The 228,005-nt window shown below is 60.5% G+C and carries 216 protein-coding genes, 3 tRNA genes, 1 other RNA gene and 16 pseudogenes (2 of these 236 running past the window's edge); 118 read left to right on the top strand and 118 right to left on the bottom strand.

The window, feature by feature from the left end; translation table 11 throughout:
• The 17 genes and pseudogenes from nuoG to pyrC form a co-directional block, all read left to right on the top strand.
• Positions 1-1,886, top strand: a pseudogene (gene nuoG, locus BI364_RS19110) (NADH-quinone oxidoreductase subunit NuoG) (it extends 510 nt beyond the left edge of the window).
• Positions 1,883-2,956 carry an NADH-quinone oxidoreductase subunit NuoH gene (gene nuoH, locus BI364_RS05795; RefSeq protein ID WP_070077923.1) on the top strand — a complete coding sequence of 358 codons (1,074 nt, stop codon included), beginning with the start codon at positions 1,883-1,885 and terminating at the stop codon, positions 2,954-2,956. The pseudogene nuoG and the gene nuoH overlap by 4 nt, the downstream one beginning before the upstream one ends.
• Before the next feature lie 2 nt (positions 2,957-2,958).
• Complete coding sequence (gene nuoI / locus BI364_RS05800; RefSeq protein ID WP_070077924.1) at positions 2,959-3,447, top strand: NADH-quinone oxidoreductase subunit NuoI; 489 nt, start codon at positions 2,959-2,961, stop codon at positions 3,445-3,447.
• 16 nt (positions 3,448-3,463) lie between these two features.
• On the top strand, positions 3,464-4,060 hold the full coding sequence (locus tag BI364_RS05805) for an NADH-quinone oxidoreductase subunit J (protein ID WP_070077925.1): 597 nt from the start codon (positions 3,464-3,466) through the stop codon (positions 4,058-4,060).
• A 62-nt stretch (positions 4,061-4,122) separates the two neighbouring features.
• Positions 4,123-4,428: an NADH-quinone oxidoreductase subunit NuoK gene (nuoK, locus tag BI364_RS05810; protein WP_070079933.1), complete on the top strand. Its 306-nt coding sequence runs from the start codon at positions 4,123-4,125 to the stop codon at positions 4,426-4,428.
• Positions 4,429-4,431: 3 nt separating this feature from the next.
• Complete coding sequence (nuoL, locus tag BI364_RS05815) at positions 4,432-6,417, top strand: NADH-quinone oxidoreductase subunit L (RefSeq protein WP_070077926.1); 1,986 nt, start codon at positions 4,432-4,434, stop codon at positions 6,415-6,417.
• Positions 6,418-6,463: 46 nt separating this feature from the next.
• Complete coding sequence (locus BI364_RS05820; protein WP_070077927.1) at positions 6,464-7,978, top strand: NADH-quinone oxidoreductase subunit M; 1,515 nt, start codon at positions 6,464-6,466, stop codon at positions 7,976-7,978.
• Positions 7,979-8,091: 113 nt separating this feature from the next.
• Positions 8,092-9,536: pseudogene (gene nuoN, locus BI364_RS05825) on the top strand (NADH-quinone oxidoreductase subunit NuoN).
• Positions 9,533-9,850: a DUF2818 family protein gene (locus BI364_RS05830; RefSeq protein WP_070077928.1), complete on the top strand. Its 318-nt coding sequence runs from the start codon at positions 9,533-9,535 to the stop codon at positions 9,848-9,850. The pseudogene nuoN and the gene BI364_RS05830 overlap by 4 nt, the downstream one beginning before the upstream one ends.
• A gap of 93 nt (positions 9,851-9,943) precedes the next feature.
• Positions 9,944-10,020 (top strand) — tRNA-Met (locus BI364_RS05835).
• A gap of 93 nt (positions 10,021-10,113) precedes the next feature.
• The gene (rimP, locus tag BI364_RS05840) at positions 10,114-10,620 is read left to right on the top strand and encodes a ribosome maturation factor RimP (protein ID WP_070079934.1); all 507 of its coding nucleotides are present in this window, start codon (positions 10,114-10,116) and stop codon (positions 10,618-10,620) included.
• Positions 10,621-10,665: 45 nt separating this feature from the next.
• The gene (gene nusA / locus BI364_RS05845) at positions 10,666-12,165 is read left to right on the top strand and encodes a transcription termination factor NusA (protein WP_070077929.1); all 1,500 of its coding nucleotides are present in this window, start codon (positions 10,666-10,668) and stop codon (positions 12,163-12,165) included.
• Positions 12,166-12,197: 32 nt separating this feature from the next.
• Complete coding sequence (gene infB, locus BI364_RS05850; RefSeq protein WP_070077930.1) at positions 12,198-14,789, top strand: translation initiation factor IF-2; 2,592 nt, start codon at positions 12,198-12,200, stop codon at positions 14,787-14,789.
• Positions 14,790-14,792: 3 nt separating this feature from the next.
• A complete protein-coding gene (gene rbfA / locus BI364_RS05855) occupies positions 14,793-15,167 on the top strand; it encodes a 30S ribosome-binding factor RbfA (RefSeq protein ID WP_070077931.1) in 375 nt (124 codons plus the stop codon).
• Positions 15,168-15,170: 3 nt separating this feature from the next.
• Positions 15,171-16,109, top strand: a complete 939-nt coding sequence (gene truB / locus BI364_RS05860) for a tRNA pseudouridine(55) synthase TruB (protein ID WP_070077932.1) — start codon at positions 15,171-15,173, stop codon at positions 16,107-16,109.
• Positions 16,110-16,197: 88 nt separating this feature from the next.
• Positions 16,198-16,288, top strand: a tRNA-Ser gene (locus tag BI364_RS05865).
• A gap of 384 nt (positions 16,289-16,672) precedes the next feature.
• Positions 16,673-17,716, top strand: a complete 1,044-nt coding sequence (pyrC, locus tag BI364_RS05870) for a dihydroorotase (RefSeq protein WP_070077933.1) — start codon at positions 16,673-16,675, stop codon at positions 17,714-17,716.
• A 159-nt stretch (positions 17,717-17,875) separates the two neighbouring features.
• Here the strand turns inward: pyrC and atpC are convergent, their stop codons facing one another.
• Together atpC and BI364_RS05880 are read right to left on the bottom strand one after the other, a co-directional pair.
• A complete protein-coding gene (gene atpC / locus BI364_RS05875; RefSeq protein ID WP_070077934.1) occupies positions 17,876-18,310 on the bottom strand; it encodes an ATP synthase F1 subunit epsilon in 435 nt (144 codons plus the stop codon).
• Complete coding sequence (locus BI364_RS05880) at positions 18,307-18,978, bottom strand: cytidylate kinase-like family protein (protein WP_070077935.1); 672 nt, start codon at positions 18,976-18,978, stop codon at positions 18,307-18,309. The genes atpC and BI364_RS05880 overlap by 4 nt, the downstream gene beginning before the upstream one ends.
• A 177-nt stretch (positions 18,979-19,155) precedes the next feature.
• Here BI364_RS05880 and BI364_RS05885 point away from each other — a divergent pair, with 177 nt between their 5' ends.
• Positions 19,156-20,142, top strand: coding sequence for a TIGR00341 family protein (locus tag BI364_RS05885; protein ID WP_070077936.1), 987 nt, complete (start codon positions 19,156-19,158; stop codon positions 20,140-20,142).
• Between the two features lie 87 nt (positions 20,143-20,229).
• Positions 20,230-21,060, top strand: a complete 831-nt coding sequence (locus BI364_RS05890) for a fumarylacetoacetate hydrolase family protein (protein ID WP_070077937.1) — start codon at positions 20,230-20,232, stop codon at positions 21,058-21,060.
• 164 nt (positions 21,061-21,224) lie between these two features.
• On the opposite strand, the pseudogene BI364_RS18975 reads toward BI364_RS05890, so the two are convergent.
• Positions 21,225-21,641, bottom strand: a pseudogene (locus tag BI364_RS18975) (VOC family protein); the annotation flags it as partial.
• Between the two features lie 32 nt (positions 21,642-21,673).
• Between BI364_RS18975 and BI364_RS05900 the strand changes: the two are divergent.
• From BI364_RS05900 to BI364_RS05945, 10 genes and pseudogenes are all read left to right on the top strand, one after another.
• The gene (locus BI364_RS05900; RefSeq protein ID WP_197495902.1) at positions 21,674-22,411 is read left to right on the top strand and encodes an SDR family oxidoreductase; all 738 of its coding nucleotides are present in this window, start codon (positions 21,674-21,676) and stop codon (positions 22,409-22,411) included.
• A gap of 128 nt (positions 22,412-22,539) precedes the next feature.
• On the top strand, positions 22,540-23,094 hold the full coding sequence (locus tag BI364_RS05905) for a cysteine hydrolase family protein (RefSeq protein ID WP_070077939.1): 555 nt from the start codon (positions 22,540-22,542) through the stop codon (positions 23,092-23,094).
• Positions 23,091-23,420, top strand: coding sequence for an antibiotic biosynthesis monooxygenase family protein (locus BI364_RS05910; RefSeq protein WP_070077940.1), 330 nt, complete (start codon positions 23,091-23,093; stop codon positions 23,418-23,420). The genes BI364_RS05905 and BI364_RS05910 overlap by 4 nt, the downstream gene beginning before the upstream one ends.
• Complete coding sequence (gene ybaK / locus BI364_RS05915) at positions 23,417-23,887, top strand: Cys-tRNA(Pro) deacylase (RefSeq protein ID WP_070077941.1); 471 nt, start codon at positions 23,417-23,419, stop codon at positions 23,885-23,887. Before BI364_RS05910 ends, ybaK begins: the two co-directional genes overlap by 4 nt.
• A gap of 9 nt (positions 23,888-23,896) precedes the next feature.
• Positions 23,897-24,337: a pyrimidine dimer DNA glycosylase/endonuclease V gene (locus BI364_RS05920; RefSeq protein WP_070077942.1), complete on the top strand. Its 441-nt coding sequence runs from the start codon at positions 23,897-23,899 to the stop codon at positions 24,335-24,337.
• Positions 24,338-24,498: 161 nt separating this feature from the next.
• Positions 24,499-24,595: signal recognition particle sRNA small type (gene ffs / locus BI364_RS05925), an RNA gene on the top strand.
• 50 nt (positions 24,596-24,645) lie between these two features.
• Positions 24,646-26,346, top strand: coding sequence for a DNA polymerase III subunit gamma/tau (dnaX, locus tag BI364_RS05930; protein WP_070079936.1), 1,701 nt, complete (start codon positions 24,646-24,648; stop codon positions 26,344-26,346).
• 15 nt (positions 26,347-26,361) lie between these two features.
• Positions 26,362-26,685, top strand: a complete 324-nt coding sequence (locus tag BI364_RS05935; RefSeq protein ID WP_070077943.1) for a YbaB/EbfC family nucleoid-associated protein — start codon at positions 26,362-26,364, stop codon at positions 26,683-26,685.
• A 4-nt stretch (positions 26,686-26,689) separates the two neighbouring features.
• On the top strand, positions 26,690-27,286 hold the full coding sequence (gene recR, locus BI364_RS05940; RefSeq protein ID WP_070077944.1) for a recombination mediator RecR: 597 nt from the start codon (positions 26,690-26,692) through the stop codon (positions 27,284-27,286).
• A gap of 47 nt (positions 27,287-27,333) precedes the next feature.
• Positions 27,334-27,677, top strand: a pseudogene (locus BI364_RS05945) (histidine triad nucleotide-binding protein).
• 8 nt (positions 27,678-27,685) lie between these two features.
• Here BI364_RS05945 and BI364_RS05950 read toward each other — a convergent pair.
• The 4 genes from BI364_RS05950 to BI364_RS05965 are packed head-to-tail and all read right to left on the bottom strand — an operon-like array spanning position 27,686 to position 30,540.
• Positions 27,686-27,964: a hypothetical protein gene (locus BI364_RS05950; RefSeq protein ID WP_070077945.1), complete on the bottom strand. Its 279-nt coding sequence runs from the start codon at positions 27,962-27,964 to the stop codon at positions 27,686-27,688.
• A 21-nt stretch (positions 27,965-27,985) separates the two neighbouring features.
• On the bottom strand, positions 27,986-28,897 hold the full coding sequence (gene rsgA, locus BI364_RS05955; RefSeq protein WP_070077946.1) for a ribosome small subunit-dependent GTPase A: 912 nt from the start codon (positions 28,895-28,897) through the stop codon (positions 27,986-27,988).
• Positions 28,894-29,247, bottom strand: a complete 354-nt coding sequence (locus BI364_RS05960) for a 4a-hydroxytetrahydrobiopterin dehydratase (RefSeq protein WP_070077947.1) — start codon at positions 29,245-29,247, stop codon at positions 28,894-28,896. Before BI364_RS05960 ends, rsgA begins: the two co-directional genes overlap by 4 nt.
• A gap of 33 nt (positions 29,248-29,280) precedes the next feature.
• Entirely contained in the window at positions 29,281-30,540 is a 1,260-nt protein-coding gene (locus BI364_RS05965) for a M48 family metallopeptidase (protein WP_070077948.1), read from the bottom strand.
• A 155-nt stretch (positions 30,541-30,695) separates the two neighbouring features.
• Between BI364_RS05965 and BI364_RS05970 the strand changes: the two genes are divergently transcribed.
• From BI364_RS05970 to orn, 4 genes are all read left to right on the top strand, one after another.
• On the top strand, positions 30,696-31,229 hold the full coding sequence (locus BI364_RS05970) for a helix-turn-helix domain-containing protein (RefSeq protein ID WP_070077949.1): 534 nt from the start codon (positions 30,696-30,698) through the stop codon (positions 31,227-31,229).
• Complete coding sequence (locus BI364_RS05975; RefSeq protein WP_070077950.1) at positions 31,226-31,912, top strand: AzlC family ABC transporter permease; 687 nt, start codon at positions 31,226-31,228, stop codon at positions 31,910-31,912. The genes BI364_RS05970 and BI364_RS05975 overlap by 4 nt, the downstream gene beginning before the upstream one ends.
• Positions 31,909-32,250: an AzlD domain-containing protein gene (locus BI364_RS05980; RefSeq protein WP_156782637.1), complete on the top strand. Its 342-nt coding sequence runs from the start codon at positions 31,909-31,911 to the stop codon at positions 32,248-32,250. The genes BI364_RS05975 and BI364_RS05980 overlap by 4 nt, the downstream gene beginning before the upstream one ends.
• Before the next feature lie 72 nt (positions 32,251-32,322).
• Positions 32,323-32,874 (top strand): oligoribonuclease, encoded by a 552-nt coding sequence (gene orn / locus BI364_RS05985; protein WP_070077952.1) that lies wholly within the window; start codon positions 32,323-32,325, stop codon positions 32,872-32,874.
• A 24-nt stretch (positions 32,875-32,898) separates the two neighbouring features.
• Here the strand turns inward: orn and BI364_RS05990 are convergent, their stop codons facing one another.
• A complete protein-coding gene (locus tag BI364_RS05990; RefSeq protein WP_070077953.1) occupies positions 32,899-33,723 on the bottom strand; it encodes a sulfurtransferase in 825 nt (274 codons plus the stop codon).
• Positions 33,720-35,405, bottom strand: coding sequence for an L-aspartate oxidase (nadB, locus tag BI364_RS05995; protein ID WP_070077954.1), 1,686 nt, complete (start codon positions 35,403-35,405; stop codon positions 33,720-33,722). The genes BI364_RS05990 and nadB overlap by 4 nt, the downstream gene beginning before the upstream one ends.
• 107 nt (positions 35,406-35,512) lie before the next feature.
• Here nadB and rpoE point away from each other — a divergent pair, with 107 nt between their 5' ends.
• The 16 genes from rpoE (at position 35,513) to BI364_RS06075 (ending at position 48,410) form a co-directional block, all read left to right on the top strand.
• Positions 35,513-36,091, top strand: coding sequence for an RNA polymerase sigma factor RpoE (rpoE, locus tag BI364_RS06000; RefSeq protein WP_070077955.1), 579 nt, complete (start codon positions 35,513-35,515; stop codon positions 36,089-36,091).
• A 71-nt stretch (positions 36,092-36,162) separates the two neighbouring features.
• A complete protein-coding gene (locus tag BI364_RS06005) occupies positions 36,163-36,729 on the top strand; it encodes a sigma-E factor negative regulatory protein (RefSeq protein WP_070077956.1) in 567 nt (188 codons plus the stop codon).
• Between the two features lie 11 nt (positions 36,730-36,740).
• Complete coding sequence (locus BI364_RS06010) at positions 36,741-37,724, top strand: MucB/RseB C-terminal domain-containing protein (RefSeq protein ID WP_156782638.1); 984 nt, start codon at positions 36,741-36,743, stop codon at positions 37,722-37,724.
• A 153-nt stretch (positions 37,725-37,877) separates the two neighbouring features.
• Positions 37,878-38,117, top strand: coding sequence for a glutaredoxin family protein (locus BI364_RS06015; RefSeq protein WP_070079937.1), 240 nt, complete (start codon positions 37,878-37,880; stop codon positions 38,115-38,117).
• Positions 38,110-39,912 (top strand): translation elongation factor 4, encoded by a 1,803-nt coding sequence (lepA, locus tag BI364_RS06020; RefSeq protein WP_070077958.1) that lies wholly within the window; start codon positions 38,110-38,112, stop codon positions 39,910-39,912. Before BI364_RS06015 ends, lepA begins: the two co-directional genes overlap by 8 nt.
• Positions 39,913-40,022: 110 nt before the next feature.
• Positions 40,023-40,814 carry a signal peptidase I gene (lepB, locus tag BI364_RS06025; RefSeq protein WP_407639349.1) on the top strand — a complete coding sequence of 264 codons (792 nt, stop codon included), beginning with the start codon at positions 40,023-40,025 and terminating at the stop codon, positions 40,812-40,814.
• A 68-nt stretch (positions 40,815-40,882) separates the two neighbouring features.
• Positions 40,883-41,269: a DUF4845 domain-containing protein gene (locus BI364_RS06030; protein WP_083251186.1), complete on the top strand. Its 387-nt coding sequence runs from the start codon at positions 40,883-40,885 to the stop codon at positions 41,267-41,269.
• On the top strand, positions 41,265-41,954 hold the full coding sequence (rnc, locus tag BI364_RS06035; RefSeq protein ID WP_083251528.1) for a ribonuclease III: 690 nt from the start codon (positions 41,265-41,267) through the stop codon (positions 41,952-41,954). The genes BI364_RS06030 and rnc overlap by 5 nt, the downstream gene beginning before the upstream one ends.
• Positions 41,944-42,873 (top strand): GTPase Era, encoded by a 930-nt coding sequence (era, locus tag BI364_RS06040; RefSeq protein WP_070077962.1) that lies wholly within the window; start codon positions 41,944-41,946, stop codon positions 42,871-42,873. Before rnc ends, era begins: the two co-directional genes overlap by 11 nt.
• A complete protein-coding gene (gene recO / locus BI364_RS06045) occupies positions 42,858-43,607 on the top strand; it encodes a DNA repair protein RecO (protein WP_197495904.1) in 750 nt (249 codons plus the stop codon). The genes era and recO overlap by 16 nt, the downstream gene beginning before the upstream one ends.
• A gap of 29 nt (positions 43,608-43,636) precedes the next feature.
• Positions 43,637-44,359 (top strand): pyridoxine 5'-phosphate synthase, encoded by a 723-nt coding sequence (gene pdxJ / locus BI364_RS06050; RefSeq protein WP_070077963.1) that lies wholly within the window; start codon positions 43,637-43,639, stop codon positions 44,357-44,359.
• Positions 44,359-44,742: a holo-ACP synthase gene (gene acpS, locus BI364_RS06055; RefSeq protein ID WP_070077964.1), complete on the top strand. Its 384-nt coding sequence runs from the start codon at positions 44,359-44,361 to the stop codon at positions 44,740-44,742. Before pdxJ ends, acpS begins: the two co-directional genes overlap by 1 nt.
• 26 nt (positions 44,743-44,768) lie before the next feature.
• A complete protein-coding gene (gene cysM / locus BI364_RS06060; RefSeq protein WP_070077965.1) occupies positions 44,769-45,659 on the top strand; it encodes a cysteine synthase CysM in 891 nt (296 codons plus the stop codon).
• A 5-nt stretch (positions 45,660-45,664) separates the two neighbouring features.
• A complete protein-coding gene (locus tag BI364_RS06065; protein ID WP_197496008.1) occupies positions 45,665-46,441 on the top strand; it encodes a 3'-5' exonuclease in 777 nt (258 codons plus the stop codon).
• A complete protein-coding gene (gene rlmD, locus BI364_RS06070) occupies positions 46,438-47,787 on the top strand; it encodes a 23S rRNA (uracil(1939)-C(5))-methyltransferase RlmD (RefSeq protein WP_070077967.1) in 1,350 nt (449 codons plus the stop codon). Before BI364_RS06065 ends, rlmD begins: the two co-directional genes overlap by 4 nt.
• 113 nt (positions 47,788-47,900) lie before the next feature.
• Entirely contained in the window at positions 47,901-48,410 is a 510-nt protein-coding gene (locus tag BI364_RS06075) for a GNAT family N-acetyltransferase (RefSeq protein ID WP_070077968.1), read from the top strand.
• Between the two features lie 455 nt (positions 48,411-48,865).
• Here the strand turns inward: BI364_RS06075 and BI364_RS17275 are convergent, their stop codons facing one another.
• From BI364_RS17275 to mobB, 5 genes are all read right to left on the bottom strand, one after another.
• Entirely contained in the window at positions 48,866-49,207 is a 342-nt protein-coding gene (locus BI364_RS17275; protein WP_197495909.1) for a SixA phosphatase family protein, read from the bottom strand.
• Between the two features lie 31 nt (positions 49,208-49,238).
• Positions 49,239-49,679: a host attachment protein gene (locus BI364_RS06080; RefSeq protein WP_070077969.1), complete on the bottom strand. Its 441-nt coding sequence runs from the start codon at positions 49,677-49,679 to the stop codon at positions 49,239-49,241.
• 145 nt (positions 49,680-49,824) lie between these two features.
• The gene (locus tag BI364_RS06085) at positions 49,825-50,646 is read right to left on the bottom strand and encodes a DUF929 family protein (RefSeq protein ID WP_070077970.1); all 822 of its coding nucleotides are present in this window, start codon (positions 50,644-50,646) and stop codon (positions 49,825-49,827) included.
• 14 nt (positions 50,647-50,660) lie between these two features.
• Positions 50,661-51,905: a molybdopterin molybdotransferase MoeA gene (gene moeA, locus BI364_RS06090; RefSeq protein WP_070079939.1), complete on the bottom strand. Its 1,245-nt coding sequence runs from the start codon at positions 51,903-51,905 to the stop codon at positions 50,661-50,663.
• A gap of 27 nt (positions 51,906-51,932) precedes the next feature.
• The gene (gene mobB / locus BI364_RS06095; RefSeq protein WP_070077971.1) at positions 51,933-52,454 is read right to left on the bottom strand and encodes a molybdopterin-guanine dinucleotide biosynthesis protein B; all 522 of its coding nucleotides are present in this window, start codon (positions 52,452-52,454) and stop codon (positions 51,933-51,935) included.
• Positions 52,455-52,557: 103 nt separating this feature from the next.
• Here mobB and BI364_RS06100 point away from each other — a divergent pair, with 103 nt between their 5' ends.
• From BI364_RS06100 to BI364_RS06115, 4 genes are read left to right on the top strand one after another with little or no spacing between them, the layout of a single operon-like run.
• On the top strand, positions 52,558-53,838 hold the full coding sequence (locus tag BI364_RS06100; RefSeq protein WP_233279586.1) for an NfeD family protein: 1,281 nt from the start codon (positions 52,558-52,560) through the stop codon (positions 53,836-53,838).
• A gap of 8 nt (positions 53,839-53,846) precedes the next feature.
• Entirely contained in the window at positions 53,847-54,638 is a 792-nt protein-coding gene (locus BI364_RS06105) for a slipin family protein (protein WP_197496011.1), read from the top strand.
• Complete coding sequence (xerD, locus tag BI364_RS06110) at positions 54,628-55,551, top strand: site-specific tyrosine recombinase XerD (RefSeq protein WP_070077973.1); 924 nt, start codon at positions 54,628-54,630, stop codon at positions 55,549-55,551. The genes BI364_RS06105 and xerD overlap by 11 nt, the downstream gene beginning before the upstream one ends.
• A 38-nt stretch (positions 55,552-55,589) precedes the next feature.
• Positions 55,590-56,342 carry a DsbC family protein gene (locus BI364_RS06115; protein WP_070077974.1) on the top strand — a complete coding sequence of 251 codons (753 nt, stop codon included), beginning with the start codon at positions 55,590-55,592 and terminating at the stop codon, positions 56,340-56,342.
• Positions 56,343-56,438: 96 nt separating this feature from the next.
• On the opposite strand, the gene BI364_RS06120 is transcribed toward BI364_RS06115, so the two are convergent.
• Positions 56,439-57,359 carry an AraC family transcriptional regulator gene (locus BI364_RS06120; RefSeq protein WP_070077975.1) on the bottom strand — a complete coding sequence of 307 codons (921 nt, stop codon included), beginning with the start codon at positions 57,357-57,359 and terminating at the stop codon, positions 56,439-56,441.
• Between the two features lie 218 nt (positions 57,360-57,577).
• On the opposite strand from BI364_RS06120, the gene BI364_RS06125 reads away from it, so the two are divergent.
• From BI364_RS06125 to BI364_RS06145, 6 genes are all read left to right on the top strand, one after another.
• Positions 57,578-58,642 (top strand): NAD(P)-dependent alcohol dehydrogenase, encoded by a 1,065-nt coding sequence (locus tag BI364_RS06125; RefSeq protein WP_070077976.1) that lies wholly within the window; start codon positions 57,578-57,580, stop codon positions 58,640-58,642.
• Positions 58,643-58,660: 18 nt separating this feature from the next.
• Positions 58,661-58,813, top strand: coding sequence for a hypothetical protein (locus BI364_RS17805; protein ID WP_156782639.1), 153 nt, complete (start codon positions 58,661-58,663; stop codon positions 58,811-58,813).
• A 235-nt stretch (positions 58,814-59,048) separates the two neighbouring features.
• Positions 59,049-60,545, top strand: a complete 1,497-nt coding sequence (locus BI364_RS06130; protein ID WP_070077977.1) for a type I restriction-modification system subunit M — start codon at positions 59,049-59,051, stop codon at positions 60,543-60,545.
• Complete coding sequence (locus BI364_RS06135; protein ID WP_070077978.1) at positions 60,542-61,735, top strand: restriction endonuclease subunit S; 1,194 nt, start codon at positions 60,542-60,544, stop codon at positions 61,733-61,735. The genes BI364_RS06130 and BI364_RS06135 overlap by 4 nt, the downstream gene beginning before the upstream one ends.
• 177 nt (positions 61,736-61,912) lie before the next feature.
• On the top strand, positions 61,913-65,314 hold the full coding sequence (locus tag BI364_RS06140) for a DEAD/DEAH box helicase family protein (protein WP_070077979.1): 3,402 nt from the start codon (positions 61,913-61,915) through the stop codon (positions 65,312-65,314).
• A 246-nt stretch (positions 65,315-65,560) separates the two neighbouring features.
• A complete protein-coding gene (locus BI364_RS06145) occupies positions 65,561-66,421 on the top strand; it encodes a phospholipase D-like domain-containing protein (RefSeq protein WP_070077980.1) in 861 nt (286 codons plus the stop codon).
• Positions 66,422-66,689: 268 nt separating this feature from the next.
• Here BI364_RS06145 and BI364_RS06150 read toward each other — a convergent pair whose 3' ends face one another.
• From BI364_RS06150 to trxA, 3 genes are all read right to left on the bottom strand, one after another.
• Positions 66,690-67,451 carry an AraC family transcriptional regulator gene (locus BI364_RS06150; protein ID WP_083251191.1) on the bottom strand — a complete coding sequence of 254 codons (762 nt, stop codon included), beginning with the start codon at positions 67,449-67,451 and terminating at the stop codon, positions 66,690-66,692.
• Between the two features lie 4 nt (positions 67,452-67,455).
• A complete protein-coding gene (locus BI364_RS06155; RefSeq protein WP_070077981.1) occupies positions 67,456-68,724 on the bottom strand; it encodes an MFS transporter in 1,269 nt (422 codons plus the stop codon).
• A gap of 179 nt (positions 68,725-68,903) precedes the next feature.
• Positions 68,904-69,764, bottom strand: coding sequence for a thioredoxin (gene trxA, locus BI364_RS06160; RefSeq protein WP_070079942.1), 861 nt, complete (start codon positions 69,762-69,764; stop codon positions 68,904-68,906).
• A 255-nt stretch (positions 69,765-70,019) separates the two neighbouring features.
• On the opposite strand from trxA, the gene BI364_RS06165 reads away from it, so the two are divergent.
• The 5 genes from BI364_RS06165 to htpX all read left to right on the top strand — a co-directional run bounded on the left by BI364_RS06165 (position 70,020) and on the right by htpX (position 76,959).
• Entirely contained in the window at positions 70,020-70,796 is a 777-nt protein-coding gene (locus tag BI364_RS06165) for a ferritin-like domain-containing protein (RefSeq protein WP_070079943.1), read from the top strand.
• 28 nt (positions 70,797-70,824) lie between these two features.
• Entirely contained in the window at positions 70,825-72,708 is a 1,884-nt protein-coding gene (parE, locus tag BI364_RS06170; RefSeq protein WP_070077982.1) for a DNA topoisomerase IV subunit B, read from the top strand.
• A gap of 57 nt (positions 72,709-72,765) precedes the next feature.
• The gene (locus BI364_RS06175; RefSeq protein WP_070077983.1) at positions 72,766-73,698 is read left to right on the top strand and encodes an HAD family hydrolase; all 933 of its coding nucleotides are present in this window, start codon (positions 72,766-72,768) and stop codon (positions 73,696-73,698) included.
• Positions 73,699-73,709: 11 nt separating this feature from the next.
• Positions 73,710-75,959 (top strand): DNA topoisomerase IV subunit A, encoded by a 2,250-nt coding sequence (gene parC, locus BI364_RS06180; RefSeq protein ID WP_070077984.1) that lies wholly within the window; start codon positions 73,710-73,712, stop codon positions 75,957-75,959.
• Between the two features lie 106 nt (positions 75,960-76,065).
• Positions 76,066-76,959 carry a protease HtpX gene (gene htpX, locus BI364_RS06185; RefSeq protein ID WP_070077985.1) on the top strand — a complete coding sequence of 298 codons (894 nt, stop codon included), beginning with the start codon at positions 76,066-76,068 and terminating at the stop codon, positions 76,957-76,959.
• Positions 76,960-77,403: 444 nt separating this feature from the next.
• On the opposite strand, the gene BI364_RS06190 is transcribed toward htpX, so the two are convergent.
• The gene (locus BI364_RS06190) at positions 77,404-79,365 is read right to left on the bottom strand and encodes an acetoacetate--CoA ligase (protein ID WP_070079944.1); all 1,962 of its coding nucleotides are present in this window, start codon (positions 79,363-79,365) and stop codon (positions 77,404-77,406) included.
• A 191-nt stretch (positions 79,366-79,556) separates the two neighbouring features.
• Here BI364_RS06190 and BI364_RS06195 point away from each other — a divergent pair, with 191 nt between their 5' ends.
• Positions 79,557-80,738, top strand: a complete 1,182-nt coding sequence (locus tag BI364_RS06195) for a thiolase family protein (protein ID WP_070077986.1) — start codon at positions 79,557-79,559, stop codon at positions 80,736-80,738.
• Between the two features lie 21 nt (positions 80,739-80,759).
• Here BI364_RS06195 and BI364_RS06200 read toward each other — a convergent pair whose 3' ends face one another.
• The 4 genes from BI364_RS06200 to epmB form a co-directional block, all read right to left on the bottom strand.
• On the bottom strand, positions 80,760-81,542 hold the full coding sequence (locus tag BI364_RS06200) for a 3-hydroxybutyrate dehydrogenase (RefSeq protein WP_070077987.1): 783 nt from the start codon (positions 81,540-81,542) through the stop codon (positions 80,760-80,762).
• Positions 81,543-81,590: 48 nt separating this feature from the next.
• Positions 81,591-83,666, bottom strand: coding sequence for a GGDEF/EAL domain-containing response regulator (locus BI364_RS06205; protein WP_070077988.1), 2,076 nt, complete (start codon positions 83,664-83,666; stop codon positions 81,591-81,593).
• 77 nt (positions 83,667-83,743) lie between these two features.
• A complete protein-coding gene (locus tag BI364_RS06210) occupies positions 83,744-85,558 on the bottom strand; it encodes a hypothetical protein (protein ID WP_156782640.1) in 1,815 nt (604 codons plus the stop codon).
• Between the two features lie 100 nt (positions 85,559-85,658).
• Positions 85,659-86,687, bottom strand: coding sequence for an EF-P beta-lysylation protein EpmB (gene epmB / locus BI364_RS06215; RefSeq protein WP_070077990.1), 1,029 nt, complete (start codon positions 86,685-86,687; stop codon positions 85,659-85,661).
• Positions 86,688-86,745: 58 nt separating this feature from the next.
• Between epmB and efp the strand changes: the two genes are divergently transcribed.
• Positions 86,746-87,315 (top strand): elongation factor P, encoded by a 570-nt coding sequence (gene efp / locus BI364_RS06220; RefSeq protein ID WP_070077991.1) that lies wholly within the window; start codon positions 86,746-86,748, stop codon positions 87,313-87,315.
• Positions 87,316-87,322: 7 nt separating this feature from the next.
• Positions 87,323-88,285, top strand: coding sequence for an EF-P lysine aminoacylase EpmA (epmA, locus tag BI364_RS06225; protein ID WP_083251192.1), 963 nt, complete (start codon positions 87,323-87,325; stop codon positions 88,283-88,285).
• Between the two features lie 4 nt (positions 88,286-88,289).
• Here epmA and asd read toward each other — a convergent pair whose 3' ends face one another.
• Positions 88,290-89,153, bottom strand: a complete 864-nt coding sequence (asd, locus tag BI364_RS06230; protein WP_070077993.1) for an archaetidylserine decarboxylase — start codon at positions 89,151-89,153, stop codon at positions 88,290-88,292.
• A 141-nt stretch (positions 89,154-89,294) separates the two neighbouring features.
• On the opposite strand from asd, the gene prmB reads away from it, so the two are divergent.
• Positions 89,295-90,170 (top strand): 50S ribosomal protein L3 N(5)-glutamine methyltransferase, encoded by an 876-nt coding sequence (prmB, locus tag BI364_RS06235; protein WP_070077994.1) that lies wholly within the window; start codon positions 89,295-89,297, stop codon positions 90,168-90,170.
• A 73-nt stretch (positions 90,171-90,243) separates the two neighbouring features.
• On the opposite strand, the gene BI364_RS06240 is transcribed toward prmB, so the two are convergent.
• The 3 genes from BI364_RS06240 to BI364_RS06250 all read right to left on the bottom strand — a co-directional run bounded on the left by BI364_RS06240 (position 90,244) and on the right by BI364_RS06250 (position 92,174).
• On the bottom strand, positions 90,244-91,173 hold the full coding sequence (locus tag BI364_RS06240) for a peptidylprolyl isomerase (protein WP_070077995.1): 930 nt from the start codon (positions 91,171-91,173) through the stop codon (positions 90,244-90,246).
• A 74-nt stretch (positions 91,174-91,247) separates the two neighbouring features.
• A complete protein-coding gene (locus BI364_RS17810; protein ID WP_070077996.1) occupies positions 91,248-91,547 on the bottom strand; it encodes a YciI family protein in 300 nt (99 codons plus the stop codon).
• Complete coding sequence (locus BI364_RS06250; protein WP_070077997.1) at positions 91,548-92,174, bottom strand: septation protein A; 627 nt, start codon at positions 92,172-92,174, stop codon at positions 91,548-91,550.
• Between the two features lie 109 nt (positions 92,175-92,283).
• Here BI364_RS06250 and BI364_RS06255 point away from each other — a divergent pair, with 109 nt between their 5' ends.
• From BI364_RS06255 to BI364_RS06280, 6 genes are all read left to right on the top strand, one after another.
• Positions 92,284-92,910, top strand: a complete 627-nt coding sequence (locus tag BI364_RS06255) for an L-threonylcarbamoyladenylate synthase (protein WP_070077998.1) — start codon at positions 92,284-92,286, stop codon at positions 92,908-92,910.
• 68 nt (positions 92,911-92,978) lie between these two features.
• Positions 92,979-93,641 carry a site-2 protease family protein gene (locus BI364_RS06260; protein WP_070077999.1) on the top strand — a complete coding sequence of 221 codons (663 nt, stop codon included), beginning with the start codon at positions 92,979-92,981 and terminating at the stop codon, positions 93,639-93,641.
• A gap of 8 nt (positions 93,642-93,649) precedes the next feature.
• Positions 93,650-94,867, top strand: a complete 1,218-nt coding sequence (locus BI364_RS06265) for a tryptophan--tRNA ligase (RefSeq protein WP_083251193.1) — start codon at positions 93,650-93,652, stop codon at positions 94,865-94,867.
• 46 nt (positions 94,868-94,913) lie between these two features.
• The gene (locus BI364_RS06270) at positions 94,914-95,738 is read left to right on the top strand and encodes a segregation and condensation protein A (protein ID WP_233279588.1); all 825 of its coding nucleotides are present in this window, start codon (positions 94,914-94,916) and stop codon (positions 95,736-95,738) included.
• A gap of 9 nt (positions 95,739-95,747) precedes the next feature.
• Entirely contained in the window at positions 95,748-96,491 is a 744-nt protein-coding gene (gene scpB / locus BI364_RS06275; RefSeq protein ID WP_070078001.1) for an SMC-Scp complex subunit ScpB, read from the top strand.
• Between the two features lie 2 nt (positions 96,492-96,493).
• Positions 96,494-96,910 (top strand): GtrA family protein, encoded by a 417-nt coding sequence (locus tag BI364_RS06280; protein ID WP_070078002.1) that lies wholly within the window; start codon positions 96,494-96,496, stop codon positions 96,908-96,910.
• 12 nt (positions 96,911-96,922) lie between these two features.
• Here BI364_RS06280 and moaB read toward each other — a convergent pair whose 3' ends face one another.
• Positions 96,923-97,444, bottom strand: a complete 522-nt coding sequence (moaB, locus tag BI364_RS06285) for a molybdenum cofactor biosynthesis protein B (protein WP_197495911.1) — start codon at positions 97,442-97,444, stop codon at positions 96,923-96,925.
• A 71-nt stretch (positions 97,445-97,515) separates the two neighbouring features.
• Here moaB and BI364_RS06290 point away from each other — a divergent pair, with 71 nt between their 5' ends.
• From BI364_RS06290 to BI364_RS06305, 4 genes are all read left to right on the top strand, one after another.
• Positions 97,516-98,313, top strand: coding sequence for a pseudouridine synthase (locus BI364_RS06290; protein WP_070078004.1), 798 nt, complete (start codon positions 97,516-97,518; stop codon positions 98,311-98,313).
• 6 nt (positions 98,314-98,319) lie between these two features.
• On the top strand, positions 98,320-98,985 hold the full coding sequence (locus BI364_RS06295; protein ID WP_070078005.1) for an endonuclease III domain-containing protein: 666 nt from the start codon (positions 98,320-98,322) through the stop codon (positions 98,983-98,985).
• 75 nt (positions 98,986-99,060) lie between these two features.
• Complete coding sequence (locus BI364_RS06300; RefSeq protein ID WP_070078006.1) at positions 99,061-100,101, top strand: thioredoxin family protein; 1,041 nt, start codon at positions 99,061-99,063, stop codon at positions 100,099-100,101.
• A 19-nt stretch (positions 100,102-100,120) separates the two neighbouring features.
• A complete protein-coding gene (locus BI364_RS06305) occupies positions 100,121-100,369 on the top strand; it encodes a DUF1059 domain-containing protein (protein ID WP_070078007.1) in 249 nt (82 codons plus the stop codon).
• An 88-nt stretch (positions 100,370-100,457) separates the two neighbouring features.
• On the opposite strand, the gene BI364_RS06310 is transcribed toward BI364_RS06305, so the two are convergent.
• Genes BI364_RS06310 through hpnC form a run of 4 tightly spaced genes read right to left on the bottom strand, consistent with a single transcriptional unit; the run spans position 100,458 to position 104,322 of the window.
• Entirely contained in the window at positions 100,458-101,228 is a 771-nt protein-coding gene (locus BI364_RS06310; RefSeq protein WP_070078008.1) for an SDR family NAD(P)-dependent oxidoreductase, read from the bottom strand.
• Positions 101,228-102,529, bottom strand: coding sequence for a hydroxysqualene dehydroxylase HpnE (hpnE, locus tag BI364_RS06315; protein WP_070079946.1), 1,302 nt, complete (start codon positions 102,527-102,529; stop codon positions 101,228-101,230). Before hpnE ends, BI364_RS06310 begins: the two co-directional genes overlap by 1 nt.
• Positions 102,526-103,389 carry a presqualene diphosphate synthase HpnD gene (hpnD, locus tag BI364_RS06320; RefSeq protein ID WP_070078009.1) on the bottom strand — a complete coding sequence of 288 codons (864 nt, stop codon included), beginning with the start codon at positions 103,387-103,389 and terminating at the stop codon, positions 102,526-102,528. The genes hpnE and hpnD overlap by 4 nt, the downstream gene beginning before the upstream one ends.
• A 51-nt stretch (positions 103,390-103,440) precedes the next feature.
• Positions 103,441-104,322, bottom strand: coding sequence for a squalene synthase HpnC (gene hpnC, locus BI364_RS06325; protein WP_070079947.1), 882 nt, complete (start codon positions 104,320-104,322; stop codon positions 103,441-103,443).
• An 87-nt stretch (positions 104,323-104,409) separates the two neighbouring features.
• On the opposite strand from hpnC, the gene BI364_RS19115 reads away from it, so the two are divergent.
• Entirely contained in the window at positions 104,410-104,868 is a 459-nt protein-coding gene (locus BI364_RS19115; protein WP_197495913.1) for a PilZ domain-containing protein, read from the top strand.
• Here the strand turns inward: BI364_RS19115 and BI364_RS06330 are convergent.
• Complete coding sequence (locus tag BI364_RS06330) at positions 104,824-105,522, bottom strand: HAD family hydrolase (RefSeq protein ID WP_070078010.1); 699 nt, start codon at positions 105,520-105,522, stop codon at positions 104,824-104,826. The two genes, BI364_RS19115 and BI364_RS06330, sit on opposite strands and share 45 nt — an antisense overlap.
• Positions 105,506-106,216 (bottom strand): bifunctional 2-polyprenyl-6-hydroxyphenol methylase/3-demethylubiquinol 3-O-methyltransferase UbiG, encoded by a 711-nt coding sequence (gene ubiG, locus BI364_RS06335; protein WP_070078011.1) that lies wholly within the window; start codon positions 106,214-106,216, stop codon positions 105,506-105,508. The genes BI364_RS06330 and ubiG overlap by 17 nt, the downstream gene beginning before the upstream one ends.
• Positions 106,217-106,356: 140 nt before the next feature.
• Here ubiG and BI364_RS06340 point away from each other — a divergent pair, with 140 nt between their 5' ends.
• A complete protein-coding gene (locus BI364_RS06340) occupies positions 106,357-107,331 on the top strand; it encodes a quinone oxidoreductase family protein (RefSeq protein ID WP_070078012.1) in 975 nt (324 codons plus the stop codon).
• A gap of 49 nt (positions 107,332-107,380) precedes the next feature.
• On the opposite strand, the gene BI364_RS06345 is transcribed toward BI364_RS06340, so the two are convergent.
• Positions 107,381-108,715, bottom strand: a complete 1,335-nt coding sequence (locus BI364_RS06345; protein WP_070078013.1) for a TRZ/ATZ family hydrolase — start codon at positions 108,713-108,715, stop codon at positions 107,381-107,383.
• Positions 108,716-108,783: 68 nt separating this feature from the next.
• Here BI364_RS06345 and mtnA point away from each other — a divergent pair, with 68 nt between their 5' ends.
• The 13 genes and pseudogenes from mtnA to galU all read left to right on the top strand — a co-directional run bounded on the left by mtnA (position 108,784) and on the right by galU (position 123,285).
• Positions 108,784-109,818 carry an S-methyl-5-thioribose-1-phosphate isomerase gene (gene mtnA, locus BI364_RS06350; protein WP_070078014.1) on the top strand — a complete coding sequence of 345 codons (1,035 nt, stop codon included), beginning with the start codon at positions 108,784-108,786 and terminating at the stop codon, positions 109,816-109,818.
• A 75-nt stretch (positions 109,819-109,893) separates the two neighbouring features.
• Positions 109,894-112,506 carry a DNA gyrase subunit A gene (gene gyrA, locus BI364_RS06355; RefSeq protein WP_070078015.1) on the top strand — a complete coding sequence of 871 codons (2,613 nt, stop codon included), beginning with the start codon at positions 109,894-109,896 and terminating at the stop codon, positions 112,504-112,506.
• Between the two features lie 24 nt (positions 112,507-112,530).
• Positions 112,531-113,610, top strand: a complete 1,080-nt coding sequence (serC, locus tag BI364_RS06360) for a 3-phosphoserine/phosphohydroxythreonine transaminase (RefSeq protein ID WP_070078016.1) — start codon at positions 112,531-112,533, stop codon at positions 113,608-113,610.
• Between the two features lie 64 nt (positions 113,611-113,674).
• Positions 113,675-114,763 carry a prephenate dehydratase gene (gene pheA, locus BI364_RS06365; protein ID WP_070078017.1) on the top strand — a complete coding sequence of 363 codons (1,089 nt, stop codon included), beginning with the start codon at positions 113,675-113,677 and terminating at the stop codon, positions 114,761-114,763.
• A gap of 58 nt (positions 114,764-114,821) precedes the next feature.
• Positions 114,822-115,679, top strand: a complete 858-nt coding sequence (locus BI364_RS06370; RefSeq protein ID WP_070079948.1) for a prephenate dehydrogenase — start codon at positions 114,822-114,824, stop codon at positions 115,677-115,679.
• Between the two features lie 92 nt (positions 115,680-115,771).
• Positions 115,772-117,056 (top strand): annotated as a pseudogene (gene aroA, locus BI364_RS06375) (3-phosphoshikimate 1-carboxyvinyltransferase).
• On the top strand, positions 117,053-117,730 hold the full coding sequence (gene cmk, locus BI364_RS06380) for a (d)CMP kinase (protein ID WP_070078018.1): 678 nt from the start codon (positions 117,053-117,055) through the stop codon (positions 117,728-117,730). The pseudogene aroA and the gene cmk overlap by 4 nt, the downstream one beginning before the upstream one ends.
• Before the next feature lie 121 nt (positions 117,731-117,851).
• Entirely contained in the window at positions 117,852-119,531 is a 1,680-nt protein-coding gene (gene rpsA / locus BI364_RS06385) for a 30S ribosomal protein S1 (protein WP_070078019.1), read from the top strand.
• 95 nt (positions 119,532-119,626) lie between these two features.
• On the top strand, positions 119,627-119,914 hold the full coding sequence (locus BI364_RS06390; protein ID WP_070078020.1) for an integration host factor subunit beta: 288 nt from the start codon (positions 119,627-119,629) through the stop codon (positions 119,912-119,914).
• 70 nt (positions 119,915-119,984) lie between these two features.
• Positions 119,985-120,278 (top strand): LapA family protein, encoded by a 294-nt coding sequence (locus BI364_RS06395; protein WP_070078021.1) that lies wholly within the window; start codon positions 119,985-119,987, stop codon positions 120,276-120,278.
• On the top strand, positions 120,275-121,471 hold the full coding sequence (lapB, locus tag BI364_RS06400; protein WP_233279589.1) for a lipopolysaccharide assembly protein LapB: 1,197 nt from the start codon (positions 120,275-120,277) through the stop codon (positions 121,469-121,471). The genes BI364_RS06395 and lapB overlap by 4 nt, the downstream gene beginning before the upstream one ends.
• The gene (gene pyrF, locus BI364_RS06405; protein ID WP_070078022.1) at positions 121,464-122,183 is read left to right on the top strand and encodes an orotidine-5'-phosphate decarboxylase; all 720 of its coding nucleotides are present in this window, start codon (positions 121,464-121,466) and stop codon (positions 122,181-122,183) included. Before lapB ends, pyrF begins: the two co-directional genes overlap by 8 nt.
• A gap of 196 nt (positions 122,184-122,379) precedes the next feature.
• The gene (galU, locus tag BI364_RS06410; RefSeq protein WP_070078023.1) at positions 122,380-123,285 is read left to right on the top strand and encodes a UTP--glucose-1-phosphate uridylyltransferase GalU; all 906 of its coding nucleotides are present in this window, start codon (positions 122,380-122,382) and stop codon (positions 123,283-123,285) included.
• Here the strand turns inward: galU and BI364_RS06415 are convergent.
• From BI364_RS06415 to BI364_RS06435, 5 genes and pseudogenes are all read right to left on the bottom strand, one after another.
• Positions 123,252-125,181 (bottom strand): annotated as a pseudogene (locus BI364_RS06415) (ATP-binding cassette domain-containing protein). The gene galU and the pseudogene BI364_RS06415 sit on opposite strands and share 34 nt — an antisense overlap.
• A 39-nt stretch (positions 125,182-125,220) precedes the next feature.
• Positions 125,221-126,618 carry a MinD/ParA family protein gene (locus BI364_RS06420; RefSeq protein WP_156782641.1) on the bottom strand — a complete coding sequence of 466 codons (1,398 nt, stop codon included), beginning with the start codon at positions 126,616-126,618 and terminating at the stop codon, positions 125,221-125,223.
• A gap of 8 nt (positions 126,619-126,626) precedes the next feature.
• Positions 126,627-128,807, bottom strand: a complete 2,181-nt coding sequence (locus BI364_RS06425; RefSeq protein ID WP_070078025.1) for a GGDEF/EAL domain-containing response regulator — start codon at positions 128,805-128,807, stop codon at positions 126,627-126,629.
• Between the two features lie 111 nt (positions 128,808-128,918).
• A complete protein-coding gene (locus BI364_RS06430) occupies positions 128,919-131,066 on the bottom strand; it encodes an HDOD domain-containing protein (protein WP_070078026.1) in 2,148 nt (715 codons plus the stop codon).
• 121 nt (positions 131,067-131,187) lie between these two features.
• On the bottom strand, positions 131,188-131,907 hold the full coding sequence (locus BI364_RS06435; RefSeq protein WP_070078027.1) for a TIGR04211 family SH3 domain-containing protein: 720 nt from the start codon (positions 131,905-131,907) through the stop codon (positions 131,188-131,190).
• Positions 131,908-132,020: 113 nt separating this feature from the next.
• On the opposite strand from BI364_RS06435, the gene BI364_RS06440 reads away from it, so the two are divergent.
• Positions 132,021-132,097: transfer RNA gene (locus tag BI364_RS06440), tRNA-Arg, on the top strand.
• Between the two features lie 86 nt (positions 132,098-132,183).
• Here the strand turns inward: BI364_RS06440 and BI364_RS06445 are convergent.
• From BI364_RS06445 to BI364_RS06510, 14 genes are all read right to left on the bottom strand, one after another.
• The gene (locus BI364_RS06445; protein WP_070078028.1) at positions 132,184-132,819 is read right to left on the bottom strand and encodes a c-type cytochrome; all 636 of its coding nucleotides are present in this window, start codon (positions 132,817-132,819) and stop codon (positions 132,184-132,186) included.
• A 71-nt stretch (positions 132,820-132,890) separates the two neighbouring features.
• Positions 132,891-133,841, bottom strand: coding sequence for a sulfurtransferase (locus BI364_RS06450; protein ID WP_070078029.1), 951 nt, complete (start codon positions 133,839-133,841; stop codon positions 132,891-132,893).
• Positions 133,842-133,865: 24 nt separating this feature from the next.
• Positions 133,866-134,048, bottom strand: coding sequence for a hypothetical protein (locus tag BI364_RS06455; RefSeq protein ID WP_070078030.1), 183 nt, complete (start codon positions 134,046-134,048; stop codon positions 133,866-133,868).
• Between the two features lie 27 nt (positions 134,049-134,075).
• Positions 134,076-134,348 (bottom strand): hypothetical protein, encoded by a 273-nt coding sequence (locus BI364_RS06460; RefSeq protein ID WP_070078031.1) that lies wholly within the window; start codon positions 134,346-134,348, stop codon positions 134,076-134,078.
• 22 nt (positions 134,349-134,370) lie between these two features.
• Positions 134,371-134,661 (bottom strand): hypothetical protein, encoded by a 291-nt coding sequence (locus BI364_RS06465; RefSeq protein ID WP_070078032.1) that lies wholly within the window; start codon positions 134,659-134,661, stop codon positions 134,371-134,373.
• Positions 134,652-135,623 carry a sulfurtransferase gene (locus tag BI364_RS06470; protein ID WP_070078033.1) on the bottom strand — a complete coding sequence of 324 codons (972 nt, stop codon included), beginning with the start codon at positions 135,621-135,623 and terminating at the stop codon, positions 134,652-134,654. The genes BI364_RS06465 and BI364_RS06470 overlap by 10 nt, the downstream gene beginning before the upstream one ends.
• Positions 135,624-135,627: 4 nt before the next feature.
• Entirely contained in the window at positions 135,628-135,909 is a 282-nt protein-coding gene (locus BI364_RS06475) for a hypothetical protein (protein ID WP_070078034.1), read from the bottom strand.
• Positions 135,910-136,026: 117 nt separating this feature from the next.
• The gene (locus tag BI364_RS06480) at positions 136,027-136,236 is read right to left on the bottom strand and encodes a hypothetical protein (RefSeq protein WP_070078035.1); all 210 of its coding nucleotides are present in this window, start codon (positions 136,234-136,236) and stop codon (positions 136,027-136,029) included.
• Between the two features lies 1 nt (position 136,237).
• Positions 136,238-136,543, bottom strand: coding sequence for a sulfurtransferase TusA family protein (locus BI364_RS06485; RefSeq protein WP_070078036.1), 306 nt, complete (start codon positions 136,541-136,543; stop codon positions 136,238-136,240).
• A gap of 57 nt (positions 136,544-136,600) precedes the next feature.
• Positions 136,601-137,311: a YeeE/YedE thiosulfate transporter family protein gene (locus BI364_RS06490; protein WP_070078037.1), complete on the bottom strand. Its 711-nt coding sequence runs from the start codon at positions 137,309-137,311 to the stop codon at positions 136,601-136,603.
• A gap of 3 nt (positions 137,312-137,314) precedes the next feature.
• Positions 137,315-137,824: a YeeE/YedE thiosulfate transporter family protein gene (locus BI364_RS06495; RefSeq protein ID WP_407639350.1), complete on the bottom strand. Its 510-nt coding sequence runs from the start codon at positions 137,822-137,824 to the stop codon at positions 137,315-137,317.
• Between the two features lie 144 nt (positions 137,825-137,968).
• Positions 137,969-139,309 carry a sigma-54-dependent transcriptional regulator gene (locus BI364_RS06500; protein WP_070078039.1) on the bottom strand — a complete coding sequence of 447 codons (1,341 nt, stop codon included), beginning with the start codon at positions 139,307-139,309 and terminating at the stop codon, positions 137,969-137,971.
• A 4-nt stretch (positions 139,310-139,313) separates the two neighbouring features.
• Positions 139,314-140,744 (bottom strand): sensor histidine kinase, encoded by a 1,431-nt coding sequence (locus tag BI364_RS06505; RefSeq protein ID WP_070078040.1) that lies wholly within the window; start codon positions 140,742-140,744, stop codon positions 139,314-139,316.
• A gap of 3 nt (positions 140,745-140,747) precedes the next feature.
• Positions 140,748-141,608 carry a phosphate/phosphite/phosphonate ABC transporter substrate-binding protein gene (locus BI364_RS06510; protein WP_070078041.1) on the bottom strand — a complete coding sequence of 287 codons (861 nt, stop codon included), beginning with the start codon at positions 141,606-141,608 and terminating at the stop codon, positions 140,748-140,750.
• A 291-nt stretch (positions 141,609-141,899) separates the two neighbouring features.
• On the opposite strand from BI364_RS06510, the gene BI364_RS06515 reads away from it, so the two are divergent.
• Positions 141,900-143,426, top strand: a complete 1,527-nt coding sequence (locus BI364_RS06515; RefSeq protein WP_233279591.1) for a SulP family inorganic anion transporter — start codon at positions 141,900-141,902, stop codon at positions 143,424-143,426.
• Between the two features lie 20 nt (positions 143,427-143,446).
• Here the strand turns inward: BI364_RS06515 and BI364_RS06520 are convergent, their stop codons facing one another.
• Together BI364_RS06520 and BI364_RS06525 are read right to left on the bottom strand one after the other, a co-directional pair.
• Positions 143,447-143,947 carry a C40 family peptidase gene (locus BI364_RS06520; protein WP_070078042.1) on the bottom strand — a complete coding sequence of 167 codons (501 nt, stop codon included), beginning with the start codon at positions 143,945-143,947 and terminating at the stop codon, positions 143,447-143,449.
• Between the two features lie 65 nt (positions 143,948-144,012).
• Complete coding sequence (locus BI364_RS06525; RefSeq protein ID WP_070078043.1) at positions 144,013-145,563, bottom strand: bifunctional aminoglycoside phosphotransferase/ATP-binding protein; 1,551 nt, start codon at positions 145,561-145,563, stop codon at positions 144,013-144,015.
• A 165-nt stretch (positions 145,564-145,728) separates the two neighbouring features.
• Here BI364_RS06525 and mrcB point away from each other — a divergent pair, with 165 nt between their 5' ends.
• Genes mrcB through tsaB form a run of 4 tightly spaced genes read left to right on the top strand, consistent with a single transcriptional unit; the run spans position 145,729 to position 151,103 of the window.
• Entirely contained in the window at positions 145,729-147,975 is a 2,247-nt protein-coding gene (gene mrcB, locus BI364_RS06530; RefSeq protein WP_233279592.1) for a penicillin-binding protein 1B, read from the top strand.
• Positions 147,972-148,460 (top strand): hypothetical protein, encoded by a 489-nt coding sequence (locus BI364_RS06535; protein ID WP_083251201.1) that lies wholly within the window; start codon positions 147,972-147,974, stop codon positions 148,458-148,460. The genes mrcB and BI364_RS06535 overlap by 4 nt, the downstream gene beginning before the upstream one ends.
• Positions 148,438-150,426 (top strand): ATP-dependent DNA helicase, encoded by a 1,989-nt coding sequence (locus BI364_RS06540; protein WP_322111772.1) that lies wholly within the window; start codon positions 148,438-148,440, stop codon positions 150,424-150,426. Before BI364_RS06535 ends, BI364_RS06540 begins: the two co-directional genes overlap by 23 nt.
• Positions 150,423-151,103 (top strand): tRNA (adenosine(37)-N6)-threonylcarbamoyltransferase complex dimerization subunit type 1 TsaB, encoded by a 681-nt coding sequence (tsaB, locus tag BI364_RS06545; RefSeq protein ID WP_070078045.1) that lies wholly within the window; start codon positions 150,423-150,425, stop codon positions 151,101-151,103. Before BI364_RS06540 ends, tsaB begins: the two co-directional genes overlap by 4 nt.
• On the opposite strand, the gene BI364_RS06550 is transcribed toward tsaB, so the two are convergent.
• A complete protein-coding gene (locus BI364_RS06550; protein WP_070078046.1) occupies positions 151,100-151,549 on the bottom strand; it encodes an ACT domain-containing protein in 450 nt (149 codons plus the stop codon). The two genes, tsaB and BI364_RS06550, sit on opposite strands and share 4 nt — an antisense overlap.
• Positions 151,546-152,604: a malate dehydrogenase gene (locus tag BI364_RS06555; protein WP_070078047.1), complete on the bottom strand. Its 1,059-nt coding sequence runs from the start codon at positions 152,602-152,604 to the stop codon at positions 151,546-151,548. The genes BI364_RS06550 and BI364_RS06555 overlap by 4 nt, the downstream gene beginning before the upstream one ends.
• A 251-nt stretch (positions 152,605-152,855) precedes the next feature.
• On the opposite strand from BI364_RS06555, the gene BI364_RS06560 reads away from it, so the two are divergent.
• Positions 152,856-153,365 carry a DsrE family protein gene (locus tag BI364_RS06560; RefSeq protein ID WP_197495915.1) on the top strand — a complete coding sequence of 170 codons (510 nt, stop codon included), beginning with the start codon at positions 152,856-152,858 and terminating at the stop codon, positions 153,363-153,365.
• Positions 153,366-153,666: 301 nt separating this feature from the next.
• Positions 153,667-155,190, top strand: coding sequence for a sensor domain-containing diguanylate cyclase (locus tag BI364_RS06565; protein ID WP_070078049.1), 1,524 nt, complete (start codon positions 153,667-153,669; stop codon positions 155,188-155,190).
• 29 nt (positions 155,191-155,219) lie between these two features.
• Here BI364_RS06565 and BI364_RS06570 read toward each other — a convergent pair whose 3' ends face one another.
• The 7 genes and pseudogenes from BI364_RS06570 to BI364_RS06595 form a co-directional block, all read right to left on the bottom strand.
• Positions 155,220-156,329 carry an ABC transporter permease gene (locus BI364_RS06570; RefSeq protein ID WP_070078050.1) on the bottom strand — a complete coding sequence of 370 codons (1,110 nt, stop codon included), beginning with the start codon at positions 156,327-156,329 and terminating at the stop codon, positions 155,220-155,222.
• 2 nt (positions 156,330-156,331) lie between these two features.
• Positions 156,332-157,471, bottom strand: a complete 1,140-nt coding sequence (locus tag BI364_RS06575) for an ABC transporter permease (protein ID WP_083251203.1) — start codon at positions 157,469-157,471, stop codon at positions 156,332-156,334.
• Positions 157,461-159,191: an ATP-binding cassette domain-containing protein gene (locus BI364_RS06580; protein WP_070078051.1), complete on the bottom strand. Its 1,731-nt coding sequence runs from the start codon at positions 159,189-159,191 to the stop codon at positions 157,461-157,463. Before BI364_RS06580 ends, BI364_RS06575 begins: the two co-directional genes overlap by 11 nt.
• Positions 159,188-160,240: an efflux RND transporter periplasmic adaptor subunit gene (locus tag BI364_RS06585; RefSeq protein WP_156782643.1), complete on the bottom strand. Its 1,053-nt coding sequence runs from the start codon at positions 160,238-160,240 to the stop codon at positions 159,188-159,190. The genes BI364_RS06580 and BI364_RS06585 overlap by 4 nt, the downstream gene beginning before the upstream one ends.
• Positions 160,241-160,323: 83 nt before the next feature.
• Positions 160,324-161,154 carry an FTR1 family iron permease gene (locus BI364_RS06590; protein WP_070078053.1) on the bottom strand — a complete coding sequence of 277 codons (831 nt, stop codon included), beginning with the start codon at positions 161,152-161,154 and terminating at the stop codon, positions 160,324-160,326.
• A gap of 9 nt (positions 161,155-161,163) precedes the next feature.
• A complete protein-coding gene (locus BI364_RS19120) occupies positions 161,164-161,250 on the bottom strand; it encodes a cupredoxin domain-containing protein (protein WP_407639351.1) in 87 nt (28 codons plus the stop codon).
• Positions 161,247-161,486 (bottom strand): annotated as a pseudogene (locus BI364_RS06595) (cupredoxin domain-containing protein); the annotation flags it as partial. The gene BI364_RS19120 and the pseudogene BI364_RS06595, both read right to left, overlap by 4 nt.
• A gap of 213 nt (positions 161,487-161,699) precedes the next feature.
• Between BI364_RS06595 and BI364_RS06600 the strand changes: the two are divergent.
• Positions 161,700-162,308, top strand: a complete 609-nt coding sequence (locus BI364_RS06600) for a methylated-DNA--[protein]-cysteine S-methyltransferase (RefSeq protein WP_070078054.1) — start codon at positions 161,700-161,702, stop codon at positions 162,306-162,308.
• Between the two features lie 177 nt (positions 162,309-162,485).
• On the opposite strand, the gene BI364_RS06605 is transcribed toward BI364_RS06600, so the two are convergent.
• The 25 genes and pseudogenes from BI364_RS06605 to BI364_RS06735 form a co-directional block, all read right to left on the bottom strand.
• Positions 162,486-163,385, bottom strand: a complete 900-nt coding sequence (locus BI364_RS06605; protein WP_070078055.1) for an NAD(P)-dependent oxidoreductase — start codon at positions 163,383-163,385, stop codon at positions 162,486-162,488.
• A gap of 28 nt (positions 163,386-163,413) precedes the next feature.
• Positions 163,414-164,486 (bottom strand): annotated as a pseudogene (locus tag BI364_RS06610) (NADH:flavin oxidoreductase/NADH oxidase).
• A 78-nt stretch (positions 164,487-164,564) separates the two neighbouring features.
• Positions 164,565-164,912, bottom strand: coding sequence for a DsrE family protein (locus BI364_RS06615; RefSeq protein ID WP_070078056.1), 348 nt, complete (start codon positions 164,910-164,912; stop codon positions 164,565-164,567).
• A 3-nt stretch (positions 164,913-164,915) separates the two neighbouring features.
• Positions 164,916-165,644, bottom strand: a complete 729-nt coding sequence (locus tag BI364_RS06620; protein ID WP_070078057.1) for a dienelactone hydrolase family protein — start codon at positions 165,642-165,644, stop codon at positions 164,916-164,918.
• A gap of 17 nt (positions 165,645-165,661) precedes the next feature.
• Positions 165,662-166,693, bottom strand: coding sequence for an alcohol dehydrogenase (locus BI364_RS06625; RefSeq protein WP_070078058.1), 1,032 nt, complete (start codon positions 166,691-166,693; stop codon positions 165,662-165,664).
• A gap of 109 nt (positions 166,694-166,802) precedes the next feature.
• On the bottom strand, positions 166,803-167,429 hold the full coding sequence (locus BI364_RS06630) for a TetR/AcrR family transcriptional regulator (RefSeq protein ID WP_070078059.1): 627 nt from the start codon (positions 167,427-167,429) through the stop codon (positions 166,803-166,805).
• A 9-nt stretch (positions 167,430-167,438) separates the two neighbouring features.
• Positions 167,439-169,961 carry an alpha-glucan family phosphorylase gene (gene glgP, locus BI364_RS06635; RefSeq protein WP_070078060.1) on the bottom strand — a complete coding sequence of 841 codons (2,523 nt, stop codon included), beginning with the start codon at positions 169,959-169,961 and terminating at the stop codon, positions 167,439-167,441.
• Entirely contained in the window at positions 169,958-170,935 is a 978-nt protein-coding gene (gene pfkB / locus BI364_RS06640; RefSeq protein ID WP_070078061.1) for a 1-phosphofructokinase, read from the bottom strand. Before pfkB ends, glgP begins: the two co-directional genes overlap by 4 nt.
• On the bottom strand, positions 170,932-172,050 hold the full coding sequence (locus BI364_RS06645; protein ID WP_070078062.1) for a phosphohexomutase domain-containing protein: 1,119 nt from the start codon (positions 172,048-172,050) through the stop codon (positions 170,932-170,934). Before BI364_RS06645 ends, pfkB begins: the two co-directional genes overlap by 4 nt.
• Positions 172,051-172,426: 376 nt before the next feature.
• Complete coding sequence (gene pyk / locus BI364_RS06650) at positions 172,427-173,878, bottom strand: pyruvate kinase (protein ID WP_070078063.1); 1,452 nt, start codon at positions 173,876-173,878, stop codon at positions 172,427-172,429.
• Positions 173,879-175,249, bottom strand: coding sequence for an NAD(P)/FAD-dependent oxidoreductase (locus BI364_RS06655; RefSeq protein WP_070078064.1), 1,371 nt, complete (start codon positions 175,247-175,249; stop codon positions 173,879-173,881). It abuts the gene before it with no gap.
• Between the two features lie 36 nt (positions 175,250-175,285).
• Entirely contained in the window at positions 175,286-176,551 is a 1,266-nt protein-coding gene (locus BI364_RS06660; protein WP_070078065.1) for an MgtC/SapB family protein, read from the bottom strand.
• Between the two features lie 36 nt (positions 176,552-176,587).
• Positions 176,588-176,968, bottom strand: coding sequence for a YidH family protein (locus tag BI364_RS06665; RefSeq protein WP_070078066.1), 381 nt, complete (start codon positions 176,966-176,968; stop codon positions 176,588-176,590).
• A gap of 12 nt (positions 176,969-176,980) precedes the next feature.
• Complete coding sequence (locus tag BI364_RS06670; RefSeq protein ID WP_070078067.1) at positions 176,981-177,448, bottom strand: universal stress protein; 468 nt, start codon at positions 177,446-177,448, stop codon at positions 176,981-176,983.
• A 462-nt stretch (positions 177,449-177,910) separates the two neighbouring features.
• A complete protein-coding gene (locus BI364_RS18265) occupies positions 177,911-178,219 on the bottom strand; it encodes a DUF2934 domain-containing protein (protein WP_083251206.1) in 309 nt (102 codons plus the stop codon).
• Between the two features lie 315 nt (positions 178,220-178,534).
• The gene (locus tag BI364_RS06690) at positions 178,535-178,966 is read right to left on the bottom strand and encodes an HIT domain-containing protein (RefSeq protein ID WP_070078070.1); all 432 of its coding nucleotides are present in this window, start codon (positions 178,964-178,966) and stop codon (positions 178,535-178,537) included.
• A gap of 44 nt (positions 178,967-179,010) precedes the next feature.
• Positions 179,011-180,972 carry an acetate--CoA ligase gene (acs, locus tag BI364_RS06695; RefSeq protein WP_070078071.1) on the bottom strand — a complete coding sequence of 654 codons (1,962 nt, stop codon included), beginning with the start codon at positions 180,970-180,972 and terminating at the stop codon, positions 179,011-179,013.
• 98 nt (positions 180,973-181,070) lie between these two features.
• A complete protein-coding gene (locus BI364_RS06700) occupies positions 181,071-181,670 on the bottom strand; it encodes a histidine phosphatase family protein (protein WP_070078072.1) in 600 nt (199 codons plus the stop codon).
• The gene (locus BI364_RS18270) at positions 181,663-182,511 is read right to left on the bottom strand and encodes a hypothetical protein (RefSeq protein ID WP_070078073.1); all 849 of its coding nucleotides are present in this window, start codon (positions 182,509-182,511) and stop codon (positions 181,663-181,665) included. Before BI364_RS18270 ends, BI364_RS06700 begins: the two co-directional genes overlap by 8 nt.
• An 11-nt stretch (positions 182,512-182,522) precedes the next feature.
• Positions 182,523-183,824 (bottom strand): UDP-glucose dehydrogenase family protein, encoded by a 1,302-nt coding sequence (locus BI364_RS06710; RefSeq protein WP_070078074.1) that lies wholly within the window; start codon positions 183,822-183,824, stop codon positions 182,523-182,525.
• 27 nt (positions 183,825-183,851) lie between these two features.
• Positions 183,852-185,291: a glycosyltransferase family protein gene (locus BI364_RS06715; protein ID WP_070078075.1), complete on the bottom strand. Its 1,440-nt coding sequence runs from the start codon at positions 185,289-185,291 to the stop codon at positions 183,852-183,854.
• Between the two features lie 189 nt (positions 185,292-185,480).
• Positions 185,481-186,854: a UDP-glucose dehydrogenase family protein gene (locus BI364_RS06720; protein WP_070078076.1), complete on the bottom strand. Its 1,374-nt coding sequence runs from the start codon at positions 186,852-186,854 to the stop codon at positions 185,481-185,483.
• Positions 186,851-188,686 carry an ABC transporter ATP-binding protein gene (locus BI364_RS06725; protein WP_070078077.1) on the bottom strand — a complete coding sequence of 612 codons (1,836 nt, stop codon included), beginning with the start codon at positions 188,684-188,686 and terminating at the stop codon, positions 186,851-186,853. The genes BI364_RS06720 and BI364_RS06725 overlap by 4 nt, the downstream gene beginning before the upstream one ends.
• A 7-nt stretch (positions 188,687-188,693) precedes the next feature.
• Entirely contained in the window at positions 188,694-189,956 is a 1,263-nt protein-coding gene (locus BI364_RS06730; RefSeq protein ID WP_070078078.1) for a glycosyltransferase family 4 protein, read from the bottom strand.
• Positions 189,953-191,203, bottom strand: coding sequence for a glycosyltransferase family 4 protein (locus BI364_RS06735; protein WP_070078079.1), 1,251 nt, complete (start codon positions 191,201-191,203; stop codon positions 189,953-189,955). Before BI364_RS06735 ends, BI364_RS06730 begins: the two co-directional genes overlap by 4 nt.
• 193 nt (positions 191,204-191,396) lie before the next feature.
• On the opposite strand from BI364_RS06735, the gene BI364_RS06740 reads away from it, so the two are divergent.
• From BI364_RS06740 to BI364_RS06750, 3 genes are all read left to right on the top strand, one after another.
• Positions 191,397-191,747: a pentapeptide repeat-containing protein gene (locus BI364_RS06740; protein ID WP_070078080.1), complete on the top strand. Its 351-nt coding sequence runs from the start codon at positions 191,397-191,399 to the stop codon at positions 191,745-191,747.
• Positions 191,748-191,820: 73 nt separating this feature from the next.
• The gene (hisC, locus tag BI364_RS06745; protein WP_070078081.1) at positions 191,821-192,888 is read left to right on the top strand and encodes a histidinol-phosphate transaminase; all 1,068 of its coding nucleotides are present in this window, start codon (positions 191,821-191,823) and stop codon (positions 192,886-192,888) included.
• Positions 192,889-193,202: 314 nt separating this feature from the next.
• Complete coding sequence (locus tag BI364_RS06750) at positions 193,203-193,739, top strand: porin family protein (protein WP_070078082.1); 537 nt, start codon at positions 193,203-193,205, stop codon at positions 193,737-193,739.
• A gap of 32 nt (positions 193,740-193,771) precedes the next feature.
• On the opposite strand, the gene BI364_RS06755 is transcribed toward BI364_RS06750, so the two are convergent.
• The 3 genes from BI364_RS06755 to BI364_RS06765 form a co-directional block, all read right to left on the bottom strand.
• Entirely contained in the window at positions 193,772-194,164 is a 393-nt protein-coding gene (locus BI364_RS06755; protein WP_070078083.1) for a Smr/MutS family protein, read from the bottom strand.
• 72 nt (positions 194,165-194,236) lie between these two features.
• Positions 194,237-194,902, bottom strand: coding sequence for a Bax inhibitor-1 family protein (locus BI364_RS06760; protein ID WP_070078084.1), 666 nt, complete (start codon positions 194,900-194,902; stop codon positions 194,237-194,239).
• A gap of 111 nt (positions 194,903-195,013) precedes the next feature.
• On the bottom strand, positions 195,014-196,348 hold the full coding sequence (locus BI364_RS06765) for an MFS transporter (RefSeq protein ID WP_070078085.1): 1,335 nt from the start codon (positions 196,346-196,348) through the stop codon (positions 195,014-195,016).
• Positions 196,349-196,520: 172 nt separating this feature from the next.
• Between BI364_RS06765 and BI364_RS06770 the strand changes: the two genes are divergently transcribed.
• From BI364_RS06770 to BI364_RS18900, 3 genes are all read left to right on the top strand, one after another.
• Entirely contained in the window at positions 196,521-197,240 is a 720-nt protein-coding gene (locus BI364_RS06770; RefSeq protein ID WP_070078086.1) for an ArsR/SmtB family transcription factor, read from the top strand.
• A gap of 357 nt (positions 197,241-197,597) precedes the next feature.
• Entirely contained in the window at positions 197,598-198,602 is a 1,005-nt protein-coding gene (locus tag BI364_RS06775; RefSeq protein WP_070078087.1) for a site-specific integrase, read from the top strand.
• 295 nt (positions 198,603-198,897) lie between these two features.
• On the top strand, positions 198,898-199,029 hold the full coding sequence (locus BI364_RS18900; RefSeq protein WP_267887971.1) for a hypothetical protein: 132 nt from the start codon (positions 198,898-198,900) through the stop codon (positions 199,027-199,029).
• A gap of 214 nt (positions 199,030-199,243) precedes the next feature.
• Here the strand turns inward: BI364_RS18900 and BI364_RS17820 are convergent.
• From BI364_RS17820 to BI364_RS06800, 3 genes and pseudogenes are all read right to left on the bottom strand, one after another.
• Positions 199,244-200,394: pseudogene (locus BI364_RS17820) on the bottom strand (IS3 family transposase); the annotation flags it as partial.
• 58 nt (positions 200,395-200,452) lie between these two features.
• A pseudogene (locus tag BI364_RS06790) lies at positions 200,453-201,531 on the bottom strand (IS1595 family transposase).
• A 127-nt stretch (positions 201,532-201,658) separates the two neighbouring features.
• Positions 201,659-202,387, bottom strand: coding sequence for a hypothetical protein (locus tag BI364_RS06800; protein ID WP_156782644.1), 729 nt, complete (start codon positions 202,385-202,387; stop codon positions 201,659-201,661).
• Between the two features lie 681 nt (positions 202,388-203,068).
• Here BI364_RS06800 and BI364_RS06805 point away from each other — a divergent pair.
• From BI364_RS06805 to BI364_RS06815, 3 genes are all read left to right on the top strand, one after another.
• Entirely contained in the window at positions 203,069-204,031 is a 963-nt protein-coding gene (locus tag BI364_RS06805; RefSeq protein WP_070078092.1) for an IS5 family transposase, read from the top strand.
• Between the two features lie 204 nt (positions 204,032-204,235).
• Positions 204,236-205,360 carry a helix-turn-helix transcriptional regulator gene (locus BI364_RS06810; protein WP_070078093.1) on the top strand — a complete coding sequence of 375 codons (1,125 nt, stop codon included), beginning with the start codon at positions 204,236-204,238 and terminating at the stop codon, positions 205,358-205,360.
• Between the two features lie 347 nt (positions 205,361-205,707).
• Complete coding sequence (locus BI364_RS06815) at positions 205,708-206,118, top strand: IS3 family transposase (protein ID WP_197495919.1); 411 nt, start codon at positions 205,708-205,710, stop codon at positions 206,116-206,118.
• A 9-nt stretch (positions 206,119-206,127) separates the two neighbouring features.
• Here BI364_RS06815 and istB read toward each other — a convergent pair.
• Both istB and istA read right to left on the bottom strand, forming a co-directional pair.
• Positions 206,128-206,909: pseudogene (istB, locus tag BI364_RS06820) on the bottom strand (IS21-like element helper ATPase IstB).
• A pseudogene (gene istA / locus BI364_RS06825) lies at positions 206,906-207,928 on the bottom strand (IS21 family transposase). Before istA ends, istB begins: the two co-directional pseudogenes overlap by 4 nt.
• Positions 207,929-208,018: 90 nt before the next feature.
• On the opposite strand from istA, the pseudogene BI364_RS17285 reads away from it, so the two are divergent.
• Positions 208,019-208,579 (top strand): annotated as a pseudogene (locus BI364_RS17285) (IS3 family transposase); the annotation flags it as partial.
• Here BI364_RS17285 and BI364_RS18275 read toward each other — a convergent pair.
• The 4 genes and pseudogenes from BI364_RS18275 to BI364_RS06850 form a co-directional block, all read right to left on the bottom strand.
• Positions 208,508-208,798: a hypothetical protein gene (locus BI364_RS18275; RefSeq protein ID WP_197496083.1), complete on the bottom strand. Its 291-nt coding sequence runs from the start codon at positions 208,796-208,798 to the stop codon at positions 208,508-208,510. The pseudogene BI364_RS17285 and the gene BI364_RS18275 sit on opposite strands and share 72 nt — an antisense overlap.
• Positions 208,799-208,895: 97 nt before the next feature.
• Positions 208,896-209,261, bottom strand: coding sequence for a hypothetical protein (locus BI364_RS06835; protein ID WP_070078096.1), 366 nt, complete (start codon positions 209,259-209,261; stop codon positions 208,896-208,898).
• A 304-nt stretch (positions 209,262-209,565) separates the two neighbouring features.
• Positions 209,566-210,600: an IS630 family transposase gene (locus BI364_RS06840; RefSeq protein WP_070078097.1), complete on the bottom strand. Its 1,035-nt coding sequence runs from the start codon at positions 210,598-210,600 to the stop codon at positions 209,566-209,568.
• A 1,033-nt stretch (positions 210,601-211,633) separates the two neighbouring features.
• Positions 211,634-212,068 (bottom strand): annotated as a pseudogene (locus BI364_RS06850) (ISL3 family transposase); the annotation flags it as partial.
• 67 nt (positions 212,069-212,135) lie between these two features.
• Here BI364_RS06850 and BI364_RS06855 point away from each other — a divergent pair.
• A pseudogene (locus BI364_RS06855) lies at positions 212,136-213,174 on the top strand (IS630 family transposase).
• Here BI364_RS06855 and BI364_RS06860 read toward each other — a convergent pair.
• Both BI364_RS06860 and BI364_RS06865 read right to left on the bottom strand, forming a co-directional pair.
• A complete protein-coding gene (locus tag BI364_RS06860; RefSeq protein ID WP_070078100.1) occupies positions 213,131-213,544 on the bottom strand; it encodes a hypothetical protein in 414 nt (137 codons plus the stop codon). The pseudogene BI364_RS06855 and the gene BI364_RS06860 overlap by 44 nt on opposite strands.
• 112 nt (positions 213,545-213,656) lie before the next feature.
• The gene (locus BI364_RS06865) at positions 213,657-215,102 is read right to left on the bottom strand and encodes an RNA-guided endonuclease InsQ/TnpB family protein (protein WP_070078101.1); all 1,446 of its coding nucleotides are present in this window, start codon (positions 215,100-215,102) and stop codon (positions 213,657-213,659) included.
• A gap of 36 nt (positions 215,103-215,138) precedes the next feature.
• Between BI364_RS06865 and tnpA (BI364_RS06870) the strand changes: the two genes are divergently transcribed.
• Positions 215,139-215,594, top strand: a complete 456-nt coding sequence (tnpA, locus tag BI364_RS06870; protein ID WP_070078102.1) for an IS200/IS605 family transposase — start codon at positions 215,139-215,141, stop codon at positions 215,592-215,594.
• Positions 215,595-215,778: 184 nt separating this feature from the next.
• Here tnpA (BI364_RS06870) and BI364_RS06875 read toward each other — a convergent pair whose 3' ends face one another.
• The 5 genes from BI364_RS06875 to BI364_RS06895 form a co-directional block, all read right to left on the bottom strand.
• Positions 215,779-216,099, bottom strand: coding sequence for a helix-turn-helix transcriptional regulator (locus BI364_RS06875; protein ID WP_083251213.1), 321 nt, complete (start codon positions 216,097-216,099; stop codon positions 215,779-215,781).
• A 366-nt stretch (positions 216,100-216,465) separates the two neighbouring features.
• The gene (locus BI364_RS06880; RefSeq protein WP_070078103.1) at positions 216,466-217,290 is read right to left on the bottom strand and encodes a metallophosphoesterase; all 825 of its coding nucleotides are present in this window, start codon (positions 217,288-217,290) and stop codon (positions 216,466-216,468) included.
• Positions 217,291-217,294: 4 nt separating this feature from the next.
• On the bottom strand, positions 217,295-217,507 hold the full coding sequence (locus BI364_RS06885) for a hypothetical protein (protein WP_070078104.1): 213 nt from the start codon (positions 217,505-217,507) through the stop codon (positions 217,295-217,297).
• Complete coding sequence (locus tag BI364_RS06890) at positions 217,500-217,715, bottom strand: hypothetical protein (RefSeq protein ID WP_070078105.1); 216 nt, start codon at positions 217,713-217,715, stop codon at positions 217,500-217,502. The genes BI364_RS06885 and BI364_RS06890 overlap by 8 nt, the downstream gene beginning before the upstream one ends.
• 116 nt (positions 217,716-217,831) lie before the next feature.
• Positions 217,832-219,052 carry an RNA-guided endonuclease InsQ/TnpB family protein gene (locus BI364_RS06895; protein WP_070078106.1) on the bottom strand — a complete coding sequence of 407 codons (1,221 nt, stop codon included), beginning with the start codon at positions 219,050-219,052 and terminating at the stop codon, positions 217,832-217,834.
• Between the two features lie 23 nt (positions 219,053-219,075).
• Between BI364_RS06895 and tnpA (BI364_RS06900) the strand changes: the two genes are divergently transcribed.
• Complete coding sequence (gene tnpA, locus BI364_RS06900) at positions 219,076-219,489, top strand: IS200/IS605 family transposase (RefSeq protein ID WP_083251214.1); 414 nt, start codon at positions 219,076-219,078, stop codon at positions 219,487-219,489.
• A gap of 27 nt (positions 219,490-219,516) precedes the next feature.
• Here tnpA (BI364_RS06900) and BI364_RS06905 read toward each other — a convergent pair whose 3' ends face one another.
• From BI364_RS06905 to BI364_RS18285, 6 genes are all read right to left on the bottom strand, one after another.
• The gene (locus tag BI364_RS06905; RefSeq protein WP_083251215.1) at positions 219,517-219,987 is read right to left on the bottom strand and encodes a disulfide bond formation protein B; all 471 of its coding nucleotides are present in this window, start codon (positions 219,985-219,987) and stop codon (positions 219,517-219,519) included.
• A 4-nt stretch (positions 219,988-219,991) separates the two neighbouring features.
• Positions 219,992-220,348: a hypothetical protein gene (locus BI364_RS06910; RefSeq protein WP_070078108.1), complete on the bottom strand. Its 357-nt coding sequence runs from the start codon at positions 220,346-220,348 to the stop codon at positions 219,992-219,994.
• Between the two features lie 27 nt (positions 220,349-220,375).
• Entirely contained in the window at positions 220,376-221,113 is a 738-nt protein-coding gene (locus BI364_RS17290; RefSeq protein WP_197495921.1) for a lytic transglycosylase domain-containing protein, read from the bottom strand.
• A 37-nt stretch (positions 221,114-221,150) separates the two neighbouring features.
• Complete coding sequence (locus BI364_RS18280; RefSeq protein WP_070078111.1) at positions 221,151-221,768, bottom strand: DUF6475 domain-containing protein; 618 nt, start codon at positions 221,766-221,768, stop codon at positions 221,151-221,153.
• Positions 221,769-221,818: 50 nt separating this feature from the next.
• Positions 221,819-223,384: a hypothetical protein gene (locus tag BI364_RS06930; RefSeq protein WP_070078112.1), complete on the bottom strand. Its 1,566-nt coding sequence runs from the start codon at positions 223,382-223,384 to the stop codon at positions 221,819-221,821.
• A 531-nt stretch (positions 223,385-223,915) separates the two neighbouring features.
• Complete coding sequence (locus BI364_RS18285; RefSeq protein ID WP_197495923.1) at positions 223,916-224,203, bottom strand: hypothetical protein; 288 nt, start codon at positions 224,201-224,203, stop codon at positions 223,916-223,918.
• Between the two features lie 105 nt (positions 224,204-224,308).
• Here BI364_RS18285 and BI364_RS06935 point away from each other — a divergent pair, with 105 nt between their 5' ends.
• Positions 224,309-224,674, top strand: a complete 366-nt coding sequence (locus BI364_RS06935) for a toxin-antitoxin system TumE family protein (RefSeq protein ID WP_070078113.1) — start codon at positions 224,309-224,311, stop codon at positions 224,672-224,674.
• The gene (locus BI364_RS06940; RefSeq protein ID WP_070078114.1) at positions 224,671-225,021 is read left to right on the top strand and encodes an HVO_A0114 family putative DNA-binding protein; all 351 of its coding nucleotides are present in this window, start codon (positions 224,671-224,673) and stop codon (positions 225,019-225,021) included. Before BI364_RS06935 ends, BI364_RS06940 begins: the two co-directional genes overlap by 4 nt.
• Positions 225,022-225,177: 156 nt before the next feature.
• Here the strand turns inward: BI364_RS06940 and BI364_RS18905 are convergent, their stop codons facing one another.
• Entirely contained in the window at positions 225,178-225,864 is a 687-nt protein-coding gene (locus tag BI364_RS18905) for an RNA-guided endonuclease InsQ/TnpB family protein (RefSeq protein ID WP_322111776.1), read from the bottom strand.
• Positions 225,815-226,399 (bottom strand): annotated as a pseudogene (locus BI364_RS18910) (RNA-guided endonuclease InsQ/TnpB family protein); the annotation flags it as partial. The pseudogene BI364_RS18910 and the gene BI364_RS18905, both read right to left, overlap by 50 nt.
• A gap of 23 nt (positions 226,400-226,422) precedes the next feature.
• Between BI364_RS18910 and tnpA (BI364_RS06950) the strand changes: the two are divergent.
• The gene (gene tnpA, locus BI364_RS06950; RefSeq protein WP_083251217.1) at positions 226,423-226,836 is read left to right on the top strand and encodes an IS200/IS605 family transposase; all 414 of its coding nucleotides are present in this window, start codon (positions 226,423-226,425) and stop codon (positions 226,834-226,836) included.
• Between the two features lie 71 nt (positions 226,837-226,907).
• Here tnpA (BI364_RS06950) and BI364_RS06955 read toward each other — a convergent pair whose 3' ends face one another.
• A protein-coding gene (locus tag BI364_RS06955) for a DEAD/DEAH box helicase (protein WP_070078115.1) crosses the window boundary here: on the bottom strand, positions 226,908-228,005 show its 3' portion. It continues 852 nt past the right edge of the window; only the last 1,098 of its 1,950 coding nucleotides appear in the window; its start codon lies off the right edge, out of view; the stop codon is at positions 226,908-226,910.

Below are 228,005 nucleotides of genomic sequence, written 5' to 3' on the forward strand. Positions count from 1 at the left end.
GGGGCAACAGGACGCGGCGAAGACATGCGTATTGGGACTTACGTCGAGCATACCTTGTCGTCGGAATTGTCCGGTAACATCATCGACCTGTGCCCAGTGGGTGCGTTAACGGCGAAGCCCTCGCGCTTCGATGGACGTGCTTGGGAAATGATCCAGCATCCGAGTATTGGCGCGCATGACTGCGTCGGCTCAAATCTTTACATGCATACCTTGCATGGCAAAGTGGTTCGCGTTGTTCCGCGCGATAATGAATCCCTGAATGAAACTTGGTTGTCTGATCGCGACCGCTTTAGTTACCAGGCTCTACAGGCGCCAGATCGCGTGATGGCCCCGCAGATTAAGCGCAATGGTCGTTGGTATGAGGCTGATTGGAATAGTGCCTTGAAGGCCGTTGCTGAAGGCTTGCGAGGGTATCAAGCAGATGCGGTTGGGGGTTTGATATCCCGAATGCAACGGTCGAGGAGGCGTATCTGTTCCAGAAATTGATGCGTGGCCTTGGCTGCGCCAACCTGGATCATCGCCTACGCCAAGTCGATATGCGTGGTGATGCCCACGATCCGCTATTTCCCTGGCTGGGGCAATCGATCGAATCACTCGAACAAGCTGACGCGATCATGCTCGTCGGCAGCAATGTGCGTAAACAGCAGCCGATGATTGCGCATCGGTTACGCAAGGCTGGCATGCACGGCGCGCAGATTATGGACATTAATCCCCGCGCATTCGAGTTCACTTTTCCCTTGGTGGAACGCGCAATCGTGGCCCCGCAGCACATGGTTTCAGTGTTGGTGGAGGTGCTTACTGCCACCTGCGAAGCGCAAGGTGAGAAGCCGCCGACATGGATTGGTAAGTGTGTGCCTAGCGCACAAGCACAAACCATTGCACACCATCTATTGCAAGGACGACGAGCAACGGTATTGTTGGGGCATCTCGCGATTGGACACCCAGATTATGCAGACTTGCGTGCATTGGCTGCCGAAATAGCGTCACGCTGCGATGCCCGGTTGGGCTATCTACCGGATGGTGCTAATGCTGCAGGGGCATGGTTGGCCGGTGTGGTCCCGCATCGCGCGGTGAGTGGACATGTGCTCAACGAGCCGGGCTTAGGTACACAGGCGATGTTTGCGGCACCGCGCGAGGCATATTTCTTGTGCGATGTGGAGCCGGAGCTGGATTGCGAGCAAGGTGCTCGGGCGATGGATGCACTGAAAACAGCTAAATTCGTTGTCGTTCTGTCGCCATTTGCAGGGGAGGGCGCACGAGAGTATGCCGATGTCATTCTGCCGATCGCCGCATTTGCCGAGACTTCGGGTACCTATGTCAATGCGGAGGGGCGCTGGCAGAGTTTCAATGCAATCGTAAGCGCGCCAGGTGAAGTAAGACCGGCATGGCGCGTACTGCGCGTACTCGGCAACCTGTTGGATTTGCCCGGGTTCGAATTCATGTCCTCGGAAGCCGTACGTGAAGAAATGAAGTCCCATTTGGATACAGCACGCCCATTTGATAATTCATGCTCCGCCGCTCAAGCCGATATTACGATCGAAGGTGGGATCGAAGCACCGGCGGCGGGTTTGCTGATGCGGGCCTGTGAGGTTGGGGCATATTCCGCGGATGGGGTGGTGCGAAGAAGCCCGGCGCTGCAAGAAACGCCGGATGCCCAGGCTACACATGCGTTGGCACTGCACCCGGCTGATCGACTGCGTTTGGGGCTTGAAACAGTGAGCCGTGTGCGCGTCGAACAAGAGGGGCGAGTGGGTGAATTTGATGTGGTATCAGACGAAGGTGTCCCCGAAGGTGTGGCGTGGTTGCCGATTGGTACGCCGGAAGCGGCCCGTCTGGGTGCCGCCTTTGGTGTGATTGCATTGTCGCCGGTCGGAGATGCTGCATGATGGAGCCCTTGCTGACACTGTGGTCCGGCGTGCCGGTCGATCTGCAGACCTTCCTCGTCATATTGGCCAAAATTGTGGCCATTCTGATTCCTCTGTTGATAAGCGTTGCGTATTTTACCTTCGCGGAGAGAAAGGTGATTGGTTACATCCAGGTTCGCGTCGGACCGAATCGGGTGGGACCACGCGGTTGGCTACAGCCAATTGCCGATGCGCTCAAGCTGATCATGAAGGAAGTGATTGTCCCTACCCAGGCAAGTCGCTTTTTGTTTTTCGTGGCGCCTTTGCTGGCGATCGCGCCGGCCTTGGCGGCATGGGCCGTGATACCGTTTGGCGATGGGATGTTGTTATCCAATATCAATGCCGGCTTACTCTACATTCTTGCGATTACCTCGATTGGTGTGTACGGCATTGTCTTGGCAGGTTGGGCATCCAATTCCAAATACGCATTGCTGGGCGCGATGCGTTCCGCAGCGCAGATCGTCGCTTATGAAATAGCGATGGGTTTTGCCTTGGTTGGCGTATTGATGGCCAGTGGTAGCTTGAATCTCGGCGATATCGTGACTGCGCAATCCGGCGGTGTGACGCACTGGTATTGGCTGCCATTACTGCCAATGTTGATGGTCTACCTCATCTCGGGCGTGGCTGAAACCAACCGAGCCCCTTTCGATGTGGCGGAAGGGGAGTCTGAGATCGTGGCCGGTTTCCACGTCGAATATTCTGGCATGGCATTCGCGGTGTTCTTTCTCGCTGAATACGCGAACATGATTCTGATTTCGGCACTGACCGCTTTGTTGTTTTTCGGTGGCTGGCTCTCACCTTTTGGAGCATGGGGTGCGAGCGTGCCCTATATCGGCGGTTTGCTCGGTGAAGGTGTGCACTGGTTCTTGATCAAGACGGCTGTCTTTATGTTCATGTTTTTATGGTTCCGCGCGACCTTCCCGCGTTATCGATACGATCAGATCATGCGCCTGGGGTGGAAGGTGTTAATCCCGGTGACATTGGTGTGGATTGTGGTCGAAGGTGTTGCTGTTGCATTTCATCTTTCGCCGTGGTTCTCAAGGGGAGCCTGACGATGCGTATCCTTAAGTCATTTTTTAAAAGTTATTTGCTGATCGAGTTGTTACGCGGCCTGCAACTTACCGGTCGCTACATGTTCCAGCGCAAGATTACAATCCAATATCCAGAGGAAAAAACACCGCAGTCGTACCGTTTCCGCGGGCTGCACGCGTTGAGACGTTATGCCAATGGCGAGGAGCGTTGCATCGCTTGTAAGCTATGTGAAGCGGTATGCCCAGCACTCGCGATTACGATCGAATCTGAAGAACGTGCAGATGGAACGCGCCGGACGACTCGATACGATATCGATCTCTTTAAGTGTATCTATTGCGGCTTTTGCGAAGAATCGTGTCCAGTTGACTCTATTGTCGAGACACGTGTTTTCGAATACCACTTTGAAAGTCGTGGCGAGCACATCATGACCAAGGATAAATTGCTGGCCATGGGTGATAAATACGAAACAGAGATCGCCGCAGACCGCGCGGCCGATGCGCCGTATCGATAAAGGACGACGCCTACCTATGAGCTTCCTGCAATTTGTGTTCTATTTTTTTTCGGCGCTGACCATCCTGTCCGCATTAGGGATGATTGTGGCGCGGAATCCAGTGCATGCAGTTTTGTTCCTGGTATTCGCATTTTTTAATAGCGCTGCATTGTGGATCACCTTGCAAGCTGAATTTCTGGGGATAGTGTTGGTATTGGTCTATGTCGGCGCAGTCATGGTGTTGTTCCTGTTTGTTGTGATGATGCTCGATATCAATATCGCCCGGATGCGTGAAGGTTTTACGAAATTTTTGCCACTCGCCGTAGTGGTTGCCCTGGTGATGGTCGTGGAGATGGGGTTGGTGGTTGGTGCCCGTAATTTTCAGATCCATGCCGCGCCGATTACAGGAGTGCCGGTCCCTAACACAGTTGCGTTAGGACGGGTGCTATACACCGAGTATGCCTACCCATTTGAGTTGGCCGCCGTGATCCTGCTAGTCGCAATTGTGGCTGCGATTTCTCTGACATTCCGCCGCCGATCCAATACAAAGTACCAGCGCCCGGAACATCAGGTTCAGATCAGACGGGAAGACAGAGTAAGATTGGTACAAATGCCCTCTGAAAAAAAGCGATGAATACAGGGTTGCTGTTAATGTGCGGCAAATTCTAGCTGTATGGTGCGCTTTCTGGAGTAATGATGCTTTCACTTTCGAACTATCTGGTTGTTGGAGCGATCCTGTTTTCGCTGGCGGTGGCCGGGATATTCATTAATCGTAAAAATGTGATCGTGCTGTTGATGTGTGTCGAGCTGATGCTGCTCGCGGTTAACATGAACTTCATCGCGTTTTCACATTTTCAACAAAATTTGGCCGGTCAGGTTTTTGTGTTTTTTGTACTGACAGTGGCCGCGGCCGAGGCTGCTATCGGCCTCGCAATTTTGGTGGTGTTGTTTCGCAATCGTCGCACGATCAACGTCAGCGACCTGGATGACATGAAGGGGTAGTTAATGGAAGCCGTCTATCTTGCCATCCCGCTGGCCCCGCTAATCGGCGCATTGATTGCCGGTTTATTCGGGCGATCAATAGGACGCGCCGGTGCTCATTGGGTAACCACTGGCAGTGTGGCAATCTCCTTTGTGTTGTCCGCGTGGGTATTCAAACGCATTGTGTTCGACGGTGCCGCACCGTTTGATGGCGACATCTACACCTGGATGTCAGCCGGAGGCTACAGCTTTGCCATCGGATTTCTGATCGACCGCTTAAGTGTGTTGATGATGATGGTGGTGACGTTTGTCTCATTAATGGTGCATATCTATACCATCGGTTATATGGCCCATGATGAAACGCTCTGGCCAAGGGATAGCAGTCCGCGAGAAACTACCTATCAACGCTTTTTTAGCTATATCGCGCTGTTTACCTTCTCGATGTTGATGCTGGTAATGGCGAATAATTTTCTTCAGCTTTTTTTTGGCTGGGAAGCAGTTGGCTTGGTGTCATACTTGCTGATTGGGTTTTATACCTTCCGCGAATCAGCCATATACGCCAACCTAAAAGCCTTTTTGGTAAACCGAGTCGGTGACTTTGGTTTTGTGCTCGGTATTGCCGCAGTGTATATGTATACCGGCAGCCTTGATTACCACACCGTGTTTGATCAGGCGCCGCGCCTGGCACATGCAACCATCAGTATTCTGCCTAATGATCCCTGGTCGGTGCCCACGGTCATCGCCATCCTGCTATTCATTGGTGCGATGGGCAAGTCTGCGCAAGTGCCTTTGCACGTGTGGCTGCCCGATTCGATGGAAGGCCCTACGCCGATTTCTGCACTGATTCACGCCGCAACCATGGTGACGGCGGGTATCTATATGGTCAGCCGGATGTCACCGATCTACGAACTTAGCCCTACTGCGCTGAGCGTGGTGCTGGTGATCGGCGCGATTACTGCATTTTTTATGGGGCTAGTTGGTATCGTGCAGCATGATATCAAGCGTGTAATTGCCTATTCGACGCTATCACAGCTCGGTTATATGACAGCTGCGCTGGGTGCATCTGCCTACGCTGCAGGCATGTTTCATCTGCTCACGCACGCCTTTTTCAAGGCGCTACTGTTCCTTGCTGCAGGTTCGGTGATCATGGCCATGCACCACGAGCAGGACATACGTAAAATGGGTGGTTTACGTCGATATTTGCCGATCACCTATTGGACGTCCTTGGTTGGTTCTCTCGCGCTGATAGGCTTTCCTGGATTTTCTGGCTTTTTCTCCAAGGACTCAATTATTGAGGCGGTACACGATGCCCATATTCCAGGAGCAGGTTTAGCCTATTGGATGCTGTTATTGGGAGTGCTCGTGACGGCAATCTACACTTTTCGGCTATTTTTTCTGGTTTTTCATGGTAAAGAACGCATGGATGCGCATACACGTGAACACCTGCATGAATCGCCTAAGGTCGTCACTGTACCGCTGATTTTGTTGGCTATTCCGGCATTAGGAGCCGGTTATTTCATCCATCCGTTACTGTTTGGGGATTATTTCGGGAATACCATCGAAGTGTTGCCAGCGCATGATGTATTGGCCACGCTTGGTAGCCACTATCACGGCGCGATAAATATGATGTGGCAAGCCCTTTTTTCAGCGCCATTCTGGCTTTCGATAGCGGGTGTAGCCGTGACGGGGTATGTCTATCTGTATCGGCCGAGTCTTGCCGATTTGATCAAGACCCGTCTGCATAGCGTGTGGCGCGTGCTGGATGAGCGCTATGGATTTGATGATTTTAATGATCGCGTATTTGCCGGGGGTGGACGCGCACTGGGGCGTTTGTTCTGGCGTGTCGGCGACGCTTTCATCATCGATGACTTGGTTGTGAACGGCGTCGCGCGAGTGATTGGCTGGACTTCCGCACGGGTGCGTCATTTGCAGACTGGTTACCTCTACCACTACAGCTTCGCCATGATCATCGGGTTGTTGGTGTTGCTCAGCTGGTTTGTATTCCGCTAGTCGCGTAGCTACGCGTCGATAACGAAAAATGGATTAAGGGACTCGCATGCTTACGCATTGGCCATTACTTAGCCTGGTGATCTGGCTGCCCGTCCTCGGCGGCCTCTTGCTCATGGCCACCTCCGGTGGCTCCGCGCAATTGACCCGTAGACTGGCGTTGGTGATTTCAATATTGGTGTTTGTCGTCAGCATTCCATTGCTGACAAATTTCGACACGCATACCGCAGCGATGCAGTTCGTCGAGTTTCATCCTTGGATTCGCGCGCTCAATATCAATTATCACCTTGGTGTCGATGGCTTGTCGGCCCCGCTGATCGTGCTTACCACCTTCATGACGGTCATCGTCATTATCGCCGGCTGGGAAGTGATCAGTAATCACGTTGCGCAATACATGGCTGCTTTCCTGATTCTGGAAGGCTTGATGAATGGGGTATTCGCAGCTCTGGATTCGATCCTGTTTTATATTTTTTTCGAGGGTATGTTGATCCCGATGTTTCTTGTAATCGGTATCTGGGGTGGTCCTCGACGCGTTTATGCAACCATCAAATTTTTTCTGTATACATTTCTCGGCTCCGTGCCGATGCTCATTGCCCTGATTTATCTTTACACCCGTTCAGGCAGCTTCGGTATAGCTGATCTGCAGCAGTTGCATATCGGCTTGCTACCTCAGGTACTGATTTTTCTTGCTTTCATGGGCGCCTTTGCGGTCAAAATCCCCATGTGGCCGGTGCATACTTGGCTGCCTGATGCCCACGTTGAGGCGCCGACCGGCGGTTCGATTATTTTGGCAGCAATTATGCTGAAGGTGGGCGCCTATGGCTTTCTGCGCTTCTCTTTGCCCATCGTTCCGGACGCCAGTCAACTAATGAGCGGTGTTTTGGTGTTCATGTCACTAGTCGCCGTGGTTTATATCGGTTTCGTCGCGCTTGCGCAGCAGGACATGAAGAAATTGATCGCGTATTCCTCGATCGCGCATATGGGCTTCGTCACGCTGGGATTTTTCTCTATCTATGCGATCGTTGCCCACAGCGGGCAGACTGGTGCGGCCTTGCTTGGACTTGAGGGCGGGTTGGTCCAAATGGTGTCGCACGGCTTCATTTCGGGCGCGTTATTCCTGAGTGTCGGGGTGCTTTACGACCGTATGCATAGCCGCGAAATTTCGGCCTATGGTGGGGTGGTCAATACCATGCCTGTATTTGCCGGATTTTTTGTGCTGTTCGCCATGGCGAACACGGGGTTACCTGGCACATCTGGTTTCGTCGGCGAGTTCATGGTCATTCTGGCCAGTTTCCACGCCAATTTTTGGATTGCATTTTTGGCCGCCTTTACGCTGATCATTGGCGCCGCCTATACGTTGTGGCTGGTCAAGCGCGTAATTTTCGGGCCGGTCGCCAATTCTGAAGTCGCCGCGCTGACTGATGTTAATCGGCGCGAGAAGCTGATGTTGACGTTACTCGCTCTGGCGGTGTTGCTGCTGGGTGTTTGGCCTGCGCCGCTGCTGGACATCATGCACGTCTCGATGCAGCACCTGCTGCAGCAGGCGTTGACTTCTAAGCTTTGAGTTGATGATCCCCATGCCCAGCCTGCTGACGAACCACCGCCTGTGCGCAATGTACGCCGATTTCTTTCCGACGATTTCTAGCCGCGAACAACTGAGATGGGGCGCCCCGTAACATGAATCACTTTCCCCTAACCGACATCACCCTGGTGGTGCCCGAGTTGTTCATGCTCGGCATGATTTGCGCCATTCTGGTCATTGATGTGTTTCTACGCGATGAGCAGCGCTGCGTGACCTATTGGCTGACCCAAGCGAGCCTGCTTGGCACATTACTCCTGACGCTCCTGCTAGACGAAGGTGGCCGTCACATAGGGTTGCACGGTACTTTCATCAGCGACCCGCTGTCGGTTTTGCTCAAATCATCGGTTTACGTCCTCACCATCGCGATATTCGCCTACTCGCGGCGTTACATGGAGAGTCGTGATCTGTTTAGAGGGGAGTATTTCGTGTTAGGCCTTGCCGGCGTGCTTGGCATGATGGTGCTGATTTCGGCATACAGCCTGCTGACGGTCTACCTGGGGCTTGAATTGATGTCGCTTTCGCTGTACGCGATGGTGGCCTTGCAGCGTGATTCCGGGCGCGCATCCGAGGCTGCAATGAAGTACTTTGTTCTCGGTGCGTTGGCCTCTGGCATGTTGCTTTATGGCATGTCGATACTCTATGGCTTGACCGGATCTTTGGGCATGCCTGAGATCGCGGCATCCCTGATCCAACAAGGTCATCCCCGATGGCGGTGACCTTTGCGGTGGTTTTTGTGGTGGTCGGTTTGGCCTTTAAATTGGGGGCAGTGCCGTTTCATATGTGGGTGCCAGACGTCTATGAGGGCGCGCCGAGTTCAGTCACCCTATATGTTGGCTCTGTGACCAAAATTGCGGCCTTCGCTATGCTTCTGAGGCTGCTGGCGGAAGCGTTGCCGAGTACTCATGCCAGCTGGGGCGGCATGCTGGAACTCATGGCAGTGTTGTCCTTGGCTGTCGGCAACATCATTGCGATCGCACAGACCAATATCAAACGCATGCTCGCGTATTCAACCATCGCGCACGTGGCCTTCGTGATGTTGGGCGTAATGACCGGTACAGCTACCGGTTATGCGGCGGCCATGTTCTATGTGCTGATCTATGCACTGATGTCAGCGGGTGCCTTCGGTATGATCGTGCTACTCAGTCGCAAAGGTTACGAGGCCGAGAATCTGAGCGACTTTAGTGGCCTCAACGAACGCAGTCCGTGGCTTGCCTTCGTTATGCTGTTGTTCATGTTTTCCATGGCGGGCGTACCGCCCACGGTGGGTTTTTATGCGAAACTTGTCGTGTTGCAATCTGTCATACAGGTTGGTCACCCCTGGTTGGCTTTATACGCCGTGATTATGTCGGTCATCGGTGCCTTCTATTACTTACGGGTTGTGAAATACATCTACTTCGACAAGCCCGTATCTGATGAGCCAGTCTCAACTGGCCCCGTCGCCGGAGCGATTATGAGTGCTAATGGTGTGTCCGTCCTTGTCTTAGGGTTGTTCCCGGGGGTTTTGATGTCGATCTGCGCAGCCGCGGCGGCAAGCCTGTGAGCGTAAGCGACGGCGCCTTTACCTGGACTTATGTCATTGTGTCGCTTATCGCTGCGAATCTACCCTGGCTAAGTGAGCGGCGATTCTTCGCTTTTCCCGCACGTACACCCAAGTCGGCTTCCTTTCGTCTGCTCGAGTGGCTCACCCTTTATTTCGTGACTGGGGCTATCGGTCTTGGGTTGGAGCACCAGATGACTGGTGAGATCTACCATAAGGGCTGGGTTTTTTATACGGTGACGGTTGCATTGTTCATCGTCTTTGCGATGCCTGGTTTCATATATCGGTACGATCTGCGTAAACTTTTGCGCGGTTAAACCGTTTTTCCCGCCGATTTCCCGGCAATAAGCCAATTGCGAATTCAGGCCTTGCTAAATTCGAAGGGTTTGAGTATTATTCGCAGCCTCTGATGCGGGGTGGAGCAGTCTGGCAGCTCGTCGGGCTCATAACCCGAAGGTCGCAGGTTCAAATCCTGCCCCCGCTACCATGGAATAAATTAAAAAGGCCCCGTCAGGGGCCTTTTTATTAGCCGCAGCGAATGCCCGAGACATTGTCATGCGAGCGCAAGGTCGATTTGATCATGAGTGAACCGATGCAGGAAAAGCTCGAAGGCCTACTGTCACCACTGGTGGCAGGGCTTGGTTTCGAGCTTTGGGGACTGGAATACGCCCAGCGTGGCGACCAGGCCTTGTTGCGCGTCTTCATCGATCGCGACGCTGGCGTGACGCTGGACGACTGTGCCCTGATCAGTGAGCAGGTAGGGGCATTGCTCGATGTCGAAGATCCGATCACCTTGGCTTATCGGCTGGAGGTCTCCTCTCCGGGTCTGGATCGTGTACTGTTTCGACCCGAGCAGTATTGCCGTTATCTTGGCGAACGCCTCAAGCTGCGGCTGAGCTGGGCAGTCGATGGTAGACGGAATGTACAAGGTCGTCTCGTCGACTGCGACGAGTTGACGGTCAAGGTCGAAGTGGAGATGGGCGAAGTGGTCGCGATTCCGCTGGAAGCCGTGCACCGAGCGCGTTTGATTTATGAAATGGCGTCGGGTCAGCCGGAGCAGCGGCATGCGGTTGACTCCGGCGAATGATGGAATGGGTGGCTGCCTGATGCAGCCTGTCTGGGAGAGTTGGCGATGAACAAAGAGATCCTTCTGGTGGTCGACGCGGTCTCCAACGAAAAGGCCGTGGATAAGGAGATTATCTTTGAGGCCATCGAGGCCGCACTGGCGTCCGCGACCCGCAAGAAGCAGGGTGGCGAAATAGACGTGCGCGTGAACATCGATCGCCGTACGGGGGATTACCAAGGCTATCGCCGCTGGCTGGTACTCGATGATGAGGATCCCACCTTCGAGTCGTCCGAAAATCAGCGCCTCCTCAGCTACGCGCAGCAAGAGCACCCTGCTATCCAAGTGGGTGAATACGTCGAGGAGCCGATCGAGGCCGCCGATTTTGGTCGTATTGCCGCACAGATCGCGAAGCAGGTCATCGTGCAGAAGGTGCGCGAGGCAGAGCGTAAGCAGGTTGTTGAAGCCTTTGAGAATCGCATTGGCCAGTTGGTGATGGGTGTCGTCAAGCGTAGCGAGCGTCATGGCATCTACCTGGATCTGGGTGGCAATGCCGAGGCCTTTATCGGCCGTGAAGACATGATCCCGCGTGAAACGGTGCGTGCCGGTGAGCGGCTGCGCGGTTACCTCAAGGAAGTGCGTCACGAACCGCGTGGTCCGCAGCTGTTTGTGACCCGCACCGCACCGGCGTTTCTTATCGAACTGTTCAAGCTGGAAGTGCCTGAGGTGGGCCAAGGCGTGATCGAGATCAAGGGTGCTGCCCGCGATCCGGGCCTGCGTGCCAAAATTGCGGTGAAATCCAACGATCAGCGCCTTGACCCGGTGGGTGCTTGCGTGGGCATGCGCGGCTCGCGCGTGCAGTCGGTCTCCAACGAGCTGGCCGGCGAACGTATCGATATCGTGTTGTGGGATGACAATCCGGCGCAGTTCGTCATCAACGCGATGTCGCCGGCCGAGGTATTGTCGATCGTTGTTGACGAGGACAAGCACAGCATGGATTTGGCAGTTGCCGAAGACAAGTTGTCGCAAGCGATCGGGCGCGGTGGCCAAAACGTCAAACTCGCCAGTCAGTTGACTGACTGGGAGCTCAACGTGATGTCTGAGCAACAGGCCGAAGAAAAGAACGAGCATGAGACGCGCGAGCTGGCGCAGACCTTCATAGATCAGTTGGATGTCGATGAGGAAATCGCGGCCATTCTGGTACAAGAAGGCTTTACCACGGTGGATGAGGTGGCCTATGTGCCGCCTGAGGAACTGCTCGAAATCGAGGAGTTCGATGAGGCCGTGGTCGAGGAGTTGCGCGCGCGCGCAAGGGATTCCCTACTGACGCGTGCAATTGCGGCAGAAGGTTCCGCCGGCACGCCATCGGCGGATCTGCTCGGATTGGAAGGAATGGACGATGCGCTGGCAGCCGAATTGGGCAAGCGTGGCATCGTTACCGCTGAGGATTTGGCCGAGCAGGCCGTAGACGATCTGCTGGATATCCAAGGTATGGACGCGGAACGTGCGGCCGCTTTGATCATGACCGCCCGCGCGCCCTGGTTTGAGGCGTCTGGTGCTCAGGATTGAATCGCTACTAGAACGCCATGAGGTGACCGAGCATGAGTACGGTAACAGTTAAACAGCTATCCGAAATCGTCGGCACCCCCGTTGAGCGCCTGCTTGAGCAGCTCAAGGAGGCGGGGATTGCGGTTCACGATCCCGATCAACAGGTGAGCGACTCACAGAAAATGCAGTTGCTAGAGCATCTGCGCCACAGTCATGGCAGCAGCGACGAGAGCGCCGCCAAGCAGCGCATCACGCTCAAACGACGCAGCACCACTGAACTCAAGGTGGGCAGCTCGACCGGCCGCGCGAAGACCATCAGTGTTGAGGTGCGCAAAAAGCGGACCATCGTACGCGATGAAGAGCAGCCTACGCCCGAGCCTGAGGTTGTTGTAGTGCCGCCGGTCGAAACCGTCGAGGTGGTCGCCGAGGCGGCGGCAGAGCCCGTAGCTGACGTGATGACCAATAAATCCGCGATTCTGGCCAAGCAGTTCGAGGCGGATCGCCGCCGGCTGGAGGATGCGCGCAAGCAGGCTGACGAAGGTCGGTTGGCCGAGGATCGCGCGCGTCAGGAGCAGGAAGAACTGAAGCGTGTCGAAGCGGAGCGTCGCGAGGCCGAGGAACGCGCCAAGCGCGAAGCTGAAGAGGCGGAGCTGCGTCGAGAGAAGGAGCAGGTCAAGGTAGACGAGGCCAAGGTCGAGAAGGCCAAACCTAAAGCCAAACCGGCTAAGGCACGCGGCGAGCGCGAAAACCATTCGGCACGCAAGGAATTGCACGTGGCCAGCGATAAACGTGGGCGACGCAAGGGTGGCAAGGCAGCACCCAGAGGGCGCGGTGCGAGCAGCAACGATGCTAATTCCAAGCATGGTTTCGCCAAGCCGACTGCCCCGATCGTGCATGAAGTGGCCGTGCCCGAGGTGATCACGGTGGCTGATCTGGCCCAGCGTATGGCGGTCAAGGCTTCCGAGGTGATCAAGGCGCTGATGGGCATGGGCGTGATGGCTACGATCAACCAGTCGCTCGATCAGGATACCGCGATCCTGGTGGTCGAAGAGCTGGGGCATATTCCGAAGGCGACCGGCGCCAATGACGTCGAGACCCACCTGGAGGCTCAGATCGATGACGATCAGCGTGAGCAAGCTGCGCGTCCACCCGTGGTCACCATCATGGGGCACGTTGATCACGGCAAGACCTCACTGCTCGATTACATTCGTCGCACCAAGGTTGCGGCGGGTGAGGCGGGCGGCATTACACAGCATATCGGTGCCTACCACGTGGAAACGCCGCGCGGCAGTGTGACCTTCCTGGATACGCCAGGACATGCGGCTTTTACCGCCATGCGTGCACGTGGCGCCCAGGCGACCGATGTCGTGGTGCTCGTGGTCGCGGCCGACGATGGCGTGATGCCGCAGACCATCGAGGCGATCCAGCATGCGCGTGCGGCTGGCGTGCCGATCGTCGTCGCCGTGAACAAGATCGACAAGCCGGAGGCCGATCTTGACCGTGTACGCACCGAGCTGTCCGCACACGAAGTGATATCCGAGGCGTGGGGTGGCGATACACAGTTCGTACCTGTTTCTGCCAAGACCGGAGAGGGCGTCGACAATCTGATAGAAGCCATCCAACTACAGGCTGAATTGCTGGAACTCAAGGCGCCTTTCGACGGTCCTGCGTCGGGTGTGGTCATCGAGTCGAGTTTGGATAAGGGCCGTGGCCCGGTCGCGACCGTACTGGTACAAAAGGGCCGTCTGAATCGTGGCGATATTCTGCTCAGTGGCCAGGAGTTCGGACGTGTTCGCGCCATGTTGGACGAGAGCGGGCGAGAGGTCCCCTCGGCAGGGCCTTCCACACCTGTGGTGGTGCTGGGCCTTTCGGGCACGCCGAATGCTGGTGACGATGCCCTCGTGGTTGCCGATGATCGTAAGGCTAGAGAGGTGGCAGAATTCCGTCACGTGAAGGTGCGCGAGGCCAAGCTGGCGAATCAACAGGCCGCCAAACTCGAAAACCTGTTCAACCATATGCAGGAAGGTGGCGTACAAACCGTCAACCTACTGCTCAAGGCTGATGTGCAGGGTAGCGCCGAGGCCCTGCGCGATTCGCTGCAGAAGCTCTCTACCGATGAAGTTAAGGTCAAAATCGTCTCCTCTGGTGTTGGTGGTATTGCCGAATCGGATGTCAATTTGGCGCTGGCCTCACAGGCGATCATTATCGGTTTCAACGTACGCGCCGATGTGGCCGCACGCAGACTGAGCACCGATAAGGGTGTTGATCTGCGCTATTACAGCGTGATCTACGAAGTGATCGACGACGTTCGGCAGGCGTTGTCCGGCCTGTTGTCGCCGGAGATGCGCGAGCAGATCGTCGGACTCGCACAAGTGCGCGACGTATTCCGTTCCTCACGCATGGGGCCAGTCGCAGGCTGTCTGGTTATCGAAGGCATGGTTCGTCGGGGTAACCCGATTCGTGTACTGCGCGACAACGTTGTCGTCTACGAAGGTGAACTGGAATCCCTGCGCCGCTTCAAGGATGACGTCAATGAGGTGCGAGTGGGTACGGAGTGCGGCATCGCGGTGAAGAACTATAACGATGTCCGGCCAGGTGATCAGATCGAAGTATTCGAGAAGATCGAGGTCGAGCGGAGCCTCTAGGCGATGCCACGCGAATTCTCCAGGAGTCTGCGCGTCGGTGAGCAGATACGGCGGGAACTGGCCGTTCTGCTGCGCAGCGAGATCAAAGATCCGGGCATGGGTCTGATCACGGTGGGTGACGTCGAGCTCTCCAATGATCTTTCGCATGCGCGCGTGTATTTCACGGTGATGGGTGACGAATCCGCTGTCGGAACTACCCGCGCCGCGCTCGCGCGTGCATCGGGTTTTCTGAGGCGCGCGCTAGGCAAGCGCATGCGGTTGCGCATCGTGCCCGAACTGCAGTTCGTTTTTGACGACAGTGAGCTGCGCGGTGCGCGGGTGGATGCCCTGATCGAACAAGCCAGGCGCGCAGACCGTGAGCGGGGCTCGGAGGACTGAGCCTTGGTCCAGCGTAACCGTCCCGTCGAGCGCCGCGACGTCAGCGGCGTTTTGCTTTTGGACAAGCCCCAGGGGCTGAGTTCCAATCAAGCCCTGCAGGCCGTCAAGCGGATTTTCCGCGCACGTAAGGCCGGACACACCGGTAGCCTCGACCCTCTGGCCACCGGACTCCTGCCGATCTGCCTGGGAGAGGCCACCAAGGTTTCCTCGTATCTGCTCGAAGCCGACAAGCACTATCGCGCGAGCGCGCAACTTGGCGTGCGCACCGATTCCGCAGACTCCCAAGGGCACATCATTGCCCGGCACGACGTGCCTTTGATCGGTGAGACTGACCTGGAAGCTGCCATGGTCCCGTTGCGTGGTGAAATCGATCAGGTTCCACCCATGTACTCCGCGCTCAAGCACGAGGGCCGGCGGCTCTACGAGCTGGCACGAGCGGGCGTTGAAGTCGAACGTAAGGCAAGGCGCATGCGCGTCGACCGTTTCGAGCTTTTGCTACGCGACGGCGACCGACTCGATTTCGACATCCGCTGCAGTAGCGGCACCTATGTCCGTACATTGATCGACGATTTGGGCGAGGCGCTGGGCTGCGGGGCGCATGTCATTGCGCTGCGTCGCTTGGGTGTTAGCCCCTTCGACGACCCACGGATGTATACCTTGGAGCAACTGCGCGAGCTGGCCGAGGCCGGGTCGGAAGCGCTCGACGCGGCTCTGCTTCCGGTCGATACCGCATTGGCGCGCTGGCCACAGGTGCGCCTGGGCCCTGACGCTGCGTACTATCTGGGCCAGGGTCAGGCCGTCTGGCTCCCGCGCGCACCCGTATCCGGCCTCGTGGGGCTCTACAACGATGTCGACGACGTATTCCTCGGTATTGGTGAGATACTCGATGATGGCCGTGTTTCACCCAAGCGCCTCATGCGCTGGGCACTGACGGGCGGTTGAGCCTCATTACATTTACAGCGCGTGTGTGATCGGGTAGTCTTGCCGACCGGCCCGCACACCACCTGCAGGCTGGCGCAGGAACGGTACAGGAGAGGTGTCCGAGTGGTTGAAGGAGCACGCCTGGAAAGTGTGTATACGGTAATCCCGTATCGAGGGTTCGAATCCCTCCCTCTCCGCCATTTAATTGCAATCCAGGGCTTCATCGTCGAGCCTTAGCCGCCGCTCAGTGTTCTGTGGCGGGGTATGACGAAGCCTCCGGCGCGACGATCAAAACGTCGCAGGCAGCGGCCCAGCTGGAGCAAGGTACAGGGCACGCCGGGTATCTCTCTCTGCCATTGTCTCCCCAACAGCGATCCCACTCACGGTTCTTGGATCGTCGTTTGGCCTCCGTATGATCGGGTGACAAACCCGGCCAGCGCGAGCGGATATGGTTCGGTATTCGTATCGAATACATTTGCGAGGGGGCGATGTTAGGATGTGTGGCTAGCGTGGGCTAAGGTGCTGGGGCTGCGCAAAGTCGGCAGCATTGCGAACGATTGGCAGCCAAAGATAGGCATTACGAAATGCAGACGCTCACGCTTCAAGCCCCCGACGACCTTCATGTGCATTTTCGCGACGGCGCGACTCTCGCGGAGACGGTAAGGGCAACGGCCCGTGTGTTTCGGCGTGCCATCGCGATGCCGAATCTGGTGCCACCGGTCAGAACGGCGGGGGAGGCAATGGCCTACAAACAGCGCATTATTGATGCTCGGCCCGACGGTTGCGTGTTCGAGCCGCTGATGACCCTGTACCTGACGGACGCTATCGACGCCGCCGAGATCGCGCGCGCCGCAGCCGCGGGCATCCGCGCGGTCAAGCTCTATCCGGCCGGCGCGACCACCAATTCCGAGGCTGGGATCGGCAATCTGGACAGCCTGTACCCCATTCTCGACATCTTGCAGGCGCACGGAATCATACTGCTGGTGCACGGCGAGGTGACTGATCGCAGCGTGGACATCTTTGACCGTGAGCGGGAGTTCATCGACCGGCACCTGTGTGCGATTGCCGAGCGGTTCTCGGACCTGAAGATCGTGTTCGAGCATATCAGCACGAAGGAGGCAGCCGAGTTCGTGGCCGAGGCCGGGGCGAACGTCGCGGCTACGATCACGCCACAGCATTTGCTGCTCAATCGCAATGACTTACTGGCCGGCGGTGTGAGGCCGCACAATTACTGCCTGCCCGTACTCAAGCGCAGAAACCATCAGGAGGCTCTCAGGGCGGCCGTGGTGTCCGGATCCAGCAAGTTTTTTTTGGGCACGGATTCAGCCCCGCATGAGGTGGCGACCAAGGAATCGGCCTGTGGCTGCGCCGGTTGCTACAGCGCCCCGACCGCCCTAGAACTCTATGCGCAGGTCTTCGACGAACTTGGCGCGCTCGATCGCCTGGAAGCCTTCGCCAGCCATCACGGCGCCGATTTTTACGGTCTGCCGAGAAATACCGGCACGGTGACCCTGATCAAGGAAGCGTGGTCGATCCCTGAGCGCGTCAATATCCCCGGCGTGGGAACGATCATCCCCCTGATGGCCGGTACGCGGCTCGACTGGAAGATGCAGCAGCCATCCGATTGAGCCGAAACACGCCTCTGAGGTCGTGCCGACAATGAACGGGGCAATGCGCTGGCGTTCACGCGTCGCCGCCGGAATGTTGCCCGGGTCCGTGATACCGATCAGGTCGCTTGCGTTCGCAGAGCGGCCGAGAGCAGATCGTTGAGCATTCCGGGACTTTTTTTACCGCCTGCCCAGGCGCCTCGCGTCGCGCGCGACCTGGAGCAGGGCCAAGGCACGAATCAGTTCCGCGTGAGCCAGTTGCTTGTCGTAGGGCAGTCGAGCCCGTTCGTCCAGGCTGCGTGCGTGTTTGACCGCTTCCTCAGCGGCGCGGGCGTCGATATCCTTTCCGCGTAAGGCGGTGTCGGCGAGTACGGTCACTTGGGTCGGCTGCACTTCCAGGTAGCCACCTTCGAGATAGAGATATTGCCAAGCGCCGTCGGTCAAATAGCGTGCCTCGCCGGGCATCAGTCGGGCGAGCACGGGCGTGTGCCCGGGCAGGACGCACATTTCGCCGCCTTCGGCGGGCAAGACGACGCGCTCGACGGTGCCAAGGAAGAGGCTGTCCTGAGCGGTAACGATGCTGAGCGTGATGTGTTTGCGGGTGTTTTCGTTCATTGCTGGGTGTGGTCGGGGCGATGTGCGTGCAGGCCTGCGACGATGACGTCCACGATGCGTTCGAATGCATCCATGCGGTCGGTGTTGACGATGAGGTCGAAGTCGTCGAATTCGTCTCGTGTGCGCCCGAAATGATGTTTCAGATAGGTTCGCCTGTCGACCTCGATACGACGCCACTGGCGTTCGGCTGCGTGGTGATCCAGATTTTCGCGCTGTGCCAGGCGCGCGATGCAGGTTGCCGGCGAGGCGCGCAGATAGACGCGGTACATGTCGGGGATGCTGGCGATGAGATGTACGCCGCGCCCGAGTATCACGCCGCCGTGTCGGGCGATGGCGAGGACCACTTCGACCAGAGCCTTGGCGTATTCGTCGGTCGAGGGAATGTTGCCGTAGCCGTGAAGTAGCCGCGAGACCAGCCCTGGTGGCGCCGATTCGTCCAGTCGGCGCATTAAGGCCGGATCGCCCTCGATCTGTTCAATAATGCCGTCGATGATGGCGCGGTCATATAAGGGCACGCCGATGCGCGCGGCGAGCAGCGGGGCGATTTCGCCGGCGCCGGCACCGTAATCGCGGCTGATCGCGACGAGCGGACCTTTGTGCGTGCCTTCGGGTGTGCCGCTTTCGTGCAACAGCGTGAGTAGATAGCGTTCCAGGGCGCTGCGTGACATAGGGTCGCTCCACGTGCGGATGGTTTCATGGTCGAGCAGACGAAGGCGCGATGCAATCTTTTGTCCTTTGTCCTTTGTCCTTTGTGCCGGTGGATCATTGCTACGAGTTGGTCGGGTTATGCTCATCCAGCAGCCCGGCTGTGCTGCGATTGGATGAATCAATGGGGAGGTTGGTGCATGAAAATCATCGAGGTCGTCGCGGAGGCGAGCAGCCGCGATACGGTGTCCGCGATCGGAGAGAAGATCGAGGCGCGCGATTTCCGTAGCGGGACGGTTGACGATGACGGCCGGCAATTCATGCGCCTGCTGGTTGCCGATGACAAGGTCCAGCACGCCTTGGATTTGCTGCAAAACGTACTTGGCGTGCAGCAGGGCGCACACATTGTCGTGCTGTCCGTCGAGGTGGCGCTGCCCCGGCAGAACGAGGCGGAAAGCCAGCAGGAGGATGCCGCGATGGCGATTCGCGAATCTCTGTATGCGAGCGTGGAACGGGATACGCGCCTGGGCGCGAACTACGTCGTGCTCGTGTTGCTGTCGACCGTGGTCGCAGGTATCGGGATGATCGAAGACAACGTCAGCGCGATCATCGGCGCGATGGTGATCGCGCCCTTGCTGGGGCCGAATCTAGCCTTTGGTTTGAGCACTGCACTGGGCGATCTTGGCCTGATGCGCAAGGCGGTGGGCAGTCTGTTGGTGGGCGTTACGCTGGCCGTGATGGCATCCGCCATCGTGGGTGCCTTTGTACCGCACGGACTCCTTGGCAGCCATGAGCTACTGGCGCGCACCACTACTGGCTACGATACCGTGGCATTGGCATTGGCTTCCGGTGCCGCCGCGGCCTTGTCGTTGACCACGGGGCTTTCCAGCGTGCTGGTCGGTGTGATGGTCGCAGTGGCTCTGTTGCCGCCTGCTGCCGCTTTGGGCCTCTTCCTCGGCGGAGGTGACCTATCGAGCGCCGGGGGGGCCGGCTTGCTGCTGGCGGTGAATATCGTGTGCGTGAACCTCGCCAGCAAGATTGTATTCCTACTCAAGGGCGTTCGGCCTCGAACCTGGGTGGATAAGGCACGCGCGCGTCGTGCCACCGCGATCTATCTTGCCATGTGGCTGGCGACGCTCGGGGTGCTGTTGCTGGCGATCTACTTGCGACGTGCATTGGGGGGCTGATACCGTCCGGCGGTCGTGCCGCGCGCACTTAAACGACGCTCCCCGCATCGACGGGATCGGGCGTGTTTCGGATGGAGCAAACTTGCAATGAAATATCTGCGTTATGGACCGCCGGGCGAGGAGCGGCCGGGGTTGCTGGATGGGGACGGTTTCATCCGCGACCTGGGGGGCGTGTTTGCGGACCTTGCGGGCGATTGCCTGGACCCGTCGCGTCTGAGCGATTTGACGACAGGTGACATCGCGTTGCTACCACGTGTCGAAGGCGACGTGCGTCTTGGATCGTGCGTGGTCGGGACGCGGCATTTCATCGGCATCGGCCTTAATTACGCTGATCATGCCGCGGAAACTGGTATGCCGATTCCGAGCGAGCCCATCGTGTTCAACAAGGCGCCGAGTTGCATCGGGGGTCCGAATGATCCGATTCCGGTGCCGCCGGGCGCGTTCAAGGTGGACTGGGAGGTGGAGCTGGCGCTGGTGATCGGGCGCCGCGCTTGGCAGGTGAGCGAGGCTCAGGCGCTCGATTATCTGGCTGGCTACTGCATCTGCAACGACGTTTCCGAACGCGCCTGGCAACTGGAGGGCACCGGGCAATGGCTCAAGGGCAAGAGCGCGCCGGGCTTCGGTCCGCTGGGGCCGTGGCTGGTCACGCCGGACGAAATCCCCGATCCGCTGTCCCTGGGTCTGACGCTGGAGGTCAACGGCGAGACCATGCAGTCCGGTAGTACCGCCACCATGATTTTCGGCCCGGCCTACCTGGTGTCCTATCTGTCGCGCTTCATGGCGCTGGAGCCGGGCGACGTGATTACCACTGGCACGCCGCCCGGCGTGGGCATGGCGCGGGGTCGTTTCCTCAAGCCCGGCGACCAGGTGCGTGCTGCGGTCGCGGGATTGGGTGAGCAGGCCAACGCGGTCGTCTGAGCGAGGCTAGCGCGCGAAGAGCTGGTCAAGATCGCGGAAGGCCTTGAATTCGAGGGCGTTGCCGGACGGGTCGCGGAAGAACAGGGTCGCCTGCTCGCCGGGTTCCCCCTGAAGCGGACGGTGGGTTCTATCTCGAAGACGACGCCAGCACGGCGCAGCCGCTCGGCGAGCATCTGCCAGGCTTCCATGTCGAGGACTACGCCAAAGTGGGGTACGGGCACCGACTTGCCGTCCACCGGATTGTACGCGGCGTGTCCCGCATGGTTTGGGTCGTGGTGGATCACGAACTGATGCCCCATGAAGTCGAAGTCGACCCAGTGCGGGGCGCTGCGGCCTTCGGCGAGGCCGAGGACTTCGCCGTAGAAGCGGCGGGCCTCGGTGAGGTCTCGGACGGGCACCGCGAGGTGAAACGGCTGCAGGGGCATGGCGGGGCTCCTATCGTGGCGTGACAATACAAAAAGTATCCCGCGCGCCGACGCGGCAAGGCAAGCGGGCGAGCGATGATTGAACCATGTGACATACCGACCAGTCTGACTCCATGTCGGCGGCCACCGACGGGTCTGCGCCGGTGGCCGCTTCATTTTTGAAAAACCGATCTAAACCCAAGGAGTGAATGATGCAACTTCGCGACATCAAAGGACGGGTGGCAGTGGTCACCGGCGCCTCCAGTGGCATCGGCGAGGCCGCTGCCCGCGCGTTGGCGGCAGAGGGCGTAGAGCTGGTGCTCGCGGCGCGCAGCCGCGACAAGATCGAGGCGCTGGCGGCCGAACTCGGTGGCGATTGCCTCGCGGTGCAGACCGACGTTGGAGATCCGGCACAGGTTGCAGCACTGTTCGCCCGGGTCGAATCGACCTTTGGCGGGGTGGATCTGTTGTTCAACAATGCGGGTGTGGGCTACAACGGGCCCTTCGTGGACAGTGATCCGGTGCAGTGGAAGGCGACCATCGATGCCAATCTCTATGGTGTGCTGTATTGGACACAAGCAGCGATCCCGCTGATGCGCGGGCGTGCGGGTGGCATGATCAGTACGGTTTCCAGCGTGGGGGGGCGTCACGGTATCGAGGGTTGGGCGGTTTACAACGCAACCAAATTTGCCGTGGTTGGATTTCACGACGCTCTGCGCAAGGAGCTGGGTCCAGAGGGTATCCGCGTGTCGCTGATCGAGCCCGGCGCGGTGTATACCCAGTGGGGCTACAACGTCCCGGGAGAGGCGATGCGCGAGCGACGCGACAAGCTGGAGGCGCTGCATTCTGAGGACATCGCCAATGCGCTGGTATTCGCCTTTGCGCAGCCGGCCAACGTGAATTGTCAGGAAATGCTCATCCTGCCGACGCGCCAAACCTATCCATAGATTCCTGGGTGGCAGCCCCCGGTGCGTGATCTCCGAAGCCTGTGTCGGCGAGATATAATGGCCGCTCATGGCCGGCCCCGTCGCCGGTCTGCCCGGGCTTTTGGGCCGTGGACGCAACCGGAGGGGGCATGGAGAATGAAACGGCATTATTGCTGATCGATGTGCAGCAGGGCATGGATACGGACGGGTGGGGGCCTCGTAACCGGCCTTGGGCCGAAAGCGAGATCGCGCGATTGTTGACGGCCTGGCGCGCGTCCGCGGCGCCGATCGTGCACGTCCGTCATTTATCCACGAATCCGGCTTCGCCGCTGTACTCGACAGGGCCGGGTGTCGCCTTCAAACCCGAGGCGTTGCCGGTGGCAGACGAGCCGGTGTTCGACAAGCGCGTCAATAGCGCCTTCATGGGTACGCATCTTGAGGCGTACTTGCGCGAGCGCGGTATCGCGCGACTCGTCGTCGCCGGCCTGACCACCGACCACTGCGTTTCGACCAGCGTGCGCATGGCGGCGAATCTGGGGTTCCGGGTAATGCTGGCGGAGGATGCCTGCGCCACCTTCGGGCGCGTCGGCTACGATGGGCGCTATTACAGCGCCGACGAACTGCATCGTGCCGCGCTGGTTAGCTTGCATGGTGAGTTCGCGCACGTCGTCACGACCACCGAGGCGATTGGAGTGTCCCTGTGATCGCGACCACACCAGAGCCGCCGTATTACGCGGCCATCTTCACGGCGCAGCCGGGTGCGGACGATGCCGGCTATGTAGAGACCGCCGCGCGCATGTTGATACTGGCCGAGTCGCAGCCAGGGTTTCTCGGTGTCGAGTCGGCGCACGAGGCCGGCGGCGGCATCACCGTATCCTACTGGCGCGACCTCGAATCGATCGCCGCCTGGCGGCGCCATGTCGAGCACCAGGCGGCGCAGCGTGAGGGGCGTGCGCGCTGGTACGCACGCTACGCCCTGCGTGTGGCGCGAGTCGAGCGTGCTCATGCCTTCGATGGAGCGGTTGTATGACACCTGCGGTGCAGTTGGCCAAGAAGGCCGGGGTCGCGCACAGCGTGCACGTCTACGAGCATGATCCATCGGTCACCGCCTACGGTGACGAGGCGGTGGACAAGCTGGGGCTGGACCCGGCGCGGGTCTACAAGACCCTGGTGGTGGCCACCGATACCGGCGCGCTGGCGGTGGCCGTATTGCCCGTGCCCGCAAAGTTGTCATTCAAGGCCTTCGCCGCCGCTGTTGGCGCGAAGAAGGTGTCCATGGCCGATCCGGCTGCTGTTACCCGCGCGACCGGCTATGTGCTCGGCGGCGTCAGCCCGCTGGGGCAGAAAAAGCGCCTGCCATTGGTGATCGACGACAGCGCACGCAGTTTGTCGACCCTGTTCGTCAGCGCCGGGCGCCGTGGACTTGAGATCGAACTGGCCCCCGAAGCTCTGGCCGAACTCACGGGCGGCCGCTTCGCCGCCATCGTGGCGGATTAGGCGACACGCGTGCGCCTTTGGTCGCTACACCCGGAGTATCTTGACGCGCGTGGCTTGGTGGCGTTGTGGCGCGAAGGTCTGCTGGCACAGAAGGTGTTGCTCGGGCAGACGCGTGGTTACCGACATCATCCGCAGCTGATTCGCTTCCGCGGGCGGCCCGATCCTGTCGCCGTGGTGGCTGCGTATCTGGCCGTGGTGCAGGCGGAGGCCACGCGGCGCGGCTATTGCTTCGACGCGGATAAGCTGGCCGCCGTGCGTGACGCCACGCCGATGCCGGTGACGCGCGGCCAGCTTGATTACGAATTGGCACATCTGAGCGCCAAATTGGCGGTACGCGATCCGCAGCGTCTTGCGGCGATCGCCAGTCCGTCCATCGTTCGGCCGCACCCTTGTTTTGAGGTGGTGCCCGGTCCGGTGGCTGATTGGGAGATTCTCGCGGTGTCGGGTTAGCGCGCGCGTCGCTTGTTCTGGGCGGATGGCGGTGTACAATAGCGGCGCGCCACCCGACGGGTGGCGTCGTTTTTGTAAGATCGGCCTGTATTGCCCCGGATAGCCGGCGGCAGGCAGGCTGCCGGGTACCCCCTCAGGTACCCGAACGTTCATGGTGGCCCGCATCGGCCCCTCGCAACGATAAGCTGTTAACCCCGCCAGGCCCGGAAGGGAGCAACGGTAGCAGTGATTTCGTGTGCCGGGGTGTGCTGGTGCGGGTTGCCTCCAATCGGTATAGTCCCAAGCTTTGGCAGCCGCCGATCCGAACGATGACCTACCAGGCACTGGCGCGTAAATGGCGCCCACACAACTTCGACGAACTGGTGGGCCAGGCGCACGTGCGCCGGGCCTTGATCAATGCCCTGCGCGACCAGCGTATCCATCCGGCTTATCTGTTTACCGGCACCCGCGGCGTCGGCAAGACCACGTTGGCGCGTATTCTGGCCAAGTGCCTGAACTGCGAGACCGGTGTGACACCGACGCCCTGTGGCGTCTGTTCGGCCTGTCGTGAGATTGACGAGGGGCGCTTCATCGACCTGATCGAGGTCGACGCGGCTTCGCGCACCAAGGTGGAGGACACCCGCGAACTGCTCGAAAACGTGCAGTACGCGCCCACGCGTGGGCGTTACAAGGTCTACCTCATCGACGAAGTGCACATGCTCTCCGGGCATAGCTTCAACGCCCTGCTCAAGACCTTGGAGGAGCCGCCACCGCACGTGCAGTTCCTGCTTGCGACCACCGATCCGCAGAAGTTGCCCGCGACGATTCTCTCGCGCTGTGTCCAGTTCGGCCTCAAACGCATCCCGGAAGGCGCCATTGCCGAACAGCTTGCCAGCGTGCTCGATCGCGAAGGCCTTTCCGGCGAACCGGATGCGCTGCGCGATCTGGCTCACGCGGCCGACGGTAGCCTGCGCGACGCGCTGAGCTTGCTGGATCAGGCCGTGGCCTACGGCGGCGGCACGGTCAACGAGGCCGATGTACGTGACATGCTGGGCACGATTTCCCGTGACGCGGTATTACGCCTGCTGCAGACGCTGGCGGCCGGTGATGCCATGGGGGTGTTGGGTGTAGTGGATGAGTTGGCCGAACAGGCGGCCGATTTCGCTTCTGTTCTGACGGATTTGCTCACGGCTTTGCACCGACTGGCGGTACGCCAGTTCAGTACGCCCGTGCCAGATGGCGCCGATTCGACCGATGGCGTCTGGTCCGATCTGGCGGCCGCACTGAGCCCGGAGGACGTTCAGCTTTACTATCAGATTGCACTGATCGGCCGACGTGACTTGCCACTGGCGGCCGACCCGCGCAGCGGTATCGAGATGGTGTTGCTACGCATGCTGGCGTTTCGGCCTGGGACCGGCGAGATGCAGACCGCGCGCGGTTTGACGCCGCCATCGATACCGACAACGCGTTCCCCACCCGCGCCCGTTGGCGCGGCCGAGCCGCGGGCCGAATATACCTCCACGCCAGCGGGTCGCGAGGAGGCTGCGGCGAGACCCACGCACACACCAGCCTCTGCACCCATTCCAATGGTGTCCTCGTCTGCCGCCGCCACATCGACCGGGAGTGACACCGGCGATTGGGCTGCGCGCGTGGCGGCACTGGGTCTGCGCGGCCTCGCCGGCCAGTTGGCCAGCCATACCAGTCTGATCTCGGCCGACGACGGGCACTACCGCTTGGCCATTGAGCGTGCCTCCGAGCATTTGTGTACCGAGATGGCCCGCCAACGTTTGACCGAGGCGCTGTCCGCCGCCGATGGTTGCCAAGTGCGCATCGATATCCAGGTGGCGGAATCGGTGGGCGATACACCCGCAGTGCAGGCTGAGCGTGTCGCGGCCAGTCGACAGTCAGAGGCGGAGCGTTCGATCGAGACGGACGAATGGATACAGAGCATCCGCGCGCAGTTGGACGCAAAGGTAGTGCCGGGCTCGGTGCGTCCCCACGTGGATGCGCCCAATTTGAATGATCGCTAAGAGGACGATACGAACATGAAGGGACCCATCGCAAGTTTGATGAAACAAGCGCAGCAGATGCAAGCCGACATGCAGAAGGCTCAGGAGGAGCTTGCGAGCATGGAAATCACCGGTGAATCTGGCGGCGGCATGGTCAAGGTGGTGATGACCGGGCGGCACGAGGCGCGTCGCGTGATCATCGATCCGAGTCTGCTGGGCGACGACAAGGAAATGCTGGAAGACTTGATTGCCGCGGCGATCAACGATGCCAGTCACAAGATCGAGGCGGTGAGCCAGGAGCGTTTCTCCGGGATGGCTTCGGGCGTCAATCTGCCACCCGGCTTCAAGTTGCCGTTCTAAGCCGATGGCGCAATCCGCATTGCTCGATGCCCTGGTCGAGGCACTGCGTTGCTTGCCGGGTGTGGGCCCCAAATCTGCCCAACGGATGGCCTATTACCTGCTGGAACGGCACCGCGACGATGCACTGCGACTGAGCGACACGTTGAAGGTGGCGGTCGAGCGTATCGGTCACTGCGAGCGATGCCGTACCCTGAGCGAAACCGGCTTGTGCTCGGTTTGTGACGATACTCGGCGCGACGCGGGTTTGTTGTGCGTGGTGGAGAGCCCTTCACACCTACAGGTCATGGAGCAGGCGACGCACTTCAAGGGGGTTTATCACGTGCTCATGGGGCGCTTGTCGCCGCTCGACGGCATCGGGCCTGAAGAGTTGGGTCTCGACCTGCTGGAGCAACGCCTCGCGCAGGGCGAGGTTCGTGAACTGATCATGGCGATTAGTCCGACGGTCGAAGGTGAAGTTACGGCGCATTATCTTGGCGAAATGGCGCATGCCCACGGCGTGCGCGTTACCCGTCTGGCGCAAGGTGTCCCGATGGGCGGCGAGTTGGAATACCTCGATAGCGGCACCTTGACTCATGCCTTCGAGTCACGTCGTGAATATTGACCCGCGGTCGCTTACCCAACGCAATCCAATATAAAAGAGGCGAGCTCATGAGCGACTGTCTTTTCTGCAGAATCGTGGCCGGCGAGATTCCCGTCGAACCGGTCTACCAGGATGAGGAGGTGTTCGCCTTTCGCGACATCAATCCTCAGGCGCCGCTGCACGTGTTGGTGGTGCCGCGCCGGCACATCGCGACGCTTAACGATCTTGAGGCGGGCGACGAGACGTTGGTCGGGCATCTGCACCGCGTTGCGGCACGAATCGCCGCCGACCACGGCCTGGCGGAGCCCGGTTACCGCACGGTGTTCAACTGTAACGAACAAGCAGGCCAGACGGTCTTCCATCTGCATCTGCATCTTTTGGGGGGCGCGCACTGGGGTGGCCGCCGGGTTAGCTTAGCGCCTAGTCAGGATGCGCGCGTGTTGGCGTGGCGGTGACAGGTGCGTGCGCAACCGGAGCCGGGTCGAACTGTCGATCGTAGCCACGCTGGTCGATGTCGTGCACGCTGAGTAGCAGCGCCATCAGCAGATAGCTTAGCAGCGCCGCAGCGCCATGCCGGCGTAGTACCTGAGCGCCATCCTTCGCCCGGACCAGGGTGGGGCGCCGGTAGCCGATCAAGGTGAGGACGGTGAGGATCAGCGAGACGGCGAGCAGGAGGTAAAGCCAGACGTTGGTCATCATGCTCTATATAGAGTCGTCGCCTCAGGCGGAGTTCCGCATCTCGGTCGATAGAGCAAGGAAGTTACGCAGGCGCGTGGCTGCAATTTCTCCAGCCTCGACGGCTTCCTTCACCGCGCAGCCAGGTTCCGCTCGATGCTGACAGTTGTGGAAGCGGCAGTGGCCGAGGCGCGCGGCAATTTCGGAGAAACCCTCGAGCAAGGCCTCCCGGTCGGGTGCATAGGGGGCGAAGTCGCGCACGCCAGGGGAGTCTATCAGGTCACCGCCGCTCGGCAGGGCATAGAGATGTGCGTGGGTGGTGGTATGCCGGCCTTCGCCCGTCAGTGCGGAGAGCACGCCGACGCGAATTTCCAGCGAGGGGTCCAGGGCGCGCGTGAGCGAAGATTTGCCGACGCCTGATTGTCCGACAAGCAGGCTGGTGCGTCCGGCAAGGCGCGCACGCATGGCCTCGATGCCACTACCGGTAAGCGTACTCGCCGGCAGTACCGGGTAGCCCAGGCCGGCGTACAGCGCCTGCGTCTCGGCGACATGGCTGGCCACGGTGTCCTCCAGTGCGAGGTCGATCTTGTTGATCACGATCGCCGCCTCGGCGCGGAGGTCCGCGGCACCCACCAGATAGCGGTCGATGAGGCCCCAGTCCGGCGATGGCCGGGTGGACACGACGATGATGACCTGATCGATATTGGAGACGCCAGCACGTGGGCGTCCTCGATGGTCAGGGCGGACCAGGCAATTTCGCCGCGGCATCAGATGAGTGAGAACCGCCTTGTCGATACCGTGTTCGAAGGCAACCTCATCGCCGCATACCGGCGCGCGCAGGTGTTCGGGGCCTTGCTTGACCAGATTGCGTGGTGAGATCGCCTTGTGCAGTTCGCCGGTCCCGTCGCGAACAATCAGTGCCGCGCCGAAGCGGGCGACCACGCGGCCGTGTGTCATGCGTTGAGGGCGTCGATGTGAGCGGCACAGATGAAGTCGTTCTGCGATAGCCCGTTGATGGCATGCGTGGAGTAGCGTATGCGGCACCGGCCGTAACCAACCTCAAGGTCTGGGTGATGATCTTCGCGATGGGCGATCCAGGCAAGCGCATTGACGAAGGCCATGGTGTCGTGGAAATTCGCGAAGCGTAGCTCGCGGGTAATGGCGCCGCCGTCCTCGACCAGTCGCCAGTCCGGGTGCAGACCGCTCATCAGTCGTGCGGCCTCGGACGTGTCCAGAGGCGGCACGCCACCTTCGCAGGGTGCGCAATGTCCCTGCCTAAGTGTGTTCCCGACGTCGTCAGTGTTCATGGGGATCTCCTCGCTCTGGATGGGGTGGTCGGCTCAGGTCGTGCCTGCGGTGTCGAGGCGATGAAGATGTTCGACCCGGATCGAAGCGGGTGGATGCGAATCGTAATAGGCCGAATGCAGCGGGTCCGGGGTCAGCGTACTGGCGTTATCTCGATAGAGCTTGACCAGGGCATGTACCAGGGGCGCGGCTCCGCCCGTCTGTAGGTGTGCGAAGGCGTCGGCCTCGAATTCCTGCTTGCGTGATCGCCAGGCGAATAACGGCGTCAGCGGGAAGGTGAAGCTTGGCAGAGCGATCAGGAATAGCAGTAGTGCCATGTGCGTGGATGGGATGGATACGCCGAGGCCAGCGTAAAACCAGTTCTGTCCCATCAGCCAGGCGAGCAGGGCGAGGCCGGCGAGGCTGAGCGCGCTCATCAGCCACATCGCCTTTTGGACGTGGCGATGTCGGTAGTGACCCAGTTCGTGTGCGAGCACGGCTTCGATTTCTTCGGGGCTCAGTTTGTCGATGAGGGTATCGAAGAAGACGATGCGTTTGTTGCGTCCAAGCCCGGTGAAATAGGCGTTGCCGTGGCCGGAGCGCTTCGATCCGTCCATCACGTAAATACCCTTCGAGCGGAACCCGGCGCGTGCTAGCAGGGCTTCGACACGTTCGCGAAGCGCACCATCGGGCAGCGGCTCAAAGCGGTTGAAGAGGGGCGCGATGAATCGTGGGAAGGCCCAGGCCATGAATAGGCTGAAACCGGTCCAGACCACCCAGACGTAGAGCCACCAGGCGGCGCCCATGCGTGCCATCAGCCAGAGGATGAGCACCAGCAGAGGCAAGCCCAGGATCAGCAGGAGCAGACCCTGCTTGAACAGGTCGCCAAGGTAGGTGGCCGGCCGTGTACGGTTGAAGCCGTAACGTGCCTCGACCACGAAGGTCCGCCACAGTGCGAAAGGCTGGTCGAGCAGGCCGCCGATCACGATCACACTGAGTACGGTGGCCGTACCGGCCAGCAATGGCGGCCAGCCGGTGGCTTGCCACAGACGGTCGATGAAATCGAGTCCGCCACCCAAGGTCCAGCCGAGCAGGATCAGTGCCTCGAATCCCATTTCCAGGCGCGAAAAACGCACTCGGCTGATGGTGTAGTCGGCGGCGCGCTGATGGGCGGTGAGCGGGATGCTATCGGCAAAATCAGCCGGTACCTGGGCGCGATGCTGCTGGACATGGCCAATTTGGCGATTGGCTAACCAGAGGCGCAGTCCGAGGCTTAGCGCGACGGCGACAAGGAAGATGAGGGTGAAGAGGTGCATATAGGCTCCAGGCCGTCCTGATTCGTGGATGCCGTTCTAGTGTACGTGCTCGGTCGTGGCTTTTGCAGATCGATACTCGATCTGGTGAGGATCGTTTGATATATTGAACATCGTTCATTAAATTAGGGGAAAAAGGTGCATAGTGGAGTGGGGATATGGATGGGATACGGTGGGCGGTAGCCCTCAATCTGACGCGCCTGCGCGGGTCTCGTGGACTGTCTCTGAGCCGCCTGGCCAAACTGGCCGGCATTTCCAAGGGCACTTTGTCGGCATTAGAGCAGGGCGCCGGTAATCCGACCATCGTCACGCTCTGGGCGCTTGCTGATGCTCTGGGCGCCCCCTTCGGCGCACTGGTCGAGGGCGCCGATACGGCAGTGGCCGACGCCTCACCGGGCGTACACGTGCGCCTGCTGGCGCAGTCGTTCGGGCCACCGCGCATGGAGAGTTATTTGATGACATTGGCAGGGGGGGCGGTGCGCGAGGCCGCCGGCCACGGTGGTCGTGTGGACGAGCGTGCCATCGTGCTGCAGGGGCGAGTCCGTGCCGGGGTGTTGGGCGATACGCATCTGCTCGATGCAGGCGATGAGTGGACCTTCGACGGCGTGCAACCGCATTTGTATGCGGCCCTGGAGGGGCCTGCGACCTTGTTGGTGATGATGCGTTACGCGGCGTTGGGGCCCGGGATATGAGCGCATTTCGACGCGGTTTTACGGCCAGCCTCCCGATTGCGGCAGGCTATCTGCCAGTGGCGGTCGCCTTCGGCGTGGCGGGTCAGGCGGCAGGGTTGCCCTATTGGTCGCTGGCCTTCACGTCCGCAGCGGTTTACGCCGGAGCCAGTCAGTTTGCACTGCTCGCTGCGCTGTCGCTGGGTGCGGCACCGCTTTCGGCGGCATTACTCGCGATGGTCCTTAATCTGCGACACTTCGTCTATGGCCCCGCCCTGAGCCGGCAATTGGCGGGTTTCAGCCGACGAACCCGTGCCGGGCTCGCCTTCGGACTCACGGACGAGACCTTCGCTGCGACGTACGGGCGTCTGCGCGCGACTGAGCCGCCAGCAGTTCGGCGCGACTGGATATTGGGTCTTGAGAGCGGTGCGTATCTGGCCTGGCAGGGCGGTACGACGCTCGGCGCGCTGGGTGGAGCGGGCATGCTTGCCTGGTCGCCGCTATTCAGGCCGGTGCTCGATTTTGCCTTACCTTTGCTGTTCGTGTTGCTGTTGCCGCCGTTACTGGCGACCGTGCGCATGCGTCTGGCCACGGTCGTCGGAGGCGTCGCGGCGCTAGTGTCGCAGCTGCAAGGAGCAACCTCCGTGGGGTTGGTAACCGCTGCCGTGAGTGGCGTGTTGGTGGCCTGGTCTTGGCGGACGATATGAACCTACACGATTGGCTGATCGCAGCTTGCGTGTTGGCATTGGCGACTTACGCGATTCGCCTTGCGGGCACTTGGCTGGCGGGTGCCGCGGCACGCAGCGAGCATCGCCTCGGGCGTCTGTTCGAGCCGGCCGGCCCGGCCCTGATCGCGGCCTTCGTGGTGGTGTCTCTGGTGCCGGTCGGGCATACGCCTGCGCTGGCACCACTGGGTGGCGAGCTGCTGTCGATGGGCCTTGCCCTGTGGGTACAGCGCCTGAGTGGCCAATTATGGAGCGGGATGCTGGTCGGGCTCGTGGCCTACGGCCTGTGGCTTGCCGCGGGCATTGGATCGTTGCACTGACGCCGATGCGAGAAGCGGTGGCGGGGTGATATAGAATGCCGCCTCATACGCATAATCCAAGGAGAACGCCCGATGCCCGCCAGCCCGGACAACCTGATCTGGATCGATCTCGAAATGACGGGGCTGGAGCCCCAGCAGGACGTCATCATCGAGATTGCCACCGTGGTCACGGATCGCCTGCTCAACGTGCTGGCCGAAGGGCCGGTGTTGGCGATCCATCAACCGGCCGAGGTGATGGCGGGAATGGACGACTGGAACCAGCGCCAGCACGGGCAGTCCGGTCTGATCGCGCGCGTAGCCGAGAGCCGCATTGATGCCGACGAGGCACAGGCGCGCACGCTGGCTTTCCTGGGTGAGCACGTCCCGCCAGGCGTGTCGCCGATGTGTGGTAACAGTATCTGCCAGGACCGACGCTTTCTGGCACGCCTGATGCCCGAGTTGGAGCGTTTTTTCCATTACCGCAATCTGGATGTGAGTACGCTCAAGGAACTGGCCAAGCGTTGGTATCCGGCGGTGGCCAAGGGTTTTTCAAAGACCTCGCAACACCTCGCGTTGTCCGATATTCACGATTCCATTGAAGAGTTGCGCTACTACCGGGAACGGTTGTTGCCACCGATCGAGTAAGCCGGGTTGAGACGTGTACCGACCTCAGGTCGGTCCGTGCTCCAGCGGCAGGTGCGAGGCATTGCCCCAGTCCGACCAGGCGCCGGGATAACCTTTGACCTTGGTATAACCGAGATGGCGTAGCAGCGCCCAGGTGTGTGCCGAGCGGTGGTGCGTCTGGCAATAGCAGATGATTTCCTTGTCGGGCGTGACACCGAGGGCTTCCAATTCGCGGCGCAGTTCGTCCTCCTCACGGATACGCAGGTTACGGCTGCGATCCATGGCGCGCGTCCATTCGAAGTGAAGGGCGCCGGGGATGCGGCCGCCGCGCGCCGCGCGCACGTCGTGTCCGTGGTATTCGGGCTGGGTACGCGTATCCAGAATCAATACCTGCTCGTCGCCCAGTCGCGCGGCGATATAGTCGCGATCAGCCACGACACCGCCGTGATAATGGGCCTGATATTGCGTCGGCACAGGTTTGACCGGGGTGGCTTCGAGGGGATGGCCCTCGTTGGCCCAGGCGTGCAGACCGCCGTTGAGCATGCTGTGGCCTTCGAGCCCATAGGCGGCCAGTGTCCACAGGAGACGCGCGGCCTTCCCACCACCTTCGTCGTCGTAGGCAACGATATGCTTGCCATCGGCGAAACCGATGGCGGAGAGCAGGGCGCTCATATGCGCCTCGTCCGGAAGCAGGCCGGAGATGGGTGGGTGTGCTTCCACGATATCGCTGTATTCAAGATGAATTGCCCCCTGAATATGCCCAGCCTGATAAATTTCCACCTTGCACAGATCGATCACGATGAGATCGGGGTCGCCCAGGCCGGATTCCAGTTCGGCAGGTTCGATCACGAGAGGGGCGCTTGCAGTCATGGCGGATCTCCTTGGGTCTTCGCGACCGGCGAGACGACTTGGGGAGGGAATCCCGGGCGTGTCCGGTCGGGCGAGAGTATGGTGTCGCACTGCTCCAGTGTGGGGTCCGATTCGGGAAAATCCAAGGTGAAGTGCAGGCCTCTGCTTTCATGGCGCGAGAGCGCGGAGACGATGATCAGCTTGGCGACCAAGGCCAGATTGCGCAGTTCAACAAGGTTATTGCCGATACGGAAGTGTCGATAGTACTCGTCGATCTCAGCCAGCAGCAGGTCTACACGGCTGAGCGCACGCCGTAGGCGCTTGCTGCTGCGGACGATGCCGACATAATCCCACATGAAGCGACGCAGTTCGGCCCAGTTGTGAGTAACCACGACCTCTTCGTCGGAGTCGCTGACCTGGCTGTCGTCCCAGGGTGGCAGCGGGGATGGCAGCGGGGATGGTGTTGCATGGCGCTGTTGGATATCCGCCGCCGCGGTTTTGGCGAAAACCAGGCATTCGAGTAACGAATTGCTGGCCAGACGATTGGCGCCGTGCAGACCGGTACAGGCGACCTCGCCGAGGGCATAAAGACCCTCGATGTCGGTCCTGCCGTCGAGATCGGTCACAATGCCGCCGCAGGTGTAGTGTGCGGCGGGCACGACGGGGATAGGGCCTTGTGTCATGTCGTAACCCAGAGAGAGGCAACGCGCATGAATATTCGGGAAGTGCTCGCGGATGAAGTCCGCGGGACGATGGCTGATGTCGAGATGCACGTTGTCGATGCCCAGCCGCTTCATTTCATGATCGATGGCGCGGGCGACGATATCGCGGGGTGCGAGGTCGCCGCGTGGGTCGAAATGCTGCATGAAGCGCGTGCCGTCGGGCAGCAATAGACGAGCGCCTTCACCGCGCAGGGCTTCGCTGATCAGGAAGGCCTTCGCGCGAGGCTCGTAGAGCACGGTGGGGTGAAACTGCATGAATTCCATGTTCGCCACGCGACAACCCGCACGCCAGGCCATGGCGATGCCATCGCCAGAGGCGCCGTCTGGATTGGAGGTGTAGAGGTAGACTTTACTGGCACCGCCGGTGGCCAGCACCACTGTGCGTGCGGAGAGTGTCATGACATGATCGGAACTTCGGTCGAGGACATAGGCTCCAAGAACCCTGTCGGACCCGTCCGCGGCGATTTTGCGCGCGGTGATCAGGTCGACCGCGATGTGATTTTCCAGCAGGCTGATGCCGGGATGCGCGCGCGCGCGCTCGATCAGGGTGGTTTCAACGCCCCGGCCAGTGGCGTCGGCCGCATGCACTACCCGGCGATGACTGTGTCCACCCTCACGGGTGAGGTGGTATTCGTCGGTGTGTTCGGGTTCGCTGCGCCGGGTGAAGGGTACGCCCAGTTCGCTCAGCCATGCGATCGCTTCGGGAGCGCCTTCAACCGTCAGGCGGACGGCGTCCGTATGGTTCAACCCGGCGCCCGCGTTGAGCGTGTCGGCAATATGGGAGTCGAAGGAATCTTGGTGGTCGAAGACGGCAGAGATGCCGCCTTGAGCATAGAATGTGCAGCCCTCATGGAGAGGGCCTTTGCTCATGACGGCAACGCGCAGCGTGTCGGCCAAGCGCAGCGCAGTCGCGAGACCTGCGGCGCCGCTGCCGATGACGAGAACGTCGTAATGCAGGTCTGTGCCTTGTGAGTGCGTCATAGAATCAGCTATTTTGTCACACTTTGTGGACCCGATGCGCAGGGCCTTGTTACGGAACAGGAGGGGGACATGGATGAAGCAATGAACCCCCAGGAAGGATTTTCCTGATGGAGCAAGGGGGTACTCCCGATGCGGAATTGGTGCGTCGTGTGCAGAATGGGGATATGCGGGCCTTTGACCTGCTGGTGCATAAATATCAGCACAAGATCCTGAATCTGATCGCGCGTTATGTCCATGAGCCTGCGGCCGCACAGGATGTTGCCCAAGAGGCCTTTATCAAGGCTTATCGTGGATTGGGAAACTTTCGAGGCGAAAGCGCGTTCTATACGTGGTTATATCGGATCGCCATCAATACGGCGAAGAACCATCTGGTGGCGGAATCCAGGCGCTCGCCGGAGTTCGAGATCAATGCAGAGGATGCCGAACGCCTCGATGGTGAATCCGGGTTAAAAGAATATGCAACTCCTGAGGGGGAATTGTTGTCTGAGGAGATACGGCAGCGAGTATTTGACGCGATTGAAGCCCTGCCGGAGGATCTCAAGACCGCCATTACCCTGCGCGAGCTTGAGGGCATGAGCTACGAGGAGATTGCCCAGGTCATGGGTTGTCCGATCGGGACTGTGCGGTCGCGGATATTCCGCGCACGCGAGTCCATCGACCGCAGTCTGCGGCCGCTGTTGGACTGATAGCATGATTCGGGTGAATTTTGAGGTGTGACTTGATAGTCGGCTCTGTTGCCGCCGGCAGGATGAAAAGCATGACGACGATGACGCAAAAAGATGAGAAAATTTCGGCTCTCATGGACGGGGAAAGCAGCCGTTTCGAGACGCGCAGGTCGGTCGATCTGCTGCTGTCGGACGCTGACCTGCGCGAGCGCTGGGGTCGTTATCACCTCATCGGCGATGTGCTGCGCCGCGACGTGAAGCAGGTCGCGCCCGCGGAATTCAGTGCCGGAGTCATGGCGCGAATTGCCGCCGAACAAGGCGAGGAGAGCATTCCTCCGCAGCGTGCTCAATTGCGATGGGCCAAGCCTCTGCTGGGTTTTGCGATGGCTGCCTCGGTGGCGGGTGCCATGGTGGTCGGTCTGCAGTCGATGCTGGGTCCGGGGCAAATTGGTGAAAGCCTTATCCAGCAGGTATTGCCCGGTAACGGGTTGGGTCAGATGGCAGAGGTCGAACAGGTTTCCGATCCCGGCCACCACGTACCGACTCAGCTTGAGAGTTATATGCGCATGAACAGCTACCTGCTGAGCCATGCAGAGCAGACCGGCGGACAAGGCGTGATGCCTTATGTACGCATGGTTAGTTACACCCCCGGCCACTAGGCGAACTCAGCGTGCGTGTTGCTTCAATTGCCGGCTTGCTCGGCGGAGTTCTCCTGTTGCCGGCCGCTCAGGCTTGGGCTACGCCGGATCCGGCGCAGGCCTTGTTCTCGCAGATGCAGCATGCCGCGCGCACGCTCGATTATCGCGGAATTTTTGTGTATCAGGACGGCGCTTCGTTGAGCACGCTCAAGGTTGAGCACGCTTGGCATGGTGGCAAGGAATTCGAGCGCTTGGTATCGCAGGACGGCGCGCGTCGCGAGGTATTGGTGGACGGCGATCTGGTGACTTATGTGCGCCCTTCCACCAAGTCGGTCGTGATCATGCACCGTGACAGCCGCACAGGTTTGCCGGGGCGCTTTGCCTCCGAGGTCCGTGCGACTCCTTATTATCACTTGGTTCTGGGCGAAACCAAACGCATCGCCGGGCAGACTTGCCGCATGCTGGTGCTCAAGCCGATCGATCAATATCGCTATCAGCACCGGATGTGTGTCGCTGTCGACAATCACCTGCCGCTCGAATCCGAGGTAATCGACCATCAGGGGAATCCCGTCGAACGCCTGCTGTTTACCGATATCAAGCTCGCCACGGATTTGAATCCGTCAGCGTTCAAGCCCCCGGTGCTCGGCCCGAAATACACCTTGCGTTGGGTCAAGACCAGCGGTGCCGGATCGCGTGTCGACGACGATTCACATTGGAGCTTCAAGCCTACCGTCTTGCCCCCAGGCTTCGCCCTGCGCGCTGCGCAGACCCGCCGATTCATTGCGGGCGGCGATCCGGTCCGGCATTTCGTATTGAGTGACGGTGTCGCCACGGTTTCCGTGTTTATCGCCACCCATCAACATCCTGTGCAGACGTCTCCGAACATGGAGCGCAGCGGTGCGCTGAACGTTCTGACAACGGACGCGCATGGCGCCTTGATCACAATCATGGGCGAGGTTCCGCGCGTAACGGTGCAACACATCGCGAACGCGCTGACCTATTCGAAGGTGCGCTGATTACCCGATGGCGGCACTCAGTGCCCGGCGCCGATGGCGTTTTCCCGCCCCTATCTGCATAATTCGCTCCACTTCCCGGGGCGCACACGCGCTGTGTGCATCTGGCGTCCCGGGCGCGCGATGCGGTGTTGCCCGCGACGAGGGGGGATGGAAATGACGACGCTCACGCTGTATCACCGCGAAGGCTGCCACTTGTGCGACAACATGGCGGATGCACTCACGCCTTTGGCGGCAGAGCTGCGGTTCACGCTTGCGTATGTCGATATAGACGCGGATCCGGAATTGCGGCAGCGTTTCAACGAAAAAATACCGGTGCTGATGGTCGGGGAAGACGTGGTGTGTTGCCACTTTCTGGACGAGAAGGCACTGAGGCAGGCACTAACGGATGGCTAAGCCACTCAAGAACATACGAAATTTTTCCATCATCGCGCATATCGATCACGGTAAATCCACACTGGCAGACCGGCTCATTCAGCTGTGCGGAGGGCTTAGCGCACGTGAGATGAGTGCTCAGGTGCTCGATTCGATGGACCTCGAGCGCGAGCGCGGCATCACCATCAAGGCGCAGAGCGTATCGCTGGATTACAAGGCGGCCGATGGTGAGATCTACCAGCTCAATATCATCGATACTCCCGGCCATGTCGACTTCTCGTACGAGGTTTCACGCTCGTTGGCGGCCTGCGAAGGCGCATTGCTCGTGGTTGACGCCTCCCAGGGTGTCGAGGCGCAGAGCGTGGCCAATTGCTATACCGCGCTCGACCAAGGCCTGGAAGTTCTGCCAGTGCTTAACAAGATCGATCTGCCAGCAGCAGATCCTGATCGGGTGATCACCGAAATCGAGGAAGTCATCGGCATCGAGGCAAGCGACGCCTTACGCATCAGTGCCAAGACCGGAGAGGGCGTGCCCGCCCTGTTGGAAGAGCTGGTCGCGCGCATTCCGCCGCCACAGGGCGACCGCGATGCTCCGCTGCAGGCCTTGATCATCGATTCCTGGTTCGACAATTACGTCGGCGTGGTGGCACTGGTGCGAGTCATGTCTGGCCGTATGACGCCGCGCCAGCGCGTTGTCGCCATGTCTACCGGGCGCCAACATCAAGTCGACAAGGTTGGGATATTCCGCCCCAAACCGACCGTGACTGAGAGCCTGGAGGCGGGCGAGGTAGGCTATCTCATCGCCAGCATCAAGGAAATCGACGGCGCCAAGGTCGGCGACACCTTAACAGGCGTCGACAATCGGGCGGCGCAACCCTTGCCAGGTTTCAAAGAGGTACAGCCACGCGTGTTCGCCGGCATCTTCCCGGTCGAGGCGGACGATTACGAAAACTTGCGCGAGGCGCTGGACAAGCTGCGGCTGAACGACGCCTCGCTGGCCTACGAACCGGAGACTTCGCAGGCATTAGGCTTCGGATTCCGTTGCGGTTTCCTCGGCATGTTGCACATGGAAATCGTGCAGGAACGCCTGGAGCGCGAGTACGACCTTGATCTCATCACCACGGCGCCCACGGTGGTCTACGAGGTGGAGACGAGCAAAGGTGAAATCCAGCGGATCCATAACCCGAGCGACCTTCCGTCGGTAAGCGAGATCGGCGAGATCCGCGAGCCGATCATCAGCGCGAATATCCTGGTGCCACAGGAATACGTTGGTCCGGTAATGAACCTCTGCGTGGAAAAGCGTGGCGTGCAGACCAAGATGCTCTATCTGGGCAAACAGGTCGCGCTGGCCTACGACATGCCGCTCAACGAGGTGGTATTGGATTTCTTCGACCGACTCAAGTCGGTCAGTCGAGGTTTTGCCTCCTTTGACTATCATTTTCAGCGCTTCCAGATGGCGCCTCTGGTGCGGGTCGATATTCTGATCAACGGCGAACGCGTCGATGCTCTGTCGCTGATCCTACATCGCGATACCGCACAGACTCGTGGGCGCGATCTTACCGAAAAGATGAAGGAACTCATTCCCCGGCAGATGTTCGAAGTGGCGATTCAAGCGGCCATCGGCTCGCACATCATCGCCCGATCGAGTGTCAAGGCGATGCGTAAGAACGTACTCGCGAAGTGCTACGGCGGCGATGTGTCGCGCAAGCGCAAGCTGTTGGAAAAACAGAAGGCAGGCAAAAAACGAATGAAGTCGGTTGGACGCGTGGAAATCCCCCAAGAGGCCTTCCTGGCCGTCTTGCGGGTCGATAAATAACGATTCAAAGCGAACGCGGATGGCGGTTGGCCGTGCGCTTACAGACATAGGGATCACTGATGAATTTTGACCTTGAGTTCGTGCTCGTCGTAGGTGTTTTCCTGACCGGTGTGATCTGGTTGCTGGATGCGCGCTGGTGGGGTCCTAAACGTCGCAAGTTGGCCTATGAGGCCGGTTTGAGCGGGTCGACGGGCGTTGCTGATGAAAAGGCCGACACTTCAATCGCTCCCTGGTACGTGGAGTATGCGCGCTCGTTTTTCCCGGTGTTGCTGGTGGTGCTGTTGCTGCGCTCCTTCGTGGCCGAGCCCTTTCGCATCCCCTCCGGCTCGATGATGCCAACGTTGCTGGTCGGCGATTTTATCCTGGTCAATAAGTTCGACTTCGGCCTGCGTCTGCCGTTGATTCACACCAAAATTTTGCCGATCGGCGAGCCGCAGCGCGGGGATGTTGTGGTGTTTCGCTATCCGCGCGATCCCGCTATTGATTACATCAAGCGGATTATCGGCTTGCCCGGCGACACGATTACTTACGACGGCAACAAGTTGTATATCAACGGTAAATTGGTGGAAACAAAGGCCATTGGTCGTTTCCCTGGTGAAGGTCCGAATCACCTGATGGGAGGGGCGACCGTAGAGCAGGAGGACTTACCTCGGCGCAATGGCACCGTGGTCAAGCACGATATTTTGATCATTCCGGGACGGCCAGTGCCAACGGGTACGGTGGTGGTACCCAAGGGCGAATATTTCGTGATGGGCGATAACCGTGACGACAGCAACGACAGCCGTTACTGGGGCTTCGTCCCGCAAAAGAATCTGGTGGGCCGCGCCTTCCTGATCTGGTTCAATTGGGATTTCCAGGACGGGCAGGCGGACTTCCACCGTATCGGTGATCTGATCCATTAAAAGTATTCCGTGATCGGGCCGATCCAATCAGAAATACACAGGCTTGAACGACGACGGAGGGTGAGAGCATGCGGAGCAGGCGAGGGCAGAAAGGCGTGTCGATTGCATCGATGCTGGTGCTTGCGGCAGTGCTGGGCGTGTTGTTCGTGATCGGTGTGCGTTTGTTCCCGGTCTACATGGATTATTACAGTGTGCGTTCGATCATGGGCGAGGTGGCGCATTCGCCCAATATCGGGAGTAAGACTTATTGGCAGGTCTGGAATGCGATCAATACCCGTCTGGATATCAACAGCATCGATGATATCCACCGTGATAATTTCAAGATGAATACCGTGGGCAACGAAACGACGCTGACCATCAGCTATGAAGTCAGACGCCACCTGCTGGCGAATATCGACGGCCTGATCATTTTCAAGCACTCGGTGCACTACGAGCATACCAGCAGCGGTGATTGAACCCAGACTCCCGGACTGGTTACCCGCCGAATTGCGGGCCTCTCCCTTATGCCTGCAGGCATTGACCCATCGCAGTGTGGGCGGTACCAATTACGAGCGCCTGGAATTCCTCGGTGATGCCCTCCTCGGCCTGATCGTTGCCGAATGGCTATACACGACACTGCCGAAGGCAAGCGAGGGCGAGCTGAGCCGGGTACGTGCCTCGCTGGTCAAGCGCGAGACCTTGGCCGAAATCGCCCGCGAGCGCGCACTTGGCGACCAGCTGTATCTGGGGCAGGGTGAGCTCAAGAGTGGTGGGTTCCGACGCGATTCGATTTTGGCCGATGTGGTAGAGGCCTTGATCGGTGCTCATTATCTGGTCCTTGGCTTTTCGGCGACACAGGACTTCGTGCGCATGCTGTTCGGCGCGCGCTTCGAGCGTCTGCCGAGCGCCGAAAGTCTCAAGGATCCCAAGACCCGCTTGCAGGAACGCCTACAGTCTTCCGGGTTGCCACTGCCGGTATACGTAATCGTCGAGGCGACCGGCGAACCACACCAGCAAACCTTCCGCGTGCGCTGTAGCCTGAGCGGGGATAAGCTCGCTGCAGAGGCCGTTGGCGGAAGCCGTCGCAAGGCGGAACAGGCCAGCGCTGAGGCCATGCTGTCACTATTGAACGAACGAGAAGGAAGCAAACGTGTCCGATGACGCGCACCAGATTCTGCATGCCGGCCATATCGCCATCGTCGGTCGTCCCAATGTCGGCAAGTCGACGCTGCTCAACCGCTTGTTGGGACAGAAACTCTCGATTACCGCCGATAAACCCCAGACCACACGCCATCGCATACTTGGCGTGCTCGACAGGCCAGAGGGCCAGATCGCCTTGCTGGACACCCCCGGCATCCACCGTATGCCGGGCAAGCGCGCGCTTAACCAGTCGCTCAATCGTGCCGCCTTGGGCGCACTGGCGGAGGCGGATCTTGTCTGGTTCGTGGTGATGGCGGACCGCTGGGACGACGAGGATGGTTACATCCTGGAGTCTCTGCGTCGTGAGGGTCGACCGGTGATGCTGGTCATCAACATGATCGATCGTTTGAACGATCGGGCACGCCTGCTGCCATTTCTGGAAAAAATGGGTCGCTTGCACGACTTCGTCGAGATGTTTCCTGTCTCGGCGCTCAAGGGCGATAACGCCGAACGTCTGGCCGAGAGCAGCCTGCGCTATCTGCCGGAGGTGGATGCGAAACCCTTTGCTGAGGATCAACTGACCGACCGCAGCATGCGCTTCGTCAGCGCGGAATTCATTCGCGAGCAGATCATGCGCAGCCTCGGCGAGGAGGTGCCTTACGCCGCCGCCGTGACCATCGACCACTTCGAGGAGCGGCCGACGCTGACGCGGATCGGGGCCACGATCTGGGTCGAGCGCGATGGCCAGAAGGCCATCATGATCGGGCGCGGTGGCGAGCGACTCAAATCGATCGGTAGCCAGGCACGCAAGTCGATCGAGACGCTACTGGATACCAAGGTGTTCCTCGAACTCTGGGTCAAGGTTCGGGCTGGTTGGCAGGACGACCCCCGGTTTCTGCGGCAGCTGGAGATGGACGAGTCGCGGTGGCCGAAAACCTGAGTTGCGAGGCCTATGTACTGCACGCGCGCAGCTATCGCGAAACCAGTTTGCTGGTTGAGGTGATGACGGAGCAGCATGGCCGGGAAGGCTTGATCGCACGCGGCGCGCGCAGTCGCCGCGGCGAGGCCGCAGCGCGCCTGCAACCCTTCCGGCGCCTGCATCTGGGCTGGAGCAGCCGTGGCGATCTGGGTACGCTGACCACCGTCGAGGAGCTTGACAGCCATCGTCTGCCGGCCGCCGCCATCGGCGTCGGCCTCTATCTCAACGAATTGTTGATGCGGCTGCTGCCGCGCCATCAGGAAATTCCCGAGGTTTATCTCGCCTATGCGGCCGCGCTGCGTTCGCTGGCCGCCGCCTTGCCAATTGAGCCGGTGCTGCGTAGCTTCGAGTTACGCCTGCTCGATGGCCTGGGTTATGCCCTCACGCTGGACTGCGAGGCGAACACCGGGAAGGCGGTCGATCCCGAGCGTTATTATCGATTTTTGCCGGATCACGGCCCGCTACCGACCCTGGCGGGCGAGCCAGGCGCGGTGAGCGGCGCTGCGCTGCTGGCGATGGCCTGCGAGGATTGGTCTTCCGAGCAGACACTGGCCGCCGCCAAGCGCGTACTGCGTGCGTCACTGGAGGCGCAGCTTGGCCCGCGCGGGCTGCGTACGCGCGCGCTGCTGGGCGGGTTGGCACGTTACCGTAGAATGTCTGAGAATGGGCAGCCAGCCGATCACTCGGACGACTGACCGGCATCCATTCCCGTACAGGTATTTAAATGAAACTCGGCGTCAATATCGATCACGTAGCCACCCTGCGTCAGGCACGTGGCACCCCCTATCCGGACTTGCCGATGGCCATAGGCGCCGTCGAACGCGGTGGCGCGGATGCCATCACCCTGCACCTGCGCGAAGACCGTCGGCACATCCAGGATGCCGACGTGCTGAATATCCACCGCCACGTAGACACGCGCGTCAATCTGGAAATGGCGGCTACCGACGAAATGGTTGGGATCGCCAGTCAGGTGCGCCCCTCGGACTGCTGTATCGTGCCCGAGCGCCGCGAGGAATTGACCACCGAAGGCGGACTCGACGTGGTGGGTATGCAGACCCGTTTGCGGGATGCCTGCGGCCGACTGGCGACTGCCGGGATTCGAGTGTCCTTGTTTGTCGAGCCCGACATCACCCTGTTGCCGGCGATTCTGGCGACCGGTGCCCCGGTCATCGAGCTACACACCGGCCGCTATGCGAATCTGCCGGCGGGTGCTGAACGTGACGATGAGCTGGCACGTTTGCGGCGGATGAGCACCGAGGCCCACGCGGCCGGCATTCAAGTGAACGCCGGTCATGGATTGGACTACGACAACGTTGACGCCATCGCCGCAATTCCCGAGCTGGTGGAGCTGAATATCGGCCATGCCATCGTCTGCCGTGCATTGTTCGTGGGTTTGGAGCAGGCGACCCACGAAATGAAGGCCCTGATGCTGGCGGCACGTCCGTAGTGTCCATTCGAGGTATTGGTGTGGATCTGGTCAGAGTCGCCCGCCTGGAGCGCTTATTCGAGCGCTACGGCGAGCGCTTGGTCGAGCGTGTGCTGCACCCTGAAGAGCGTACTGGACTCGCGAATACACACGAACCCGGGCGCTACCTCGCGAAGCGTTTCGCCGCCAAGGAGGCCGGCAGCAAGGCACTGGGCACCGGCATTGCGCTCGGCGTGCGCCTGCGCGATCTTCGCGTGTCGCACGATGCGCTGGGCAAGCCTTGTCTGGTGATGTCGGGCGTTGCCGCCACGCGTGCCGCAGCGCTCGGCGTGACGGATTGCCATCTGTCACTGAGCGACGAACATGAACACGTCATCGCCCTGGTCGTTTTGGAGGGCGCTTAAGCGCCCGGATTGGAGAGGAACCGCGCATGGAATATCCCACGATCGAGCAGTTCGTCGGCAATACGCCGCTGGTGCGCCTGCAACGCCTGCCTGGCGAGACCCACAACGTCATCCTGGTCAAACTTGAGGGCAACAATCCCGCCGGCTCGGTCAAGGACCGGCCCGCGCTGAGCATGATCCATCATGCGGAGGCGCGTGGCGAGATCAAACCCGGCGACACCCTGATCGAGGCCACCAGCGGCAATACCGGCATCGCCCTGGCCATGGCGGCAGCGATCCGGGGCTATCGCATGGTGTTGATCATGCCCGACAACATGAGCGTTGAGCGCAGGGCGAGCATGAAGGCCTTCGGCGCCAGGATCATCCTGGTCACGCGCGCGGAGGGCATGGAGGCCGCGCGCGACCTCGCCCAGCGCATGCAGGCCGAAGGCAAGGGGCGAGTGCTGGATCAGTTTTCCAACCCGGACAACCCGCTCGCGCATTACGAAGGCACCGGCCCTGAAATCTGGCGCGACACCGGCGGCGAAATCACACACTTCGTCAGCTCGATGGGCACTACCGGCACGATCATGGGCAATTCGGCCTATCTCAAGACGCAAAATCCGGAGATCGAGATCATCGGTGTGCAGCCGCAGGAGGGTGCGAGCATTCCGGGTATCCGCCGCTGGCCGCAGGCCTACCTGCCTAAAATCTTCGAGCCTGCGCGCGTGGACCGCGTAATCGACATCTCGCAACAGGACGCGGAGACCACCATGCGCCGGCTGGCGTCGGAGGAGGGCATCTTCTGCGGCGTCTCCTCCGGCGGCGCGGTAGCCGCTGCGTTGCAGCTTTCCGCCGAGGTTGAGAATGCCACCATCGTGTCGATCATTTGCGACCGCGGCGATCGTTACATCTCCACCGGGGTATTTCCGTCGTGAACGTGATGGTGTTCGACATCGAAACGGTGCCTGACGTCGAGGGCGGCCGCCGCGTGTATGGCCTCGAAGGATTGTCGGACGCCGACACCGCGCAGGCAATGTACCAGCTGCGTATGGCCAAGACGGGTGGGGATTTTCTCGCTCACCACCTGCACCGCATCGTCGCCATCTCAGTGGTATTCCGTAGCGGCGACCAGCTCAAGGTCTGGTCGTTGGGTGATCTCGATTCAGATGAACGGGATCTGCTGCGCCGCTTCTTCGACGGACTCGAACGTTATACGCCCACGCTGGTGTCCTGGAACGGTGGCGGTTTCGACCTGCCGGTGATCCACTATCGCGCCCTGCGCCATGGCCTTCCCGCGCCGCGCTATTGGGACGTGGGCGACGATCAGCGCGAGTTTCGTTTCAACAATTACCTCAACCGCTTCCATTGGCTGCATACCGACCTGATGGACGTGCTTTCAGGCTATCAGGCGCGAGCCGTTGCACCGCTCGATGAGGTTGCCACGCTGCTCGGTCTACCCGGCAAGATGGGCATGAGCGGTGCCAAGGTCTGGGATGCCTATCAGGCAGGCAATCTTGCCGGTATCCGCGACTACTGCGAAACCGACGTGCTCAACACCTATCTCGTCTATCTGCGATTCGAGTACCTGCGCGGTCATCTTGGCGCCGAGGGTTATGCCGCCGAGCAGACGCGTGTGCGGGAGACCCTGGCCGCGGCCGAGGAACCGCACCTGCGCGAATTCCTCGCCGCCTGGCCGGAGGATGCCGCGTCCGCATGAGCCGCAGGCGTCGAAATCCACGTGCGGAGCGTCGTCCGCTGATCTCACGACCACCCATTGAGCTGGATATCGATGCGCTGGCCCTCGATGGGCGCGGCGTCGGTCATCTCGATGGCAAGGCGGTATTCGTGCATGGCGCCCTGCCGGGCGAGCGCGTGCGTGCCGCCTTGCTCGGTGGTCGTCGTCGTTACGACGAGGCGGAGACCATCGAAATATTACGCGCCTCGCCCCGTCGCGTGACGCCGCACTGCGCACATTACGGGTTGTGCGGCGGTTGCAGCATGCAGCATCTCGACGCGGAGATGCAGGTCGAGGCCAAGCAGCAGGCGCTGTTGGACAGCTTGCGACGTATCGGCGGCGTGGTGCCAGAAAAGGTGTTGGCGCCACTTGCCGGACCGGTCTGGGGCTACCGCCGCAAGGCACGCCTAGGCGTGCGCTACGTTCCTCAAAAGGGGCGAGTGCTCATCGGCTTCCGTGAGCGTCAGGGTCGCGTGCTCGCGGACCTCGCCGGTTGCGAGGTACTGCTGCCGGCGGTCGGTAGGCGCTTTGCGGCGTTGGCTGGGCTGATCGAGCGCCTCAGTGTGCGTGATGCGTTGCCCCAGATCGAGGTCGTCGCTGGCGACGAGGCCATCTGCCTCGTGTTTCGCCACCTAAAACCCTTGTCTGAGTCCGATCGGGAGTGCCTGCGCCATTTCGCACGCGAATCGGGCTTCGGTGTGGCCCTGCAGCCGGGCGGCTCCGATACCATTACGCCGCTGTGGCCCGAGTCGCAGCCGCTGTCCTATGCACAGCCCGATTTCGGCACACACGTTGCTTTTCACCCCGGCGATTTCATTCAAGTGAACGCGGAAATTAACCGCCGTATGGTGCCGCTGGCGCTTGATCTGCTTGAAATCACGCCTGGCGACCGCGTGCTGGAGCTGTTCAGCGGGCTTGGCAATTTCAGCTTGCCGCTCGCGCGGCGCGGCGCGCGCGTGACTGCCGTGGAGGGAGACGAAGCGATGGTCGCGCGTGCCGCGGCCAATGCCGTGGCCAATGGTCTGGGTGATTCGATCATTCATGCCGTGGCCAATCTGATGGCCCCGCCCGAAGGTGCCACGTGGTTACGGGCGGACTATGACAAGCTGCTGCTTGACCCGCCGCGCGCCGGCGCGCGCGAAATACTTCCGTACATCGGTCGCTTACGTCCTCGACGTATCGTCTACGTTTCCTGCGACCCCGCCACGCTTGCGCGTGACGCCGGGGAGCTGGTGCATGGTCAGGGTTACCGGCTGACAGCGGCCGGCGTCATGGATATGTTTCCGCATACGGCACATGTCGAGTCGATGGCCTTGTTCGTGCGCTGAAACGTAGAGGCACAAAGGTTCGTGTCCACTGGAATCGACCGTGACTCGGAGATACCAGTCGATCGCAGCAGGCGCGTCCGTCCCGCGGTTTAAGACAAAGGGTATTTCTCATTATGCACCTCCGGCTCGCAGTGCCCTCCGATGCGCGCGATATTGCGCGGGTACATGTGGAGAGTTGGCGGGTAGCGTATCGAGGTCTGGTGCCACAAACCTACCTGGATAAGCTTTCGGTCGAAAGCCGGGAAGCATTCTGGATGCAAACCATCTCTACCGAGGCTTGTGAGGTCTGGGTGGCTGAGGTGGATTCGGCTCTCGTGGGTTGGATCGCATTGGGGGCATCCAGAGATGATGACGCGACCTTCGACGTGGGTGAATTACAGGCGATTTATCTGCTGCCTGAATATTGGGCGCATGGAATAGGCCGCGCGTTATGGAGGGTCGCGTGTGGCAGGCTCCTCGAACGTGGGTTTTCGTCCGCCGTGGTCTGGGTTTTTGCGGACAATGCGCGCGCGATTCGATTTTATCGAGCTGCCGGCTTCACGCTGAATTCGGAGCTGGAAGATTCTGGCGACTACGATGGGATGGAACTGAAATACGCTCGTTACGAAATAATCCTCGTTTGACACGCTCAGTGTTCGGCACGGCCGTACCGGACGATTCGACTACCCAAGCGGGCTTTTACAACGAAGGGAAACGAACCTTGGCCTGATAGGCGCCTTGGCCAAAGCCCTATAGGCGATTCAGCCGAGTGCGGCGAGCTGGATGACCTGCTCCGGTTCGGCAGACCTTATTTGCGATTGATAGCGGATGGCGCGCTGTGATTCGCGTACTTGAATTGGCGTGGACTCCGGCGTGTTTTGGTATTGGTGAGGATGTTGCGCATTCGATGACGAGGGGGCACTCGTATCGACTCCTGCAGATCAATCCAGATCGGCGACCTTGGGGGTTTCAAGCGCAAGGCGCGTGCCGGCGCCGAACTCGGTTTCCAGCCAATGCTCGACCGGCAGGCTCAGCGTGTAGGCGCCGGCGGTAGGGAGATTTTCCAGGCGATCGTCGGCAAGCCGGTTGGCGAGTTGTGTCAGGCCGGGATTGTGGCCAACGAGGAGTAAGTGACTTGCGTCGTCCGGCTGCTCACGCAGAATCTTGAGCAGGACGCCGGTGCTGGCTTCGTAGACGCGTGGTTCCCAGGCAATACGCTCGGGGGATAGCCTAGGGCGTCGGCCACCGCCTCGGCCGTGGCGCGTGCGCGCACGGCGGGGCTGCTGACAATATGAGTGGGTTGAAGGCCGCGCCGGGCGAGACGATGTCCCATTTCCGGGGCATCCTCTCGCCCGCGACCGTTGAGCGGGCGCTCGAAATCGCTCAGATCGGGCTGTTTCCAGCTCGATTTGGCATGACGCAGGAGGGTCAGCGTCTTCACGGTCGGAATCCGTTCTCGCGGCAGGGTGGAGTTACAGGAAGTCGGGTAGATGCTGACGCAGATGCGTGCAGTCCAGCGCGGTGAGGTCCTTGGCGAGCTCGGTCGTGATCTTGCCGCGTAGCGGTGTACCCATGCACTCGCGCAGGCGGCCGAGGAAGGCCGGGGCCGCGGCGATGTGCAGGCGTTCGCAGGGGTTGCGCTTCATGACTTCGGTAAGCTTTTCGCAAACCATGCGCGCGAAGCGCATGGCTTCTTCTGATTTGAGGTCGACTCGAGGCGCTATGGCATGGCGGCTTTGTCCGCTGATGTCGTGTGCGCGTCCGGCCTTGTCGCTCAAGATATCCCGAGTTTTCAGGCGTGCTTCGCTGTCGATCCAGGCGGCCTGTTCGACCAGCTTGCCGTTGCGGGAAGAGGAGCAGAAGAGACGGGCGCGTCCGGCGTTGGCGACCAGAACCCAGATGGAATTGATCATATGCGTTGACCTCGTTGTTGGTGAAGGTGAACTGCATGGAGGATTGTCCCCCTGATCAATTGAAGTTGATATGCCCCATCGGGGCAAGCCGGCAGCCGACGGGCGGGCGAACCGGTCAGGTGGCCGACTCGCCCGCGTGGTTGACTTAGGAGGTCGGTGGGAGCATTTCAGCGGCGGCCTGGACACCGGGCGACTTGCAAACCTCGGCGGGTTTTTGCGCAGTGGTCTGGCAGATGGCGGCGGTGATGAGATTGGCCTGAGGTATGACCACGCGAGTGAGCATGCCCTTGGGGTCGGCCAGTTTTTCTGCGATCTGGGCCCAGTCGAGTTTGGCGTAGAGATCGGGATTGACCGGCGAACCGAGCAGCAGCCAGCGGCCGCCGATGTAGAGAAAAGGAATGCCGTTAGGATGGGCGGTGTAGGGCGCGGCGTCGAATTCCTGAAACAGCTTGGCGGGCTGTCCCTTCAACGGGTCGAGAGGATGTCCGAGTCGATCGGCCGTCTCGACGGGAATGAAGTCCACGTAGCGGCTGGTGTAGCTCGCCTTGGCGAAGGTGACGGTTGTGGTGTCGGGGTACACATCCTTGGGGCTCGAGCGCATGGTGCGCAGACCCTGGAAGTCACCGAAGCGCATCAGCGCAATGGTCAGCGGCCAGCGCAGCGCGGCGCAGAAGGGGCAGTAGTCCGCACCGACATAGAGCACGGTGCTCTTGCTGGCGGCCTGTCCGGGGTTGGGGCCGTTGATCGATTGGATCGAGGTGTAGTCGGGCGCGCGCTTGGCGGCAAGTCCGTCATGCGAGGCCTGTTCGAGATGTTTGACGATGGCGGGTGCAAGCGGCTGGTCGAGCGCGGCGGAGGCACGCGGCGGTGCCAGGCTGCCGGCGTTGGCCGCGAAGGCTGCGACAAGCGGCAGGCTGGCGAGCATCGCGGCAAGGCGCGACGGTGAGGCAATCCTGAAGTGGCGCATGAATCAATGGCTCCCTATCGGAAAAGTGTGTGAAACGGAATGATGTCAACCATGGCGCCGGCCTCTACCGAACCGGCGTCACGCGGCAGTCTGATCAGACAGTTGGCGCGGCTCATGCCGCTTAGTATATGCGATGCCTGGATGCCGGCGGTTTCGACCTCGAACGTGCCGTCGGCGCTTTGCGTGAGCATGCCTCGCTGGTAGTCGGTGCGCCCGGGAACCTTGCGCAGGGCCGACCGCGCGACCGCGCGCAGCGACATCGGCGGCGTGTAGGCCTCGCCTCGCAGACGGTGCAGGGCGGGGCCAACAAAGAGGGCGAAGGTGACCATCGCTGAAACTGGGTTGCCGGGGAGCCCGAAAAACAAGGCCTTGCCCAAGCGCCCGAAATTGAGCGGTCGGCCGGGCTTCATGGCGATTTTCCAGAAATTGGCCTGTCCGGTTTCGCGCAGGATACGCGTCACATGATCAGCGGCACCCACCGAGGCACCGCCGCTGGTGACGATCAGGTCGGCCTGGTCGGCGGCTTCGGCCATCACGCGCCGGGTAGCGGTCTCGTCGTCTGGAATGCGCCCGAGGTCGGTGGCCTGAACGCCAATTTCGCGTAGCAGTCCGTAGAGGGTTTGCCGATTGCTGTCGTAGATATCGCCTTCGCCTAGTGGTTCGCCGGGTCCACGCAGCTCGTCTCCGGTCGAGAAGTAGGCCACGCGCGGGAGCCGATGCACGTCGACCTCTGCGAATCCCAGCGAGGCGAGCAAGCCCAGCTCCGCGCTGCCGATCCGCTGCCCAGATGTCAGTACGCGCTCACCGCTGGCGAGGTCTTCGCCGGGGTGGCGGATATTGGCGCCGAGCGTCGGGTGAATGCGGACGCGGATGTATGGGCCGTCGATGCTGACGTGTTCCTGCTGCACGACTGTGTCGGCGTCGAGAGGCACGACCCCGCCAGTCATCACGCGCACGCACTCGCCGGCGCCGATGGTGCCGCGATAGGGGTGGCCGGCGAAGGCGTCACCGACGACGTGGAAGCGCTCGGATTCGGCAAGCGTCGCGGCGCGCAGGGCATAGCCGTCCATCGCGGAATTGGGGTGTGGCGGCACATTGAACGGCGCGGTGACCTCGCGGGCGAGCACGCGGCCATGAGCGGTGTGGAGATCGACATGTTCGATGCCGGTGACCGGCTGCGCGCATTCCAGTACCCGCGCCAGCGCCTCCTCGACGGTGAGGGCTTCGGAATCGGTTTCGTCGCAACTGCTCGGGGAAATCATGACATTCTCCTGCTGCACCTTCACTCAGGCCTGAAGGCAGTGGCGCATGACGAATTCGGCGACCGCCGCTGGATCGTCGATGTCCAGACAGGGCAGCGAGGTTTGCAGGGGCGTGTCGGTCACCACGGCGATGATATCGGAATCGTCGGGATGCAGCAGCGGCTTGCCCAGCGCCGCGCGGTGGACTTCGATCTTGGGGAAGTGTTCGTGCTTGAAGCCCTCGACCAGCACCAGATCCGCCCTGGTCGTGTCGAGGCGTTCGAGCAGGTCCGACAGTTGGGGATCGGAGGCGTGCTCCGATTCGACCATCAGTGCCCATCGGCGGCGAGAGGCGATCAACATTTGCCCGGCGCCCGCCTTGCGCAAGGTGTGACTGTCCTTGCCGGGATGGTCGATATCAAAGTCGTGGTGGGCGTGCTTGATCACGGCGACGCGCAGCCCACGCGCGCCGAGCAGCGGCAGGATTCGGGTCAGCAGCGTGGTCTTGCCCGTGCCGCTCCAGGCGGCAAAACCGAGAACCGGAAGGGGGAAGGATGATGAGGACATGCTTGGGCTCGCTCGGATAATGCCTGCGGATGATCGCGTATGCCGCGGTTGAGGGCAACGTCGGTGCTATGCTTAGACTCGTTGTCGATGTGAGAGCACTGCCTTGTTGCGCTTGTCCGCTCTTTTCACACTGATCTGTTGTCTCGCCTTGCCCGTTGCCGCTTCGGCATCCGCGGGTGTGGCGGTCGTGATGACGCTCAACGGCGCGATCGGGCCGGCTTCGGTGCGCTACCTCACGCGCGGATTGGCACGCGCGGCCGACCAGGATGCGCGCCTTGTGGTTCTCGAAATCGACACCCCCGGCGGCCTGGCTTCCTCCACACAGTCGATCGTGCGCGCAATCCTGCATTCGCCAGTGCCGGTAGCCGGATTGGTCTTTCCCGCTGGCGCACGTGCGGCGAGCGCGGGCACCTATATTCTCTATGCCTGTCCCGTAGCCGCGATGTCGCCCGCCACGCACCTGGGCGCCGCGACGCCTATCGCGATGGGGAAATCCGATACTGCCGACCCGGCCGCCCGCAAGCGACTTTCCGACGCGGCGGCCAGCCTGCGCGCGCTGGCGACGCGTTATGGTCGCAATGTCGACTGGGGCGCCGCTGCCGTACACAAGGGCGCCAGCCTGACCGCCGCCGAGGCGCAGCGGATGCATGTCATCGATCTCGTGGCGACGAGCCCCGAGGCCCTGATACTCGCGCTCGACGGTCGGCGTGTGCGCGTCGGCGACGGCTGGCAGACCCTCAAGACAGCCGATCTTACGGTCGAACGCGATCCACCCGGTTGGCAGGACCAGCTGTTGGCGCTGATCGCCGATCCCAATGTTGCCTATCTGCTGCTGCTGATCGGCTTTTACGGCATCGTGTTCGAGTTGGCCGGGCCGGGGCTGATCCTGCCGGGCACGGTCGGTGCGATTTCGTTGATCCTCGCGCTCTTCGCATTGCAGGCGTTGCCCATCGACTACGCAGGGCTTGGGCTGATGCTGCTGGGTATCGGTCTGATGGTCGGGGAAACTTTCGTCGCCGGCTTTGGCGTGCTGGGTTTGGGTGGCGTCGTCGCCTTCACGGCGGGTTCACTGCTGTTGTTCGACACACACGACATTCGCGTGTCCTTGCCCATGATCGGGGGCACGGCTGCAATCTCCGCCGGCTTCTTCCTCTGGCTGATTGGGCGTCTGATCCGGCTGCGCAGACGTGGCGCGGTGACCGGGCGCGAGGCCATCCTGGGTGCTCAGGGCGTGGTGACGGAAGATTTTACCGGCCACGGACACATCCACCTTCACGGCGAACTCTGGCAGGCGAACTGCAATTTGCCCTTACGGCGCGACCAACGTGTACGCGTCGTCGCGATTGATGGATTGGAACTTACAGTTACTCCTGAGGAGAATTGAATATGTATATGATTATTCCGGTATTACTGCTTCTTGCTTTAGCCTTTTCCTCAATTCGTATCGTGCCGGAATACCAGCGTGGCGTGGTGTTTTTCCTGGGTCGCTTTCAGTCGATCAAGGGGCCAGGGCTGATCTTCGTGATTCCGGCGATCCAGCAGATGGTCCGCGTGGATCTGCGCATCATCACCATGGACGTGCCCAGCCAGGATGTGATCTCGCGTGACAACGTCACCGTCAAGGTCAACGCCGTGCTCTACTTCCGCGTGGTCGATGCGGAGAAGGCGATCATCCAGGTGGAGAACTACTACATGGCGACCAGCCAGCTCGCGCAGACCACCCTGCGTTCGGTGCTGGGCAAGCACGAACTCGACGAAATGCTGGCCGAGCGCGACCGGCTCAACGTCGACATCCAGGCGATACTCGACGAACAGACCGCATCCTGGGGCATCAAGGTCACCAACGTCGAACTCAAGCAGGTCGAGCTCGACGAGAGCATGGTGCGTGCGATTTCGCGCCAGGCCGAGGCCGAGCGCGAGCGCCGCGCCAAGGTGATCAATGCCGAAGGCGAGTTGCAGGCCTCGAAGACGCTGTTGCAGGCCGCCAGTGTCATCGCGCAGAATCCGCAGGCCCTGCAACTGCGCTATCTGCAAACGGTGAGCGACATGTCGACGCGCAACAGTTCTACCATTTTGTTCCCGCTGCCGATGGATATGTTCCGACCCTTCATGCAGTCAGCGGCCGCACCCACACCAGCACCCACACCCGCGGCCACACCCACAGACAAACCGGATGCGGGCTGAGGTCGACGTTGCGGCCGACGAGCCGTGGCGGCAGCAGATCGAGGGCTTCCTGGACACGTTGTGGGCCGAGCGCGGACTTTCCACCCATACCCTGACCGCCTACCGACACGACCTTGAAGGCTTGGCCCGCGCCCTGGACCCTCAGGGCCTCGGGCTGCTGCAGGCGCAGCGCGAACATCTGCTCGACTATTTGAGTGCGCGGCTGGCGGCGGGCGGTAGCCCGCGCTCCAGCGCGCGGCTGCTCTCGGCGCTGCGGCGCTTCTACCGCCAGATGCTGCGCGACGGCCACATCACCACAGATCCCACCACCGAGATTGCACCGCCTCGGCTCGGCCGCCCCTTGCCGGATGCCCTGTCGGAATCGGATGTCGAAAGCCTGCTGGCGGCCCCGGTGATTTCCACGCTTGAGGGCCTGCGCGACCGCGCCATGCTTGAACTGCTGTACGCCACCGGCCTGCGTGTGTCCGAGCTGGTGGGCCTCGGCGAAACCCGTCTCAACCTCAAACATGGCGTGGTGCGCGTCATCGGCAAGGGCGCGCGCGAGCGTCTGGTGCCAGTGGGCGAGGAGGCGACCGCCTGGGTCGAGCGCTATCTTGCCGAGGCACGCTCGGAGCTGCTGCGCGGACATGGCCCCAGTCCCGCGATATTCGTCACCCGCCGGGGCGGGCCGATGACGCGGCAGGCCTTCTGGCACCTCATCCGCCGCCATGCCCGTCAGGCCGGGATCGACAAACATCTCTCGCCGCACACGCTGCGCCACGCCTTCGCCACCCACCTGCTCAACCACGGCGCCGACCTGCGCGTGGTGCAGATGCTGCTCGGTCACAGCGACCTGTCCACCACTCAGATCTACACTCACGTCGCCAAGGCGCGACTGCAGGCCCTGCATGCCGCGCACCACCCGCGCGGCTGATATGCTATCGGCCGCATCCTCGTGACCCCGGAACCTTCATGCCCGTCCTTTCGAATCGCCTGTTGTCGTTCGTTCTTGCCTGTTGTCTGCTCGCACCCGCGGCACATGCCGCCGCCGGAAAACCCGACGACCACGCCGCACAGGCCCTACGCGAACGCCTGATGAAGCTCATCCCCGGCAAGGCCCCCGACGTCGTTGCCGCCACGCCGATTCCCGGTCTGTATCAGGTGCGCTACGGGCTCAAGGTGTTCTACCTCACCGCCAACGGCCGCTACTTGATTCAGGGCCAGCTCGTCGACCTCAAGGATCATCAGAATCTCACCGATGCCAGCCTGGACAAGGCCCGCGTCGATCTGCTCGACGCACGGCCAGCCAACAGCTTCATCGAGTACCGTCCCAAGGGTCAGACGCGCTACACCATCAGCGTGTTCAGCGACGTCGACTGTCCCTACTGTCGCGCCCTGCACGCCGAGGTGCCCGAGCTGAATCGCAAGGGTGTGGCCGTGCGCTATCTCTTCTTCCCGCGCAGCGGGCCTGACACCCCCTCGTATTACACCGCGGTCAGCGCCTGGTGCGCCAAGGATCGGCAGACCGCCTTCACCCGCGCCATGGAAGGCAAGACTATCCCCAAGGCCACCTGCGCCAATCCCGTCAAAAGCGACTTCGACCTTGGCATGCGCTTCGGCGTTGAAGGCACCCCGACCATCGTGCTGCAAAACGGTCAGGTTCTCCCCGGTTACCTGCCAATCGACAAGCTGATGCAGGTGATCAAGGAGGCGTCTGCGAATTAGCTGGAGGCCTGATGTGATGTCGGTCGCTCTCGAACGGAGCTGCGCGGCAGCGCGCGTTCAGTCGCACGCCGTTTGTGGCGTCTGAGCGCGGCCGGATCAGGCAACCAGCCGCCGCAACCTCGATATGTCCCGCAAGGGCGGGGCACCGAACATGCGGTTGTATTCGCGGCTGAATTGCGAAGGACTCTCGTAGCCGACGTGGAACGATGCGGTCGAGGCATCCTGATTTTCGGTCAACATCAAACGCCTCGCCTCATGCAGCCGCAGCCACTTCTGGTACTGCAACGGGCTCACGGCCGTCATGGCGCGGAAATGGTGATGCAGGGTGGACGTGCTCATGTCGACCTGCCTGGCGAGTTCCTCGATGCGCAGGGTTTGTCTGAAGTTTTCCTTCAGCCACTCGATGGCACGGCCTATTTGATTGCCTTGGCTTCCCATGGATGCGATGTGGCGCAGGCGCATCCCCTGGTCGCCGACCAGCAGACGGTAGGTGATTTCCCGCTGGATCAGCGGCGCCAGAATCGGCAGATCCTGCGGCTCGTCCAGTAGATCGACTAGACGCTGGAAAGCCTGGACCAGCGGCAGTGTCATTTCACCCGTCGCCATCCCGCGCCCACCCTGGTTCACGCGTGGCGCCGGGAGATGGCTGTCCACCATCAGTTGCGAGACCTCGCGCAGATCGAGCACCAGTTTCAGGCCCAGATAAGGCCTTTCAGGGCTTGCCTCGAGAATCTGAAAATCCGTCGGCAGGTGCGTAGAGGTGATCAGGTAGCGCTGCGCGTCGTAGACATAGATGTCGCTACCGAGGATGACGCGCTTGGCCCCCTGCACGACCATGCAGATACTCGGCTCGTACAGGCCGCCGACGGGCTCGGTCGGCCCGTGTTTGCGATACAGCGACAAGGCCGGAATCGCGGTCGGCGTCAGTTCCCCTGAGGCCGTGAACCGGGCAATGCGCTGCTTCAGGCTCGCAAGGGCCTGCTCAATCGGCTCAATCGGGGCGGTCGGTGTCGGCATCGCTGCGCTCCATGCTCACAAGACGGCTCATCAGCCTCATCCTTACCATGGGTGGAATCCATCAAGCCGGACGATCAGGCAAAAAATCCACCGAAACAGTCTAACTGTCCTCGTGGGTCTGCGCCTATTATGCAATCCGTATTCGCTCACGGATACCGCAATACCCCGCCCGACAGGGCTTGTCCCGCAATACTGCAACACCTGATGGAGGTGCCACGATGCATGCACATGGATATGCCACTCATTCCGCTACCCAAGCACTGGGTCCGTTCGATTTCGAGCGTCGCGAGCCGCGTCCGCAGGATGTGGCGATCGAGATTCAGTATTGCGGCATTTGCCACTCCGACATCCATACGGCGCGCAGCGAATGGGGCGAGACCCATTACCCCTTCGTGCCGGGCCACGAGATCGTCGGGCGCGTGACTGCCGTCGGCAGCGAGGTCAGCCGGTTCAAGGCAGGCGATCTGGTCGGTGTCGGCTGTCTGGTCGACAGTTGCGGGCACTGCGAGTCCTGCAATGACGGCCTGGAGCAATATTGCGATAACGGCTGGACGGGCACCTACGGCAGCGAAGACAAGATCGGCGGCACGCCGCACAGCCACACCCTCGGCGGGTATGCCGACAGGATCACGGTCGATCAGCACTTCGTGCTGAGCATCCCGGACAACCTCGATCCGGCCGCCGCCGCGCCGCTGCTGTGCGCCGGCATCACCACCTATTCCCCGCTCAAGCACTGGCAGGTGAGCGCGGGCCAGAAGGTCGGCGTGATCGGGCTCGGCGGCCTGGGGCACATGGGGGTGAAGTTCGCCCATGCCATGGGCGCGCATGTGGTCATGATCACGACCTCGCCGGGCAAGGCCGCGGACGCGCAAAAGCTCGGCGCCCATGAGGTGCTGATCTCGAAGGATGCGCAGGCGATGCAGGCCGCCATGGGCAGCTTCGACTTTCTGCTCAACACCATCCCGGTTGGCCACGATGTCGATCCCTACATGAATCTGCTCAAGCGCGACGGCGCGATGGTGATCGTGGGTTCGGTCGAACCGCTCACCCGGGTCGACGGCGTTCCGTTCATCTTCAAGCGCCGCACGATGGCGGGTTCACTGATCGGCGGGCTGCCGGAAACTCAGGAAATGCTCGATTTCTGCGGCGAACACAACATCGTCTGCGACATCGAAATGATCGACATGAAGGACGTGAATGATGCCTACGAGCGCACGGTCAAGGGCGACGTGAAATACCGTTTCGTCATCGATATGGCCACGCTGAAAAACGGCGCCGCGTAGGCGGTCGACACGATCGCCATGCGCGAGGATGCTCAATCGCCCGAAGAAGTGCCGATATACCGCGCCGACTCGGGCGAGCCCAACCAGGGATCGAGCAACGGGTTCACCGGCAACGTGCGCATCGAAAAGGTCTTCGCCGCCCCAGCCCGCGCGTTCAACGGGGAACGCTGAGCATTCGTAGGTTGGGCCGACCCTGGCGGCCCAACATGCCCGCGCCTCGGCCGAATGCATCCGAGGCGGGGTGATTGGGTGGCTTTGGACGTGGACGTTGGGCCACCTGCATCGGCCCCACCTACGCGCGCGCTCTCTCTCCGGCGCCTGCTCATCGATGAATCCTCCCCGATAGCGTCGAACCGTGCTGGGATGCGATACCATCGCCACGGTTTGACCCATCGTAAGGACGCACATGATCACCGGCGAAATCAAATCCAAGATCGATAGCATCTGGAACACCATGTGGTCGGGCGGCATCTCCAACCCGATGTCCGTCATCGAGCAGCTCACCTACCTGCTGTTTATCAAGCGCCTCGACGAGTTGCACACGCTCAAGGAGCGCAAGGCCGCGCGCACCGGCAAGCCGATTGAGGAGCCGATTTTTGGTCCCGGTCAGGATGGCCTGCGCTGGTCGCGCTTCAAGGAGACTGCCCCGGAGCAGATGTTCGCCACCGTGCGCGATGAAGTGTTCCCCTTCATCAAGACGCTGGGTAGCCAGCGCGAGGATGACGGCCAGGGCGGCAGTACCTACACCCACCACATGCGCGACGCCCTGTTCATGATGCCCGCCCCGCGCGTGTTGGCCAACGTCGTCGATCAGCTCGATGACATCGACATGGCCGATGCCGACACCAGGGGCGATCTCTACGAATACATGCTCGGCAAAATCGCCAGCGCCGGCCAGAACGGCCAGTTCCGCACCCCGCGCCACATCATCAATCTCATGGTCGACATGACCGCGCCCACCCCGCTCGATGTCATCTGCGACCCGGCCTGCGGCACCGCCGGCTTTCTCATCGCCGCCTCCGAATCGCTGCGCACGCATCACGGCGACGCCATCTACCGCAACGCAAAGGCACGCCGCCGCTTCAACGACCACACCTTCCACGGCTACGACTTCGACAGCACCATGCTGCGCATCGGCAGCATGAACATGCTGCTGCACGGCGTCGAAAACCCCGACATCCGTTACCGCGACTCGCTGGCCGAAGGCGCCAGCGGCGCCACCGGAGACGACGCCGGCAAATATTCGCTGATCCTCGCCAATCCCCCGTTTGCCGGCAGCCTGGACTACGAATCCACCGCCAAGGACCTGCAGCGCATCGTCAAGACCAAGAAGACCGAGCTGTTGTTCCTCGCCCTGTTCCTGCGACTCATGCAAACCGGCGGGCGTGCCGCCGTCATCGTGCCCGACGGCGTGCTGTTCGGCTCCAGCAATGCGCACAAAACCTTGCGCACGCTGCTGGTCGAGGAGCAGAAGCTCGACGCCATCGTGTCCATGCCCTCCGGCGTGTTCAAGCCCTACGCCGGCGTCAGCACCGCCATCCTCTTCTTCACCCGGACCGACTCCGGCGGCACCGACACCGTCTGGTTCTACGACATGCGCGCCGACGGCTTCTCGCTGGACGACAAGCGCGCCCCACAGCCGGACAAGAGCGACCTGCCCGACATCCTCGCCCGCTGGCGGAACCGAGAAGCGGAGGCCGACCGCCCGCGCACCGCGCAAAGCTTCTGCGTACCCAAGGCCGAGATCGCCGCCAACGACTACGACCTTTCCATCAGCCGCTACAAGGAAGTCGAATACGAAGCCATCGCATACGATCCGCCGCAGGTGATTTTGGCGCGGTTGGCGGAGCTGGAGGCGGAGATTACTGATGGACAGAGAGCGCTAGAGGGAATGCTGGCGTGACAGGGCAAAATGTTGCAATTTCAAAAGTTGCCGAGGTCAACCCTCGGCTACACATCAATGACAAACCTAAGCCGCAAGACACGGTCAGTTTTGTACCGATGGCATCGGTTTCAGAAGAGACGCTTTCTATAGAAGCACCGGAGGATCGCCCGTACGCCGAGGTTGCAAAGGGGTACACGCCGTTCCAGCGGGGCGACATCATATTGGCCAAGATCACTCCGTGCTTCGAGAATGGAAAGATGGCACACGCAACCCAATTGCCTCATCGCCAAGCTTTCGGTTCCACAGAATTTCACGTCATTCGGCCAGGTAAAGAAGTCGACGGGGTATACCTCTTCCACTTACTTCGAGACCCATACATACGTCGAGCCGGCCAGATGAAAATGAAGGGGGCTGCCGGACAAAGACGTGTGCCCGCTGAGTTTTTCGCAAACCTCAAAATCCCCCTCCCACCCCTCGCCGAGCAGAAGCGGATTGCGGCGATTCTGGATGCGGCGGACGCCTTGCGGGCCAAGCGCCGCGAAACCCTCGCCCAGCTCGACACCCTCCTGCAATCCACCTTCCTCGACCTGTTCGGCGATCCGGTGACGAATCCGAAGGGATGGGAGGTCAGCTCTTTAGATCGAGTCATCACTGTTGAACACGGATTTGCATTCAAGAGCGAGTACTTTTCTGACCATGGGGACTACATAGTCCTAACTCCGGGGAGTTTTTACGAAGATGGCGGGTATCGAAACCAAGGGAGTAAAACAAAATACTACGCTGCAACCCCACCAGAAAAGTACATACTTCCTGCCGGGGAGTTATTGGTGGCAATGACAGAGCAAGCGCCCGGTCTATTGGGTAGTCCCATTTTCGTCCCTGAAAATGACAGGTTTCTACACAATCAGCGGTTGGGTCGCATACGTATTGGAGAGCGGCTAACCGCTCAGTTTGTCTATCATTTATTCAACACACCTTGGGTTCGAGGCGAGCTTCAACGCACATCTACCGGAACAAAGGTGAAGCATACATCTCCTACCAAAATTGGCGCAGTCACATCGATTGTTCCTCCCCCGGGTCTCCAACGTCATTTCGCCACCATCGTCGAATCCATCGAACGCCAAAAAACCCGCCTGCGCGCCCATCTCGCCGAACTGGACACCCTGTTCGCCTCGCTGCAGTCGCGTGCGTTCAACGGAGCACTTTGACCGGGCGTCGTCGATTTATTGCTACTATCGAACCTCAGGCATGAACAACAAAAACGTTGCGGGTCATGGATGAACGACAACTCGATGTGCTTTTTCAATTCCCTCCCCAGCGACCGCCGGCGCCGTTCGCGGCCGCAGCGCATGACGCCGCTGCGCTAAGCCCGACGCAACCAGCCCATGACCAACTTCGCCTTCCTGCCCGAGACCTTCCGCGACATCGCGGCGTCCGCCCGAAGGGCAGAGGGGCATATCGATGGCGACCCGCGCGCGGCCTGCTTCCACGCCCGCTTCACGCTGGAGGCGGCGCTGCACTGGCTGTACCGCCACGACCCGGCGCTGCGTATGCCCTATGACCGTTCGCTGGGCGCGCTGCTGCACGAGCCGAGCCTGCAGCACCTGTTGCCGCAGCCGGTGTATCAGAAGGCGCGGGTGATCCAGAAGCTGGGCAATCAGGCGGTACACAGCCAACGCCCCGTTACGCAGTACGACGCGCTGCAGGTGGTGAAAGAACTGCACCACGTCTGCTACTGGCTGGTGCGCACCTATGCCCCGGACGCCTCGCGTCAGGGCGCGGCCTGGGACGATACCCGCGTGCCGAGGTCGGCCCCCGCCGATGCATCGGCCGAAGCCACCGTGCCGCGCGAGCAGCTGGAAGCGCTGGAAGCCCAGCTCGCGGCGCAGAGCGAGGCCGCGCTCAAGCAGCAGCAGGCGCGCGATGCGCTGGACGCCGAGCTGCAAACCCTGCGCACGCGGCTGGCCGAAGTGCGCGCCGAGGCCGAGGCGACCCCGGACACGCACGACTACTCCGAAGCCAAGACCCGCGAATACCTGATCGACGTGGACCTGGGCCGCGCCGGCTGGCCGCTGGACCAAGCCCGCGACCGTGAATACGAAGTGACCGGCATGCCCAACAGCAAGGGCGTCGGCTACGCCGACTACGTGCTCTGGGGCGACGACGGCAAGCCGCTGGCGGTGGTGGAGGCTAAGCGAACCACGGCAGATCCGACGGCGGGCCGGCAGCAGGCGAAGCTCTACGCCGACTGCCTGGAGACCATGTACGGCCAGCGGCCGGTGATCTTCTACACCAACGGCTATGAGACTTGGCTGTGGGATGACACGGGCTATCCGCCGCGCAAGGTGGCCGGGTTCTACAAGAAGGACGAGCTGCAGCGCCTGATCCTGCGCCGCACACAGCGCGCGCCGCTGGACGTGGCCACAGTGAAGGACGCCATCGCTGGACGCTATTACCAGAAGCGCGCCATCGGCAGCCTGTTCGCGCAGTTCGCCCAGGCGCGGCGCAAGGCACTGTTGGTGATGGCCACCGGCACCGGCAAGACGCGCACGGCCATTGCGCTGGTTGACGCGCTGCAGCGCGCCGGCTGGGTCAAGCGCGCGCTGTTCCTGGCCGACCGCGTGTCGCTGGTCAATCAGGCGGTCAACGCCTTCAAGACCCATCTGCCGGAGTCCAGCCCGGTGAACCTCGTCACCGAGAAGCACGCGGAAGGGCGGGTCTACGTGTGCACTTATCCGACGATGCTGAATCTGATCGACCAGAGCGACGGCGGCACGGCACGCTTCGGCGTGGGGCATTTCGATTTGGTCGTGATCGACGAGGCGCACCGCTCGGTGTACCAGAAATACGGCGCGATCTTCGATTACTTCGACTCGCTGCTGGTGGGCCTCACGGCGACGCCGCGCGAGGAGGTGGACCGCAACACTTACGAACTGTTCGAGCTGGAAGCGGGGGTGCCGACCGACGCCTACGAACTGGACACGGCGGTGCGCGACGGCTTCCTGGTGCCGCCGCGGGTGCAGCAGGTCGACCTGCGCTTCCCCCGCGAAGGCATCGACTACGCTGCGCTCAGCGAGGACGAGCAGGCGCAGTGGGAAAGCCTGGACTGGGGCGACGAGGTGGAGCCGGGGGCGTTGCCCGAACACGTCAACGCCGCGGCGATCAACAACTGGCTCTTCAACAAGGACACCGTGGACAAGGTGCTGCAGCACCTGATGGCGAATGGTCACACCGTTGAGGGCGGCGACCGGCTGGCCAAGACGATCGTCTTTGCCCGCAACCACGAGCACGCGGCCTTCATCGAGGCGCGCTTCAACCACCACTACCCACATTACCAGGGCCACTTCGCCCGGGTGATCGACAACCGCGCCAAGTACCCGCAGAGCCTGATCGACGACTTCTCGCAGGCGGATAAGGCGCCGCACATCGCCCTCTCGGTGGACATGCTCGACACCGGCATTGACGTGCCGGAAGTGGCCAATCTGGTGTTCTTCAAGCCGGTGTACTCGCGGATCAAGTTCTGGCAGATGATCGGGCGCGGCACGCGGCTGTGCCCGGACCTGTTCGGCCCCGGCGAGGACAAGGCGGATTTCCGCGTGTTCGACTGCTGCTTCAATTTCGACTTCTTCAAAGAGAACCCCCAGGGCATCGACGCCAGCGGCGGTGTGGCGCTGGGCGCGCGGCTGTTTCGTGCGCGGGTGAAGCTGCTGGGCCACGTACAGTCCGACACCAACCTGGACCCGGATGCCGCGCTGGGCAGGGCGCTCACCGACGACCTGCATGGTGAAGTCACTGCGATGAACCGCGAGAACTTCATCGTGCGCCTGCATCTGGAGGCAGTGGAGCGCTTCCAGGACCGCGCGGCCTGGAACGCATTGAGCGAGCACGACCGCGAGCGCCTGCAGCGCGAGGTGGCCGGCCTGCCCAGCGAGCTGCCGACCGACGAAATCGAATCGCGCCTGTTCGACCACACTGCGCTGCGTATGCAGCTCGCGCTGGCCGAGGGCGACGGCCGCACGCTGGAGACGCTGCGCCAGCGGATGATGGAGATCGCCATGCTGCTGGAGGACAAGGCCGGCATCCCGGCGGTCAAGGAGCAGCTCGGTTATCTGGTTGCACTGCAGGAGCCAGGGTTCTGGGAGGGGCTGAGCCTGGCGGCGCTGGAGGACATGCGCCTGCGATTGCGCTTACTGGTGCCCTTTCTCGACAAGCAGAAGCGCCAGATCGTGTTCACCGATTTCCGCGACGAAGTGCTCGGCGTGCGCGAGGAACAGGCCGTGTACATGCCGAAGATGACCGGCGTGCAATACGAGAAGAAGGTGCGCGATTATCTGCGCAACCACCTCGATCATCTGGTTATCCGTCGCCTGCGCAGCAATCAGCCGCTGACCGAGACGGATCTGCACGGCCTGGAAAAAACACTGGCCGAGATCGGCGCGGACGAGGGGGCGGCGCTGCTGGGCGACCTGCTCAAGCGCAGCGAGGCGCCCTCGCTGCCCTGGTTCGTGCGCAGCCTCGTGGGCATGGACCGCGCCGCCGCGCAGGCGGCGTTTGCCCAGTTCCTCAACGACCGCAGCCTGAGCCCGAAGCAGATGCGTTTCGTCGAGCTGATCATCGATCAGCTCACCACGCGCGGCGTGATGACGGATGATGCGCTCTACGAGGCGCCGTTCAGCTCACTCGATGCGGGTGGACCCGAAGCGGTGTTCGCCGGGCGGGAGAAGGTCGTCGAAGGGCTGTTTGATACCTTGAAGACAACCCGCGAGGGGCTGAGCGCAGCGGGTTAGGCCATTGCTGGGCGATCCCGTCGCCCATCGCTGGATCAAACATGGCTGCCTTGGATTTTTCATGGAAATCTTCGGTCATAGGGCATAACTGTCCATTGACATGAGTTTTGGCCGCCATGAACGCCCGTTGCACCGAAAAGCCCGGCGACGAGCGGACGGTGGTTTTATTTCCGATCTGGCATCGCTTCATGTGATCCAACGGGCTTATCGAGACGCGCTTCCGCCCGTCAGCTGAAGAGGTTGTGCTTGCATCTTTATATCGAACCGCATGATGGCCGTCAGCCAATCGTGCAGATCATCGAACAGGCGCGCAGGCGCGTCGATCTCAACGTCTACATCCTGTCCGACAAGCGGGTGCTTGTGGCGCTCAAAAAGGCGTCCGACCGGGGCGTGAAGGTGCGCATCATTCTCGATCGGGCGCCCCATGGAATGGGGCTCTGGCAGGTCGTGGACGAGTACAAGCGCATCACGGACATGGGGATCGATGTGCACGGCACCCCGCAGCGCTTCGCCTACGACCGCGCCGATTATGTGTGCAACACCTCGATGTGCGCGATCGGTACGGCGGACTACACCGCCGCGGGATTCAACCGGAACCGCGAATACATCATCCGCTTCTCGAATCCCGCCATCGTCAAGGCGGCGCGCGAGGTCTTCGCTGCGGATTGGCACAATAAACCGGCCGGGGATGGGCCGCGAAAATATCTCGTGCTCTCGCCCGGCAGTGCCTGGCGCATGGTTCGCCTCATCGATCAGCCGGGCAAGCTGGATATGGAGCAGGACGATATCGGCAAGACCGGCCCGGTGATCCGCGCGATGGCGCGCAAGGGCCACGCTATCCGGCTGATCCTGCCGAGTCGCGCAAGACGGCATGACGCGCACGAGATCGGGGCGTTGCGGCACGCGGGCGTCCAGGTGCGCTACATGAGCGGGGTGTACATGCACGCCAAGATGATCGCCGGCGACGACCGGGGGTACATCGGCTCGATCAACATCACGCACACCTCGCTCTACCACAACCGCGAAGTCGGCATCACGTTCGGCGGCAAGATCCTGTCGCAGGTCCGCCGTCAATTTGAGCAGGACTGGTCCGCAGCAAAACCCTAGTTCACTTCCACGACAGCAGCCTGTCGCCTTCGTGATGTTGGCACGTAGAGCATGCAGGATGCTGTATCGCTATGTGGCTGAAGTCCACGCCGTGTTCGCGCCGGCCATTCGCTGCCAGCGCGAAGCGGGTTTCACGAGATACTAAATCGAAACAGCGCAAGGCAGTCAGGAGGCACTGGTCAGCGACGATGGCCAATGGGCCGTCTTGGCCGAATCGGCGTCTGATACGGCGAACTAAGGGGTGCGGCGGGTGGCCGCGGTGCGCACGTCAGCCGGGGCGACGGTTTTTGGGCGATGCACCAGTCATCTTCACGAACCAGTGCACGAAACAGTCGGCTGAGGAAAATCCCAGTGTCTCGCCCAGCTCGGTGTTGCTCATGCCAGCGGACAATCCTTGCACGGCTTCGCGCAGACGCAGGGTATGGCACCAGTCCCTGAAACTCATACCGGTTTCGCGCTTGAATAGCCGAGCAAGCGTGCGTTCGGTCGCGCCTACTTCGCTTGCCCACGACGATAGTGTCCGTCGGTCTGACGGATTGCTGAGCAAGGCGTTTGCGATGCTCTGCAGGCGGCGGTCGGACGGGAGGGGTAATATCCAGCCATCTGGCTCGGAACCTGCGATTTCCTCTCTTAGCAGTTCGAGTATGTTGCGTTTGAGCCGGGGCGAGGGCAGCTTTCGCTTCGTGTCTAGCAGGCGGTCGACGAGTGCCAGCATGAGAGAGGTGGCGCGCATGAGCATGACGTGCGCGGGCATGTCGCGGCTCTGCTCTTCGGACAGGTAAAGCGCTGCAATTTCGACATCGTCGCGGGTCCGTCCCCAGTGGCTCTGCCACGGTGGTATCCAGACGGCCATGCCTGACTGCAGTAGCCATTGGCTCATCTCCGTACCGCCGACGAGGTGACCGCGCTTGACTAGGACGAATTGTCCGGCCGCATGTCGATGAGGCTGTTCTTCGAGCATTTCGGCGCGGCGGGTCGTCAGCGTGCCGCCGGTGTTGATAGCTTTCAAGGGTGCGTCTGCTGCGGTCATTCGCTTATCTGCTGGGACCGTTCGGGGGCTTGGCCTCAAGATAGCGTCCTGGGAGCAGGAGGGCGAGTCCAAGGGCTGGCGTCAGTGTCAGGACCAGCATCGTGAAAGCGGCATGGAAACCGCCATCCGGCCTGGCGCGCTGGCCGATTTGCACAGCCGTCAGCGTATTGATGCCGATGGCCGCACCAAGATTTCTGAGGAACTGGATGGCGGCCGTGCGGCTGCCGAGCTGCTCTCCGGTCGCTTGGTTCTGTGCCAAGACGAGCGAGGCTGTGGCGACGAAACCGACGCCGAATCCCAGCAGACTCATGGCCACCCAGATTGTGATCGTGTCCGTGTGCCGGCCTTCCAGCGCCAGCAGTGCCGCACCCGAAATCATCATCACGATGCCGAGCGCCGCGAACCTGCGATAGCCGCCGCGGTTGAGCAGATGCCCGCAGACGGCCGAACCCGTTGACCAGCCGATGGCTGCCAGCGTGATCGTGCCAGCCGCAAGGTAGGGGCTCGTTTCTACACCGAAGCGGATGTAGAACGGCAGGAGCACGACCGTGCCGTAGAGTGCTGCGCTGGACAGAAACGAAAGCGCGAAGGCGGCGAGCAGGTCACGGTGTTCGACCGCGCCCGCAATCAACTTGCGGCTCGAAGGCCAGGATAGGCAGGGTTGCCGAGGCGCACGCGGCGCGGCGGCGGGGACATTGTCCCGGACGCCACGCAATAGCAGCATGAGGGCAAGGGCCAGCGGCAGGTTGATCCAGAACACGCTGCGCCAGCCGAAAGCAGCGGATACCGATGCGCCTATGGCGGGTCCGGTCAGCGCGGCCAGCCCCCAGACAAGGCTCAGCAGGCCTTGGGCCTTGGCACGTTCGTGGGGGGCGAACAGGCTGCCCAGCAGGGTGTAATCCAGCACGATGATGGATCCGCCCGCTATCCCCTGCAATGCGCGCAGGGCAATCAGTCCATGCATGCCGGTGGCGAGACCGCAGCCGGCTGAGGCGATACCAAACAGACCGAGCGCATAGGTCAGTATCGGGCGCGTTCCGTAACGGTCCGCCAAATGTCCGGCTGGGGGTGCGCACAGCATGACGGCAAGCAGGTAGGCGGACATGACCCATGCGCGCTGCGTGGTGTCGCCCAGAGCGTGGCCGATGTCAGGCAACAGCACGGCGACGACTGTGCTGTCCATGGCTGCCAGGAATAGGCTGAAGGCCAGTGCGGCAACAGCCCAGCGTCTCGCGCTGCCGCGCGCCTTGGTTTCAGGTAGGACAATGCTCATGTCGGGCCTCGCAGTTCTATTCGACGGGCGAAGGCGCCACGTCACGAGGCCAGACTAGTACTGGAAAGGCTGGGTCGATATGTTCGTAAAAGACCTGTTTAGTATCGAATCGGACAGTTACTGCAGCGGGCAGGGACAAAGGCGCCACCATGGCGGGTGGCGCCCTGGGGGCTGTCCAGTCAGTGCATCAGATTGAACATCTTCCGTCGGTAGGGCGTGACGCGTTCGTCGTTGCCGAGGAGTTCGAAGGCGGCGAGCAGGCCGCGTCGGCCGGCTTCGTCGTTGTGCTGGCGGTCGCGGCGCATGATGTCGAGGTATTCGTCCATGCCTGCTTCGTATTCGCCGGCGAGGATGCAGGCGGCGGCGAGCTGTTCGCGGGTGTCGAGATCGTCCGGCTGCGCCGTGACGCGTGCGCGCAGTTCGTCGAGCGGCGGGGCGTCGGCCTGTTGCGCGGCGAGCTGGCAGGTGGCGAGCAGGCGCTTGACGTCGGCGTCCTCGGCATATTTGGCGGGCAGGGCGCGTAGTTGCTGCTCGGCCTCGGCCGTCTGGCCCTGGCGGATCAGTAGATCGGCCAGATCGAGGTCGACGCGGTGGTTGTCGGGATCATCCTCGCGCGCACGACGCAGCAGGGCCAGGGCCGCATCGACATCGCCGGCGTCGGCCTGCGTGCGGGCCTGCTCGCGCAGAGCGTCGGATTCGCGCGGGATATGCCGTTCGAGCAGTTCTCGGATCGCCGACTCGGGCTGTACGCCCATGAATTCATCCACCACGGCGCCGCCCACGAACAGCTTCACGGTGGGCAGGCTGCGGACGCCGTACTGGTTGGCCAGCGCCTGCTCGACATCGCTGTTGACCTTGGCGACCAGTAGCTTGCCGCCGTAGGCATTGGCGAGATTGTCGAGCACTGGCGCGAGCATGCGACAGGGGCCGCACCAGTCCGCCCAGAAGTCGACGAGCACAGGCACCTGCTGCGAGCGTTGCAGGACGCGCTCGGCGAAGTCGGCGGCGGTGACGTCGAAGACATAGGGTGAATCGCTCATGCTGGTTTCCTTTCGCGGATCGGTGAGTGGATGCGCGGGGGCCCGGCGGCGGGCTTCCCGCATGCCCTGTGACTGCCACTATGGGGATCGCCGTACGGTGCTTCAACTGCATGCCGGCGATCCCGCCGGACGCGGCGGACATCGGGACGGGGCGATCTGGCATAATCGGCGGTTGTGAACAGCCCGATATCCAGCGGACAGGTGGAAGGATCGATTGCGGCGGGCGATCGGCATGCCCGTGTGTTCGCCGCGCTGATGGAGCCTGATCCCCAACGCAAGTGCGCGGCAACCGCGCAGCTCTGGGTCGATTGGCAGGCGGGTCGATTGAGGCCGGAAGCCGACGCGCCGCCGGTTGCGCGCGTTGCGGTGGCGGGTCGCCCCGCGCGGCCGGAGCTGGTGCCGCCGCGCGAGGTGCCACGTCGGGGATTGGGCTCGGCAGCGGGTCGTGTGGCATTGATCCACGCGGTGGCCCACATCGAGTTCAATGCGGTGAATCTGGCACTGGACGCGGTCTACCGCTTTCGCGAGATGCCGGAGGCCTTCGCCGGCGATTGGTTGCGCATTGCCGCCGAGGAGGCCCGGCATTTTGGCCTGGTGAGCGATCGTCTGGCCGAGCTGGGTCGGGCGTATGGCGATTTTCCGGCACATAACGGTCTCTGGGAAATGGCTTGCAAGACCGATCACGACGTGTTGTTGCGCATGGCGCTGGTACCACGCGTGCTGGAGGCGCGCGGACTGGACGTGACCCCGGGCATGATCGAGCGCCTGAGCGCGGCAGGCGATAGGGAGACGGTGGCCGTGCTTGAGGTCATCCTGCGCGAGGAGATCGGCCATGTGGCCGCGGGCTCTCACTGGTACGCTTATCTGTGTCGCGCGCGGGGCCTGGAGCCGGAGGCCACCTTTCGCGAGCTGGTGAAGACGCATGCGCCCGGCTATGTGCAGGGGCCGTTACACGCAGCGGGACGGTTGGCAGCGGGTTTCAGCGAAATGGAGCTGGCGGGGCTGGAGGCTCTGCGGCACCCTCAGGAATAAATGACGAACGGCGGGAGTCGAGTGTTGCATGAGCGGTTATAACGCGGCGGATATCGAGGTACTGAGCGGTCTTGACCCGGTGCGCAAGCGCCCGGGCATGTATACCGATACCACGCGCCCGAATCACCTCGCCCAGGAGGTCATCGACAACAGTGTCGACGAGGCGCTGGCGGGTTTTGCCAGCCGGATCGAGGTGACCCTGCATACCGATGGCTCGGTGTCGGTGGTCGACGACGGGCGCGGGATGCCGGTCGACCTGCACCCCGAACAAGGCCGCCCAGGCGTCGAGGTGATCCTCTCGACCTTGCATGCGGGCGGCAAGTTTTCCGACAAGACCTATCAGTTTTCCGGTGGCTTGCATGGCGTCGGCGTGTCCGTGGTCAACGCGCTGTCGAAGCGTCTCGACGTGTGGGTGCGCCGCAATGGCCAGGAGCATCACATCGCCTTCGCCGGTGGCGAACGGGTCACGCCGCTGGAGGTGGTTGGCACCACGGCCAAGCGCAATACCGGTACGACGCTGCGTTTCTGGCCGGACCCAGTCTATTTCGACACGGTGAAATTCAGCCTGGCGCGGCTCAAGCATGTATTGCGGGCCAAAGCCGTGCTGTGTCCCGGCCTTGAAGTCGTGCTGCTCGACGAGGCCAGCGGGGAGTCGGATGTCTGGTGCTATGAGGATGGCCTGCGCGATTATTTGATGGAAACGGCCGGCGAATACGAGCACCTGCCGGCCGACCCCTTTGTAGGGCGCTCCGAAGGCAGCCGCGAGACCGTCGAATGGGCGTTGGTGTGGCAGCCGGAGGGTGGGGAGGGCATCGCGGAAAGTTACGTGAACCTGATCCCCACCGCGCAGGGCGGCACCCACGTCAATGGCCTGCGTACCGGCCTGACCGAGGCGGTGAGAGATTTCTGCGAGTTCCGCAACCTGCTCCCGCGTGGTGTCAAGCTGGCGCCGGAGGATGTGTGGGATCGGGTGAGTTATGTGCTCTCGCTCAAGCTGGCCGATCCGCAGTTCGCCGGCCAAACCAAGGAGCGACTCGGCTCGCGAGAGGCCGCGGCCTTTGTTTCCGGGGTGGTCAAGGATGCATTCAGCCTGTGGCTTAACCGTCACGTGGCCGAAGGCGAACGTCTGGCCGAACTGGTTATCAACGCCGCCAACCGGCGCATGCGCGCGGGCAAGAAGGTGGTGCGCAAGAAGGTCACCTCGGGGCCGGCGCTACCCGGCAAACTGGCCGATTGCAGTGCCCAGGATCTGGCGCGCACCGAGCTTTTTTTGGTCGAGGGCGATTCCGCAGGCGGGTCGGCCAAGCAGGCGCGCAACCGCGAATTCCAGGCCATTTTGCCGCTGCGTGGCAAGATTCTGAATACCTGGGAGGTGGAGTCCGCTCAGGTACTCGGCTCGCAGGAAGTTCACGATATCGCCGTGGCCCTGGGCATTGAGCCGGGCGCTGCGGAGATCGATGGATTGCGTTACGGCAAGGTGTGCATTCTCGCCGACGCAGATTCCGACGGCGCGCATATTGCGACGCTGCTTTGTGCCCTGTTCGTGCGCCACTTCCGGCCGTTGGTGGCACGCGGGCACGTGTTTGTCGCCATGCCACCGCTCTATCGTGTGGACCTCGGCAAGGAGGTCTACTATGCGCTGGACGAATCCGAGCGTGAGGGCGTGCTCGACCGTCTGCGAGCCGAAGGCCGGCGGGGTACGCCGCAAGTCACCCGTTTCAAGGGCCTCGGCGAGATGAACCCACTGCAGCTGCGCGAGACGACCATGGCGCCGGACACGCGTCGGCTGGTGCAACTCACGCTCGACGACACCACCGAGACGGACAGCCTGCTCGACCTGCTGCTGGCCAAGCGCCGCGCCAGTGATCGGCGCGGATGGCTGGAGCGCAAGGGCAATCTGGCGGAGATCTGAAATGTATTCCGACGGCCAAGCGGACCTACGCGAAAACCGGCCAGGGCGGTGCGCGGCATGAGCACGCCCTTGTTCACCCAGACCATCGTCGCCATGGTTTGGGACTTCGACAAGACGCTGATCCCGGGCTACATGCAGGCGCCGCTGTTCCGACACTACGGCGTGGACGAGAAGGCTTTCTGGGGCGAGGTCAACGCGCTGGAGGCGCAGTATCGCGCCCGTGGCTGCGAACAGGTGGCGAGCGAGATGGCGTACCTGAACCACGTGCTGGCCTACGTGCGTCGCGGAACCTTCAAGGGACTGAGCAACACACTGCTCGAATCGCTAGGGCGGGAGCTGGCGTTCTATCCGGGCTTGCCCGATTTCTTCGCCGAATTGCGCGCGATGGTGGCCGCCGATCCGGCCTTCGCGCATCACGACATCACCCTGGAGCACTACGTGGTCAGCACCGGCTTCACACGCACCATTCGTGGTAGCGCGCTGGCCTCGGAGCTGGATGGTGTGTGGGGTTGCGAGTTCGTCGAGGACCTGGACGGCGAGGGCGATGAGATCGCCCAGATCGGCTACGTGCTGGATAACACGACCAAGACCCGCGCGGTGTTCGAGATCAACAAGGGTGTGAACAAGCATCCCGATCAGATCAGCGTGAACGCCAATCTGGCCGAGGGCGAGCGTCGCATTCCGTTCCAGAATATCGTGTATGTCGCCGACGGTCCGTCGGACGTGCCCGTGTTCTCCGTGGTCAAGCGCAGCGGCGGGCGCACCTACGGCGTATATAACCCCGGCCACGACAATGAGTTCCGGCAGATCAACGAGCTGCAGCGCCAGGGGCGCGTGCAGTCCTTCGGCCCGGCCGATTACCGGCCCGGTTCGCAGACCCATATGTGGCTGAGCAACGCGGTGCGCGAGATCGCCGAGCGTATCGTGCGCGACCGCGAGGCCGCCCTTGGCGCCCGCGTCGGCCAGCCTCCCCGTCACCTCAACGACTGAAATACACCCGTATGGCAAACGCTTACGCGAATCACGAAGGCGCCGAGCGCCTGCCGCTCTCGGCCTTCACCGAAAAGGCGTACCTGGACTACTCCATGTACGTGATCCTCGACCGAGCGCTGCCGCACGTCGGCGATGGCCTCAAGCCAGTGCAGCGGCGCATCGTCTACGCGATGTCCGAACTGGGCCTTTCGGCCACGGCCAAGTACAAGAAGTCGGCGCGTACCGTCGGCGACGTGCTCGGCAAGTTCCATCCGCACGGCGACTCGGCCTGTTATGAGGCCATGGTGCTGATGGCGCAGCCCTTCTCCTATCGTTACCCGCTGGTCGACGGTCAGGGCAACTGGGGCTCGCAGGACGATCCCAAGAGCTTCGCGGCGATGCGCTACACCGAATCGCGGCTTTCGCCATACGCCCGCCTGCTGCTGGCCGAGCTGGAACAGGGTACGGTCGACTGGGCGCCCAATTTCGACAGCACCCTGAACGAGCCGACCCTGCTGCCGGCGCGTCTGCCGAACGTGCTGCTCAACGGCGGCACCGGGATTGCGGTTGGCATGGCGACCGACATTCCGCCGCACAACCTGTGCGAGGTCGCAGCCGCCTGTGTACACCTGCTGGATCACCCGGACGCAGACCTTGAAGCCCTGTGTGCACACATCCAGGGGCCGGATTTTCCCACGGAGGCGGAAATCGTCACGCCGCGCGAGGATCTGATAGCGATGTACGCGAGTGGCAACGGCAGTCTGAGACTCCGCGCGCGCTGGCGCCAAGAGGACGGCGACATCATCGTTGATGCACTGCCTTATCAGGTGTCCGGCGCCAAGATCCTCGAACAGATCGCAGGCCAGATGCAGGCCAAGAAGTTGCCGCTGGTCGAAGATCTGCGCGACGAATCCGATCACGAGCAGCCCACTCGCCTGGTGATCACGCCGCGTTCGACGCGTGTGGATGTCGACGCGCTGATGGCGCACCTGTTTGCGACCACCGACCTCGAACGCAGTTATCGCGTGAACCTCAACATGATCGGCCTGGATGGCCGACCGCAGGTCAAGGGCTTGCGCACGCTGCTGATTGAGTGGCTGCGTTTTCGCACCGAAACGGTCCGCCGTCGCCTGAACTGGCGGCTGGACAAGGTCAACCGCCGTCTGCACCTGCTGGATGGCCTGCTGATCGCCTTCCTCAACCTGGATGAGGTGATCCACATCATCCGCACTGAGGACGAACCCAAACCCGCACTCATGGCGCGCTTCGGTTTGAGCGAAGACCAGGCGGACTACATTCTTGACACCCGCTTGCGCCAACTGGCTCGGCTGGAGGAGATGAAGATTCGCGGCGAGCAGGAGGCGCTGCAGAAAGAGCGCGAAGGGCTGGAGCGCGTGCTTGGTTCCGAGGCACGCCTCAAGCGGCTGATCAAGCAGGAAATCGAGGAAGACGCAAAAACCTATGGCGATGCGCGTCGTTCGCCCATCGTCGCCCGTGCCGCTGCTCAGGCCATGAGCGAAGCCTCGTTGGTGCCCTCCGAGCCGGTGACCGTGGTGCTCTCGAGCATGGGCTGGGTACGCGCGGCAAAGGGGCATGAGGTCGACGCCGCAGGGCTGACCTACAAGGCCGGCGACGTTTTCCTCGCCGCGGCTGCCGGGCGCAGCAATCAGAACGCACTATTCATCGACTCGACGGGCCGCTGCTATGCACTGCCGGCCCATACGCTGCCCTCGGCGCGCGGACAGGGCGAGCCGCTGACGGGGCGTCTGAGCCCGCCAGCGGATGCGCGCTTTGTCGGCCTGCTGTTGGGCGCGGAGGACGATTCGGTGCTGCTTGCCACCGACTGGGGTTACGGCTTCGTCGCTCGCCTCGGCGATCTCATGTCGCGTAACAAGTCCGGTAAGGTGGTACTGAGCGTGCCGGCCGGTGCGGCCGTGTTGCCGCCCTGCCCGATACCGGCGGGCAGCGGGCTGCAGCTCGCGATCGCCAGCGACGCAGGGCACTTGCTGGTGATCGACCTCGACGAGTTGCCGCGCATGGCCAAGGGCAAAGGCAATCGCCTGATCGGCATTCCCTCTGCACGCCTGAAGGCTGGGGAGGAGCGCGTGGTTGCATTGGCCCCGCTGTTGCCTGGCCAGGCGCTGACGCTGCATGCCGGGCAACGCCACAAGGTGCTCAAACCGGCCGAGCTGGACGAATACGCCGGTGAGCGGGGGCGTCGCGGTCAACGCTTGCCGCGTGGCTTTCAGCGTGTTGATGCGCTGAAAGCCGACGAGTGATAACGAAGTGTAAAGATGGGGCGGGTACGGCGGAAATGTACTTGAATTCCATGCGACGACACACAATCATTATTCTGGGCAAAAACATAACCGAGGGCATCGATACATGAAGCGCATCCTGCTGTTCCTGGCGACCAATATTGCCATCATGGTGGTCTTGAGCATTGTGCTCAACGTCCTGATGGCGGTGACGGGCGTGCATGGCATCCAGACCAAGAGCGGCCAGATCAACTACATGGGCCTGCTGTTATTGGCGTCCGTGTTCGGTTTCGGCGGCGCGTTCATCTCGCTTTTCCTGTCCAAGTGGATGGCCAAGAGGAGCATGGGCGTGCAGGTCATCGACCAGCCGCGCACCAGCAGTGAAATCTGGCTGATGGAAACGGTGCAGCGACTGGCGCGTCAGGCTAATCTGGGTATGCCGGAGGTTGGCGTGTTCGACAGCCCGGACATGAACGCCTTTGCGACCGGCGCGAGCCGCAACAAGGCCTTGGTCGCGGTGAGTACCGGACTGCTGCAGGGTATGGAGCGCGATGAAATCGAGGCCGTGCTGGCCCATGAGATCAGCCACGTGGCCAACGGGGATATGGTCACCCTGACGCTAATCCAGGGCGTGATCAATACCTTCGTGATCTTCATTGCCCGCATCGTCGGACACGTGGTCGACCGCGTGGTCTTTAAGAGCGAGCGCGATTACGGCCCTGCGTATTTCATCACCGTGATCGTCACCGAAATCTTTCTCGCCATCCTCGCCTCGGCGATCGTGATGTGGTTCTCGCGTAAGCGCGAGTTCCGTGCCGACGCCGGCGGCGCCAAGCTGGCGGGGCGCGATAAGATGATTGCGGCACTGCGTCGCCTGCAGCACGCGCACGAGCCGGAGGAGCTCCCCGGCCAGCTCGCCGCCTTTGGCATCAACGGCGGCCTGGGTCATGGCTTGCGTAAGCTGTTTATGAGCCATCCTCCGCTGGAGGAGCGTATTGCCGCACTGGAGGCGATGCGTTGAGTCGATAGTGACCAAGCGTTAGAGCAAGAGGGGCCGCTGAATGCGGCCCCTTTTTTATGCGCGTGATGGGCAATCGATATCGATATCGAGATGCAGTGGAAAAATCGTGGATGAATGGCCAGGTATAGCGGAGCCGTGGTGATGAGGTTTCATGGACCGGTTTGATTTGCTGATCGATGATTCAGAGAAAAGGTCGTCAATCGGGTTTCGATATTGGCCGTGAATGGCCGGGCGATCATGGGTGTCTTTGTAAGGCGCTCGATTTCCCCAGCGATTTTTCTTGTGTGTGTTAAAGAAAAATCACGCTTATGGCTGCGCTTTGGAAAAATCAATGTGGTGGTGAGGTGGACGAGAGAAATGATTCTCTCATTCGGTTGGTGAACTGGATAAGCGCACGTTATTAGGCGCTTGTCAGGCGAGCATGCAATCTCTCGCCTGACAGGCTCATTCTCCGGCCAGATCGGCACGCATGGCAGCGAAGACTTCCAGTATTTCCGGATTAGCGATGGCATCCGTGTTGGTCACGGGGCGCCCATGGATGGCTTCGCGAACGGCCAGTTCTGTGAGCTTGCCCGAGCGTGTTCGTGGCAGGTCGGCGACCTGTTCGATGCGTGCCGGGACATGGCGTGGCGTGGTGTTATCGCGAATCTGCTGACGAATGCATCGGCGCAGGGTTTCGTCGAGTGTGACGCCTTCTCGCAGGCGCACGAAGAGTACGATGCGTTCGTCGTCGCGCCAGTGCTGGCCGATGGCGATGGATTCGAGTACTTCTGGGATCTGTTCGACCTGGCGATAGATCTCGGCAGTACCGATACGCACGCCGCCGGGGTTGAGGGTGGTGTCGGAGCGGCCGTGGATGATGATGCTCGCACGCGAGGTGATTTCCACGAAATCGCCGTGCGCCCACACGCCGGGGAAGCGCTCGAAATAGGCCGCGTGGTATTTCGTGCCGTCGGGGTCGTTCCAGAAACCGATGGGCATGGAGGGGAAAGGAGCCTCGCAGACGAGTTCGCCGGGCTCGCCACGAACGGGATGGCCGTCGGCATCGTAGGCCTCAACCTTGAGTCCGAGGCCGCGGCATTGCAGCTCACCGCGGTAGACGGGCAGCAACGGATTGCCGAGTGCGAAGCAGGAGACGATGTCGGTGCCGCCGGAAATGGAAGCGAGCATGAGGTCGGGCTTCACGTCGCGGTAAACGTAATCGAAGCTTTCGGGTGCGAGCGGTGAGCCGGTCGACAGGATGCTCTTGAGCGCACTCAGACGATGGCTGAGTCTGGGTCTTATGCCGGCTTTCTCGGAGGCGGCCAGCCACTTGGCGCTGGTGCCGAAAATGCTGATGTCGAGCTCGTCGACGAGGTTCCACAGTACATTGCCGTTGGGATGGAATGGCGAGCCGTCGTAGAGCACGATACCGGCGCCGGTGGCGAGCCCGGAGACTAGCCAGTTCCACATCATCCAGCCGCAGGTGGTGTAGTAGAAGATACGATCTTCGCGCTTGAGATCGGTATGCAGTACCAGTTCCTTGAGGTGCTGCAGTAGCGTGCCGCCGGCGCCGTGGACAATGCACTTGGGCACGCCAGTGGTGCCGGAGGAATAGAGAATATACAGCGGATGGTCGAAGGGGCCGTCGATGTAGTCGAGCGGAGGTGTGTCCTGTGAGGTAACGAAATCGGGCCAGGCGACTGCTGTGGGCAGGCCGGCCAGATCCGGCGCTTGGCCGGAGTAGGGCACGATGATGGTGTGCGTCACCGAGGGCAGCGCGTGTTGCAGTTCGCGCAGCTTTTCCATGCAGTCGTGCGTCTTGCCGCCATAGGGGTAGGCATCGACGGCGATGAGTACCTTCGGCGCGATCTGTCCGAAGCGGTCGGTTACGCCTTTGACGCCGAAATCAGGCGAGGTCGACGACCAGATGGCGCCCAAGGAGGCGCTGGCAAGCATGCCGATTACGGTTTCGGGGATGTTGGGCAAATAACCAGCAACGCGATCGCCTTGTCTCACCCCGGCGCGGCGCAGAGCGTCGGCAAAGCGGGCAACCTCTGTGTGTAGCTCGGCGTAGCTCAGCGTGCGTGCGTGGCCCCACTCATTGCGAAAGATCAGGGCGGGGTTGGCGTCTCGGTGGCGTAGGAGGTTTGCGGCAAAATTGAGGCGCATGTCGGGAAACCAGCGCGCGCCAGGCATGCAGTCGCCATCTATCAAGGCTGGCTCGAATTCGCCATTGGCACGCACGCCGCAGAACTCCCACAGCAGTGACCAGAAGCGCGCGGGCTGGCGTACGGAGAAATCCCACAGCGGTGCGTAGCGCTGGATGTCTGGATTACCTGTGTGCTCGCGTACGAAACGCAGGAAACGCGCCATATTCGAGTCTTCGGCCTTGCGTGCATCCGGTTGCCAGAGTGGCTGATCCATCGGTTCATTCCTTGCCTGTTGCAGACTATGCGCGAACATAGCCTAGCGCGTATCCAAAGTCGGCGAATACTACCGGCAGGCTGGGCGCAGCGAAAGGCTTGGGGGGTGTCCGCGTTTGCTCGTCTGTCGAGGCATTGCAATAATGCCGACCAGCCAGGCGGCATGACCGCCATTATCACGGAAATCGAGCCATGTCCGAGATTGTTATCGTCAGTGCGCGCCGCACTCCCATCGGCGTGTTTCGTGGCGCGTTGGCGGATTTGCCGGCCCCTGCGCTCGGTGCCGCTGCCATCCGTGCCGCGGTAGCGGACGCACAACTCGCGCCAGACGTGGTCTCGGAGGTGATCATGGGTTGCGTGCTGAGCGCAGGCCTCGGCCAGGCGCCTGCTCGGCAGGCGGCATTGGCCGCTGGATTGGCCCTGTCGGTCGGTTGTACGACCGTGAACAAGGTTTGCGGATCGGGGATGAAGGCGATCATGTTCGGGCACGATCTGATCCGTGCCGGTTCGGCGGAAGTGGTGGTGGCAGGCGGCATGGAATCGATGAGTGGGGCCCCTCATTTGATTCCCGGCTCGCGCGAGGGGCATCGTTACGGGAGCTTCGAGGTGCTCGATCACATGGCTCGCGATGGTCTGACTGATGCCTACGATGGTCAACCGATGGGCCTGTTCGGCGAGGCAACGGCAGAGCGTTACGGTTTCGATCGGGCGCGTCAGGATGCCTTCGCAGTTGCTTCGGTCGAGCGTGCACGTACGGCGCAATCGAGTGGGGGGTTTGAGGCTGAGCTGGTACGGCTGTCGCTTGGAAATGCCGACGATGCGGCCCCTCCGATCGGTCAGGACGAAGGGCCTTCACGATGCGAGCCCTCGCGGATCGCTCTGCTGCGGCCGGTCTTCCGTCGAGACGGCGGTACGATTACGGCCGCCACGGCTTCGAGTATCGCCGACGGCGCGGCCGCGATGGTGTTGATGTCTGCGGAAACGGCGGCGGCACGCGGGCTCGTTCCGTTGGCCCGGATCGTGGGTCATGCCGGACATTCGCAAGCGCCGGAGTGGTTTACCACGGCGCCGGTGGGAGCTATCGAGCGTCTGTTGCGTCAGGTCGGTTGGGATGTGCGGGCGGTTGACCTGTTCGAAGTCAACGAAGCCTTCGCGGTAGTCGCCATGGCGGTGATGGAGGAGTTGGGTATTGACCACGCGCGTATGAACGTCAACGGCGGGGCCTGTGCCCTGGGTCACCCGATCGGTGCAAGTGGTGCGCGAATCGTGGTCACGCTATTGCACGCGCTGCGCGCGCGCGGCCTTCGGCGCGGTGTCGCGGCTCTGTGCATCGGGGGTGGCGAGGCGACGGCAATCGCCGTGGAGCGGATCTGAGGTCTGCGCCTGGGGGTTTGCCTATTGCATGTGCCAGCCGTGACTGACGGTCACGGACTGTCCGGTAAGCGCGGCCGACGGGAAGGCACTGAGGAATAGCGCCGTCTCGGCGATGTCCTCGACCGTCGTGAACACCCCGTCCACGGTGTTGCCGAGCATGATCTTGCGGATTACCTCATCCTCGCTGATTCCCAACTCGCGCGCCTGTTCCGGTATCTGTTTGTCGACCAGCGGTGTACGCACGAAGCCGGGACAGATGACGTGGGCGCGCACGTTGTGTGCAGCTCCTTCCTTGGCCAGCACGCGCGCCAAGCCCAGCAGCCCGTGCTTGGCGGTGACATAGGCCGATTTCAGCGGTGAGGCTTCGTGCGAGTGTACCGATCCCATATAGATGACGATTCCACCACGCGCGTCTCGGTACATATGGCGTAGCGCGGCGCGTGTGGTGAGGAAGGCGCCATCGAGATGGATGGCGAGCATGCGTCGCCAATCTGCGAAGGCGTAGTCGACGATGGGATTGACGATCTGCACGCCGGCATTGGAAATCAGAATGTCGAGTGCGCCAAAGGCCTCGACAGCGCTATTCGTGCCTTGCTCGACTTCATTTTCCTGAGTCACATCCATGGCGATGCCGATGGCGCGACCGCCCGCGCGATTGATCGATGCGGCCACCGCTTCGGCGGCGTCGTGGTTGATGTCGGCGATAGCCACGGCGGCGCCCTCACGGGCGAAGCATTCGGCGATGCCACGACCGATGCCGCTGGCGGCCCCGGTAACGAGCGCGGTTTTGCCGGCGAGTTTCATCTTGATCCTTCCCTAATAAAATCCGTATGGCGTTCGTGCGTCACCGATTCAACCCATGGCGGTGAAGTCATAATCCATACGTTCAGAAGGCACCTGCAGGAAATTTCCCTGGATATAGTTGATGCCTAAACCCCATAACGTTGGGAGGACTTGCGGATCTTCGACGCGCTGCGCGATCACCATGCGATTCTCGGCGTGTGCCTGGCTGGTCAGCAGTTTGAGGGTTTCCTGATTTTCCGGACTATTGGGCAAATCGTCCATGAAGGTGCCATCGAACTTGAGATAGTCTGCCGGCACTTGTTTGAGCAGTTGGAACGGATTGGCGCCGCTACCGAAGTCGTCGAGTGCGAGACGGCAGTGAATCTGGCGTAGTCCCTTCTGGAATTCGCGCGCTTGGCGTAGATAGTTGACCGCAACGCCGGTCTTGATCTCGAACACCAGCAGGTCACCGAGGATGCGGTTTTCCTTGAGTTGTTCGGCCAGCCAGGGAAGCATTTCCGGGTCCTGCAACGAACCGGCTGTCAGTTTGATGAACAGGATCGTGCGCTTGTTCTCTCGCAGACGTGAGGAGACCTGCTTGAGGGTGTGATGCAGCACCCAGCGGTCCAACATCTTCGCGACGCCGCTGCGTTCGGCGCTGGGCATGAATTCGCGAGCCGCGACCGGCTGACCTTTGTCGTCGAGCATGCGCATGGAGACGTTGTAGTGCTCGCCATGGTCACCGTTCAGGCTGACGATCGGTTGGAAGAGCAGGCGCATGCGATTTTCCTTGATGGCCTCGCGCAGGCGCTTGCTCCACAATTCGTCGAGTTGCCGCTGGCTCATTTCGCCCTCGCGAGGGCGATAGATCACGCCCTGGCCGCCAGTCGAATTGGCCTGTTTGAATGCCCGTTCCGCACGAGCGAGGACCTCGTTGGCGTCGGGCGCATTCTCGTCGATAACGCTGCCGCCGAGGCTGGCGGGACTGGCAATCGACCTGCCGTCAAGTTCGCAGATGTGATTGGTGATGGCGTGGTTGAGGCGGTCCATGTAGGCCTGCAGCGCCTCGGCTTGCCAGGCATGGGTCAGTACGATGAAGCGATTGCCGTCGAAGCGGCAGGCGATATCGCCTTCGGTAATTTGCTGTTCGAGTAACTTGCCAAAATCTACCAGCACCATGTCGCTGCCGGAAATGCCGAAGGTTTCCTTGAGCGATTCGAAGCGATCCAACGCGAGTAAAATGACTGCCCGGTTACCGAGCCCACGGGTGGCGGCAGTCACCGTTTCCTTGAGCTGTTCCATAAAGTACTGACGGTTGTACAGCCCAGTCATGAGGTCGCGCTGACTCAGGAAATGGATTTGTTTTTCCAGTTCCTTGGTATCGCCATCATGCCGGCGGATGACGATCTGAGTACAGTCTTCACCATCGATACTGGCTGGGCTGAAGGCCAATTCGGCATCGAATTCATCGCCGCTGACCGTTAGCAGATGCGTCGATAGCGTCTGTTCCGGTTCGCTACTCCGGGCATACTGGCGGAGGAATTCCTTGACGTCGCCTCGGTCCTGGCGGGTCACAAGATCCATTAACGGCACGCCCTCGATTTCATCCATGTCGCCGAAGCCGAAGAGGTCGAGGTAGGATCGGTTGGCGTAGATATGCATGCCCTCGTGGGCATAGCCGACCGCATCCTTGGAGCTTTCGAGCAGGAGCTGGCAACGTTTTTCCGCCTCGCGTACCAGTGCCTGGGCGTGTTTGAGGGCGCGCCAGTTGGTTTGCGCGAGCGCAGTACGCGTGACCACGTGCTGAAGATGTTCGTGATTGGAGGCCACAACGACATCATCGACACCGGATTCGAGATAGGGCATCGGGTCGGCAAGTGGTTTGTGGGTGAGGGCGATCATTGGCAGATGCTTGCCGGCATCGCTGATAATGGCTCTCAGGTTCGATAGCTCCAGCCCCGATTTTTCGATATCGAAGAGCAACAGATCGGCTTGGATCGTCGGCAATTGCTCGCGGAGCATTTCTTCCGAGGCGATGACCGTGGGTCGGACCGCGTAGCCGCAGTTTCTGATCGCACTGATCAGTTCCTCGGCTTCATTGAGGTCGGTCGTGACGATGATCGGCGCCAGCCGCTTGGTGTCCATGAGGTGAGACTCTCGATCCCGGGGTGGATTGCAGCATGCGTCCTAGTGGAGGCATGCGGTGGGAGAACCCCGTTCTATCATAATTTGGACCAGAGCGCGTCGAATCCGCTGTCCTGCGAGGCAGGTGAACCGGTGTCGATCGTGCTAATCATGAACTGCGCAAAGCTGGATGCGTATTGGAGGCATTCCTGAAGCCGGATATGACTCTCGTTGGCGCCTTCGGTGATGACCACTTCGTCTCCGGCCTGGAAGCGACCGGCTGGCACGATCAGGGAGCCAGGCTGCCGGAGGGCTTTGACCTCGGGCAGTAGCAGTGCATCCATCGCTCCCATGCCGGGGTGCCGACGCGTCTGTGCGGCATGCACGGTGATCTGATAGCTGCGGGCGGCGAGTAACTGGATGCCGATGATCAGTCCTTGTTCCGGGATGTTACGCATCCAACGGATGAGCCCGATACGCCACAAAGTCTTGCGTCCTTCGCGTTCGCGCAGAGCGATCAGTTCACCGACCTGGGAACGAGCGGGGCCAGGCTGCTCCCAGCTGATACAGTAGCCGCCTGGACTTGCATTGAGCAGCCGCCAATGCGCCCACTCCTGCGGCGGATTTTGATCGACGTCCGCAGCGCTGTCTGCGGGCATGAAATCCGCGGTGTCCTGTGGCGGTGCGTTGCGATCCCATAACGCGTCGTTGACCACCAGTCGCCAGATGTCGTCGCTGGTGGCGTTCGGGTCATAATAGTTCGTGGGGTCGGCGTTGTGGGTACGGTGATGCTCGGAAATCGTTTGCAGTTTGAGGCTGCGCGCCATGTCGGGCAGGCCCGCGGCCTTGAGCGACTCACCATGTGCCGTAGGGCGCTCTGGATCGGCTTGTATCGCGCGGTGGATCGAGTCGAGTCCGATGGCGACATAAATCCGCTCGTCGCGGTCGGCACGCGCAAAGTCTCGTTTGGCGTGCTGAGTGAGCGTGAGCAGGAGCCGTCGGGCGAGTTCCGGAGGCAGGATGCCGGCTGCCTGCGTGCCGGGCAGGCCGGTGGCACTCCCCTGTAGTTGCGCGCGAAGCTGTGTCAGCAGTCTGTCCGACGCAATGCTGCGCAGGCTAGAGGCCGCCGGGATATCCGTTAGCGTGGTATAGGCGGGCGGGCGGTCCAGGTCGAGATTGATCAGGTAGACCCCATTGCTCGCATCGGTGACCGGCTGGTTGTCGATGCTGACGAGCGTTGCGGTCTTCTCGAAGAAACTGGCCAAGCGCTCGGCCTCACCCTGACGAAGGGTGGTGGGAGTGGTCAGCGCGAGTAGGGCAATTTGAAGATACGCCTCTGCGATGCTCGATTGCCGGATATTGTGGTAGGTGTTGTCCTTGACTACGTTGGCCGTGAGTTGGTGTTCCTCGGCGAAGGCATAAAGCAAGTGGATGTCATGCCACATGCCCGCGGGCTCGGTTTCATACATCTGCGCGGCTTGCAGGTGTATGAGGCCCATGTGTCGTAATGCCCTGTGGGTGGCGAGTGTTAGGAGTTTACTGCTCAAGGCCTCGCCTTTCGAGGCATCCCGCAAAGCCAACTTGTAGCCCGTGGAAAGTTCCTTGTGCAGGCGTAGCAGCAGTCGAAGAATTTTGCGGCCACGCGGCGGCAGCGGCAGCGAACGTGCGATGAACTGGCGGGCGAGATGTTGCAGCACGGCCTGGGCGCTCTCACGGATCAGCTCCATATTCTGTATGCGCTGTCCGGCGGGCAACTGGGCTTGATTGAGTGTGAGCAGGCCGTTGTAAATCAGCCGGGTGGTTTCTCCCATGTCGACCAGCGGCAGGGCCTTAAGCCAGCGACGCAACGGTCTGGGCGATAGGGGAATGCCTTCATCTAGAGAAGGCCGAGTCTTCAGCAAGGGCCACAGCATCGGCGTCGTGTCCGGCTTGTATGTGATTATTATGAAAATTCGTGATTATGGGGCAATAGTAGCGCTATCTCGGCCCAGGTTGAAGCCTCTCCGATCCAAGCTATAGCGGAATATCGGTTTTCGACGGTTGTCCGGCTTCCTCGCGGACCAGACGCGGCACCAGATAGCCGGGCAGGCGCGCGCGAACTGCGCGCACGATATGCGTGGCATCTTGCTCCTCGATCTCGAAATGCGCAGCTCCTGCGACCGGGTCGAGCAGGTGTAGGTAATAGGGCATGACGCCGCATTCGAACAGCCGCAAACTCAATTCCGACAATATCTCGGCGTGGTCGTTCACCCCGCGTAACAACACGCTCTGATTGAGCAGCGTGACGCCGACGTCGCGTAGACGCGTGAGGGCATGGGCAACCGAGTGGTCGAGTTCATTGGCATGGTTGGCGTGAATTACGCAAATGACTTGCAGCCGACTGCGTCCGATCCACGCCAATAATGCGTCGTCGACGCGCTCCGGCAGCACGATGGGCAACCGCGTATGCACGCGCAGGCGCCTGAGCTGCGGCAGGTGTTCCAGCGCCGACACCAGTTCGCCGAGCTTGTCGTCGTCGAGCATCAGTGGATCGCCACCGCTGAGGATGATTTCGTCGATCTCTGGGTGGGCGCGTAGGGTTTCCAGTACCTCGGCCCAGTGACCGCGTGAGGCGCTCGCCTCGGCGTAGGGGAAATGGCGCCGGAAGCAGTAGCGACAATGGATCGCGCAGGCGCCAGTGGCGATCAGCAGCGCGCGCCCCTGATATTTGTGCAATAGGCCGGGACCGGCGAGGGAGGTCAGGTCGCCGACCGGATCGGCCACGAATCCGGGTACCTTGGCGTTCTCGATACCCAGAGGCAGCACCTGACGCAACAGCGGGTCGTGCGGGTCGCCGCGCTGCATTCGCGCGGCGTATCCCCGGGGTACCAGCAAGGGGAATTCACGTATCGGTTGCTCGGCACCGGCGATCAGATCGGCGGGTAGACCCAGATATTCCAGTAGCTCGTGGGGGTCGCGGAACGCCATCCGCAGCGCGTGGCGCCAAGCCGCGCCGCGCGCATCGTCGTGGTTCTGTATTGCCTGTGTTGTAAGCGTTATCATATGCGGCTTTATCTTACTTCAATTGCCTCGGCGCGCGGCGCGATACCGAGAGGGGACTATGGCGACATACAGCACAAGTGAGTTTCGTGGTGGGCTGAAGATCATGTTGGACAACGATCCTTACGCGGTCGTCGAGAACGAGTTCGTCAAGCCGGGCAAGGGCCAGGCCTTCAATCGGGTGCGCATCCGCAATCTTAAGACGGGTCGCGTGATTGACAAGACCTTCAAGTCGGGCGAAACCGTCGAGGCGGCGGACGTGGTCGACGTCAATATGCAGTACCTCTATGCGGATGGCGAATTCTGGCACTTCATGGTGCCGGATACCTACGAACAGTACGCTGCAGGTGAGGCTGCCGTCGCCGACGCGAAGGCTTGGCTCAAGGATCAAGATACTTGCATCGTAACCCTGTGGAACAATCAACCACTGACCATCACGCCGCCGAATTTTGTCGAATTGACCATCGTTGAGACAGATCCAGGCGTGCGTGGCGACACCGCTACTGGCGGCACCAAACCCGCCAAGCTGGAGACCGGTGCCGTGGTCAAGGTGCCGTTGTTCATCGAGCAGGGCGAAGTGCTGCGTATCGACACGCGGTCCGGCGAATACGTCTCCCGCGTCAGCAAGTAAATCGGCATTGATGGACTGGGTCCCTTCCGCAGCGACGGAGGTGCTGGCTCAGCGTGCCCAGATGCTGGCGGCCGTACGCGACTATTTTGCAACACACGTCGCGATGGAGGTCGAAACGCCCGCTCTGTCGGTCGGCGCAACCACCGATCCGATGATCGAAAGCTTCGCGGTACTGGACGGTGCCGCGAAGCGCTATTTGCAAACATCGCCAGAGTTCCCAATGAAGCGCCTGCTGGCGGCCGGGAGCGGCGACATCTACCAGATCTGCCGGGTCTTCCGTGCCGAGGAACAAGGCCGCTTCCACAACCCTGAATTCACTTTGCTGGAGTGGTATCGCCTCGGTTGGGACGATGCGCGCTTGGCCGACGAGGTCGTCGCGCTGATTCGCGCGGTTGCTGACGCCTTGGCTCTGGCGCCTGACTTCGAAGTCGCCCGCCTCAGTTACGCACAGGCGTTCGAGGCACGGCTCGGGCTTGACCCACATCGAGCCGAGGTGGCCGAACTGGTTGTCGCCGCCAGCGATGCGGGTGTGTGCCCCGAGGGCGATCTTTCACGTGATGGCTGGCTCGATTTACTGATGGGCGTGGTGGTCGCCCCCGGATTTCCGTCGAACCGCCTGACGGTGGTGGGTGATTACCCGGCCAGTCAGGCCGCCCTGGCCCGCATCCGCGCCGGCGACCCGCCGGTGGCGGCGCGCTTCGAAGTCTTCGCGGGCGGGCTGGAACTGGCTAACGGCTTCCACGAATTGACCGATGCCGACGAACAGGCGCGCCGTTTCGATGAGGATGTGCGTCGCCGCGTTGCCACCGATGCGCCGAGGCGACCGCCGGATCGTCGATTGATCGACGCGCTGGCAGCAGGACTGCCGGATTGCGCCGGGGTGGCGCTGGGCCTGGACCGCTTGCTGCTGTGGTTGACCGGTCGGTCGCGCCTGTCTGAAGTGGTCGCCTTCGCTTGGGATCGCGCCTGAGGGTTCAGTCGGCGCAGCGCAGTGCCAGGCGGCTACCCATGCGTACTGCTTGGCCGGTGGCCAGCTCGGTAGACCAGTCGATCGCGCCGGGTCCAAACAGCAGGATCACCGTAGATCCCATGTTGAAGCGTCCGAGTTCAGCGCCACGCGCCAGGCGTATCGCCTCGTCGCCATCGTCGGGATAGCTCAGTTGGCAGACATGCCGCCCCGCTGGCGGTGTAACCAGTCCGGCCCACACGGTTTCGATGGCGGCTACGTTGATGGCGCCGACCATGATCACGGCCATAGGCCCCACCGGCGTATCGAAGTGTGCGACCACGCGTTCGTTGCGCGCGAACAGTCGCGGGATTGTGGCCACCGTATGCGGCGCGACGCTGAACAGGCGGCCGGGTATATAGGTCATGTGCCGAAGAACGCCATCGATGGGCATGTGGATACGATGGTAATCTCGGGGTGAGAGATAGAGTGTGCTGAAGTTGCCGTCGCGATAGGGCTGGGCGGCATCCTCTCCGGCCAGTAATTCGGCCAAGCTGTAGTCGCGTCCCTTGGCCTGGAAGATGCGGTCGGCGTCGATGCTCCCGATCGCGCTGACCGTGCCATCCACCGGCGAGATTACGCTGTTCGGATCGCTATCCAGCGGTCTGGCCGTCGACTGCAGCGCACGCGTGAAAAAAGCGTTGAAGCTGGGATACTCACGTATTTGAGTATGTACCGCTTCTTCAAGATCGACGCCATAGACCCGGACGAACCAACGGATGACCGGTGCTGCTAGCGGCGAGCGAATACGGGTCAGCGCGTAAATGACGCGCGAAAGCGCATGATGCGGCAGCAGGTATAGCGGCCAGGCTTTCAGATAATTGCTCAGCATGTCTCGATTTCCAGATGGGTATCGCGGGCATCCTGCCTGCGCACGACCAAGGTTTGCGGACCTGCGGATGGGTTTGCCCGACGTGGGGGCGTATTATCGCTGATTTTTTGCCGCGCGTGGCTGGCGGCGGAGAGGGATGAAATGGAAATTTTGGAGGCACAAACCGGCGAGTTGTCGACCTTGCGAGACGTGATGCGTTGGGGCGCAAGCCGATTCGCCGAGGCGGGCATCACCTGCGGGCACGGCATGGGCAACGTGCTGGACGAGGCCGTGTATCTGGTGTTGCATGCCTTGCATCTGTCGCCCGACGTGGATGCCTCATGGTTCGACGCGCGCTTGACCGCTGCCGAGAGACGCACCGTGCTCGAATTGCTCGCGCGGCGCGTCGACGATCGCAGGCCGGCCGCTTATCTGACGCAGGAGGCATGGTTCTGTGGGCTGTCGTTCTATGTTGACGAGCGTGTGTTGATTCCGCGTTCGCCAATTGCGGAGCTGATCGAGTCAGCCTTTGAACCGTGGATCGAAGCGGAACGGGTAAATCGAGTGCTGGATGTGGGCACGGGCAGTGGCTGTATCGGTATCGCCTGCGCTTACGCTTTTCCCGATGCTGAAGTCGATCTCGTCGACATCTCACCGGATGCGCTGGTCGTTGCCGAAACCAATATGGCCCGCCATGGTCTGGCGGGACGGGTGCGCACAGTGCATTCGGACGGTCTGTCGGCGCTCGGGTCGGCGCGCTACGACATTATCGTGAGCAATCCACCCTATGTGGATGCCGCCGACATGGCGGGCCTCAGTCCTGAGTTCCAGCATGAGCCCGTATTGGGACTCGCAGCCGGTGAAGACGGATTGGACGTGGTCATGCCCTTGCTGGCACAGGCTATCGACCATCTCAATCCAGGCGGAATTCTGGTCGTAGAGGTAGGTAATAGCGCACCTGCGCTGAGCCGGCGTCTGCCCGGTTGGCCGCTCACCTGGCTCGAATTCGAGCGTGGGGGGAGGGCGTGTTTTTGTTGACGCGCGAACAGATCGAGGCATCCAGCGGCGTAGCGCGCTAGGGCGCCGCGCCGCCGGTAGGGCGGAATCCAGGTCAGGTGGTCGGGATTTCGCCTTTGGTTTCCTTGATCGTCGGCGGATTGACGGCGGCTGGCTTGACCGTGGTGGTGGCCGTCGGGATATGGTCAATGCTGGTGGTGATCTTCGCCTTCGCTCGCAGGTCGCTGACGTATTTCTGAATCGCCTGTTGCGTGAGCAGCGACTCGATTCTGGGTTTGACTTCCGCGAAGGACGGCGGATTGAGCTTGCGCGTGCCCTGCAACAAAATCACGTGCCAGCCGAAGCGTGTATGCACCGGGGACTTGGTGTACTCGCCCTGTTTGAGTTTTTCCACGGCGGCGGTGAACGGTGGCACCATGGTGTCTGCCGTGAACCAGCCCAGCTCCCCGCCCTGCGGTGCGGAGGGTGCGATCGAGTCTTTCTTGGCCAGGGCCGCGAAGTTCGCGCCCTTGTTGAGCTGCTCAATGACTTTTTCAGCTTCAGCCTTGGTCTTCAGTAGAATGTGACTGGCCTTGTATTCGGTGCCACCCGATTGGGAGACGACCTGCTTGTAGGTCTTCTCGAGTTCGGCGTCGCTGTATTGTGGATGTCCGAATTTTTCTCGGAGTAGTGCCTGAATCAAAGTGTTGGCAGTGTTTTCCTCGATCTTTGCCTGAATCTGCGGACGCTTGTTGATACCTGCGTTCACGGCTGCCTGCTTGAGCAGTTGCATGTCCACGAGTTCTTCGAGCAGGGCCTTGCGGCTGAGTTTCACGTTGGGCATCTGCTGGGCACGTCCGACCATGTAATTATCGTATTCGGCCAACGTGATCGGTCGACCGTTGACCGTGGCAACCACATCGGCACTCGGCGGCGCGGCGTGCGTATCGCTTGTGGTGGCGTCGGTAGATTTGGACTGGCAGCCGGTGAGCAGGGTAGCGGCAATGGCTAGGCTGGCGGTGAGCCAGACGATTCTGAATTTCATGGGCGGGTTTCCGGATCGATGGTAGAGAGGGGGCGAAATATCGCGGCAGTGCTGCGAAGACAATGCACCCCGATTCAGGGGAAGGTCTGGCGAAAGGGGCGAACGTCGAGGTCGGCGTAGACACCGGCGGCGACATAGGGGTCTGCCTCGGCCCAGGCGCGTGCCTCGGACAACGTTTCGAATTCGGCGATGATCGTACTGCCGCTGAAGCCTGCCGGGCCTGGATCGTCGTTGTCGATGGCCGGCATCGGACCGGCGAGTACCAGTCGACCTTGATCGAGTAGGCTCTGAAGCCTAGCGACGTGCGCAGGACGTGCGCTAAGGCGTTTTTGCAGGCTGTCGGGGTGATCTTGCGCAAAAATGATGTAAAGCATTCAGATTTCCTCGTCTGCCGGGGTGTCCTGCATGAAGCGGGCGAGATAAAAGGCCTGGGCGATGATGAAAATCATACTCAGCCCGAGCATGCCGAACATTTTGAAGTCCACCCAGGTTTCTTGACTGAAGCGATAGGCGACCCAAATGTTGAGCGCGCCGGAGATGATGAAGAAAATAATCCAGCCCATGTTCAGTCGCCGCCAGATCGCGGCAGGTACGGTGATGGCGTGAGACATCATGCGCTCAACCAGTGTGCGTTGGCCGATCAGATGGCTGACCAGGAACGCGGCTGCGAACAGCCAGTTGAGGATCGTCGGCTTCCACTTGATAAACAGAGGGTCATGAAAGGCGAGGGTGGCGCCACCGAATACGCTGATCAGCGCAAGCGAGACCAGGTGCATGGTTTCGAATCGGCGGTGCCGCAGCCAGTAAAGTGCGACCTGCAGGAACGAAGCCGCAATAGCGACCGCCGTGGCCAGGAAGATGGCGTCGGCGTGATCGCCCGCTTTCAACGTCAGCGGGAGTAGCGGATTCAGCGCATGGATGATCTCTGGCGGGATCGATGCGTAGAACTTGTAGACCAGAAAAAACAGGAGAACCGGGAAAAAATCGAAAAGCAGTTTCATGTCCGGGCCCGGTGTTGGCTCATCCGGCGATGATAGCAGATCGTTAGCGATGGGTGCGTAAACTGATCCCTGGCGCTAACATGTCGATTCCCGTTACGCGAAGGCGCTCATGAGTCAGTATTTCGAGATACACCCGGAAAATCCGCAGTCGCGCCTGATCCGCCAGGCCGTCGATATTTTGTCCGGTGGTGGTGTGATCGTTTACCCCACGGATTCCTGTTATGCCTTGGGTTGCCTGATCGGAGACAAATCGGCACAAGAGCGTATTCGCCGTATCCGCAAAATCGAGCCGAGCCATCATTTCACACTGGTGTGCCGAGATCTGTCGGAAATATCGGTTTATGCCAAGGTCGACGACCGTGCATACCGGTTGATGAAGGGGCTGACACCGGGACCCTATACCTTCCTGCTGCCCGCCACCCGAGAAGTGCCGCGGCGATTGCAGAACCCCAAGCGGAAAACCATCGGCCTGCGCGTGCCCGACAACGCGGTAGCGCAAGCGTTGCTTGGTGCCTTGGGAGAGCCGCTGATGAGCACCACGTTGTGGTTGCCCGGCGATACGCTCCCGCATACCGTGGGTTACGAGATTCGCGAGCGTCTGGAACACGAGGTCGATCTGGTGATCGACAGTGGTACTTGTGGCGTGGAGCCGACGACCGTGATCGATTTGGACGAGATTCCACCCCGTATATTGCGTGCGGGTAAGGGGGATGCCAGCCATCTTCAGGCCGATTGATCGGATGAAGCGCGTAGACGAGAAGTTTTCCCCGTTCGAGTGAGGGGATCGCGTATAATTCGCCGCTTATGAGTCCCGATCAGATCATACAAACCATTAGCATCTGGATACTGCCAGTGCTGTTCGCGGTGACCCTGCACGAGGCGGCTCATGGCTATGCGGCCAAGCGTCTCGGCGACACCACGGCACAAATGCTGGGCCGGTTGAGTCTCAATCCGCTGCGTCATATCGATCCTATCGGTACGGTTGTGGTGCCTCTGGCCTTATTAGTGCTCGGCGGCTTTATCTTCGGTTGGGCCAAGCCGGTACCGGTCAACTTCAATAATCTCAAACATCCGCGGCGCGACATGGCCCTGGTGGCGGTCGCTGGCCCGATGGCGAACCTTGCCATGGCACTGTTCTGGGCGCTGGTGATGAAGCTTGGTCTGAGCTTCGCGAGTACCGGCAGCAGCTTCGCCGTGCCATTGACCCTGATGGGGCAAGCAGGCATCTCCATCAATCTGATTCTGATGATCCTGAATCTGTTGCCCTTGCCGCCGCTGGACGGTGGGCGCGTGCTTTCTGGTCTGCTGCCACCCATCTGGTCTGACCGCCTGGATCGCATCGAACCCTATGGACTTATCATCCTCGTGGTTTTGCTGATGACGCATGTGCTATCCATGATCATCGGCCCGATTTACGCCCTCATCGGTGGAGGGATATACAACCTTTTTGGTCTGCCACATCTGTAGGAGAAGGCGTGAGTTCCGTACCTGTGCCGAATCAGCGTGTCTTGTCTGGCATGCGACCGACAGGCCGCATGCATCTGGGGCACTACCATGGTGTGGTCAAGAACTGGGTGGATCTTCAGCACACCCATGAGTGTTTTTTCTTCGTGGCGGATTGGCATGCGTTGACCACGCATTACGAAGACCTGACCCGCCTGGAGGAGAACACGCGGGAAATGGTCATCGATTGGCTGGCGGCGGGCATCAACCCCGGCTCGGCGACCATGTTCGTGCAGTCTTGGGTGCCCGAACACGCAGAACTGCATCTGCTGTTATCCATGATTACGCCGTTGGGCTGGCTCGAACGTGTCCCCAGTTTCAAGGACCAGCAGGAACAACTTAAGGACCGTGATCTAGCCACCTATGGCTTTCTCGGCTATCCGCTGCTGCAGAGCGCCGACATCCTGATCTACAAGGCCGGCATGGTGCCGGTTGGTGAGGATCAGGTGCCGCATCTCGAGATCACACGCGAAATTGCGCGCCGCTTCAATCACCTCTATGGACGCGAGCCGGATTTTGCAGAGCGCGCCGAGCAGGCCATCGCCAAGATGGGTAAGAAGAATGCGCGGCTGTATCGCGATTTGCGCCGACGCTATCAGGAGCAAGGCGAAGCGGAAGCCATCGAAGTGGCGCGCGCGCTGTTGGAGTCGCAGCAGAATCTATCGATCGGTGATCGCGAGCGGTTGTTCGGTTATCTTGAGGGTTCAGGACGCATCATTCTGCCCGAGCCACAAGCGCTACTGACGCGTGCCTCCAAGCTGCCGGGCTTGGACGGACGCAAGATGTCCAAGTCCTACCACAACACCATCGCTTTGCGTGATGCCCCTGCAGACGTCGAAAAAAACATCCGCACCATGCCGACGGACCCGGCGCGGGTGCGCCGCACGGATCCCGGCGAGCCAGAAAAATGCCCGGTATGGCAGTTTCACCAAGTGTATTCAGGGCAGGATGTGCTGGACTGGGTGCAGACCGGATGCCGTAGCGCCGGTATTGGCTGTCTGGATTGCAAGCAACCGGTCATCGATGCGGTGCTGGCGGAGCTGCGCCCGATCCAGGAGCGCGCGCGCGAGTACGAAGCCGACCCTACACTGGTACAGAACGTGCTGAATGAGGGGACTGAAACCGCGCGCGATGTGGCGGGCGAGACCATGAGCGAGGTCCGCCGCGCCATGGGGCTGGCATACCGCTGAGCGTGTTCCGCGTGACGGCACTCCACTTTCGATCGGATGCCTGCTTGTGAGCGAAGACACCCTCATAAGTAGCGAACACGCCACGGGTCACGCTCAGTCAGAACTGCCGTTTGCCTTGGTCTGGGGCGAACCACTGTCGAATCCGCCGCAGGATCTATACATTCCCCCCGACGCACTTGAGGTCTTTCTTGAGGCCTTCGAAGGCCCCCTGGACCTGCTGCTGTACCTGATCAAACGCCAGAACCTCAACATACTCGATATCCCCATCGCCGAGGTGACGCGTCAGTATGTGGACTATATCGCCCTGATGCAGAATCTGCGGCTGGAACTTGCCGCCGAGTATCTGGTGATGGCCGCAGTATTGGCGGAAATCAAATCGCGCATGCTGTTGCCGAGACCCGCCGAGGTCGAGGCCGATGAGGCCGATCCGCGTGCCGAGCTGGTCCGCCGTTTGCAGGAATACGAGCGCATCAGGCGCGCAGCTGAAGACATCGATGCGTTGCCACGCATGGATCGTGACTGGATTGCCGTCAACGTGGCGCCGCCTCCACGAGAGATTGCGCGACCTGAACCCGAGGTCGATTTACGCGAAATTCTTCATGCACTGCGTGAAGTGATGGGGCGTGCACAGATGTTCACCCACCATCATATCCAACGTGAGCCCTTGTCCATTCGCGAACGTATGTCGCGCGTGTTGGAACGCCTGGGCGATGATTTCATCGAATTCACCGGTTTTTTCTCCCCGGAAGAAGGACGCCGCGGCGTGGTGGTCACCCTGTTGGCCCTGTTGGAACTGCTTAAAGAACACCTGATCGAGCTGGTTCAGAACGAGCCCTTCACGCCGATTTATGTCAAACGCGCGGATCGTTGAGGTCATTCTGTGAGTGAAATACCGATCATTCGGCAAGTCATCGAGGCTGCACTGCTGAGCGCTACGCAACCGCTGAGTCTCGAACGCCTGGAGCGTTTGTTCGAAGGTGAGGAGCCGGCGCTGGATCGCCAGGCGATTCGTCAGGCCTTGGGCGAACTCGCGGATGATTGCGATTCTCGCTGCTACGAGCTGAGCGAAGTGGCCAGTGGCTACCGGCTGCAGATCAAGAGCGAATTGGCGCCCTGGATCCATCGTTTATGGGAAGAACGGCCGCCGCGTTATTCTCGGGCTACCCTTGAGACACTGGCCTTGATCGCTTATCGACAGCCGATCACTCGCGGTGAGATTGAATCCGTACGCGGGGTCAGTGTGAGCAGCCATATTATCAAAGGGCTGCAGGAGCGGGATTGGGTCCGTGTCGTCGGCCATCGCGAGGTGCCGGGGCGGCCAGCACTGTACGCGACCACACGCGGGTTTCTGGATTATTTCGGGCTCAAATCCCTGGATGAACTGCCGCCGTTGGCCGAATTTATGGATATCGAAGGCCTGCATCCTCAGTTAGATCTGGGCGACCCGGAGGCGATAGGCGCCGAAGCCGAAGCCGAAGCCGAAGCCGAAGCCGAAGCCGAAGCCGAAGCCGAAGCCGAAGCCGAAGCCGAAGCCGAAGCCGAAGCCGAAGCCGAAGCCGAAGCCGAAGCCGAAGCCGAAGCCGAAGCCGAAGCCGAAGCCAAACCGCAGGACGGCGGAGCCTAGACATGTCGCTGGCGTTGCGTTATTCGCTGTTCGCCGCCTTGGCGACGCTTGCGAACCTACTAACCCAGGATGTCACGCTGCTCCTGTTTGAGCACCAAGTTTATGCCTTGTATGTGGCGATGGCGACCGGCACGCTGGTCGGTCTGTATGCGAAGTACGTGCTCGACAAGCGCTATATCTTTGCTTACCGCACGCGCGATGCCGCGCACGATGTACGTACTTTCATGCTGTACGCGACGACTGGTGCGTTCACGACGCTGATTTTCTGGGCCTGCGAGCTCGGTTTCTATCACGCCTTCGGCACACATGCCTGGCGCACTGCGGGCGCAGTGATCGGCTTATCCATCGGTTATTGGCTGAAATACCGGCTTGATCGTCGGTTTGCCTTCGCGACCGCCGCCGATACCGCCACGGGTTGAACTGGGTATCGCTCAGCGTTCAAGCAGGCGGGGCATCAGCATAACCAGATTGCAAGGCCGGGTACGGTGATCGAGTTGAGCCTCGATCAGGCGATCCCATCCTGTGCGGCAGGCGCCGGAGGACCCAGGCAAGCAGAAGATGTAGGTTGCATTCGCTACGCCGGCGATCGCCCGAGACTGGATACTGGATGTCTTGATTTCCTCGTAGGACAGCGAGCGGAACAGTTCGCCAAACCCCTCGATTTCCTTGTCCAATAAGGGGCTGATTGCCTCAGGGGTGCCGTCGCGCCCGGTGACGCCGGTGCCGCCGGTCGAGATCACGGCATGAATTTTCGGGGAGGCTATCCATTGCGACAGCGTCGCTCTGATTTGATAGATGTCATCCTTGACGATACATCGCTCAGCGATGTGATGACCTGCCTTTGTGATGCGCTCCATGAGGACTTGACCGGAGGTGTCGTCAGCCTCGGTGCGGCTGTCGGAGATGGTCAGTACGGCGATGTTCAGAGGGATGAATTCGGCTGCTTGGGTCACGATGGGCTCCCGTAGTTGGTGCGATCGACAAAACGGGCCGCCAACGGCCTGTCGTCGGGTACAATGTCGGCATGAACGATAGTGTACCTCCAGAAAGATTGCAGAAGCTGCTGGCCCGGGCCGGATTAGGGTCTCGCCGCGAAATTGAAACCTGGATCGCGGCCGGAGAGATCACGGTCAATGGCGAGGTTGCGACTCTGGGCACCCGTGCCACAGCGAGCGATCGCGTCACACGTCAAGGCCGTCCGCTGTCGTTGTCACGCCGTATCGCGCAGGAACCGCAAACCATCGTCTACTTCAAGCCGGAAGGTGAAGTCAGCACGCGTAGCGACCCGGAGGGGCGACCGAGTGTTTACGCCAATCTGCCACGTGGCCGCTGGGTAGGCGTAGGTCGTCTCGACATCAATACTTCCGGCCTGTTGCTGTTCACCAACGACGGCGAGTTGGCACACAAACTGATGCATCCATCCAGCGGCATCGAGCGCGAATACGCTGTACGCATACGGGGTGAGGCGAGCGAGGAACAGCTTACCCGCCTGCGCACGGGTATCGAACTCGATGATGGCCCGGCAGGCTTCGACGATGTGATCGACGCCGGTGGCAGCGGTGGATCGAATCACTGGTTCCATGTGGTGCTCAAGGAAGGGCGCAAACGCGAGGTGAGACGGCTTTGGGAGGCCGTTGGTTTGGTCGTCAGCCGTTTGATCCGTGTGCGTTACGGGCCGATTCAGCTCGGAAGAGTGCTACGTGCCGGCCGTTGGCGGGCGCTTGATGAGAACGAGCTGCGCGAGCTTTACAAAGCGGCAGGCGTCAACCCGCCGTTCCCAACCCGCCCTCCCAAACGGACGCGACCCTCCCGGCGTCGGTGACGCAAGTTGGAACGGTTGGTTCTGGAGCGTACTCGGGCCGAGGCGGTTTTCACGCGTCTACTGGATACCCACGGCCCGCAACATTGGTGGCCCGCCGATACGCCCTTTGAAATGATGGTCGGTGCGGTCCTGACCCAAAACACCCGCTGGCAAAACGTCGAAAGAGCGTTGGAACGGCTGCGCACCGCAGAAATGCTCAATGTACATATCATGGCAGCGCTTCCCCTGGACGTGCTTGCTGAGTATCTGCGCCCGGTGGGTTACTACAACCTCAAGGCTCGGCGTTTGTCCGCCTTTACCAATTGGTATCACGATAGCGGTGGTTTCGAGACACTGAGCGGTCTCGAAACGGGATGTCTGCGTGAGGCACTGCTCAATGTAAGCGGGATTGGACCTGAAACTGCCGACGATATCCTGCTGTACGCCTTCTATCGACCGGTATTCGTGATTGACGCCTATACACGTCGTCTGTTCGGCCGCTTGGGGCTGTTGCCAGCGGCGGCTGCTTACGAACAACTGCGTGCTGCCTTCGAGGCGAATCTGTCTCCGGATGCCGGACGGTATGGCGAATATCACGCACTAATCGTGGCACATGCCAAGCATGTATGCCGCCCGCGACCGGATTGCTCGACATGTTGCTTGCGTGGGGAATGCCGCTTGGGTCGAGGCTGAATGCATCATCGCGCGGTGTCTATACTTGGGTGAAGAAGATGTCCGCGATCCCTCCCGGATTCGCGGGAGGGGGGGATGCGAATCATTTGTTGTTTCTTGTTGGCGCTGTTCGGACTGGGTGTCACCGGCGTACAGGCAAGGGTAGAGGGTGAGCTGGCGCCGGGTCTGGTCAATCCAGGCGCCCATGAACACCCGCCTTGGTTTAAGCAGTCCTTTCTCGACATGCGTGAGGATGTCGCCGAGGCATCGGCGCAAGGCAAACGCGTCATGCTCTACTTTTATCAGGACGGATGCCCCTACTGCGCCAAATTGCTACGCGATAATTTCGCGCAGTCGCGCATTGCCGATGCGACGCGCCGTTACTTCGATGTCATCGCGATCAACCTGTGGGGTGATCGCGAGGTAACCGATTTCGATGGTCAGCACACCACGGAAAAGCGTTTTGCCCGCGCACTCAAGGTCATGTTTACCCCCACGGTGCTGTTGCTCGACACGGATGGCAAGGTTGCGCTGCGTATCAACGGTTATTTCCCGCCGCATCGTTTTCTCGCAGCGATAAGCTATGTAGGGGAAGGGTTGGATGCGAAGGAAAGCTTCCGTGAATACCTTGCCCGTACCTTGCCTGAACCCGCCAGTGGGCGGCTGCATACGGTGCCCGGCGCACTGAAGGCGCCCTATCAGTTACAGGCTGCACTCAAGGCGGATTCCAGACCGTTGATGGTGCTTTTCGAGCAGCAGGAGTGTCGCGACTGTGACGAGCTGCACGAGGTTGTTTTCAGGCGTGCGGAGACGCAGCATTTACTCAAAGACTTTCAGATCGTGGTGCTCGATATGTGGGCACCCACGCCGTTGACCACGCCGGCAGGCAAGGCGAGCACTGCGGCGGATTGGGCCAATGCCTTGGGTATCGACTACGCGCCCAGCATGGTGTTTTTCGACCGAGCGGGACAGCGAGTGTTTTCCACGGGTGGGTACCTGCGTGCGTTTCATGTGCAGTCGGTGCTCGATTATGTCGCATCGGGCGCGTATCGGACGCAACCGGAATTCCAGCGTTATATCGAATCGCGTGCCGATGCCCTGCGGGCACGCGGTATCAAGGTGGATATCTGGCGCTAGCGGATCGGTAGGAGGAGACATGAAAACCATGACGTGCAGACAGCTTGGCGGGGCATGCGATCAGGTGTTTCGCGCGGCCTCATTCGAGGAGGTGGCAGCATTGAGCAAGCGGCACGGGATGGAGATGTTTCGCCGACACGACGAAGCTCACCTCAAGGCGATGCAGCAGATGCGGGCACTCTTGCAGCAGCCCGAAGCGATGGGAAGGTGGCTTGAAGACATGAAAAAGGCCTTCGAGGCACTGCCCGAGGACTCGCGCGGTACGTGACAGCTCGGATGTGTTCCGGGTCTTGTCAATCGTTACGATTCGCGTCTTCGCGTCTTCAGCGAGTTCAGCGAATCCCACCCACCCTGTCTTATTGCCTTCCGGGCTGACATTCGATGTCGGTTCCGGAGACGCCTTGGCTGTCGGGCCCGAGAAAATACAGATAGGGGGCGATGACGAGCTCTGGCTGGGGATGGGCATCAGGCGGTTCGCCGGGATAATGCGCACGTCGCTCACGGGTCGCTACCGGCCCGGTATCGACGCCATTGACGCGGATGGGATGATTGCTATCGCCGTCGTATTCAGCAGCCAGGATGTCGAGCATCCCCTTTTGCCCGGCCTTGGCAATGCCGTAGGCACCCCAGTAGGCACGTTGACAGTGATGCGTGGAAAACACGATGGCCGGGTCATCCGCGCGTTCGAGCAGCGGTAGGCAGACGCGGGTAAGCAGGAAGGGTGCGTGCAGATTGACGGTCATCACCCTCAACCATAATTCGACGTCGTAGTGCTTGAAGGGCGTCAGCGCACCGACCCAACCGGCGTTGTTGACCAGGCCGTGCAGTTGGCCGAATTCGCCTTCGATGTTGTCCATCAAGTCGGCATAATCCTTGGCCGTGGCACCCTCCAGGTTCATCGGGTAAATGGCGGGCTGCGGTCCACCGGTTGCTTCGATGGCGTCGTACACGGCTTCGAGCTTCTTGACCGTTTTGCCAAGCAGGATAACGGTTGCGCCTAGTTGCGCACAGGCGAGCGAGAGGGCCTTGCCGATGCCGTCTCCTGCGCCGGTGATGAGGATGATCCGCCCGCCGAGCAGCGCGGGGCGGGGTGTGTATTGCCTGATCGCAGACTCGTCCAGGGGCATTAATGCAAACTCCTTATTATTTGTGTGGAACATTCTAACCCACTACGCACGGCACCTTCGAGTGTGGCTGGCAATCCAGTGGCGGTGTAATCGCCGGCCAGCCAGAGTCCGTTTAGGAGGGTTGCGGTCTTCGGTCTGAGGGATTCATTTGCCGGTGTGGCGAGGAAGGTTGCCGACTGTTCGCGGATGATCTGAATGTCGCTTGGCGAACCCCAGTGCGGAAAATGTCGTTGGATGTCTCTTGTGATATGGGTCGCAAGCGTCCCCCGGTCGAGCGAGGTTGCCGCTCCAGGGCCACTCAAGACGGCAGCCAGTACACCGGGTTCGTGCGCAATACTTCGGTCGAAGAGCCACGCGCCAGTGCCGTCGAGCAGGGCCTGCATGGGTGGCTCCAACCGCATCTTCGGCTCGTACTTCAGATAGGCCGTGACGATGGGCGATCTATCCAGCGCGCGGAGATCGCTCGCCGTCTGCCTTGTTTCGTTGTGATCGTCGAGCAAGCGCGCAGCTGCTGCGGGTGCTACGGCCAATATGACCTGCGCGGCGTCGATGCGCTGACCATCGCGTAGCCGAACACCCTGTATACGTCCAGCTGTGGCGGTTAATGCCGTGACGCGGGTATTGAATCGAACATCCGCGCCGAGTTGTTCGAGCCGGCGGAGCGCAGGTTCTGGAAATAGCGCGCCAAGCGGACATTTCGGGATCAACAAGCGTGAGGTGGCGGGTGTCGCAAAGGCCTCGCGCAGCGTACGTTGCAGTATTCGCGCCGAGGCAATTTCGGCGGGGAGGTTGAGGGCGGCGAGGCATAAGGGTCCCCAGAGGTGTTCGATGAGCGTTGGCGATTGACCGCGATCGAGCAGCCACTCATAGGCGGTGATATCCGGCCGCGGCTCGGCCGATAACAGACGACCCGCGCCAAGCAGAATTACCCTTTGATGCCAGTCGAGACCCGCTGCGCCGATCAACCCTTGCAGCAGATGTAGTTTGCCTGGTAACCCTCCGCCTCGGATCCGAATGGCGGGCCGGGGGGGCGTGGGGCGGAGCATCAGGTCGAGAGGACTATCGTGAAAAACCTCAGTGCGTCGTATACCCAGTTTTTCGATTAGCCCGAGGGTTTTGTGGTAGGCACCGATCAGAAGGTGTTGTCCATTGTCGCGTAGTGGTTGGCCTGGCAGGTTGCGGGCCCGACCACCGGCATGGCCTGCAGCCTCGATGAGAGTGACCGGCGATCCGGCCTCGCTCAGTGCCAGGGCGGCACTCAGACCTGCCCAGCCGGCACCGACTATGATAGTGCGCTTCACGCCACGGCCGTACCGGGCTGGCGACGGCGCTCGCGACGCGCCATGCGCCATGCGATCCATAGCTTACGCAACGGGGTCAGGCGAATACGATGTTCCAGCACGCGATATCCGTCGCGCTCGATCTCGTCGAGTAGTGTTCGATAAATGGCGGCCATGATCAGGCCGCTGCGCTGAGCCGGGCGGTCTGCCTCCGGCAGGTGTGCAAAGGCGCGCTGATAGTAACCGCGCGCGCGCTCGGCCTGGAAGGCGAATAGATCGCGTATCCGCTCGTCGGTACGTCCATGTCGTAAAGCGTCTGGCTCGACGTTGAAACGTTTCAGCTCGTCGAGTGGTATGTAGATGCGACCGCGATCCGCGTCTTCCCGTACATCGCGCAGGATGTTGGTCAACTGGAAGGCAAGGCCGAGATCGCTGGCGTAGCGCTCCGTACCGTGGTCGGTGTAGCCGAAGATGGCCGCCGCCATGAGACCGACCACGCCGGCGACGCGGTGACAGTAAAGCGAGAGTTCGGTGAAGCTGGGATAGGCATCGTATTCGAGGTCCATTTCCATGCCGGCAATGATCTCGACGAGGTGTGTCTGTGGCAAATCGAAGCTTCGGATGGGCTCGGCGAGCGCGCGGGTGACGGGGTGGCCGGGGTTGCCTGCGTAGAGGCGATCGAGTTCTTCGCGCCACCAGCTTAGCTTGGTGCGGGCGATCTCGGGTGACAGCCCATGATCCACGATGTCGTCGACCTCGCGGCAGAAGGCATAGAGGGCGGTGATGGCCCGTCTACGTTCCTCGCCTAGGAAGAGGAAGCTGTAATAAAAGCTGGAACCACTGCGCGCGGCTTTTTGTCGACAGTATTCGTCAGGGGTCATGATGATGTCTGGATTCGCCCGTTGGCCATGCTAACACAGGGCGAGAGTGGTTCAGTGTCGTCTTGATGGTAGGCAGGCGCCACGGACAATCGCCAGGCGGTCTTTCAAGGTCAGGCGCGGGCGCGAGAAGAGGTCACCGCGCTGGTGTTGCAGGCGATGGAGTATACGCGCACCGCCGACGACGATTGCACGCAATTCCAGACCCATGCGGCCGCGAAGCCGTCCGCCGAGCGGCGCCCCCGCACGCAGCAGGCGATCGGCGCGCTGATATTGGTGATGCATCAGTTGATGCAATGCCGGGGTACTGTGTCGTGCGGCGATGTCGCTCTCACTGACATGAAAGTGGGCCATTTCGTCCTGAGGCAGGTAGATGCGGCCGCGTTCGGTATAGTCGCTGTGTAAATCCTGGTAGAAATTGATCAGTTGCAGAGCGGTGCAGATGGCGTCTGATTCCGCTAGATTGTCAGGCGTAGCCTGATCGTTCAGGTGTAGCAGCAGGCGACCTACCGGGTTCGCCGAGTGGCGGCAATAGGCCATCACCTCGCCGAAGTCACGATAGCGCGTTTGTTGCACGTCCTGACGAAAGGCGTATAGGAGATCATGAAACAGATCGATGGGTAGCCGATGACGTTGGATGGCGTCGCCGAGGGCAATGTAGACCGGGTCGTCGTCGAGCCGGCCGCCGGATGCTGCCTTCGACAGGGCCGCCGCAACGTGATCCAGACACGCGAGGCGGGTGCTGGCGTCGTCAGTACCTTCGTCGGCGATATCGTCGGCGCGTCGCGCGAAGGCATAGATGGCTGCGACGGGGCGGCGTAATCTAGCCGGTAGCAACCATGAGGCGACAGGGAAGTTTTCGTAATGTCGCGAGGCGATGGCCAGGCAGTCGCGGTAAGCCTGTTCGGTTTCGGGTGGCAGCGGAAGCGAGGTCATAATCAATGTGGCTGGGTCGGTCCGGATCAGCATACCCTGTTGGGATGTCCCCGGGAATCGATCTATCAACGATTGGGAGAATGCGGGATGGCTGATCATGAACAGCGTGTGGTGCACAGGGTACGCTTTATTGCCCGGGCCACGCTGAAGACGACCGGGCAGGCGGTCGATGTGCAGATGTTGGACATCTCGCTCAAGGGCGCCTTGATCGATCTGCCTGCCGGCGCCGACGTACCGCCGCTCGAAAGTCGGGTGGTACTTGATCTTTCGCTGGGTGGCGATGTCGAGCTGGTGGCGACTGGCCGGGTGGTGCGTCTCTCGGGGCCAAACCACCTGGGTCTGCTCTGGGAGAGTATGGATGTAGACACGGCCACGCACCTGCATCGCCTACTGGTCCTGAACTTGGGGGGGAGGCGATGTTCGAGGCGGATCTTGACGCGATGCTTGCCGCACAGGTGGATCGATAGACCCTTGGATGGATCGCCTCTGCGGTTCAGTCCGTTATGGCGAGAGTTCGGGGAGCGATGTATCCAGCCAGTCGAGTAGGTCTTGCGGGCGGGACAGCGACCCATCCGCGCCCCAATCGTTCGGGCACTGACTGGCATCAATGTAACCCCAGCCCGCGATCAAGGTCTGCATGCCGGCGGCCCGCCCGGCTGTGATGTCGCGCTCGGCATCGCCGAGATAACAGAAATTGTCCGGGTCCAGTTTGCAGCACTCTGCGGCATATAGCAGCGGTGCGGGATGTGGCTTTCGCTGGGGCAGTTGATCGCCACTGACCAAGCAGGCGATACGCGATTGTAGGCCGAGTGCACCGATCAATGGTGTACTTAGAAAGCCGGGTTTGTTGGTGACGATGCCCCAGACGAGTCCGCGTGCCTCGATGGCGTCGATGAGCTCGGGCATGCCTGGGAAGAGACGAGTCTCGAGCGCGAGGCTGGCGGCGTATATTTCTAGAAACCGTGCGCGTAGCGCCTCGAAGCGATCTTCCGGCAAGTGTGTGCCGAAACCGATACGCACCATTGCGGTACTGCCGTGCGAGACGTGGTCGCGTATCTCGGCAAAGGGCAGTGCGGGCAGCGCATTTTCGCGCCTGAGTGTATTGAGGGCTGCGGCCATGTCTGGCGCGGTATCCGCCAGCGTGCCGTCGAGATCGAACAGGATACCCCGAATGGACGGCGAGTTATTGGCTAACGGCATGGACGAGGTAATTTACCGAGACGTCGCCCGAGAGCGCGTAGGTCTGGGTCAATGGATTGAAGTGCATGCCTGCGATATCAGCCAGTGTCATGCCAGCCTGTCGGATCGCGCCGTCAAGTTCCGAGGGGCGAATGAAGCGTTGATATTCATGGGTGCCGCGCGGTAGCAACTTCAGTAGATATTCAGCCCCGACAATGGCGAACAGAAACGATTTCGGGTTGCGGTTGAGTGTGGAAAAGAAAACATGACCTTCCGGCTTGACCAGTGCGGCGCAGGCGCGCACCACTGATTCCGGGTCGGGCACGTGTTCGAGCATTTCCATACAGGTCACCACGTCGTAACGGCCGGGTTCCTGTGCGGCGAGTGCCTCCACCGTGATCTGTCGATAGTCGACGCTGACGCCGGTTTCCAGCCCATGCAGGCGCGCGACCGACAGCGGGGATTCACCCATGTCGATACCGGTGACATTGGCGCCGCATGCGGCCATCGACTCAGACAGGATGCCACCGCCGCAGCCTACGTCGAGTACGGATTTGCCGGCCAGTGTACCGGCATGCGATTCGATGAAGGCCAGACGCAGAGGATTGATTTCGTGCAGCGGGCGGAACTCGCCGTCGGTATCCCACCAGCGGTGGGCCAGCTCCTCGAATTTACCAATTTCGCGAGGATCGACGTTGCTGTGTACTTCGCTCATGAGGCGCCGTTCGGTATGCGTGTCCGGTGCAGTTTAGCATCGCCCGCCTCTCGGCGGCATGCGTGCGGGGCAAACGGGCAGTTTATAGTGTGGCGCCGCCCCGGTTTTCGCCGGCGGCCAAACGACCGGGAGGAACGGCGATGTCTCAAGCCATACGTATTCATCGGCACGGTGGTCCGGAAGTCATGCGTCTGGAAACGCTCGAAATAGGCAAGCCGGGAGAGGGTGAGGTTTTGCTCAGGCAGCGTGCAATCGGTCTCAATTACATCGATATCTACCACCGTACAGGCCTGTACCCCGTCGCGCTGCCCGCCGTGCCAGGCATGGAGGGCGCTGCCTGCGTCGAGGCCGTCGGGCGCGGTGTGGTCGATCTGCAGGTAGGCGATCGAGTGGCCTACGCCGGTGGCCCGATTGGTGCCTATGCGCAAATGCGGGTGATGCCTGTCGATCGTCTGGTCAAGTTGCCGGAAGGTATCGATGACTGTACGGCGGCGTCGATGATGCTCCAGGGGATGACGGTGCAATACCTGATACGACAGGCTTATCGGGTGTCGCCTAGCGAAACGGTGCTTTGGCATGCTGCCGCCGGCGGGGTCGGTTTGATCGCCTGTCAGTGGCTGCGGTCGCTGGGCGTGACGGTTATTGGCACGGTAGGTACCGACGAAAAGGCCGCGCTGGCGATGGCGAACGGTTGCTCGCATGTGATCAACTACCGTCGTGAGCATTTCGTCGAGCGCGTACGCGAGCTGACGGACGGGGCCGGGGTGCCGGTGGTGTACGACTCGGTGGGTAAGGATACCTTCGAGGGCTCGCTGGACTGTTTGCAGCGGCGTGGTCTACTGGTCTCCTTCGGCAATGCCTCTGGCGCGGTGCTGCCCTTTAGCCTCGGTGTGTTGGCGCAAAAAGGTTCCTTGTATGTCACGCGCCCCAATCTTGCCGGATATACCGCGACGCGTGACGAGCTTCTGAGCTGTGCCGGCGAATTGTTCGAACAGGTGCTGTCGGGGGCGGTGAAGATCACGACGAACCATATCTATCCACTGGCCGAGGCAGCGCAGGCGCATCGGGATTTGGAGGCGCGCAAAACGACGGGTTCCATCGTGCTCCTGCCGTGAACGTTGCCCGCAGCGAGTTTGATAAACAGGATGCCAGGATATTAGGGGGCTAGGCTTGTTGTGGGTCGGCAGCAACGATGCGTGCGGCCCATGCGGCGGCATTTGCCATCACCTCGTCGATATCGATCTGCGTCAACTCGCCCTCGACGAGTTTTGCCTGTCCGGCAATCCAGACATGGCTGACGGCCTCGCGGCCAGCTGCATAGACTAAGTGGGAAACTGGCTCATAAACGGGTTGGGTTTCGATGCGTCCGAGATCGACCGCCACCAGGTCGGCGGCCTTGCCGACTTCGATCGATCCAATCTCGTCGCCGAGCCCGAGCGCTCTGGCGCCGGCCAGGGTGGCCATTTTCAGGGCGCTGTGCGCGGGCACCGCGTCTGCGCGCCCAGCTACTCCCTTGGCGAGCAGGGCGGCTGTGCGCATTTCGTCCCAGAGATCCAGGTCGTTATTGCTCGCCGCGCCGTCGGTGCCCAGCGCCACGTTGACGCCTGCCTCGATCAGTTGGGCGACCGGGCAAAAGCCGCTGGCGAGTTTGAGGTTCGACTGCGGGCAGTGCACCACACTGGCGCCGCGCGCGGCGAGTAAGGCGATTTCGTGGTCCTCGAGCTGGGTCATGTGCACCGCGACGAGGTTGGGGCCGAGCAAGCCGAGGCCGTCGAGCCGGGCAAGCGGCCGCAGTCCGTGCTTGGCAACGTGCTCGTCGACTTCGTGGCGGGTTTCGTGGACGTGGATATGTACCGGTCGGTCGAGTTCGTCGGCGAGATTGCGGATGCGCGCAAGTGGGGCGTCGGAGACGGTGTAGGGTGCGTGCGGGGCGAAGCAAGTGCTGATCAGGCCCTCGCCCTTGTGGGCGTCGAGCACCTCTTCGAGCCCGCGTGCAATGTATTCGTCGGCGTTGCGCGCCCAGGCCGAAGGGAAGTCGACGACGATCATGCCGATGCTGGCGCGCATACCGAGGGTCGTGGCGACGCGGGCGGTGACTTCTGGAAAGAAGTACATGTCATTGAAGCAAGTGGTGCCGCCGCGCAGCATCTCGGCGATGGCCAGCCGCGTGCCATCGCGCACGAATTCGGCACCGACCCAGCGCGCCTCCGTTGGCCAGATATGTGCCTGCAACCAGGTCATCAGCGGTAGATCGTCGGCGAGCCCGCGCATCAGGCTCATCGCGGCGTGGGTGTGCGCGTTTACCAAACCGGGGATCAGGGCGTGACGCGGAAGGTCCTGGCGTTCGGCGGAGGGATATTTCTGGAGCGCCTCGGATGTGGGTAGAATATCCACGATACGGCGTCCGCGCACCGCAACGGCGTGATTTTCTAGCACAACGGCGTCGGGCTCCACTGGGATGACCCAGCGCGCGCTGATCAATAGGTCGATTTCGTTCATGCGGGCGACAATAACCGCGCGATGCGCTGCACCGCAAGCACACTCACGTTAGCTTGGAGCTTCATCCGATGACCACCCGCGAGAACGACGGCGTGCGTGCCGTGATTTGGGCAGGCGATTGCCTGCGGCTGCTGGATCAACGCAGATTGCCGAGCGATACCGTCTGGATTGAGGCGAGCACCGTTGATGAAGTGGCCTCCGCCATCCGCGATATGGTGGTGCGTGGGGCACCGGCTATTGGTATTGCTGCGGCCTATGGCGTGGCGATGGCGGCCCGGGCCTGCGGCTCGGACCCGGATGCGCTGGATGCCGCACTGGCGCGTTTGGCGGCGGCGCGACCGACCGCGGTCAATCTGCGCTGGGCAATCGAGCGTCAGCGGGGGCGTATCGCCGAGGGCGCGGGCGATCTGGCAGCCGTCTTGCTGGCGGAAGCTGTGGCCATTCATGAAGAGGACGTGACCGCCAACCGTCGGATGGGCGTTCTGGGCGGTGCCCTGATCGAATCCGGCGATGTCCTCACGCACTGCAATACAGGTTCGCTGGCTACCGGTGGTTATGGTACCGCCTTAGGCGTGATCCGCAGTGCCTACGCCGATGGCCGCATCGGACGCGTTTATGCAGACGAAACCAGGCCCTGGTTGCAGGGCGCGCGACTGACCGCGTGGGAGCTTGTGCAGGATGGCATTCCGGTTACGCTGCTGTGCGAGGGTGCTGCGGCCACATTGCTGGCGCGCGGCGAGGTCAGTTGGGTCGTCGCCGGTGCGGATCGTATCGCCGCCAACGGCGATGTCGCGAACAAGATCGGTACCTATAGTCTGGCTGTGCTAGCGCGTTATCACGGTGTGCGTTTCATGGTCGTCGCGCCGACCAGCACGATTGACATGAATACGCCCGATGGTGCGGCCATACCCATTGAGGAACGCCCCGCCGATGAATTGCTGTCGCTGGCAGGCCAACCCGTGGCCGCCGCTGGCGCTGGTGCCTGGAATCCGGTGTTCGATGTAACGCCAGCAGGGCTGATCGATGCGATCGTTACCGAGGCGGGTATCGTTGAGCAACCGGGGTTGGCTGGCATGCACGAGCTGATGGGGTGGCGTGCCTGAATCCTGTACCGCACAGGCGAGTGGGGCGTGTGGTATTATTGGGCGATTATTTTTCATCTAGGGCTCCCCATCTGAATGGCTGATTTCGCCAAAGAACTGCTCTCGGTCAATCTCGAAGACGAAATGCGCCAGTCCTACCTGGATTACGCCATGAGCGTGATCATCGGGCGGGCGCTCCCCGATGTGCGTGACGGACTCAAGCCTGTCCATCGTCGTGTGCTGTTCGCCATGAGCGAACTCGGCAACGACTGGAACAAGGCCTACAAGAAATCCGCGCGCGTCGTCGGTGATGTCATCGGTAAATACCACCCTCACGGCGACACGGCGGTCTACGACACCATCGTGCGTATGGCGCAGCCTTTTTCGATGCGTTACATGCTCGTCGACGGGCAGGGCAACTTCGGTTCGGTTGATGGCGACGCACCCGCCGCAATGCGTTATACCGAGGTGCGCATGGCGCGCATCGCACACGAGTTGCTGGCCGATCTCGAAAAGGAAACCGTCGACTTCAATTCCAATTACGACGGTTCCGAGCGCGAGCCGGCGGTGTTGCCTGCCAAGATTCCAAATTTGCTAATCAACGGCTCGGCCGGTATTGCGGTTGGCATGGCGACCAACATCCCGCCACACAATCTTTCAGAGGTAATTGCCGCGTGTCTTGCGTTGATCGACACGCCGGAAATCGATATCGACGGTTTGATGACGCACATGCCAGGCCCGGACTTTCCCACTGCGGCGATCATCAATGGCGCCCAGGGGATCAAGGAGGCCTATGCCACCGGTCGCGGACGGATTTATGTGCGTGCTCGCTCGCATGTGGAGACCGACGAGCGTAACGGTCGTGAGAGCATTGTGGTCACAGAATTGCCTTATCAGGTCAACAAGGCGCGTCTGCTGGAAAAAATTGCCGAACTGGTTAAGGAAAAGAAACTCGAGGGGATTTCCGAGCTGCGTGATGAGTCCGACAAAGACGGCATGCGCATGGTCGTTGACCTCAAGCGTGGCGAAATGGCCGAGGTGGTGCTGAATAACCTGTATCAGCATACCCAAATGCAGAGTGTTTTCGGCATCAACATGGTTGCGCTGGTGGATGGGCAGCCTCGTCTGCTCGATCTCAAGACGATGCTCGATGCCTTCTTGCGGCACCGCCGCGAAGTCGTAACACGCCGCACGCTCTTCGACCTGCGCAAGGCGCGCGATCGTGCGCACGTATTGGAAGGTCTGGCCGTGGCGTTGGCCAACATCGACGAGGTGATCGCGTTGATCAAGGCATCTGCCAGCCCGGCGGAAGCGAAGGTTGCTTTGGTCGCGCGGGCCTGGGCGCCGGGTGTCGTGAACCAGATGCTGGAGCGTGCGGGCGCGGAAGCTTCACGCCCGGATGGGTTGGATGTCTCACTGGGTCTGGGTGCCGATGGCTACCATCTGTCCGAGGCGCAGGCGCAATCCATTCTCGATCTTCGCCTGCACCGACTGACCGGTTTGGAGCAGGATAAGATTGTGGCCGAGTACCGCGAATTGTTGAGCAAAATCGAGGATCTGCTCGACATCCTGTCGCGGCCGGGGCGCCTGATGCAGGTGATCAGGGATGAACTGATCGCCGTACGCGAGCAGTTCGGCGATGTTCGCCGTACCGAGATACTGAATCGCCGGCTCGATCTTTCGCTCGAAGATTTGATTTCCGAGCAGGACGTAGTGGTAACGCTATCGCACGCAGGCTACGCCAAGGCCCAACCGCTGGATGTGTACCGCGCGCAGCGACGCGGTGGGCGTGGGAAGGCGGCGACGACGATGCGTGAAGAGGACTTCGTCGACACCTTGTTCGTGGCCAATACCCACGACACGATTCTGTGCTTCTCCAGCCATGGCAAGGTTTACTGGCTCAAGGTTTATGAACTGCCGCAGGCGGGCAGGAACGCGCGTGGTCGGCCAATCGTCAATCTCTTGCCGCTGGAGGAGGGCGAGCGCATCAATGCCGTCCTGCCCGTGAAGGTATTCGAGGCGGATCGCTATGTCTTCATGGCGACGACCAAGGGAACGGTCAAAAAGACGCCGCTTGTGGATTTCTCTCGCCCACGCAGTACCGGCATCATCGCCGTGGACTTGCGAGACGGTGACCGATTGATCGGCGTCGCGATGACCGATGGACAGCGCGATGCCATGTTGTTGACCAGTGCTGGCAAGGCGATCCGCTTTGCCGAGCACGAAGTTCGTGCGATGGGTCGTACGGCGTGTGGTGTGCGTGGTGTTCGCCTCGGCGAAGGGCAAAGCGTGGTGTCATTGCTGATTCTTGACGAGGCCGCGCAGGTACTGATCGCAACAGAACACGGTTATGGTAAACGTACCGATTCCAGTGAGTTCCCGCGTCATGGGCGCGGTGGCCAGGGCGTGATCGCGATTCAGCCCTCGACACGCAATGGCCAAGTGATCGGCGCCGTGCAGGTTGCCGATGGCGATGAGGCAATGCTCATCACCGACGGAGGCACCCTGGTACGCACGCCGGTCGACGACGTCTCTGTGATTGGACGTAACACGCAAGGCGTGACGCTGATTCGCCTGGGCGAGGGTGAGCGGCTGGTGCAGATCGAGCGGGTCGAGTCTCTCAACGGGGATGACGCGGACGGTGTGCTTGACGATGATCCCGATGCCAGCGCTACCGATGATGAGCCGGATGGCGCAGACACGGTTTGAGGTGCGATGAGCTGAGGAGGCGCTATGGGACGCGTGTATAACTTCAGCTCCGGGCCGGCCATGTTGCCGCAACCGGTGCTCGAAAAAGTGCAGTCCGAGCTGTTGGACTGGCGCGGAAGCGGCATGTCCGTCATGGAGATGTCCCATCGAGGGGATGACTTCACCGGTATTGCAGAACGGGCCGAGGCGGCGCTCCGTCGCCTGCTCGATATCCCGGATGGCTATCGGGTGTTGTTCCTTCAGGGCGGGGCGACCGCGCAATTTTCGATGGTGCCGATGAACCTGCTGCGGGGCAGCAGTGCCGATTTCATCGATACTGGTATCTGGTCTAAAAAGGCCATGGCCGAGGCCGCGCATTATGGCAAGGTGCGCCTCGCGGGTACCGGCGAGGCGCAGGGATTCACTCGTGTGCCAGCGCAAGAAGTGCTCGATTTCGATCCCGCCGCGGCCTATGTTCACTACACGCCTAATGAGACCATTGGTGGTGTCGAGTTTTCCTATGTGCCGGATAGCGGGAGCGTGCCCTTGGTCGCAGACATGTCTTCGACCATACTCTCGCGTCCGATGGATATTTCGCGCTTCGGCCTGATCTACGCCGGTGCGCAAAAGAACATCGGCCCCGCCGGGCTCACCTTGGTCATTGTGCGGGAGGACCTGCTTGGCGAACCGATCACCGGGACACCAACAGTTTTCGATTACCGCGTATACGCGGACAATGCCTCGATGTACAACACGCCGCCGACCTTTGCTTGGTATATCGCAGGCGAGGTGTTTGCCTGGATAGAGGGCGAGGGTGGACTCTCGGCGATGGGTGAGCGCAATCAGCGCAAGGCAGCGAAGCTCTATGCGCTGCTCGACGCCACGGGTTTCTATCGTGCGCCGGTGGCGCAGGACAGCCGCTCCTGGATGAACGTCACGTTCTCGCTTGTCGACGAGGCGCTCGATGCGACGTTCTTGGCCGGTGCCGAGATGGTGGGTCTGAAGAACCTCAAAGGCCATCGCACGGTCGGCGGCATGCGGGCAAGTCTGTACAATGCGATGCCGGAGGCGGGTGTCGATGCATTGGTCGAATACATGCGTGAATTCGAACGTACGCACGGATGATCCCGTGGCCGTTTCGTACTTGAGCAAGTTATCTGAGTGATCACCCAAGCAGCAGGTCGTAGCCATGTCTGAACAAGAACAATTGCGATCCATCCGCGAGCGCATCGATGGGATCGACCGGGAGCTGATGCGGCTCATCAGTGAGCGGGCCGGCTGCGCGCAAACCGTGGCACAAATCAAGCGAGCGGGGGGCTCCGGAGATGACTTTTACCGCCCAGAGCGTGAGGCTCAGGTGTTGCGCCAAGTTAAGGATGCCAACCCGGGTCCGTTGGACGGTGAAACCCTAGCGCGTCTGTTTCGCGAAATCATGTCCGCCTGTCTAGCTCTGGAGGCACCGCTCAAGGTGGCCTTTCTGGGGCCGGAGGGCACATACACCCATGCTGCGGTACTCAAGCACTTCGGACAGGACGTGCAGTTGGCGCCGATGGCTTCGTTGGGCGAGGTGTTTCGCGATGTCGAGGCGGGTAGTTGCCCCTATGGGGTGGTACCCATCGAAAATTCGACCGAGGGCGTAGTCAATCATACCCTCGACCTGTTTGTGCAGTCGCCATTGCATGTTTGTGGCGAAATTCTGCTGCGGATTCACCATCACTTACTGTCGCGCGAGACGACCCTGGGTACGGTACGACGTGTCTATGCGCATCAGCAGGCGCTCGCACAGTGTCGCCGATGGCTGGACGCAAATCTGCCCCAAGCCGAGCGTGTAGCACTCAGTAGCAATGCCGAGGCTGCACAACGCGCCTCGCAGGAGGCAGGCGCGGCGGCCATCGCCGGCGATACCGCCGAAGCGCTGTATGACCTGACCGGACTTAAGCGAAATATCGAAGATCATCCCGACAACACGACGCGCTTCCTGGTGATCGGCCGGCAGGCGGTGATTCCGCCGAGCGGCGTGGATAAGACCAGCGTGTTGGTGTCGACGTCCAACCGGCCTGGCGCACTACATCGTTTGCTGACACCGCTGGCACACAATGACGTGAGTATGTCGCGTATCGAGTCGCGTCCCTCGCGCTGTGTCAATTGGGAGTATGTGTACTTTCTGGATATCGAGGGGCACAGCGAGGATCCCAAGGTGAAACAGGCGCTTGCAGGATTGAGGCAAGAGTCCGAGCTCTTCCGTATTCTAGGCGCCTATCCGCGCGCGGTACTCTGACGCCCATGACCTGGTTCGTTTCCCATGCCCTCGGCGGGGTGAATCCGTCATGGCAACCGTGATCAATCGTCTGGTTATCATCGGCGTAGGCCTGGTCGGCGGATCCCTGGCCCTGGCCTTGCGCCAATCCGGGTATTGCCGTGAGGTGATCGGTGTGGGACGCGACCGGAGTAGCCTCCAGCGTGCGCAGGCACTGGGCGTCGTCGACCGTTCCGAACTCGACGCTTGTGCTGCCGTGCGTGGCGCGGACATGGTGGTGCTGGCGACGCCAGTGGGCGCGATTGAATCCGTGTGTCGTTCCTTGCGTGGTTGCCTGGACGAGAAGGCGATACTCACCGATGTGGGAAGCGTTAAGGGGGCGGTCGTAGAGGCGGTACAGGCGGGGCTGGGCATGCTGCCGGCCCGCTTCGTCCCTGCGCACCCGATCGCCGGGCGCGAACGCTCCGGCGTGGAAGCGGCCACTGCCGAGTTGTATCAGGGGAGGCGGGTGATCTTGACGCCGTTGCCGGGAGGCGATCCGGAGGCATGCGAGTCGGTGCGGGGCATGTGGGAGGCAGCTGGCGCCGTGGTTGAAAATATGGCGGTTGGCCACCACGACGAGGTGCTGGCCGCGACCAGTCATTTACCGCATCTGCTCGCCTATACCCTGGTATCGAGCCTTTCTCGTCTGGATGAGCAAGAGGAAATATTCCGCTACGCTGCGGGAGGCTTTCGGGATTTCACGCGCATTGCGTCGAGTGATCCAGTCATGTGGCGAGACATCTGCCTGCACAATAAAGGTCCGATCCTGGACATGCTGAAGCACTTCGGGCGAGATCTGGCGACGTTGGGCGAGGCGATCGATGCAGGCGACGGTGATCGATTGTTGTCGATCTTCCAGCGCGCCAAGCAAACGCGCGATCGTTTCTGCGATTGACGCAAATCTTATAGAACAAGCTTCCATCGTATGGACATCCGATAACAATGCAATCGAAAGAGCTACGTTTCCACGTCCGTCCCGGCGGATGTATGACCGGACGTGTACGCGTGCCGGGTGATAAATCGATCTCACACCGCGCCATCATGCTCGGCGGGCTCGCCGATGGTGTAACCGAAGTGTCCGGTTTTCTGGAGGGCGCCGATTGCTTGGCTACCCTGACGGCGATGCAGGCGATGGGTGTCGAGCTTGAGACCTTAGGGCCGGGGCATATACGCGTACACGGCGTGGGCATGGACGGTCTGAAACCGCCGCCCGCACCGCTCGACCTTGGCAATTCCGGCACCTCGATGCGTCTGATGGCCGGTATCCTTGCCGGCCAGGATTTCGATAGCATCCTGACCGGCGACGCCTCCCTGTCGCGTCGCCCGATGCGTCGGGTAACTGATCCTTTGGCATCCATGGGCGCGAAAATAGAATCTACGGTGGCGGGTACACCCCCCTGCGCGTCTCCGGTGGGCGTTCGCTCTCGGGCGTCCATTACGATATGCCAGTCGCGAGCGCTCAGGTTAAGTCCGCGCTGTTGCTTGCCGGACTATTCGCCAAGGGTGAGACCTGTGTGACCGAACCGGCGCCGACGCGCGACCATACCGAGCGCATGTTGTCTGGTTTCGGGTACCCGGTCGTCCGCGAAGACAATCGGATCTGTTTGCAAGGCGGCGGCCGCTTGCGTGGCGCGCGCGTCGACGTGCCAGCGGATATTTCCTCGGCCGCTTTTTTTCTGGTGGCAGCGAGTCTGGCGCCGAATTCGGACCTGGTACTCGAACATGTGGGCATCAATCCGACGCGTACGGGGGTGATCGACATTCTGCGTCTGATGGGGGCTGACATTGAATTGATGAACGCGCATACGGTTGGTGGCGAGCCGGTTGCCGATCTGAGGGTGCGTCACGCACTGTTGCAAGGCGTGGAAATACCCGAGCATCTGGTTCCATTGGGTATCGATGAATTTCCGGCGATTTTCATTGCCGCAGCATTTGCTCGGGTCAGACGAGACTTACAGGGGCCGAGGAGCTGCGGGTCAAAGAAAGCGATCGTATTCAGGTCATGGCCGACGGTTTGGCCGCGTGCGGCGTCGACGCGGAACCGACCTCCGATGGCATCGTGATCCAAGGTGGGGCGGGCCGGATGCGGGGTGGTGAGATCGATAGCCATGGCGATCACCGTATCGCTATGGCCTTTGCTGTAGCCGGTCAGTGCGCAGAATCGGCGGTGACGATCGACAACTGTGCGAACGTCGATACCTCGTTCCCCGGTTTCGTGACATTAGCAGCCCAGGCAGGCCTTGCGATCGAGGTTTGGGGGGGCAGTGCATGATCGATGTGCCGGTTATTGCGGTGGACGGCCCGAGTGGGTCTGGTAAAGGTACGGTTAGTCGGTTGCTGGCGGAGCAGCTGGGTTGGCATCTGTTGGATAGCGGCGCCCTCTATCGTCTGACCGCGCTTGCGGCGCAGCGTCGAGGTATGGCGCTTGATGATGAGGCGATGCTTTCGACATTGGCAAGCAAGCTGGATGTGCGCTTTGCGAGCGAGGCACAGGGTGCGAGCGTGTTGTTGGAAGGTGACGACGTCAGCTTGGCTATCCGCAACGAAGACTGCGGAATTGCCGCCTCTAAGGTGGCGATTTTACCCTCGGTGAGGGCCGCGTTGCTCGACCGACAACGGGATTTCCGCGTGACGCCTGGGCTAGTGGCGGATGGGCGTGACATGGGCACGGTGGTGTTTCCAGACGCGTCTCTCAAGATATTCCTGACAGCCAGTCTGGAAGAGCGTGGCGCGAGACGACTCAGGCAGTTGAAGGATCAGGGGGTTGGTGCTAATCTGCCTAGCCTTTTACGTGATCTTGCCGAGCGGGATGCGCGGGACGCGCGTCGTGCCGTTTCGCCATTGAAGCCTGCAGACGATGCTTTAACGGTCGATTCCAGCGGGCTGGATGTGCGGGGTGTCCTGGATAGGATACTGACGTTTGCGCGGGAACGTAATCTGGTTTGATGTAAATTTTTGTTTTGATTTTGAAAAGGCGCCAACGGCTTGGCCTTGGCAATGTATCAACCGCAACCCGCCGTACGGGCAATCGGGCCCTGCTGCGGTAAATCGTGAGTTTAATCAACCTATGAGCGAAAGTTTTGCGCAGCTGCTAGAAGAGAGCATGGCCTACACGGAGATGAAGCCCGGGGCCATTCTCAATGCCACCATCCTCGAGATCAAGTCCGACGTTGTTGTAGTAAACGCGGGCCTGAAATCCGAGGGCGTCATTCCCGTCGAGGAATTCTACAACGACCGTGGCGAAATCGAAGTCTCGGTCGGTGATGTGGTCGAGGTCGCCCTTGATGCGGTAGAGGATGGGTTCGGTGAAACGCGGCTGTCGCGCGAGAAGGCCAAACGGGCGAAGGCCTGGAAGGTACTCGAAGACGCCTTCGAGAAGAACGAAATCGTCAACGGCAAAATCAGCGGCAAGGTCAAGGGCGGCTTTACCGTCGACATCAACGACATTCGCGCCTTCCTGCCAGGTTCGTTGGTGGACGTGCGGCCGGTCCGCGATACGGCCTACCTCGAGGGCAAGGACCTCGAATTCAAGGTTATCAAACTGGATCGTCGTCGCAACAACGTGGTGGTTTCCCGCCGTGCGGTGGTTGAGTCCGAGTACAGTGCGGAGCGTGAGGCGCTGCTTGAAAGTCTTCACGAGGGTCAGGTGCTCAAGGGCATCGTCAAGAATCTTACAGACTACGGCGCCTTCCTCGACTTGGGTGGCATTGATGGCCTGCTGCATATCACCGATATGGCTTGGAAGCGTGTCAAGCATCCGTCGGAAGTGGTCAACATCGGTGATGAGATCGAGGTCAAGGTCCTCAAATTCGATCGTGAGCGTAACCGCGTATCGCTTGGCCTGAAGCAGCTGGGCGAAGATCCGTGGGTCGATATTGCGCGTCGTTACCCGACCGGTACCCGTTTGTTCGGCAAGGTCACTAACATCACCGACTACGGCTGCTTTGTCGAAATCGAGGATGGTGTCGAGGGTCTGGTGCACGTTTCCGAGATCGACTGGACCAACAAGAACGTCAATCCAGCCAAGGCTGTGACCATCGGTGAGGAAACCGAGGTCATGATCCTGGATATCGATGAGGAACGTCGCCGTATCTCACTGGGCATGAAGCAATGCATTCCCAATCCGTGGGACGAGTTCGCGCAGAACTTCAACAAGGGCGATCGTGTCACAGGCGTCATCAAGTCCATCACCGATTTTGGTATTTTCGTAGGTCTGGATGGTGGTATCGACGGTTTGGTGCATCTTTCCGATATTTCCTGGCATGTCCCGGGCGAAGAGGCGGTGCGCAATTACAAAAAGGGCGATGAGATCGATACCGTTGTCCTGGCCGTCGATCCTGAACGCGAGCGTATTTCACTCGGCATCAAGCAGATCGAAAAGGATCCGTTCTCGAATTTCGTTGCAGAACACCCGAAAGGGACGATGCTCAAGGGAATCGTGGTCGAAATCGATGCCAAGGCAGCGAGTATCGACTTGGGTGATGAAATCATCGGTACGTTGCGGGCCTCTGAACTTTCGCGTGATCGGATCGAGGATGCGCGAACGGTGTTGAAAGTGGGCGACGAAGTCGAAGCCAAGTTCATGGGTGTGGATCGTAAAAACCGTACGATCACGCTCTCGATCAAGGCCAAGGAATTTGCCGAAGAAGCCGAGGTGCTGCAGGATTACAGCAGTGGCAGCGGCGGTGCGACGACCTCTTTGGGCGAATTGCTCAAGGAAAAGATGGACGCCAATAATCGGTCCTGACTTTCAAGTGTCTTGCTAGGCGCATCATGGGCGGTACCTAAACGGTGCCGCCCATTTCTGTCTAGTGCGTAATGGGAAGCATAACGGGTTGCTTCATGACAAAATCAGAACTCATAGAGGCGCTGGCCAAAAAGCACGACCACTTGCACTATCGTGACGTCGAGCTCTCGGTCAAAGGACTTCTAGAACAAATGAGCACGGCTCTTGCCTCTGGTGAGAGAATCGAGATCCGAGGGTTCGGCAGTTTTTCTTTGCATTATCGACCACCGCGCGTCGGACGGAATCCGAAAACCGGCGATACGGTTCCCCTGCCTGGTAAGCATGTTCCACACTTCAAGCCTGGCAAGGAGCTTCGCGAACGGGTGAACAGCAGCATCGGCTGAATCTTGTGATGTGCTGCCGGGCGTGTGGGCAAGGGCGCGAGCCCTGCTGAATCGACAGAGGCAAGACCGTATGCGTAAGCTGCTTTCGATCATCCTAATCCTGCTCATGATGCTGTTGGCGGTGGCCTTTACATCGCTAAATCTTGGCGCCATGACCATCAATCTGTATTTTACTCGCGTCGATTTGCCGATCGGTGTTGCGGTATTTCTGTTTCTTTTGCTTGGTGCAATGCTTGGTGTCATTGCCAGTAGTGGGCTCTGGCTTCGGCAGGCCCGTACCAACCGGAAGTTGCGACGCCGTCTGGAAAGTTGTGACAAGGAATTGGCCACTCTGCGTAATTTGCCGGTCAAGGATCCCTCTTGATCCTGGATTTATTGTGGCTGCTTCTACCTATTGCAGCCGCAACCGGTTGGTGGTCGGGTCGACGCAGTACGCGGGGCTCCGACAAGAGCAGACCGTGCCCTGCATTACCCGGCGATTACGTAAAAGGACTCAACTATTTACTTAATGAGCAGCCGGACAAAGCACTCGAACTCTTCGTGCGTGTCGTAGAGGTTGATTCAGATACCGTAGAAACTTACCTGTTGCTCGGTAGCTTATTTCGACGCCGGGGTGAGGTTGATCGAGCGATCCGGATCCACCAGAATTTGATTGCACGTCCACATCTCGAGGGACAACATCGCGCAACTGCCCTGTTGGAACTGGGTAAAGACTACACCCGCGCGGGTTTGCTTGACCGTGCAGAGGGTTTGTATAAGGAGTTGCTGAGTACGCGTTATCTTAAAGGTGAGGCGTGCTATGAACTTCAGAAAATCTACGAGCAGGAAAAGGACTGGTTGGAGGCGATTCGCTCCGCAGAGGCATATCAGTCCACCTCAGGTGATTCTCAGCAAAGTGTCATCGCGCATTATTGGTGCGAGGCTGCCGAGCAGCAACGCCAGGCAGGTCGTCCCCGGCTGGCCTCGGATTATGCCAAACGCGCATTGGTTCGTGATCCCGGCTGCGCGCGTGCCAGTATTCTGCTGGGCGATATCGCATTGGCGGGACGCGACAGTGCTCAAGCGGTGAAACACTACGCGCGGGTTGCCGAACAGGACCCGGATTTCCTGCCGGTTGTGCTTCCAAAGTTACGTGCGTCCTATGCTGGTCTGGGTGACCAGAGTGGCCTTTCGAAGCTTCTGTCGCGCTTTCGTGGCCGTAAGCACGATAGCGAAACTATTTTACAAGTTATTCGCGATCTTCTGGAGCGCGGAGAGGAGCCTGCTGCGCGCGAAGCCTTGATCGAGGAAATAGGCAAGCAAGTAGCGCCGGTGCGGTTATTACGCGAGTACGTAGCTCTTGAACAGACACGCTTTGAAGGGGAGGCGGCAGCCAGTCTGCGCCTTGTCGAGCGGGTGTTAGGTGAACATCTACAGCAATGGTTTGCTTACCGATGTAATCACTGCGGATTCCGCGCTAAAAATTTGTTTTGGCAGTGCCCAAGTTGCCATCAATGGGGCACTATAAAACCCTATGACTCACCGGATGACAACCTTTCAGGAGGCAGGTATGTATAGGCAGCGAATAGTTGCCGGGCCAAGGATAATCGTGGCGCTGGATTTCTCTGATGCCGCCGAGGCCTTGAAACTGGTTGCGCTGCTTGATCCACGGCTTTGTCGCCTGAAGGTGGGTTTCGAGCTTTTCGTGAGGGCAGGGCGCCCACTGGTCGATACATTGGTCGCGCGCGGTTTTGACGTGTTTTTGGATCTTAAATTTCATGATATTCCGAATACTGTAGCGGCAGCCTGCCGCGCGGCAGCCGAGCTCGGCGTCTGGATGCTGAATGTCCACGCAAGCGGCGGCGCCACGATGATGCGTGCCGCGCGTGACGCATTGATGGAACTGGATTCGCCACCCATGCTGATTGCAGTCACGGTGCTGACTTCCATGGATACCTCGGATCTCAAGAGCATCGGGATTGATCGCTTGGCGCATGATCAGGTGGTCGAATTGGCGAAATTGACCCGATCCTGCGGGCTGGATGGTGTCGTCTGTTCTGCACATGAGGCCGAATTGTTGAGGGCCGTCATTGGTGAGGATTTTGCTTTGGTCACGCCAGGTATTCGATTGCCAGCGAGTACCGGCGACGACCAGAAACGCGTTCTGTCTCCGGTGGATGCCGCGCGGGCAGGCGCGGATTATCTTGTGATCGGCCGCCCAATCACGCGAGCACCTGATCCCTTGGCGAGTTTGCACGCCATTCACGAATCCTTGTTGGAACAGGCATAGGGCGGATCATTAGAAAATGAATGGTGATGGCGCCTGTAACGAGGGATGAAAATTTTAGGTCTGGACGCCTTTGCTGCGGTTTGCTCGATTGCGAATTGCACGATTGATAGGCATATTCGGAATCATTGGGGTAAATTCTCAAAGTCAGAGTTTTGCCCATCTTCGTCGTTTAACCGCAATCATGGAGTGAGCATCGGTGTCTAGGATCAGCAAACCGGTACGGAAAGCGGTCTTCCCGGTGGCCGGCATGGGTACGCGCTTTCTTCCCGCGACAAAGGCTAACCCGAAGGAAATGCTGCCGATTGTCGACAAGCCGTTGATTCAGTATGCGGCGGAAGAAGCGGTAAAGGCGGGTATCGAGGTGCTGATATTCGTCAATGGACGGAGCAAGCGTGCGATTCCAGATCATTTCGACAAAGCCTACGAGCTAGAAAAGGAACTTGAGGCACGAGGCAAGCATAAACAGCTTGAATTGGTGCGCAACATCTTGCCGCCTCAGGTGAGTGCAGTCTATATCCGTCAGCCGGAGGCGCTTGGGCTTGGTGATGCCGTGGCTCGGGCGCAGGCAGTCGTCGGGGATGAACCGTTTGCAGTCATCCTGGCCGATGATTTGATCGATGCAGGTAGTGACGGGGTACTTAAGCAGCTGGTCGATGTCTATGCCAGTGAACAATGCAGCGTGTTGGGTGTCGAGAAAGTCCCCATGAGTGACATCCATCGCTATGGCGTCGTCGCCGGCCGTGCGATTGGAAATCGTTTGTGGGAGGTCGACGGTATTGTCGAGAAGCCGTTGCGTGAGGATGCGCCTTCGGATGTTGGCGTGGTTGGACGTTATATCCTGACCCCTGCTATTTTTGAGATGCTCAAGCATACCCCGCGGGGTGCGGGTGGCGAAATTCAGCTCACTGACGCGATTGCGTCGCTGTTGAAGCATGAACGGGTGCTCGGCTGCGAACTCGAGGGCGTGCGTTACGATTGCGGCGATAAACTCGGCTACCTTAAGGCAACCATTCAATACGCGCTCAAGCACCCGGAGCTGAGCAAGGATTTCCGTGCTTATCTAGAGAGTCAGTTCGCCACGCCCGCACGATCCGCATCTTGATCTGCCTGCTGATTATCGAGGCGTTCGCTGGCTTCAAGCCAGGACGCCTCGACCTCCGACAATGTTTTGTTGAGAATCGACTGCTGCTTGAGCAACGTTTCCAAATGCGTGGCCTCCCCAGGCTCGTATAGCGACTGGTCAGCCAGTTTTTCGAGTAGGGCTGTTCGTTCAGCATTCATTCGCGCATGTTCGCGTTCCATGCGCTTGACCTGATCCTCCAAGGTCTTGAGGCGCTGGCGTTGTTCCGCAGCCAGTCGCCGTCGCTCCTTGGGCGAGGTGGTGACGTCTATTTGAGATGGGATGCCTGAAGTTTTAGTCTTGCTCGGTGCCGATGCGTCACGGCGACGGCGTGCCAACCAGCGTGCGTAATCTTCCTGATCCCCGTCGAAGGGTTTGGCGTATCCGTCCGCAACGAGGATGATGCTGTCGCAGACACTGCTGATCAGATGGCGGTCGTGACTTACGAGCACGACTGCTCCATCGTAACGGTTGAGCGCGAGCGCAAGCGCTCTGCGCATCTCCAGATCAAGATGGTTGGTCGGTTCGTCAAGCAGTAGAAGATTAGGCCTGCGGTAGCAGAGCATGGCGAGGACAAGCCGCGCCTTTTCACCCCTGAAAACTGTCCTGCGTGGGCCAGCGCTTGATCGCCGCTGAAGGCGAATTTTCCGAGGTGGTTGCGCAGCGATTGCTCGCCTGCTCTTGGGTCGAGTCGTCTGAGGTGCGTGAGTGGGCTGGCCGCGGGGTCGAGCTGTTCGAGTTGGTGCTGGGCAAAATAGCCGACAACGAGATGCGGCGAGGGTGAGCGCTCTCCCGCCAGTGGTGCGATTTCATCGGCAAGGAGCTTGATCAGGGTGGATTTCCCCGCACCATTGGGACCGAGCAGACCAAGTCGGTCGCCAGGACGGAGGCCTAGATTCACCTCTTGTACGAGTGTGCGTCCTTCGTAGCCGATGACAATGTCATCTAGCGAAAGTAGTGGGTTGGGTAGTTTTTCTGGTACTCCGAAATCGAAATCGAATTCGCTGGCTTCGTGAACTGGCGCAACCAGTGCCATACGTTCGAGCGTTTTGAGTCGACTCTGGGCTTGTCGGGCCTTGGTTGCCTTTGCCCTGAACCGTTCCACAAAGCTGTTGAGGTGCTCGATCTGGCGCTGCTGGCGGGTATGCGCTGCCTGCTGCTGAATTAAGGCTTGGGCACGAGCCTGTTCGAAATCGGAGTAGGTGCCGGTGTAGAGGGTCAGAAGTTTCCCATCTAGATGGGCGATATGGGTCACGATGTGGTCTAGAAATTCGCGGTCGTGCGAGATCAGCAGCAGCGTGCCTGGGTAGCCGGCAAGCCATTGCTCAAGCCAGAGTACCGCATCAAGATCGAGGTGGTTGGTGGGTTCATCTAGAAGCAATAGATCGGAACGGCACATCAGTGCCTGGGCCAGATTCAGGCGCATGCGCCAGCCGCCCGAGAACTCACGGACTGCACGGTTTTCCTCGCCGGGCGCGAAGCCTAGGCCATGGAGCAGCCGCGTTGCCCGGCTTTCGGCCGTGTAGGCGTCGATATTGTCCAGTTCGCTATGCAGATCGGCGATCCGCGCGTCATCAGCGGTGTCGATTTCCGCCTGCAAGCGTCGCAGTTCCGTGTCGCCATCCAAAACATAATCGAGTGCGGATGTTTCGACCGGAGGGGTTTCCTGGGCGACGTGCGCGATTGTCCATTCGGGGGGAGCCGGCACTCCCCTGTATCTGCGCCGAGTTGGCCTTGTATCAACGCAAAGAGGCTTGATTTTCCGGTGCCGTTGATCCCGACGAGGCCGACACGCCACCCGGCGTGAATGGTGAGGTCTGCGGATTCGAGGAGGAGGCGTGGGCCTCGGCGTAGAGATAGTTCAGTCAGACGTAGCATGGCGCAGAGTGTACCAAGCTTCCAGCCACAGGTGCGTCTTCAGGAGGCACTTCCGTGTGAAGGAGTGGCAGCGATTCTGTCGTGATTTGCTTGCGGGCCGGCCTGTAGCGCTACTTCTATGGCATGTTGCATGCGCATTAGGGTTTGTGGGGCATGCTGTCCCAGCTCGATGGATTCAATCATGGCTGCGCCGGAGAGGGGTGGTGGACGGTTGAATTGGCGTTTGAAGCTTGAGGCGACGTGGAGCGCGAGCGCGGCCATGCGGGGCTCGTCATCGTGGGCGTCTGCCATCAGTTTGGCAACCGATGATTCGATGTCGCGCAGGGGCTGGTGTTCGTGACGCTCATACAGATTCTCGAGTGTCAGGACGATTGATCGACAAAGATCGGCGGGATAGCCGTTCAGTTCAAGATACTGATAAAGCGTACGATCCAGTGGAAATGGCATGACGCCAAAGCGCTGGGTAAAGGCGTTCATCAGCGCATTGATCCCGGCAGCCATGTCCTCTTGCCTGAGATTGGATGCGGTTCTCAGCGCTTCCAGGGTGTGTGCCATCAAATTGTGGACACGTTCATGGTCGAGTGTGTGAAGTTCTGCCATACCTGCGGTGTCGAGCTTCGCCGTGGAATGGCTGACGGCGGCCGAGAGACTCCCAGTGTTGATCGGCAAATGGTCGGTAGCGAGGCGATCGAGTTGCTGAGCGAGCTCGTAAAAACACAGGCTTGCAGGCGCGTCGTAGCGCAGGAATATGACGGGTCTCTGGATACGCACGGCGGTGCCGACCGTTTCGTCCGTCACGATGTGTCCGAGTGCATCGACGTGACATTGCAGATATTTTTCCACGGCTCCCTTGAAGCGTCTGAAGACGGCACGGAATTCGTGTGCGTCGGCGACTTGATTCACGATCACCTGAATCGGGGTATGAATATTTTCTCTTCGCATGACGCGAATCAGCGAAAAGGCATTGGTCAGGGAGGTGGGTTCCGGTGTGATGACCAGCAGGACCAGTGCCGCCGCTCGTAGAAAAAAAATGACATCGCGGCTGGAGCCGGCAGCAGTGTCGACGAGCAGGTAATCAAAGTCGTGTTCCAGGGTGATAAGTGCGTCGGTCAGACGTCCCCGTCGGGCCTCATCCAGATCGGTGCCGTCTGCGATACCTGAGGCGGCCGGTACTACTGAAATGTTGCCCGGTGCCTTGAGCAGAATGTCATCGATGCGCTGACGACCATCAAGTACCTGTTCGAGTGTCAGCGTCGGTCTGAGCCCAAGCAGGATGTTGACGTTGGCTTGGTTGGTGTCAGCGTCGAACAGGCAGACCCGTCGGCGACGGCTAGCCAGCGCCACCGATAGGTTGACACTAATATTGGTCTTGCCGACGCCGCCTTTGCCGCTGGTGACGGCGATCACCTTCGCACGGGTAGGGGGCGATCCACTCATGAACAAATTTACTCTCGTCCTACGCCAGGAAGCACGGCATCCAGGCTTTGGCGCGTGGCGGTTGCCTCTAGCAGGCGCGCCACGTCTTCCGTTGGTAAGGGGCGGCTGAAGAGGTAGCCTTGCATGCCATGGCAGCGCCGTTGGGCCAACCAGTGGCGCTGTGCCTCGGTTTCGACACCCTCCGCCACGATTGTGAGTTCCAGGCTGTGACCCATCGCGATGATGGCATCGATGACCGAGCGACCAGAGCGTTCGGGGACGATATCCTGCACAAATGAGCGGTCGATCTTGAGTGTATGAATCGGCAATTGATGCAGGTAACTCAGTGAGGAGTATCCGGTCCCAAAATCGTCAATGGCGATGCTGATGCCATGACGCGCGAGCGCGGTCAGGCGCTGAGTGGCGATGTTGATGTCCTGTACGATCAGGTTTTCGGTGATCTCGAGTTCGATATATTGACCCGCTAGTTGATGCCGATCCAAGGCCTGGGTGATCTCCTCGACGAGATTGCTGCGCTTGAGGTCCAGCGCGGAAAGATTGATGGCCATGCGAGCCGGCGCGATACCGGCATCGACCCATGTCTTCATCTGCCGAATGCTGGTGTCGATGACCCATTCGGTCATGTAACCGATCAATCCAACTTCCTCGGCGAGATGAATGAAATCACCGGGATAGAGTAGACCACGCTCGGGGTGTTGCCAGCGCAATAAAGCTTCGATGCCGCAGATGGCATGCCCATCGGTGTCGAATTGAGGTTGGTAATGAATCACGAACTCGTGATTTGTGAGCGCCCGCCGCAGGCCCATTTCTAGATCGAGGTGTTGTGAGAACTTCGTTTCCATCTTGGGGGTGTAAAACGAATACCCGCCACGCGTGTCGTTTTTGACGCTGTACATCGCGATATCGGCGTTCTTGATCAACTCCTCATCCGTGTTGCCGTCGCTCGGAAAAATGGCGATGCCAATACTGGCACCCACGAATAGCTCATGCTGATCGACTACGAAGGGTGGTGTAAGCGCGTCGATGATCTTTCGGCCGACGGTAGCTGCGCTTTCGCGGTTGGCAATTTGAGGCAGTAATACGACGAATTCGTCACCGCCCAGGCGGGCAAGCGTGTCCCCCTCGCGTAGACAAGTTTGTACACGCCGCCCAACTGCGCGCAGGAGTTGATCGCCGATCACATGTCCGAGGGTGTCGTTGACGATCTTGAATCGATCGAGGTCGATAAACATCACGGCGACCATCTGGCCGACGCGTTTGGCCTGTGCAATGTCCATACTAAGACGATCTTTGAACAGCGTCCGGTTTGGCAGGCCGGTCAGCAGGTCATGGTAGGCCTGATAGCGGATGATCGCCTCGGCCTGCTTTCGGCCCGAAATATCGCGTGCCACGCCATAGGTGCCAAGATGGCGGCGCTCGTTTTCGCGGGTACCGCCGGTGTTCGAATATAGCCCGGTAGCGTTGAGCTCCACGCACATCGCGCTGGTCGAAAAACTCTTGTGGGTATGCCCGTTGTTGTCCTTGGTGCGTAGACGAAGTTCAAGGTTATGAGTGGCGCGTGTACCCGTACGTCTTTCATTGAAGGCATAACGCGCCAGTTCCAGATCGTCATCGTGAACCAATGTGGTGTAGTGCTTGCCGATCAGTTCCTCGCGGGTGAAGCCAAGTAATTGTTGAATTCGCTGGTTAACGAAGGTGAAGCAACCCTCTCCGTTGAGGACGTAGATGACGTCCGGCGAGGTGTTGACCAAGAAGCGGTGCAGTTTTTCAGAATTCTTGAGACGTTCCTGGATGTCGATGGCATTGGATTGAAGGCGTCTTCGCTCGATGGTGTTGTCGATGCGCTTGAGAAGCTGCTCTGGGGCATAGGGCTTGAGCAGGAAGTCATGCGCGCCGAGCCTGAGTGCTTCGACTGCTGTCTCAAAGGAGGCTTCGCCGCTGATGACGATGATATCGGTGCGGATATCGTTTTCGGCGACGTAGCGCATGATGCGCTGCCCGTTGATGTCGGGCATTTTCAGGTCGATCAGAGCGAGATCGTAGCTGTTCGTGCGCAGTTGCTCGATCGCGGTGCGGCCGTTGCTAGCAGTGGTGATCTCATAACCGTTGAGCGCTAGCAGCTGCTGTAGGCTGGCAAGTAGTCGGGGTTCGTCATCGACGGCGAGTATCTTGGGGGGCTGAGATGGCATGGCGTATTTGCTTCAGGTGCCCCAGGGCATGGTCATAAGTTTATGGATGGGTGTATGAGTATCGAGGTCGATGTTCGCACTGAGCGATGAGGCCTCAAACAGACAAAGAGGTCAAGTATCCGGGAGCCGCCTGGGTAGCAATATCTGTATATGTGTGCCTTGTGAGGCGGTGCTGCGGCAGGTGATGGTGCCATGCAGTTTGTCCACGAGCTTTTTGGTGATCGAGAGCCCGAGCCCGGCATGGCCGCTGCCTTTGGTGCTGGAGACGGGTTCGAATAGAGTCGCGAGAACTTGTGGTGGGAGTCCCGGGCCGTCGTCAATGATCTCAACGCCGACATAAGCCTTGTTGCCGATATAAATGTAGTCGGCGGTCGTGACCGAAATGGTCTGCCCAGTCCCCAAGGCTTCCGCTGCGTTCTTGAGTAAATTCACCAGTATCTGTTTGACACTGTTACGTGCAACGTCAATTAACGGAATCGAGTCGTCCAGCTTTACGAGCAGTTGAATATCGCTCGGTGAGATCAGAGTGGGTTTGAGTAGGCTGATCACGTCTCGTACCAGCGCATTGACGTCGGTATATTCGCCGTTTTCGTGCGGGTCAGCCGCTTCTGTCAGACTGCGGATGATGGCGCCGACCCGGCTGATTTCTTCATCGATGATCCGCAGATCACCAGACACATCTGGGCTGGCATCGGCGACGCGGCGGCTGAGTATGCCGAGATAGTTCTTGATGATACTCAATGGATTTTTGACTTCGTGTGCAATGCTGCTCGCCTGCAAATGGTACTCGTCGGCTTGGGTCTGCAAGGCTTGATTCAGAGATTCCTCGCGTTGCCGGAGGGTCGTAATCGAGTGGCCGAGTTCGCGGGCGAATAGTTCGAGCAGGGAGCGTCTTGAGGACACGCGCGCCTCATCTTCGGCATTGAGACCGACCAGGACGGCGCCTGTGATTCGCCGTTCAGTCCATAGCGCTAGTATCAGCATTCCCTGTGTGCCGAGTGAGCCGAGGATTTCCAGGTCGATGACGCTCGCATGGCGATCTTCAACGTGATGGCCCAGTTTCCAGGGATAATGGGTGGCGGTTTGTCCTTCACTGAGGGCTTGGCCGATCAGGCTCCGGTTTGAGGGCAGTGATAAATTCAATTCATCCCACCCTTCCATCGATGCCGTATTGGCAGCGTATCCTGATGCGGAGCCAGTCGTGTGATCGACCAAGAAATAGCCGATTCGACCGAGGCCGAAGAGTAGTTGACATGCCAGATTGGAGGCGGCGAGCAAGCTGCGGATGTCATCGTTGTCAGCGAATTGGCGACGTACCGCAGCGATGACGTTCATATCGCCTACACGCCTCGCCAGTTCAGCAGCCGCTCCGATGGGGTGAGGTGCCGTTTCCGTCACGGCTGGGGTGCGGTGATCAATGCCCATTATGCTCGTCGTTTCAAGGGTTTGTGCCGCAGCGGAGGCGTGGAGTTCCTCCAGCAAGCTGGGGATCAGGCCAAGGGTCCGATCCGCAGCGACCAAGCCGGCAGTCGGTGGCATGCGAGCGTCGGCACTCAGCCGGTTTGCAACCGCGACCAGGCGCACCAGGTGATGGGCCTCCGTCAAATCATCGGTGCTGGCATGGTGAAATCGGACGGCGTCTTCTAGTATGCCGCGTCGCCCCGCGCGCTGGAGCATTAGCGCCCCTAGGCTCGCGTGATCGATGCCGAAAAGGCTGGTTTCATGCTGTGTCAGCCCGTCTGGCTCGTCGGTGGCTCGATTCAGAACCGCGTCATAGCGTTCGGGATCGACCGTGAGTAGGGCGATTTGGCCGATGCCGCTGAGTAGTCCACCCAGATACGCTTCGTGGGGTGATGGATAACCGCTGAGTTCTGCGAGTTTACTGGCAAGTGTTGCGGTTAATAGAGCGTCATGCCAGAACTGGTGATGGCGGTGGGAATGTGTGCTAAGCGATTGGTCGACGAACTGGTAGACTGCTGCGGTTAAGGCCAGCGTTCTCAGGGTATTGACCCCGAGCAGCATCAGGATCTGTTCGAGATTTAGCCGCCGATCAGTCTGGTGCTGCCCGTAGGCTGGGCTGCAGGATAGCACGAGGACGCGCGCAGAGAGGGCGGCATCCTGACGGACCAGACTGGCAATTTCGTTGATGCTGCGCTCACTGGACTCACAGGCATCCAGCAGGCGAAAAAGAATTTGCGGCAAGGTGGGCAGACAGGTGATGTCGATCGCATTAATCTGCGGTGTCTGCACACGGTTCATGTCGCCAAAACCTCGCCGCTTTTGCGGCTAATTATAAATTTCGCCCCTAACTGTCCTGATTATATGGCATTTATTGTCGTGTAAGAAGACCAGTCGAATCGGGTTTCCGAAGCCCTGGATTTTAGTTGAACCAATTGTCGCGCCGGCGCTTTGCAATCTTGGGCAGCAGCAGACCGATCAATAGACCACCAAACAATACCCCACTCCCGGCTAGAAACCACTGGACGCCCGTACGCTGGCTTAGTTCGGCGTTTGCATGGTCGAGCGTCTTGATTCGTTCTTGATTATTTTTTTGCTCTTTAATCAATAGATTGTTCTGTTTCTCTAATGTGATTGCATGCTGAGAGGCAATGACAAGTGCGCGGTATTTTTGGTCGAGGGCACTGTAGCTGGCCTGCAGTTGCTGTTTGCTCTGTTGTAGTTGGGACAGCTGGGCCTGATTCTGCGAAAGTCCTTGGCGGGTCGTGCCCAATACCTGTTTGGCCTGCGCCAGTTGTTGTTTCATGCCAGCGAGCTGCATGGCTGCAGGTGGTGTGGCCATCAGATAGCGACTAAGCACCCAACCCTCCACGCCGGATAGTTGAACTTGGGTATAACCGTTGGCGGTTGTTTTGACCACCGTAACCCGGTCGCCGGTAGTGAGCATCTTGATTATCTGGTACTGCAGCCCAGGGCCGGAACGCAGCGTGACCTTGATTTGATCCGTGATGTACATCGGGCCGCTGGCGGGCGCAGTGATTGAAGTAGCGGTTGGTGGGCTACTCGGCGTCGCAGCCATGGCATCGCTGATGGGTAGAGTTGTGGCGATCAGAAAGCAGATGGTGATCAGGCCGAGGCGCATTCAATGTCTCTCCCGGGAGGTTGTGACGTCCGGCAAGTGTTGAAGGTAGAGGACGATACTAGCATAGCCGTTCGTCTGTTTTGGTGATGCCGCTGTGCTAGAATTCGCCCACCGCCCCGGTGGCGCAGCTGGATAGCGCGGCCCCCTCCTAAGGGGCAGGTCACAGGTTCGAATCCTGTCCGGGGCACCATTCACTTCCCCTGATTTGCCGGCTCGATACGGTTCGCGCGGTGATGGCCGTGTGGTCCGGATCACACGCACTGGGCGCTCTCTGGATCATCGGTGCGGGTTTTCGTGCCTGGTCTCGTGCCGAAAATAAGCGATCAGAGCGGCAATTTGTGCTTCGTCTAGCGGGTTCTGCAGCGAGATCATCGGTGTGCCGTGAATACCCGTGATCATGCGTGCGGCGAATTCACGCGGGTTCATCTTGTGTGCCCAGGTAAACAAATCTGGCGTGGGGAATTCGGACTGCGGATTGTGGTAGCGATGACAGGCTGCACAGCGTTCGGCATATAAGCGACCGGCCCAGCGTATTTGATCTGGGGTGGCAGCCGTGCCGTTGATGTCGTGCAGGTACAGTGGGAAGGCGATGGTCAGTTTTTCGAGCACACGAGAGAACACGTGCCATCGCCTAGCGGTGAACGCACTGCGCAAGGTCTGTATCTGGCCGACCACACGTGTTTCAGCAGCTGCTTCGCCTTGCAGATAATGTCGCGCCAACAAGGGCAATACGTTCAGATCGGCTTTGATTTTCTGGTGCAAGCCCTGTTGTTCCTTGGGCGGGTACTTGGGTGTGCGTAGACGTTCGAAATTACCTTTGAGGACGAGTAGTTCGGCTGCGAAATCGCGTGCCTGGACGCCGCTGCGAAGGATGTCGGCATGGGCGGCGCCCAGTATTATGGACGCCGCCATGAGCAAGCTCAGGAGCAGCCGGCGTGTGGATACCTCAAGACTTGGGTGAGGCATTCTGGTCGTGCGTATTTTCAGTTGGCCTGCGTGAGTTTGATCTTGGTTTCCATCGGCAGGGCCGGGTTGCTCGACCATTGGGCCATCGATCCGTCGTAGACCTTGGCCTGCTTGTTATGTAACAGCTCATAACTCACGAACCAGCCGAGTGAGGCCCAGTGGCCGGTATTGCAGAAATTGATCTGTTCGCCCTGTGTCCCGACGCCGGCTTGTTTGTAAAGCGCCTTGAGCTGTGCGATCGAGCGAAATTCGCCGCCGTCGTTGACGGTGAACCAACCCTGAGGCAGGTTCGCGGCACCTGGAATGGTACCCGCGCGCTTGTCCATGGGGGGCTTGGTGACGCCGAGATATTGTGACATGGGACGGTTGTCGACGAGCTGGATTTTGTTCCCCGATTTCATGGCCTGTTCCACTTCGGACTCACTGGCCAGCAGATTGTGGTCGAGGTGCCCGCTGAACTGTGCGGCGCTCGCGGTTTGCATGCCGCGCTTGATGGGGTACTTACCGGCGACATAGGCCTTGTAACCGCCATCCATGATGGAGACGTTTTTGTCGCCTAGTACTTTGAAGGTCCAGAACACGCGTGTAGCGCTGCCCATGTCGAGGGCATTCGTGCCCGCCGAGTAAATCACGACATGTGTATGGTTATCGATCCCCAGCCCCCCGATCAGCTTATCGAGCTGCGCCACGGGCGGTAGCATGCCGGGTATGTCTTTTTCCTTGATGCGCCAGCCGGCCTTGGCGTAATTACTGTAAACGGCGCAGGGGACATGTCCGCTCATGTAGGTGAACTTGTCGCCACCACCGCCGACCGGACTGCGCACGTCGACGACCACGATGCCGGGTTTGCAGGTATGGGCGGCGACCCAGGCAGGGCTGACCAAGGGCGGCGACGTATCCTGCGCGCCGAATGCGGCACCGGCCATCGCCAACAATGTCGATCCGACTACGATTTTTTTAATGTTCATACGAGACTCTCCAGCGCTGGTGGTTCAGATCGTGATGACACGATCCGACGACAGGATTTCGTCCAGAAGACGATCCCATTGTGCTTCGCTCCGCGCCTCACGCAGATCGCTGCGATGGACGGAATGTGATGATGAGGAATCGGCTAGCGCATCCCGCAGGAAATTTTGATCGGGAAACAGACCGGTTTCGAGAATGACGATATTCATATGCGGTTCCTGCTCGCGGGTGTCGTGTCAAATGCTCAGTACGGCGTCCGCTTCCAGGCACATGACCTGGAGTGCGGTGGGCGGCACATACGGCAGATCCGAATCCATCAAGGTGCTCAAGGGTTCGATGTCGGACAGTTCCAGCAGCTCTGCTTGAGCGCGGTTTTCGGGTGTGTCCTCGACGTCCCGCCCCATGAAGACGAGATTGACCGTATGACCGAAAATGGTCAGGCCTGCGGCCACACGCATCGCCTCGGTCTGGTCGCGCCGACCGAGCAGTAGGATATTTTTGGTGTTCATATGAAGCGATCTCCGTCGAATGTCAGAGGCTGATGACCTTGCTGGCGTCGGCAATCATTGCGCTGTGATCGGTCTGGCTGCCGAGCTCGACGGGGCAGGGCGTGCCGTCGCAGTGGCGCAGCCATGAGTGTTCGCATACGACTGCCCGCCCGGCCTCCGCGACCAGGGTCGCGAGTTCGGGGTCGCGCAATACCGCTACGCCTTCGCCGGTGAAAAAGACGCTCCAGCCCGCGCCACGGCGGCGAGTTGCGCGTAGCAGGGGAGGCAGCAGCGTTTGCGCATCGCGCGAAGAAACCACGTACATCAGTTCCATGAGACCTTCCTTGTCGTGAGATACAGCGTGGTAAAGGCAATGGCGCCGCCTGCGAGCCCTGCCAGCAGTGCTACCAGGAACCAGCGCCAAGCGGGGGCGGCTGGATGATCCGTTGTGTGGCCGATCGCCGGACGGGTGGCGTAGGTTTCGTCCGCGACGGGCAGCGCCGTGTGTGCCGCCCAGGCTCGCCAACCCCCCGGATAGATCCTGACTCTGGCGCCTAAACCAGCGCGTAATGCGGCGAAATAGGCGATACCGCGCATCGGATCGGCGGCATAGGCGATGGCACCCTCGAGTGCGTCGGCGGATGGGCGGGTGGGTGGGTGTTCGGATAGCGAGTCGGCAGGTAGCGACTGCGCGCCGGGGATGTGCCCGCCGCGGTAGGCGTCGATACGCATGCCGCGATAGGCATCCAGCCCGCGGCCATCGACAAGCAGCGGTGGATTCGGTTGCGACAGCATGCGTGCGAGTTCTTCGCGCCAGACGATCAAGTCTGCGCGCACACGCCCTTCGTAGATGGGATCGGCCACGAGCGAGCGAGGGCGTCCGCGGGCTTCGCCAATGGTGGGGTCGTGCAGGACGGTGCGCAGCGAGCGTTGCAAAATGAGCACTCGGTGTTGACCGGCGAGATAGAGCACGCCGGCTACGAAGTCTCGCCGCAATGCGTGGTCGCCCGCGACCAGTACGGTTTCGCGACCGGATAGCCCCAGTGTGCCGAACAGCCACATGATCTGCCTGAAATCGGGTAGCCGACCATGCGGCCCCAGCAGTTCGCTGGCAGGCAGGCACCGGGCGTCGGGTACGCTCGCATGTTCGCAAACCGCGAGCGGTCTGACGTCGAGGGTGACGATGGCGGTTTGGTGCAGCAGGCCCAGGTCGTCGGTGTAGGCGAGTCCGTCCGTCGCCCCTGCCGTCAGCGGAGCGATGAGCAGGCATGCGGCGATGGCCAGCCGGGGTGTCACAGGCTCAGCAGCCTCCGAACTGCACCGGCGCGGTGCCGTCGGTGAGCGTGGCCGCATGTACCTTGGGCGGGTGCTCGATGTAATACTCCATCAATTGCGTCACGCTCATTTGGCCGTGCCGGTGGCCCACGTCGATGGCTTGCTCAAAGGTATCGAGCGGCATCGGGATGGCAGCCTGTTGCAGGGTATCCGGGGACACCGAGGCGAGCGGCGTCAGCCCAATGGCAAGCCCCAGGCTCACGAGCAAGGTCAGGGCGCAAAAGGTCAGAACCTTGGCGTTGTTCATCGGTGTGCTCCCGTACGCGTTACTTGCCGAATGGGTCTTGGGTGAAGGCCACCCACATGATGTAGAAGGCGACGCAAAACATGCCGATCTGAATCAGGGTCGAGAGGGTCATGGCGTTTACTCTCCGAGGTAATGGCGCACCAGCGTGTTCACATCGACAGGCTGGCCGGTTACAGGGTTAATGACGGCAGGCGTGTAGTAGGGCACGCCATAACGTGTGGCCTTGAGGTAGGCCGGCGGGGCCGATGTGATGTAGCCGAGCCCACCCAGGGTCAGCACGCTGGCGATTATCGCCAGCCCCGACATCTGTATCTGTCCGCGCGTCATCTCAGTTTCTCCGGATCACGACCTGCCAGCCGCGATCACCCTTGGGCGAGCCGAGCAGGGTGCCGTTGAGCTCTGGCAACATCGCCAGCACGGCCTCGAAGGAGGTGGGGTTGTCGATTTTCACGCCCACCACTTGCCCGGAAGACGCCTTGCCCAGGGCTTTTTTGGTCATCAGCTGCGGGCGTGGGCAGGAGTCACCCAAACAATCGACCCATTCGTCGACTGCCACCGAACTGCCGTCTTCGAGCGCCACCGAGGCGGCGCCACTCGATGCTGCAGCCTGCTTCTTTCCACCGAACAATCCCATTGCATGCTCCTTGTGTGAAGTGCCATGAGCAAAGGCTCGCGGCACGATCGTGAGTGTTTAACCTTTGCCTGCGGTAGCCAGCGTGTCTGTGTCGTCACCTTCCGCGCCGGTGGGCGAGGCGATGGTTGCGGATGCTGTTTTGGCAGTCTGCTCAGCGGCACGGACGGCGGCCTCGCGGGCTGCAGCCATGGCGCGTTCCTTACGGACGATGGCGTAGTAGATGCCGCCAAGTACCAAGCTTTGTATCAGGCCGAAGAAAATCGCCGGGATGCCGGTTTGCTGCTGCAGGGTCTGGGCGTTGGCGAAGCCAAGCTGCAATCCGGCCAGATCGACGCCGCCGGTCATGGTCTGCGGCGCGGGCGGCCACCAGGTGGAGGACCAGAACAGCGAGAACAGGAACATGCCGATGAAGGTGAACAACAAGGCCCACATCGCACCGACGTTGCCTTCACCGGATTTGACCCAGGTGGATACCGTGCAGGCACCCGCCAAGACCATGCCGATGCCGAACAGAAACAGCCCAATTACCTGATTGAGTCCGACCTCGAAATGCATTGGGTGTCCGCCGCCAACGCTGATGAAGGCGGTGAAACCGATGGTCAGGATCATCATGCAAACCAGCAGCGCTTTGGTGTTGCGATAACTCTTGAACAGCATGGCGTCGCGCAGGGCCGCGGTGTTGCAGAAGCGAGAGCGTTGTACCAGGAATCCGACCACCGAGCCGAACAGGAAGGCGGCCAGACATTGTGTCAACGATGACATTTCCATGGCTCAGGCCTCCATCACGCGCTTGTAGATCAGCGAGCCAACCCAGGCGCCGACGATGATGCCGCTTACTGAAAGATAACCGCCGAGATTCATTTCCGGCGTCAGGCCGAAGAAGGTGCTGACATTGCAGACAAAGGCCAGTCGGATGCCGATGCCCATCAGCAGGCCGCCGATGGTGATCATGATCCATTCGCTGAGATGCCGCGGGACGCGCCAGTAGAATTCCTTGCTGCCGACGGCGGCAACGATGGCGCCGAAGAACATGCCGAGGCTGATGTAAATCTTCCAGTAATACGGGGTCGGTTCGAAGGCGAATTTCCAGAATGGAATCCGATAGATCTGGTCACCCATGAACAGTTTGGCGACCAGCCCGGTGATCATGGTTTCGCCACCGCCCACGGTCCAGGCGCCGACGACCAGGAATAGAAATATGTCGAGCAGCGCGATGATACTCAGCGCGACGATCGGATCGATGGTCTTTTTGAATAACTGCATGGCCTCTCCCTGCCGGATCTGCGGATGTGCAGATAGAGGAGAGCAATGCTCATGCCAGCATTAAAAATAACTATGATTCAGTCTCTTGCGTATTAGTCATCGGATTTCGACATCGTCGTCGTCTCGTTTTGAGACAATCGTGTGTCCCGAAACGAGACAGGGTCAGTCGAGACCGAGCTTGCGCCGCAGTGTGGACCGGCTGATGCCGAGCCGCTTGGCGGCGGCCATCTGGTTGCCGTCGCAGGCCGCCACCACCCGACGGATATGATCGAGCTCCACTTCAGACAGCGATTTGAGCGCGGTGCCAGTCGGCACTGCTTCATGCGCCGGCGGTGAAGGACTCAGGTTGTCGAACAGAATGGCTTCGGCATCGAGGGTTTCGCGGTCGCTCAGTGCGAAGCTGCGTTCGAGTACATTGCGTAGCTGGCGTACGTTGCCAGGCCAGTCGTAAGCGACGAGCTTGCGGCGGGCCTGGGTGTCCACCGTGAGCCCCGGCCGGTCGGTTTTGTGGCGCAACAGTTCGATGAAGTGATCGATCAGTGGCGTGATGTCGTCGCGTCGCTCGCGCAAGGGAGGGATCGTTAAAGGTAGTACGTTCAGGCGGAACAACAGATCGGCGCGAAAGGCTCCGCTGTGAACCAAGCCGGCGAGGTCTCGGTTGGTCGCCGCGATTACGCGCACGTCGACCCGAGTACTGCCGGTGCCGCCCACCGGGCGTACTTCGCCCTCTTGCAGGACGCGCAGCAGCTTCGCCTGCAGGCGCGGGCTGACATCGCCGACCTCATCCAGAAACAGGGTGCCGTGATCGGCCTGCCCGAACAATCCTTCGTGCTGGGCGACGGCGCCGGTGAAGGCGCCCTTGACGTGACCGAACAGCTCCGAGTCGAGCAGGTCCTCGGGCAGAGTGGCGCAATTGACCGCAACGAAGGGCGCCGATACACGCAGGCTGGTTTGATGGATGGCGCGAGCGAGTACTTCCTTGCCGACACCGGTCTCGCCGGTAATGAGCACGGGGACGTCCTGACTGCGAATTCTCTGAACCAGCTCGGAAATGCCGCGCATCGCGGCACTCTCAGCGATGAGAGGGGAGTCGGGTCGGCCATCGAGCTGCGCACGTAGCCGGCTGACTTCCTCACCGAGCAGCTTGCGCTCAAGTACCTTGACCACGCGCATCAGGAGTTCGTCGGGATTGACCGGTTTGGTCAGATAATCGTAGGCGCCCAGGCGCATGGCCTCGACGGCATTTTCAATGGAGCCGAAGGCGGTCATCACGATGCTTTGGGTCTCGTCACCCCGTTCGCGCAGCGATTCGATGATTTCAAGGCCATTACCGTCGCCCAGGCGCAGATCGGTGATTACCAGATCCATCCGGTGGCGATCGATTATGGCTTTGGCCTCGGCGACGGATCCGGCCTCGATCACCTGGTGGCTGCGCGCCTTGAGCATCAGCCCGAGCGTGGTTCTCACCGCGTATTCGTCGTCCACGATTAATATGGTGGCCACAGGTCTAAAGCGTCTCCAGTTCGAATGCGACCTCGGTGCCCCTGCCGGGTTGGCTGATCATGTGCAGGCTGGTCCCATGTTGCATGAGTATGCGCTGAACAATGGCCAGTCCGAGGCCAGTGCCGCCCTTGCGGCCGGACACGAACGGGCGCCTGACCTTGTCCAGCAGGTCCGGGGCGATGCCCTCCCCGTTGTCGCCAATCGCAAGGCGCAGACGGTGCCCGCCAGACGATTCGAGGGCGACGACGATGCGCCCATGTCCTGCCATTGCCTGCACGGCGTTGCGCATCAGATTCCACAACACTTGACGCATCTGGTCCTGGTCGAAGACCGCCAGGTGTGCCGGCGTGTCGATGCGTCGGACAATTTCGATATCACCGGCGACATCGGGGTCGTTGGCGAACAGTGTGACGACTTCGTCGATCAGCACCAGCAGGTCATGGCGTTCGAGGCAGGATTCACGGACGCGCGAGAAGTCGAGAAAGCTCTCGAGAATACGCTGCAAACGACCCGCTTCGTCGTTGAGTATCCGGCGTACCTTGATCTGGTCCTCGGCGTCCAGCTCCGATTGCCCTATGAGGCTGACGGAGTTGATCACCGCCGCCAGCGGATTGCGGATTTCATGGGCGATGCTGGCAGCTAGCTCGCCGACGCAGGCCAGTCGCTCCGCATCCATGCGCTTCTCGTGCTCACGTACGACGGCCTGCGAGGTTTCACGCAAGGAGTCCAGCATGCCATTGAAGGCTTTGGCCAACACGCCGACCTCGTCGCGGCGGCGGACATCCACGCGAGCCCCGAGATCGCCATCTGCGATGCGCTGCACGGCCGTGCCCAGACGATGCAGATTGCGCGTGATGGCGTAGGACAGCAGCCAGGCGGCACCGCCGCCAATGAGCAATGCGGTGAGGATGAACAGTAACCCCTCGTTACGTATGCGTTGTAGTTCACGATGCATCCCGGCGGTGGATAGGCCTAGGTAGACGGTGCCGACTACACGCCCCGCCACGCGCACCGGTTCATCAAGTCGCATGAGTCGGGGATGTCGCTGGGCGATATCGGGGCGTACCGTGACGAGCGAACGGCCGACATCGCTGCCCGAGGTGCTGGCCAGCACTTCACCGCGCTCGTCGACGATCAACCCGTAGGCCACATCCGGCTGCTGGCGTACCCGCGCGGTGACCTCTCCCAGCGAGGCCAGATCCTCGGACAGCAGCGCATTGGTGCTCGCTACCGCCATCAGATTGACCAGCGAATGCCCGCGACTTTCCAGCTCGGCTCGGATTCCGGCCGATTGTTCGTTGACGGCATCCCAGATGAATCCGCCCATCAGAATCACGTGGACCAATGACACGGACAGGATCAGGCGCACGCGCAGCGTCGACAGCCACGGAATGCGTTCGCTGCTGCGCAAGGTCCAGCCAGCTGCCGGTTTCATGGTTTATTTCACCTGTCTGTACTCGGCATCGCTGGTGCGGATGAAGCCCTGCGGAAAGCCGAGATGTCGGAGTATGTCGTCGTCGTGCGGGTGTTCGTGCAAGGCCAGCAGGCTGGCGGCGATAGTCTCGCGCAGCTTGGACGGCAGGGTGTCGAGCACGGCGATGGGCATCTGCGGCTGCGGCGGGGTTTCCGCGATCACACGCAGGTTCCCGCGCACTGCACGAGGCATCGAGCGCAGCGATGGCCACCAGGTGCCGGCGACGTTGACTAATCCGGAGTTCAGGGCCATCAGCACCGAGTCCTGCGAGCCGAAGTAGCGCACCTTGCAACAGCGCTCAAGGTCGACGCCGTGCGTGCGTAAATAACTGCGTGTCATTACCGTGGCCGCATAGGCACGGGGATCGGGGAAGCCGATGACCAGTCCCCGCCGCCATTGTGCGGGGTCGATGCCGTGGAGCGGGCTGTCTTTGCGCACCACCAGGATACCGGTGAAGGGTTCGCCGAGGACCTTGACGACGGCGGTATAACCGGCCCGCTTGGCCTGGGTGAACAGCAGCGGATTCAGATACACGATGTCGTAGTCGTGATGCATCACGCGTTGCATGAAGACCGAGAAGCTCGGGGCGGTAACGAACTGTACCGGCCGGTGCAACGAACGCTGTAGGTATTCGGCCAGCGGTATGAACATGTCGGCCAGCTTGGTCGGGCTTTGCAATGGCAGCACGCCAAAGCGCAACCAGTGTCCATGCTGTGCCAGGACCGGGGGCTGTGCCTGTCCAGGTGGCGCGAGGGCCAGCAGGATGAGCAGGCAGCAGGCACCGATCAGTCGATGCGGCATACGCGGGCTGGGTGCTGTGCTCATGACTGACCTTGGGTGGACGAGTGAATTTAGTCGAAATCAAGGTATAACGTGGGCCTATCGGTGCGCAATGCGAAGTGTCTGTCTGCGCCGGTTCAATGACTACCGCGTATGCGGTAAGCTACGCGCCCTTGTGCCGATGCGCAGAATGATCGACACGCGCGCCGCGACGTTTCATGTCCAGACCCGACAGATGACGGGTCTCTCGCCGAACACCACTCATATACCCGTCATATCACATACCGTGCGGCGCCGATGTCGCGCGGACCATCGGATTTGCCCCGGAGATTACGCTTGATTCCCACCTTGTCTCGCTTCGAAGAAACGAAAATCAATGTTCTGAGCGGTATTACGGTCGCTTTGGCACTCGTGCCAGAGGCAATTGCCTTTGCCATGGTCGCGCATGTCTCGCCGCTGACCGGGCTCTACGCGGCCTTCATCCTCGTGCTGATCACCTCGATATGGGGTGGGCGACCGGGGATGGTCTCCGGGGCGAGCGGGGCAACCGCGGTGGTCATGACCGCGCTGGTGGTGTCGCACGGTGTCGAATACCTGTTCGCGGCGGTGGTGCTCATGGGGTTGCTGCAAATCCTGTTCGCCGTAGCCAAACTGAGCAAGTTCGTACGCCTGATCCCACACCCAGTGATGTTGGGCTTCATCAATGGTTTGGCGATCGTGATCTTCCTGGCCCAGCTCGACCACTTCAAAATCAAGACACCGCAGGGTGTCGAGCAGTGGATGCCGGACAGTGCGCTGCTGATCATGCTCGGTTTGGTCGCGCTGGCCATGCTGGTGATCTACCTAACGCCGCGCGTGACCCGCGCGATCCCAGCTACGCTGTCCGGTGTGTTGGTGGTGACTGCGTTGGTGGTCATTTTCAAGATTCCAACGGTCACCGTGGGTGATATCGCCTCACTGTCGGGTTCGCTGCCAAGCTTTCATTTGCCCGAAGTCCCCTGGACATGGCATACGCTGGCCATCATCTTTCCCTATTCATTGATTATGGCGGCCAACGCGCTGGTCGAAACGCTGCTCACGCTCAACCTCATCGATGAGATGACCGATACGCGCGGGAAACCCAATAAGGAATCGCTGGCCCAGGGGATCAGCAACGTCGCCTGCGGATTTTTCGGGGCGATGGGAGGATGCGCGATGCTGGGCGAGAGCATCATCAACGTCAGCAACGGCGCGATCCGGCGCCTATCGGGGATTACGACTGCAATTTTCCTGATCTCGTTCATCTTGTTCGCTTCAAAGCTGATCGAACAGATCCCGGTCGCGGCGCTGGTCGGCGTGATGTTCGTTGTGGTCGAGAAGACCTTCGAGTGGAGCAGCCTGCGCTTCTTCGGCAAGCTGCCCGTGGCCGATATCTTCATCGGCATACTGGTGGCGGGTATCACCGTGTTCGTGGACATCACCGTGGCAGTGGCCGCGGGCGTGGTCGTTGCCGCATTGGTTTTTGCTTGGGAACACGCAAAGGAGATTCGGGTCAAGATTGCGCTTGATGCACAGGGCAACAAGATCTACGAGCTTGAGGGCACGCTGTTTTTCGCCTCGGTGGCGCAATTCAATGCCTTGTTTACACCTCGGGAAGACCCGGAGACGGTTATCGTCGAATTCCGCAAGGCACGCATCGTCGATCATTCAGCCATCGAGGCGATTGACGCCTTGGCGGCGCGCTACGAGCGCAACGGCAAGAAGCTCTACCTGCGCCATTTGAGCGTTGATTGCCGTGACTTGCTCGACAAGGCCCGCGACCTGGTCGAATTCAATGTGGCCGAGGATCCGCACTACCGCGTCGCCGACGACAAAATCAACTAGCGTCGGTCCTCCGGCAGCGATTAGCGAGGCAGTCGCGCTGCTGCGATCAGATGGCGCGACCAGAAGCGGCTGTTAAGGCGCTCAATACTGACGTGGTCGCCGGTGGCGGGCGAGTGGATGAAGCGTCCGTGGCCGATATAGATACCATCGTGCGTAGGCGGTCCCCGACGAAAGCGGAAAAACAGCACGTCTCCCGGGCGCAGCTGGTTGAGCGGGACGTGGCGCAACTGGCGATATTGTTCCCGGACCGTGCGCGGAACGCCGGCATATCCAGCCTCACGACTGGCCCAGTAGACCAGCCCGCTGCAATCGAATCCGCTACGCGGTGTATCCCCACCGTAGCGGTAGGGTGTGCCAACGGCTTCGTGCAACAATCGGACAAGGCGCTGGCGGTCGCCGTGCCCATGCGGTGTGGACGAAGGCGCCGCGCGCATGTTGAGCGGGGGTGTCGTTGCGCAGCCGCCCAGGAGTAGGGCGACTGCGAGTAACGAAAAGGCTGCTAACGGGGCACGTCGCGTCACGGGTGATCCGAATGGCGGTGATGTCCCGGAGTCTAGCAACCCTGGTCGAGCACGGTTACGCCTCCTCAGAGCCCGAGGCGCGTGCGCAATGCATCCGTGGGTAGCGGTTCGTGATGGTGGACCTCGATCCTGGGCTCGGCGGCGTCCAGCGGCTCGGCATGCCCGATTTGCCATCCGAGCACATCCGGGGTGGCCTCGGAGGCATCGCCCTGACGCTGTTCGATACGTGCGCGCAGACTGGGCTCGGGGGCCTGCACGTCGAGTATCAGGTAAGGCAGATCATGCCGCGCGGCGAGTTCGGCGAAGCGCTTACGCTGGTGGCGCGCGAGAAAGCTCGCATCCACTACGACGGGAAAGCCGCCATCAAGGGCGAGTTCGGCGCGATCTTCCAGGGCGGCATAGGTGCGTTCGGTCACATCCTCGGCATACAGTCCGGTGCCGATGCCCGAGCCGCTGCGTGCCTCTGGTGCGAGTCCATGCAGGCGCTTGCGCTCGACATCCGAGCGTAGACGAATCATGCCGATCAACTCTACTGCCTGAGTGCTGAGCGTGGTTTTGCCCGCGCCGGCGAAGCCGTGGGTTACGAGCACGGCGCCGTGCATGCCTGCGGTGTAGTGCTCCGCGAGATCGGCGTAGCGTTGATAGGCTTCGAGCACCGCTTCACGCTCGGTGTCGGCCAATCCAGGTTGGCCGAGCCGGATGCTGGCGACCTTGGCGCGGACCATCGCGCGGTAGGTTTGGTAGAAGCGCATCAGGCGCAGTGCCTGATGGTCTCCGCTCAGTTCTACCCAAGCATTGAGCGCACGATGCGCCAGCGCGCTGGCGCCGCGACTTTCCAGGTCCATCACGAAAAAGGCGATTTCGTTGGCAACGTCGATCCAACGGAAGTCATCGTTGAATTCGATGCCGTCGAAGATGGCGATTTCGCCTTCGATACGGGCCATGTTGCCCAGATGCATGTCGCCATGACACTCACGAATGCAGCCGTTTTCGCGGCGTTCGGCGAGGAGTGGCGCGAGGCGGTCGTATTCGGCGCGGGTCCAGCGTTCGAGTCGCTCAAGCTGCGCCCGACGTGTGGGCTGGTCGATCAATGGGTGTAGCTGATCGAAGTTCTGCTGCATGGGTGCGAACACGGCCTCGGGCTGACCGAGCGGGCTGGCGAGGTCGACCTGTGCGGTCTGTGCATGGAAGGCCGCGATACGTGCGATCAGCGCATCGATGTGAGCGGCCGTCAGTTCGCCGCGTGCGAGTAGTTGATCGAGCTGCTGATCGGGGTCGAACTGGCGCATGCGCACCAGATATTCGATGGGCGTGCCGCTACCGCCGATCACGGGTGATTCCGGGCTGCCCGTGACGGCTAGGCTGTCCAGATACAGATCTGGTGCAAGCCGTCGATTGAGTCTGATTTCCTCTTCACAGAAGTGCTTGCGACGGGCAAGGGTGGAAAAGTCGAGGAAGCCCATGTCGAGCGGTTTCTTGAGCTTGTACGCGAATTCGCCGGTGAGTAGGACGGCTGAAATGTGCGTCTCGATTACGCGGATGGTGGATACAGGATGCGGATAAGCGGCAGGATTCTGTAATCCCTTGAGTAGATTGCTGAAATCAGATGGTTCCACGGGCGACCTGCTTGTGATATCGGGGACACCGAAGGATAATGAAAACCCCTCGCGGCCACAAACCCCGCGTCTCATAGCCCGCTTTCGATGGCCAGATCCTCCACCCGAGCCCCCCGGCGTTCACCTGCTCGCGCTAAACGCCGCCCGGACCGCCGAAGGCGCTGGTTGGCAGGGATAACCGCTCTCTTTTTGCTGGTTGGCGCGGGCTATGTCGCCTACCTCAATCACGTCATCGTCAGCCAGTTCGAAGACAAGCGCTTCGAACTGCCGGCGCGTGTCTTCGCAAGCCCGGTGCAGCTTTACGCTGGCCGACGTATGTCGTCGGCGGATCTTGCTCAGGCGCTCGCGCTGCTGCACTACAGCGCGCATTCAGGGGCGCCACGGGCGCATACCTATCAAGTCTTGGGCGACGGTTATCTTGTGCATACCCGCGGTTTCGATTCGCCGGATGGGAACGAGCCTTCGCGTTTGCTGCGCGTGCGTTTCGACGGCGGACGTATTGCCTCGCTGGACGATGCCACGAGCGGTCAGCCGGTAGCGCTTGCCCGCTTGGCACCGTTGCTGATTGCCAAGATCTATCCGCGTAGCCACGAAGACCGGATTCTGGTGCGCATGAGCGAGATGCCGCCTCTCTTGCCCAAGGCGCTGGTGGCGGTGGAAGATCGGCGTTTCTACGAGCACCACGGCGTCGACCCGGTGGCCATCGGGCGGGCATTGGTGGCCGATATTCGCGCGCGGCGCTTCGTGCAGGGCGGCAGTACGCTGACGCAACAACTGGTCAAGAATTTCTTCCTGAACAACCAACGTAGCCTCTGGCGCAAATTCAACGAGGCGATCATGGCCGTCCTGCTGGAGACGCATTACAGCAAAGCGGAAATCCTTGAAACTTACCTCAACGAGGTTTATCTGGGGCAGCAGGGCAGTCGCGCGATACACGGCGTGGGACTGGCCAGCGAGTTCTATTTCGATCGACAGGTGCAGCAGCTCGACACGGCCCAGGTTGCCCTACTGGTGGCAATGGTGCGTGGACCGACCTATTACGATCCTAGGCGGCATCCGCAGCGTGCGCTCAAACGTCGCAATCTGGTACTCGCGGAAATGGCCGAGGCGGGCCTTCTCAGCCCCGCACAAGCGCAGGCGGCGCAAGCGAGTCCGTTGGGCGTGGTGACCGAACCGGTGTCGGGGATCACGCCGTTTCCCGCCTTTCTCGATCTGGTTGAGGCGCAGCTCGCCCGCGACTACCGTGCCGAGGACCTGCGTACCGAGGGTCTGCTGATCTATACCACCTTGCGTCCGTTGGTCCAGCTACGTGCGCAGCAGGCCGTGAGCACCGGGCTCCGGCGTATCGAGCATGGTCGTGACCTGCGCCCTGACACCCTGGAGGCCGCCGCCGTGATTACCTCGGTTGCGGATGGCGAGGTACTGGCGCTGATTGGCGGGCGTCGTGACGTGGCCGGATTCAATCGTGCCCTGGATTCCCGTCGCTCGATCGGTTCATTGTTCAAGCCAGCCATCTATCTGGCGGCGCTCGAACGTCCTCAGCGGGATACGCTTGCAACGTTGCTTGACGACAGCCCGTTGACCGTCACCTACGGCAACGGTCAGCAATGGTCGCCGGTGAACTACGATCGTCGATACCACGGCAAGGTCACGTTGATGGATGCGCTGGTCCACTCCTACAACGTCCCGAGTGTGCGCCTCGGCCTCTCGGTCGGCCTTGGCAAGGTCATCGACATGGCCCATCGGCTGGGTATCACACAGCCCATCGACGCCTATCCAGCCGCCTTACTGGGAGCTGCCGCCGTACCGCCGATCGAGATGGCGCAGATGTACCAGACCATCGCCGCAGGCGGTTACCGGGCACCACTGCGCGCGATTCAGACGGTGGTCAATCCCCGTGGTGAGAAGCTTCAGCGCTATCCTCTGCACATCGAGCAGGTGGCCGACGGCAAGTCCGACTATCTGCTGATCGCAGCGCTGCACGAAGTCACGCGCAGGGGCACGGCGGCATCGTTGCAGACCTTGTTGCCGGGCCTGGCGCTGGCGGGCAAGACGGGTACCACGAATGACCTGCGCGACAGCTGGTTTGCAGGTTTCGGTGGGCGCGAAGTCACCGTGGTCTGGGTGGGACGCGACGACAATCAACCGACCGGACTGACAGGATCGACCGGCGCGCTGCCACTGTGGGCGGGTATCATGGGCGCTATACACGCCTCGCCATTACAGATGACCCAACCGACCGATGTCGAATGGCAAACTATCGACCCCGTGAGTGGGCAGCGCCTTGCCGCGACTTGTCCGGGTGCCGAATGGATGCCCTTCGTCAAGGGTAGCGTGCCGAGCGGTGAAGCTCAGTGTCGGGCAGGCGCATTACGCCAGGCTATCGAATGGTTCAAGGGATTGATGCAATGAGAAATACCAGAATCGTGGTGATGCTGTCGGCACTGACCCTGTTGGGCGGTTGCGCGACGCCTACGCTCAGGACAGGGCAGCCGCCTGCGCTCCCGCCAGCGGAACGCGCCCCCCCGGGCGGTATGCGCACACCACAGTCAGCGGCAGCACCGGCCGCATTACCGCCCGCGGCGTTGGCTCTGGCACGGGATGCCGATCGAGCAGCCGATCGGCGCGACTGGGGAGTAGCCGCGCGCGATCTTGAACGGGGACTCAACATCGCACCCCACAGCGCGCTGTTGTGGCAGCGGTTGGCGGCGGTGCGTTACAGCCAGGGGCACTACAGACAGGTTGAGGCACTGGCGCACAAATCGAATGCGCTGGCCGGCGAAGATGTGGCTATCCGGCGCATCAACTGGCGCATGATCGCCGCCGCGCGTGTGGCCCTGGGTGATCGCCGAGGTGCCGAGGAGGCCACGCGCCGTGCCGCCACACTCAGACCTTGAGGCCGTTGTGCAGGCCGTAACGTCAGAAGCGCTGCGTCAGACAGTCGGTGCCCTGTTCGAGGCGAATGGAGCGTTGGCCGCCGCGATGCCAGGCTTCGTGCCTCGACCGCAGCAGCGGACGATGGCGGAGGCCGTGGCCGAAGCGCTGAGCGAGAACGAAACACTGGTGGTTGAGGCCGGGACGGGCGTCGGCAAGACCCTGGGTTACTTGCTTCCGGCGGTAGCCAGTGGCGGCAAGGTCATTGTTTCCACCGGCACCAAGAACCTTCAGGATCAACTCTTTCGCAAGGATCTGCCGGTGGTGCGCGGTGTCCTGAGGCGGGAAGTGGATGCCTGCCTGCTCAAGGGGCGGGCGAACTACCTGTGCCTCTACCGGCTCAAGCAGTACGCCGACTTCAGTGCGGGGCAGGGCAATGCCGATGCCGGCGACGTGCAACGCATCCAGTCCTGGTCGCATCGCACGCGCGATGGCGATATCGCCGAACTGGCTAGCGTGCCGGAGGAGGCTCTGGTCTGGTCGCGCGTGACTTCAACCGCCGATAACTGCCTCGGGCAGGAATGCCCCGATTACAGCGAATGCCACGTCGTGCAGGCGCGTCGGCGGGCGCAGGAAGCGGATGTGGTGGTGATCAACCATCATTTGTTTTGTGCCGATCTGGCGCTTAAGGAAGAGGGCGTGGGGGAGATTCTGCCGAGCGCCAATGCCTTCATCCTCGACGAGGCGCACCAGCTGCCGGAAGTCGCGACCCAGTTTTTCGGTATGAGCGTGGGCAGCCGCCAACTGTCAGAGCTGGCCCGCGACGCGATCGCCGCGCAGCTGGCCGAGGCTTCCGATCAACCGGAGCTGCGCGAGCGCGCCCAGGCGCTCGAATATGCCGTGCGTGGTCTGCGTGCCTTGCTCGGCACCGAGGGGCAGCGTGGCGGCTGGGATGCGATTGCCGGAGAGGAGGCGAACGCGGGGTTGTCGGCCGTGATCGAGGCCCTCGCAGTTTTACAGGCGGGTCTGGAGCAGATAGCCGAACGCGGCAAGGCGTTGCAAGCCTTGGCGCGGCGTGCCCAGGCGCTGCACGAGCGTATCGAGTTGTTTCTTGAGCCGGATGATGCCGTGATCCGTTGGTATGAGACCTATCAGCGCAGCTTCGCGCTCAATCTCACACCGCTGGATATCGCCGGCACCTTCGCCAAACACAAGGCGCGCTATCCGGCAGCCTGGATCTTCACCTCGGCGACGCTGGCCATTGGCGAGGATTTCCGCCACTTTACCGCCCAACTCGGTCTGGGCCAGTCGAAGACCCTGAGACTGGGTAGCCCTTACGACTTTGCTCGTCAGGCCTGTATTTATCGCCCCGAGGGGTTGCCGGCGCCTAATGCGCCGCATTATACCGAGGCCATGGTGCGTGCCGTCAGACCGGTGATCGATGCGAATCCGGGCGGGACCTTCATCCTATTTACCAGTCACCGGGCGTTGCAGATTGCCGCCGGCCTGCTGCAGGACTTGGGCGAGCGGCCCTTGCTGGTACAGGGTAGTGCCTCGCGACGCGAGCTGATCGAGCGCTTCCGCGAGGCGGGTAACGCGGTGCTTCTGGGCGCACAGAGTTTCTGGGAAGGCGTCGATGTACAGGGGGCGGCCCTGTCGTGTGTGGTCCTCGATCGTCTGCCCTTCGCCGCGCCCGATGACCCATTGCTCAAGGCGCGCGCGGAGGCGATCACTGCGCGTGGCGGCAATCCCTTTCGTGAACAGCATTTGCCGCGTGCGGTGATCGCCTTCAAACAGGGTATCGGCCGGCTGATCCGTGACAGCCATGATCGCGGGGTACTCGTGCTCTGCGATCCTCGGCTCGGACAGATGAGTTATGGACGGGTATTTCTCAACAGCCTGCCACCGGCACCGATGGTGCGCCGGATCGAGGCGGTGCAGGCTTTTTTTGCCGCGAGCGATCCGGTTCAAGCGGAGATCTGTCAGTGAAATTGCTCGCCATCGATACATCAACCGATGCCTGCTCGGTGGCTCTCGGGCTGGGTGAGGCGGTACTCGAACGGCATCAGGTGGCGCCTCGCGAGCATACCAAGCTGGTATTGCCGATGGTTTCGGAACTGCTTGCGGAGGCGGGTATCGGGCTGGTTGATCTCGATGCCTTGGTGCTTGGCCGCGGGCCGGGTGCCTTTACCGGTCTGCGTATCGCCGCTGGTGTGGTGCAGGGGTTGGCATTTTCCGCCGATCGCCCGGTTGTTCCGGTATCCACGCTGGCGATGCTGGCCCAACCCTGGATCGAAAAAGGGCATGCGGCCGTGATTGCGGCGCTGGATGCGCGCATGGGTGAGCTTTACTGGGGAGGCTTCAAAGCCGATGCGCAGGGTTTGGCGGTACTGGCTGGCGAGGAGGCGGTGTTACCGCCTTCCGCGGCGTATCTGCCCGAGGCAGGGCACTGGGTCGGCGTTGGACCGGGGTTCGCCGCTTATGCAGATGCCTTGTCCGGATGGGTGGGTGTCGAGGTCGTCGATAGCCTCGCGTTGCCGCGCGCGCGCCACGCTTTGCGGCTGGCCGCGCGCGACTTCGCTGCAGGTCTTGCCGTGCCGGCTGAAGGTGCGCAACCGGTTTATCTACGTAATCGCGTGGCGCAGACCATAGCGGAACGCGGTTAGAGCGCGATCAGAGCGCGCCCGGCACTGTGTAGCAATCCGCGGTGGCGTAGTTCGTTCAGACAGGTTTCCACCGAATACAAGGAACCAATCAGCAGATAACGGCCCTCGGCGTTTAGCGCATGTACGTCGACATCGGCCGGGCAGTGCGGATGGGCACCATCGGTCAGCTGAATGGTCGTGGTGGCTCGTAGCGTGGGTTCGTCGTGCGGTAGCAGAACGATTTCGCGGACCGACTCCAGGCGGCGCAGATGTCGCATCAGCAGCTTCGCCTTGCGCTCAGAGGCGGCGAATCCAAGCAGGATGGCGGCTTCACCCGGTTGCTCGGTCTCGCTGTTCTGCACAAGCTGCAGGGAAATCGCCCAATAGGTGCAGACAGCGCTGATCCGCGCCAATACGCCAGTGCGGTCCTCCACGCGTATGCGCAGTACCCAGCGGATCGTGCTCATGCTGCGGCCTCCCATTCACGCAATTTATCGGTGACACCGCGACCCACGGCGCAGAGTTGGGCATGTTCGTCGTCGTCGAGCGGTAGCGGATTGACCGTCACCCAACCCTGATGGCCGACCAGTACAGGTACCCCGATCACGGTGTCGAGTCCAAGCCATTCGCCCTTGAGGGCCACCTGGGCAGCCATCACGGTTTGATGCCCTGAAAGCACTACACGCAGCATGTCGACGGTGGCGTTGGCCGTGGCGACGGCGGTTTTGGCGCCCGAATAGTGTGTGGCGAAGGGGCCGAGCCCGACCCGCAGGTCGGCGGGCAGCGTGCCGATATGGCGAAATGCCTCGCCCAGATCGCCTGCCTCGATCAGTGCACGTATGCCCTTCGTCTCATTTGCAAGGGTATCGGGGTAACCGGCAGACGTAAGGCCACGGCGCAGTCGCCTACGCAGCTGATCGGTTTCCTCCGGGTCGAAACCGTGCAAGCGTAGTGATGACCAAGTGGGTACAAGACCGCTGCCATGCTCGCCGAGCATATAGGCCTCCACGCGTTGACGTGCGAGCCCGAGTTCGCCAGCGATTTCGCGTCGAAAGCGGAGGGTGTCCTGATAGGCGCCCATGCCGAAGACACGACGTCTGCCCAAGTGATGAGCGAAGATCGACACGCCCAGCTCCACCGGATTACTGACCACGATGACCAGTTCATGACCGTGGCCGTGACGTGCGATTGCCTGCGCGTAGGTTTCGAACAAGGTGCGGTTGGCGATTGCCAGTGCGTCGCGCGTCATGGGCGTGCGACTATCCGTTGGCAGGGTGACGCCAGCGGCAAATACGATGACTTCCGCTGCGATTTCCTCTGGCGACAAGGTAATGTCGAGCTCGGGTGCCGCTTCGAAGAAGGCATCGCGAATATCGGCTACCATGCCGCGAAGGCGGGCTTCGGCAGGCGGTCGCCCGACCAGTTGGACACGATCCATAGGACCGACAAGCCCCTTGAGTATGAGTTGTACCACGACCTGGTGTCCGGTGAGGCCGGTGGCCCCAATCACGGCGATATTCATTTTGATGCGCCCCCTTGCGACAGGTCCGCTATATAGCAATATGCGGGCCAAGCTGGGAAGTCAGTGGGCGGGTGCCGAATGAGATCTCGGCGGTGGAGGGTGCGCTGCAGGTGCTTGTTTTCAGGGCGCGCGCGCCAAAATCGTGCGCAGCGATGAATTGACTCACTGGAATAAGCCCGTTCACCGGGCGTCTTTAAGCTATGCCGGTCGTTAGATAAACCGCCCGGCCTTACCCACCGATGGAGAATGTCATGAAGCTGTTCGTATCCATGGCCCTTCTGGGCTTCACCTTGGTCGTGGCCACCGTCGCGCGTGCTGATAATTTGCCGGAGTTCCCCGGTATCGAATCGGTGCCTATCACACCCGATATGAACTACGGTGGTTTCTTCAAATCGCATCAGCCGGTCAAGCTGGTGTTCGGTGTGGCAAATCCAGGTGCCCAGCTCAAGGAATCACTGATCAATACCGCAGCGACGGTACGCTATCTCAAGAGCAAGGGCTACCGTTACGAGATTCAGATCGTGCTGTACGGCCGGGCGGTGCTGACGGCGGATCAATGGAAGCAGGAATACAGTAGTTACAGTGCGCAGTTCCAGGCACTGCACGAGCAGGGTGTGCAGTTTCGCGTCTGTCACAATTCGATGTATAGCCTGCACGTCAAGGCCGACGACATCTACCCGTACATGAAAATCGTACCGGCCGGCATTCTGCAATTGACCAAAAAGCAGATGCAGGGCTTTGCCTATATCAGCAATCGCTGAACGTTATCCGCTGTTATGTCGGAATCGCCGGGCGGGGGCGGTTCCGACATGCATCCCATGACGAGCTCCCCGATCTGGGCCAACGCCACAATTTCGCGTTAGCTTGGCACTAAAAACCTTGTAAACTCCGCAATGGGGTCGATAAGCCGGCCAGGCCTGTCAGGCTTGGAGTACCTGCATTTGCGCACGTATTCTGGCAAGGTTTTGAAACGTACTCGGGTTATATATAAAGGTCGATCCTGATGACTGGGTACCCCGCCAGACCGTCACGGAGTGTCCTGATAACGAGCCATAAATAATCATGGACCATGATGTTGCTCCCGCTCTGGCTGCTTTGCTGGGTCGTGTGAACAAGCTGCCGACGTTGCCTTCGGTAGCCTTGCGTGTGCTGGAACTCGGTGAGGATCCCTATGCCGGTATTGGCGAAATCACCGAGGTGGTGGCCAATGACCCGGTACTCAGCGCCAAGTTGCTCAAGGCCGCGAACTCGCCACTTTATGCGATGCGTCGCCAGGTCGACAATCTCCGACAGGCGATTAGCGTGCTGGGCTTCAATGCGGCACTGACGTTGGCACTGTCGTTTTCGCTGGCCCCCGAATCCGACGCTGGCCCGCTTGACAAGCTGGCCTACTGGCGACGCTCGCTGCTCGCTGCAGTAGGGGCGCGCGTGATCGCCGAACAGGCGCATATCAACGAGGCAAGCAAATGTTTTGTCGGCGCATTGCTTCAAGATATCGGCATGCTGGTACTGGAGAAGGCCCATACGGAAAGTTATGCAGACATGCTTGTCGCGTGCGACAGTCATGAGGCGCTGGTGTTGGCCGAGCGTCAGGCCTTTGGCTTCGACCATGCGGTGGTGGGAGCGGCTCTGCTGGAAAATTGGCGCTTGCCTGAGTGTGCCTGGCGCGCGGTTGCCGGTAGCCACGATCTGACCCTGAGTAGCAAGGCTGCGCAGCCTTCTGGCATTGCCTGTTGTGTCTATCTATCCGGTTTGTTATCCGACCGCTGGATTCACTCCGATCGGGTCGATACGCTGGATGAGCGATTTGCTGATCAGGCCCATGTGGTATTGGGTCTGGATCAGGCCGCCTGCGAGGCCGTTATCGCTCATATGGATGAGGTGCTCCCGCATTACGCCGGGTTGTTCGAGGTGGAGCTTGTCCTCAACGAGGATCGCGCATCGTATCTGATCGATGAGGCACGCGAGGTTTTGGTGTTACGCAATCTCCGCACCCTCCAGGAGGCGTCCGAATATAAACAACGCACGGAGATGCTGGAGTCGCGGAACCGTCAGCTTGAGGCGCGCGCCTATATCGATCCACTGACGGGCCTGCTCAATCGTGCCCGACTCAATCAAGTACTTGAACAGGAATTCCATGCAGCCATTGCCGGTGGCTGGCCCTTGTCGCTGGGATTCGTCGATCTCGACCATTTCAAGCGGATCAACGATACCTATGGACACCAGATTGGCGATCAGGTGCTGATCACCGTATCGCGGGTTTTGCAGGCACAGGTACGTCAAGCGGACATTGCGGCGCGTTACGGCGGCGAGGAATTCGTGCTGGTGTTTCCCGGAACCGAGGAGATCAAGGCCTTCGATCTTCTGGAACGCTTGCGTAGGACGGTGGCCGCCGAGATACATCGGGCCGACGGCGCCGATATCGTGGTCACGACCTCTCTGGGTCTGGCCACCTTCTCGGGCAATTTGGCCGATAGCGAGTTCGGCACGCCGGAGGAGCTGATCCGAGCAGCCGACCGCGCGCTCTACGCGGCTAAACGCGAAGGGCGCAATCGCACGGTAATCTATCGCCGAGCCGAGGATTGAGTACGGATATCAAAGCTCCCAGCGATGTTTCAGGTCGAGCGGTGCCTGAACAGCCAGCCGGCACCGGCCAGGCAGCCCACGCCAATCAACGCCATCGGCCAGAACTGATTCCATAGCAGTGAGAATGAGGCACCTTCGAGAAAGACGCCGCGCAACACGGCCATGAAATAGCGCAGGGGGTCGAGCAGGGTGATGTATTGCACGGCCAGCGGCATATTGGCGATGGGGGTGGCGAAGCCAGAGAGAATCACGCCCGGTACCAGGAACATGAAGGCGCCCAGCAGCGCCTGTTGCAGCGTGGTCGCTAGCGAGGAAATCATCAGCCCCACGCCACTGGCCGAGAGCAGGAACAGGAACAGACCGGTATAGAGGGTCAACAGATGGCCACGCAGCGGCACACCGAACCATACGATCGCGACGATCACGATCAGAGTCGCCTCGAACAGTCCGATGAGCAGGCCGGGAAGGGCCTTGCCGATGAGGATTTCAATGGGGCGAAGTGGCGTGACCAGTAATTGATCGAAGGTCCCTTGTTCACGTTCGCGCGCTACGGATAGAGCGGTGACCATCATCACGACCACCATCATCAGCAGACCCACAATGCCGGGGACGATGAACCACCGGCTTTCGAGATTCGGATTGAACCAAGCACGTGTCACGAGTCGGAGCGGCATTTGTGCGTGCGCATGCGTTCGCAACCAGTCGCGATTGAAGGTGTCGACAATGCCGCGAGCGTAGTTCAGGGCGATCAATGCGGTATTCGAATTGCGCCCATCGATGATGAGTTGCACATCGGCTGGTCGTCCGCTGAGCAGTTTGCGCGAAAAATCTGCGCCGATGTTGAGTACCATGAGGGCTTGTTCGCTGTCGACCAGGCGCGCCAGCGCGGCGTGATTGTGAGGTCGGGCGACGATCTGGAAATTCGGCGAACCGCTAAAGCGTGCGATCAGCATCTGGGCCGCATGTCCCCCATCCTGGTCATATACGGCCAACTTCACATGATTCAGGTCAAAGGTGGCCGCATAGCTGAATACGATCAGCTGAATCAGTGGTGGAATGACGATAAGCGCACGTTCCCTAGGATCGCGCAGAAGCGTCAGAAATTCCTTGATGACCAGGGCCAGAATCCGATTCCACATGCTCACTCCAGCCGCTTATTCATGCGCAGTCGACTCACGCCGATGAAAAATGTCGCCATGATCGCCAGGGCCAGGGCATTGGGCAAAATGACGGACCAGACGTTGCCGGCGAGAAACAGGGTTTGCAGGATGGCGACGAAGTAGCGGGCCGCGACCAAATGGGTGAGCCACTGCAGCCAATTCGGCATGCTGTTGATGTCGAAGATGAAACCCGAGAGCAGAAAGGCCGGTAGAAAGGTCGTGATGATGGCCACCAGCGCAGCGACGAACTGGTTGCGGGCAATCACGGAAATGAGCAATCCCATGCCGAGTGCGGCCAACAGGAAGAGCGCTGCGCAGAACACCAAAACGATCAGGCTGCCGCGAAGCGGTACGTTGAACAACCATAATGCCATGACCAGCGAGAGGACCATGCCGCCCATGCCGAGGATGAAGTAGGGGATCAGCTTGCCCAACAGGATTTCGCGCAGGTTGACGGGCGTGACCATGAGCGCTTCCAGCGTGCCGCGCTCCCATTCCCGAGCCATGACGAGGGCGGTGAGCAGCGCGCCGATCAACGTCATGATGACGGCCACCAGTCCGGGTACGAGATAGTCGCGACTGCGTACCTCGCTGTTGAACCAGATCCTGGGTATCAGGGTGACCGGCATGCTCGATTCCCGGCCATGGATCTGCTGGTAGCGGGTCAGCCAGTCCTGTACGGTGGCGCCGACGTAACCTTGGACGATACGCGCCTTATTGGCGTCCACGCCGTTGACGATGAGCTGTATGGCAAGTGGGCGATGGGTCAGCAGACGCGCTGGAAAGTCGTCCTGGAGGTGCACGATGGCATCGATGCGGTGCGCCATCAGCGCCTCGCGCGCGCGCGCCATGTTTGCGTACTGGGTGGGTTTGAAATACGCGGAATGGCGGAAGGCGCCGACGAGGCTTTCCGACTGTGGCGTAGCCGCTCCGGTCACGAAACCGATCGGCACGTGATTGGCGTCGAGGGAAACGCCGTAGCCAAACAGCAGCAGTAGCACGATCGGCATCAGAAAGGCGATCGCGATGCTCGACGGGTCGCGCAGAATCTGCAGGCTTTCCTTACGGATCAGGCCGCGCAGGTGCATGCGTCGTTGCGAGCGTCTGCTTTCAGGCGCCATCGCGGTGCCCTGCGGTTAATTGGGTGAGGGTAATAAAGGCGTCTTCCATGCTCGGTTGCGGGTGTTGAGGCGTCGCTGCACGGGCGCGGATCGCCTGCGGCGTCCCGGCAGTCAGAATGCCACCCTGCGCCATGATGATCAGGCGGTCGCAGTATTCCGCTTCGTCCATGAAATGGGTGGTCACCATAATGGTTACACCGCTGTCGGCGAGTGCGTTGATCCGTGCCCAGAAGGCGCGTCGCTCCAGCGGGTCGACGCCCGAGGTGGGTTCGTCGAGAAACAGAATATCGGGTTCGTGCATCAGGGCGCAGGCCATTGCCAGACGCTGTTTGTAACCCAATGGCAGGTCACGCGCCGAGGCCTGCCGCCAATTATCCAGGCGGAAATCCTCAATGGCCCAGTCGATGCGTGTCCGTTGCCTGTTTCCGCTCAGGCCATAGCTGCGTGCGAAAAACCGAAGATTTTGCATCACGCTCAGTTCCCCGTAGAGGGAGAAGCGTTGGGCCATATAACCGATGCGTGCACGCGCTTCGGCTGCCGCATGCCTCAGGTTCAGGCCGGCAACCGCAAGCCGCCCCCCGCTGGGCGGGAGTAACCCGCAGAGCATGCGAAAAGTTGTGGACTTGCCTGCGCCATTGGCGCCGAGGAGACCGAATATTTCCCCTCTATGCACTTCGAAATCGATTCCGCGAACCGCATAAAAGTCACCGAAGCGACGGGTGAGCCCACTGACCGAGATCACGGCATCATGGGTTTGCTGCTTGGATTGGAGATTCGGTATGGGTAGTTGACTCACGGCCTTCCGGCCACGGCTCAGACGTTCAATGAAGGCGTCTTCGAAGCGGGGAGGAATCGGTTCCCAGCTAGCATCGGGAATTATCGGCGGTCTGTATCCTTGCGCCATAATGACCCGCACGCCATCGCGCTCGATGACGGCATCGATGACATCCTCGCGCCTTTGCAGCATGACCTGCAGGTGACGCCTAAGCATATTAGGGCGTTGTACGAGGAAGGTACGGTCCTTGAGCTGGTCGCTGAAGCTCTGGGGTGTTCCCTGTCCGAGTATTTGCCCTTCGTGCAGCAGGACGACTTCTGCGCAGCGCTCGGCTTCGTCCAGATAGGCAGTGGACAACAGCATGCTCATGCCGTGAGTTTCCACCAGCTTGTATACGATGGCCCAGAGTTCGCGGCGGGAAACGGGGTCCACGCCCACGGTGGGTTCATCGAGCAGCAGCAGCGCGGGTGGGCGCAGCAGGGTACAGGCCAACCCCAGTTTCTGTTTCATACCGCCCGACAGCTTGCCGGCGAGCCGCTGCATGAAGGGCGTCAGCCCGGTCATGCCGAGCAGCTCTTCGTTACGCGCGGCGCGCGCCTGTTCGGGCACGCCTTGCAATTCGGCATAGAGTTGCAGGTTTTCGGCGACCGTCAGATCTTCGTAGAGGCCGAAACGTTGTGGCATGTAGCCGATCGTTGCCTGTACGGTGAGCGGGTCGCGAACGACGTCGATGCCGAGCACTCGGATCTGTCCCGCATCTGGTCTGAGCAGTCCTGCGAGCAGACGCATCAGGGTAGTCTTGCCGGCACCGTCTGGGCCGATTAGGCCGATAATGCGCCCGCGCGGCAGTTGCAGCTTGATGTCGCGCAGGGCTTCGACGATTTGGCCGCCGGAGATGAAGCGCTTGCTCACGCCGACCAGCGAGAGCGCCTCTTCGGCATTCAAGGTTTGGCCGATTGCTGGCACGGGTCGCCGTGACTGCTCACGCTGGGTGCGCCGGGTAGGATATGTACCGTTGTGGGCATGCCGAGGCGGAGCTGGTTATCCGGATTACAGACGAATACCCTGACCTGATAGACGAGGGAAGTCCGTAATTGTGGGGTTTCAACCGTCTTGGGCGTGAATTCGGCGGTAGGTGAAATATAGCCGACCCAGGCCTTGAATCGCTTGCCTGGGAAGCTGTCGCTGCTGACCCATGCCGTCTGTCCCGGATGCACCTGGCCGAGGTTGGGTTCGTCCACGTAGGCCCGTACCCAGAGTGGCCGGGTCAGTGCGAGTGCATAAACGGGTTGTTGTGGCGAGGCCATGTCGCCGGGCTCAAGAATACGGGTACGGATGATGCCATCCGCCGGCGCCAACAGGCGCGTGTCGGTGAGCTGCTGCTGGGCGAGCGCTTCGCCCGCCATGGCGGCGTTCAAGGTGGCTCTGGCGGCGCTGATCGTCTCCGTACGCGGACCTGCGAGCGCCAGGTTCAGAGAGGCCTGCAGCGCCTGGAGTTGGGCGGTGGCCGCTTGGTAGGCGGCACGAGCGGTGTCCAGATCCTGAGGCGGACTGGCCTTTTGGCGAGCCAGGCGGACGATACGATCGTAAGTGCTTTTGCGCAGCTGCAGGGTTGATTTGGAGGAGGCGACCTCCGCCTTGAGTTTGGCAATGTCTTCGTGACGGCTACCGGCGAGCAGACTGTTGAGGTGGGCGTCGGCCTCTTGCACCAGCGCGTGCGCGCGATCCACCGCGAGCCGATAGCGACGGTCGTCCAGGGTGCCGAGCACCTCGCCCTGCCGTACGGCCTGACCTTCGAGGGCGGACAGGTTCTGGATGCGGCCCTCATCGTTGAAGGCGAGCTGTACTTCTCGGATATCGACGTTGCCGTAGAGCGTGAGCCCCTCTTGTGCAGCGGAGGGATGCTCATAGGTTTTGATGACGAATAGTGCGATAACCACCAGGAGCAACAGTGCGAGGATCACTCCCCATCGCATGGCTCGAATCGCGGGCATATCATGGCTCCAAGTGATCGGGTACGGTCACTATATAAGATATTCGGGCGACTGCGGGCAATCCTGCCTCTTCGTGGATGTGTTTAGTCAGGGGTTTGTTCCGATTGGCTGATGACGCGACGTCCAGCCCATTGCATTAAAAGTAGTATGCTCATGAGCGCCAATCCATAGGTCAGTATCTGGATGCCCATCGGGCGGTCATTGTAGCCGACCAGTATATGAAGCAGTGTGCCTGCCCAACTGCCTTGATTCAGCCAGCCGGAGCTGTCCCAGATTTGTTGTCCCAATGCAGGCAACAGACCTGCCTGGTTCAGCAACCCTGCGGCATTGGCTGCCAGCCCTGCAGCCAACAACAGGATCATCCAGCCGGTGATACGGAAAAAGTGCCTGATCGGGATCGCTAGCAGACCTCGGTATAGCGTGAGGCCGAGCAGCATGCCGCCGCCGAGGCCGAGTAGCGCGCCGCCGGCAAGCAATCCAGTCGAACTGCCACTGACCGATAGGCTGTATAGGAACAGCGCAGTCTCCGACCCCTCTCGCATGACCGCGAGGCCGGCCACCAATGCAATTGCGGATAACGGCTTGAGTCCCACTCCGACGTCGTGTCCGAGCCGTTTCATCTGCTTCGAGAGCGTCTTGCCATGGGCACTCATCCATACGTTGTGCCATGCCAGCATGATCACTGCGGACAGTAGGATTGCCGCGTTGAGCAACTCCTGTCCACGGCCCTCGACAGCATTGGCAATACTGCCAGCAAAAGTGGCAACGCAAACGGCGCCGAGCAATCCTCCGAGCAGTCCGCCCATGATCCAGCGGCCGCGATTGGCGACGCCACGGCTGGCACTCATGATGATAGAGACGACCAGCGCGGCTTCGAGCACTTCTCGGAATACGATCAGAGCAGCGGCAAGCATGAAAACCTCCTAACGGACTATAAGGGTACCTTGAGCGGTATCCTCGTGAAATTCACCAAAGAATCGATAGCGGCCTTCGCGCAGGGGCCGATCCATACACTGGCTTTGGTGTGTCCGGGAATTATTTTTTCACGTTTGAGATCATGGCTTTCGAACTCTTCGGCAGTCGCGTCACGATTATCGATGATTAGCTTGATGCGCTCGTTCGCAGGGATGCTTATCTCCGTAGGATGGAAGCGATGCTGCTCAATGACCAACGTGTATTCGGAAGTGGCCGCGTAGATGGGAGTAGCGAAGGCGAGCAGGATCATATATAGGAGCGATTTATTCATCGGTAAGATCTCCGGCGTGATTTATTGGTGGAAATACATAAGATAATGCAAATAAGAATGATTCGCAATAATGATTTTGGGCTATTCAGAACTGAACGGTCGTATTGGGTGCCTCGTGGACGGGGCAGCGCACGTTCAGGCGTGACGTTTCTCAAATAGTCAGACAACGGCAGATGCGCCAAGGCATAGGGATACTCAAGGCAGGAGGTTAAGGTGATCGAGGCACAAATCGACACGGGTTTTGAGTCGCCAAGTGCATTCAGAGGGGCCTTCGCGAAGTTGCTTGGCCAGGCGCCGGGTGATTTCGCGCCCAACGCCCGCCTCCTGGCCGATTGGATCGAGACGCCACTGGGTGCCATGGTTGCGGTCAGCGACAGGCATAGTCTGCAGCTGCTTGAATTCGTCGATCGCCGGGCGTTACCGAGCGAATTACGACAATTGAGGAACCGGGTAAACGGATCGCTTGGTTTTGGCCGACCAGACCCGACGGAGCAGGTGGCCGATGAACTTGGTCGCTACCTGGTCGGGGAGGGTGCCGAGTTTACGACGCCGATCAGCCTGCACGGCAGTGCGTTTACCCAGCGGGTTTGGCGTGTGTTGCAGGAAATTCCGCCAGGTCACACCCGTAGCTACAGCGAGGTGGCTCGCATAATTGGGCAACCGACCGCGATTCGTGCAGTCGCGCGCGCAAATGGGGCAAATCAACTGGCAATCGTCATCCCGTGCCATCGGGTGATCGGGGCCGATGGCTCACTGACCGGGTATGGCGGCGGACTATGGCGAAAGCAACGATTGATCGAGCTTGAACGGGCCTATCGCTGAGTTTGCCGGTGCTCGGGCAAGGGCATAAGCCTGCGTATTGGGCGCAAGACTGAAAACGCGAAGGTCGGTGCATTTGCCCATATTTTGGTGTGCCCGTTACCGATTTTCTGTCCGTCGGTACTTCGGCCTGCGCGCCTATCGGGAGCCCACCCCGGAGGGCGGGCGTGGGAAGTGCGCTTATTGCGAGATAAGGCCGGCAGCCTGGCGCTGGTCGGCGGCGATGCCGGTCCAGTCAATGTCGCCCTGGCCACCGGCGAGCATGCGCAGGAATCGGTCACCGAGCAGGGACGCTAGCGGCATTGGCATTTCGGCCGCGCGCGCGGCGTCTTGGACCAGGCGCATGTCCTTGGCGCCGAGGCGTAAGGTGAAGCCGGGTGGCGTGAAGCGCTGCTCGACGATGGCCTTGCCGTAATTTTGATAGATCGGGCAGGCAAACAGTGTTTGCGTGAGCAACTGATGGACGGCATCAGCGTCGACGCCGTGTTTTTCGGCCAACGAATAGGCTTCGCTCATCGCCTCGATGGCCGAGGCGATGAGGAAATTGCCGGCGAGCTTGGTGACGTTCGCGGCAGCTGGGTCATCGCCGAACTCGTACACCCCCTGGCCCATGGCTGCGAGCAGGGTTTCGAGTCGTGTGCGTGCCGAGGCGGGGCCGGAAAGGCAGAGCCAGAGCTTGCCGGCGCGCGCGGCGTCTGGCCGGCCGAATACCGGGCAGGCGACGTAGTCCACGCCGTGGGCCTTGTGCCGTTCGGCGAGGCGGGTTGCGGTGGCCGGGCCGAGCGTGCTCATCGACAGATGGAGTCCACCTGGCCCCAGGCGCGCCAGTAGCTGATCGTCGAAAAGGCCTTCGACTGCGGCATCGTCGGCCAGCATGCTGATCACGATGCCGCCTTTGGTGGCGGTGTCGGCTGGATGGTTTGCGATACGGGCGCCCGCGTCGGCAAGCGGGCGCGCCTTATCCTGCGTACGGTTGTAGACGACGAGGGACTGGCCGGATTCGAGTAGACGCGTGGCCATGCCCAGCCCCATCTGGCCGAGTCCGATGAATCCGACCGTGTTTTCGGCTTGTGTAGTCATACAGACTTCTCCGATTGTGTGATGAAGCCTAACGGGGTTGTGCGCGCTGGTACTGCAGAGGCCATGCGACCTCCGCGCCGAGCGCGTGGGCCGCGTGCAGTGGCCAATAAGGATCGCGTAGCAGTTCGCGCGCCAAGAGCACGGCGTCGGCCTGGCCGGTGACCAGAATGTGCTCCGCCTGCGCGGGCTCCGTGATCAGGCCGACGGCGCCGGTGGCGATTTCGGCCTGATTGCGCACGACTTGCGCGAATGGGGTTTGGAAGCCGGGGGCGACGGGAATGCGCGCATCCGGCGTGAGACCACCACTGGAACAGTCGATCAGGTCGATACCGGCTTCGCGTAGCCAGATGGAAAGTTGCACGGACTGCGCCAGATCCCATCCGTCGTCGACCCAGTCGCTGGCCGAGATACGCACGAAGACCGGCAGCTCGTCGGGCCATTCGGCACGCACGGCACGGGCGATTTCCAATGGCAGCCGGGCACGGTGTTCGAGGGTGCCACCCCAGGCGTCGTCGCGCTTGTTCGACAGTGGTGAGAGAAAGCTGTGCAGCAGGTAGCCGTGCGCCATGTGCAGCTCGACCACGTCGAAGCCGGCTTGGCGCGCGAGCCTCGTCGAGGCGACGAACTGCGCCTTAATGCGTTCGATGTCGGACTCGTCGAGGGCGTGCGGCTCGGTGTGCGCAGGAGAGAAGGCCAGCGCGCTGGGTGCGTCAGGGATCCAACCGTTGCCGGCATCGGACGGAATCGGGTGGCCACCACGCCAGGGCACGTCGGTGGAGGCCTTGCGGCCGGCGTGCGCGATCTGCACGGCGGGGACCGAACCCTGTGCGCGGATGAAGTCGGTGATCCGGCGATAGGCCGTCGCCTGTGCCTCGTTCCAGAGGCCGCTGTCGTGGGGGTGATGCGCCCTTCGGGACAGACGGCACTGGCCTCGACCATGACCAGCCCGGCACCGCCGACCGCACGGCTGCCAAGATGAACCATGTGCCAGTCGTTGGGCAGGCCGTCTTCGCTGGAGTATTGGCACATCGGCGAGACGAAAATGCGGTTGGGGACGGTCAGTCCACGCAGAGTGAGCGGTGCGAAAAGTCGGGTATCCATGGTGCTCCTGAATCGTTGGGGAGGCTCTGCCGCCCCCCATTGACGGGTGGCGGCCAGGATCAAAAGACCCTCATGGGGTCAAAAGGTCATCATCTGATAACCTTGTTCGACGACGGTAACGAGATCGGCGCCGATGGCTTGCATCTGAACTTCGGCCTCACGGAGGTTGTCTTCCTCGCCGAGTCCACGGGCATTGTAAATGCAGGCGAGGGTGGTCACGCCGCTGACGAGGAGTTCGTCGAGCACCGGTTTGAGCGTGGCGTCGTCCTTGAGCTGGCCTGGTACGCGGACGCCGGGGCCGAAGAAGAAAAAGCGGATGTCTTCCAGGCGATTCTGCTTGAGCGCGACGGCGGTAAAACGCAATGCCATCTCGACCTTTACCGGGTCCTTCATGTCGGAAAGCAGCACGATTGCAAGCTTGGCCATGGTTTACTCCTTGATGTGGCTGGCGAAGAAGTCGAGCGTCAGACGCCAAGACTCATCGGCTGCACCGGCGTGATAACTGGCCCGTTGATCGCAGAAGAAGCCGTGGCCGGCCTCCGGGTAGACCTGTAAACCATAGCGTTTGCCGGCGTGGCTCAAGGCTTCCGCGACGCGTGCGTGTTCGTCCGGCGCGATGGATCCATCGGCCGCACCGTAATGCAGCAGCAGCGGCGCCTGCATCGAGGGTATCCGGTCAAGCAGCGGTACGCGTCCGAGGCGATCTTGGGTTGGGGCGATGCCGCCCCCGTAGTACGCCACGCTGGCCCCTACGCGGTCGGCCCTGGTGCCATGGGTCAGGAAGGCGTAGCGCCCGCCCATGCAGAAGCCGAGTACGCCGGGCTTGCTGCCGGCGACTGCAGGGTGTCCCACGAGCAGGTCGAGCGCAGCATCGGTCTCGCCCATGACCTGTTCGTCGTTCAGACCGCGCAGATGAGCAATGGCATTGTCGGAATCACTGTATTCGTAGACATGCCCGTGATAGATGTCGGGCACCAGGGCGACATAGCCGGCCTCGGCCAAGCGATTGGCCAGGGATTGGAAGTGATCGTTAACACCATAGGCCTCAATGAAGACCAGGACCGCGGGGTATGGGCCTTCGCCGGGCGGGCGCGCGAGATAGCCGCGCAGCTCGGGTGTGATGTCGACCCATTCTGCCTGAGTATTGGCATTGCTCATGTGAGCTCCTTCGGTGATCAATTGGACGTGGGATTCATGCTCAGGACCACGCGAAAGCGCGCCTCATTGTTAAGCATGCGTTCGTAGGCGGCCTTGGCCTGTTCCAGCGGATAGGTCTCGATCATGGCGTTGACACCCCTCAGGGCGCTGAAGCGCAGTGTGTCTTCGGAATCGCGCGCATGGCCGGAGGCCCACCCTGTCAAACTGTGATTGCCAGCGATGAGTTGCAGCGGCGTGACCTCGATGGGCTCGTTGTCGATGCCGACGACAATCATCCGGCCATGGCGGCTGAGCCCGGAGAACAAGGCGGTGATCAGTCGGCTGTTGGGTGCGGTGGCGAGAATGACGCGAGCACCGCCCAGCGCTTGCAGTGCGGCCACCCCGTCGCCGGAAGCTGTGTCGATATAGTGGTCCGCACCCAGTTCGCGGGCCAGCGCCTCCTTGTCCGCCCCGCGTGAGAGCGCGACGGTTAGAAATCCCATGTGGTGCGCGAACTGTACGCCAAGGTGACCCAGCCCACCGATGCCCTGTACCGCGACCAGATCGCCGGGACGAGCGCCACTGTTGCGTAGGGCATTGTAGGTGGTGATGCCGGCGCAGAGCAGCGGCGCCGCCTCGACCGAGTCCAGCGTGTCGGGCACACGGGCGAGGCTTTCGGCAGGCGCCACCATGTATTCGGCGTAGCCGCCATCGAAGGAAATACCGGTGATTTTGGCCTCGACGCAGTTGACGAAATCGCCCTCGCGGCAGGCCTCGCAGGTGTGGCAATGGCCGCCGTGCCAGCCGACCCCAACCCGCTGGCCCGGTTGCCAGCTCGTCACACCGGGACCGAGCGCGTCGATCACGCCGACGACCTCGTGGCCGGGGATGCGCGGGTAGGCAATACCGGGGAACAGGCCTTCCTTGACGAACAAGTCGCTGTGGCAGATGCCGCAGGCCTGTACGCGGATACGGACCTCAGCCTCAGCAGGGGTGGGCAGAGGACGTTCGACGAGTTCGAAGTCGCCACCGGGGCGGGCGATCTGCATCGCCTTCATGGTTTTGGGCATGGGATAAAGGCTCCTGGTGCGGGTTTACGAGGCGGACGCGCATGATAATACAGACCGGTCGGTATGTTTATGCCGACTACCTCTAAAGACCTCTTGAATCCGTGTGGGTTCAATCTCGGGCGGGCGCTGTAGCCAGTTGCGCGAGATAGTCGCCCAGTGTGCGCATACATCCGCGATAGGCCTCAATGTCCTGCAGATTTTTGCTCAGCCCCGCACAGCCTTCCATAGAGGCGATGACGAACAGGGCGGCCTGCTTGCAGTCGATGTCGGGACGGATCTGGTCGAGCGCACGTGCGCGACGCAGCGCTTGGGTCAGCGCATCGGTCCAGTCCTGAAGTACGCGATGCAGAGCGTTGCGGAAGATCTCGTCGCAGGGGCTCATTTCCTGCATCAAATTATTGAGGTCGCAGCCCAGACGCACGTTTTCCGGGCCTGCATTACGCTGTTTTTGATCGAGCAGGAAGGCGAGCACGTCCAGCGGGCGTTCGGCCTGCATCAGAGGTTCGATCCATTCCTGGTGCACGCGGACGGCGATGACCTCTTCGACCACGGCGATGCCGAGCGCCTGCTTGGTCTCGAAGTGATGGTATAACGCGCCCTTGCTTAGTCCGGTGTCGGTGAGTATTCGTTCCAGGCTGGCCGCTTGGAAGCCACGCTCGTAGATCTCGCGATGGGCCGCGCAGAGCAGACGCTGGCGCGTATTTTCGGGGTTGCATTGACGGGCGGGATGGGTCATTGGCGTGACTCAGTTACGCGGTTGCCAGAGAATTTCGGTCGCCTCGAGAGGGACGCTGGCCGCCGGATGTGTTGGGACAATGCGCGCAGTGTAATCATCTGGCGTGCAGTCCGCGGATAAGGTCGTGCTGTAGCGGTAGCCGTGAATCGCGCCCGCCAAAGGCTCCATCCGCTGTAGACGGTGACAGGAATTGGGTTCGGCGTAAAGCTCCACTGCGATGTCGTCCGGCCCCAGGTCGTCCAGATAGACCTGCACGTCCGCCCGCCACCCGTTGCCCTCTTGTTTCCATGATAGATCTCCGATCCGCAGGCCGCCCCAGTGAGCTTTGAGACGCCGATGCCAGGCTTCGAGTTCCGTCCCCAGACGGGCATTGTCGGCTTGACGCGCGGCGATGGCGCGTGATTGAGGCAAATAATAGTGTTCGACATATTCGCGCAACATACGGTTGGAAGAATAGGCAGGGGTCAATCTGGCCATACTCTCGCGGATTCGTGCGACCCAGGGCGGGGGGATACCCGCCTGATCGCGAGTATAAAACAGCGGCACGATCTCTTCCTCGAGTAAGCGGTAGAGATTCTTCGCCTCGCTGGCATCCCAGGCAGGGTCGGCATCGTGCTCGCAGCGGTCGCCGATCGCCCAGCCGACCTCCGGCGCATAGGCTTCGGCCCACCAGCCATCGAGCTCGGACAGGTTGAGACCGCCATTGACGAGTACCTTCATTCCACTGGTGCCACTGGCCTCCCATGGACGCCGAGGTGTGTTGATCCAGAGATCCACGCCTTCCACCAGCGTGGCCGCGACGGCCATGTCGTAGTCTTCCACAAAGACGACACGCCCGCGTAGCTCGGGTCTTGCAATGAATTCGCTCCATTCCTTGATCATGCGTTGGCCGTTCCAATCGCGCGGGTGTGCCTTGCCGGCGAGAACGAGTTGAACCGGCCGGTTGGTATTGGTGAGCAATCGCGAGAGCCGGTCGGGGTCGGTGAGCAGCAGATTGGTACGCTTGTAGGCGGTGAATCGGCGTGCGAATCCGAGCGTGAGGGCGTTGGGATCGAGCATCAGGGCGCATTCATCGATGCGCTCGACGGCCGCGCCGAGGCTCGCGCGCTGGCGGGCAAGGCGTGCGCGTAAGGCCTTGATGAGGGACTGGCGGCTACGTCCTCGGAATTCCCAGAGAGTGGCATCGTCCAGACCGCGGATACCGCCACCGATACCCGTAAGATCGCCGATCCAGCGGGACTTGCCACAGCTTTGCGTCCACAGCTGATCAGCATCGCGCGAGTCCCAGCTGGGTGTATGTACTCCGTTGGTAACGTGCCCGATAGGCACTTCGTGTAGAGGTCTGCGTGGGAACATCGGAGCAAACAGGTGTCGACTGACTTCGCCATGCAGACGGGATACGCCATTGGCCGCGCCGCAGCCGCGTAACGCAAGGTAAGCGGGGACGAAGTCCTCGTCGGCGTCGTTCGTATCGGGATGTATCCGGCCGAGTTGGAGGATGCGCTCGAAGGGCAAGCCCCATTGATCGGCATAGGGTGTCAGATAAAGTCGTACCAGAGCGGGTGGGAAGCGATCAAAGGCAGCGGGCACCGGGGTGTGTGTCGTGAACAGATTGCCCGCGCGGGTAGCGCGCAGGGCGATCTCGAAGTCCGTGCCGTGTTGCCGCCGGAAGCTTGCGGCGCGTTCGAATACGGCGAGGGCGGCGTGGCCTTCATTGAGGTGACAGACGCTGACCGGTAGTCCTAGGCGTTCCAGCATGCGCCAACCGCCAATGCCAAGGATGACTTCCTGGGTTAGGCGGGTCTCGGTGTCGCCACCATATAGCTCTCCGGTGATGCCGCGATCGCGCGGCCCGTTGACAAGGTCATTGGCATCCAACAGTAACAGGCGCGCGCGACCGACGCGTGCCTCCCAGCAACGTAGCTGTAGTGGGCGGCCAGGCAATTCGACGGTGACGCGCAACCAACCGCCATCACCATTGCGTAGCGGCATCACGGGTAGCATCGCAGGGTCGTTGTAGGGGTAGTAAGCCAGCTGTTCCCCATCGATGTTCAGTGCTTGGCGAAAATATCCCTGTTGATACAGTAGGCCGACACCAACCATCGGAACTCCTAGATCGCTGGCTGTCTTGAGCATGTCGCCGGCGAGAATGCCAAGACCGCCCGAATAAATTGGCAGCGATTCGCTGAGGCCGAATTCCATGCTGAAGTAGGCGACGGTACCGAAGTTACCGGTGTCCTGTATTTCGCCAAACCAGGTGGGGCCATTGAGACTGGCTTCGCGCTCGGCCAGCTGGCGTTCGAGTTCATCGCGAAAGGTCGCGTCGTCCGCGAGTTGGTTCAGGCGATCGCGAGAAACCGATTCGAGTATCAACCAGGGATTGGCGGTGGCGGCCCATAGCTCGGGATCGAGGGTTTCCCAGAGTGCGTCGGAGGCGTGACTCCAGCTCCAGCGCAGGTCAAGGGCGAGCTCGGTCAGTCTTGAGAGCGGCTCTGGCAGCGTGCGTGTCAGGTAACGTTGGAATGCGTTCATGCTGAAGTCGCGCCTGTGGTGTGGGCAATGCGCCGGATTTCTATCTGTCCGAGCAGGGATTGGATCTGTTGGTAGCCAAACAGGGCCGTGCCCGGTCGGCTGGCGGTGCCGCTGCCGCAAGCGATGCCGAGACGCAGTGCTTCTGCGGGCCCTTCGCCGCGCGTTAGTGCAGTGATCAGTCCTGCGATCATGGAGTCGCCCGCACCGACGGTGGACGCCACCTCGATGTTCGGCGCCTTGGCCAGATAAGTGGCCTGGTCGTCGACCAGGAGTGCGCCCTCGGCGCCGAGTGAGACGCAGACATATTCGATACCGCGGGCCTGCAGCGCACAGGCTTCGCTGATGACGGCATCTAAATTTGGCAACGGGTGCCCGACCCATAATCCCAGTTCGTAGCGGTTGGGCTTGATCAGAAAGGGGCGTTCGTCGATGGCTCGGGCCAAGGGTTCACCCTGGGCATCGACTACGCAGCGGACGGCCTGGGCCCGCAAAGCGCGGATCAGGGTCGCGTAGATGTCCTGGGGTACGCCTGGTGGCAATGACCCGGTGAGTACGGCGTAGCCGCCGCCAGCCAAGTTGAGCACCTCGTCGATCACGTTCTGTAGCGCGAATGCGGTGACCTGAGGACCGGTGGCGCTGATCTCATATTGTGTGCGCGGTGTCTGTTGCAACAAGGTGACGTTGATTCGCGTTTCGCCCTCTATGCGGATGCAATGCGGATGATCGAGTTCATGCGCGATCAGCCGCTGTAGGAAATCACCGATTTCGCCACCCACGATACAGACCGAGTGAGCGGGCATACGCAGGTGCTTGAGCGCGCGTGCGACGTTGATGCCGTTGCCACCAGGGTCGTAGCGGTCCGCGCGGGCGTGAATTTTTTGATCGGCAATCAGCTGGGGAATGTCGTAACTGATATCGACGGAAGGGTTGAGCGTCAGTGTGACCAGCGGAGCATGGTCGACGGTCCGATTCATGCCGGCTCCAGACGTAGCGTTTGGATCAGGGTTGATAGGGGTTGCGGGCGATCGGCCAGGCCATTGATCAGTTCAATCAGGCTGCGTAGGGCATTGTCGGTGGAATACAGGTCACCGTAGAAATAATTGCCCCGATCGCTGATCCCGAACAGCGCTTGCTTGTCGACCATGGCGACCTGGATGGTCGCCGCCCCGCCGTCGCGAACGCCGAGTGGTTGCCCTCCGGCCGAACGGATGGCTTCGGTGACCTCGTGGGAGACTGCGGGTCCATGGACCACGCCGCCGCCGGGGTGTTGTTCTAGCATGATCAGGGCGATCAGGCCGCCGAGGCGGTCGGGTGCGATGGGCAATCCTGTTTCATCAACCACCATCAGCGCGTCGGCATCTCCATCGAAGGCTATCCCGAGATGGCAACCATGGGTGACGACGCAGCGGCTCAAGGTATCCAGTGCACCAGGGTCCTGCGGGTTGGGCGAACGATTCTGAAATGCGCCATCCGGCTCGAAGTCCAGTTCCCAGATACGCACGGTGTGCAGGTGAGAAAAGACCATGCGCGTGTCGAGTCCGCCGATGCCGTTGCCAGCGTCGATCGCCACCTTGATCGGCGTGTAGGTCCGGCAATGGCTGCGGATCACGGCGGCATAATCCGCCAGTGGCGAGGCATAGTGCAGTTCGGGTGTACAGGCATGGCCAGAATAGAACGCCGGTTCGGCACGTGCGATAACCTCTTCCAGGCCATGGCCGACGCTCAGCGCCACCGCGTGTTCGCGGTAGAGTTTGAGGCCGTTATATTCCGCGGGTAGGCGACCGCCGGTGATCATGACTGCACCGTCGAATTTCTGCTCGGCGGCATACCAGCGCAGCATCGGCGTTGCGCATAGCCCGATGTGGGTGACGTGGTGCCCTCCCGAGCGCAGGCCAATGCTGACCGCCTCGGCGAGCGACGCCGAACTGCGCCGCGCGTCATGGCCGATCAGGAATTCGCGATCACCTTCCGGGGAAATCAAGTCGCCGAAGGCACGCGCAATGGAAATTACCTGCCCGCACTGCAGGCCTCCATTGACTGAGCCGCGTATGCCATCCGGGGTCAGCGCCTGTTCGAGTAGGGTGTTCATGGAAGGCCTCGTTGGTGTGATCATAGGGGCGTCGGTCGCGTGGGTTGCGCGGGCGGGGGTGCAGGGCCTGTTCGGCGAGCCGGATGAAACGCCGGTGGCGCGGTGAATCGGGGTGGAATTGCAGATAGGTCATCAATTTCGCCTGATCCTCAATGAATATCCACAACAGACAATAGACCCAGATGAGACCCACGTCCGTCCAACCGATGGGTGCGATCAAACCCATCGAAACCTAGACCACGAACTGAGGGCAGTTGCCTTGAGAGACGCAAGCGCGGTGCCGTCTGCAGGGTGGACGTGCTGGGCGCGAAATTAACGAGGCATCGGTTGTGAAATTGTCGGCATCGAGTGGGATCAAAGGTCGGTTTGATCTGGATCATTCCGAGTCACCGTTTGCGGTAGCGTGTGGTACATAAGGTGTCGCCGGGCGTAAAGCCACGCGACTGATGCCGTCGGGGTGGTCGCGCGAAGGGCCTTGGGTGATCACGATCGGGCCATGTCCACGCGGGTAATGGTGTGCCAGCCATTCGTCGATTACCGCGTCCCACGCTGTGTTGTTGGAAGAGACATGTACAGGATGTACGCCACGGCTGAAGGTCAGTCTTCGACAGATGGCGATGTCGTGGCAGAAGGCGATAATCCAGGCTCGCGGGCGCAAGCGAGCAATTCGGCGTGCCGTGGCGCCGGTGCGGGTAGGTGTGACGATCAGCAACGCGCGCAGACGCGCCGCGGCCTCGACTGCGGCGGCGGCGATTACCGCTTCAAGCGAGTGGCCAGCGGGCTGCGTGGCGGCTGCGGCCTGGGGCTCGGCCTCCGCATGCGCGGCAATACGCGCCAGCATCCGCACGGCGGGCACCGGATAAGCGCCGGCGGCGGATTCTTCGGACAGCATGACCGCATCGGTGCCATCGAGTACGGCATTGGCGACATCGGTGGCCTCGGCCCGCGTGGGGCGTCGGTTGCGCGTCATCGATTCGAGCATTTGCGTCGCCGTGATCACGGGTTTACCGGCGCGGTTCGCGCGTGCGATCAGTCGTTTTTGTACCAGCGCGATGGCCTCGATAGGGGTTTCGACGCCGAGATCACCGCGCGCGACCATCAAGGCGTCCGCCACATCCAAGATGGCATCGAGATGTTTCAGGGCCGCAGCACGTTCGATTTTGGCCACCAGCCAAGGGTGATGACCCCGCGCGGCCGCAGCCGCACGGGCGGCGAGCACGTCCTCGGGGCCTTGCACGAAGGACAGGCCGATCGCGTCTACGCCTAATTCAAGGGCAAAGTCGAGCAGGCGCCGATCTTCGTCGGTGAAGGCTCCGCCCTCGAGTATTAACGACGGCGCGTTGATGCCCTTGTGAGAGCGCAGCTCCCCGCCGACGATGACATGGGCCTCGATGCCCGCTTCTGTGACCCGGCGTATGCGCAGCTGGAGAAAGCCGTCGTTGAGGAATAGATCCTCGCCGGGGGTGCTCCCGGCGAGCAATTTGGGTTGATCCATGGGGATGTGGGTCAGCGCAGCGGTTGCGGGCGCGGCTATCGGTCCGAGTAGAACCGATTCACTTCGCCGAAGCATCATGACCTCTGTCGGCAGGCGTCCGATGCGCAACTTGGGGCCGGGCAGATCGGCGAGTATGGCCAAGGTGCGCCCGGTGTCTTCGGCCGCGGCGCGCAGTGCAGCTATCCAGCGGGCATGTGTTTCGAGGTCGCCGTGCGCAAGGTTGAGCCGCGCCACGTCCATGCCCGCGAGCAGCATCCGGCGCAGGGTAGCCGGCGCTTGCGACGCTGGGCCGATGGTGCATACGATCCGGGTGCGGTGGCGAGGTAGACGCATTTACGATGGGCTCAGGCGTCGGCGCAGGGCTTCGCCCGTTGCCGCCACGATCGGGTGCACCGGTGCGGTCAGACGGGGATGGCTGCCGAACTGGAAGCTGGCGAGATCGGTGGCCGTGGCGCGCAGCTGGATGGCGACGGCAAGGGTGTTGAGAATTTCTGCGGTGGTGGCGCCGCCGATGACCTGTCCGCCGATCAGTCGCTCGCTGTTGGCGTCGAATACCAGCCGGCAATGCACTTCATGCGTGCCCGGCATTGACGCTGGGTGATGGTCGGGCAGGCGTGCGTCGCCGATGAAAACTTCAAAGCCGATTTCGCGCGCCGTATGCTCGGTCAGCCCGGCGACGCCGAAGGCCAGATCGTCGATCTGGCTGGCGTACACCGCGATGGTGCCGGCATTGGTTCTTGGTAGTTTGAGGCCGTAAAGATTCATACCCGCGATACGCCCCTCGGCGGCGGCCTGCGAGGCGAGCAGGGCATGGCTGGCGTGGCGCGTGAAGAAATCCTGCTTGTGGGCACAGTCGCCCACTGCGAATACCTGGGAATCTTCCCGGCTTTGCTGGAAGCCATCCACCCAGATGCCGCCCGAGCGTGACAGGGTCAGGCCCATGTCAGCAGCCAGACGTGTGTCCGGCTGTGTGCCGATGGCGATGAGGACGCCCTCGACGGGCAGATTGCGTCCATCGTCAAGGCGGACGCCGCCCACGCGTTGTCCGCTGGCATCGGCTTCGATCGCGGTTACGGTGGCGCCGGTATGAATCTTCACGCCCAGCGACGCCAGTCGCGCTTCCACGGCGAGACTGGCGTCCGTGTCGAAGGAGCCTGCCAGCAGGTGTGGGCGTTGTTCGATGAGGTGGACCTCAATGCCGCGCTTGCGCAGCTCATCAGAGAATTCCACGCCGATGAAGCCGCCCCCGAGTATGGCCAGCCGGCTGATGCCGGGCAGTGTTTCGCCGAGCAGGGTGTCGAGATAGTCGTAATCCTTGTGGATTTGAAACACACCGGGCAGTTCGCGGCCGTCGATGGGCGGAAGATAGGGCGTCGAGCCGGTGGCCAACACCAGGCGGTTCCAGGCGATGTGCGTGCCGTCTTCCAGTGTGGCGATGCGGTGATTGCGATCTACCGATGCAATGTGCCCGATGAGTATTTTGCCGCCGAAGGAGAGAAAGGGCGCTCTGCCCGCGAGGTCCTCGTCGGTGCCACCTAGCGTGCCGAAGATGTAGGGGATGCCGCAGGGCACCACGGCCTGTTCCTCCGGGCGTACCAGTAACACGCGTCGCGCTGGCCAGAACTGCGCAGCGGTGATGCCGCACATCATGCCGGCGGGACCACCGCCGACGATCAGTACATCTGTCTCGATGGGCGTGCTCATGCGTGGCTCCGGTGGGTGGGATGGGATCGGATGGGCCTAGCTGCCATGCCAGTAGACGTAGACCAGCGACAGCAGGCAACTGACAAACAGCCAGATGGCCGCCGGCAGAACGCGCCGGTTGCGGCTCAGTACGACGGCGTACAGGCCCTTGAGCAAATTGTTGCTGCCGCTGGCGACGATCACGGCTGCGGCAAGTCCGGCCTCGTCGACGTGAAAGCGGCCGGCAAGCAAGGAGAGGATGAATGGATCGATGTCGGTGAAGCCCACGGCGAAGGACAGCAGGTGCAGTCCGGTGGTGCCGTAACGTCCGATGACCCAGTGGGTCAATGCGGCGAAGACCACGAACAAAAAGGCAAACAACACCGCCGTGCTGAATTCAAGGGGGTGGCGCAAGGGCGGTACGCCGGCCTCTCCGCCAACGGTCGCGGGGCCGTGATGCAGCAGCCAGGCGACGCCTAGAGAGCCCGCAAACAGGACGGCAAAGGGTATTACCAGACGCCATGCGATGGCGTCGTGACCGAGGATCAGTATCAGACTGAACAGGCGCAGATACATCATCGCGGTGGCGAGCACGATGGCTGCGGCCAGGGTGCGATCGTCACCGCCCGGTTCGTGCGCCTGACGACCCAGCACCACGGTGGCGGCTGTGCTGGAATAAAGCCCGCCGAGCAACCCGGTGAGCAGTGCACCACGTGAAGGAAAAAAATAGGTTTGTGCCAGATAGCTCAGATAGGAAATACCGGAGACTACAATGACCGCCAGCCAGAGCTGGTAATAGGTCACGCTCAGGAAGGGCGCGATTTGTCGTTCGGGCAATAATGGCAGGATCAGTCCCGCCATGATCAGGAATTTGGCCAGGGTGGCAGCTTCGCTGCTGCGAAAGGCATCGGAGAAGCGTCGGATGCCGGGTTTTTCCCCGAGGAGCAGGAGGATCACAACCACATAAAGGATAAGCAACCAGATCGGCTGACGCAGGGACAACGGACCGATGAGAAAGACCAGCAAGGCAATGAGGGTGGCGAGCAGGCTTTGCTGACCGGCGCGTAGGCGCACCCAGTAATTCAAGGCAAGCAACACGGTCACGGCGACCAGACCAAAGGCGTAAAGGTGCAGGCTGGGGTCCAGCAGCGTCAGGGTGAAACCGAGTACCGCGAGCAAGGTGAAGGTGCGCGTGGTGCCGAATCCCAGATCCTGTCCGCCGGCACGACGATAACTGTGCAGCTCCAGACCGATCACGAATCCGAATAGCGTAGTTGCGATGAAGGCAACCAGCAGGGGTGACAGCGGAGCGAGGTTCGGCATCGGGAGTGCGTTTTCCGATTATGCGGATGGTCAGGGTCAGCCTAGTACCTCGCGGCCGACGTAAATGACGAGAAACAGGCCCAACACCCCCACCACCGTGGCCAGTACGAGATTGGGCACGGTGGTGCGATATTGTTCCGGCGCTTCGCTGTCGATCAGGCGTCGGTTGAGCAGATAGCCCCAGCTCGCGACCGCAACCATCACCAGCCCGGTGATCATCAGCGCCAAACCGGCACCGGCCGCGCGATGGCCGGCACCGGACACGTTGCCTGGATGGTTGCCGGCAACCGCGAGATAGCGCATGAACAAATCGAATTTCTCGATCACGAAGCCGAAGGCCAGCAGTGCGACGGCCGTGCGTATCCAGGCCAGATAGGTGCGTTCGTTGGCGGCGTGATCGCGGAAGCGCTCAATCATGGTTGTCTTCGCCTAGGCTGGAGGCGCGCCGGAGGGCACGATCAGCATCGGCAGGCTGCCCTTGCGCAGTAGTGTTTCGGTGGTGCTGCCGAGGAGCAGGCGAGCGAGGCCGTGACGTCCGTGGGTCGCGATCACGAGCAGGTCGGCCTGCCAATCTTCGGCAGCCTTGAGGATGGCGCGGCCGATGCGGCCTTCTGGCGATTCGATCAGCTCGGATTCGACTTCAAGTCCGGCCGCCTTGGCTTCTTCCAGCGCGGCGTCTAACACCTTGCGGGCACCGCCCACGAGGTTGTCGCGCAGCGTCTGCGGGTCGATCCAGGCAAGCTCGCCGCCCATGTAGTCACCAATGGCCTCATCGACCACGGTGATGAGCTTGATTGAGGCATCCTGGTCGGCAGCTAGGGCCAGCGCTTGGGCCAGCGATTTACCCGCTGGGCCACTGCCGTCGACGGGAACCAGAATACGTTGATAGAGGCCCATTTCGAATGCTCCTTGTGAAGGGGGTATACAGCCACCCCGGCGGGTCATTATCGGCTGATTTTGCCTACGTCATCATGACGCGGATCATGGCTAGGGGACGTGATGATTTTGCTGGCAGACGATTTCCTGGCCGATTCAGGATTTCGAACAGGCCGAGCGCGATCAATTGTGAGTCGCGCGCCGCTCAGGGAACGGGCAAACCAGCCACCGAAGCCTGCGATCAGGCCGATACCTATGGCGGTAGCATGGTGGCCGAGGCTCGGATCCGAAGGCGTGGGTGGGGTGGGGCACGCTTGTCGTCCGTTATCGGACTCGTGTGCGAGATCGTTCACGTCGACGCTTGATTCCTGCGGGCTGCGCCCGAATGGGGCACTCAACCAAGTAGACAGTATTCGCCGTCGCAGGTTCTGAGGCGATGAACGGGCGGCCGGATCATGCGTCTGGCCGCCCGGAACTGGATGTCTAGTGGGTCAGTCCACCACCGAGGTGAGCGTCTATCATGGTCTCGGCCTCCAGCCAGTCGTTCAACGAGCGGTTGGGGTCGAAGCCGTGTGTCTCCGCGATGTAGAACGCCGCCTCGGCAATCATTCGATAACGCTGTTCGGGCGTTCTCTGGCGGGTATCGGCGACCTTGGGTTTGCGGCTGCGTGGCGCGGCGGATTTGCTCGCGGTGCGTGTCGTGGCCGCTTTGGTAGCGGATTTTGGATTTACCGGCGTGGCGGTTTTGGTGCTGCGGGTGCGTTTTTTGGGGGATTCGGGGGTTTCGCTCATGGCTTCACTCCGTCAAGGCTTCAGAGAGGCACTGCCGAACGGTATGGGGGCGGGCAGCCTCGAAAGCATAGATCAAATTTGCCGCACCATTGGGGCAGTTAGCGCGATTGTGGCGGCTACGGCCGCAGTCGCTTTTCCTTCCCTGCAAGACAACGCGCGTCGCGCAGGGACGGAGCCCGTCCAATTCCCGGTCGTGTGTTGCGCTGGATGGTTATGCGGGCTGACCCGGCAGCATTTCTTGCGCCTCGCTTGATGGTCATGCAATTGATGGTCGTCCAGTCGCGGCGCTGGCCAGTACAGGTGATGAACGCGTTTTCAATCGGGGAGCGGAGTGAAGCCGGGCAAGTGGGCGCTATGGAGTTGCGCGCGTAGTCTGGCGAGGGCTTCTGAGGTATAGGTATTGCGTACGGTGGTACCCCAGACCACGCCGGGCCATGCGGGGTCTTTCTCGTGTCGCCCGACGACGTGTACGTGTAATTGGCGGACGATATTGCCGATGGCCGCGACATTGAGCTTTTCGACCTGTGAGCAGGCGGTTTTGACGAAGGCCGCGACGCGGTTGACCTCTGTCATCAGACCGGCTTGCAGGGCGGGTTCGAGCGCGTAAAGCTCGGTTTCGCGGGTGCGCGGCACGAGGATGAACCAGGGGTAGTCGGCGTTATTCATCAATAGCAGTTCACTGAACGGCAACCGTCCCATGCGGTGGCAGTCCTGCGCGAGGCGCGAGTCGAGGGTGAAGGCATTCATGGCGGATCAGCGCGGGTGCGACAATGTCGCACCCGCGCTGGGTTTCAGGCCTTGCCCTGGAGCTGAGCGATCACCGCCTCGTTCTCCAGTGTGGAGATGTCGGATGTGATGATCTCGCCCTTGGCAATGCTGCGCAGCAGGCGGCGCATGATCTTGCCCGAGCGGGTTTTGGGCAGGCCCTCGGTGAAGCGGATTTCGTCGGGCTTGGCGATCGGTCCGATCTCCTTCGCCACCCAGTCGCGCAGGGTCTTGGTCATGGCCACGGCGTTGTCGCCGGTGGGCCGTTCGCCACGCATGATGACATAGGCCACGATGGCCTCACCCTTGATGTCGTGCGGGCGGCCGACGACCGCAGCCTCGGCTACGGCCTCGTGTGCGGCCAGCGCGGATTCGATTTCCATGGTGCCAAGGCGATGGCCGGAAACGTTGAGCACGTCGTCAATGCGCCCCATGATCCAGAAATAACCGTCGGCGTCGCGTCGTGCGCTGTCGCCTGCGAGATAGAAGCGACCGTCGAACATGCCCCAGTAGGTCTTGCGGTAGCGTTCGTCGTCGCCCCATACGGTGCGCAGCATCGACGGCCAGGGCTTACGAATGACGAGGTAGCCGCCGCGATCCGGTTCGGCGATGGTGTTGCCCTGTTCGTCGACTACGTCGGCGATGATGCCGGGCAGCGCGAGTGTGCAGGAGCCGGGTTTGGTCGCCACGGCGCCGGGGATCGGGGCGATCATGTGACCGCCGGTCTCGGTCTGCCACCAAGTGTCGACGATGGGGCAGTGTTCGCCGCCGATGATGCGGTGATACCACATCCAGGCCTCGGGGTTGATCGGCTCGCCGACGGTGCCGAGCAGGCGGAGTTTGGAGAGGTCATGAGCCTGCGGGAAGGCGTCGCCGAGCTTCATCAGTGCGCGGATCGCGGTCGGCGCTGTGTAGAACACGGTGACGCCGTGATCGGCAGCGACCTTCCAGAAACGCCCACCGTCGGGTACGGTCGGAGCGCCTTCGTAGATCACCTGGGTGGCGCCGAGCGCCAGCGGGCCATAGGCGACATAGGTGTGACCGGTGATCCAACCGACGTCCGCCGTGCACCAGTACACGTCGCGGTCGTGCAGGTCGAAAACCCACTTGTTGGTCAGGATGGCCTGCAGCAGATAACCGGCACTGGAATGCTGGATGCCTTTGGGTTTGCCGGTGGACCCTGAGGTATAGAGCAGAAACAGGGGATGCTCGGCGTCGACCCATTCCGGTTCGCAGACGTCATCCTGGCCCGCGATGGCGTCCTGCCAGCGCACGTCGCGGCCCTCCACCATCGGCACACCATGACGAGTGCGCTCGAAGACGATGACCTTCTCCACGCTCGGTGTGCCGTGCTCGATGGCTTCGTCGACCGCAGCCTTGAGTGGGACGATCTTACCGCCGCGGTGGCCGCCGTCAGCGGTGATAATCATGCGTGCGCCGGCGTCGTTGGCGCGGTCGCGCAGGGCCTCGGCGGAAAATCCGCCGAAGACCACCGAATGGGTCGCGCCGATGCGGGCGCAGGCCTGCATGGCGATCACCGCCTCGGCGATCATGGGCATGTAGATGATGACGCGGTCGCTTTTGCGGATGCCCTGAGCCTTGAGCGCGTTGGCAAAGCGGCAGACCTCGGCGTGCAGCTCGCGGTAGGTATAGGTGCAGGTGTCGCCGGGCTCACCCTCGAAGACGATGGCGATCTTGTCGCCGCGCTCAGCGAGGTGGCGGTCGAGGCAGTTGTAGCTGACGTTGAGATGACCGTCGGTGAACCAGTGGTAGTGCGGTGCGTCGGATTCGTCCAGGGTGGTGTTGAACGGCGTCTGCCAGGTGATTTCCTCGCGTGCACGTTCGGCCCAGAAACCTTCGTAATCCTCGGCTGCCTGGCGATGAAGCGCGGCCAGTGAGTCGGCGTTCAGGCGGGCCTCGGCGACAAAAGATTGCGGGGGCTGAAATACGCGTTCTTCGTGCAGGACGGATTCGATGTTTTCGCTCATGGTCGCCGCGCTCCTGATGTTTGTGACCTGCGCCTTGTCGGTCGGCGTGTTCGAAAGTCTTGATAAGAACTGAAAATCTTATCAGAAACATCGGTGGACTAGGGGATGCGGGGTGGCCAGTCGAGCGCGAATAAATCTGAATTGCCAACCGAAATGTGGCGGAATGCGGCCAATTCGGTGTTATCCGCCAACAGGCGGGCGATGCGAATGACACCGGAATGGGTGACGACAATCACGGGTGAGGGCAGCGAGGCCGCGAGGTCGTCCAGGCAGTGTCGAATCCGTTCGGCGGCGATTGGCAGGGCTTCGCCGCCTGCGGGTGGATATGCGTCCGGTTGGCGCTTCCAGCGTCGCAGCGCCTCTGGCCAGCGTGCCTTGACCTCTGCTTGTGTGAAGCCCTCCCAGTCGCCGTAGGATAGCTCGCACAGGCGTTCGTCGATTGCCAGGTCGAGGCCGAGTTGATGGCCGATCGGTAGCGCGGTCTCGCGCGCGCGTTGCAATGGACTGCTGATCAGCGTGCGTGCACCGCTACCGGCCAGGCGTTCGCCAAGTGCCAGGGCCTGCTCGCGGCCGAATGTGGTCAAGGCGGTGTCGCTACGTCCCTGGTAGCGGCCGTCGCGGTTCCAGTCGGTCTGGCCGTGGCGCACCAGCAAGAGGCGCGCGCGTGCGGTGGCTACCCGTGGTCGAGATTCAGCCACGCAGGCTGAGGCCAAAGGTGATGCGGCTACCGGCGTGCAGACCTTCACCGGCCAATTCCTTTTCGTAGAGCAATCGCAAGCGTACACCGTGCGCGAGATGATAAGACACGCCGAGTCCGGGACGCAGCAGGTTGTAATTGGTCGCGTTGTGCGCGGTATTCCCTGGAATGTAGCCGCCGTTCGGGCCTACCACGCGGGAGAGGAACACGCTGCTGAGCCAGGACCAGCGATGCATGATGGGGCCGCCGATCAAGCCCATGAAGCGGATCTGCGGGGCACCCCCCTCGAGGAATACGCGTGGACCGAGCGAAAAACTGGCGTAAAACGGCGAACCTGCGCCGCCAAGACGCGTCCATAACCAGTAATCCATCTCGACGGCATGTTGTCCGGTGCTCAGTGCGGGATCAAGCGTTCCCGACCCGGTGGGGATCACCACGCTCATGGCGAGCGCTTGCGCGTACGCCGGCTGGCTGTCGAACACGTGGGCGATACCGAGCTGTTGGTCCTCGGGGCCGTTGGCGGTCAGCGTCTTTTTGTGCTTGATCTTGCTGATATGTGCGGCGCGCAAATCGAAGAAAAACAGCCAGCGTGGCGCCAGGGCGGCGCGCCCGGTGATGCGCAACTCCTGTTTGAGGTAGCGGCTGCTCGAAGGCACGGTTGCGGTGCCGAAGCTGCCCTGGGGGAAGCTTCGGTCGGAACTGTAGTCGCGGTACTGAAAATTGAGTACGTTCCGGCTACCGGCAGGCTCCCAGGGATTGGCGTGTGCCGGACGAGGCAGGGCGAGTAGGATCAAAGTGGCCAGCGCGGCGAAGCCAACGGGCAAGGTCAGGGAACGGCGCATAGATTTTTTGCTCAACCAGCCAGGGGGATAAAGCACAAACCGAGGGCGCGGAGGGTATCGGCCTCCAGCAGATTGCGCCCATCGATCACGATCCGCGGGCCGCCAAGATGTTTCGCGATGTCGGCCCAATCCAGCGTGCGGAATTCGGGCCAGTCGGTGGCGATAACCACGGCATCGGCGCCGTCGGCGGCCCTATAGGCATCGTCGAAGTGACGCAATTGGGCGTCGGCTGGGCGCGCAGTACGCGCGGCGGTGCCTGCCTGCGGGTCATAGGCCCGTACTTGCGCGCCGCCACGGCGTAGGGCATCGATCACCGCGAGACCGGGTGCCTCGCGCACGTCGTCGGTGCCGGCTTTGAAGGCCAGGCCGAAGATACAGATATGCTTGCCGCGCAAGGTGCCCAGCGCTTCGTGCAAGGTATGGATGACGGCCTCGCGTTGGCGGGCATTGATCGCTAGCGTCGCGCGCAGCAAGCCTGGCGCATGTCCGGGTACCAAGCGCTCCAGGGCGCGTACCTCACGGGGCAGGCAGTCGCCACCATAACCGATGCCGGGTTCGATGAAATCAGCGCCGATGCGTGGGTCGAGTGCCATGCCCTCGGCGACGGAGCGCACGTCAGCGCCGGTGAGGCGCGCCAACGAGGCGATCTCGTTGATGAACGAGATCTTCGCCGCAAAAAAGGCATTGGAGGCATATTTGATGAGCTGTGCGGATGCGGGCGTGACGAACAGGATCGGGCTGCGCAGGGGCGCGTAAAGTCGTGCCAGGACATTGGCCGCCTCGGCGTCATCGGTGCCGATCACGATGCGACTGGGATGCGTGATGTCATGTAGGGCCTGACCGCGTCGTGGAAATTCTGGATTGATCACCACGGGCAGATGGCGTATCGGGGTACGCAATCGCGATAGGGCGGCTTGCAGTCGCGACAAGGCTCCGCCGGGTGGTGGCACGGATTTGAGTACCAGGATGAAGTCTCCGGGCGTGCGTGCCGCGAGCTGGATCAGAGTGTTGCGCAGGCTCGTGGTTGCGGGGCGTCCATCCGGCGTCAGTGGCGTGCCGACGCAGGCGATAGCGAAGTCGATGGGCGTGTCGGGATGGCTTTGCCGACTGAGGGCGATACGACCCTCACTCACTGCCTGGGTAAAGGTGGCGATCAGCTCCGGCTCGTTGCTGTCCAGACGCCCCTCAGCGAGTGCGTCCAGACGTGCCACGTCGTGATCGTGCGCAGTGACTCGGCAGCCGAGTTCGGCAAGGCAGACGGCGGTGGCAAGTCCGACGTGGCCGAGTCCGACGATAAAGGCGTGTTGCGCCATCGGGTATATCCCTTTGCGCGGTTTGGATCAGGCCTCCAGCGCGGCCTCTGGCCGTGCCGTGAGGGCATGCAACTCAGTGGCGACCCGTGCCGCGCCGTCCAGCGGGAAGCTGGCAATGTGGCGATCACTGGCATCCAGGACCATCGGCACTAGGCGACCGAGCTGCTCGGCGATATCCCCATCGGGGTCTATGCGGTCGACGAGTCCGAAGCGCGCGAGCATCTCTGCACGCAGGCGCTGCTCGGCGCGTGGTCGGGCACGTGGCACCAGAATGGCCTTGCAGCCCACCGAGAGGATCTCGGAACTGGTGTTGTAACCCGCCATGGCGATCACCAGTTCGGACTGTTGCATCAGCGGCAGCATGTCGGTCGCGCCGTCGATCAGATGCACATCTGGACTCTCCGCCGCGGCACGTTCGAGCTGCGCGCGTTCGGCCGGATCCATCAAGGGGCCGGGTACGATCAGACTCTGACAACCGAAGCCATCGTGACGCCGCAGGGCGGCCAGATAGGCCTCGATGATACGCACGCCGTCGCCACCACCACCGACGGTTACCAGCACGCGCGGACGTCCAGGCATGGCCGGGGGTAAGAGGCTATCCGTCGATTCGCCAGCGGATTTATTACATACATAGCCGCAGTAGCGGATCTTGTGTGCCACCGCCTCAGGGATATCGTAGGCCTCGACCACGTCGAACCAATCTTCCCGTCCGTAGACCAGGATTTGGTCATAGACGCGGTCCAGGATGTCGATGATGCCTTGTTCTCCCCAGACTTTGCGGGTGGCATCTGGCGCGTCGATGATGTCGCGCATGCCGAGTACGAGGCGGGTTTCCGGGTGGCTTTCCTGCAGCAAGGCAAGCGTGGGCAGCAGTTCGCCGCCCATGCCGATGGGGGCATGGTCGACGAGGAAGACATCCGGCTTGAATGACAGTGCCGCTTCCAGGATCAGCGCTTCGCGATGGCCCTTGAGCAATGCGAAATTCTTGGCATGGTCACGTGGACCGTACTGCTCGTCACCGATTTTGACCACGGGCGGCAGTGCACGCACGGTCAAGCCTGGCGGTAAGGGCCAACTGTCCTGCATGGGCGAACCGGTGAGCAACAGCACTTCAAAGCGTCCGGGCGAAGCGAGCAATTGGTGGGCGATGGCTAGATTGCGACGCAGATGACCCAGTCCGAAGGTATCGTGAGAATAGAGCATGATTCGGCTCGGTCGGGCCGCACGGTCGCTGTGCTCCCGTGTGTCCTGGCCCTGGTGTTCCCAGTTGTCCGCCCTCAGGGATAGATTGCCGACGATGGCATTGCTTCGGTTGTCGGTGAGGAAGGCTAACGATTCGCGTGCGCTGCGAGCGAGGCCGCTGTTGCGCTGACGGCGCCAGCAGTCCAGACAGAGCGATATCCAGTCATTGCCGTAGAGATAGCGGATGGAGGCGCGGTGTTGGTGGCCGCAGCGGTTGTCCGGCATGGCGGGGGCGTATCCATTGTGGGGCACAAGGGAAGGGCCGGCGTGGCTATGTGAAATGGCTTGTTCTTGATGATTCACTTGGGATCGCCTCCACCTGATGGTATTCCTGCCCGGCACCGCTGATCTGCGATTCCGGTCTCTGATGACTTACACGCCACCCGCGTCGAAAGGGTTGCATCGGATTGTCGATCAGACGGCCTGGCGCATCGCCGGTCGTTGCGTGTTGTCCTCGGACGGGTTTTCACCGCGCCCGATGGCGAGGTACTGGAATCCGAGTTGCTGCATGAGTTTGGGGTCGTAGAGGTTGCGCCCGTCGAGGATGAGGGGTTGTTTGAGTTTTTGTTTGAGGGTGTCGAAGTCTGGGCTTCTGAAGTGGGTCCACTCGGTGACGATGAGGAGGGCGTCGGCGTCGTCGAGGGTGGCCTCGGGGCTATCGCAGAGGGTGAGGTCGTCGCGCTCGCCGTAGAGTCTGTGGCATTCGTCCATGGCGACCGGGTCGTAGGCGCGGACTCGCGCGCCGGATTCCCAGAGGGCCTCCATGAGGACTCGACTGGGGGCCTCGCGCATATCGTCGGTGTTGGGCTTGAAGGCCAGCCCCCAGAGGGCGAAGGTGCGGCCCTTGAGATTGCCGTCGAAATGGGTGTGCAGCTTGTCGAACAGGCGCTGCTTCTGGCGGTCGTTGACCGCCTCGACGGCGGCGAGCAGCTCGGCCTGATAGCCTGCGGCGCGGGCGGTGCGCTCAAGGGCCTTAACGTCCTTGGGGAAGCACGAGCCGCCGTAGCCGCAGCCCGGATAGATGAAGTGATAGCCGATGCGCGGGTCCGAGCCGATACCCACGCGCACCGCCTCGATGTCTGCGCCCAGGCGCTCGGCCAAGTTGGCCAGCTCGTTCATGAAGCTGATCTTGGTGGCGAGCATGGCATTGGCCGCGTACTTGGTCAGCTCGGCGGAGCGCACGTCCATCAGCACCACACGCTCGTGGCTGCGGTTGAAGGGGGCGTAGAGCGCGCGCATCAGCTCGCCGGTGCGGGGATTGTCGGTGCCGACGACGATACGGTCGGGCTTCATGAAGTCATCGATGGCCGCGCCCTCCTTGAGGAACTCCGGGTTCGAGACCACATCGAACTCGACCTCGGCGCCACGCGCATCGAGGGCCCCCTGCAGTGTCTGTCGGACGCGGTCGGCGGTGCCGACGGGGACGGTGGACTTGTTGACCACGATGCGGTAGTCGTCCATATGCTGGGCGACGGTGCGGGCGACCTCGAGGACGTGGCGCAGATCGGCGGAGCCATCCTCATCGGGTGGCGTGCCGACGGCGATGAACTGGAACAGGCCGTGTTTGACGCCCTCGGCGGCGTCGAGGGTGAAGCGCAGGCGTCCGGCGGCGGCGTTATCGCGCACGAGCTTGTCGAGGCCGGGCTCGTAGATGGGGATATCGCCTTGTTCGAGGCGCTGGATCTTGTCGGGATCGACGTCGACGCAGAGCACGTGATTGCCCACCTGGGCCAGGCAGGCGCCCGTCACCAAGCCTACATAGCCAGATCCGTATATCGTGATCTTCATGCCGGTACACTCCCTCGATTATTGTCAGTGGTCATGATGGTGTCGCCGCGGGCCAGAGTGTCGTCACGCCACAGAGCCGCGTAGGCGCCGTTGCGTCGTAGCAGCGCCTCGTGCTGCCCGGTTTCGACGATACGCCCGCCATCCAACACCACGATGACATCGGATTTGGCGATGGTGGCCAGGCGATGGGCGATGATCAGCGTGGTACGGCCGCGCGTCAGCCGGTGCAATGCTGCCGTGACGCGGCGTTCGGCAAAGGCGTCGAGCGCGCTGGTCGGTTCGTCGAGCAGGACGACGGGCGCGTCGCGCAACATGGCTCGTGCGATGGACACACATTGACGTTGCCCACCGGAGAGCCCGGCGCCGCGCTCGCCTACGGCGGTGTCGTAGCCATGTGGGAGCAGGGCAATCATGTCGTCTATGCCAACCGCACAGGCAGCCTCGATCGCGTCCGCACGACCAGCACCGTCGCGCCCGTAGGCGATGTTTTCCCACACGCTGCCTTGCAACAGCAGGGGTTCCTGAAGCACCAGCGCGACTTGGTCACGTAAATAGTCGAGATCGAGTTCGCGCAGATCGTGACCGTCGAGCAGGACGCGTCCTGCCGAGGGATCGTGCAGCCTGGGCACCAGTGCGGCCAGTGTGCTCTTGCCGGCGCCGGTCGCGCCGACCAGGGCGACGGTCTGGCCAGGTGTAATGTCGAGGTTAATGTCGTGCAGAATTGGGCGGTTTTCCCGGTAGGCGAACGACACGCCTTGCAGCACGATGGCACCATGGCTGCGCGGTGGGCGCAACGCGCCGGGGCGGCTGTGGATTTCTGGCGCCTCCTCGAAGATGTCGCCCAACCGTTCGGCGGCGACCTGGCCCTTGCTGATCACGCCGGCCGACTTGGCGAACTGACGCAGTGGCGCCGCCATGCCACGCAGATAGGCGAGAAATACGAGTAGTTCGCCCGCGGTGATGCGCCCTGAAAGTACTTGGGTGGCGCCGTACCAGGTGGCCAGTGCGGTGGTCATGGCGATGCCGCCGGCCACCAGCGGGGCGAAGCGGTTCTGCAGGTCGCTGGCTTCTATGGTGGCTTCCAGGCTGTGTCCGGCCTGTCGACCGAAGCGGTCGTCCTCGTGCGCCTGTCGGCCGTAGGCCTGGACGATGGGCAGGGCGGTCATGATTTCCTGAATCAGCCCCGACAGCTCGCCTTCGCGATTGCGTGCCTGGCGTAGGGCCAGACGCAGGCGTTTGCTGTAACGCTGCATCAGCCAGAGCAGTATCGGTCCGGCGGAAAGTACGATCAGTGCGTAGCGCCAATCGATGAAGAACATGATCACGATCATGCCGATCAGGGTCAGCAAGTGTGCGAACACGCCGGTGCCGACGGTGGCGACGAGGTTCTGCAACGCTTGGATGTCGCCGTTGAGGCGACTGGAGAGTTCGCCGCTGCGCCGCCGGCGATGATAGCCCAGAGACAGGCGCTGGAGGTGCGCGAACAGGTCACGCCGTAGTTCGAATACGGCGTGTTGTCCGGAGATCAGCAGCAAACGGTTGCCGACGATGGCGAACAGCATGTCGAGTAAACCTAATGTCACCATGACCGCGGCGAGGACATCGAGCAGCTCGAAGCGCTGCAGCGCCGGGTCAGGCAGCCAGCCGATCATCCAGTGCGGTAGCGGGTGCCGGAACAGCACGCTGTCGATGATGAACTTGAGCGGCCAGGGGAGCAGCAGGAGCACCGTGGCGCGCAGGCTCATGGTGGCAGCGGCGCCGATCAGCGCGCGTCGATGCGGGCGCAAATAGCTACGCAACGACCAGAGCGTGAACTCGCGCTTATCCACCATCAGACGCTCATGCCGGCACCGGCCCGACGCCGGTAGGCGTATGCAACCCAGATACCAGGGCCGTGACGCGCGAGGCGTTGGAGTCCCAGCTGAAGGCGGTGCGTGCTCGTTGGGCTGCGTGTTGCCCCATCGTACGGCGGGCGAGCGGATTGTGTAGCAGATCGGAGATGGCTGCCGCACAGGCGCTGGTGTCGCCGGGCGAGTACAGGCGTCCGGTCACACCATCCTCGACCAATTCAGCGAGCTGCCCGATGCGTGGCGCGACTACCGGGCGCCCGGTGGCCATGGATTCGATCACCTTCATCGGCGAGAAGTAGAAATCCTGTTGAGGTTGGTAGGGTGCAACGGTGATGTCCATGGCGGCGAGGTAGGCGGGGATTTCGTCGTGAGGAACATGGCCGGTGAGTACCACCGAACGCCCCAGGCGTTCGCGGGTTACGCGCTCGCGCAGTTTTTCCATCACCGGACCGTCGCCGACGATCAGCAGGCGCGCATCGGCATGCTGCCGGCGTACGATCTGGAAGGCGTCGAGCAAGAGGTCGATGCCGTGCCAGGGCTTGAGGCTCCCGACGAAGCCGATGACGGGTGCGCCCGAGAGGCCATGCCGCGCCCTGATCAGTAATTTGTCGATGGCGGTATTGAAGCGACTGGTGTCGACGCCGTTAGGCAATACGCTGATGCACGATTCGGCAACACCCTGACCCATCGCGTGAACCTTCATCGCCTCGGAGACCGCGACGATATGATCGGCACGATTGAAGACCTCGTGTTCGATGCGTTCGGCGAGATCACGTTGGACCAGCCCGCGAAAACGCGCCTGTTCCTCGACCAGCGGTGCGTTGATTTCGAGAATGTGAGGTATATCCAGTGCCGCTGCGATCTCGACGCCGGATCGGTGCATCAGCGAGTAGCGTTCGTAGAGCAGGTCCGGGCGACGCTCCCGCAGTTGCAGTGCGCCCAGGACGCGGGCGGTGAGCGTGCGATCGTGCGCCAGTCGTTCCAGCTCGCGGCGTACCGTTCGTTCCGATGCCTTGGCTTCGAGATGCAGTTCCGCCACGAGGGCGGCGATCATGTCAGGGTCTTCCGGTGCCGGTAGCTCGATGCATTCGCCCGGTGGCGGGGGGTTGCCCTCGCCACGCTGAGTGCAGAACAGAGTGACTTCGTGCCCGGTGCGTGCGAATGCGCCAACCATTTCTCGAACATGTACCGATGCGCCCTTGTGACCGAGTACGGGGATGCCTCGGTCGGCACAGAGATAGGCGATGTTCATGTGGTGGCCTCCGCGAGCAGCAATGAGCGTACTTCCTTGGCGGTTTCCCAACATTCGAAGCGACCTTCGATGCTGTTACGTGCCGCCAAGGCGATACGCTGGCGCATTTCCGGTTGCTCAAGCAGGCGTTGCAGCGCATCTGCCATGGCGACTGGATCGCGTGGCGACACCAAAATGCCGTTGCGGCCATGGTCGACTAGTTCGGGAATGCCGGAAACCTGGGTCGACACGACCGCAAGGCCGGTGGCCATGGCTTCGACGATGACGTTCGGGATGCCGTCGCGATCGCCGTCATCGGTGACGTGGCAGGCGAGGGCGAACATCGTGGCCTCTCCGTACAGCCGGGTCAGGCGGTCGTGCGCCATGGCGCCGAGGAATTGCACTTCAGCGCCAAGATTGAGCTCGCCGACATGGCGTTCGAGATCGCCTCGCAAGGGACCTTCACCCACGATCGCACAACGGAAGGGCACACCGCGGTCATGCAGCAGTCGACAGGCCTCGATCAGGTCGGACATGCCTTTTTTGGGGACCAGACGTCCGACCGAGAGAATCAGCGGCAGACCGGCATCCGGGTCGATGGGGGCTGCCGGCGGGAAGGCCGAGAGATCGATGCCGTGGTAGACCAGATGGACCTTGGCGTGGTCTTCCGGGGGCAGGAAGCCGCGTAGGTAATCGACATTGTGCTGCGTGCAGGTCAGCACGAAGCTCGCGGAGCGTACCCGGCGGCTGATCACCCGCGCCGGGGACAGATAGAGATCCTTGGCATGGGTCGTGAAGCTGTAAGTGATGCCACACATCACGGCCGCCAGTCGCGCGACCGTGGCCGGGGCATTGGCGAAGTGGGCATGCAAGTGGCGGATGCCTTGTTTGCGACTGTGATGCGCAACGAATCCGGCGCGTAGGAACTGTTTGCTGACGCTGATCGGGTGCCGTGTGCGTATCGCCCACCAAGTGGCCAGCCCGAGCGCATGCAGGTATCGGCCCGGTGCGGCGAAGGCGGTGGCCAAGTGCGCGCCAGCCACCGTCAGTGTCTTGCGCAGCCAGGTCGCGGGGAGGTAATGCACCGGCGAACGCACTTCGTTGACGGTCGGGTGGTAATGGGTTTCCTCCGGGCGCAGCAGGGAAAACAGCGTCAGCTTCGTGCCCAGGCGTTCCAATGCCCTGATTTCATTCAGGATGAAGGTCTCTGATAGACGAGGATAGCGTTTGAGGATGTAACCGATGGGTTTGTCGGCGCTGGGAAACATGTGTCACTCCCGAAGTGATTGGTGTTCTGGTCTTAAGCCGTGTCGCCATCTGCTGGTGCGATTGGCGGCGAATTCTTGTCGAACGGCACGTGGCCGATCATTGATCTTAATCACGTCAACGCGGATCAATAGGTTCCATGTTTTTTGTATCAGCTATGTTTCAGTGTGACTTAATGGGTGGCAAGGGGCTTTCATGACACCGAATACCGAGACCGATACCGAACAGGTAGATCCTTGCGATCTACTCAGTCAACACAAAATCGAAGAATTCAATGCCTACCGCGCTGCGGGCAAACCCTGCCGCGTGGCGGGAAAGGATCTGCATGCCATGGATTTACGCAAGGTGGATGTCAGCGGTGTGGATTTCAGCGGCTGTCTGCTCGATCGCGCCAACCTCTGTGGCCTGGATCTGCGCAGCTGCACGCTGGATGGGGCCACGTTGCGTGATGCGCTGATCGAGCGGACCTATTTCCCAGCTTCGTTGGATGCCGCCGAGATCGAGCTTTCGCTGAAATACGGTACGCGCCTGCGTGCCCGACCCTAGCGGTTGCTCGCCACGGCGCGCGCGTCCACGCACGAATGCGGCATAATCTCCGCTTTGGCTGCGGACGCGTCGCATGAGTCGATTCTGGAGTGAACTGGTCGGGGCACTGACGCCCTATACCCCCGGCGAGCAGCCGCTGATCGAGCAGCTCGTCAAGCTCAACACCAATGAAAATCCCTATCCGCCGTCGCCCGCTGTACTGGACGCGATTCGCGGGCAGACGGGCGCAAGCCTACGGCTTTACCCGGACCCGGAAGCGTCTTCACTGAAGGCCGCCATTGCGACGGTGTTTGGCCTGGATGCCGCCTCGGTATTCGTCGGCAATGGCTCCGACGAGGTGTTGGCGCATACCTTCTGCGCGCTGCTCAAGCACGAAAGGCCGATCTTGTTTCCGGATGTGACCTACAGCTTTTATCCGGTCTATTGCGGACTTTATGGTGTGGCCTATCGCAACGTGCCGTTGGATGAGACGTTAAGCATCAACCCGGAGAATTATGCGGCTGACAATGGCGGCATCATTTTCCCCAATCCGAACGCCCCGACCGGTCGCCTGCTGCCATTGGCGGCAGTACGCCGCATCCTCGACCTGAATCCCGATTCTGTGGTGGTGGTGGACGAGGCCTATATCGACTTTGGCGGCGAATCGGCTGCCAAGCTGGTGCCCGATTATCCGAATCTGCTGGTAATCCAGACGCTCTCCAAGTCGCGCTCCCTAGCGGGGCTGCGGGTGGGCTTCGCACTGGGACAGCCTCATCTGATCGAAGGGCTGGAGCGGGTCAAGAACAGCTTTAATTCATACCCGCTCGGACGACTCGCGATTGCCGGTGCGGTGGCGGCCATCGAGGACGAGGCTTACTTCGAACGCATCCGCCGTGCGGTGATCGCCAGCCGTGAACTCTTGATTGCCGGGCTTGCGTCGCTGGGTTTCGAGGTATTGCCTTCGGCGGCGAATTTCGTGTTTGCGCGGCACCCCGAACGACGTGGCGGCGAACTCGCTGCGGCGTTGCGGGCACGGCGAGTGCTGGTCAGGCACTTCCGCCTGCCGCGTATCGAGGATTATCTGCGCATTACCGTGGGTACCGACGAGCAATGCGACACGCTGCTGCAAGCCCTTGCCGCAATCCTCGCCATTCCGGCGTAGCGAACGGGATCGGTACGCTCTACCCGCAAGTCTGTAGACGTCCTAGCTGTGTCGATATAAATCCTTGATGTCGCTATCGGAAATTTGTGGGCTGCGAGGTGCAACCCATCATCCGGCTTTATCGTTTAAAGGGTCGTGGCCGGATTTAGGAGCAGTCCGCTGGCCGGGCGGGTGGTGACGCTCGTCCGGCGCGGGTGAACCTCGTGCTCCGTTACCGGTCCATTGCATGCCCGAACCTGGGCATCTTGATCCTTTCAACCGATTCTTGAGGAGTCCGTAATATGACGAGCATTCGATCCTATATGGCCGCATGCATGCTGCTGGCGTTGCCCGTGTCGGCGCTGGCGATGCCGGCGCCGTATGCCGGGGAAACGCCGTGGACTGGCGCCTACATCGGCGCGCACGCGGGCATTAACCAGTCGAGCGCGTCCGGTCTCAACACCGAAAATTCGCTGGCCGCTGGCGTTTCCGGCGGCTATCGCCTGGCGCTGGCCAATCCCACCGCGTCGCCGATCATCATCGGCGGTGATGTCTTTGCCGACCTCAATGCGCAGGCCACGCACAACGCGAATGTCAGCTATGGCTCCAACGTGGTCGGCGTCGACCTGATGGCGGGTTATCCGCTGGGCGATAATCAGGCGCTGCTGCCTTATGTCAAAGTCGGCCTGGGCAATCTGCAGGCGACGGGCGATCTCGGCGGCAACGACATCGGCGGTCGGCTGGGTATCGGGCTGAAATATCATCTGCGTCCGCGTCTCTCGATCGGCGCGCAGTGGATGTCGCAGGATGCCAACAACATCAACAACGACAACTTCACCGTCGGCGTCGATTACACCCTGCCGATGGGCTGAGCCAGCTGCGAGTGTGGTCGGTGGGTGCCGCTTCAGCGACGCCATGGCCACAGGCGGCCCCAGAAGCCGCCGGGCGGCGTAGGTTTGGGCACGTCGGCCGGCGGCTTCGCCGTTTCCGCTCGCTGATGTGTACGTAGACGAACGATGGTCGCGCCCCAGCCGCTGCGGTCGGTGGCTGGGCCGTAGGCGATCACGTTCGGGTCGTGCGCCAGGATGTCATGGACCACGGCACGCAGCACACCTTTACCCTTGCCATGGACGATGCGAATCTCATGGATGTCGCGTCGGTGGCATTCGCGTAGGTATTCGCGCACGAGATCGGGTACCTCGCGTGGGTGGAAATGATGCAGATCGAGAATCCCGTTGATATCGAGTGCGACCACAGCCGTTTCCGCTGGACGACGAGGCGGTCGACTGCGGCTCATGGTGCAAGCTCCATTCTGCTAGTCGAGTTCAGCAGGTTGGCGGTATCTCACCATGGCAATGAGGCGGGCTGCCTAGTTACGCCGCCCCATCTGGGTCATGCCGAGAATTTGTAGCAGGGCCATGAAAATGTTTAGGACATCGAGGTAAAGCGACACGGCGAGCAGAATCGGGTCCGCCACGCCGCGCTGATGGATCAGCCGGCTGGTGTCGAATAGGACCAGACCGGAAAAAACGAGGAGGACAACGCCTGCGACCACCAAGTGCAGCAATTCGATGTGCAGAAAGATGCCGGCGATACTGCCGATCACCGCGATGACGAGGCCAGTGAACAAGAAGCCGTGCAGGAAGTTGAAGTCACGGCGTGAGATCCAAGCATAGGCAGACAGTGCGGCGAAGTCGATGGCAGTGCCTGCGGCGGCCTGGCTTACCACTGCGGCGCCGCCTGGCGCGCGCAGGAATTCGGCGATCACCGGCCCCAGAGAAAAGCCCATCAATCCGGAGAATATGAACAGCAGCGCCAGGGACAGCGTTCGGTTGGCGCGCAGGAACTGGATGCCGAGTAGGGCGCCGAAGGCGAGAATCATCCATAACCAGGGATGTTCCCAGGCCAGCGGCGAACGCATGCCGACCTCCGCGGTTGCCGCGGTGACTGCCAGGCTGGCAGCGAGCAGGCCGTAGGTACGGGCGATGACCGACCCTGCGGCGAGGCTGCGTGTCGGAGCGGAATAAGCGGGCATGGCATGTCCTCGTGGCGAATTCAATGGATAGGGGTGGTTCGTGAACTGCGGTTCTCCCCAAACCCTTGGAGGACTTCGATGGGTAGTTGGTTCAATTCATTCTACGCCGCCTCAGCCCGTTTGCTGTGGCAACGGTCGTGTGGTGCGCCAAGCCAGGATGGCGGCCGCGATCTGTATGCCGCCACCGAAGGCCATGGCGGTGCTCAACCCGTTGGCATTACTACCCATGATTGCGAAAAGACTGCCGAGGACGGCTACTCCCAGGGTGGCGCCGCTCATGCGGGCGACATTGACCAACGCGGCAGCACTGCCAGAACGTGCAGCCGAAACCGCACCCACCGCGACACCCATCAACGGGCCGGTGGCCAATCCCATGCCGATACCCGTCAGGATGAGCGCGACCTCGGCGGCGATCATCGATTCATCGTGCGCAGTGACGGCAAGCAGTAACAGGCCGCATCCGATGAGACCCACACCACTGCTGGTGACCGGGCGGTTGCCCAGCCGTTCAGTCAGCCAGCCGGAAAAAGGCGAAACCAGCACAAAAATGAGCGCCATCGGAATCAAGGCAATCCCCGCGCCGGCTGGCCCCAGGAGTCCTTCTTTTTGCCAACTCAGTGGGAGAAGAAAGAGCACGCCGTACATGCCAAAGGTCATGGCCGCCGTGGCAATCATGGCACCATTGAAGACAGGCGATGTGAACAGCGCCAGCGGCACCAGCGCCTGCTCGCCTCGGCGCGATTCCTGGCGGATGAAAAATGCGATGGCAATCGCTGTGATGGCAAGGCTGAAGGCCGCGAGAGAGGGGGCGTTCTGAAATTCGATGCCGGCAGTTGCCAGTGCTGCCAGTGCGATTGCCCCGGAAAGCTGTCCACCAGCGTCGAAGTGTCGCCCGCCGGGATGAGATGATTCCGGGATGCTGAAGACGGCCAGAACCAACGTGATGAGCCCGATGGGCACCACCAGCAGAAATATGCTGCGCCAACCAAACGAGTGAATCATCTCGCCGCCGAGGCTGGGCCCGATAGCCAGGGCCAAACCATTGCAGGCGGCCCAGATGCCCAATGCCCTTCCACGGGCGTGGGGGTCCGGCCAGCAAACGCGAATGATTGCCAGCGAAGCAGGTAGCAGCAGGGCGGCACCGAGTCCGGCCGCCACGCGACCGAAAAGCAGGATGGACATGCTGGTAGCGCCCGCGCAGATCAGCGAAGCGAGGATGAAAACCGCAGCGCCGGTCATGAACAGACGCCGTCTTCCATAAAGATCGGCGAGCAATCCACCAGTCAGTAGCAAGGCTGCGTAGGTCAGGTTATAACCATCCACGGTCCATTGAAGCAGCGATACATCGGTGTGGAAATATTGCCCGATCGAGTGCAATGCGAGGTTCACCACCGAGGTGTCGATCTGCGCGATCAGTACGGCGAGACAGAGCGTCAGTAATGTCATCGGCGGTGGGCGTGGTTCGGCGCGGTGGCTAGGAGGTTGGAATCGGACATTTGGATATCGTTCGGTATCGGGCATGTGAGTTTAGTGATGTTCCAGTTATTGATGCTTCGGTCCGGACCGAAGCATCAATAACCTCGAATGGCCTAAAATCGGCTCGAAATGGGAGAGCGTGATGGATTGTGAATCGAATATCGCGGCCGTGGCGTCGCTGATGGCCGACCCGACACGTGCCGTCATGTTGGTGGCGTTGCTTGATGGCCGCGCATTGCCTGCTGGTGAGCTGGCCTATGCGGCGGGCGTGACCGCACAGACAGCGAGTACCCATCTGGCCAAATTGCTCGATGGCGGTGTACTTGAGGTGGAGCGAGAGGGGCGGCATCGATATTACCGTCTGGCCGGCGCCCCAATCGCCGAGGTGCTTGAGCAGCTCGCGGCCATCGGTCGCCCGTGCGAGGTGCGTCGAAGACCCTTAAACGCGAATGCCAGCGCGCTGCAATTCGCCCGTTGCTGCTACAACCACCTTGCCGGTGCGTTGGGCGTGTCGCTCGCGCAGGGCTTAATGAAAAAGGGTTTGATAACGCCTGGCACCGACAAACGAATTCTCGTGACCGAGACCGGTGTCGCCGGCTTTGCGGCAATCGGGTTGGATGTCACCGCACTCAGGCCCACGCGGCTGGGGATTGCGCGGCAGTGTCTGGATTGGACCGAGCGTCGTCATCACCTGGCTGGCCCGCTCGGCATCGAATTGTTGAATATCCTGTGCGTGAATGGCTGGCTTCGACGGTCGAAATCTTCCCGTGCCGTCAGCCTGACAGCGGCGGGCCGCTACGAATTACGCCGCCGCTTTGATGTGGATACGAGCCAACACGGCGCGGTGCAAACATCACGCTGACAGCGCGGGGCAGCATGACATGGCATTTTATGCGCAGTTTATGCACAGGCACCAGATGATGTGCTGTCGAGGAAAGGTTAATAACAAATAATCAATAAAAACAGAATGTTACGACATATCAGTAAATTCGAAATATGTCGTAATTCATTGATTATTAAATCATTTATTAGTATTGGTGCCGGGAGCGGGCACCATCTATCATTTCCCGCTTTTCTACACTTTAACCCGCTTTTATACACAAATAGCTGAATAATAACGGTAAAGTGGGCGTGCATACGGGGCAGTGATTTACACAATTCCACACTTTAACCCGCTTTGTTACACTTCGGATTACGCCAAAATTACGCCAGGCAGGACATGGCCACGATCCGAAAACGCGGGAACGGATGGAGAGCAGAGGTCTATCGCAACGGCAGACGCCGGTCGAAGACCTTTCACACCAAAGCTCAGGCGCAGTCCTGGGCTCTGCAGGTCGAGGTCGAACTCGACGACCTACAGATGGGCCGGATTCCAGCCGACAAATCAGTCCGAGACCTGTTGCAGCGCTACCTGCGTGAGGTGTCGCCCGGCAAGCGGGGCGAGCGTTGGGAACGGCTGCGTCTGGAAGCCCTCTGTCGGGATGACCCACTTGCCACCGTGCCGCTACGCGAACTTTCCGCACAAACCATCTCGAGCTGGCGCGACCGCCGGCTTCGGCAGGTCTCGCCGGCTACCGTGCTGCGCGAATGGAATCTGTTGAGCAACGCCTTCAACATCGGCCTGCGAGAATGGGGTTGGGTAGCGGAGAACCCGATGACACGGGTGCGCAAGCCGGCGACGCCGGCGGCGCGAGACAGGCGACTCACACAGGATGAAATCGACCAGTTGGTGATGGTGTCAGGCTACACGGATAAAAAGCCTCCAACGACACTCACAGCCCGCGTAGGTGCCACCATGCTGTTCGCCATCGAAACCGCCATGCGGGCCGGCGAAATCGCCAGCTTAACCTGGGCTCATGTCCATGCTGAACGACGTTATGTTCATCTCCCCATGACCAAGAACGGGAAGCCTCGCGACGTGCCGCTCTCGCGGCGTGCGCTCGATCTCATCGAGCGGATGAAGCCGCTAACGGGTGAGCACGAAAGCAACATTGTATTCGGCCTGTCACCCCGTCAAATCGATGCACTGTTCCGTAAGATCAAGAAAAAGACGAGTATCGAAGATTTGCACTTTCACGACACCCGGCGCGAAGCATTATCCAGGCTGGCCATGAAGTTCGATGTCATGGATCTGGCCAAGATATCGGGCCATCGGGACCTTCGCATCCTGCAGAATGTGTACTACGCGCCGAAGGTCGATGATCTTGTTAGCCGACTAGATTAATCGGGTATTCGTACATGGGCACCTCCGTTTTGCCAAGTACTCGGTAAATACCAACAGTGGTAAAGTTCATCGTGGACGTCGGTATCTGATAAGTCGGAAACATGGCCTCTACTCTGGTGCAAGGTTTTGGTACATCGGTGCCAGGAAGAGATGGGGGCGTCCATGTCATTGATTTGGGTCGATTTGAGTGAGTGACCCGGGAGCCGGTAATGTTCTGTAAGTCTTAAATTTGAACATTATGTATATTTGTGGTTAACGGGTTGAGACTCAGCCTATGATAAGGCTATTCATCCACATGCAGCGCCGCGATCAACGGGCAGGCCACTTTCTCCTCGCCTTGGCGGCACTGCTCGAGCAGGTTTGCCAGCGTCGCTTCGACTCGGCGCAGATCCTGTATAGCCGTGCGCGTACGTCGTCCAAGGGTTGAGCCGCCAGTTCGGCCGCCGAATCGCATTGCATGCCTTCATCGAGTGGCAGCAGCTGAAGGATTTCGTCCAGGCAGAATACAGTGGACCCCTCCGTCAAGACAATAACGCATCGAGTTTAAGAGGGTAACCTTTCATGTGCAGCGGAACGGCGCTGCCCCGGTTTTCGGTTTCTTTTTTTGTTGCTATTTTGGGGTGAGATTTTTCTTTCTCTCTGTATTTGTCCACTATCCTTGCGCCGCCGCCAATTGCTGTTCGGTATACCTGATCCGGTGTTTCATGGTCCAGTGACTGGTGCGGTCTTTCCGTGTTGTAAAGCACGAAGTATTCCGTCAATCCGATCAGCAAGTCAGGCATCGTGGCGTAGCCTTTCAAATACACGTCTTCGTGTTTGACGCTGCGCCAGAGCCGTTCCACAAAGATGTTATCCAATGCCCGACCGCGTCCGTCCATGCTGATCGTGATCCCTTCTTTCAACAGCACACCCGTAAACGCTTCGCTGGTGAACTGACAGCCCTGGTCGGTGTTGAATATCTCCGGCGTGCCATAGGCCTGCAATGCTTGCTCCAGGCAGTCCACACAGAATCCGCTATCCAGCGTATTCGATAACCGCCATGACAACACTTTACGCGAGTACCAGTCGATCACCGCCACCAGGTACACAAACCCACGCAGCAGGCGGATGTACGTAATATCCGTACTCCATACCTGATTGGGACGGATCACATTCACGCCCCTTAGCAAATACGGATAAACATTGTGCTGCGGGTGCGGACGGCTGGTATTCGGCCCCGGCGCCATGCCGGCAAGGCCCAGTATGCCCATCAGTCGCTGCACCCGCTTGCGGTTGATCTTGTACCCCAAGCCACGCAGGTAACGCTTGATCTTGCGGCTGCCGTAAAACGGATGCCGCGTGTATTCAGCGTCAATCAGTCCCAGCAACTTCAATTCCTGCTCGTCCGGTCTTACAGCCTTTTGTGGCGCATAGACCGTTGAGCGGTTGACGCCCGCCAGTTCGCATTGGCGGGTCAGTGCCAGTGGTTCGATGGCACCGACCCATTGCTTGCGTGTTTCTACTGGCTGATCCCGGACTTTTTTTTCAGCCAGTCCAGCTCCATCTTCAATCGCCCGATCTCAGAATACAGGCGCTCCGGACTGGCTGACGGGTCGGCAGGTTTTGGGCCACGCTTGGCATCAAATAAACTCGATGCCTCTTCTTGCAGCAACTTCTTCCAAGCACCGACTTGCGTCGGGTGCACGCCAAATTCCTGGGCAATTTGGCTCACCGTCTTGACGCCTCGGATCGCTTCAAGTGCGACCTTGGCCTTGAACTCATCCGTAAAAGTCTTGCGCTTCGACTCACTCATCACCTGCTCCTCAATTGCAGCAGGTTACAACCTTAATTTATGTGTGGTATTCAGCTATTTACGGTAATGCTGACCGCCAAGGATGCGTTGGCACAGAAATATCCAGCGATGCCGGCGCTTTATTGCGAAGGTTGGATGGCACGGCGAACTCCTGCTTCTCATTTTTTGGCTTAGGATTGGCAACGAGCTCACGAAAGCGCATTGGATGCATGGCAACACACTGCTCAATCAATCGAAAGAAGAGCATGCCGCGATGGGCGGACTTGCGACGATTGAATCTAAACACAAATTCGTCCAGATATGCCTGCAGGTGGTCTTCTTCGAAGGAACCCTGATGTGTCCCCATCAGCCAGCGCTTAACGAGCGCCGCGACACGGTGTACGCCTGGCAAAACTTCGTTGGCATCCTTACCAGAGCCACTGATGGAGGTTCCATGATGAATATATTCGTCTTTTGTGGCGCTTGGATAGGACGTAAGCCCGTCGGTGTAAATAGTCGAGCCCGCTTTGATATGCTTCTGAATAAATGCCTTGAGCGTTTCAGTTTCGGCGTTGGGGATAATCTGCAAGCGGCAGCGCCCAAAGCCTTTGGGGGAGAGCAATTCCACTGCGACCGCCACCAATACCTTGCCTCCAGCACCGCGCCCGCGCTTGCCGTGCCGCACACCTCCAAAAACTGTCTCATCCACTTCAACGTGTCCAGACAACATGTCATGCCCAGCGTTGCTGATGGCGCACCGAAACCGGTGCAGCATCGCCCAAGCCGTAGGGTAAGAGCCAAACCCGAGAATTCGATGAAGCGTTTTGGCGGAAACGCCATTTTTAGCGGATGTCATGTGCCATGCGGCCTCAAACCAGACGGTCAGAGGCGTTCTGGCATGGTGTAAAGATCGTGCCTGCGGTAGATGAGACTCGATTGCGGCACGCATTGCACCACCACTTGCTTATTCTTCATGCGCCAGCCCTTAGAACCGTGACACGACGGGCATTCAAAGCCGTCCTTCCATCGAATCCAGTCAAGGTAGTCGAGGCAGGCGGCATCATCCGAAAACCACGCCATAAACTCTGCATAGTTGCGCGGGTAATCAACCCCCGCTTTGGGAGTCTTGCGTTGTGACGGAGCGCTCTTTGATCCCATAGCGCAATTATAGCGTTACCGTAAATAGCTGAATACCCCACTAACTTAAACCAAACAGCCTCCGCGATACCCGGGGCGATTCAATATGAGTCGCTGACGACCATGTCGCACCGCTGGACTGACGGGATTAGGCCGCCAAGGTATTGTTACGATCAGCATTCTTGCGCTTGGGTTTAATATGCTGCCGGTATATGGGAAAAAGGATGCCAAAGCCGGTTAGCATCATAAGCCAGGAGGGGGGGGCCGGAACTGCAATACCACCAACTGCGCCACCTGGCCTCGCACCAACTAAATTGTACGGGGTGTTTGCAGAGGTTGGGGGATTGACGTCCGCCCCGAGGGGGATAGCTCCATCAGCTGGGCTCGGAACGCTGAACAAGAATAGTTGAGACCAATCCGATGGTTGATTATCAAACTGCGATAACACAAGGTTGATTCCGGTTTTGTCAGGCGGATTATAATACCCCTCGAAGTAGGCTTCTACGTTGTTAACATCCCCGAGGTGAAGGGTAGGGACGCCCGCGGTATCCGTAGTCATGAACGGCGCGCCATTCCGATAATATAAATTGTAGATGGGGGCCGTGAAGTTGTAGGAGAAAGAACCACCAACGGCTGTCGCGTTTATGCCAGTGATGTTCGAGAATTGGTACGATTGGCTCGCGTAGGAGCTTCCTCCATTGTCGACCGTAATGGCAAGAGCCATAGCGCTGCCGAACATAGACGGATAATCATTACCAGAGTAGTTCGGTGTAGTAAAATCGTAAGTAAACGGGGTTGCACTGGCTGTTGCGGAAAAAACAACCAATGCTGCCGTTGCCAATAAATATCTGTTAAATGTCTGTAATCTCATCTGCATGTCCTCGTCAATTCCTACAGTCCAGAGTTATCGAAAAAATCAGTTGGCCGGTCGAAGCCTCGGCTCGTCCGGCTAAAATGACGAGCAATAAATGCGCCAACTCACTGTTTGCCTAAAAAATCGGTGGGGCCCGCGCACTTCAGACCGCCATGAAGGTGATTCGTCGATTGATTGATCGGCTATAGTCAAGCTCTTCGACACCCCCATATGGGGGTGTTATTGACGCAACTGATTATTTTATTTTTGAAAATAGACCGTCTACCTAGAGTCCATAAGCCATGCGGAGTGTAAAGATTTATAACACCCACTTATCAGGTCCAGCATGGAAGCCACAGGCAGGATTCGACAAGAGGTGCTTGTTTACTTTATGTGCCTGCTCATTCGAGCACTTGTCATTTTGAATCATTCGATCTACTTGCTTTTATAACTATTTCTAATCGTAGTATCGTTACCGCAAGACCAATGGGAATGTGATGCATCTGCGCTGACGGGGCTCAAGGCGATGCTGGGTTTTGACTTCCAGGCAACGCCACCGTGGGAACTGCGTGCAACAAATGCTTATGTCAGCAGACGCGAACCTTCTATTTTGTATTATGGACTTAATGACTTAGGGCAACGCTGAAAAAGTCTCTTACCTCTGCGAAAGTTGAGTTGCTCTGACAACCAATGGGGACCGTAACGATGAAACAGCAGACACTGGCGATGGCAGCGGACTCAGGCGAAGGATTCGAGGTCTATCGGCGGGCGACGCGTCGTGATGTGTTTCTATCGACGATGGAGGAACTCGTGCCGTGGTCCGCGTTGTGTGCGGTGATCGAGCCCCACTACCCGAAGGCAGGGAAAGGTCGTCCACCGGTGGGGCTGGAACGGATGCTGCGGATGTACTTCGTGCAGCACGGGTTCAACCTGGCTGACGAGGCGTGTGAAGAAGCGCTGCTGGACAGCACGTCGCTGAGGCGATTCGTGGGCATTGATCTGGGCCGCGAGCGGGTCCCGGACGGAACGACCCTGCTGAAGTTTCGTCGCCTGTTGGAGCAGCACGACCTGGGTGCGACGTTGTTCGCACAGGTCAATCAGACCCTGCAGGATCGGGGCCTGAAGGTCGGTACTGGAACGATCGTCGACGCCACGATCATCGGTGCGCCGAGCTCGACCAAGAATGCCCACAAGACACGTGATCCCGACATGCATCAGACCCGCAAGGGCCAACAGTGGTATTTCGGTATGAAGCTACACATCGGTGTGGACAGTCGTACCGGCGTGGTGCACAGCGCGGCGGTCACCGCCGCCAACGTGCACGACAAACACCTGCTCGCGGACCTACTGCACGGCGAGGAGCGTCGAGTCTATGGCGATAGTGCCTACGCCAGTCAAAAAGCGCTGATTCGGGCGCATGCCCCTCGGGCGAAGGACTTTACCAATCAACGCATCAGCAAGCGTGGCGAAGTTGACGAGGCCGAACGTTCGCGTAACCGCAACAAATCGCGGATCCGGGCCCGAGTCGAGCACGTCTTTGCGGTGGTGAAGCGGCTGTGGGGGTTCAGCAAAGTGCGCTACCGGGGTTTGGACAAGAATGCCAACCGCAGCTTCGTGGTCCTCGGGTTAGCTAACCTGTACCTATCACGGACCCGAGTACCCACCTGATAGCGCGTTGAGGGCCCACAACGTGCCTCAAGGCGCGAGAAGGGTGAAAACCGAGAGCAAAAACCGGGATCTAGACGTCTGATCAGGGGCAAAACTGATCAACCTTGAGGGTTGATTGATTGTGTCGACTTATTCAGCGTTGCCTTAGTGGCTTTACGCCTAGAGATCTGGTATTGATGTTGGGTCAATATCGCTGGAGGGGGCATGGCTGTTGATGAGACGATGCTCGTCACCATCGAAGCCATCTATGATGCGGCCTTAGAGCCCTCACGATGGCCAGACGCGCTAAATTCGCTCGCCGGACTCTTTCGATCACAGGCGGCCACTTTCTGGGTGCTCGGGGGAGGAAAGACACCTCAGCTGAACAAGTTTACATATATCAATTTCGATTCTGCATTCATCCGCGAATACATGGATGGCATGGCGCTTAAGGATCCCACTGTACAATACCTCTTATCCCATCCAGATGCCTCAATCATCCATGATGGGCAATATCTGAATGAGCGCGAAATCGATAACCATCCCTACTATGATTGGCATCTCCGACATACCGATACCCGCTATCGCTTGTTAGGAAAAATAAGCCCTGGCCCAGGACTCCAGGCAGGAGTGGCATTGCATCGCACCCGTAAGTCAGGGCGGTATGAACCATTTGATTTGGCCTTATTCAATTGCGTGTACCCCCACCTCCAGCGATCGCTCATGATCGCTTTTCGCATGGGCACTTTAGACGCGGGATACCAGGCTATGGCTGATCTCCTGAATCGTGAACACGTCGCGATGCTGTTCTTAGACGCCAGAGGACACATGATTCATCACAATGCCAAATTGGAGGTGGTAACCCAAGCAGATGATGGTATTCGTCTGGATAGTGATGGGTTGGTCTTAGCTGATCCAGGGTGCGATCAGCATTTGAATCATATGATCGCGATGGCGCTTCCGAAACGAGCAAGTCGCCGCCACGGTGGTGTTATGCAAGTTGCTCGCCCTTCAGGTAGGAGGCCGTATCAGGTGTCTGTTACGCCGGTACCTGAAAGCAAGGCGGAGCTATCTATTAGTCCCCCAGTGCTGTGTATCACGATTAGTGATCCAGCTGACGACTATGCCGATGCGTTATCGTGCGTAAAAACCACCTTTGGACTGACATCCGCAGAAGGGCGCTTAGCTTGCCTGCTCGCTTCGGGAGAAGAGCTAAGTTTGGCAGCGAAGCGGCTCGGTATTCAATATGAAACCGCACGCACACGCCTAGCTGATATTTTTCGTAAAACACAAACGCACCGTCAGGGAGAATTGGTGAGCTTATTGCTCTCTGCCATCAAAATGCTTTGATGGTTCATGGGTTGTGGGCAGACCACCCTCTCTTCGGGATATCAATTTTAATCGAGCATTCTATATCTTGATCTTCGGCGCCTTGCTATGGCCGCTGATTAGCGGGATCCAGACAAAAGCCTCAGCCTGCTGAACGGCAAGAGTGGGTCAACAGCGGAAATCAACCTGATCGGAAAGCGGACATTACTTCGGAACCCACTAGGTCGCCACCAGAAACACATTATTCAAGATCCTGCAGGTAGCTGAATCGGGGCGAACAAAACACACCCAAATCCAGATCCCTGGAGTTCCCAGAGTTTTGTGGAGAGTGATACATAAAGTATTCACATCCCATGAGGAGGGACTTCATGGCCACAAAGCGCAATCGCAATCATGTTCGTCTCGTCTACCAGTTTATTGAAGCCAATAAGGCACGGAACAGCGTTGAAACAATGTGCCAGGTGCTGGAAGTCGCGCCCAGCGGCTACTACGCGTGGCTCAAGAAACCCATCTCAGATCGTGCTCAGGAAGATGCCAGATTACTTCGTCTTATCCGCGCATCCTTTGTGCGCAGCCATGGTATTTATGGGGCGCCACGCGTGTTCCTTGACCTGCGCGAAGCGGGTGAGACATGTAGCAAGCACCGAGTAGAGCGTCTGATGCGAGAAAATGGAATGAGAGCGCAGGGAGGGTTTCGTATAAAACGCGTATCGTGTCAACGCCGACTGAAAAGTGACCCCTTTTGGGGTTGGAACGCCGAAGTAAAGTTGCCCCCCTAAGCCTGGGGGTTATTGGGTTGGTCGGGTCTGCGCGCGCGTGGCGCCGGCCTTGCGTTTGTCCTTGAGGCGGAAGCTCTCGCCGGTGATCTGCACGATGTGGGCATGGTGCAGTAGCCGATCGAGCATGGCGGCGGTGAGCGTCTGATCCTCGGCGAAGGCGGTGGCCCACTGCGTGAACGGCAGGTTGCTGGTCAGGATCAGGCTGGCACGCTCATAGCGTTTGGCCACGACGTTGAAGAACAGTTCGCCTCCTCGCGCCCGAACGGCAGATAGCCGATCTCGTCGATGACCAGGAGCCGGGGCGCTAGCACCATGCGGTTGAAGTACTCCTTGAGCCGTTCCTGGCGGTGCGCGGCGGTCAGCTGCAGCATCAGATCGGCGGCGGTGACGAAGCGGGTCTTGATGCCGGCCATCACGGCCCGGTAAGCCAGCGCGATCGCCAGGTGCGTTTTGCCCACGCCGCTGGGGCCGAGCAGGACGATGTTCTCGGCGCGTTCGATGAAGGTCAGTGCCGCCAGTTCCTGGAGCTGCATACGCGGTGCGCCCGAGGCGAAGGCGAAGTCGTACTGTTCGAGGGTCTTGACGGCCGGGAAGGTGGCCATCTTGAGCAGCGTCTGGCGGGAGCGCTCGGTGCGGGCATCGGCTTCGGCGCCGAGCAGCTGCTCGAGGAAGTCGGCAAAGCTGGCCTCGGTGCCGGCCGCCTGCTGGGCCAACGGCGACCAGTCGGTGGCGATGCGCTCGAGCTTGAGGCTGGCGCACAGCGCAGCGATACGTTCGTGCTGCAGGTTCATGGACGCGCCTCCAGCAACGCCTCGTACACCGACAGCGGGTGTTGCAGGCTCTCGTGCGGCAGGGCGTGTCCAGGGCGCCGTGCCGGCGCAGCCAGCGTTGTAGGCGTGCGGGCGGGCAGCGGCATCAGCGCTGCGCGTTCCTCGGCCAGACGCACCGTCGGCTTCTCACCCGTGGTGCCGTGGAGGCGCTGATGGGCCACCTCCTCGAGCCAGCGGCCCAGATGCGCGTTGGCCGTGGCCACATCCAGCTTGAGCCCCGCGCTCCTGAGCGTGGCCGCCAGCGGCGTGACGAAGCTGCGCTTGAGATACCCGTTGAAGCGCTCGACCTTGCCCTTGGTCCGGGCCCGGTACGGACGGCAGACACGGGGCCGGAAGCCGTACTCATCGGCCAGGGCCGCCAGCGCCGGATGCCAGCGATGGCGACCGGCGCCATAGGCGTCGCGCTCCAGGATGATCGCCCCGGCATTATCGAACAGCGCCTGCTCGGGCACGCCGCCGAAGTAGGCGAAGGCCTCGCGCAGGCCGCTCAGCCAGGCGTGCGAGTCCTCACGCGCCAAGAAGCGCACAAAGCAGGCCCGGCTGTAGCCGAGCGTGGCCACGAACGCCTTGAGCGGCTCACGTCCACGGCGGATCGTGGTGAAATCGACCTGCAGCTGCTGACCGGGCGGCGTCTCGAAGCGCACCACCGGGTCCTAGACCGGCTGCTTGAACGGCGCCAGATTGGCCTTGAGCTGACTGATACCGCCGCCATAGCCCCGCTCCTGGATCTCGCGCAGCAGCACCGTGGCCGGAATCCAGTGCGGGCGGGCTGCCTCGATGCGTTGCTGCAGATAATCCTTGAACGGATCGAGCTTGCACGGGCGCGGTGCGCGCGGTGTGTAGCGTGGCTGTGTCCCCTCACCACGCAGGTACTTGCGCACCGTATTGCGCGACAGACCGAGCTCGCGCGCGATCGACTTAATTCTCTGCCCCTGACGGACCAATACCTTGATCTCCACTGACTGCTCCTGGGTCAACATCTCGCCGGCTCAAAAGCCGACATCTTCGCCCAGGGGGTCAATTTTACCTCGGCGTCAGGGGGGCATTTTTACTGTGGCGGTGACATATCCGCTGGCAAGTCTGCTGTTTTGATACCGAACCTGCTGCAACGTCAGTTTACAGTGTCGCAACCCAACAAGGCGTGGGTGACGGACATCACGTATATCCGCACATGGGAAGGTTGGCTTTACCTGGCTGTCGTCGTGGATCTGTTTTCGCGCAAGGTAATCGGTTGGTCGACAAGAGCAACCATGCAACGTGAGCTCGTTCTTGATGCTGTCCTGATGGCGACACGTCGCCGGCATCCTCGAGGAACGTTGATTCATTCGGATCAAGGATCGCAATACGGGAGCGACGCCTGGAGGCGATTTTGCAAATCCAACCACTTGGAACCCAGCATGAGCCGAAAAGGGAACTGCTGGGACAATGCGGTAGCTGAATCCTTTTTTGGGAGTTTGAAAAAGGAACGCATCAAGAAACACATCTACAAGAGTCGCGCTCTGGCTGCAAAAGACATAGATGACTACATTGAAAGCTTCTACAATCGAACACGCCGGCATTCACATCTTTCCGGGATCAGCCCGGATGAGTTCGAGGCCAACTTCAGGCTTCGGGGCAAAGGTCTCCATTAAATCCTGGGAACTCCAGGTCACCAGGATGCTGGTCAGCTGATCAAAAACTCCGACTTGGCGCGCGGTGGTGTCGAACCGGTCCTTGCCGCGGATTTTCTGAAGCACCTGGCTCACTGACGGCATACCGGACATAAAGGCTGGATCAGCGAATACAGCCCCGGGTAGCCAAACACAGCCTGCTGCAATCAACAGGACATTCAGCCCTCGACTGCGTAGCATGGTTCTCCGCCTTGTTACAAAGACTCAAAAGCTGGTGCATGTAGTGCAAATTCCACTACATGCACCAGATAGCAGAACTCATGCTTAATTCTTCAGTTCAAAGATGATGATGACCCGTAGAGCGGGGGTTACAACCACAATTCTGGTGGTAACCCTTCTCGTTGAAGCCGATGACAGTCGTTTGAGCGGTGATGTCATTGTCTTTTAAAAATGATTGCTTCACGGGACGCACCCAATGCTCTCGTTTTTCCACGTCCGTCGTTTCCAGCAAAACCTCATCGTCCTCAAGATCAAAATGACAATGAAGTAGCGAGACTCCAAAACGCTCAAGGCAATTGTGCTTCTGGAGAACCTGGCGTATTTCCTCCAGGCACGCGGCATCCTCCTCATCAACGGGCCTGACATCAGCGATATGGTTCAAGGTGCTCCATTGCACGGAATTGACAACCAGTTGTTGGTTCATAACTTTATTCCTTAAGTTTCTCTCGGGATGAAAAAGCCGCTCGAATAGCGAGAGAGGACTATCAGGGCAGCGTGAAGTGCGCATCTGAGTTTCCAGTAAGTCAATCGCAAGCTTCAGAGGGTCGGTGCGTATTCTGGTGAACGTGAACGCCGGAACGGCGCGTTGTGCTGGTGGTTGATTTTTACTTCTGGCGTTCACGTTGGGTCAAGTTTTTTTGGTTTTTCGCATCGATTCTCCGGTTAAATCGATGCTGTGAGAGCCGGCGGTTCATCGAGAATTCATAAAAGCGGTCCACCCCCTTTACTCAGCAGTCAGTAATATAGGCAACACTTGGATGCCTGAAGAACGAGCGGATCAGATTCGGCTGCGCGGCCATGTTGGCGAGTTGAAACTGGATGCGATCTTCCAGACGTTCTCCGGCCCGCAACGGCCGGCGGGCATTGCCCGTGCGCTTGGCGTGGCTCCAGACCAGCTCGTCGGGATTGAGTTCGGGGGCATAGCCGGGCAGGAAGTGCAACGTCAACTTGCCCTTTGACTTGGCGACATACGTTTTGACGGCGCGGGTCTTGTGCGCAGGCAGATTATCGAGGATCAGATGCAGCGGCTTGCGTCGGCCGCGCATCAGGCGCTGCAGGAAGGTCACGAACAGGTCGCCGTTCAAGCCGCCTTTGTAAGTCGCGAACCAGAACGCCCCCTTGGCACTGACCGCCGAGGCGGCACTGATCCCTTGCCGTTGTCCGGGCACCGAGACGACCGGCGTGTGTCCTTTGGCGCCCCAGGTCTTGCCGTGCACCGAGTCGGCACGAAAACCTGACTCGTCCCAAAAATAGATATCGGCCTTGTCCCGCTTGGCTTGGCGAGCAATCGCCGGATAGGTTTCCCGTTGCCAGCGCTCGATCGCGTCAGGGTCCCTCTGATACGCACGCTGGAGTGGCTTTTGCGCAGTCAAGCCGACCCGCGCCAGCAACGCGCCCACTGAGGCCAAGCTCAGCGAAACGCCCAATCGCTGTGCGATCAGTTCGCGCACGATCTGGCGTGTCCATAAACCGAAGTCGAAGCCATACTGCCGCGGGTTCTTGCCGTTGACCCACCGGAACACTTGCCGTCCTTGGGCATCGGTCAACTTCCGGCGCCGCCCGGGGGCCCGCCGCAACTGCAGGGCCCGCTTGCCTTGGCCGCGCCCGCGCGCCTTCAGCCGTACCTTGTACGCCCAAGTCCGGTGCATCCCGAACGACGCCGAGACCGCTGCCGGCGATTCGCCTTCCACCATCCGCTCCAGCGCCATGAAGCGCATCGCTTCCAGCGTCTCGCGGGTCAATGTCCGTCCATCGTTCTTCATACCCAATTATGACCAAAGTCGACGCCATTTGTTCCCTAATCTACTGACTTATGAGTAAACAAAGACTTTTTCGATACCAAACATATCCTGGAGGATGACATGTTTTCTAACCAACTGAATTTATTCGATAGTTAATCGGGCAGTAGCGTATAACAATAAAACGTTACTAATTGCTCTAGGGTGCCTCTTGCTTATCAACAGGATCTGATATTAATTAGGTTGCTGCAGATGAAACCCATTATTCGAGAGGCTGCGGCTTGACTACTTGCTTGTGTTGTATTTCGCGGATCGTCTTTTGAATGTCAGCAATCGTCAAAAATGCACCTAACACAACTACGCAAAATATGAAAGACACTACTAGCCCTCCGAGTGCTTCGATGAATCCGTGCCCTACTACCCATCCTCCGATAAAGCCACAGATCAAAATCAGCCAGATTGCAACTTCTAGAAGTACCGCGTACGAGGACACAATGATTTTGCTAAGCGGCATATTCATTTTAACCCCTCATTATTTATATATTCCGGCTAAACTTGCATAGCTTTGTTCTGACTTACGAAGATTTCTGATGGAAGGAAACATTCAGATTACCCAGGTCCCGGTCTTGATGAATCTGAATTTCAGTCAAGCAAAACTGATGTAATTCAAGGCAGCATAAATTTTCCGAAGGCGGCTATTCAAAATCGAAAGCGATTTCCATGCCAATTTTATAACAAGCTTTAAAACCTCTTGTTTTATGGTGGTTGGATACGTTTTGATCAGTATCAGTCATCCTCTTCTTTTGTTTTCCGCCAGACTTTTCGACACCCTCATATGGGGGTATTATTGACGTAACTGATTATTTTATTTGTGAAAATAGACCGTCTACCTAGAGTCCATAAGCCATTCGGAGTGTAAAGATTTATAACACCCACTTATCAGGTCCAGCGTGGAAGCCACAGGCAGGATTCGACAAGAGGTGCTTGTTTACTTTATGTGCCTGCTCATTCGAGCACTTGTCTTTTTGGGTATCCGGAAGATCGTGTTGATACGGGTCTAGAGATCGCCGGTTTCAATCAAGGATATCAATGTTGATATCTGAGCGCCGTAGTTGGTTTCTCGTTCGATGTCGATAATCCTTGAAAAGGTTTTGTACGCGAACATCGAGTCTTCCATCGTTGCTCTTCGCTTGGGATATTTGGGTTTCTTGACTGTATGTACCCCTTCGGTGAAAAGGATCTTTGCCCGAAGCGCCTCGAAGCTATAGCCGCGCCCAAGACGATTCATCACCCGAATCAGGTTGTTCAGACTTTCCGTATAGGCGTTGGTGATCGGGTGATCGAAGTAGTTGAAGATCTCCGTGTGCCAGTTACCGATGGCCGTGAGAATCGGCTTGAAGGCATCTCTCATCTCATCGGATAGACTCCCACACCAGATCTCATAAGCACTTTCCGCGTCAGGCCGGTTGTCCATATCCCAGATGCCATAAAAAGCTTCCTTATAGACTCGGCACGATTAATCCGTGAACTTTAAGGTGCGGTGATGTGTCTCATTGGTCATGGAAAAAGAAGACGCCCGCAAGCAGTCGCGAGAAGTACTGCACGAGAGACGCAAGCAAGTCATCCGCCTGTACCGCAAGGGAATGCCCGTGATGCGAATTGTTGAGCATAGCGGCCTGAGTTGGTATGCCGTGAACGCTGCGATCACCGCTTATTCAACTGCGGGGGCGGTGGCCCTCAAGCCTGCTGCGCGCGGCAAGAAACAAGGAAGCGGACGCAGATTGAGCGGATCGCAAGAAATGGCTGTACGGCAAATCATTTGCGACAAGCGGCCGGAACAGCTGAAGATGGAATTTGCGCTGTGGAACCGGGCAGCGGTTATGCAGCTGATTGAGCGCGAATGCGGCATCAAGCTATCTGTACGGGGTGTTGGCAATTACCTCAAGCGCTGGGGATTCACCCCGCAAAAGCCGATCAAGAAGGCTTACGAGCAACGTCCGGAGGCAGTTCAGAACTGGCTGGAAGAGGAATACCCCGCCATCGAGAAACGCGCCAAGACTGAGGGTGCCGAGATTCATTGGGGCGACGAGACGGCGGTGGTGAACACCGATGTACGTGGTCGCAGCTACGCACCGGCTGGAAAAACACCGGTGACTTTTGCGGTGGGCGGCACGCGCCAGAAACTGTCGATGATCGCCACCGTGACCAACCAGGGCAAGACGCGCTGGATGATTATTGATGAGGCGTTCAATGCGGACAGGCTCATCGAATTTTTGGGTGCTTTGATCAAAGACGCGGGACGCAAAGTGTTTTTGATTCTCGACAATCTGCGGGTACATCACAGCAAGGTGGTTAAGGCCTGGGTTGCTGATCGCACAGACAAGATCGAGTTGTTTTACCTGCCCAGCTACAGTCCTGAACTGAACCCGGAGGAGCGGCTCAATGCGGATTTAAAACAAGCGATTTATACAAAAAGTGTCGGCGCGCACCAAAGCCAAACTGAAGGCCGCAACCGCCGAATAGAGGCAGACCTTGGAGGGCTCGCCAGAGCGCGTTAAAATGTATTTCCAGGACCCGCGCGTGAAGTATGCCGCTTAATACTATTTGCTGGCCGGATCAATACTGACTGCTGAGTAATGTTCGTTTGCGGCGACCCGGTCCCGCCCTTGCGCCGCGACGGCAGCTTTTCCCACAGGTCGGGATCGTGATCGCGTGCGTCGATGGCGTAGCGGTGATAGCGCAGTCCACCGTCGGCAGCCGGACGGTAGAATCCCCAGCCTTTGATCCGCGCCCCATGAGAAAATAGGGTCCAGGCTTCGCCGCTGGCCGGCAGGATAATGCGGTGCCGCGTTCCGCCGTCGATACGGTTGATGCGCAGTGGCCAGAACCGGCGTCGGCTTTCAAACAGGCTGCCAGCCTGCTGACGAATTTCGAGATAGACGCCGGAAAGGATCAGCGAACGGGACACGCGCCAGGGGTGGTCATGCAGCCCGCGATCCGGATCGGACGCCAGAAAACGGTGCAGGTACCAGGTCTGGCCGAGGAAGCGGCCCAGATAATAACGATGAAGTCTCCCACCGCTAAATCCCCGAGGGGTTTGTAGCGGGGGTTTCCTGGGTCAACGACCAGAGCACACGGGTGTTGCCACCCATGCGACTTACCACGGTCTTACCGGGCGTCGATTGCGTTCCCGCAACCGGTTCGGAGCCTTCCGCCCCTACCTTGTTTCGTTTGATCGCACACCGTTTTTTCTCTTTCCGAACACACTTTCCTGACAGCAGTTGCCGGACACCGCGCAGGGCGATGACATTGGCCGCATTGTGGTCAGCATGGTCGGTGTTTCCGCAGCGTTGGCAGACGAATTCGGATTGAGAAATCCGATTGTCTGGGTGAACGTGGCCGCAAGCGGCACATTCCTGCGAAGAATAAAACGGCGGCACTTCGATAACCAGCTTGCCTTGGCGGCGAGCTTTGTATTGCAGATAGATTTTCGTCTGGCCCCATGTTGAGGCCAGAATGGATTTGTTGAGACCCGACTTGGCAGATGCGCCGTTTTTGATCCAGCGCCCGCGTTCGTCTTGCTTGGGCTTTGCTCGCCTGGTCATGTTCGTGACCTTGAGCGCTTCGAACGCAAACAGCTTGTAGCGCGGATCGTTAGCCAACGTGCAGCTTGTTTTATGCGCCACATCGCGGCGCACATCGCCGCCATAGCGCTGATACCGAGCCACCTTGCGCTTGGCCTGGAACCAACCTGCCGACCCTTTGGTTCGTCGAGCCTGACGCCGCTGCCAGCGTTTTTTGTGGCGTTCTTGTGCTGCAAGTCGTTGCTTCTGTATGTCGGAGAAGTCGAATTTTTGCAAGTCACTGCCGGCCAACGGCAAAGCCACTCCCCGGTCCAGCCCGACCGTCATGGCTCGCAATTCGGACTCATCGAACTGCGTCAGGTAGTCGGTCGTTTCCCTATCCGTCGGCTCAGGCATGCCGTCATCGTAATTGAACGACACATGCCAGCGTCCGGCGTGAATACTAAGGTGCAGCGAGGCGGGAAGCCGGTATTCCTTGTGTGCTTTAAACGCGATGATCCCGACCGGAAACTTTTGGGTGCCCAAGTGAAGTTGATGGCCGGTGATTTCACCCGTTTCCGCATCGACCATGGGTACGAACTCGAACAGCTCCGAGGTGATCCACACGGATTGCTTGCCATGGCGCCGGTGGATGACCGGCCGCCCGCCCAGCTTGGAGAAATACCGGCCATAGGCTTGCTTCCACAACACTGCGCCGTTGCGTAGTACCACGCTGGGCACGTCGCTGAGCCAAGGTGTGAGTTCCGTCTTGAACTGGGCGTACTGTTGGTCCATCGGCACGCACTGACCGACATGCTGCAAAGATTTGCATGCAAAACGGCGGAAATACTGATCCTCCCGCACCTTGGCGTTATAGATGTGTCGCTGGCAGCCAATCCACTGCAACAGGATTTTCTCCTGTGCCTTGGTTGGGTAACAGCGAAAACGATTGCCGATTTGCATAAATGATATGCTACCAAAATGCGTTAAGACGCAAGTATGGAAAACAACAATAAATCAAGCTCGCACGCAGTTTTTAACATTAAGCTGCATATCGTTTTCGTGACGAAGTATCGCCGCAAGACGCTGGCGCCGGAGCTGCTGGATTACCTCAAGGAGGCGTTTGCCGATTGCCTCACCGCCTGGCGCTGCAAGCTGGTGGAGTTTGGCGGCGAGCCGGATCACGTCCACTTGCTGATCGACATCCATCCGGCGCTGGATATTTCGGTGCTGATCAACAATCTCAAGACCGCAAGCGCCCGCCGTGCCCGGAACCGCTTTGCCGAACATCTCGCGCCGTTCTACAAAAAACCGCTGTTCTGGCACCGTGCCTACTTCGTCGGCAGTGTCGGGAGAGCTACGCTTGAGACGGTTCGCGCTTATGTAGATGCGCAGGGAACCGAAGAACATGCCAGAAAAGCAAAGGCCAGGTCAAAAACCAAACCGTCCGCTTGACCCCCTCTTGGCGCAAGGCTGGTTTTGTACTCGCCCAAGAGGGGGAATGCGCGGACAGGTGTTCAAGATAAGGCTCGCCTTGATCTCCCCGGATGGCACGGAAGGGCAGACGGCTCGCGACGGCAAGATACAGCCAGCGGCCGAAACCGCGATCGGGGCGTCATCGCGCCAGTGTTGCGCCGGATCAGCCATGGCGTTTGTCCCGATGGGCTTCCGCCCAGGCGATGATTTCCACGGCTTTCCAGCGCAGCAAGCCGCGTGGCTTGCCGGTCTGCGCGGTCGCGGTCTTGGCCTGTGCGGACGGAATGCGTATCGGCGCGGGAAAGCCTGGCAGGGCCGCGTAGCGTTCGGCTACCTGCCTGCGGCCCACCTTGAGATAGGCCGCCACCTCGTCGGGTCCCCACAGGTCGATGCGCAACGGCACGCGCGGCTCGATCAGTCCGGCGACGGCCGCCGCGAGCGCCTGGATATCGACGTTGGTTGATTCGGTTCCCATGTCCAGCATGATCCGATCCTTTCAACAAGCTGTTGCGCCCGAATAACCGCGAAATAAGGCCTTTTTCGCGAAAGAGCGCACAATGAAATGGAAGTCGGAATCCAGTTTCCGCGATCTCAAGGAAACGCAAGTGGATAGCGCAAAGCGCAACAGGAACAACCGCAGGGCGGGGGATTATTGATCCGGCCTGATTTATCCGTGATTCATGCTGCCTATTTTGCACTGCGTATTGGAAGGCCTTTTCCACCCGTTCGGACTATTTTTCCCACCGACCGCATGTGCTCAGTTGCAACAGCTTTCAACTTGGCCGCAGTGCGCAAATCACGGATAAATCAGGCCGGATCAATAGCGAGGGGGCGGAGGTTGGTACGGAACTCAAATATCGATCGTTTTCAGCGCGTCAAAACCACCCGGCACGGCCTCGCCCGGGTATCCGGCCTGGTTGCTGAGCAGACGGGTTTGGTTATGCCGGATATCGACATTCGCGTGCGTATGGCCCCATATCCAGACATCGGCATCGGGCAGCAGATGTGATAGTTCCGATGCGAAGCCGCCCGTCGACAACCCGAGCGGGTATCCTGGGTGCATGGAGGCATCGATGCACGGGGCATGATGCGTGATGACCACGGTTTTCCCATCGAAAGGCTGCGTGAGCATCGTTTCGAGAAAGTAACGCGCCTCGACGTGTTTCTCGAGGGCCTGAGCGGCATCGAAGGGAACTCGGCCCTGCGGCGTATCGATTGAAATCCTGCGCGAATCGTTCAGATAGCGGTTGGCCACCGCCATTGCGTCTGCTCGCGTCTCGCCTGCAGCAGCGTCGACGCCGGCCGCAAAATCGCTCCAGAGCGTGGTTCCAAGAAAACGCACGCCGTTCATAACCAGCGCTTCATCATGAAGGACATAAATGGGTGTGCCCGAGAAAAACCTATAAAGATTCTCAAGCGCTTCGTGGTATTCGCAGCCGTAAAACTCGTGGTTCCCGGGCACATACACAAAGGGACGATCAGCCGCCCGCGCGACATTGCCGAGCCAGCGCATCAGATCCGGACGTGCAGCGCTAAGGATATCGCCCGCCAGGACGACCAGATCGGCGTCATCGGCAACGCGCAATGGACTGTCGGCCCCATCCGGAACCGGCTTTGGCCGGTCGGCTCGCAGCGCAATCTCAAGGTGCAGATCCGAGAGTACCTGGACGCGCATGGAATCAGATCAGGAAGAAAGCGGCAATGCCAGCGCAAAAGGCCAGGGCCGCGCTCAGCGTCGCTATCAGGAGGTCCAGTTCGCGCTGCCGTTCTTCGGACCAAATCCCGGCGTTATGCTGTTTCTGTGGCTTGGGAGCAGGCATCGGGCCTGCGATCATCTGACGCTCCAGTGCCGGCAGGGTTCTGTTGCGTGCATCGGTTTTCTGCTCAGCCATCAATATAACCTCTTTCCATGACCGCGCGCGCCAACAGACCGGCATCGTGCGGTGTCCACAAATCAAAAGCATAACGCTCGGCCAGCACATCGCAGGCCGCCCGAAACAAGCCGTCCCAGGGATTGAAGCGTTCCTCGACCAACGAAACCAGTGTCTCCATCTCTTGGTCGCTCAGTCCATCGAAGAACAGGGATCGCGGATCGATCATGGCGCGCCCGTATCGTTCAGACCGGCGATCTCGATGGCAGTCGAGATTTTGACATCCTCCCCGCCCTTGGCCTTCGGCCACCGCTTGCGCGGGAAGGGCGGAGATTCCTACGGCGCTCAGGCGTGGCATTGAACCGCTCCTGAGTCGCTTCGGTGGGTTCCTGCTGCTGGCGGCATTACGGCACCGCTCACTTCACAGGCGAACCGGGCGTGTCCCGCCCTTAGCACATTGATCGCGCCGACGACATCGGCGTTGTCCTCGAAGCCGCATTCGACGCAGAGGAATTGCGCCTGCGTCTGGCGGTTGTCTGCCGAGACATGGCCGCAGCACGGACAAGTCCGACTGGTGTACTGCGGCGGCACGGCAACGAGCCACCCGCCGCTCCACGCCAGCTTGTAGTCCAGTTGGCGGCGGAACTCGAACCAGCCCTGATCGAGGATGGATTTGTTCAGGCCAGACTTGGCCCGAACATTCCTGCCCGGTTTTTCGGTGTTACCAGCCGCCGACGTGGACATGTTCCGTACCTGCAAGTCCTCGATACACACCATCGCGTGGTTTTGGCTGATCGCGGTCGAGGTCTTGTGCAGGAAGTCGCGGCGGGCGTTGCCGATCCGGGAATGAATGCGCTGGACTCGGGCCTTGGCCTTCTTCCAGTTGTTGCTGAACTTCTGTTTGCGGCTCATGGCCTGCTGCGCTTTGCGCAACCTGTCCTGATGCCGCTTGAAGCTGTTGAGTGGCGCGAAGAACGTGCCGTCCGAGAGCGTGGCGAACCGCGCCACGCCCATGTCGATGCCAACCGCATCGCCGGTCGGAATGGGCCGCTCGACCTCGCGCGCGGTCTGGATCGACACAAACCACTTGCCGCAGGACTGGCTCACGGTGACGTTCTTCACCGCGCCGAGCACATCCCGGCTGTTGCGGTAGCGCAGCCATCCCAGCTTGGGCAGGAACACGCGGCTATTGACCTGATCGAGCTTGATCTGTTTCGGGTCGGGGTAGCGGAAACTGTCGCCCTGTCCCTTTTTCTTGAAACGCGGGAAATCGGCCCGTTTGGCAAAGAAGTTGGAATAGGCCCGTTCCAAGTCCTTGAGCGTCTGTTGCAGCGGGTGAATCGGCGCATCGGAGAGCCAGGGCGTTTCCGCGCCGTTGCGCCAGGCGGTGAGTTCCTTGCACAGGCCCGCATAGCCGAGCTTCTTCTCGCCTTGCTCGTAGCGTTCTTTCTGCAACGCCAGCGCCTTGTTGAATACGAACCGGCACGATCCGGCGAAGCGGCGCATCTGGCGCTGCTGCTCGCCGGTCGGCATCAGTTCGTATTTGAAGGCCTGGAGACGCTGCATGTCCTGAATTAGACTCTTGGTCTATGAGCGATAACAATGATATTCGGCGCGGACGACACTGCGTATTCAAGATGCACGTTCACTTGGTCTTTGTGGCGAAGTATCGCCGCAAAGTGTTTGATGGCGACGCCATCGACCGGTTGCGCATCATCTTCGCCAAGACCTGCGACGACTTCGAGGCGCAACTGATCGAGATGGACGGCGAGGACGATCATGTGCATCTGCTGGTCGAGTACCCGCCCAAGGTCGCCGTCTCCCATCTCGTGAACAGCCTCAAGGGCGTTTCCAGCCGCCTGCTGCGCAAGGAGCGACCCGATATCCAGAAACGCTACTGGCGTGGCGTTCTCTGGTCGCCGTCTTACTTCGCCTCATCTTGCGGTGGAGCGCCAATCTCCATCGTGCGGCAGTACATCGAACAGCAGCAGACGCCACACTAAAACTCAAGGACGGCTACGCCGTCCGCGCTATCCTTCCCCGCCCTGAACGGCGGGGCTTGTCGCGCACCGGGTCAGCTGCACCAGGAATATGGCGACGCCCCAGGCGGCCAACGGAAATCCCAGCCAGAGATGCGCGCCGGCGATGGCGCAATTCGGCGCAGCGCCAGCGATCTGCAGGGGGCATACGGGGGCACCGGAGGCAACCTCGCTATATTGAAATCGCGCGGACAGCAGTCCGCCCAGGGCGCCCACAAAAGCCACGCGGCTGCACCAGGCGCAAGGTTTTGCGAAAAACCCGCGGTACCCCAGCCCGACGCCGATCGCCAGCAGGCAGCCGCGCTGCACCCAGCACAGGGAACAGGGCTGCCATCCCACGAACCATTCCATTGAAAAGGCCGCGAGCAAGGCCATAAAGCCGATTCCAAATCCAAACAAAGCCAGTAGCCGGGATGTGTCGAATGCGCGCCGAGGCGATACCAGTCCTACATGAAATCTCATGTGATTATCCTTCCTGCGACAGCAAAACCCTGGATTCGGTCAGCGCGCGGCTGAGCAGACGGCGCCGCAGGATCAGAAAGCCCAACGGGGGCAATCCGCGCGCCAGCATGAGCGGCATGAACAGCAGCCGCCAGAACGGGTTGAGACGCCGTTCGACAACCGTGATCGTCAGGCTGCCGTTTTCGAGGCTAAACGTATACTCGAACGCCGAGATACGGCGTCCCGCCAGCAGGCCGTGTCGCCCAAAACGGCGGGCGAAAATGTTGCCGAATGCTTCGAGCGTGCGTTCGTTGATGGGGCTATCGGACGCATCGGCCATGATGACCGCCTTGCCGATTTCATCGTCGTCAATATCGTTCATCGAACAATTCTCCTTCTCACTCAATATTCAGTCGCCGGCATCGGCCAGCAGGATCTGACCGCTGGCATCGAACCCGTGGTTTATCGCAAATCGCATGACGCGCGTCGCGTACTGCACGCCGGCGCCGAGGGCATAGCCTGCGTGATACGCTTCGACGGCTTGCCACCAGTCGCCATAGCGCCGGTAATCGCGCGACAGCACATAGGAGGCCGCGAGCACGTTGGCGCACACGTTGTCGCGCAGCGCGCTGCGTGTGATGCCGAACCGCCGGTGCAGGCGAGGAAGCCACACGCTGTTGACCTGCATGATCCCGAAATCGCGCGTGCCGTTGGCATCCACCCGCACGGTACCGGGCCTACCGCCTTCGACACGCGCGATGCCGGCGAGTACCTGCGCGGGGACATGCTCCATGCGCTGCTCGGCGCGCGCGCACGTCAAGAACGATCGGGCCGTCATTCGACCGAGCCTGGGCGGCGCAAGCGGCGCGCCCTGCGCGAAGCCGGAACCTCCACCCAGCGTCAAGCCGAACCATGCCAGCGTCAGGCATCCGGCTCGGGCAATCTGAACACCAAGGCCGCGACCAGCTTGCGATGCCGCGCGAAGGCTGAAAGTTCGCTGGTATCCAGCCAATCGAGACAGGTGTCTTTCCCGACACGCGAAACCGATGTTCGCCAGCGACCCGAGCCGACTCTGGCCGTTTCGACGCGGGTCGGACTGCCTTCCGGCCAAATAACAAGCGTTGCGCATTGGTTCGGTTGCCGCCATGTGCGCACCCGGGCTTGAAAAGTTTCGGATATGCATCTCAATGCCCCGCCTCCAGCGTTCGAACATCGCGGTCATACCAAATCGCTTCGCGATGCTCTGGATTGCCGGTCTCCAGCATCGGCACGGGTGCCTCGCACAGGTCCGGGAAACAGCTGGCAATCGCATCTCGTTCCTGAATGCCGGGCAAATGATCCGGTGGCTCGACGGCGCCGCCGTGGGCGACATAGGCGGCGTAGCGTTTGACGAACTCGCGCGCGGAAAAATCCAGTTCGCGCTCGCTCTGGTTGGCGCACAGCCTGATCCAGCCGCCCATGTCACGGATCACGCACAACGTGATGGGGTCGCCGCCGCAGATGGACCGATACGGACCGATGCTGCGGATCGTGCGTTCCACCGCGCTCCAGGCCCGCAGGGCGAGATCTTCGGTGCCGCCGCCCATGATCATGCGGATGATGTCCGCCGGCTTGGGCGGGAAGCGGCCGCCGTCCGGGTTACCGAAATGGCGCTCGATACCCCGCGTGACTTCGTCAAGGGACCAGCGCGACAACGCGGCAAAAGCGAGTTTCACCTCGACCGCCGTCGGCGTGCGCCCATAGGCGTCCTGGGTCCCAAACCAGATGGCGGCAAAGCGCTCGAAGTCCTGTTTTCCGTTCATCGCAAAAAACCTCCTGACGCCATTACCGCACGGGACCTGGATAACGCAACTCAGGGCGCGGTCGCGCTGAGCGATATCCCTTCGCGGACAAGCATTTCATCCATCTGTTCGGCAAACAGCGCGGCCAGTGCGGCTTCCGACCGTTGGCTCATTTGTCCTGCGCGTATGCCTTTGTTCGCCAGCGTGCCGGCCACTTCGTCGTCGCTGCGCCGACGTCCAGCCGGATCGACCGGACGGTTGGTGGCCCAACGGGTCCGCAGCGTTTCCGCATCCTTCACGAGCAAATCCATTGGGTGACAGCGCTGCGCATAGAAACCGCCTTGCCCGACGTACCATCGGGCGACCTGCGGGGCTTCGTCCGCGCCGATTCGCGATACCAGATGCGCGCACTGGCCGTTCGTCTTGGCGTTGCGAACGGGTTCTGCGCCATAACGTTGGGCGTAGGCGGCGGCGTAGGCTTCCCAGGTCAGGCTGGCCGGACTCTTGGGTTTTTCCCGGGTGGAGGGCGGGGCAGCTGACGGCGATTCCAGCGCAAAGTCTTCCGGCGCCTGAACGGATTCCTGCACCGGTGTCGTCGTCGGTTTTTGTTGCGCGTCCGTGAGGTTCGTTTCGGGCCTCGCCGCGTGTTCGGTTCGGCTGACATCGCGAGACAGCGCGGTTTCGGGTTCGGCCTGCGCCGGCGCATCGGCAGGATGGGGCTTGATAGTGGATTCGCTGCCAGCGGGCGACTCGGCCGCGGCCTCCGGCATCAGGCGACGTAACAGGTTGCTGGCATGCGTGGCAGCGGGTTTCGGGGCATCCTGGTCAATACCAGAGGCGCGGCGACGGGCATCCTGCGCCAGGATCGCTCGATCATGCTCGACGACCGTGATGCTGTTGTAGCGCCGCAGCGGGTCCCGGTACGGCTTTTCGTCCGAACCATTGGTACCATTAGCCGTCGGTGGCGCAGACGCATCGACGGTGACCGTTGTCTCGGCAACCGCTTCACACAAAGGCTTGTCGCGTTCACGCTGGGCGGGGCTGTCCGCGCCCGGTTGTTCGGCGCCCGGCTGCTGAGCCGGTTGCCGAACTGACGATGCGTACGAAGCATCGGGTTGCGCCGATGCGGTCGGCGCGAATGGCTGTTCAGCGTCTTGCCGTGCCGGCCGATCCGTCTTTTCCGAGGTCCTGCCGCCCGATGGCGGCGGAACGATGGGGGCAGGCTTTGCCGCCTTCTCCAGCGCTTGTACGGCCACCTCGTCGAGTCGCTCGCGATCGAGGTCCAGCAGTTCGAGGGCAAGGCTGCCCCGCACCACCGAGCTTGCGGGTAAATCCCGCCAAAGCCGCATGCGGCCTGTCGCCACGTTGGGATTCGCCGCTCGCCGGAGCATGCCGACCAGGTGATTGCGGTGCGTCTGCGGGCAATAGCGCACCAGTCCTGCGGACATGAGTTCCGAGAGTGCCCCCTGGTAGCGGTTTTCGTCGAGACCGAGATCGCCGATGGCGTACCAGGGTGGCACGCGCGGTGCGTTCAGCCGGTCCGTATGCGGCCCGGTGGCAAGATAGGCGCCCAGCAAGCGGGCGTCCTGCGGCAAATCAACGGCCCAGAGCTTGCGCATAAAGGTCGACACGGCCATGAAAGCACCTCCAGGTCAGGGTTTCGCTCAGTGGGTCGTACCGTTGTAAACCGGCAGATGACCGCCCGGATGCCGGAATAACCTAAAATCCGGAGCTTTTTCGCGATTTCCGTGACCAGCATGCCGATTTGCGGGAAAACGCAAGCTGATCGGACTGCGTGAACATCAAGACATCGAATAACCTGTATATCAAAATATCTCGATACCTAAATATCTAGAAGCTTGACGAGATACGCGCGCGCGTGCGCGGGCGCGGGCGCGGGCGCGGGCGCGCGATAAGTTATTACCCCTAAGAAGTTAAAAAAAAACCAAAGTCAAAATCAACGTCAAAGTCAAAACCAAAACCAAAACCAAAACCAAAACCCTCCGCCTCGCTTCGCTCGGCGCCAAGGGGGATTCGCTTCGCTCACCCCCTTGGGACCCCTGTATCCAACCTATGCCTCGATTTCTAAAACCAAAGGAACAGTTAAAACCGTTTCAACTGTTAAAGAGCGCACGCGAAATTCTCAAAAAAAATCAACAGTATGGGCGTCAAGGGGAACCGCTTCGAAACGGTTTGCTGAAACATTGCCCGTGCGTGTCGAACACAACGAAGATCATCAGAATGAAGATTCCCAGCTCAATCACTCGGAAGGCGATTGCGGAGCTTGAGGCCGGGAAGGGCAAGCGCTCGCCAGTGTCGATGGCCTGATGACGGAATTGCATGCGGACGATTGATCGCGCCTCCGCGCTCAAGCGTGACTGTTCTTTGGGCGGAACACGCCGGTTAGCTTGTGAAGTGAGCGGTGCGGTAATGCCGCCAGCAGCAGGAACACCCATCAAAGCGACTCAGGGGTGGCTTAGTGCCGCCCCAGAGCGCCGTGCATTTAGACTGGGAGATACTTGTCTAGTGCCAATTAATATCAGCTGATGATATAGTTAACTATGCGCGCAGATCATGGCATAGATACCCTGTTAGACCTGGATGGTCAGATCATCGATCAAGGCCGTGGGTATTGGGTCAAGTTCGAGGTTTGGCGCATCGAGGCAAGCTCTGCCGTTCCGCATGGTATCCGCTACTCCCTGACGCTCCACGAACCCTATGGCAAGAGGATTTTAGGGTACGACAACGCGCACGCAGTCAAACCGCCGAAGAAGTTCAAGTATGTGGGACGCATCCTTGCCCATGACCACAAACATCGTCATGTCTCTGACAAAGGTGTGCCCTATGAGTTTCAGGACGCCGCCCAGTTGCTGGCGGATTTTTTTGTAGACGTGGATCGCGTACTGAAAGAGGGTGAAAGCCAATGAAACAGATTGTTATCGGCATCATGCCGCAAGAACAGATTCGAGAGCGGATGCTGGCCATCGCGCGCGGTGAATACAAGCCGAAACCCAGCGAACCCAAAGTGTGGTTCACGTCCATGCGCTCCCTGGCCGAGGTGCTGAGCGACGACAACCGCGCACTGCTTAAAGTCATCATGGAAATCAAGCCGGAATCGATCTCTGCTTTGGCCGAGGCGACTGGCCGCAAGCAAGGCAATCTTTCCCGAACGCTGAAAATGCTGTCCAACTACGGCATTGTCGAAATGCGCCGCGAGAACCGTCATGTGAGGCCGATCGCGAAAGCGTCAAAATTCAGGATAGTGGCAGCGTGATGGGGATCGAGTGGCATCTGTTCGACTCAACTCAAGAACGGCCGAATCGGGAGCTTGTGCGCTGATGCCGATTCAGGCTCCAGATGGCAAGACCGCATCTTGTAGTGCACCGGTTGACATCCTCCCCGGCTTGAAGGCCGGAGATTCCTACGGCGCTCAGGCGCGGCATTGAGCCATTCCTGAGTCGCTTCGGTGGGTTCCTGCTGCTGGCGGCATTGCTGCACCGCTCACTACACAGGCGAACCGGGCGTGTCCCGCCCTTTTGATGTTGATCGCGCCGGCCACATCGGCGTTTTCCTCGAAACCGCATTCGACGCAAAGGAATTGCGCTTGCGTCTGCCGGTTGTCCGCCGAGATATGGCCGCAGCACGGACAGGTGCGGCTGGTGTACTGCGGCGGCACGGCGACCAGCCAGCCGCCGTTCCACGCCAGCTTGTAGTCCAGTTGACGACGGAACTCGAACCAGCCTTGGTCGAGGATGGATTTGTGCAGGCCGGATTTAGCCCGAACGTTACGGCCCGGTTTCTCGGTGGTTCCCGTCGCGGATCTCGACATGTTCCGAACCTGCAAGTCCTCGATACACACCATCGCGTGGTTTTGGCTGATCGTGGTCGTGGCTTTGTGCAAAAAGTCGCGGCGGGCGTTGCCGATGCGGGAATGGATACGCTGGACGCGGGCCTTCGCCTTCATCCAGTTGTTGCTGAATTTCACCTTGCGGCTCATCGCCTGCTGTGGCTTTGCGCAGGGCGGTTTCGTGCCGCTTGAAGCTATTGAGGGGTGCGTAGAACGTACCGTCCGAGAGCGTGGCAAAGCGGGCAATACCCATGTCGATGCCAACCGCATCGCCGGTCGGAATGGGCTGCGAAACCTCTCGCTCGGTCTGGATCGACACGAACCACTTCCCGCTGTTCTGCGACACAGTAATGTTCTTGACCGTGCCCAGCACTTCCCGGCTGTTGCGGTAGCGCAGCCAGCCGAGCTTGGGCAAGAACACGCGCCCGTTGTCCTGATCGAGCTTGATCTGCTTCGGATCGGGGTAGCGGAAGCTATCGGACTGGCCTTTCTTCTTGAAACGCGGGAAGTCGGCTCGTTTGGCGAAGAAATTGCTGTACGCCCGCTCCAGGTCCTTGAGCGTCTGTTGTAGTGGATGCACTGGCGCATCGGCCAACCACACGGTTCCCGTGTCGTTGCGCCACTCGGTGAGCAGCTTGCACAGGCCCGCATAGCCGAGCTTCTTCTCACCTTTCTCGTAGCGCTCTTTCTGCAACGCCAGCGCCTTGTTGAACACGAAGCGGCACGACCCCGCGAAGCGGCACATCTGGCGCTGCTGTTCACCGGTGGGCATCAATTCGTACTTGAAGGCTTGGAGGCGCTGCATGCGTTAAATCACACTCTTGGTCTATGAGCGATGACAGCGATATTCGACACGGACGGCACTGTGTTTTCAAGATGCACGTTCACTTGGTCTTTGTGGCGAAGTATCGCCGCAAAGTGTTCGACGGCGACGCCATCGACCGGCTGCGCATCATCTTCGCCAAGACCAGCGCCGACTTCGATGCGCGACTGATCGAAATGGATGGCGAGGACGATCATGTGCATCTGCTGGTCGAGTACCCACCCAAGGTCGCCGTCTCCAATCTCGTGAACAGCCTCAAGGGCGTGTCCAGCCGCCTGCTGCGCAAGGAGCGGCCAGACATCCAGAAACGCTACTGGAAAGGCGCACTGTGGTCGCCGTCCTACTTCGCATCAAGCTGCGGCGGTGCGCCGATTTCCATCGTGCGACAGTACATCGAACAGCAGCAGACGCCACACTAAAACCCCAGGACGGCAACAAAGTCCGCGCTATCCTTCCCCGCCCTGAACGGCGGGGCTTGTCGCGCACCGGGTCAAGCAATTTTCGCGGCAACCGCTTCCAGGGTATCGAAGCCTACATGCCGCCCGAAGAGAAACACGCCGTCGTCGCCCGATTGCCGGTTCGAATCGGCGGCAAGATTGCCATGGCCGCGCTGCCTCAGATCCGCTTCCGCAATCTCGAAGCCGTCGGTCGTGCGCGTCATGACATCTAGGCGCTGCAAGGTCTTTTCCTTCATCGGACGGGATAGATACAAATCGAACCAGCCTTCGCCGCCGTTGCGCGCCACGCGGCCACGCAGCTGGTGCAACTGGGTCAGCCCTAGCGTTTCCGGGTTCATCACCACAAGGCGTCGAACACCCGGCAGATCGATACCCACCTCGACGAGCGTGGTGGCTACGAGGATGCGGGCTTTACCGGACTTCATCGCCTCCATAGCCGCCCGGTTTTCGTCCTGATCCAGACCGCCATGCGCCAGCATGACTTGTCCCGGGAAATGACGCTCCCACAGATGAAACATGTCCTCGGCCGATTTGCGATCGCGCCCGGTGCCGGGTTCATTGGCGCCGGCCTTGCGCGGGTAGACGACGATGACCTGACTGCCGGATGTGCAGGTTTCGCGGATCTGTTGAAACAGTTTGGTCTGCTCGCCGGCTTGCCAGAGACGGGTGTGAATGGTCTTCTTGACCGGTCCGTCCCGCAATTTCGAAACCGTTAGCGCGCCAAAGCGAATCAGCGCCTGGGAGCGCGGAATGCAGGTTGCCGATGCTTCCAGCAGATGCGTGCCGTCGCCGACGAGCTTCTCCCGCTGTTCACGGGAAAACTTGTGCTGTTCGTCGACCACGACTAGATCCATGTGCCCGATTTCTCGATGCAACAGAGCCGTCGTGCCGACCAGTAATGGCGCATGGGTCAAATCGCTCGTGCTTTCTGTTGTGCCGGTCACGCAGACAGCGGCGACATCAGGCCACCAGCCGATGATGCGCTCGTGTACCTGCTCGGCCAGTCGCTCGTTCGGCAGCAGGATAGCCACGCGCCCTCCGCCGCGCACGACGGAGATGGCCGCCAGCGCGAAAACGGCCGTTTTGCCGGTTCCCACGTCACCGGATAGCAGACGGCGCATGGGTTGGAG

Origin of the sequence: Acidihalobacter yilgarnensis (assembly GCF_001753245.1) — a bacterium.
Lineage (GTDB): Bacteria > Pseudomonadota > Gammaproteobacteria > DSM-5130 > Acidihalobacteraceae > Acidihalobacter > Acidihalobacter yilgarnensis.

Excerpts from the sequence above, each read along its gene's own strand:
- nuoH (WP_070077923.1), top strand. The coding sequence starts at position 1,883 with ATGATGGAGCCCTTGCTGACACTGTGGTCCGGCGTGCCGGTCGATCTG.
- nuoI (WP_070077924.1), top strand. The coding sequence starts at position 2,959 with ATGCGTATCCTTAAGTCATTTTTTAAAAGTTATTTGCTGATCGAGTTG.
- BI364_RS05805 (WP_070077925.1), top strand. The coding sequence starts at position 3,464 with ATGAGCTTCCTGCAATTTGTGTTCTATTTTTTTTCGGCGCTGACCATC.
- nuoK (WP_070079933.1), top strand. The coding sequence starts at position 4,123 with ATGCTTTCACTTTCGAACTATCTGGTTGTTGGAGCGATCCTGTTTTCG.
- nuoL (WP_070077926.1), top strand. The coding sequence starts at position 4,432 with ATGGAAGCCGTCTATCTTGCCATCCCGCTGGCCCCGCTAATCGGCGCA.
- BI364_RS05820 (WP_070077927.1), top strand. The coding sequence starts at position 6,464 with ATGCTTACGCATTGGCCATTACTTAGCCTGGTGATCTGGCTGCCCGTC.
- rimP (WP_070079934.1), top strand. The coding sequence starts at position 10,114 with ATGAGTGAACCGATGCAGGAAAAGCTCGAAGGCCTACTGTCACCACTG.
- nusA (WP_070077929.1), top strand. The coding sequence starts at position 10,666 with ATGAACAAAGAGATCCTTCTGGTGGTCGACGCGGTCTCCAACGAAAAG.
- infB (WP_070077930.1), top strand. The coding sequence starts at position 12,198 with ATGAGTACGGTAACAGTTAAACAGCTATCCGAAATCGTCGGCACCCCC.
- rbfA (WP_070077931.1), top strand. The coding sequence starts at position 14,793 with ATGCCACGCGAATTCTCCAGGAGTCTGCGCGTCGGTGAGCAGATACGG.
- pyrC (WP_070077933.1), top strand. The coding sequence starts at position 16,673 with ATGCAGACGCTCACGCTTCAAGCCCCCGACGACCTTCATGTGCATTTT.
- atpC (WP_070077934.1), bottom strand. The coding sequence starts at position 18,310 with ATGAACGAAAACACCCGCAAACACATCACGCTCAGCATCGTTACCGCT.
- BI364_RS05880 (WP_070077935.1), bottom strand. The coding sequence starts at position 18,978 with ATGTCACGCAGCGCCCTGGAACGCTATCTACTCACGCTGTTGCACGAA.
- BI364_RS05885 (WP_070077936.1), top strand. The coding sequence starts at position 19,156 with ATGAAAATCATCGAGGTCGTCGCGGAGGCGAGCAGCCGCGATACGGTG.
- BI364_RS05890 (WP_070077937.1), top strand. The coding sequence starts at position 20,230 with ATGAAATATCTGCGTTATGGACCGCCGGGCGAGGAGCGGCCGGGGTTG.
- BI364_RS05900 (WP_197495902.1), top strand. The coding sequence starts at position 21,674 with ATGATGCAACTTCGCGACATCAAAGGACGGGTGGCAGTGGTCACCGGC.
- BI364_RS05905 (WP_070077939.1), top strand. The coding sequence starts at position 22,540 with ATGGAGAATGAAACGGCATTATTGCTGATCGATGTGCAGCAGGGCATG.
- ybaK (WP_070077941.1), top strand. The coding sequence starts at position 23,417 with ATGACACCTGCGGTGCAGTTGGCCAAGAAGGCCGGGGTCGCGCACAGC.
- dnaX (WP_070079936.1), top strand. The coding sequence starts at position 24,646 with ATGACCTACCAGGCACTGGCGCGTAAATGGCGCCCACACAACTTCGAC.
- BI364_RS05935 (WP_070077943.1), top strand. The coding sequence starts at position 26,362 with ATGAAGGGACCCATCGCAAGTTTGATGAAACAAGCGCAGCAGATGCAA.
- recR (WP_070077944.1), top strand. The coding sequence starts at position 26,690 with ATGGCGCAATCCGCATTGCTCGATGCCCTGGTCGAGGCACTGCGTTGC.
- BI364_RS05950 (WP_070077945.1), bottom strand. The coding sequence starts at position 27,964 with ATGATGACCAACGTCTGGCTTTACCTCCTGCTCGCCGTCTCGCTGATC.
- rsgA (WP_070077946.1), bottom strand. The coding sequence starts at position 28,897 with ATGACACACGGCCGCGTGGTCGCCCGCTTCGGCGCGGCACTGATTGTT.
- BI364_RS05960 (WP_070077947.1), bottom strand. The coding sequence starts at position 29,247 with ATGAACACTGACGACGTCGGGAACACACTTAGGCAGGGACATTGCGCA.
- BI364_RS05965 (WP_070077948.1), bottom strand. The coding sequence starts at position 30,540 with ATGCACCTCTTCACCCTCATCTTCCTTGTCGCCGTCGCGCTAAGCCTC.
- BI364_RS05970 (WP_070077949.1), top strand. The coding sequence starts at position 30,696 with ATGGATGGGATACGGTGGGCGGTAGCCCTCAATCTGACGCGCCTGCGC.
- BI364_RS05975 (WP_070077950.1), top strand. The coding sequence starts at position 31,226 with ATGAGCGCATTTCGACGCGGTTTTACGGCCAGCCTCCCGATTGCGGCA.
- BI364_RS05980 (WP_156782637.1), top strand. The coding sequence starts at position 31,909 with ATGAACCTACACGATTGGCTGATCGCAGCTTGCGTGTTGGCATTGGCG.
- orn (WP_070077952.1), top strand. The coding sequence starts at position 32,323 with ATGCCCGCCAGCCCGGACAACCTGATCTGGATCGATCTCGAAATGACG.
- BI364_RS05990 (WP_070077953.1), bottom strand. The coding sequence starts at position 33,723 with ATGACTGCAAGCGCCCCTCTCGTGATCGAACCTGCCGAACTGGAATCC.
- nadB (WP_070077954.1), bottom strand. The coding sequence starts at position 35,405 with ATGACGCACTCACAAGGCACAGACCTGCATTACGACGTTCTCGTCATC.
- rpoE (WP_070077955.1), top strand. The coding sequence starts at position 35,513 with ATGGAGCAAGGGGGTACTCCCGATGCGGAATTGGTGCGTCGTGTGCAG.
- BI364_RS06005 (WP_070077956.1), top strand. The coding sequence starts at position 36,163 with ATGACGACGATGACGCAAAAAGATGAGAAAATTTCGGCTCTCATGGAC.
- BI364_RS06015 (WP_070079937.1), top strand. The coding sequence starts at position 37,878 with ATGACGACGCTCACGCTGTATCACCGCGAAGGCTGCCACTTGTGCGAC.
- lepA (WP_070077958.1), top strand. The coding sequence starts at position 38,110 with ATGGCTAAGCCACTCAAGAACATACGAAATTTTTCCATCATCGCGCAT.
- BI364_RS06030 (WP_083251186.1), top strand. The coding sequence starts at position 40,883 with ATGCGGAGCAGGCGAGGGCAGAAAGGCGTGTCGATTGCATCGATGCTG.
- pdxJ (WP_070077963.1), top strand. The coding sequence starts at position 43,637 with ATGAAACTCGGCGTCAATATCGATCACGTAGCCACCCTGCGTCAGGCA.
- cysM (WP_070077965.1), top strand. The coding sequence starts at position 44,769 with ATGGAATATCCCACGATCGAGCAGTTCGTCGGCAATACGCCGCTGGTG.
- BI364_RS06065 (WP_197496008.1), top strand. The coding sequence starts at position 45,665 with ATGGTGTTCGACATCGAAACGGTGCCTGACGTCGAGGGCGGCCGCCGC.
- rlmD (WP_070077967.1), top strand. The coding sequence starts at position 46,438 with ATGAGCCGCAGGCGTCGAAATCCACGTGCGGAGCGTCGTCCGCTGATC.
- BI364_RS06075 (WP_070077968.1), top strand. The coding sequence starts at position 47,901 with ATGCACCTCCGGCTCGCAGTGCCCTCCGATGCGCGCGATATTGCGCGG.
- BI364_RS06080 (WP_070077969.1), bottom strand. The coding sequence starts at position 49,679 with ATGATCAATTCCATCTGGGTTCTGGTCGCCAACGCCGGACGCGCCCGT.
- BI364_RS06085 (WP_070077970.1), bottom strand. The coding sequence starts at position 50,646 with ATGCGCCACTTCAGGATTGCCTCACCGTCGCGCCTTGCCGCGATGCTC.
- mobB (WP_070077971.1), bottom strand. The coding sequence starts at position 52,454 with ATGTCCTCATCATCCTTCCCCCTTCCGGTTCTCGGTTTTGCCGCCTGG.
- BI364_RS06105 (WP_197496011.1), top strand. The coding sequence starts at position 53,847 with ATGATTATTCCGGTATTACTGCTTCTTGCTTTAGCCTTTTCCTCAATT.
- xerD (WP_070077973.1), top strand. The coding sequence starts at position 54,628 with ATGCGGGCTGAGGTCGACGTTGCGGCCGACGAGCCGTGGCGGCAGCAG.
- BI364_RS06115 (WP_070077974.1), top strand. The coding sequence starts at position 55,590 with ATGCCCGTCCTTTCGAATCGCCTGTTGTCGTTCGTTCTTGCCTGTTGT.
- BI364_RS06120 (WP_070077975.1), bottom strand. The coding sequence starts at position 57,359 with ATGCCGACACCGACCGCCCCGATTGAGCCGATTGAGCAGGCCCTTGCG.
- BI364_RS06125 (WP_070077976.1), top strand. The coding sequence starts at position 57,578 with ATGCATGCACATGGATATGCCACTCATTCCGCTACCCAAGCACTGGGT.
- BI364_RS17805 (WP_156782639.1), top strand. The coding sequence starts at position 58,661 with ATGCGCGAGGATGCTCAATCGCCCGAAGAAGTGCCGATATACCGCGCC.
- BI364_RS06130 (WP_070077977.1), top strand. The coding sequence starts at position 59,049 with ATGATCACCGGCGAAATCAAATCCAAGATCGATAGCATCTGGAACACC.
- BI364_RS06140 (WP_070077979.1), top strand. The coding sequence starts at position 61,913 with ATGACCAACTTCGCCTTCCTGCCCGAGACCTTCCGCGACATCGCGGCG.
- BI364_RS06150 (WP_083251191.1), bottom strand. The coding sequence starts at position 67,451 with ATGACCGCAGCAGACGCACCCTTGAAAGCTATCAACACCGGCGGCACG.
- BI364_RS06155 (WP_070077981.1), bottom strand. The coding sequence starts at position 68,724 with ATGAGCATTGTCCTACCTGAAACCAAGGCGCGCGGCAGCGCGAGACGC.
- trxA (WP_070079942.1), bottom strand. The coding sequence starts at position 69,764 with ATGAGCGATTCACCCTATGTCTTCGACGTCACCGCCGCCGACTTCGCC.
- BI364_RS06165 (WP_070079943.1), top strand. The coding sequence starts at position 70,020 with ATGGAGCCTGATCCCCAACGCAAGTGCGCGGCAACCGCGCAGCTCTGG.
- parE (WP_070077982.1), top strand. The coding sequence starts at position 70,825 with ATGAGCGGTTATAACGCGGCGGATATCGAGGTACTGAGCGGTCTTGAC.
- BI364_RS06175 (WP_070077983.1), top strand. The coding sequence starts at position 72,766 with ATGAGCACGCCCTTGTTCACCCAGACCATCGTCGCCATGGTTTGGGAC.
- parC (WP_070077984.1), top strand. The coding sequence starts at position 73,710 with ATGGCAAACGCTTACGCGAATCACGAAGGCGCCGAGCGCCTGCCGCTC.
- htpX (WP_070077985.1), top strand. The coding sequence starts at position 76,066 with ATGAAGCGCATCCTGCTGTTCCTGGCGACCAATATTGCCATCATGGTG.
- BI364_RS06190 (WP_070079944.1), bottom strand. The coding sequence starts at position 79,365 with ATGGATCAGCCACTCTGGCAACCGGATGCACGCAAGGCCGAAGACTCG.
- BI364_RS06195 (WP_070077986.1), top strand. The coding sequence starts at position 79,557 with ATGTCCGAGATTGTTATCGTCAGTGCGCGCCGCACTCCCATCGGCGTG.
- BI364_RS06200 (WP_070077987.1), bottom strand. The coding sequence starts at position 81,542 with ATGAAACTCGCCGGCAAAACCGCGCTCGTTACCGGGGCCGCCAGCGGC.
- BI364_RS06205 (WP_070077988.1), bottom strand. The coding sequence starts at position 83,666 with ATGGACACCAAGCGGCTGGCGCCGATCATCGTCACGACCGACCTCAAT.
- BI364_RS06210 (WP_156782640.1), bottom strand. The coding sequence starts at position 85,558 with ATGCTGTGGCCCTTGCTGAAGACTCGGCCTTCTCTAGATGAAGGCATT.
- epmB (WP_070077990.1), bottom strand. The coding sequence starts at position 86,687 with ATGATAACGCTTACAACACAGGCAATACAGAACCACGACGATGCGCGC.
- efp (WP_070077991.1), top strand. The coding sequence starts at position 86,746 with ATGGCGACATACAGCACAAGTGAGTTTCGTGGTGGGCTGAAGATCATG.
- asd (WP_070077993.1), bottom strand. The coding sequence starts at position 89,153 with ATGCTGAGCAATTATCTGAAAGCCTGGCCGCTATACCTGCTGCCGCAT.
- prmB (WP_070077994.1), top strand. The coding sequence starts at position 89,295 with ATGGAAATTTTGGAGGCACAAACCGGCGAGTTGTCGACCTTGCGAGAC.
- BI364_RS06240 (WP_070077995.1), bottom strand. The coding sequence starts at position 91,173 with ATGAAATTCAGAATCGTCTGGCTCACCGCCAGCCTAGCCATTGCCGCT.
- BI364_RS17810 (WP_070077996.1), bottom strand. The coding sequence starts at position 91,547 with ATGCTTTACATCATTTTTGCGCAAGATCACCCCGACAGCCTGCAAAAA.
- BI364_RS06250 (WP_070077997.1), bottom strand. The coding sequence starts at position 92,174 with ATGAAACTGCTTTTCGATTTTTTCCCGGTTCTCCTGTTTTTTCTGGTC.
- BI364_RS06255 (WP_070077998.1), top strand. The coding sequence starts at position 92,284 with ATGAGTCAGTATTTCGAGATACACCCGGAAAATCCGCAGTCGCGCCTG.
- BI364_RS06260 (WP_070077999.1), top strand. The coding sequence starts at position 92,979 with ATGAGTCCCGATCAGATCATACAAACCATTAGCATCTGGATACTGCCA.
- BI364_RS06280 (WP_070078002.1), top strand. The coding sequence starts at position 96,494 with ATGTCGCTGGCGTTGCGTTATTCGCTGTTCGCCGCCTTGGCGACGCTT.
- BI364_RS06290 (WP_070078004.1), top strand. The coding sequence starts at position 97,516 with ATGAACGATAGTGTACCTCCAGAAAGATTGCAGAAGCTGCTGGCCCGG.
- BI364_RS06300 (WP_070078006.1), top strand. The coding sequence starts at position 99,061 with ATGCGAATCATTTGTTGTTTCTTGTTGGCGCTGTTCGGACTGGGTGTC.
- BI364_RS06305 (WP_070078007.1), top strand. The coding sequence starts at position 100,121 with ATGAAAACCATGACGTGCAGACAGCTTGGCGGGGCATGCGATCAGGTG.
- BI364_RS06310 (WP_070078008.1), bottom strand. The coding sequence starts at position 101,228 with ATGCCCCTGGACGAGTCTGCGATCAGGCAATACACACCCCGCCCCGCG.
- hpnD (WP_070078009.1), bottom strand. The coding sequence starts at position 103,389 with ATGACCCCTGACGAATACTGTCGACAAAAAGCCGCGCGCAGTGGTTCC.
- hpnC (WP_070079947.1), bottom strand. The coding sequence starts at position 104,322 with ATGACCTCGCTTCCGCTGCCACCCGAAACCGAACAGGCTTACCGCGAC.
- BI364_RS19115 (WP_197495913.1), top strand. The coding sequence starts at position 104,410 with ATGGCTGATCATGAACAGCGTGTGGTGCACAGGGTACGCTTTATTGCC.
- BI364_RS06330 (WP_070078010.1), bottom strand. The coding sequence starts at position 105,522 with ATGCCGTTAGCCAATAACTCGCCGTCCATTCGGGGTATCCTGTTCGAT.
- ubiG (WP_070078011.1), bottom strand. The coding sequence starts at position 106,216 with ATGAGCGAAGTACACAGCAACGTCGATCCTCGCGAAATTGGTAAATTC.
- BI364_RS06340 (WP_070078012.1), top strand. The coding sequence starts at position 106,357 with ATGTCTCAAGCCATACGTATTCATCGGCACGGTGGTCCGGAAGTCATG.
- BI364_RS06345 (WP_070078013.1), bottom strand. The coding sequence starts at position 108,715 with ATGAACGAAATCGACCTATTGATCAGCGCGCGCTGGGTCATCCCAGTG.
- mtnA (WP_070078014.1), top strand. The coding sequence starts at position 108,784 with ATGACCACCCGCGAGAACGACGGCGTGCGTGCCGTGATTTGGGCAGGC.
- gyrA (WP_070078015.1), top strand. The coding sequence starts at position 109,894 with ATGGCTGATTTCGCCAAAGAACTGCTCTCGGTCAATCTCGAAGACGAA.
- serC (WP_070078016.1), top strand. The coding sequence starts at position 112,531 with ATGGGACGCGTGTATAACTTCAGCTCCGGGCCGGCCATGTTGCCGCAA.
- pheA (WP_070078017.1), top strand. The coding sequence starts at position 113,675 with ATGTCTGAACAAGAACAATTGCGATCCATCCGCGAGCGCATCGATGGG.
- cmk (WP_070078018.1), top strand. The coding sequence starts at position 117,053 with ATGATCGATGTGCCGGTTATTGCGGTGGACGGCCCGAGTGGGTCTGGT.
- rpsA (WP_070078019.1), top strand. The coding sequence starts at position 117,852 with ATGAGCGAAAGTTTTGCGCAGCTGCTAGAAGAGAGCATGGCCTACACG.
- BI364_RS06390 (WP_070078020.1), top strand. The coding sequence starts at position 119,627 with ATGACAAAATCAGAACTCATAGAGGCGCTGGCCAAAAAGCACGACCAC.
- BI364_RS06395 (WP_070078021.1), top strand. The coding sequence starts at position 119,985 with ATGCGTAAGCTGCTTTCGATCATCCTAATCCTGCTCATGATGCTGTTG.
- pyrF (WP_070078022.1), top strand. The coding sequence starts at position 121,464 with ATGTATAGGCAGCGAATAGTTGCCGGGCCAAGGATAATCGTGGCGCTG.
- BI364_RS06420 (WP_156782641.1), bottom strand. The coding sequence starts at position 126,618 with ATGAGTGGATCGCCCCCTACCCGTGCGAAGGTGATCGCCGTCACCAGC.
- BI364_RS06425 (WP_070078025.1), bottom strand. The coding sequence starts at position 128,807 with ATGCCATCTCAGCCCCCCAAGATACTCGCCGTCGATGACGAACCCCGA.
- BI364_RS06430 (WP_070078026.1), bottom strand. The coding sequence starts at position 131,066 with ATGAACCGTGTGCAGACACCGCAGATTAATGCGATCGACATCACCTGT.
- BI364_RS06435 (WP_070078027.1), bottom strand. The coding sequence starts at position 131,907 with ATGCGCCTCGGCCTGATCACCATCTGCTTTCTGATCGCCACAACTCTA.
- BI364_RS06445 (WP_070078028.1), bottom strand. The coding sequence starts at position 132,819 with ATGGCGGCGTCCATAATACTGGGCGCCGCCCATGCCGACATCCTTCGC.
- BI364_RS06450 (WP_070078029.1), bottom strand. The coding sequence starts at position 133,841 with ATGAACATTAAAAAAATCGTAGTCGGATCGACATTGTTGGCGATGGCC.
- BI364_RS06455 (WP_070078030.1), bottom strand. The coding sequence starts at position 134,048 with ATGAATATCGTCATTCTCGAAACCGGTCTGTTTCCCGATCAAAATTTC.
- BI364_RS06460 (WP_070078031.1), bottom strand. The coding sequence starts at position 134,348 with ATGAACACCAAAAATATCCTACTGCTCGGTCGGCGCGACCAGACCGAG.
- BI364_RS06465 (WP_070078032.1), bottom strand. The coding sequence starts at position 134,661 with ATGGAACTGATGTACGTGGTTTCTTCGCGCGATGCGCAAACGCTGCTG.
- BI364_RS06475 (WP_070078034.1), bottom strand. The coding sequence starts at position 135,909 with ATGAACAACGCCAAGGTTCTGACCTTTTGCGCCCTGACCTTGCTCGTG.
- BI364_RS06480 (WP_070078035.1), bottom strand. The coding sequence starts at position 136,236 with ATGACGCGCGGACAGATACAGATGTCGGGGCTGGCGATAATCGCCAGC.
- BI364_RS06485 (WP_070078036.1), bottom strand. The coding sequence starts at position 136,543 with ATGGGATTGTTCGGTGGAAAGAAGCAGGCTGCAGCATCGAGTGGCGCC.
- BI364_RS06490 (WP_070078037.1), bottom strand. The coding sequence starts at position 137,311 with ATGGAAATGTCATCGTTGACACAATGTCTGGCCGCCTTCCTGTTCGGC.
- BI364_RS06505 (WP_070078040.1), bottom strand. The coding sequence starts at position 140,744 with ATGAAACCGGCAGCTGGCTGGACCTTGCGCAGCAGCGAACGCATTCCG.
- BI364_RS06510 (WP_070078041.1), bottom strand. The coding sequence starts at position 141,608 with ATGAGCACAGCACCCAGCCCGCGTATGCCGCATCGACTGATCGGTGCC.
- BI364_RS06535 (WP_083251201.1), top strand. The coding sequence starts at position 147,972 with ATGAGAAATACCAGAATCGTGGTGATGCTGTCGGCACTGACCCTGTTG.
- BI364_RS06550 (WP_070078046.1), bottom strand. The coding sequence starts at position 151,549 with ATGAGCACGATCCGCTGGGTACTGCGCATACGCGTGGAGGACCGCACT.
- BI364_RS06555 (WP_070078047.1), bottom strand. The coding sequence starts at position 152,604 with ATGAATATCGCCGTGATTGGGGCCACCGGCCTCACCGGACACCAGGTC.
- BI364_RS06560 (WP_197495915.1), top strand. The coding sequence starts at position 152,856 with ATGAAGCTGTTCGTATCCATGGCCCTTCTGGGCTTCACCTTGGTCGTG.
- BI364_RS06565 (WP_070078049.1), top strand. The coding sequence starts at position 153,667 with ATGGACCATGATGTTGCTCCCGCTCTGGCTGCTTTGCTGGGTCGTGTG.
- BI364_RS06570 (WP_070078050.1), bottom strand. The coding sequence starts at position 156,329 with ATGTGGAATCGGATTCTGGCCCTGGTCATCAAGGAATTTCTGACGCTT.
- BI364_RS06575 (WP_083251203.1), bottom strand. The coding sequence starts at position 157,471 with ATGGCGCCTGAAAGCAGACGCTCGCAACGACGCATGCACCTGCGCGGC.
- BI364_RS06585 (WP_156782643.1), bottom strand. The coding sequence starts at position 160,240 with ATGCCCGCGATTCGAGCCATGCGATGGGGAGTGATCCTCGCACTGTTG.
- BI364_RS06590 (WP_070078053.1), bottom strand. The coding sequence starts at position 161,154 with ATGCTTGCCGCTGCTCTGATCGTATTCCGAGAAGTGCTCGAAGCCGCG.
- BI364_RS19120 (WP_407639351.1), bottom strand. The coding sequence starts at position 161,250 with ATGGATCGGCCCCTGCGCGAAGGCCGCTATCGATTCTTTGGTGAATTT.
- BI364_RS06605 (WP_070078055.1), bottom strand. The coding sequence starts at position 163,385 with ATGACTACACAAGCCGAAAACACGGTCGGATTCATCGGACTCGGCCAG.
- BI364_RS06615 (WP_070078056.1), bottom strand. The coding sequence starts at position 164,912 with ATGGCCAAGCTTGCAATCGTGCTGCTTTCCGACATGAAGGACCCGGTA.
- BI364_RS06620 (WP_070078057.1), bottom strand. The coding sequence starts at position 165,644 with ATGAGCAATGCCAATACTCAGGCAGAATGGGTCGACATCACACCCGAG.
- BI364_RS06625 (WP_070078058.1), bottom strand. The coding sequence starts at position 166,693 with ATGCCCAAAACCATGAAGGCGATGCAGATCGCCCGCCCCGGTGGCGAC.
- BI364_RS06630 (WP_070078059.1), bottom strand. The coding sequence starts at position 167,429 with ATGACCCATCCCGCCCGTCAATGCAACCCCGAAAATACGCGCCAGCGT.
- glgP (WP_070078060.1), bottom strand. The coding sequence starts at position 169,961 with ATGAACGCATTCCAACGTTACCTGACACGCACGCTGCCAGAGCCGCTC.
- pfkB (WP_070078061.1), bottom strand. The coding sequence starts at position 170,935 with ATGAATCGGACCGTCGACCATGCTCCGCTGGTCACACTGACGCTCAAC.
- BI364_RS06645 (WP_070078062.1), bottom strand. The coding sequence starts at position 172,050 with ATGAACACCCTACTCGAACAGGCGCTGACCCCGGATGGCATACGCGGC.
- pyk (WP_070078063.1), bottom strand. The coding sequence starts at position 173,878 with ATGCGTCTACCTCGCCACCGCACCCGGATCGTATGCACCATCGGCCCA.
- BI364_RS06655 (WP_070078064.1), bottom strand. The coding sequence starts at position 175,249 with ATGAGCACGCCCATCGAGACAGATGTACTGATCGTCGGCGGTGGTCCC.
- BI364_RS06660 (WP_070078065.1), bottom strand. The coding sequence starts at position 176,551 with ATGCCGAACCTCGCTCCGCTGTCACCCCTGCTGGTTGCCTTCATCGCA.
- BI364_RS06665 (WP_070078066.1), bottom strand. The coding sequence starts at position 176,968 with ATGATTGAGCGCTTCCGCGATCACGCCGCCAACGAACGCACCTATCTG.
- BI364_RS06670 (WP_070078067.1), bottom strand. The coding sequence starts at position 177,448 with ATGGGCCTCTATCAACGTATTCTGGTTCCCGTCGACGGCAGTGGCCCA.
- BI364_RS18265 (WP_083251206.1), bottom strand. The coding sequence starts at position 178,219 with ATGAGCGAAACCCCCGAATCCCCCAAAAAACGCACCCGCAGCACCAAA.
- BI364_RS06690 (WP_070078070.1), bottom strand. The coding sequence starts at position 178,966 with ATGAATGCCTTCACCCTCGACTCGCGCCTCGCGCAGGACTGCCACCGC.
- acs (WP_070078071.1), bottom strand. The coding sequence starts at position 180,972 with ATGAGCGAAAACATCGAATCCGTCCTGCACGAAGAACGCGTATTTCAG.
- BI364_RS18270 (WP_070078073.1), bottom strand. The coding sequence starts at position 182,511 with ATGCGCCGTTCCCTGACCTTGCCCGTTGGCTTCGCCGCGCTGGCCACT.
- BI364_RS06710 (WP_070078074.1), bottom strand. The coding sequence starts at position 183,824 with ATGGCGCAACACGCCTTTATCGTCGGACTCGGCCACGTCGGACTTGCC.
- BI364_RS06715 (WP_070078075.1), bottom strand. The coding sequence starts at position 185,291 with ATGCCGGACAACCGCTGCGGCCACCAACACCGCGCCTCCATCCGCTAT.
- BI364_RS06720 (WP_070078076.1), bottom strand. The coding sequence starts at position 186,854 with ATGAAGATCACGATATACGGATCTGGCTATGTAGGCTTGGTGACGGGC.
- BI364_RS06725 (WP_070078077.1), bottom strand. The coding sequence starts at position 188,686 with ATGGTGGATAAGCGCGAGTTCACGCTCTGGTCGTTGCGTAGCTATTTG.
- BI364_RS06730 (WP_070078078.1), bottom strand. The coding sequence starts at position 189,956 with ATGAACATCGCCTATCTCTGTGCCGACCGAGGCATCCCCGTACTCGGT.
- BI364_RS06735 (WP_070078079.1), bottom strand. The coding sequence starts at position 191,203 with ATGTTTCCCAGCGCCGACAAACCCATCGGTTACATCCTCAAACGCTAT.
- BI364_RS06740 (WP_070078080.1), top strand. The coding sequence starts at position 191,397 with ATGACACCGAATACCGAGACCGATACCGAACAGGTAGATCCTTGCGAT.
- hisC (WP_070078081.1), top strand. The coding sequence starts at position 191,821 with ATGAGTCGATTCTGGAGTGAACTGGTCGGGGCACTGACGCCCTATACC.
- BI364_RS06750 (WP_070078082.1), top strand. The coding sequence starts at position 193,203 with ATGCTGCTGGCGTTGCCCGTGTCGGCGCTGGCGATGCCGGCGCCGTAT.
- BI364_RS06755 (WP_070078083.1), bottom strand. The coding sequence starts at position 194,164 with ATGAGCCGCAGTCGACCGCCTCGTCGTCCAGCGGAAACGGCTGTGGTC.
- BI364_RS06760 (WP_070078084.1), bottom strand. The coding sequence starts at position 194,902 with ATGCCCGCTTATTCCGCTCCGACACGCAGCCTCGCCGCAGGGTCGGTC.
- BI364_RS06765 (WP_070078085.1), bottom strand. The coding sequence starts at position 196,348 with ATGACATTACTGACGCTCTGTCTCGCCGTACTGATCGCGCAGATCGAC.
- BI364_RS06770 (WP_070078086.1), top strand. The coding sequence starts at position 196,521 with ATGGATTGTGAATCGAATATCGCGGCCGTGGCGTCGCTGATGGCCGAC.
- BI364_RS06775 (WP_070078087.1), top strand. The coding sequence starts at position 197,598 with ATGGCCACGATCCGAAAACGCGGGAACGGATGGAGAGCAGAGGTCTAT.
- BI364_RS18900 (WP_267887971.1), top strand. The coding sequence starts at position 198,898 with ATGCAGCGCCGCGATCAACGGGCAGGCCACTTTCTCCTCGCCTTGGCG.
- BI364_RS06800 (WP_156782644.1), bottom strand. The coding sequence starts at position 202,387 with ATGCAGATGAGATTACAGACATTTAACAGATATTTATTGGCAACGGCA.
- BI364_RS06805 (WP_070078092.1), top strand. The coding sequence starts at position 203,069 with ATGAAACAGCAGACACTGGCGATGGCAGCGGACTCAGGCGAAGGATTC.
- BI364_RS06810 (WP_070078093.1), top strand. The coding sequence starts at position 204,236 with ATGGCTGTTGATGAGACGATGCTCGTCACCATCGAAGCCATCTATGAT.
- BI364_RS06815 (WP_197495919.1), top strand. The coding sequence starts at position 205,708 with ATGGCCACAAAGCGCAATCGCAATCATGTTCGTCTCGTCTACCAGTTT.
- BI364_RS18275 (WP_197496083.1), bottom strand. The coding sequence starts at position 208,798 with ATGCTACGCAGTCGAGGGCTGAATGTCCTGTTGATTGCAGCAGGCTGT.
- BI364_RS06835 (WP_070078096.1), bottom strand. The coding sequence starts at position 209,261 with ATGAACCAACAACTGGTTGTCAATTCCGTGCAATGGAGCACCTTGAAC.
- BI364_RS06840 (WP_070078097.1), bottom strand. The coding sequence starts at position 210,600 with ATGAAGAACGATGGACGGACATTGACCCGCGAGACGCTGGAAGCGATG.
- BI364_RS06865 (WP_070078101.1), bottom strand. The coding sequence starts at position 215,102 with ATGCAAATCGGCAATCGTTTTCGCTGTTACCCAACCAAGGCACAGGAG.
- tnpA (WP_070078102.1), top strand. The coding sequence starts at position 215,139 with ATGGAAAACAACAATAAATCAAGCTCGCACGCAGTTTTTAACATTAAG.
- BI364_RS06875 (WP_083251213.1), bottom strand. The coding sequence starts at position 216,099 with ATGCTGGACATGGGAACCGAATCAACCAACGTCGATATCCAGGCGCTC.
- BI364_RS06880 (WP_070078103.1), bottom strand. The coding sequence starts at position 217,290 with ATGCGCGTCCAGGTACTCTCGGATCTGCACCTTGAGATTGCGCTGCGA.
- BI364_RS06885 (WP_070078104.1), bottom strand. The coding sequence starts at position 217,507 with ATGGCTGAGCAGAAAACCGATGCACGCAACAGAACCCTGCCGGCACTG.
- BI364_RS06890 (WP_070078105.1), bottom strand. The coding sequence starts at position 217,715 with ATGATCGATCCGCGATCCCTGTTCTTCGATGGACTGAGCGACCAAGAG.
- BI364_RS06895 (WP_070078106.1), bottom strand. The coding sequence starts at position 219,052 with ATGCAGCGTCTCCAGGCCTTCAAATACGAACTGATGCCGACCGGCGAG.
- tnpA (WP_083251214.1), top strand. The coding sequence starts at position 219,076 with ATGAGCGATAACAATGATATTCGGCGCGGACGACACTGCGTATTCAAG.
- BI364_RS06905 (WP_083251215.1), bottom strand. The coding sequence starts at position 219,987 with ATGAGATTTCATGTAGGACTGGTATCGCCTCGGCGCGCATTCGACACA.
- BI364_RS06910 (WP_070078108.1), bottom strand. The coding sequence starts at position 220,348 with ATGAACGATATTGACGACGATGAAATCGGCAAGGCGGTCATCATGGCC.
- BI364_RS17290 (WP_197495921.1), bottom strand. The coding sequence starts at position 221,113 with ATGGCGGCAACCGAACCAATGCGCAACGCTTGTTATTTGGCCGGAAGG.
- BI364_RS18280 (WP_070078111.1), bottom strand. The coding sequence starts at position 221,768 with ATGAACGGAAAACAGGACTTCGAGCGCTTTGCCGCCATCTGGTTTGGG.
- BI364_RS06930 (WP_070078112.1), bottom strand. The coding sequence starts at position 223,384 with ATGGCCGTGTCGACCTTTATGCGCAAGCTCTGGGCCGTTGATTTGCCG.
- BI364_RS18285 (WP_197495923.1), bottom strand. The coding sequence starts at position 224,203 with ATGGGTGTTCCTGCTGCTGGCGGCATTACCGCACCGCTCACTTCACAA.
- BI364_RS06935 (WP_070078113.1), top strand. The coding sequence starts at position 224,309 with ATGCGCGCAGATCATGGCATAGATACCCTGTTAGACCTGGATGGTCAG.
- BI364_RS06940 (WP_070078114.1), top strand. The coding sequence starts at position 224,671 with ATGAAACAGATTGTTATCGGCATCATGCCGCAAGAACAGATTCGAGAG.
- BI364_RS18905 (WP_322111776.1), bottom strand. The coding sequence starts at position 225,864 with ATGCGGTTGGCATCGACATGGGTATTGCCCGCTTTGCCACGCTCTCGG.
- tnpA (WP_083251217.1), top strand. The coding sequence starts at position 226,423 with ATGAGCGATGACAGCGATATTCGACACGGACGGCACTGTGTTTTCAAG.